This window comes from Mesorhizobium sp. M0815 (genome assembly GCF_040319995.1).
GTDB lineage: Bacteria > Pseudomonadota > Alphaproteobacteria > Rhizobiales > Rhizobiaceae > Mesorhizobium.
In genome coordinates, this window is record NZ_JAMYOU010000001.1 from 57,672 (window position 1) to 281,830 (window position 224,159).

The 224,159-nt window shown below is 62.4% G+C and carries 215 protein-coding genes, 2 tRNA genes, 1 pseudogene and 1 riboswitch (2 of these 219 cut by a window edge); of the genes and pseudogenes, 82 read left to right on the forward strand and 136 right to left on the reverse strand.

Annotation, left to right across the window (positions count from 1 at the left end; translation table 11 throughout):
* From fabZ to NKI01_RS00295, 11 genes are all read right to left on the reverse strand, one after another.
* Positions 1 to 121: the 5' end (the start) of a 3-hydroxyacyl-ACP dehydratase FabZ gene (fabZ, locus tag NKI01_RS00245; RefSeq protein ID WP_023717722.1), read on the reverse strand. Its footprint begins 344 nt before the window's first position; 121 of the gene's 465 nt are visible here — the first part of the coding sequence; it begins with the start codon at positions 119 to 121; its stop codon lies beyond the left edge, outside the window.
* Positions 114 to 1,172 (reverse strand): UDP-3-O-(3-hydroxymyristoyl)glucosamine N-acyltransferase, encoded by a 1,059-nt coding sequence (gene lpxD / locus NKI01_RS00250; RefSeq protein ID WP_023717723.1) that lies wholly within the window; start codon positions 1,170 to 1,172, stop codon positions 114 to 116. The genes fabZ and lpxD overlap by 8 nt, the downstream gene beginning before the upstream one ends.
* A 182-nt stretch (positions 1,173 to 1,354) precedes the next feature.
* Positions 1,355 to 3,709 carry an outer membrane protein assembly factor BamA gene (gene bamA / locus NKI01_RS00255; RefSeq protein ID WP_352482671.1) on the reverse strand — a complete coding sequence of 785 codons (2,355 nt, stop codon included), beginning with the start codon at positions 3,707 to 3,709 and terminating at the stop codon, positions 1,355 to 1,357.
* A gap of 217 nt (positions 3,710 to 3,926) precedes the next feature.
* Positions 3,927 to 5,069 (reverse strand): RIP metalloprotease RseP, encoded by a 1,143-nt coding sequence (gene rseP, locus NKI01_RS00260; protein ID WP_352961490.1) that lies wholly within the window; start codon positions 5,067 to 5,069, stop codon positions 3,927 to 3,929.
* Between the two features lie 104 nt (positions 5,070 to 5,173).
* Positions 5,174 to 6,007 carry a phosphatidate cytidylyltransferase gene (locus NKI01_RS00265; protein ID WP_023717726.1) on the reverse strand — a complete coding sequence of 278 codons (834 nt, stop codon included), beginning with the start codon at positions 6,005 to 6,007 and terminating at the stop codon, positions 5,174 to 5,176.
* A 3-nt stretch (positions 6,008 to 6,010) separates the two neighbouring features.
* Positions 6,011 to 6,733 carry an isoprenyl transferase gene (locus NKI01_RS00270; protein ID WP_023717727.1) on the reverse strand — a complete coding sequence of 241 codons (723 nt, stop codon included), beginning with the start codon at positions 6,731 to 6,733 and terminating at the stop codon, positions 6,011 to 6,013.
* A 32-nt stretch (positions 6,734 to 6,765) separates the two neighbouring features.
* Positions 6,766 to 7,320 (reverse strand): ribosome recycling factor, encoded by a 555-nt coding sequence (gene frr / locus NKI01_RS00275; protein WP_352961493.1) that lies wholly within the window; start codon positions 7,318 to 7,320, stop codon positions 6,766 to 6,768.
* A 105-nt stretch (positions 7,321 to 7,425) separates the two neighbouring features.
* Positions 7,426 to 8,148, reverse strand: coding sequence for a UMP kinase (gene pyrH / locus NKI01_RS00280; RefSeq protein WP_023717729.1), 723 nt, complete (start codon positions 8,146 to 8,148; stop codon positions 7,426 to 7,428).
* A 133-nt stretch (positions 8,149 to 8,281) separates the two neighbouring features.
* Positions 8,282 to 8,674, reverse strand: a complete 393-nt coding sequence (locus NKI01_RS00285) for an aldo/keto reductase (RefSeq protein WP_352961496.1) — start codon at positions 8,672 to 8,674, stop codon at positions 8,282 to 8,284.
* Positions 8,557 to 9,387 carry an aldo/keto reductase gene (locus NKI01_RS00290; RefSeq protein ID WP_352961499.1) on the reverse strand — a complete coding sequence of 277 codons (831 nt, stop codon included), beginning with the start codon at positions 9,385 to 9,387 and terminating at the stop codon, positions 8,557 to 8,559. The genes NKI01_RS00285 and NKI01_RS00290 overlap by 118 nt, the downstream gene beginning before the upstream one ends.
* Positions 9,388 to 9,560: 173 nt before the next feature.
* Positions 9,561 to 9,872 carry a nuclear transport factor 2 family protein gene (locus NKI01_RS00295; RefSeq protein WP_352961502.1) on the reverse strand — a complete coding sequence of 104 codons (312 nt, stop codon included), beginning with the start codon at positions 9,870 to 9,872 and terminating at the stop codon, positions 9,561 to 9,563.
* Between the two features lie 114 nt (positions 9,873 to 9,986).
* Here NKI01_RS00295 and NKI01_RS00300 point away from each other — a divergent pair, with 114 nt between their 5' ends.
* Entirely contained in the window at positions 9,987 to 10,925 is a 939-nt protein-coding gene (locus tag NKI01_RS00300; RefSeq protein WP_023717732.1) for a LysR family transcriptional regulator, read from the forward strand.
* A gap of 1 nt (position 10,926) precedes the next feature.
* Here the strand turns inward: NKI01_RS00300 and tsf are convergent, their stop codons facing one another.
* The 6 genes from tsf to NKI01_RS00330 form a co-directional block, all read right to left on the reverse strand.
* A complete protein-coding gene (gene tsf, locus NKI01_RS00305; protein WP_023717733.1) occupies positions 10,927 to 11,850 on the reverse strand; it encodes a translation elongation factor Ts in 924 nt (307 codons plus the stop codon).
* Positions 11,851 to 11,969: 119 nt separating this feature from the next.
* The gene (gene rpsB / locus NKI01_RS00310; RefSeq protein ID WP_023717734.1) at positions 11,970 to 12,767 is read right to left on the reverse strand and encodes a 30S ribosomal protein S2; all 798 of its coding nucleotides are present in this window, start codon (positions 12,765 to 12,767) and stop codon (positions 11,970 to 11,972) included.
* 177 nt (positions 12,768 to 12,944) lie between these two features.
* On the reverse strand, positions 12,945 to 13,556 hold the full coding sequence (locus NKI01_RS00315; protein ID WP_352961505.1) for a LysE family translocator: 612 nt from the start codon (positions 13,554 to 13,556) through the stop codon (positions 12,945 to 12,947).
* On the reverse strand, positions 13,553 to 13,831 hold the full coding sequence (locus NKI01_RS00320) for a DUF4031 domain-containing protein (RefSeq protein WP_023717736.1): 279 nt from the start codon (positions 13,829 to 13,831) through the stop codon (positions 13,553 to 13,555). The genes NKI01_RS00315 and NKI01_RS00320 overlap by 4 nt, the downstream gene beginning before the upstream one ends.
* Before the next feature lie 43 nt (positions 13,832 to 13,874).
* Positions 13,875 to 15,173, reverse strand: coding sequence for a lysophospholipid acyltransferase family protein (locus NKI01_RS00325; RefSeq protein ID WP_352482291.1), 1,299 nt, complete (start codon positions 15,171 to 15,173; stop codon positions 13,875 to 13,877).
* 138 nt (positions 15,174 to 15,311) lie between these two features.
* Positions 15,312 to 16,139, reverse strand: coding sequence for a cell envelope integrity EipB family protein (locus NKI01_RS00330; RefSeq protein ID WP_023717738.1), 828 nt, complete (start codon positions 16,137 to 16,139; stop codon positions 15,312 to 15,314).
* Between the two features lie 138 nt (positions 16,140 to 16,277).
* Here NKI01_RS00330 and NKI01_RS00335 point away from each other — a divergent pair, with 138 nt between their 5' ends.
* From NKI01_RS00335 to NKI01_RS00350, 4 genes are all read left to right on the forward strand, one after another.
* Complete coding sequence (locus tag NKI01_RS00335) at positions 16,278 to 16,742, forward strand: RidA family protein (RefSeq protein ID WP_352908365.1); 465 nt, start codon at positions 16,278 to 16,280, stop codon at positions 16,740 to 16,742.
* A 14-nt stretch (positions 16,743 to 16,756) separates the two neighbouring features.
* Positions 16,757 to 17,485, forward strand: coding sequence for a glycerophosphodiester phosphodiesterase (locus NKI01_RS00340; RefSeq protein WP_023717740.1), 729 nt, complete (start codon positions 16,757 to 16,759; stop codon positions 17,483 to 17,485).
* Positions 17,486 to 17,525: 40 nt separating this feature from the next.
* Positions 17,526 to 18,740 (forward strand): GNAT family N-acetyltransferase, encoded by a 1,215-nt coding sequence (locus NKI01_RS00345; RefSeq protein ID WP_352908364.1) that lies wholly within the window; start codon positions 17,526 to 17,528, stop codon positions 18,738 to 18,740.
* A gap of 121 nt (positions 18,741 to 18,861) precedes the next feature.
* Entirely contained in the window at positions 18,862 to 19,293 is a 432-nt protein-coding gene (locus NKI01_RS00350; RefSeq protein ID WP_352482287.1) for an HIT family protein, read from the forward strand.
* An 86-nt stretch (positions 19,294 to 19,379) separates the two neighbouring features.
* Here the strand turns inward: NKI01_RS00350 and clpA are convergent, their stop codons facing one another.
* The 3 genes from clpA to NKI01_RS00365 all read right to left on the reverse strand — a co-directional run bounded on the left by clpA (position 19,380) and on the right by NKI01_RS00365 (position 22,786).
* Positions 19,380 to 21,848: an ATP-dependent Clp protease ATP-binding subunit ClpA gene (gene clpA, locus NKI01_RS00355; RefSeq protein ID WP_352494597.1), complete on the reverse strand. Its 2,469-nt coding sequence runs from the start codon at positions 21,846 to 21,848 to the stop codon at positions 19,380 to 19,382.
* Between the two features lie 6 nt (positions 21,849 to 21,854).
* Positions 21,855 to 22,181: an ATP-dependent Clp protease adapter ClpS gene (gene clpS / locus NKI01_RS00360; RefSeq protein WP_023717744.1), complete on the reverse strand. Its 327-nt coding sequence runs from the start codon at positions 22,179 to 22,181 to the stop codon at positions 21,855 to 21,857.
* A gap of 275 nt (positions 22,182 to 22,456) precedes the next feature.
* Positions 22,457 to 22,786 (reverse strand): phasin family protein, encoded by a 330-nt coding sequence (locus NKI01_RS00365; RefSeq protein ID WP_023717745.1) that lies wholly within the window; start codon positions 22,784 to 22,786, stop codon positions 22,457 to 22,459.
* 300 nt (positions 22,787 to 23,086) lie between these two features.
* Between NKI01_RS00365 and NKI01_RS00370 the strand changes: the two genes are divergently transcribed.
* Entirely contained in the window at positions 23,087 to 24,475 is a 1,389-nt protein-coding gene (locus NKI01_RS00370; protein ID WP_352494596.1) for an SPOR domain-containing protein, read from the forward strand.
* A gap of 45 nt (positions 24,476 to 24,520) precedes the next feature.
* Here NKI01_RS00370 and NKI01_RS00375 read toward each other — a convergent pair whose 3' ends face one another.
* From NKI01_RS00375 to NKI01_RS00390, 4 genes are all read right to left on the reverse strand, one after another.
* Complete coding sequence (locus NKI01_RS00375; RefSeq protein WP_023717747.1) at positions 24,521 to 25,219, reverse strand: DnaJ domain-containing protein; 699 nt, start codon at positions 25,217 to 25,219, stop codon at positions 24,521 to 24,523.
* The gene (locus tag NKI01_RS00380) at positions 25,219 to 25,950 is read right to left on the reverse strand and encodes a vWA domain-containing protein (RefSeq protein ID WP_352482282.1); all 732 of its coding nucleotides are present in this window, start codon (positions 25,948 to 25,950) and stop codon (positions 25,219 to 25,221) included. The genes NKI01_RS00375 and NKI01_RS00380 overlap by 1 nt, the downstream gene beginning before the upstream one ends.
* A gap of 124 nt (positions 25,951 to 26,074) precedes the next feature.
* Positions 26,075 to 26,512 (reverse strand): DUF1489 family protein, encoded by a 438-nt coding sequence (locus NKI01_RS00385; RefSeq protein ID WP_023717749.1) that lies wholly within the window; start codon positions 26,510 to 26,512, stop codon positions 26,075 to 26,077.
* Between the two features lie 85 nt (positions 26,513 to 26,597).
* Positions 26,598 to 28,001, reverse strand: a complete 1,404-nt coding sequence (locus tag NKI01_RS00390) for an L-serine ammonia-lyase (RefSeq protein WP_352855348.1) — start codon at positions 27,999 to 28,001, stop codon at positions 26,598 to 26,600.
* Between the two features lie 170 nt (positions 28,002 to 28,171).
* Between NKI01_RS00390 and NKI01_RS00395 the strand changes: the two genes are divergently transcribed.
* Entirely contained in the window at positions 28,172 to 28,891 is a 720-nt protein-coding gene (locus NKI01_RS00395) for a DUF599 domain-containing protein (RefSeq protein ID WP_352494594.1), read from the forward strand.
* Here the strand turns inward: NKI01_RS00395 and NKI01_RS00400 are convergent.
* From NKI01_RS00400 to NKI01_RS00425, 6 genes are all read right to left on the reverse strand, one after another.
* Positions 28,864 to 29,661: a YdcF family protein gene (locus tag NKI01_RS00400; RefSeq protein ID WP_352494593.1), complete on the reverse strand. Its 798-nt coding sequence runs from the start codon at positions 29,659 to 29,661 to the stop codon at positions 28,864 to 28,866. The two genes, NKI01_RS00395 and NKI01_RS00400, sit on opposite strands and share 28 nt — an antisense overlap.
* 28 nt (positions 29,662 to 29,689) lie before the next feature.
* A complete protein-coding gene (locus NKI01_RS00405) occupies positions 29,690 to 31,255 on the reverse strand; it encodes an amidase (RefSeq protein WP_352494592.1) in 1,566 nt (521 codons plus the stop codon).
* The gene (locus tag NKI01_RS00410; RefSeq protein WP_352855350.1) at positions 31,255 to 31,713 is read right to left on the reverse strand and encodes a GNAT family N-acetyltransferase; all 459 of its coding nucleotides are present in this window, start codon (positions 31,711 to 31,713) and stop codon (positions 31,255 to 31,257) included. The genes NKI01_RS00405 and NKI01_RS00410 overlap by 1 nt, the downstream gene beginning before the upstream one ends.
* A 7-nt stretch (positions 31,714 to 31,720) precedes the next feature.
* The gene (gatC, locus tag NKI01_RS00415; protein WP_352855352.1) at positions 31,721 to 32,008 is read right to left on the reverse strand and encodes an Asp-tRNA(Asn)/Glu-tRNA(Gln) amidotransferase subunit GatC; all 288 of its coding nucleotides are present in this window, start codon (positions 32,006 to 32,008) and stop codon (positions 31,721 to 31,723) included.
* A gap of 76 nt (positions 32,009 to 32,084) precedes the next feature.
* Positions 32,085 to 32,501 carry a hypothetical protein gene (locus NKI01_RS00420; RefSeq protein ID WP_352855354.1) on the reverse strand — a complete coding sequence of 139 codons (417 nt, stop codon included), beginning with the start codon at positions 32,499 to 32,501 and terminating at the stop codon, positions 32,085 to 32,087.
* A 23-nt stretch (positions 32,502 to 32,524) separates the two neighbouring features.
* Positions 32,525 to 33,232, reverse strand: a complete 708-nt coding sequence (locus NKI01_RS00425) for a metal-dependent hydrolase (RefSeq protein ID WP_023717758.1) — start codon at positions 33,230 to 33,232, stop codon at positions 32,525 to 32,527.
* Between the two features lie 117 nt (positions 33,233 to 33,349).
* Between NKI01_RS00425 and ruvX the strand changes: the two genes are divergently transcribed.
* Positions 33,350 to 33,835 carry a Holliday junction resolvase RuvX gene (gene ruvX / locus NKI01_RS00430; RefSeq protein ID WP_023717759.1) on the forward strand — a complete coding sequence of 162 codons (486 nt, stop codon included), beginning with the start codon at positions 33,350 to 33,352 and terminating at the stop codon, positions 33,833 to 33,835.
* On the opposite strand, the gene NKI01_RS00435 is transcribed toward ruvX, so the two are convergent.
* The 3 genes from NKI01_RS00435 to NKI01_RS00445 form a co-directional block, all read right to left on the reverse strand.
* On the reverse strand, positions 33,802 to 34,113 hold the full coding sequence (locus tag NKI01_RS00435; protein WP_023717760.1) for a DUF6105 family protein: 312 nt from the start codon (positions 34,111 to 34,113) through the stop codon (positions 33,802 to 33,804). The two genes, ruvX and NKI01_RS00435, sit on opposite strands and share 34 nt — an antisense overlap.
* Complete coding sequence (locus tag NKI01_RS00440) at positions 34,113 to 34,667, reverse strand: hypothetical protein (RefSeq protein WP_023717761.1); 555 nt, start codon at positions 34,665 to 34,667, stop codon at positions 34,113 to 34,115. Before NKI01_RS00440 ends, NKI01_RS00435 begins: the two co-directional genes overlap by 1 nt.
* Positions 34,668 to 34,830: 163 nt before the next feature.
* Positions 34,831 to 36,459, reverse strand: a complete 1,629-nt coding sequence (locus tag NKI01_RS00445) for a DNA alkylation response protein (protein WP_352961512.1) — start codon at positions 36,457 to 36,459, stop codon at positions 34,831 to 34,833.
* A gap of 155 nt (positions 36,460 to 36,614) precedes the next feature.
* Here NKI01_RS00445 and NKI01_RS00450 point away from each other — a divergent pair, with 155 nt between their 5' ends.
* Genes NKI01_RS00450 through dprA form a run of 4 tightly spaced genes read left to right on the forward strand, consistent with a single transcriptional unit; the run spans position 36,615 to position 40,629 of the window.
* A complete protein-coding gene (locus NKI01_RS00450) occupies positions 36,615 to 37,580 on the forward strand; it encodes an aspartate carbamoyltransferase catalytic subunit (protein WP_352482274.1) in 966 nt (321 codons plus the stop codon).
* Positions 37,577 to 38,863 (forward strand): dihydroorotase, encoded by a 1,287-nt coding sequence (locus NKI01_RS00455; protein WP_023717764.1) that lies wholly within the window; start codon positions 37,577 to 37,579, stop codon positions 38,861 to 38,863. The genes NKI01_RS00450 and NKI01_RS00455 overlap by 4 nt, the downstream gene beginning before the upstream one ends.
* A 57-nt stretch (positions 38,864 to 38,920) precedes the next feature.
* On the forward strand, positions 38,921 to 39,508 hold the full coding sequence (gene plsY / locus NKI01_RS00460) for a glycerol-3-phosphate 1-O-acyltransferase PlsY (protein ID WP_352482272.1): 588 nt from the start codon (positions 38,921 to 38,923) through the stop codon (positions 39,506 to 39,508).
* Positions 39,505 to 40,629: a DNA-processing protein DprA gene (gene dprA, locus NKI01_RS00465; RefSeq protein ID WP_023717766.1), complete on the forward strand. Its 1,125-nt coding sequence runs from the start codon at positions 39,505 to 39,507 to the stop codon at positions 40,627 to 40,629. The genes plsY and dprA overlap by 4 nt, the downstream gene beginning before the upstream one ends.
* Before the next feature lie 526 nt (positions 40,630 to 41,155).
* Here dprA and NKI01_RS00470 read toward each other — a convergent pair.
* Positions 41,156 to 41,231, reverse strand: a tRNA-Lys gene (locus tag NKI01_RS00470).
* A 308-nt stretch (positions 41,232 to 41,539) separates the two neighbouring features.
* On the opposite strand from NKI01_RS00470, the gene NKI01_RS00475 reads away from it, so the two are divergent.
* Positions 41,540 to 42,019 carry a BA14K family protein gene (locus NKI01_RS00475; RefSeq protein WP_023717768.1) on the forward strand — a complete coding sequence of 160 codons (480 nt, stop codon included), beginning with the start codon at positions 41,540 to 41,542 and terminating at the stop codon, positions 42,017 to 42,019.
* A gap of 148 nt (positions 42,020 to 42,167) precedes the next feature.
* On the opposite strand, the gene glpK is transcribed toward NKI01_RS00475, so the two are convergent.
* The 16 genes from glpK to NKI01_RS00555 form a co-directional block, all read right to left on the reverse strand.
* Positions 42,168 to 43,661 (reverse strand): glycerol kinase GlpK, encoded by a 1,494-nt coding sequence (gene glpK, locus NKI01_RS00480; RefSeq protein WP_352961515.1) that lies wholly within the window; start codon positions 43,659 to 43,661, stop codon positions 42,168 to 42,170.
* Between the two features lie 146 nt (positions 43,662 to 43,807).
* The gene (locus NKI01_RS00485) at positions 43,808 to 45,535 is read right to left on the reverse strand and encodes an ABC transporter substrate-binding protein (RefSeq protein ID WP_023717770.1); all 1,728 of its coding nucleotides are present in this window, start codon (positions 45,533 to 45,535) and stop codon (positions 43,808 to 43,810) included.
* Positions 45,536 to 45,612: 77 nt separating this feature from the next.
* Positions 45,613 to 45,879 carry a DUF2160 domain-containing protein gene (locus tag NKI01_RS00490; protein ID WP_031193610.1) on the reverse strand — a complete coding sequence of 89 codons (267 nt, stop codon included), beginning with the start codon at positions 45,877 to 45,879 and terminating at the stop codon, positions 45,613 to 45,615.
* A gap of 173 nt (positions 45,880 to 46,052) precedes the next feature.
* Positions 46,053 to 46,967, reverse strand: a complete 915-nt coding sequence (locus tag NKI01_RS00495) for a carbohydrate ABC transporter permease (RefSeq protein ID WP_352961518.1) — start codon at positions 46,965 to 46,967, stop codon at positions 46,053 to 46,055.
* A 1-nt stretch (position 46,968) separates the two neighbouring features.
* Positions 46,969 to 47,835: a carbohydrate ABC transporter permease gene (locus NKI01_RS00500; protein ID WP_352642119.1), complete on the reverse strand. Its 867-nt coding sequence runs from the start codon at positions 47,833 to 47,835 to the stop codon at positions 46,969 to 46,971.
* 1 nt (position 47,836) lies between these two features.
* On the reverse strand, positions 47,837 to 48,904 hold the full coding sequence (locus NKI01_RS00505; RefSeq protein WP_352961521.1) for an ABC transporter ATP-binding protein: 1,068 nt from the start codon (positions 48,902 to 48,904) through the stop codon (positions 47,837 to 47,839).
* A gap of 9 nt (positions 48,905 to 48,913) precedes the next feature.
* Positions 48,914 to 49,993 (reverse strand): ABC transporter ATP-binding protein, encoded by a 1,080-nt coding sequence (locus NKI01_RS00510; protein WP_352961524.1) that lies wholly within the window; start codon positions 49,991 to 49,993, stop codon positions 48,914 to 48,916.
* A 39-nt stretch (positions 49,994 to 50,032) separates the two neighbouring features.
* Complete coding sequence (gene glpD, locus NKI01_RS00515; protein ID WP_352961527.1) at positions 50,033 to 51,559, reverse strand: glycerol-3-phosphate dehydrogenase; 1,527 nt, start codon at positions 51,557 to 51,559, stop codon at positions 50,033 to 50,035.
* A 126-nt stretch (positions 51,560 to 51,685) separates the two neighbouring features.
* Positions 51,686 to 52,453: a DeoR/GlpR family DNA-binding transcription regulator gene (locus NKI01_RS00520; RefSeq protein ID WP_352961530.1), complete on the reverse strand. Its 768-nt coding sequence runs from the start codon at positions 52,451 to 52,453 to the stop codon at positions 51,686 to 51,688.
* A 128-nt stretch (positions 52,454 to 52,581) separates the two neighbouring features.
* Positions 52,582 to 53,994, reverse strand: coding sequence for a pyridoxal phosphate-dependent decarboxylase family protein (locus NKI01_RS00525; protein ID WP_352961533.1), 1,413 nt, complete (start codon positions 53,992 to 53,994; stop codon positions 52,582 to 52,584).
* Between the two features lie 58 nt (positions 53,995 to 54,052).
* Positions 54,053 to 54,784, reverse strand: coding sequence for a proteasome-type protease (locus NKI01_RS00530; protein ID WP_352482263.1), 732 nt, complete (start codon positions 54,782 to 54,784; stop codon positions 54,053 to 54,055).
* Positions 54,785 to 54,814: 30 nt separating this feature from the next.
* Positions 54,815 to 55,609: a transglutaminase family protein gene (locus NKI01_RS00535; protein WP_023717778.1), complete on the reverse strand. Its 795-nt coding sequence runs from the start codon at positions 55,607 to 55,609 to the stop codon at positions 54,815 to 54,817.
* 61 nt (positions 55,610 to 55,670) lie between these two features.
* Positions 55,671 to 56,612, reverse strand: a complete 942-nt coding sequence (locus NKI01_RS00540; protein ID WP_023717779.1) for an alpha-E domain-containing protein — start codon at positions 56,610 to 56,612, stop codon at positions 55,671 to 55,673.
* Positions 56,613 to 56,675: 63 nt separating this feature from the next.
* Complete coding sequence (locus tag NKI01_RS00545; RefSeq protein WP_352482308.1) at positions 56,676 to 57,035, reverse strand: four helix bundle protein; 360 nt, start codon at positions 57,033 to 57,035, stop codon at positions 56,676 to 56,678.
* A gap of 52 nt (positions 57,036 to 57,087) precedes the next feature.
* Positions 57,088 to 58,500, reverse strand: coding sequence for a circularly permuted type 2 ATP-grasp protein (locus NKI01_RS00550; protein WP_023717781.1), 1,413 nt, complete (start codon positions 58,498 to 58,500; stop codon positions 57,088 to 57,090).
* A 172-nt stretch (positions 58,501 to 58,672) separates the two neighbouring features.
* Positions 58,673 to 58,909 carry an Lrp/AsnC ligand binding domain-containing protein gene (locus NKI01_RS00555; RefSeq protein ID WP_023674883.1) on the reverse strand — a complete coding sequence of 79 codons (237 nt, stop codon included), beginning with the start codon at positions 58,907 to 58,909 and terminating at the stop codon, positions 58,673 to 58,675.
* Positions 58,910 to 59,151: 242 nt separating this feature from the next.
* On the opposite strand from NKI01_RS00555, the gene NKI01_RS00560 reads away from it, so the two are divergent.
* Positions 59,152 to 59,571, forward strand: coding sequence for a DUF4864 domain-containing protein (locus tag NKI01_RS00560; protein WP_023717782.1), 420 nt, complete (start codon positions 59,152 to 59,154; stop codon positions 59,569 to 59,571).
* A gap of 26 nt (positions 59,572 to 59,597) precedes the next feature.
* Here the strand turns inward: NKI01_RS00560 and NKI01_RS00565 are convergent, their stop codons facing one another.
* The 8 genes from NKI01_RS00565 to coaD form a co-directional block, all read right to left on the reverse strand.
* Positions 59,598 to 60,977 carry a glycosyltransferase family protein gene (locus NKI01_RS00565; protein WP_352494583.1) on the reverse strand — a complete coding sequence of 460 codons (1,380 nt, stop codon included), beginning with the start codon at positions 60,975 to 60,977 and terminating at the stop codon, positions 59,598 to 59,600.
* Between the two features lie 221 nt (positions 60,978 to 61,198).
* Positions 61,199 to 62,329: a tRNA guanosine(34) transglycosylase Tgt gene (gene tgt / locus NKI01_RS00570; protein ID WP_352482259.1), complete on the reverse strand. Its 1,131-nt coding sequence runs from the start codon at positions 62,327 to 62,329 to the stop codon at positions 61,199 to 61,201.
* Between the two features lie 8 nt (positions 62,330 to 62,337).
* Positions 62,338 to 62,607 carry a hypothetical protein gene (locus NKI01_RS00575; protein WP_023717785.1) on the reverse strand — a complete coding sequence of 90 codons (270 nt, stop codon included), beginning with the start codon at positions 62,605 to 62,607 and terminating at the stop codon, positions 62,338 to 62,340.
* Positions 62,597 to 63,682, reverse strand: coding sequence for a tRNA preQ1(34) S-adenosylmethionine ribosyltransferase-isomerase QueA (gene queA, locus NKI01_RS00580; RefSeq protein WP_023717786.1), 1,086 nt, complete (start codon positions 63,680 to 63,682; stop codon positions 62,597 to 62,599). The genes NKI01_RS00575 and queA overlap by 11 nt, the downstream gene beginning before the upstream one ends.
* 12 nt (positions 63,683 to 63,694) lie before the next feature.
* Positions 63,695 to 64,096, reverse strand: a complete 402-nt coding sequence (locus NKI01_RS00585; protein ID WP_352855364.1) for a hypothetical protein — start codon at positions 64,094 to 64,096, stop codon at positions 63,695 to 63,697.
* Positions 64,093 to 64,605: a peptidylprolyl isomerase gene (locus NKI01_RS00590; protein WP_023717788.1), complete on the reverse strand. Its 513-nt coding sequence runs from the start codon at positions 64,603 to 64,605 to the stop codon at positions 64,093 to 64,095. The genes NKI01_RS00585 and NKI01_RS00590 overlap by 4 nt, the downstream gene beginning before the upstream one ends.
* A 27-nt stretch (positions 64,606 to 64,632) precedes the next feature.
* Entirely contained in the window at positions 64,633 to 65,223 is a 591-nt protein-coding gene (locus NKI01_RS00595; RefSeq protein WP_502895845.1) for a peptidylprolyl isomerase, read from the reverse strand.
* A 75-nt stretch (positions 65,224 to 65,298) separates the two neighbouring features.
* Complete coding sequence (gene coaD / locus NKI01_RS00600) at positions 65,299 to 65,799, reverse strand: pantetheine-phosphate adenylyltransferase (protein ID WP_023717790.1); 501 nt, start codon at positions 65,797 to 65,799, stop codon at positions 65,299 to 65,301.
* A gap of 196 nt (positions 65,800 to 65,995) precedes the next feature.
* Between coaD and NKI01_RS00605 the strand changes: the two genes are divergently transcribed.
* On the forward strand, positions 65,996 to 66,148 hold the full coding sequence (locus NKI01_RS00605) for a hypothetical protein (RefSeq protein ID WP_023717791.1): 153 nt from the start codon (positions 65,996 to 65,998) through the stop codon (positions 66,146 to 66,148).
* A 56-nt stretch (positions 66,149 to 66,204) separates the two neighbouring features.
* Here NKI01_RS00605 and gyrA read toward each other — a convergent pair whose 3' ends face one another.
* Both gyrA and NKI01_RS00615 read right to left on the reverse strand, forming a co-directional pair.
* A complete protein-coding gene (gene gyrA, locus NKI01_RS00610) occupies positions 66,205 to 69,015 on the reverse strand; it encodes a DNA gyrase subunit A (RefSeq protein WP_023717792.1) in 2,811 nt (936 codons plus the stop codon).
* 148 nt (positions 69,016 to 69,163) lie between these two features.
* Positions 69,164 to 69,988 carry a helix-turn-helix transcriptional regulator gene (locus tag NKI01_RS00615; RefSeq protein ID WP_352587092.1) on the reverse strand — a complete coding sequence of 275 codons (825 nt, stop codon included), beginning with the start codon at positions 69,986 to 69,988 and terminating at the stop codon, positions 69,164 to 69,166.
* Positions 69,989 to 70,074: 86 nt separating this feature from the next.
* Between NKI01_RS00615 and NKI01_RS00620 the strand changes: the two genes are divergently transcribed.
* Both NKI01_RS00620 and NKI01_RS00625 read left to right on the forward strand, forming a co-directional pair.
* A complete protein-coding gene (locus NKI01_RS00620) occupies positions 70,075 to 70,605 on the forward strand; it encodes a hypothetical protein (protein WP_023717794.1) in 531 nt (176 codons plus the stop codon).
* Between the two features lie 74 nt (positions 70,606 to 70,679).
* A complete protein-coding gene (locus NKI01_RS00625) occupies positions 70,680 to 71,309 on the forward strand; it encodes a MarC family protein (protein ID WP_023717795.1) in 630 nt (209 codons plus the stop codon).
* An 8-nt stretch (positions 71,310 to 71,317) separates the two neighbouring features.
* Here NKI01_RS00625 and NKI01_RS00630 read toward each other — a convergent pair whose 3' ends face one another.
* Together NKI01_RS00630 and NKI01_RS00635 are read right to left on the reverse strand one after the other, a co-directional pair.
* Complete coding sequence (locus tag NKI01_RS00630) at positions 71,318 to 71,740, reverse strand: OsmC family protein (RefSeq protein ID WP_352482253.1); 423 nt, start codon at positions 71,738 to 71,740, stop codon at positions 71,318 to 71,320.
* Between the two features lie 122 nt (positions 71,741 to 71,862).
* Complete coding sequence (locus NKI01_RS00635; RefSeq protein WP_023717797.1) at positions 71,863 to 72,375, reverse strand: single-stranded DNA-binding protein; 513 nt, start codon at positions 72,373 to 72,375, stop codon at positions 71,863 to 71,865.
* A gap of 271 nt (positions 72,376 to 72,646) precedes the next feature.
* On the opposite strand from NKI01_RS00635, the gene NKI01_RS00640 reads away from it, so the two are divergent.
* The 9 genes from NKI01_RS00640 to NKI01_RS00680 all read left to right on the forward strand — a co-directional run bounded on the left by NKI01_RS00640 (position 72,647) and on the right by NKI01_RS00680 (position 80,232).
* The gene (locus tag NKI01_RS00640) at positions 72,647 to 72,973 is read left to right on the forward strand and encodes a cupin domain-containing protein (protein WP_352961746.1); all 327 of its coding nucleotides are present in this window, start codon (positions 72,647 to 72,649) and stop codon (positions 72,971 to 72,973) included.
* Between the two features lie 81 nt (positions 72,974 to 73,054).
* Positions 73,055 to 73,369, forward strand: coding sequence for an ArsR/SmtB family transcription factor (locus NKI01_RS00645; protein ID WP_023717799.1), 315 nt, complete (start codon positions 73,055 to 73,057; stop codon positions 73,367 to 73,369).
* Between the two features lie 26 nt (positions 73,370 to 73,395).
* Complete coding sequence (locus NKI01_RS00650; protein WP_036244297.1) at positions 73,396 to 73,890, forward strand: SRPBCC family protein; 495 nt, start codon at positions 73,396 to 73,398, stop codon at positions 73,888 to 73,890.
* 26 nt (positions 73,891 to 73,916) lie between these two features.
* The gene (locus NKI01_RS00655) at positions 73,917 to 74,522 is read left to right on the forward strand and encodes an ATP-dependent Clp protease proteolytic subunit (RefSeq protein ID WP_352961538.1); all 606 of its coding nucleotides are present in this window, start codon (positions 73,917 to 73,919) and stop codon (positions 74,520 to 74,522) included.
* Between the two features lie 84 nt (positions 74,523 to 74,606).
* The gene (locus NKI01_RS00660; protein WP_352789227.1) at positions 74,607 to 74,900 is read left to right on the forward strand and encodes a hypothetical protein; all 294 of its coding nucleotides are present in this window, start codon (positions 74,607 to 74,609) and stop codon (positions 74,898 to 74,900) included.
* A 697-nt stretch (positions 74,901 to 75,597) separates the two neighbouring features.
* Positions 75,598 to 78,519 (forward strand): excinuclease ABC subunit UvrA, encoded by a 2,922-nt coding sequence (gene uvrA, locus NKI01_RS00665; protein ID WP_352961541.1) that lies wholly within the window; start codon positions 75,598 to 75,600, stop codon positions 78,517 to 78,519.
* Positions 78,519 to 78,929: a DUF302 domain-containing protein gene (locus tag NKI01_RS00670; RefSeq protein ID WP_352961543.1), complete on the forward strand. Its 411-nt coding sequence runs from the start codon at positions 78,519 to 78,521 to the stop codon at positions 78,927 to 78,929. Before uvrA ends, NKI01_RS00670 begins: the two co-directional genes overlap by 1 nt.
* Positions 78,926 to 79,396, forward strand: coding sequence for a GNAT family N-acetyltransferase (locus tag NKI01_RS00675; RefSeq protein ID WP_352494576.1), 471 nt, complete (start codon positions 78,926 to 78,928; stop codon positions 79,394 to 79,396). Before NKI01_RS00670 ends, NKI01_RS00675 begins: the two co-directional genes overlap by 4 nt.
* 29 nt (positions 79,397 to 79,425) lie before the next feature.
* A complete protein-coding gene (locus NKI01_RS00680) occupies positions 79,426 to 80,232 on the forward strand; it encodes a DUF72 domain-containing protein (RefSeq protein WP_352494575.1) in 807 nt (268 codons plus the stop codon).
* A 45-nt stretch (positions 80,233 to 80,277) separates the two neighbouring features.
* Here NKI01_RS00680 and NKI01_RS00685 read toward each other — a convergent pair whose 3' ends face one another.
* From NKI01_RS00685 to urtA, 6 genes are all read right to left on the reverse strand, one after another.
* Positions 80,278 to 80,478, reverse strand: coding sequence for a hypothetical protein (locus NKI01_RS00685; protein ID WP_023717807.1), 201 nt, complete (start codon positions 80,476 to 80,478; stop codon positions 80,278 to 80,280).
* Positions 80,479 to 80,684: 206 nt separating this feature from the next.
* Positions 80,685 to 81,380, reverse strand: coding sequence for an urea ABC transporter ATP-binding subunit UrtE (gene urtE, locus NKI01_RS00690; RefSeq protein ID WP_126041867.1), 696 nt, complete (start codon positions 81,378 to 81,380; stop codon positions 80,685 to 80,687).
* Between the two features lie 70 nt (positions 81,381 to 81,450).
* Positions 81,451 to 82,197: an urea ABC transporter ATP-binding protein UrtD gene (gene urtD, locus NKI01_RS00695; RefSeq protein WP_352789221.1), complete on the reverse strand. Its 747-nt coding sequence runs from the start codon at positions 82,195 to 82,197 to the stop codon at positions 81,451 to 81,453.
* Between the two features lie 7 nt (positions 82,198 to 82,204).
* Positions 82,205 to 83,437: an urea ABC transporter permease subunit UrtC gene (gene urtC / locus NKI01_RS00700; protein WP_352855380.1), complete on the reverse strand. Its 1,233-nt coding sequence runs from the start codon at positions 83,435 to 83,437 to the stop codon at positions 82,205 to 82,207.
* Positions 83,434 to 85,050 (reverse strand): urea ABC transporter permease subunit UrtB, encoded by a 1,617-nt coding sequence (gene urtB, locus NKI01_RS00705; protein ID WP_352855381.1) that lies wholly within the window; start codon positions 85,048 to 85,050, stop codon positions 83,434 to 83,436. Before urtB ends, urtC begins: the two co-directional genes overlap by 4 nt.
* Before the next feature lie 100 nt (positions 85,051 to 85,150).
* Positions 85,151 to 86,461 carry an urea ABC transporter substrate-binding protein gene (gene urtA / locus NKI01_RS00710; protein ID WP_352961548.1) on the reverse strand — a complete coding sequence of 437 codons (1,311 nt, stop codon included), beginning with the start codon at positions 86,459 to 86,461 and terminating at the stop codon, positions 85,151 to 85,153.
* A 300-nt stretch (positions 86,462 to 86,761) separates the two neighbouring features.
* Between urtA and NKI01_RS00715 the strand changes: the two genes are divergently transcribed.
* A complete protein-coding gene (locus tag NKI01_RS00715; RefSeq protein WP_352482241.1) occupies positions 86,762 to 87,157 on the forward strand; it encodes a hypothetical protein in 396 nt (131 codons plus the stop codon).
* A 51-nt stretch (positions 87,158 to 87,208) separates the two neighbouring features.
* Here the strand turns inward: NKI01_RS00715 and NKI01_RS00720 are convergent, their stop codons facing one another.
* The gene (locus NKI01_RS00720) at positions 87,209 to 87,919 is read right to left on the reverse strand and encodes a purine-nucleoside phosphorylase (protein WP_023717814.1); all 711 of its coding nucleotides are present in this window, start codon (positions 87,917 to 87,919) and stop codon (positions 87,209 to 87,211) included.
* Positions 87,920 to 88,002: 83 nt separating this feature from the next.
* Positions 88,003 to 90,576 carry a cell cycle histidine kinase CckA gene (gene cckA, locus NKI01_RS00725; protein ID WP_352494572.1) on the reverse strand — a complete coding sequence of 858 codons (2,574 nt, stop codon included), beginning with the start codon at positions 90,574 to 90,576 and terminating at the stop codon, positions 88,003 to 88,005.
* Between the two features lie 202 nt (positions 90,577 to 90,778).
* Here cckA and NKI01_RS00730 point away from each other — a divergent pair, with 202 nt between their 5' ends.
* Entirely contained in the window at positions 90,779 to 91,531 is a 753-nt protein-coding gene (locus NKI01_RS00730) for a flagellar biosynthetic protein FliO (RefSeq protein WP_031193614.1), read from the forward strand.
* An 85-nt stretch (positions 91,532 to 91,616) separates the two neighbouring features.
* Here NKI01_RS00730 and dksA read toward each other — a convergent pair whose 3' ends face one another.
* A complete protein-coding gene (dksA, locus tag NKI01_RS00735) occupies positions 91,617 to 92,033 on the reverse strand; it encodes an RNA polymerase-binding protein DksA (protein ID WP_023717816.1) in 417 nt (138 codons plus the stop codon).
* Positions 92,034 to 92,292: 259 nt separating this feature from the next.
* Between dksA and NKI01_RS00740 the strand changes: the two genes are divergently transcribed.
* The 4 genes from NKI01_RS00740 (at position 92,293) to NKI01_RS00755 (ending at position 96,072) form a co-directional block, all read left to right on the forward strand.
* A complete protein-coding gene (locus NKI01_RS00740) occupies positions 92,293 to 92,796 on the forward strand; it encodes a SixA phosphatase family protein (RefSeq protein WP_023717817.1) in 504 nt (167 codons plus the stop codon).
* A gap of 64 nt (positions 92,797 to 92,860) precedes the next feature.
* Positions 92,861 to 94,339 (forward strand): YcjX family GTP-binding protein, encoded by a 1,479-nt coding sequence (locus NKI01_RS00745; RefSeq protein ID WP_023717818.1) that lies wholly within the window; start codon positions 92,861 to 92,863, stop codon positions 94,337 to 94,339.
* Positions 94,336 to 95,430, forward strand: coding sequence for a YcjF family protein (locus NKI01_RS00750; RefSeq protein WP_023717819.1), 1,095 nt, complete (start codon positions 94,336 to 94,338; stop codon positions 95,428 to 95,430). The genes NKI01_RS00745 and NKI01_RS00750 overlap by 4 nt, the downstream gene beginning before the upstream one ends.
* Positions 95,431 to 95,517: 87 nt before the next feature.
* Entirely contained in the window at positions 95,518 to 96,072 is a 555-nt protein-coding gene (locus tag NKI01_RS00755; RefSeq protein ID WP_352961552.1) for a hypothetical protein, read from the forward strand.
* Between the two features lie 62 nt (positions 96,073 to 96,134).
* Here NKI01_RS00755 and NKI01_RS00760 read toward each other — a convergent pair whose 3' ends face one another.
* Complete coding sequence (locus NKI01_RS00760; protein WP_352961555.1) at positions 96,135 to 96,401, reverse strand: hypothetical protein; 267 nt, start codon at positions 96,399 to 96,401, stop codon at positions 96,135 to 96,137.
* Between the two features lie 232 nt (positions 96,402 to 96,633).
* Between NKI01_RS00760 and NKI01_RS00765 the strand changes: the two genes are divergently transcribed.
* Together NKI01_RS00765 and NKI01_RS00770 are read left to right on the forward strand one after the other, a co-directional pair.
* The gene (locus tag NKI01_RS00765; RefSeq protein WP_023717822.1) at positions 96,634 to 98,469 is read left to right on the forward strand and encodes a monovalent cation:proton antiporter-2 (CPA2) family protein; all 1,836 of its coding nucleotides are present in this window, start codon (positions 96,634 to 96,636) and stop codon (positions 98,467 to 98,469) included.
* Between the two features lie 20 nt (positions 98,470 to 98,489).
* The gene (locus NKI01_RS00770; protein WP_031193615.1) at positions 98,490 to 99,038 is read left to right on the forward strand and encodes a DUF924 family protein; all 549 of its coding nucleotides are present in this window, start codon (positions 98,490 to 98,492) and stop codon (positions 99,036 to 99,038) included.
* A 25-nt stretch (positions 99,039 to 99,063) separates the two neighbouring features.
* Here the strand turns inward: NKI01_RS00770 and folK are convergent, their stop codons facing one another.
* The 3 genes from folK to folP are packed head-to-tail and all read right to left on the reverse strand — an operon-like array spanning position 99,064 to position 100,777.
* Positions 99,064 to 99,585 (reverse strand): 2-amino-4-hydroxy-6-hydroxymethyldihydropteridine diphosphokinase, encoded by a 522-nt coding sequence (gene folK, locus NKI01_RS00775; RefSeq protein ID WP_352961558.1) that lies wholly within the window; start codon positions 99,583 to 99,585, stop codon positions 99,064 to 99,066.
* Entirely contained in the window at positions 99,569 to 99,928 is a 360-nt protein-coding gene (gene folB, locus NKI01_RS00780) for a dihydroneopterin aldolase (protein WP_023717825.1), read from the reverse strand. Before folB ends, folK begins: the two co-directional genes overlap by 17 nt.
* A gap of 3 nt (positions 99,929 to 99,931) precedes the next feature.
* Positions 99,932 to 100,777, reverse strand: a complete 846-nt coding sequence (gene folP / locus NKI01_RS00785; RefSeq protein ID WP_023717826.1) for a dihydropteroate synthase — start codon at positions 100,775 to 100,777, stop codon at positions 99,932 to 99,934.
* A gap of 96 nt (positions 100,778 to 100,873) precedes the next feature.
* On the opposite strand from folP, the gene NKI01_RS00790 reads away from it, so the two are divergent.
* Positions 100,874 to 101,491, forward strand: coding sequence for a DUF922 domain-containing Zn-dependent protease (locus NKI01_RS00790; protein WP_023717827.1), 618 nt, complete (start codon positions 100,874 to 100,876; stop codon positions 101,489 to 101,491).
* A 209-nt stretch (positions 101,492 to 101,700) separates the two neighbouring features.
* Entirely contained in the window at positions 101,701 to 103,182 is a 1,482-nt protein-coding gene (locus NKI01_RS00795) for an MDR family MFS transporter (protein WP_023717828.1), read from the forward strand.
* 26 nt (positions 103,183 to 103,208) lie between these two features.
* Here the strand turns inward: NKI01_RS00795 and NKI01_RS00800 are convergent, their stop codons facing one another.
* The 3 genes from NKI01_RS00800 to NKI01_RS00810 form a co-directional block, all read right to left on the reverse strand.
* Complete coding sequence (locus NKI01_RS00800; protein ID WP_023717829.1) at positions 103,209 to 104,237, reverse strand: NAD(P)/FAD-dependent oxidoreductase; 1,029 nt, start codon at positions 104,235 to 104,237, stop codon at positions 103,209 to 103,211.
* Positions 104,238 to 104,319: 82 nt separating this feature from the next.
* The gene (locus NKI01_RS00805) at positions 104,320 to 104,640 is read right to left on the reverse strand and encodes a 2Fe-2S iron-sulfur cluster-binding protein (RefSeq protein WP_006334837.1); all 321 of its coding nucleotides are present in this window, start codon (positions 104,638 to 104,640) and stop codon (positions 104,320 to 104,322) included.
* 97 nt (positions 104,641 to 104,737) lie between these two features.
* The gene (locus tag NKI01_RS00810) at positions 104,738 to 105,106 is read right to left on the reverse strand and encodes an Hpt domain-containing protein (protein ID WP_023717831.1); all 369 of its coding nucleotides are present in this window, start codon (positions 105,104 to 105,106) and stop codon (positions 104,738 to 104,740) included.
* Positions 105,107 to 105,391: 285 nt separating this feature from the next.
* Here NKI01_RS00810 and NKI01_RS00815 point away from each other — a divergent pair, with 285 nt between their 5' ends.
* The gene (locus tag NKI01_RS00815) at positions 105,392 to 111,778 is read left to right on the forward strand and encodes an apolipoprotein A-IV repeat region-like domain-containing protein (RefSeq protein WP_352961561.1); all 6,387 of its coding nucleotides are present in this window, start codon (positions 105,392 to 105,394) and stop codon (positions 111,776 to 111,778) included.
* A gap of 319 nt (positions 111,779 to 112,097) precedes the next feature.
* On the opposite strand, the pseudogene NKI01_RS00820 reads toward NKI01_RS00815, so the two are convergent.
* From NKI01_RS00820 to NKI01_RS00840, 5 genes and pseudogenes are all read right to left on the reverse strand, one after another.
* A pseudogene (locus NKI01_RS00820) lies at positions 112,098 to 112,624 on the reverse strand (c-type cytochrome).
* A 334-nt stretch (positions 112,625 to 112,958) separates the two neighbouring features.
* Positions 112,959 to 113,525 (reverse strand): ABC-type transport auxiliary lipoprotein family protein, encoded by a 567-nt coding sequence (locus NKI01_RS00825; protein WP_502895843.1) that lies wholly within the window; start codon positions 113,523 to 113,525, stop codon positions 112,959 to 112,961.
* 127 nt (positions 113,526 to 113,652) lie between these two features.
* On the reverse strand, positions 113,653 to 115,026 hold the full coding sequence (locus NKI01_RS00830; RefSeq protein WP_023720067.1) for an MlaD family protein: 1,374 nt from the start codon (positions 115,024 to 115,026) through the stop codon (positions 113,653 to 113,655).
* A 13-nt stretch (positions 115,027 to 115,039) separates the two neighbouring features.
* Positions 115,040 to 115,858: an ABC transporter ATP-binding protein gene (locus tag NKI01_RS00835; RefSeq protein WP_023720068.1), complete on the reverse strand. Its 819-nt coding sequence runs from the start codon at positions 115,856 to 115,858 to the stop codon at positions 115,040 to 115,042.
* A 1-nt stretch (position 115,859) separates the two neighbouring features.
* Positions 115,860 to 117,044, reverse strand: coding sequence for an ABC transporter permease (locus tag NKI01_RS00840; protein ID WP_023720069.1), 1,185 nt, complete (start codon positions 117,042 to 117,044; stop codon positions 115,860 to 115,862).
* Between the two features lie 78 nt (positions 117,045 to 117,122).
* On the opposite strand from NKI01_RS00840, the gene dgcA reads away from it, so the two are divergent.
* Entirely contained in the window at positions 117,123 to 118,106 is a 984-nt protein-coding gene (gene dgcA / locus NKI01_RS00845) for an N-acetyl-D-Glu racemase DgcA (RefSeq protein ID WP_352494569.1), read from the forward strand.
* On the opposite strand, the gene NKI01_RS00850 is transcribed toward dgcA, so the two are convergent.
* Together NKI01_RS00850 and NKI01_RS00855 are read right to left on the reverse strand one after the other, a co-directional pair.
* Positions 118,077 to 119,294: an MFS transporter gene (locus NKI01_RS00850; protein WP_031194316.1), complete on the reverse strand. Its 1,218-nt coding sequence runs from the start codon at positions 119,292 to 119,294 to the stop codon at positions 118,077 to 118,079. The two genes, dgcA and NKI01_RS00850, sit on opposite strands and share 30 nt — an antisense overlap.
* 127 nt (positions 119,295 to 119,421) lie before the next feature.
* On the reverse strand, positions 119,422 to 120,210 hold the full coding sequence (locus NKI01_RS00855) for a UDP-2,3-diacylglucosamine diphosphatase (RefSeq protein ID WP_502896861.1): 789 nt from the start codon (positions 120,208 to 120,210) through the stop codon (positions 119,422 to 119,424).
* Between the two features lie 153 nt (positions 120,211 to 120,363).
* Between NKI01_RS00855 and NKI01_RS00860 the strand changes: the two genes are divergently transcribed.
* Positions 120,364 to 121,143 carry an SDR family oxidoreductase gene (locus NKI01_RS00860; RefSeq protein ID WP_352961564.1) on the forward strand — a complete coding sequence of 260 codons (780 nt, stop codon included), beginning with the start codon at positions 120,364 to 120,366 and terminating at the stop codon, positions 121,141 to 121,143.
* 74 nt (positions 121,144 to 121,217) lie between these two features.
* Here NKI01_RS00860 and NKI01_RS00865 read toward each other — a convergent pair whose 3' ends face one another.
* Positions 121,218 to 121,508: a hypothetical protein gene (locus NKI01_RS00865; protein WP_031194317.1), complete on the reverse strand. Its 291-nt coding sequence runs from the start codon at positions 121,506 to 121,508 to the stop codon at positions 121,218 to 121,220.
* 84 nt (positions 121,509 to 121,592) lie between these two features.
* Between NKI01_RS00865 and NKI01_RS00870 the strand changes: the two genes are divergently transcribed.
* Entirely contained in the window at positions 121,593 to 121,970 is a 378-nt protein-coding gene (locus NKI01_RS00870; RefSeq protein WP_023720075.1) for a hypothetical protein, read from the forward strand.
* A 1,114-nt stretch (positions 121,971 to 123,084) separates the two neighbouring features.
* On the forward strand, positions 123,085 to 125,409 hold the full coding sequence (locus NKI01_RS00875) for an NADP-dependent malic enzyme (RefSeq protein WP_352895317.1): 2,325 nt from the start codon (positions 123,085 to 123,087) through the stop codon (positions 125,407 to 125,409).
* Between the two features lie 12 nt (positions 125,410 to 125,421).
* Here the strand turns inward: NKI01_RS00875 and NKI01_RS00880 are convergent, their stop codons facing one another.
* Positions 125,422 to 126,042, reverse strand: a complete 621-nt coding sequence (locus NKI01_RS00880; RefSeq protein WP_051409694.1) for a DUF1287 domain-containing protein — start codon at positions 126,040 to 126,042, stop codon at positions 125,422 to 125,424.
* A gap of 240 nt (positions 126,043 to 126,282) precedes the next feature.
* On the opposite strand from NKI01_RS00880, the gene NKI01_RS00885 reads away from it, so the two are divergent.
* Complete coding sequence (locus NKI01_RS00885; RefSeq protein WP_023720080.1) at positions 126,283 to 127,485, forward strand: DUF2865 domain-containing protein; 1,203 nt, start codon at positions 126,283 to 126,285, stop codon at positions 127,483 to 127,485.
* On the opposite strand, the gene gltX is transcribed toward NKI01_RS00885, so the two are convergent.
* The 5 genes from gltX to NKI01_RS00910 all read right to left on the reverse strand — a co-directional run bounded on the left by gltX (position 127,403) and on the right by NKI01_RS00910 (position 134,004).
* Positions 127,403 to 128,776, reverse strand: coding sequence for a glutamate--tRNA ligase (gene gltX, locus NKI01_RS00890; RefSeq protein WP_352482218.1), 1,374 nt, complete (start codon positions 128,774 to 128,776; stop codon positions 127,403 to 127,405). The genes NKI01_RS00885 and gltX overlap by 83 nt on opposite strands.
* 133 nt (positions 128,777 to 128,909) lie before the next feature.
* A complete protein-coding gene (locus tag NKI01_RS00895; protein ID WP_023720082.1) occupies positions 128,910 to 130,715 on the reverse strand; it encodes an ABC transporter ATP-binding protein in 1,806 nt (601 codons plus the stop codon).
* A gap of 387 nt (positions 130,716 to 131,102) precedes the next feature.
* Positions 131,103 to 131,516: a GNAT family N-acetyltransferase gene (locus NKI01_RS00900; protein WP_023720083.1), complete on the reverse strand. Its 414-nt coding sequence runs from the start codon at positions 131,514 to 131,516 to the stop codon at positions 131,103 to 131,105.
* Between the two features lie 26 nt (positions 131,517 to 131,542).
* Positions 131,543 to 133,225, reverse strand: coding sequence for an NAD+ synthase (locus tag NKI01_RS00905; RefSeq protein ID WP_352494564.1), 1,683 nt, complete (start codon positions 133,223 to 133,225; stop codon positions 131,543 to 131,545).
* Positions 133,226 to 133,290: 65 nt separating this feature from the next.
* Positions 133,291 to 134,004, reverse strand: coding sequence for a DNA-3-methyladenine glycosylase I (locus tag NKI01_RS00910; protein WP_023720085.1), 714 nt, complete (start codon positions 134,002 to 134,004; stop codon positions 133,291 to 133,293).
* Between the two features lie 84 nt (positions 134,005 to 134,088).
* Here NKI01_RS00910 and NKI01_RS00915 point away from each other — a divergent pair, with 84 nt between their 5' ends.
* Together NKI01_RS00915 and NKI01_RS00920 are read left to right on the forward strand one after the other, a co-directional pair.
* Complete coding sequence (locus NKI01_RS00915; protein WP_023720086.1) at positions 134,089 to 134,652, forward strand: DUF1003 domain-containing protein; 564 nt, start codon at positions 134,089 to 134,091, stop codon at positions 134,650 to 134,652.
* Positions 134,649 to 135,236: a DedA family protein gene (locus tag NKI01_RS00920; RefSeq protein WP_023720087.1), complete on the forward strand. Its 588-nt coding sequence runs from the start codon at positions 134,649 to 134,651 to the stop codon at positions 135,234 to 135,236. The genes NKI01_RS00915 and NKI01_RS00920 overlap by 4 nt, the downstream gene beginning before the upstream one ends.
* 3 nt (positions 135,237 to 135,239) lie before the next feature.
* Here the strand turns inward: NKI01_RS00920 and NKI01_RS00925 are convergent, their stop codons facing one another.
* The 6 genes from NKI01_RS00925 to NKI01_RS00950 form a co-directional block, all read right to left on the reverse strand.
* Positions 135,240 to 135,827: a hemerythrin domain-containing protein gene (locus tag NKI01_RS00925; RefSeq protein ID WP_023720088.1), complete on the reverse strand. Its 588-nt coding sequence runs from the start codon at positions 135,825 to 135,827 to the stop codon at positions 135,240 to 135,242.
* A gap of 40 nt (positions 135,828 to 135,867) precedes the next feature.
* Positions 135,868 to 136,227, reverse strand: a complete 360-nt coding sequence (locus tag NKI01_RS00930; RefSeq protein WP_023720089.1) for a diacylglycerol kinase — start codon at positions 136,225 to 136,227, stop codon at positions 135,868 to 135,870.
* 76 nt (positions 136,228 to 136,303) lie between these two features.
* Positions 136,304 to 136,723: a GFA family protein gene (locus NKI01_RS00935; RefSeq protein WP_352482212.1), complete on the reverse strand. Its 420-nt coding sequence runs from the start codon at positions 136,721 to 136,723 to the stop codon at positions 136,304 to 136,306.
* 147 nt (positions 136,724 to 136,870) lie between these two features.
* On the reverse strand, positions 136,871 to 138,244 hold the full coding sequence (locus NKI01_RS00940) for a class II 3-deoxy-7-phosphoheptulonate synthase (protein WP_352482211.1): 1,374 nt from the start codon (positions 138,242 to 138,244) through the stop codon (positions 136,871 to 136,873).
* 179 nt (positions 138,245 to 138,423) lie between these two features.
* Positions 138,424 to 141,924, reverse strand: coding sequence for a transcription-repair coupling factor (gene mfd / locus NKI01_RS00945; protein WP_352495352.1), 3,501 nt, complete (start codon positions 141,922 to 141,924; stop codon positions 138,424 to 138,426).
* A gap of 13 nt (positions 141,925 to 141,937) precedes the next feature.
* Positions 141,938 to 142,225: a succinate dehydrogenase assembly factor 2 gene (locus NKI01_RS00950; RefSeq protein ID WP_023720093.1), complete on the reverse strand. Its 288-nt coding sequence runs from the start codon at positions 142,223 to 142,225 to the stop codon at positions 141,938 to 141,940.
* A gap of 91 nt (positions 142,226 to 142,316) precedes the next feature.
* Here NKI01_RS00950 and recG point away from each other — a divergent pair, with 91 nt between their 5' ends.
* Positions 142,317 to 144,425 carry an ATP-dependent DNA helicase RecG gene (gene recG / locus NKI01_RS00955; RefSeq protein WP_352642692.1) on the forward strand — a complete coding sequence of 703 codons (2,109 nt, stop codon included), beginning with the start codon at positions 142,317 to 142,319 and terminating at the stop codon, positions 144,423 to 144,425.
* Here the strand turns inward: recG and NKI01_RS00960 are convergent.
* A complete protein-coding gene (locus NKI01_RS00960; RefSeq protein WP_031194320.1) occupies positions 144,377 to 145,129 on the reverse strand; it encodes a DUF502 domain-containing protein in 753 nt (250 codons plus the stop codon). The two genes, recG and NKI01_RS00960, sit on opposite strands and share 49 nt — an antisense overlap.
* An 80-nt stretch (positions 145,130 to 145,209) precedes the next feature.
* The gene (glmS, locus tag NKI01_RS00965; RefSeq protein WP_023720095.1) at positions 145,210 to 147,033 is read right to left on the reverse strand and encodes a glutamine--fructose-6-phosphate transaminase (isomerizing); all 1,824 of its coding nucleotides are present in this window, start codon (positions 147,031 to 147,033) and stop codon (positions 145,210 to 145,212) included.
* A gap of 226 nt (positions 147,034 to 147,259) precedes the next feature.
* Here glmS and NKI01_RS00970 point away from each other — a divergent pair, with 226 nt between their 5' ends.
* Positions 147,260 to 147,613 carry a hypothetical protein gene (locus NKI01_RS00970; protein WP_031194321.1) on the forward strand — a complete coding sequence of 118 codons (354 nt, stop codon included), beginning with the start codon at positions 147,260 to 147,262 and terminating at the stop codon, positions 147,611 to 147,613.
* Between the two features lies 1 nt (position 147,614).
* On the opposite strand, the gene glmU is transcribed toward NKI01_RS00970, so the two are convergent.
* Positions 147,615 to 148,976: a bifunctional UDP-N-acetylglucosamine diphosphorylase/glucosamine-1-phosphate N-acetyltransferase GlmU gene (glmU, locus tag NKI01_RS00975; protein ID WP_352482206.1), complete on the reverse strand. Its 1,362-nt coding sequence runs from the start codon at positions 148,974 to 148,976 to the stop codon at positions 147,615 to 147,617.
* A gap of 130 nt (positions 148,977 to 149,106) precedes the next feature.
* Positions 149,107 to 150,054 (reverse strand): AraC family transcriptional regulator, encoded by a 948-nt coding sequence (locus tag NKI01_RS00980; RefSeq protein ID WP_352961568.1) that lies wholly within the window; start codon positions 150,052 to 150,054, stop codon positions 149,107 to 149,109.
* Positions 150,055 to 150,183: 129 nt separating this feature from the next.
* On the opposite strand from NKI01_RS00980, the gene NKI01_RS00985 reads away from it, so the two are divergent.
* Positions 150,184 to 151,077 (forward strand): SDR family oxidoreductase, encoded by an 894-nt coding sequence (locus NKI01_RS00985; RefSeq protein WP_023720099.1) that lies wholly within the window; start codon positions 150,184 to 150,186, stop codon positions 151,075 to 151,077.
* 66 nt (positions 151,078 to 151,143) lie between these two features.
* On the opposite strand, the gene NKI01_RS00990 is transcribed toward NKI01_RS00985, so the two are convergent.
* Entirely contained in the window at positions 151,144 to 151,890 is a 747-nt protein-coding gene (locus NKI01_RS00990) for a cytochrome c biogenesis CcdA family protein (protein WP_023720100.1), read from the reverse strand.
* A 197-nt stretch (positions 151,891 to 152,087) separates the two neighbouring features.
* On the opposite strand from NKI01_RS00990, the gene NKI01_RS00995 reads away from it, so the two are divergent.
* Positions 152,088 to 152,465: a COG4315 family predicted lipoprotein gene (locus tag NKI01_RS00995; RefSeq protein WP_352482202.1), complete on the forward strand. Its 378-nt coding sequence runs from the start codon at positions 152,088 to 152,090 to the stop codon at positions 152,463 to 152,465.
* 142 nt (positions 152,466 to 152,607) lie between these two features.
* Here the strand turns inward: NKI01_RS00995 and NKI01_RS01000 are convergent, their stop codons facing one another.
* A complete protein-coding gene (locus tag NKI01_RS01000) occupies positions 152,608 to 152,835 on the reverse strand; it encodes a hypothetical protein (RefSeq protein ID WP_023720101.1) in 228 nt (75 codons plus the stop codon).
* 76 nt (positions 152,836 to 152,911) lie between these two features.
* Between NKI01_RS01000 and topA the strand changes: the two genes are divergently transcribed.
* The 7 genes from topA to rpmG all read left to right on the forward strand — a co-directional run bounded on the left by topA (position 152,912) and on the right by rpmG (position 161,151).
* Positions 152,912 to 155,527, forward strand: coding sequence for a type I DNA topoisomerase (topA, locus tag NKI01_RS01005; protein ID WP_352642684.1), 2,616 nt, complete (start codon positions 152,912 to 152,914; stop codon positions 155,525 to 155,527).
* Between the two features lie 6 nt (positions 155,528 to 155,533).
* Positions 155,534 to 157,840, forward strand: coding sequence for a ribonuclease R (rnr, locus tag NKI01_RS01010; protein ID WP_502899416.1), 2,307 nt, complete (start codon positions 155,534 to 155,536; stop codon positions 157,838 to 157,840).
* Positions 157,840 to 158,292, forward strand: coding sequence for a DUF983 domain-containing protein (locus tag NKI01_RS01015; protein WP_352961570.1), 453 nt, complete (start codon positions 157,840 to 157,842; stop codon positions 158,290 to 158,292). The genes rnr and NKI01_RS01015 overlap by 1 nt, the downstream gene beginning before the upstream one ends.
* A gap of 73 nt (positions 158,293 to 158,365) precedes the next feature.
* Positions 158,366 to 159,106 (forward strand): NUDIX hydrolase, encoded by a 741-nt coding sequence (locus tag NKI01_RS01020; protein WP_023720105.1) that lies wholly within the window; start codon positions 158,366 to 158,368, stop codon positions 159,104 to 159,106.
* 16 nt (positions 159,107 to 159,122) lie between these two features.
* Positions 159,123 to 160,298 (forward strand): MFS transporter, encoded by a 1,176-nt coding sequence (locus tag NKI01_RS01025; protein WP_023720106.1) that lies wholly within the window; start codon positions 159,123 to 159,125, stop codon positions 160,296 to 160,298.
* Between the two features lie 109 nt (positions 160,299 to 160,407).
* Complete coding sequence (locus NKI01_RS01030; protein ID WP_023720107.1) at positions 160,408 to 160,863, forward strand: YqfO family protein; 456 nt, start codon at positions 160,408 to 160,410, stop codon at positions 160,861 to 160,863.
* Between the two features lie 120 nt (positions 160,864 to 160,983).
* A complete protein-coding gene (gene rpmG / locus NKI01_RS01035; protein ID WP_006201775.1) occupies positions 160,984 to 161,151 on the forward strand; it encodes a 50S ribosomal protein L33 in 168 nt (55 codons plus the stop codon).
* 68 nt (positions 161,152 to 161,219) lie between these two features.
* On the opposite strand, the gene NKI01_RS01040 is transcribed toward rpmG, so the two are convergent.
* The 8 genes from NKI01_RS01040 to NKI01_RS01075 all read right to left on the reverse strand — a co-directional run bounded on the left by NKI01_RS01040 (position 161,220) and on the right by NKI01_RS01075 (position 169,792).
* A complete protein-coding gene (locus NKI01_RS01040) occupies positions 161,220 to 162,287 on the reverse strand; it encodes an ABC transporter ATP-binding protein (protein ID WP_352587004.1) in 1,068 nt (355 codons plus the stop codon).
* 4 nt (positions 162,288 to 162,291) lie between these two features.
* Positions 162,292 to 163,140 (reverse strand): carbohydrate ABC transporter permease, encoded by an 849-nt coding sequence (locus tag NKI01_RS01045; RefSeq protein ID WP_352789182.1) that lies wholly within the window; start codon positions 163,138 to 163,140, stop codon positions 162,292 to 162,294.
* Positions 163,140 to 164,063, reverse strand: a complete 924-nt coding sequence (locus NKI01_RS01050; protein ID WP_352961573.1) for a carbohydrate ABC transporter permease — start codon at positions 164,061 to 164,063, stop codon at positions 163,140 to 163,142. The genes NKI01_RS01045 and NKI01_RS01050 overlap by 1 nt, the downstream gene beginning before the upstream one ends.
* Before the next feature lie 215 nt (positions 164,064 to 164,278).
* Positions 164,279 to 165,556: an ABC transporter substrate-binding protein gene (locus NKI01_RS01055; protein ID WP_352844182.1), complete on the reverse strand. Its 1,278-nt coding sequence runs from the start codon at positions 165,554 to 165,556 to the stop codon at positions 164,279 to 164,281.
* 30 nt (positions 165,557 to 165,586) lie between these two features.
* The gene (locus NKI01_RS01060) at positions 165,587 to 166,774 is read right to left on the reverse strand and encodes a PLP-dependent transferase (RefSeq protein WP_352844184.1); all 1,188 of its coding nucleotides are present in this window, start codon (positions 166,772 to 166,774) and stop codon (positions 165,587 to 165,589) included.
* On the reverse strand, positions 166,771 to 167,505 hold the full coding sequence (locus tag NKI01_RS01065; RefSeq protein ID WP_352908349.1) for a FadR/GntR family transcriptional regulator: 735 nt from the start codon (positions 167,503 to 167,505) through the stop codon (positions 166,771 to 166,773). The genes NKI01_RS01060 and NKI01_RS01065 overlap by 4 nt, the downstream gene beginning before the upstream one ends.
* Positions 167,506 to 167,968: 463 nt before the next feature.
* Positions 167,969 to 169,342 carry a PleD family two-component system response regulator gene (locus NKI01_RS01070; RefSeq protein ID WP_023720114.1) on the reverse strand — a complete coding sequence of 458 codons (1,374 nt, stop codon included), beginning with the start codon at positions 169,340 to 169,342 and terminating at the stop codon, positions 167,969 to 167,971.
* 33 nt (positions 169,343 to 169,375) lie between these two features.
* Positions 169,376 to 169,792, reverse strand: coding sequence for a response regulator (locus NKI01_RS01075; RefSeq protein WP_348625950.1), 417 nt, complete (start codon positions 169,790 to 169,792; stop codon positions 169,376 to 169,378).
* Positions 169,793 to 169,965: 173 nt separating this feature from the next.
* On the opposite strand from NKI01_RS01075, the gene NKI01_RS01080 reads away from it, so the two are divergent.
* On the forward strand, positions 169,966 to 170,265 hold the full coding sequence (locus NKI01_RS01080; RefSeq protein WP_023720115.1) for a DUF3572 domain-containing protein: 300 nt from the start codon (positions 169,966 to 169,968) through the stop codon (positions 170,263 to 170,265).
* 66 nt (positions 170,266 to 170,331) lie between these two features.
* On the opposite strand, the gene NKI01_RS01085 is transcribed toward NKI01_RS01080, so the two are convergent.
* Complete coding sequence (locus tag NKI01_RS01085; protein ID WP_352961576.1) at positions 170,332 to 171,561, reverse strand: hypothetical protein; 1,230 nt, start codon at positions 171,559 to 171,561, stop codon at positions 170,332 to 170,334.
* 363 nt (positions 171,562 to 171,924) lie between these two features.
* On the reverse strand, positions 171,925 to 172,500 hold the full coding sequence (locus tag NKI01_RS01090) for a GNAT family N-acetyltransferase (protein WP_023720117.1): 576 nt from the start codon (positions 172,498 to 172,500) through the stop codon (positions 171,925 to 171,927).
* A 65-nt stretch (positions 172,501 to 172,565) separates the two neighbouring features.
* Here NKI01_RS01090 and NKI01_RS01095 point away from each other — a divergent pair, with 65 nt between their 5' ends.
* Complete coding sequence (locus tag NKI01_RS01095) at positions 172,566 to 173,894, forward strand: DNA polymerase IV (RefSeq protein ID WP_023720118.1); 1,329 nt, start codon at positions 172,566 to 172,568, stop codon at positions 173,892 to 173,894.
* 5 nt (positions 173,895 to 173,899) lie between these two features.
* Here NKI01_RS01095 and NKI01_RS01100 read toward each other — a convergent pair whose 3' ends face one another.
* Positions 173,900 to 174,406: a hypothetical protein gene (locus NKI01_RS01100; protein WP_023720119.1), complete on the reverse strand. Its 507-nt coding sequence runs from the start codon at positions 174,404 to 174,406 to the stop codon at positions 173,900 to 173,902.
* 173 nt (positions 174,407 to 174,579) lie between these two features.
* Here NKI01_RS01100 and NKI01_RS01105 point away from each other — a divergent pair, with 173 nt between their 5' ends.
* On the forward strand, positions 174,580 to 175,461 hold the full coding sequence (locus NKI01_RS01105) for a DMT family transporter (protein WP_352547349.1): 882 nt from the start codon (positions 174,580 to 174,582) through the stop codon (positions 175,459 to 175,461).
* A 9-nt stretch (positions 175,462 to 175,470) separates the two neighbouring features.
* On the opposite strand, the gene NKI01_RS01110 is transcribed toward NKI01_RS01105, so the two are convergent.
* The 3 genes from NKI01_RS01110 to NKI01_RS01120 form a co-directional block, all read right to left on the reverse strand.
* A complete protein-coding gene (locus NKI01_RS01110) occupies positions 175,471 to 176,274 on the reverse strand; it encodes an ion channel (RefSeq protein ID WP_352482189.1) in 804 nt (267 codons plus the stop codon).
* Positions 176,275 to 176,332: 58 nt separating this feature from the next.
* Positions 176,333 to 179,860 carry a DNA polymerase III subunit alpha gene (dnaE, locus tag NKI01_RS01115; RefSeq protein WP_352961578.1) on the reverse strand — a complete coding sequence of 1,176 codons (3,528 nt, stop codon included), beginning with the start codon at positions 179,858 to 179,860 and terminating at the stop codon, positions 176,333 to 176,335.
* A gap of 477 nt (positions 179,861 to 180,337) precedes the next feature.
* Positions 180,338 to 182,350: an acetyl-CoA carboxylase biotin carboxylase subunit gene (locus NKI01_RS01120; RefSeq protein WP_352961581.1), complete on the reverse strand. Its 2,013-nt coding sequence runs from the start codon at positions 182,348 to 182,350 to the stop codon at positions 180,338 to 180,340.
* Between the two features lie 213 nt (positions 182,351 to 182,563).
* On the opposite strand from NKI01_RS01120, the gene NKI01_RS01125 reads away from it, so the two are divergent.
* The 7 genes from NKI01_RS01125 (at position 182,564) to NKI01_RS01155 (ending at position 187,553) form a co-directional block, all read left to right on the forward strand.
* Positions 182,564 to 183,691, forward strand: coding sequence for an S-(hydroxymethyl)glutathione dehydrogenase/class III alcohol dehydrogenase (locus tag NKI01_RS01125; protein ID WP_352961583.1), 1,128 nt, complete (start codon positions 182,564 to 182,566; stop codon positions 183,689 to 183,691).
* Positions 183,688 to 183,936, forward strand: a complete 249-nt coding sequence (locus NKI01_RS01130) for a hypothetical protein (protein ID WP_352961585.1) — start codon at positions 183,688 to 183,690, stop codon at positions 183,934 to 183,936. The genes NKI01_RS01125 and NKI01_RS01130 overlap by 4 nt, the downstream gene beginning before the upstream one ends.
* A 40-nt stretch (positions 183,937 to 183,976) precedes the next feature.
* Complete coding sequence (gene gfa, locus NKI01_RS01135; protein ID WP_352792021.1) at positions 183,977 to 184,546, forward strand: S-(hydroxymethyl)glutathione synthase; 570 nt, start codon at positions 183,977 to 183,979, stop codon at positions 184,544 to 184,546.
* Positions 184,547 to 184,612: 66 nt separating this feature from the next.
* A complete protein-coding gene (locus tag NKI01_RS01140; protein WP_352961588.1) occupies positions 184,613 to 185,080 on the forward strand; it encodes a YaiI/YqxD family protein in 468 nt (155 codons plus the stop codon).
* Positions 185,081 to 185,084: 4 nt separating this feature from the next.
* Positions 185,085 to 185,762, forward strand: coding sequence for a DUF1345 domain-containing protein (locus NKI01_RS01145; protein WP_352482182.1), 678 nt, complete (start codon positions 185,085 to 185,087; stop codon positions 185,760 to 185,762).
* A gap of 101 nt (positions 185,763 to 185,863) precedes the next feature.
* A complete protein-coding gene (locus tag NKI01_RS01150; protein ID WP_352961590.1) occupies positions 185,864 to 186,742 on the forward strand; it encodes a cytochrome b/b6 domain-containing protein in 879 nt (292 codons plus the stop codon).
* Position 186,743: 1 nt separating this feature from the next.
* On the forward strand, positions 186,744 to 187,553 hold the full coding sequence (locus tag NKI01_RS01155; RefSeq protein ID WP_352844199.1) for a molybdopterin-binding protein: 810 nt from the start codon (positions 186,744 to 186,746) through the stop codon (positions 187,551 to 187,553).
* A gap of 23 nt (positions 187,554 to 187,576) precedes the next feature.
* On the opposite strand, the gene NKI01_RS01160 is transcribed toward NKI01_RS01155, so the two are convergent.
* Positions 187,577 to 188,065: a DUF3011 domain-containing protein gene (locus tag NKI01_RS01160; RefSeq protein ID WP_352961592.1), complete on the reverse strand. Its 489-nt coding sequence runs from the start codon at positions 188,063 to 188,065 to the stop codon at positions 187,577 to 187,579.
* 211 nt (positions 188,066 to 188,276) lie between these two features.
* Here NKI01_RS01160 and NKI01_RS01165 point away from each other — a divergent pair, with 211 nt between their 5' ends.
* Positions 188,277 to 189,095 carry a transporter substrate-binding domain-containing protein gene (locus NKI01_RS01165; RefSeq protein ID WP_352961594.1) on the forward strand — a complete coding sequence of 273 codons (819 nt, stop codon included), beginning with the start codon at positions 188,277 to 188,279 and terminating at the stop codon, positions 189,093 to 189,095.
* Positions 189,096 to 189,107: 12 nt separating this feature from the next.
* On the opposite strand, the gene NKI01_RS01170 is transcribed toward NKI01_RS01165, so the two are convergent.
* A complete protein-coding gene (locus NKI01_RS01170; protein ID WP_352547341.1) occupies positions 189,108 to 190,106 on the reverse strand; it encodes a hypothetical protein in 999 nt (332 codons plus the stop codon).
* A 203-nt stretch (positions 190,107 to 190,309) separates the two neighbouring features.
* Positions 190,310 to 190,396: riboswitch (glycine riboswitch) on the forward strand.
* A gap of 148 nt (positions 190,397 to 190,544) precedes the next feature.
* Between NKI01_RS01170 and gcvT the strand changes: the two genes are divergently transcribed.
* Genes gcvT through gcvP form a run of 3 tightly spaced genes read left to right on the forward strand, consistent with a single transcriptional unit; the run spans position 190,545 to position 194,846 of the window.
* Positions 190,545 to 191,645 carry a glycine cleavage system aminomethyltransferase GcvT gene (gcvT, locus tag NKI01_RS01175; protein WP_352495367.1) on the forward strand — a complete coding sequence of 367 codons (1,101 nt, stop codon included), beginning with the start codon at positions 190,545 to 190,547 and terminating at the stop codon, positions 191,643 to 191,645.
* Between the two features lie 5 nt (positions 191,646 to 191,650).
* Positions 191,651 to 192,019, forward strand: coding sequence for a glycine cleavage system protein GcvH (gene gcvH, locus NKI01_RS01180; RefSeq protein WP_352482176.1), 369 nt, complete (start codon positions 191,651 to 191,653; stop codon positions 192,017 to 192,019).
* A gap of 16 nt (positions 192,020 to 192,035) precedes the next feature.
* Positions 192,036 to 194,846, forward strand: a complete 2,811-nt coding sequence (gcvP, locus tag NKI01_RS01185; protein ID WP_352482175.1) for an aminomethyl-transferring glycine dehydrogenase — start codon at positions 192,036 to 192,038, stop codon at positions 194,844 to 194,846.
* 71 nt (positions 194,847 to 194,917) lie between these two features.
* Here gcvP and NKI01_RS01190 read toward each other — a convergent pair whose 3' ends face one another.
* Positions 194,918 to 196,087 (reverse strand): GGDEF domain-containing protein, encoded by a 1,170-nt coding sequence (locus NKI01_RS01190; protein WP_352482174.1) that lies wholly within the window; start codon positions 196,085 to 196,087, stop codon positions 194,918 to 194,920.
* A gap of 274 nt (positions 196,088 to 196,361) precedes the next feature.
* Between NKI01_RS01190 and parE the strand changes: the two genes are divergently transcribed.
* Positions 196,362 to 198,407, forward strand: coding sequence for a DNA topoisomerase IV subunit B (gene parE, locus NKI01_RS01195; RefSeq protein WP_352855406.1), 2,046 nt, complete (start codon positions 196,362 to 196,364; stop codon positions 198,405 to 198,407).
* Between the two features lie 178 nt (positions 198,408 to 198,585).
* On the opposite strand, the gene NKI01_RS01200 is transcribed toward parE, so the two are convergent.
* Complete coding sequence (locus NKI01_RS01200; protein WP_352844210.1) at positions 198,586 to 199,707, reverse strand: DUF2336 domain-containing protein; 1,122 nt, start codon at positions 199,705 to 199,707, stop codon at positions 198,586 to 198,588.
* Between the two features lie 152 nt (positions 199,708 to 199,859).
* Between NKI01_RS01200 and NKI01_RS01205 the strand changes: the two genes are divergently transcribed.
* Positions 199,860 to 200,309 (forward strand): MaoC family dehydratase, encoded by a 450-nt coding sequence (locus NKI01_RS01205; RefSeq protein WP_352844212.1) that lies wholly within the window; start codon positions 199,860 to 199,862, stop codon positions 200,307 to 200,309.
* Positions 200,310 to 200,312: 3 nt separating this feature from the next.
* The gene (locus NKI01_RS01210; protein WP_352961597.1) at positions 200,313 to 201,194 is read left to right on the forward strand and encodes an HpcH/HpaI aldolase/citrate lyase family protein; all 882 of its coding nucleotides are present in this window, start codon (positions 200,313 to 200,315) and stop codon (positions 201,192 to 201,194) included.
* A 21-nt stretch (positions 201,195 to 201,215) separates the two neighbouring features.
* Here NKI01_RS01210 and NKI01_RS01215 read toward each other — a convergent pair whose 3' ends face one another.
* Positions 201,216 to 201,800: a nitroreductase family protein gene (locus tag NKI01_RS01215; protein WP_352495372.1), complete on the reverse strand. Its 585-nt coding sequence runs from the start codon at positions 201,798 to 201,800 to the stop codon at positions 201,216 to 201,218.
* A gap of 156 nt (positions 201,801 to 201,956) precedes the next feature.
* Here NKI01_RS01215 and NKI01_RS01220 point away from each other — a divergent pair, with 156 nt between their 5' ends.
* The gene (locus NKI01_RS01220; protein WP_352961599.1) at positions 201,957 to 202,922 is read left to right on the forward strand and encodes an RgsD C-terminal domain-containing protein; all 966 of its coding nucleotides are present in this window, start codon (positions 201,957 to 201,959) and stop codon (positions 202,920 to 202,922) included.
* 12 nt (positions 202,923 to 202,934) lie between these two features.
* Here NKI01_RS01220 and NKI01_RS01225 read toward each other — a convergent pair whose 3' ends face one another.
* The 5 genes from NKI01_RS01225 to NKI01_RS01245 form a co-directional block, all read right to left on the reverse strand.
* Positions 202,935 to 203,873, reverse strand: a complete 939-nt coding sequence (locus NKI01_RS01225; RefSeq protein WP_352640623.1) for a lysophospholipid acyltransferase family protein — start codon at positions 203,871 to 203,873, stop codon at positions 202,935 to 202,937.
* Between the two features lie 84 nt (positions 203,874 to 203,957).
* The gene (thrS, locus tag NKI01_RS01230; RefSeq protein WP_023720142.1) at positions 203,958 to 205,931 is read right to left on the reverse strand and encodes a threonine--tRNA ligase; all 1,974 of its coding nucleotides are present in this window, start codon (positions 205,929 to 205,931) and stop codon (positions 203,958 to 203,960) included.
* A gap of 168 nt (positions 205,932 to 206,099) precedes the next feature.
* The gene (gene blaOXA, locus NKI01_RS01235; protein WP_352961601.1) at positions 206,100 to 206,915 is read right to left on the reverse strand and encodes a class D beta-lactamase; all 816 of its coding nucleotides are present in this window, start codon (positions 206,913 to 206,915) and stop codon (positions 206,100 to 206,102) included.
* 146 nt (positions 206,916 to 207,061) lie between these two features.
* Positions 207,062 to 207,436, reverse strand: coding sequence for a membrane protein insertion efficiency factor YidD (gene yidD / locus NKI01_RS01240; RefSeq protein WP_031194332.1), 375 nt, complete (start codon positions 207,434 to 207,436; stop codon positions 207,062 to 207,064).
* A gap of 79 nt (positions 207,437 to 207,515) precedes the next feature.
* Positions 207,516 to 207,683: a hypothetical protein gene (locus NKI01_RS01245; protein ID WP_352961603.1), complete on the reverse strand. Its 168-nt coding sequence runs from the start codon at positions 207,681 to 207,683 to the stop codon at positions 207,516 to 207,518.
* Between the two features lie 92 nt (positions 207,684 to 207,775).
* Here NKI01_RS01245 and NKI01_RS01250 point away from each other — a divergent pair, with 92 nt between their 5' ends.
* Positions 207,776 to 208,690: a LysR substrate-binding domain-containing protein gene (locus NKI01_RS01250; protein ID WP_023720145.1), complete on the forward strand. Its 915-nt coding sequence runs from the start codon at positions 207,776 to 207,778 to the stop codon at positions 208,688 to 208,690.
* Here the strand turns inward: NKI01_RS01250 and NKI01_RS01255 are convergent.
* On the reverse strand, positions 208,687 to 209,133 hold the full coding sequence (locus NKI01_RS01255; protein ID WP_023720146.1) for an iron-sulfur cluster assembly scaffold protein: 447 nt from the start codon (positions 209,131 to 209,133) through the stop codon (positions 208,687 to 208,689). The genes NKI01_RS01250 and NKI01_RS01255 overlap by 4 nt on opposite strands.
* A 240-nt stretch (positions 209,134 to 209,373) precedes the next feature.
* Here NKI01_RS01255 and folE point away from each other — a divergent pair, with 240 nt between their 5' ends.
* The 3 genes from folE (at position 209,374) to NKI01_RS01270 (ending at position 211,573) form a co-directional block, all read left to right on the forward strand.
* Positions 209,374 to 210,036: a GTP cyclohydrolase I FolE gene (gene folE, locus NKI01_RS01260; protein ID WP_352482163.1), complete on the forward strand. Its 663-nt coding sequence runs from the start codon at positions 209,374 to 209,376 to the stop codon at positions 210,034 to 210,036.
* Positions 210,037 to 210,046: 10 nt separating this feature from the next.
* Positions 210,047 to 210,517, forward strand: a complete 471-nt coding sequence (hisI, locus tag NKI01_RS01265; RefSeq protein WP_352482161.1) for a phosphoribosyl-AMP cyclohydrolase — start codon at positions 210,047 to 210,049, stop codon at positions 210,515 to 210,517.
* Positions 210,518 to 210,601: 84 nt separating this feature from the next.
* Positions 210,602 to 211,573 carry a patatin family protein gene (locus tag NKI01_RS01270; protein ID WP_352482159.1) on the forward strand — a complete coding sequence of 324 codons (972 nt, stop codon included), beginning with the start codon at positions 210,602 to 210,604 and terminating at the stop codon, positions 211,571 to 211,573.
* A 20-nt stretch (positions 211,574 to 211,593) separates the two neighbouring features.
* On the opposite strand, the gene recJ is transcribed toward NKI01_RS01270, so the two are convergent.
* The 5 genes from recJ to NKI01_RS01295 all read right to left on the reverse strand — a co-directional run bounded on the left by recJ (position 211,594) and on the right by NKI01_RS01295 (position 217,567).
* Positions 211,594 to 213,378, reverse strand: a complete 1,785-nt coding sequence (recJ, locus tag NKI01_RS01275; protein ID WP_352482157.1) for a single-stranded-DNA-specific exonuclease RecJ — start codon at positions 213,376 to 213,378, stop codon at positions 211,594 to 211,596.
* A 60-nt stretch (positions 213,379 to 213,438) separates the two neighbouring features.
* Positions 213,439 to 214,422 carry a class II fructose-bisphosphatase gene (gene glpX, locus NKI01_RS01280; protein WP_023720150.1) on the reverse strand — a complete coding sequence of 328 codons (984 nt, stop codon included), beginning with the start codon at positions 214,420 to 214,422 and terminating at the stop codon, positions 213,439 to 213,441.
* A gap of 199 nt (positions 214,423 to 214,621) precedes the next feature.
* Positions 214,622 to 215,935, reverse strand: a complete 1,314-nt coding sequence (locus NKI01_RS01285) for a homoserine dehydrogenase (protein WP_352586954.1) — start codon at positions 215,933 to 215,935, stop codon at positions 214,622 to 214,624.
* A gap of 41 nt (positions 215,936 to 215,976) precedes the next feature.
* Entirely contained in the window at positions 215,977 to 217,194 is a 1,218-nt protein-coding gene (locus tag NKI01_RS01290) for an LL-diaminopimelate aminotransferase (RefSeq protein WP_352466981.1), read from the reverse strand.
* 40 nt (positions 217,195 to 217,234) lie between these two features.
* Complete coding sequence (locus NKI01_RS01295; protein ID WP_352482154.1) at positions 217,235 to 217,567, reverse strand: hypothetical protein; 333 nt, start codon at positions 217,565 to 217,567, stop codon at positions 217,235 to 217,237.
* Between the two features lie 151 nt (positions 217,568 to 217,718).
* Between NKI01_RS01295 and NKI01_RS01300 the strand changes: the two genes are divergently transcribed.
* From NKI01_RS01300 to NKI01_RS01310, 3 genes are all read left to right on the forward strand, one after another.
* On the forward strand, positions 217,719 to 219,554 hold the full coding sequence (locus tag NKI01_RS01300; RefSeq protein ID WP_352961606.1) for a PHA/PHB synthase family protein: 1,836 nt from the start codon (positions 217,719 to 217,721) through the stop codon (positions 219,552 to 219,554).
* Between the two features lie 270 nt (positions 219,555 to 219,824).
* A complete protein-coding gene (locus NKI01_RS01305; RefSeq protein WP_352961608.1) occupies positions 219,825 to 221,012 on the forward strand; it encodes a YcbK family protein in 1,188 nt (395 codons plus the stop codon).
* A gap of 173 nt (positions 221,013 to 221,185) precedes the next feature.
* Positions 221,186 to 221,260, forward strand: a tRNA-Glu gene (locus NKI01_RS01310).
* A gap of 121 nt (positions 221,261 to 221,381) precedes the next feature.
* Here the strand turns inward: NKI01_RS01310 and NKI01_RS01315 are convergent.
* On the reverse strand, positions 221,382 to 221,678 hold the full coding sequence (locus tag NKI01_RS01315) for a DUF982 domain-containing protein (RefSeq protein ID WP_023678889.1): 297 nt from the start codon (positions 221,676 to 221,678) through the stop codon (positions 221,382 to 221,384).
* A 299-nt stretch (positions 221,679 to 221,977) separates the two neighbouring features.
* Here NKI01_RS01315 and map point away from each other — a divergent pair, with 299 nt between their 5' ends.
* Together map and radC are read left to right on the forward strand one after the other, a co-directional pair.
* Positions 221,978 to 222,805: a type I methionyl aminopeptidase gene (map, locus tag NKI01_RS01320; protein WP_352495376.1), complete on the forward strand. Its 828-nt coding sequence runs from the start codon at positions 221,978 to 221,980 to the stop codon at positions 222,803 to 222,805.
* Between the two features lie 52 nt (positions 222,806 to 222,857).
* Entirely contained in the window at positions 222,858 to 223,604 is a 747-nt protein-coding gene (radC, locus tag NKI01_RS01325; protein ID WP_352961611.1) for a RadC family protein, read from the forward strand.
* Positions 223,605 to 223,690: 86 nt separating this feature from the next.
* Here the strand turns inward: radC and NKI01_RS01330 are convergent, their stop codons facing one another.
* On the reverse strand, positions 223,691 to 224,159 hold the final stretch of the coding sequence (locus NKI01_RS01330) for a bifunctional diguanylate cyclase/phosphodiesterase (protein WP_352482301.1). 2,111 nt of this gene lie beyond the right edge of the window; only the last 469 of its 2,580 coding nucleotides appear in the window; its start codon lies beyond the right edge, outside the window — the gene reads right to left on this strand; its stop codon occupies positions 223,691 to 223,693.

Consider the following 224,159-nt stretch of genomic DNA (forward strand, 5'->3'; position numbering starts at 1 on the left):
ATTCGTCGCCATCTATGTCGACAATGCGGTCGATCATCAAGAACGGATAGCGGTGCGGCAGGAGCTTCATCAGCCGCATTATGTCAACCGCTTCGAGCGTCGCCGCTGCGATCTCAGCCATTTCCCCCCTCACCCTGTTTGCGCGTCCGTGCAAGTCTGCGCAAGGCCGCTATCTCGCGCATGGCTTCCGCCATCGGCTGCGCCGGATATCCTCCCCAAATCTCACCTGCAGGCACATTGCTCATAAACCCGCTTCTTGCGGCAAGCTTGGCCCCGGACCCGATGGTCAAATGATCCGCAAGGCCGACGCCGCCACCCATGGTGACGTTGTCGCCTACCGTCACGGAACCGGAAATACCCGAAAGCCCGGCTATAATGCAATTGCGGCCGATGCGAACGTTGTGGGCGATCTGCACCAGATTGTCGATCTTGGTGCCCTGGCCGATGATCGTGTCGGACATGGCGCCGCGATCGACGGTCGTATTCGAGCCGATCTCGACGTCGTCCTGAATGATGACGCGGCCGATCTGCGGAACCCGCTCCGGACCCTTGGCGCCGGCAACGAAACCGAAGCCATCCTGGCCGATCCTGGCACCGCCATGGATGATGACGCGATTGCCGATCAACGCATATTGCACGCTTGCACCTGGACCGACATAGCCGTCGCGGCCGATCTGAGAGGAAGGACCGATAACCGCATGCGGGGCAATGACGGTTCCGCTGCCGATGGCAGCGCGCGGCCCGATGACCGCGCCTGCTTCGATGATCGCACCGGCCTCGACATGGGCGGTCGGATCGAGATGGGCGTGCGGCGAGATACCGGTTTCGCCGGTCATCGGTCCAGGCGTTGCAGCCGCCGGGAAAAGCAGGCGCCCGACCATTGCGAAAGCCTGCTGCGGGCGCGGATGCACCAGCACCGCAATGCCCGCCGGCGCCTTGCCGGCAAATTCGGCGGGGCAGAGAACCGCTGCCGCCCGCAGTGACTGCATCAGCGCGAAATTGCGCCTCCCATCGACGAAGACAAGCGCGTTCTCGCCGCCTTCGTTGGCGGGCGCCAGAGCCTCGATCGATACATCGGAGAGACCGGAATCGACAAGCGTCGAGCCGGTCAGATTCGCGACTTCGCCGGCCGTATACCGGCGTGAGGGCGCGAAGAACACCGGATCGGTCATTCCAGAAGCAATATCCAGCTAGCGCATGACCCCGGAAATCGGAAGTCGATCCTCGGAAAGGATCATGCGCAAAAACAAAGTGCTACAACATCCTTTGCGTGTCCAATAGGACGCGCTGCGCTGTAGTGTCGGGTCACCGCCCATCCGGATCCAAACGAGCCGGAAGCATCGTTACCCGCTCATCAGAAGCGGGTCGATATACCGAAGTTGAATTCCTGCACGTCGTCGGTCTTTTCCTTCTTGACCGGGATCGCATAGTCGATGCGGATCGGACCGAAGGGCGATGCCCACATCAGGCCGACACCGACAGAAGCGCGCCATTCCATTCCGGTTGTCGACTGATCGACGAGGCCACTTGCAATCTTGCTGCCGTAGAGCGTTGCCGCATCGGCAAACACTGCCCCGCGGAGGCCGAAGCTTTCCGGGATAACCGGCAGCGGGAACTGGGCTTCGGCCGAGGCGTTGAAATAAGTGGTTCCGCCGAGATGGTCGTTGCGGTTGTCCAAGGCAACCGGACCGATGCCACCATATTCGAAGCCGCGGATCATACGGTCGCTGCTCTGGAAATGGTCGAAGACACGTAGATCGCCGCCGCCATATCCCTGGACATGGCCGGCGCCGCCGGAAATGAGGCCTACCAGATCCAATTGTTCGGACAACGTCTGATAGATGCTGCCGCGCGCCGTGACCTTGATGAACTTGGCGTCGCCGCCGACGCCGGCCACTTCGGTGTTGACATTGGCATAAAGCCCGTCATGCGGGTTCTTCATGTCGTCGATGGTGTTGTAGATCAGGCCGAGGCTGACCGACGACTTGAGCCATGGGCTCTCGTTAACTCCGTTTTGGATCGCCTGGGAGACGTTGCAACCGGCCATTGGGTCGCAGTCTTCGTCGAACTCGTACTTCTCTTGCGCGATATTGTACGCGAGCTGCGTCGTGATGTTGTCGGTGATCGGCAGACCGAAACGCACTGTCGCGCCCGTCGTATCGCTGTCGTAATGGTCGTAGTTTCGGCTCTGCTTGTAGATGTCGAAGCCGGCCGCGATGCGCCGCCCAAGGAAATAAGGTTCGGTGAAAGAGAAGCTGTAGTCGCGCGAGTTCTTGCCGCCGCCCGCCGCCACCTTGATGAATTGGCCGCGACCGAGGAAATTGCGCTCACTGATAGAACCTTCGACGGACGGACCTGACGTTTCGCCACCAGTCGAATAGCCGGCACCGATCGAGAATTCACCGGTCGACTTCTCGACTACGTCGACCACCAACACGACCTGGTCCGGCTCAGAGCCCGGAACGGTGGAAATCTCGACTTTCTCAAAATAATCGAGCGCTTCCAGCCGCCTCTTCGCGCGCTGGATGAGAACCTGGTTGAACGCATCGCCTTCGCTGACATCGAATTCGCGGCGAATGACGTAGTCGCGCGTTCGATCGTTTCCGCGGATCTCGATGCGCTCGATATAGGCCTTGGTGCCCTGGTCGATTGTATACACAACCGAGATCGTGTGGTTTTCGAAGTTGCGATCGCCGCGCGGCGTCACCTGGGCGAAGGCATAGCCCGAACCGGCGACTTTCTCGGTCAGCGCGATGATCGTGTCCTCGACGTCCTTGGCGTTATAGACATCGCCCTTGTGGGTCTGGACTACCGATTCAAGCGACTTGCTGTCGACCTCGGGGATTGTGCTTTCGACACTGACATCGCCGAACGTATAACGCTCGCCCTCCTGCACCGTGATGGTGACGGTGTATTTGTTGGTGGTGTCGTCGAGTTCGCCGACAGCCGAGACGACCTGGAAGTCGGCATAGCCGTGATTGTAATAGAAGCGGCGCAACAGCTCTTGGTCGGCCCGCAGCTTGTCCTCGTCATAGACGTCGTCGCGCAGCACGAAGGAAAGGAAGGACGAGCGCTTGGTGGAGATGATGTCCGACAGACGGCGGCTCGAATAGGCGCTGTTGCCGACGAAATTGATCGCTGCGATCTGGGTGCGGCCGCCTTCGTTGATGTTGAAGACCACGTTCACGCGGTTATCGCCGAGATCCATGATCTGGGTGGTCACGGCGGCGTCGTCGCGGCCGATACGCCTGTAAGCGGCCTTGACCGCCTCAACGTCGGTGTCGAGTTGCTGTTGCGAGAAGGTGCTGCGCGGCTTCAATTGCACCGCAGCTTCAAGCGCGTTGTCCTTGAGCTTCTTGTTGCCCTGGAACAGCACCTGGTTGACGACCTGGTATTCGGAAACCTTGATGACCAGCGTCGATCCGACTTGGTTGATCTGCACGTCCGAAAACAGCCCGGTGCCGAACAGCGCCTTGACCGCATCGTCGATGTCGGAGCTGGAAAACGCCTTGCCCGGCTTGATCGTCACGTAATTGCGGATGGTGTCCGCGTCGACACGCTGATTGCCGGTGACTTCGACTCTGGAGACGACAGCCGCCTCGGCGGCCGATGTGGCAACGAACTGCACTGCGAGCGCGCCTGGTACAACCAGAGCGGCGGACATAGCCACCGCGGACGCGGCGCTCAGAAACTTGGATGCTGCCTTCATCGGGCTTTTGTACCTTTTCTCGAAGTCCCCACGGCGAGAAAACCGGACGTGCGGTAATTTCCCCTACCGTATTAACCGGATTTTCCCTACACGCAAGGCTTCTGGTTAATTTGTATTTACTTAACCCTGTGGCGTGGCTTTCGCGTCACGCATATCCCCACGCATGGTAAACGGCGTCTCAACATTGCTCGTGCCGAAGCCAAATTCCTTCATGATTTCAGCACCCAAACAGATCGTTCCAGAAAACAAAGCCCATGAAGCCGAGCACCAATATGAGGCCGCTTCGGTAAGCCATTTCCATCATCCGTTCGGACACCGGCCGCCGGATGACAGCCTCCACGCCGTAGAACAGAAGATGCCCTCCGTCGAGGGGGGGAATCGGCAAAAGGTTGAGAATCCCGATCCCGACTGACAGGAATGCAACAAGCTGTACGAGCCATTCAAAGCCGAGCTTTGCCGCCTGACCCGACATCTTGGCGATCTTGATAGGGCCGCCCAGCTGGCACTTGTCCTCGCGACCGACAACGAAACGTTGCAGGAACTGGCCGGTGCGCTGAATGACGTGTCCGGTTTCCTGGACCGCTGCCCCGACCGCCCCGGCCGGACTGTAGGTGATCAGCCGTGGCTGGCCGAGTTCCTTGTTGTTGACGACGCCGATCACGGCCACCTGGACCTTGTTGCCCAGTGCGTCCTGTTGTTCCATCAAGCGCGGCGTCGCCGTGACGGTGATTTCCTTGCCGCCGCGTAGCATGACGAAGGTGATGCTGTCGCCGGCACGGCCGGAGACCAGACGCTGGACGTCGGCAAAGGTCTCGACCTTGCTGCCGTCGACGCTGACGAATCGGTCGCCGGGCATGATGCCGGCCGCCGCCGCCGGACTGCCGACGGTAACCTCAGCCACCATCGGCTCCAGCACGGGACGGCCATGGACAGAAAAAAGCACGGAAAAGACAGCGATCGTCAGCAGGAAGTTGAACAGCGGCCCCGCCATCACTGTCGCCGCGCGCTTCCAGATCGGCTGCGTGTGGAAGGCGACCTTGCGTTCTTCGTCGCTCAGCGCCTCGATCTCCTCCGAGCTGGGCTGGCTCGACGTCGCGTTCATGTCGCCGACGAACTTGACGTAGCCGCCGAGCGGTATGGCGCAAAGCTTCCAGCGCGTGCCGCGGCTGTCGTTGAAGCCGATGATTTCAGGACCAAAACCGATCGAAAAGGCCTTTGCGCCGATACCGCACCAGCGGCCGACGAGGTAGTGGCCCATTTCGTGGACGAAAACGACCACGGTCAGCACGAACAGGAAAGGCACCAGCGTGCCGAGGACAAAGCCCTCTGTGCTGAAAACCGCGTGAAGAATCTCGTTCAATTCATGCCCTCAAATTCATCCACGGCGCAGGTCACGCCGCGACTGTGACATCAATCCAGGCGAATCCATGGCGCAACCCGCGCCAGCCCGCCGTCGGATGCCGCTCAAACCGGGAACAGTCCCTGTGCGGGATGGTCGGCGGTCGCGGAAATCCAGCCGATGACGTATAGGGCGAAAGCCGCCGCGACAAGCCCGTCGACCCGGTCCATGATGCCGCCATGGCCGGGTATTAGCGCGCCGGAGTCCTTACGGCCGTGGCGTCGCTTGACCCATGATTCGAACAGGTCGCCGGCTTGCGCGACGATCGAAAGCACCAGTGCGATCACGCCAAGCACGACAACGTTGCCCGTTCCGGCTATGGCGGCCAGAAGCAGCCCGGCCACCACGCCGCCGATCGCCCCGCCGAGCGCCCCGCTCCGCGTCTTGCCCGGCGAGATCGACGGCGCCAGCCTTGGACCACCGACGGAGCGGCCGACGAAATATGCAAAAATATCGGTCGCCCAAACCACGGCGAACAGAAAGAGGATGGCCAGCAGCCCGGAACGGTCGCCGTCGCGCAAGAAGGCCAGCGACAGGCCGGAAACCGCCGCATAGGCAAGGCCGGATGCTTCCCACGGTCCTGCCTTGCGCATCGACGCCGCGATGGCAGCGACAGCAACCAGAGCCGCGACGAGCGGCAGCAGCAAAGACGCAGGCAGGCCGGCGATGAGGGCACCGATAAAGACCACGATCAGCGCCTCGGGCAGAAAGCGGAAACCTGCCGTAGCATTAGCACCTGCAGGCGCAACGGGGCGGCTCATCCGCGTCCACTCGTAGAAGATCACCGCCGCCATGGCAGCGCAAAGCAACCGGAAGGGCAGTCCGCCAAGCCAGGTCAGGCCGAGCGTAACGATGGCAAGCACGACGGCCGAAATGACGCGGAGCTGAAGGTTGCTCATCCCTCAGCCCGAGGCGACGTCTTGGGCGGCAAGTCCGCCGAAGCGGCGCTCGCGGCCGGCGAAATCGCGCAGTGCATCGGACAGGTGCTCGCGACTGAAGTCGGGCCAGTAGCAAGGCAAAAAAACAAGTTCGCTGTAGGCGGCCTGCCATAACAGGAAATTCGACAGCCGAAGCTCGCCGCTGGTGCGGATAACCAGTTCCGGGTCCGGAATGCCCTCTGTATCGAGCGAGTTGGCGAAGGACTCTGCCGTGATCGCTTCGCTGTCGATCTCGCCACGCGCCACCGCCGCGGCGAGCTTGCGCGCTGTGCGGACGATCTCGTCGCGCCCGCCATAATTGAAGGCGATGACCAGCGTCAGCGCCTCGTTGCGGAGAGTGAGCGTTTCGGCTTCCTCGAGCAGGCCTCTTATGTCGGGCTGCAGCCCTGCCCTGTCACCGATGACCCTGATTCGGACGCCGCTCTGGTGCAACTCGGCGAGATCGCGTCGGATGAAAAGCTTCAGCAGGCCCATGAGGTCGCTGACTTCGGATTTCGGCCGTGACCAGTTTTCCGACGAGAAAGCGTAGACGGTCAGGAAGGAGATGCCCAGGTTAGGGGCGGCGCGCACCGTCTTGCGCAGCGCTTCGACGCCGGCGCGGTGACCGGCGAGCCGCGGCAAGCCGCGCGCCTTGGCCCAGCGTCCGTTTCCGTCCATGATGATCGCGACATGCGCGGGCGTTGCCATGTTCTCGCTTCCGGGCCAGCCGTGGCCAGACCCTAGACCTGCATGATTTCCGCTTCCTTGTCGGAAAGCAGGTGGTCGATGGTGCTGATTGTCTCGTCGGTTAGTTTCTGAACCTGGTCGGCCCGTTTGCGGTGGTCGTCCTCGCTGATGTCGCCGTCCTTTTCCGTCTTTTTCAGAAAGTCCATGCCGTCCCGGCGAACGTGACGCACAGCGACGCGGGCATTCTCGGCATAGCCGTGCGAGATCTTGACAAGCTCCTTGCGGCGCTGCTCGTTGAGTTCAGGCAACGGGATCCTGAGATTGGTGCCGTCTACGATTGGATTGAAGCCGAGATTGGATTCACGGATGGCGCGGTCGACGGCACTGACCATCGACTTGTCCCAGACCGAAACCGAGATCATGCGCGGCTCCGGCACCGACACGGTTGCCACCTGGTTGATCGGCATGGCGGTGCCGTAGGCCTGCACCTGGATGGCGTCGAGCAGGCTGCTCGACGCGCGGCCGGTGCGCAGCGAAGCCAGATCATGCTTGAACGCGGCGATCGCCCCGTCCATGCGCCGTTTGAGATCGTCGTATTCGCCACTCATCATCGTCTCCTCGACCCGTTTAGCCCGGGTTCACTGCCTTGAGGGTAAAACCCTGTTCGAGCCTCAATCCGCGAACTGGTCCCTCTTTCGGGTTCACGGTCCGGATTAATCGTCGGCGACAACCGTGCAACGGCCGCCGCCACGCAGGATATCACCGAAACCACCCTTCTCGTGGATCGAATAGACGATTATCGGAATGTTGTTTTCGCGCGCAAGTGCAATCGCCGCGGTATCCATGATCGAAAGCCCGCGTTTTATGACGTCGCTATGGCTGATGCGCTCGAAGCGTGTCGCGTTCGGGTCCTTCTTGGGATCAGCCGAATAGACGCCATCGACCTGAGTGCCCTTGAACAAAGCATCGGCGCCGATCTCGGCGGCGCGAAGGGCTGCAGCCGAATCGGTAGTGAAAAACGGATTGCCGGTGCCACCGGCGAAGATGACGACCTTGCCCTGGTTCATGTAGGCGGTTGCCTGACGCTGCGAAAAACTTTCGCACAGCTCGGGCATGGCGATCGCCGACAACACCACGGCGTCGACGCCGATCTTGTTGAGCGAGGTGCGTAGCGCCAGCGAATTGATGACCGTGGCAAGCATGCCCATATGGTCGCCGGTGACGCGGTCTCCGCCTTTTGATGCAACCGCGACGCCGCGAAAGATGTTGCCGCCGCCGATGACGACACCGACCTCGATGCCCAGTGCGCGGGCCTCGGCAATGTCGGCGGCGATGCGGTCGACCACCGATACGTCGATGCCGAAATGCTGTTCGCCCATCAACGCTTCGCCCGACGCTTTCAGCAAGACACGTCGGTAGAGGGGCTTCACCGTCATCTGGTCCTCGTCATCATGCGTGTGACGCGCTTCGGTGGCGCCCCGAAACACTGGGCGTTCCGATACACGAAGGGCGCCGCGATGTCACGCGGCGCCCGAGCCGGAAAGTTGAGATCGTGGACTGGGATAGCCGTCAGCTCACGCCGGCAAAAGTGCCTTGCATGAGCAGATCCGGCAGATAGCTTGCCGGCTTGTCGCCAACCGCCTGCCCACCGGTCAAGCCGCCTTGTATTTCAGGGCCGAAGAACGAATACGGAAAGGGCGTGACCGGCCGGCTCACCGCATCGAGCCGTGCCAGAAGGTCTTCGGGAATGTCGAAATCAAGCGCGCCGAGATTGTCCTTGAGCTGGTCAAGCCTGGTGGAGCCGACGATGACGGACGCAATGCCTGGCCTGTTTGCCGCCCAGTTCAGGGCGACCTGGGCCATGCTGCGGCCGAGCTGGCCGGCAACCCTCTCCAGTTCGGCGACGATTTGCCAGTTGCGGTCGGTGAATTTCTGGAAACCGGGATTGGTCGAACCACGCATTGTCTCCAGCCGGCCACCATCCTTGACGATTGTATCGAAACGGTATTTCCGCTGAGCAGGCCGCTGGCCAACGGACTCCAGACCATGATTCCAGCGCCATAGCGCGTGCCGAACGGCACGAACTCGTGCTCGATGTTGCGCTCGGCCAGCGAATATTCGAGCTGAAGCGCCGAAACCGGTTCATAGCCGCGATGCTCGGCGATCGCCTGCGCCCGGCTTGCGTACCAGGCCGGCACGTCGGACAGACCGACATGCCGGATCTTTCCGGCGCGCACCAGATCGTCCAGCATCCGCATCACCTCCTCCGGTGGCGTCAGCCTGTCCCAGGTATGGAGGATGTAGAGGTCGATGTAATCGGTGCCGAGCCGCTTCAGCGAACCGTCTACCGCCCGCAGGATGTTCTTACGGCCGTTGCCGCCGGCATTTGGATTACCCGGTTCGGCGTTGTAGGTGAATTTGGTACTGATCACCGCCTTGTCGCGCAGCCCACGCTCGGCGATGAATTCGCCGAGCCAGGTTTCGGCCGTGCCACCGGTATAGAGATCGGCGGTATCGAAGAAATTGCCACCGGCTTCGACATAGGCATCAACCAAGGCGCGCGCCGTTTCCTTCTCCGCGCCCCAGCCCCATTCCGTGCCGAACGTCATGGTGCCGAGCGCCAGACGAGTGACACGCAGCCCGCTGTTGCCGAGCGTGTAGTAGGACATGGTCATGGATTTTCTCCTGAAATTTGAAAACGGGATTGAGGTCCTTGCCTGGGATATGCAGTCAGGCCTTGGCCAGCGCATCGACCACCACCTGGAACCGACGCGGATCGAAATAGTCGTGGTAGGCGCTGATCAGACCGCTCTCGAAGCGGAAGATCGCGATATTGCTGTTGGTGTATTCAGAGCCGCCAAATCAGCATCGCGCGGTTCTTGTACTCAACGACGATCGCGTCCGAATCCGCTGCCGGATAGACGGCTGTCAGCTGGGAGTCGAAGGATTCGAAATTGCCGAAGAGGCCTCGGAAGGCCGCCAGGATCGCGGCCTTACCATCGATGCTGCTTCCAAATCCTGCCGGCGGGTAGAAGACAAGGATTCGGCCATCTTCAGCCCAAAGGTTGCCCCATGCCTCAATGTCCTTGCGGTGCATCAGGTCAAAGAATTTACGCACTGTCTCGAGATTACGGGTTCGTTCGGACTTGAGGTCGGTCATTGGACGTCTCCTTGGCTGCTCGGCGATTGCCGTGTGATGCAGCCAAAGATGCGTTCTTCTTCCCTATCCGATAAGATTGCATTATCCGAATGGACTATGCGATACCATGCATGAATGGATCGCGATCTGCTTAGCCACCTACCTATAATCGTTGCCGTCGCGCGGCGTGGCGGCTTCGCCTCGGCGGCCGCCGAGCTCGGCATGAGCCCGTCAGCGGTCAGCCATGCGGTGCGGCTGGTGGAGGAGCGAATCGGCCAGCCGTTGTTTGCCCGCACCACACGCAGCGTCTCGCTGACCGAGGCTGGCACCGCCCTCGTCGCTGCGGCGGAGCCGGCGCTGGAAGACATTGCCGACCGGATCGAACGCATCCGCTCTGTCAAAGGCCGGGCAAGCGGACTGCTCAGGATCAACGCGCCGCGTTTGGCGCTGCCTCTGGCGCTGATGCCCATCCTGACGGCGATGGCGGAACGTTACCCTGACGTGACGGTGGAGATCGTCACCGACGAACGTCTGAGCGATATCGTCGGCGAGGGTTTCGACGCCGGCATCCGGCTGGGCGAGATGATCGCCGAGGATATGGTGACGGTGCGGCTGACTCAGCCGTTCCGGACGACCATTGTCGCCTCTCCGGCCTATATCGGCCGCCACGGAAAGCCGCGAACAATTGCTGATCTCTCCACCCGCAACTGCATCGGCTATCGGCTGTTGCGATCACGTGCGCTCTACCGTTGGGATCTGTCAGACCAGGGCAAGGATATCGGCGTCGAGACGCGCGGCAGCGTCGTCGTCAGCGAACCGCTGTCGGCAAAAGACATGGCCCTTGCCGGCATCGGCCTCGCATATCTGTTCGAGCCGCTTGTCAAGCCCGACATCGAGGCAGGCCGGCTGGTCGAAGTCCTTGGCGAGGCATCGATCGAGGAACCGGGACTGTTCCTCTATTTCCCGCGCCGCGCCGCGATGGCCCCGAAGCTCCGCGCCTTTATCGACACCGCGCAAGAAATCGGCCGGGCATCCTCGCGGACACCCGGCCGAAAAAGCCTTTCAAACGAATAGTTTACTTCTTGACCGCTGCCGCGACTTCCGCCGCGAAATCGGTCTCTTCCTTCTCGATGCCCTCACCGAGCGCGAAGCGCAGATAGGCGGCGATTTTGGCCGGCGCGCCGATCTCGCTTTCGGCATCCTTCAGCGCCTTCTCGACGGTGATGTCGGGATTGAGCACGAAAGCCTGCTTGAGCAGCACGACCTCTTCGTAGAACTTGCGCAAACGGCCCTCGACCATCTTCTCGATGATCGCTTCCGGCTTGCCGGACTGGCGCGCCTGGTCGGCGAAGATCGCCTTCTCGCGCTCGACCGCGGCCGGATCGAGCTCTTCGGTGGTCAAGGCCATCGGGTTGGTGGCGGCGACATGCATGGCGACTTGGCGGGCAAAGGCGTTGGCGGCCTGCGCGTTGCCTGTCGTCTCGATGGCGACCAGCACGCCGAGCTTGCCAAGGCCGTCGGCAACCGCATTGTGGACGTAGGTTGCGACAGCGCCGTGCTCGACGGTGAGCTTGGCCGAGCGGCGGAAGCCCAGATTCTCGCCGATGGTGCCGACTGCGTCCTTGATGGTCTCGGTGACCGACTTGCCCGAGCCCGGATAGGGAGCAGCGGCAACGGCCTCGGTCTTGCCGCCATAGGCAAGCGCGACCTTCGCGACATTGGCGACGATCTCCTGGAACGCAGCATTGCGCGCAACGAAATCCGTCTCGGAATTGACCTCGACGATCGCTGCCTCGCGGACGCCGGAATCGACGCCGATCAGGCCTTCGGCAGCAGTACGGCCAGCCTTCTTGTCGGCCTTGGAAATGCCCTTCTTGCGCAGCCAGTCGATGGCTTCTTCCATGTTGCCGTTGGTCTCGTTCAACGCCGCCTTGCAGTCCATCATGCCCGCGCCGGTCAAGTCGCGGAGTTCTTTGACCTGTGCAGCCGAAATGCTCATTGTCGCCTCTTTGTCTAAATGCACCGACGCACCATCGAGTTTCGATGATGCGCCTGGTGCCGGTAGCGCTTACCGCGCCAACATATTGGAAAGATGAAGGCCGCAGCCGGCCTTCGCTATTATGCTTCCGGGGTCTGGGTTGCCGGGCTCTCGGCGGCCGGGGTCGGTTCGAGCGCCGGCTCGACCGGAGCCTCGACCGATGCGCCGATGTCGACGCCGAGTGCGCCCTGCTGGCGGGCGATGCCGTCGATCGCAGCCTTGGCAATCAGATCGCAATAGAGCTGGATGGCGCGGGCCGCATCGTCATTGCCGGGGATCGGGAAGTCGATCTTGTCCGGGTCGCAGTTGGAATCGATGATGGCAACGACCGGGATGCCGAGACGCTTGGCCTCGAGGATGGCGATCGCTTCCTTGTTGGTATCGATCACGAACATCAAATCGGGCGTCGAACCCATATCCTTGATGCCGCCCAGCGCCTTGTCGAGCTTCTCACGCTCGCGGTCGAGGTTGAGGCGCTCCTTCTTGGTCAGGCCCTGAGCCTCGCCGGCCAGCATCTCGTCGAGCTTGCGCAGGCGCTGGATGGAATTCGAGATCGTCTTCCAGTTGGTCAGCATGCCGCCGAGCCAGCGCGAGTTAACATAGTACTGAGCCGAGCGCTGCGCGGCATCGGCGACGATGTCGGAGGCCTGGCGCTTGGTGCCGACGAACAGCACGCGGCCGCCCTTGGCAACAGTGTCGGAAACCTGCTTCAGCGCCTGGTGCAGCAAAGGCACCGTCTGCGAGAGGTCGATGATGTGGATGTTGTTGCGGGCGCCGTAGATATAGGGCGCCATTTTCGGATTCCAGCGGTGGGTCTGGTGGCCGAAGTGAATGCCAGCTTCCAATAGCTGGCGCATGCTGAAATCAGGCAGAGCCATTCTTATTTCCTTTCCGGTTAGCCTCCACGGACACAGGCATTTTTTGGACTTGGTCCTCGAACGCCACCGGAGGTTTCCGCCGGATTTCTCCCGGGCAGACACCAAAGTCCGTGTGTGGAATGTGTGCGCATATAGAGGGGATGCGCGACAAACGCAAGCGCTGTGGCGTCTTGCGGCTCAGCGTGCGGCGATCAGCGCACCGGTGCCTATCATGGCGCCGCCGGCAAACCTGTTCATCAGCCGCATGCGCCTTGGCGTCTTGAACCAGCTCGAAGCCCGCCCGGAGAGCGCTGCGTAGAAGCCCATGGTGACGATGTTGACGCAGATCACGACCGCAACCACGAGCAGCCCATCGGCGAAGGTCATCGTATTGAGGTCAAGAATCAGCGGCATGATAGAGGCGTGGAACAGGATCGCCTTGGGATTGCCCAATGCGATGGAGATACCGAGGAAAAACGATCGAGACAGTCTTGCCTGGGTTGCCTGCTGTCCATGCGATCGCGCGGAGGCCGATCGCCACATCCGGATGCCGAGAAACACCAGATAGGCAGCACCCGCATACTTCAGGATTAAAAAAACCCATTCGAAGGCCTGTACCAGCGCCACGAGACCGAGCAGTGCCAAGGTGACCAGCACCGCGTCGCCTGCGGCGATGCCGAGTCCAGCCAGGAAAGCGCGAACGAAGCCAAGCGAGACGCCATTGGAGATAACCGTGAACATCGCCGGACCAGGCGTGGCGGCGGCAAATGTGATCGCGGCGCAGTAAGCCAAAAATGCCGTCAATGTCATCGTCGCATCTTCCCCCTCGGCACGCGCACACGCCGGAAAACAGCGACGATCTCCTCGCGGCTGCACTCGATGGCGCCGAGCCGCACCGCGCGGTCGCGCTCGAACCCGGTTATGTCATAATGCGGCGCCGATGTCTTCGGCGGCCCTTGGTAGGACGAGCGCTTGATGCCGAGCTGCGCGGCGAAGCGATGCAACTCGTCGGTGTCGTCTGCCAGCAGATGACACCAGCGGTGGCCGACCCATTTCCAGATCGCCGCATCGACATAGACCGCCATGAGGCTTGCCGCACTCCTTCATCTTGCGCCGACCAACACGCCGCTAACGATGATAGAAGGGATTAGCATAGAATATGAAGCCGCCGCCGGCCTGGAGTTGCGCTATGGTGCTGGTGATGGTCCCCTGCATGCGGTCGTGCAGTTCGACGAGTGCCGCCTCGACGGAGCCTTCATAGGCGTGCAAGCCTAACGGGTCCGGCACCCGAATATGGGCGCGGCGTGGGCCTGCCGGCTGCGGCACGAAACGATCGATCGTATCGCGCAGTGTACCCTTGCAATAATCGTTGCGGATCCGCTTCAAGTGTTCGGCGATCTCCTCCTGCGTGATGCGCGGATTGGCTGAAGCCCACGGCCCGACACGCCGCAAGCGCTGGATCGTATCCGCCAGCGTTCGGACCTGCTTCCGGCTTCCGGTATCATCCGTGTTTTCTCGCAGCCAGCGGCGCGACCGGCGCAAAAGCTCGGCACTGTCGAGCGTGCCGGCGCCGACCGAGACAAGTTCAGCAAGGCGACGGCCGAGTTCCGCGAGCAGGTCCTTCTGACGTGTGTCATACGAAACCCGCTCATCGGACCGCAGGCCATATGCAGCCTCATCGCGCGACAGCAACGTCGCATAGATATGATGGACACGCTCCGGCAGCGAATCGGCGGCATGGCGTTCGATCTTCAGGCTGCGCTCGACGTAGGCGCACTCCTTTGCCAGCGCTGCCTCGACATTCCCCGTGAAAGCGAGCTTCCAGATCACGGGCGCGATCCAAACTTTGAAATCCGGATCCGTCAGGCGGCCGCGCTTCAGCGCTTCGAGCCCCATCTCGACCGCGCCCGGCAGCAGCGGGGCAACGATGTTGGCATGCCAGCCGACGCCGCCTTCGGGATGCAGGAGAACGCCGTGCCCTTTCAGCGCCCAGGCCACCGAATGTTCCTTGGCGGCCCCGCTATTGCCCGGGATTTGGGCGATTAGATTGTTGGCCAGCCAGAATTTCTGCATCAGCCGGCCAAGCCCGTTGACGACGCCGTGCGTGGCCCAGGATGCCGCCAGCGGGCTTACCCGCGAGACGACCTCCTTGTCGATCATCCAGTCGGTAAAGAACTCCGGATGGTTGGGCGTGATGAACGTCGCCTTGCCCGCGCCGCAACAAGCCTTCAACCTTTGCCGGTCGTCCTCCGGAAAATCGATGTGGCGGACATTGGCGACGCCGCGCAGACCGGCCAGACGGTTGAACGGCAACAGGTCGCGAAGCCCCGGAATGCCGTGCAGCATGACAATGCGGTTGACGAATGTCATGGCCTTGATCAGCGTCGCATTGGGCCGCGGCGCCACAAAAACGTCGATCCTGCTCAACCTGCTCCCCCCGCGGCGCTTACCGTCGTAAGACGTTGATATGCAATTGCGGCATGCTCAAGTCGGTGCAACATGCTCGCAAGATCAAGCGCCACTATCGCGGAGAGCAGCCGGCAGCAGCTTGCCGTCGGTTCGAGCCTATTTCGACGGGCAGGTCTTTGGCTGATCGAACAGCGACAGATTGACCAGCTTGCCGGTCATCGAGAACTCGCCATAGTCCATTACGAGACCGCGCGTGATGCCGTTCTCGTGCAGCTTGAAGCTGATCCGGTATTCCGGCACTTCCTCGCCGCCTTTGTCGGTATCGTCGAAATAGGCGATGTCAACCGGCCAGTATTTGTCGCTGGCGAGCTTGGCCAGCGCCGGCACTTCCGGATCAGTCTTGTCGGCATTGGCTTGCTTGCCGACGACGACGGTGGTGGTCATCACCTTGTTGGCATCCTCCGAGCCGTCGAACAGGTTGGTTTCGTAAAAACGCTCGCCCTTTTCCGCCTTGCCGATCATTTCAACCATTTGCTGGGTCGGGAACTGGGTCGCGGCGAGTTCCAGGCTGTTCTTCTCGGGCTTGTCGATTTCGACCTTGAGACCATTGGCCTCCTTCGTTGCCGTCCCCTTGACCTCCTTGTCGAGGTTCTGGTCGACAAAGGACTTGTTGACGAAGGAGAAGGTCTTGCCTTCGGCATCCTCGAAGGTGGTCATCTGCTGGTCGGTCAGCCTAGTATTGTCGTTGGTGACGATCTGGGTGACCAGGCGGAACTTTACCGTGTAGCCCTCGCAAGGCGAGCCATTGAACTCGTAGACCATACGGCCCGATATGCCGGTGATCCCCGAGCGATCCGACGCCTTGTCCAGGGTGATATCATAGACGGCGCGGTGCGCCTGCAGCGCCGGCACCGCAAAAGCGGGAGCCGCCCAGGAAGCCGCTGTCAGAAGAACGGCGTTGAATGCGAGGCGCGTTGCGCGCATGGGGTGCTCCGATCATCGCGGCTAATGGCAGGCCGCATGGAAAGATGGTCCAGCTTAAAAAAAGTCGTGGCGGAAGCGAGGCAAAAATAGCAATTTCGGCCCGGCCTGCGCGGCACCTTCAAGCAATAGGGAAATAGCATGAGCGAAACAATCGAAAAGCGGCTAAGCGATCTCGGCGTGACGCTGCCGGCTGCCGCTGCGCCCGCCGCCAACTACGTTCCCTATTGCAGGACCGGCAATCTGCTGTTCACCGCCGGGCAGTTGCCGCTCAAGGAGGGCAAGCTCCAGGCGAGCGGGCTGCTTGGCCGCGATGTCGACACCGCGACCGGAAAGGAAGCCGCAAAATACTGTGCGATCAACATATTGGCGCAGGCCCAGGCGGCACTTGGCGATCTCGACAAGATCCGCCGCCTGGTGAAGATCACCGTCTTCGTCGCCTCGGCATCGGATTTTGTCGAACAGCATCTGGTCGCCAACGGCGCCTCGGATTTTCTCGTCGCCGTGCTCGGCGACCGCGGCAAGCACGCCCGCTCCGCCGTCGGCACCCCCTCCCTGCCGCTTAATGCCGCAGTGGAAATCGAAGCGATCTTCGAAGTCGAATGACCGGGACTGCGACCATGACCGACCTTTCCTGGCTGACTGCCCGGCCCGTCGCCCATCGCGGCCTCCACGACATGAACAAGGCGCGCTGGGAGAACACTCTTTCCGCCTTCGCCGCGGCAGCCGAGCGCGGCTATGCGATCGAGTGCGACGTGCACCTGTCATCCGACGGCGTCCCCGTCATCATCCACGATGGCGATCTGCGGCGGCTGACCGGCGAGGACGGCTTCGTCTGGCAGCGTACGGCTGCTGAGATCACGGCGCTGAAGGTCGGCGGCACCGCCGACCATTTGCCGACGCTGCAGCAGGCGCTTAATCTGGTCGACGGGCGTGTGCCGATGGTTGTCGAGCTGAAAGGCGCTGCCGGACACGACGAAGGCCTGGTCGAAGGCGTCGGCAAGATGCTCAAGCGCTATAAGGGCAAGACCGCGATCATGTCGTTCGACCATTGGCTGATCCGCGAGTTCCCGAAACATGCACCCGGCATACCCGGCGGGTTGACCGCCTACGGCAACGACAACCATCTGATCGAGGCGCATTTCGCCATGCTGGCGCATGACATCGCCTTTATCTCCTACGCCGCCGGCGACCTGCCGAACCGGTTCGTGTCGTTCGTACGTGAAAGGCTCGGCATGCCGGTGATCACCTGGACAGTGCATGACCAACCTGCCGTCGACCTGACCTTCAAATATGCCGACCAGATGACGTTCGAAGGATTCGAGCCCGATCTTGTGCGGCTTGCTTGAACGGGCTTGTATGGGTTCGCAGCGAGCTTAAGTAAGCCACATGGATCAAGGGGACGACTGCGACAGACAAACGGCGAATGCGGAGCTGTCGATCCGCATCGCCGCGGGCATCGGCGCCTTCACCAGCGCGGAATGGGACAGCCTTGGTGGCACTACGCGGGGCGAGGCAGAAAACGCCTACAACCCGCTTGTTTCATTCGCTTTTTTGAGCGCGCTAGAAGATTCCGGCTGCGCCGTTCGACGCACCGGCTGGCAGGGTCATCATCTCAGGCTGGAAACCGCGCAAGGCAAGCTGCTCGGTGCGGTCCCCTGCTATCTGAAGTCGCACAGCCAGGGCGAATATGTCTTCGACCATGGCTGGTCGGACGCATTCGAACGCGCCGGCGGGCGCTACTATCCGAAGCTGCAATGCGCGGTGCCGTTCACACCCGTCACCGGCCCTCGCCTGCTGGTCGGCAAGCGCGAGGACAGCCCCACCGTCAAGGCCGGCCTTGCGGCCGGCCTAAAGGCGGTGACGGATAAGCTCGGCGTGTCTTCCGCGCATGTCACCTTCGCGCCGGAGGATGATGTCCAGATCTTGGCGGCAGCCGGCTTCCTGCATCGCACCGACCAGCAGTTTCACTTCTTCAACGAAGGCTTTTCGAGCTACGACGATTTTCTCTCGACGTTGGCCTCGCGCAAGCGCAAGGCGATGAAAAAGGAGCGGCGTGAGGCGCTCGCCGACGGCATCTCGATCGACTGGCTGACCGGCAAGGATCTGACCGAAAAAGCCTGGGACGACTTTTACGCGTTCTACATGGATACCGGCAGCAGGAAATGGGGCCGGCCCTACCTCGACCGCGATTTCTTCTCCTTGATCGGCGAGCGCATGGCCGACGACATCCTGCTGGTGATGGCCAAACGCAACGGGCGCTACATAGCCGGCGCCATCAACTTCATCGGTTCAGACGCGCTCTACGGCCGCAATTGGGGCTGCATCGAGGACCACCCGTTCCTGCATTTCGAGGTCTGCTACCATCAGGCGATCGATTTCGTCATCTCGCGAAAGCTGAAGGTGGTTGAAGCCGGTGCGCAGGGCGAGCACAAGCTGGCGCGCGGCTACCGGCCGGTGACGATGCATTCGGCGCACTACATCGCCCATCCAGGTCTGCGCAATGCAGTGGCCGACTACCTCCAGCGCGAGCGGCGCGAAGTCGAGCGGATGAGCGAATATCTGGAAGAGCACACCCCGTTCCGCAAGGACATGGCGGAGTAGCAAAACCCGCCCGATCGCTCAACCACGTTCGAGCCTGCATGGCCGATGTCGACCGATCGTCTTGCCCGCCCGCAACAGCTTCGCTACACGAGACCGCGAGCCAAGAACCGGAGCGTGCGCCATGGCCGAAGCAACCTACGACAGCAGCAACATTTTCGCAAAAATCCTGCGCGGAGAAATCCCTTCGCACCGCGTCTACGAGGATGATGCGGTCATCGTCTTCATGGATGTGATGCCGCAAGGACCGGGTCACACGCTGGTCGTGCCGAAAGCGCCGTCGCGCAACCTGCTCGACGCGGATCCGGCGGTGCTTGGCCCCCTCTTCGCTCACGTGCAGAAAGTTGCGCGGGCAGTAAAGAAGGCCTTCGATGCCGATGGCGTCACGGTCATGCAGTTCAACGAACCAGCTTCGGGCCAGACCGTCTACCACCTCCATGTCCATGTCATTCCGCGCTTCGAAGGCATCCCCTTGAAGCCGCACAGCGGACAGATGGAACAGCCTGAAGTCCTGGCTGAGAACGCCGGCAAGATACGGACGGCGCTGGCAAACTGAATCGGGGCGAAGCCGCTCGGCCGACACTCGACCACAAGCTTCATGAAAAAAGCCCCGTTGCCGGGGCTTTTTTACTTGCAGGATTGTCAGTTCTTACGCGGCAGTTGCGGCACTAGGCTGCGCTTGCCGCCATCCTTGCCCTTCGGCTCCGACTTCTGCGCCACCGCCTTTTTCCCGGCGGGCTTTTTCGCCACCGCCTTCTTGGCTTTCGGCACGTCGTCCGGCTCTTCCTTCTTCGGCTTCACCGGCGCCTCGTCGGCGAGCGATTCGAGCTTCAGGCCGGTCTCGCCGGTTTCCTTCTTCTCGACGGTGACACGCACCGTGCCGCCCTTCTTGAGCTTGCCGAACAGCACCTCGTCGGCCAGCGGCTTCTTGATGTGCTCCTGAATGACACGGCCAAGCGGCCGCGCACCCATGCGCTCGTCATAGCCCTTGTCGGCCAGCCAGGCGATTGCATCCTGCGACAGGTCGAAGGTCACGCCGCGTTCGGAAAGCTGCGCTTCCAGCTGCATGACGAACTTCTGCACCACCTGATGGATGACCGGCACCGGCAGCGAGCCGAACGGAATGATCGCATCGAGACGGTTGCGGAACTCCGGCGTGAACAGCCGGTTGATCGCTTCGACATCGTCGCCTTCGCGTTTGGTCGAACCGAAACCGATCGCCGCGCGCTGCGCGTCGGATGCGCCCGCATTGGTGGTCATGATCAGGATGACATTGCGGAAGTCGATCTGCTTACCGTTATGGTCGGTCAGCTTGCCGTGATCCATGACCTGCAACAGGATGTTGAACAGGTCCGGATGCGCCTTTTCGACTTCGTCCAGCAACAGCACGCAATGCGGATGCTGGTCGACGCCGTCGGTCAGAAGGCCGCCCTGGTCGAAGCCGACATAGCCGGGAGGCGCGCCGATCAGCCGCGAAACGGTGTGGCGTTCCATATATTCCGACATGTCGAAGCGGATCAGCTCCACGCCGAGCGAGGCGGCGAGCTGCTTGGCCACTTCCGTCTTGCCGACACCGGTCGGACCGGAGAACAGGTACGAGCCGATCGGCTTTTCCGGTTCCCGCAGGCCGGCCCGCGCCAGCTTGATGGCCGAAGTCAGCGCGGTGATCGCGGTGTCCTGGCCATAGACGACGCGCTTCAACTCGATGTCGAGACCTTGCAGCACCTTCTCGTCGTCGGCGGAAACCGTCTTCGGCGGGATGCGCGCCATCGTGGCGATCGTCGCTTCGATCTCCTTGATGCCGATGGTCTTCTTGCGCTTGGCTTCGGGCACCAGCATCTGCGAGGCGCCGGTCTCGTCGATCACGTCGATCGCCTTGTCCGGCAGCTTGCGGTCGTTGATGTAACGCGCCGAGAGCTCGACCGAAGCCTTGATCGCTTCACTCGTGTAGCGAACCTTGTGGAACTCCTCGAAATAGGGCTTCAGTCCCTTCATGATCTCGATGGCGTCCTCGACGGTCGGCTCGTTGACGTCGATCTTCTGGAATCGCCGCACCAGCGCGCGGTCCTTCTCGAAGAACTGCCGGAACTCCTTGTAGGTGGTCGAGCCGATGCAGCGGATCGCGCCGGACGACAGCGCCGGCTTCAACAGGTTCGACGCATCCATGGCGCCACCAGAGGTGGCTCCTGCCCCGATCACGGTGTGGATCTCATCGATGAACAGCACGGCGCCGGGATAGTCCTCGAGCTCCTTGACGACCTGCTTCAGCCGCTCCTCGAAATCGCCGCGATAACGGGTGCCGGCCAGCAGCGTGCCCATGTCGAGCGCGAAGATGGTGGCATTGTGCAGCACTTCGGGAACTTCGCCCTCGACGATGCGCTTGGCGAGGCCTTCGGCGATCGCCGTCTTGCCGACGCCGGGATCGCCGACATAGAGCGGGTTGTTCTTGGACCGGCGGCACAGCACCTGGATAGTCCGGTTGATCTCGCTCTCGCGACCGATCAGCGGATCGATCTTGCCAGCCTTGGCCTTGTTGTTCAGGTTGACGCAATAGGCAGTCAGCGCGTCCTGCTGCTGCTTCTTCTTGCCGCCTTCTTCTTGCGGCTCAGCTCCGCCCTGGCTGCCTTGCTCGTCGTCGGCGCCGCGCGGCGTCCGCGTCTCGGAAGCGCCTGGGCGCTTGGCAATGCCATGCGAGATGTAGTTGACCGCGTCGTAGCGGGTCATCTGCTGTTCCTGCAGGAAATAAGCGGCGTGGCTCTCGCGCTCGGCGAAGATGGCGACGAGCACGTTGGCGCCGGACACCTCCTCGCGGCCTGACGACTGCACATGGATCACCGCGCGCTGGATGACGCGCTGAAAACCGGCCGTCGGCTTGGAATCTTCATCGTAGCCGGTGACGAGATTGTCGAGCTCGGTGTCGATATAGGTGAGAACCGTATGCTTCAACTCGTCGAGATCGACGTTGCAGGCACGCATGACTGCGGCCGCCTCGGTGTCGTCGATCAGGGCGAGCAGCAAATGTTCAAGGGTTGCATATTCATGGTGCCGCTCATTGGCGAGCGTCAGCGCTTGGTGAAGCGCCTTTTCCAGGCCTTGGGAGAAAGCCGGCATGTTACCTCACTTCTTCTCCATCACGCATTGCAGCGGATGCTGATTCTGTCGGGCGAAATCCATGACCTGAGACACTTTGGTCTCGGCCACCTCGAATGTATAGACCCCGCACTCGCCCACCCCATGATTGTGAACATGAAGCATTATGCGTGTGGCGGCTTCGCGATCCTTCTGGAAAAAACGCTCCAGCACGTGAACCACGAACTCCATGGGTGTGTAGTCGTCGTTAAGGATGAGGACCCGATACAGACTGGGCTTCTTGGTCTTGGTTTTTGTGCGCGTGATGACGGCCGTGCCGCGACCGGCCTCATTGCCGTTGCTGCCGTTCTGCATTCGCACCACGTAGCTCGTGGCAGTCAAACCTGTAGTCACGTAGTCCTGCCTCTTTCGAATCCTCATGCATGCTCGACATGTAGGTGCTCGATGGACGATTTTAAGCCCTTCTGTTTAGCTGACAATATGGCTAGGTGGCCAAACTTGACCGATTTTTCAAATCGTGAAGACCGCAAGGACCCCGATTTCGAGCTGGCATGAAAAAACCCGGCCGCGCGTTCGCGACCGGGTCTGTCTTTTGAGGCCCAAGGGCCGGCTTGGAACGTTCGTCGAATTTACTTCGCCTTGGCGACAATCGATTCGAACGGCTTGTAGGCTTCCTTGGCGAGTTCGGCATAGAGATCGCCAAGCTTGGTGGCCTCGGTGACGAAGCTCTCATAGGACTGCTTGGCGTAGTCGGACTGGATTTCGATCGCCTTATCCAGCGACTTGGCGGAGAAGAGCTTCTCGACAACGGCGCTGCCGGCCTCAAAACTTTTCTTGGTGTACTCGCCCGCCTCGGTGGCGATGGCCTGCGCACCCTTGGACAGCGATGCAAAGCTCTTCAATCCGGTGTCGGCAAATTCCTTGCCGTATTTGCTGAAATCTTCATAGGTCTGGGTCATTTCACGCATTCCCTTGAACGGTTGCCTTTGGACGATGGACGCGCCTTGTCCGGGCCGCGTTGTGCAATGCGTGTAAATATATTGTGCAGTGCACAAAAAGTCAAGATTTCCGCGGCAATGCGCATCGTGAGCCGCCGGCAATCGCTAAGATTCGAATAAAGAGAGGCTCAATCCCGCAGAAAAGGGTGAACGCGGCGGTTACCATAAACGGATTGGTAACGCTGCCCGCGTTAGCGTGGCCCGAGGTGAGGCAGGACCCTTTGCCGCCTCCAAGGCAACGGAAATTCAAAGGAACTATCAGTGCGTAAGGCGTTGTCGGGCTTCGTTTCCAAATCCGCGTCCCCCCTCAAAACGATCATGATTCTCGCTATGGCGATGAGCTTCGTCGTCGCGGACGCGGCTTCATCCATGGCGGCCAAGTCGGCGGCCATCGTCATCGATGCCAAGTCCGGCAAGGTGCTTTATTCGTCGGATGCCGATGGCCGGCGCTATCCGGCCTCGCTTACCAAGATGATGACGCTCTATCTGACGTTCGAGGCATTGGCGAAGGGCAGGATCAGCAGGAATTCTCCGGTCGTGTTCTCGGCCAATGCCGCTGCCGAACCGCCAACAAAGCTCGGCGTCAAGCGGGGCGGCTCGGTCACGGTCGAGACCGCCATCCTGTCGATGGTGACCAAATCGGCAAACGATTCCGCAACTGCGCTTGGCGAGATGCTCGGCGGCAATGAGGCCAATTTCGCCCGCATGATGACCGCCAAGGCGCGGGCGCTGGGCATGCGGGGAACCGTTTTCCGCAACGCCAACGGCTTGCCTGATCCCGGGCAGTTCACGACGGCGCGCGACATGGCGCTGCTCGGTATCGCCCTGAGAGAGCATTTTCCACAATATTACGGCTATTTCTCGCAGCGCTCCTTTCTTTACGGGCGACAGCGCATCAACGGCCATAACCGTCTGCTCGGACGCATCAAGGGCGTCGACGGCATCAAGACCGGTTATACCCGCGCCTCCGGCTATAACCTGGTCTCCTCGGTATCGGATGGCGACCGGCGCATCGTAGCGGTGGTCATGGGCGGCAGGTCCGGCGGCAGCCGCGACAGCCAGATGGCCGGGTTGATCAATGCCTACATGCCGAAGGCGTCGTCGCGCGGCGGCGGCATGCTGATTGCCAAAGCCGGTGGCGGCAATCCGATTTCAGCCCTGGCCAAGGTGCTTCTGCCGAAGCATGACGCGCCGACGCCGGATAGTAAGCCGGACGACGATGCCGTTGCCTCCCTCGTCGAGGAAAATGCTCCCGTCGTTGAAGAAACCACTCCGGTCGTTCAGACCAGAAAGGTCAAGACGGCGGCCGTGGCGACAGCGGACGATGTGGCGACGGCCCGGGTCGCCGCAGCCTATGCCGAACCGGCTGCAGAGGTCGATCCGGTCAGCACGGCGTCGGTGCCATCCGGCTGGGCAATACAGGTCGCCTCTTCGCCAAAGCAATCCGAAGCAAAGGCTTTCCTCGACAAGGCGACGAAGCAGGTGCCCTCCGTTCTGGCCGATGCCTCCGGTTTCACCGTCGCCTTCGACAAGGACGGCGTCACTTATTACCGCGCCCGGTTCGGTGGTTTTGGTTCGAAGACCGCCGCCTGGAAGGCTTGTAACGCTTTGAAAAAGAAGAAGATCGAGTGCTACGCCGTCCAGCAGTAAGGGCGCGAAACGATATCTTTCCCGAAAGTTCTGCGTCGAAGGAGACTAGTTGTGATTGGAGAGCAAGACGTCCTTGGCTTCGTTGATCCGCGCCGCCAGGAAAGACGTGCCACCGATATCGGGGTGCAGGCGCTGCATCAGGCGGCGGTGCGCCTTGCGGACATCCGCCGCGGCAGCCCCCGCTTCAAGACCAAGGATCTTGTAGGCCTCCTCCTTAGTCATGGCGCCCGAACCTGGCGCAACACCCAGCCCTTCGCCACCATTCGCATCAGCGTCTTTGCGCCAGATGGGAAATCTGCCGTCAAGATACGTCTCTAGCAGCTGGCGGCTCTCCGGATCGCCGGAGAGCTCGCGATAAAGTTGCTGCAATTCGGCAAGCCCCATCGAGCCAAGCATCTTGCCTTCATGGCGCCCAGCCAGCACGAGGCCTTCGAGGCCGCCGGTGTCGTGATCGAGTTCCATCTCAAGCGCCGCGGTACGCACCGTCGAACGCTTGCCCGGTGCCAGTTTTGCGGCCGGCTGATTCATGCGCATGGAGCCATACCAGGCGAGCGCGGCCGACAGGATCAAGCCGCCGAGGCCCTCGCGCCCGACCAGCAGCACGGCAACGCCGACCAGCCCGAGCAGCACGGGTCCAAGGGTCCTCATGCCGCCTGCAAGCTTCCCCGGATCGGCGCGCAGGAAGATGGTGAGCATGCCGAGAAGCACCAGAAGCAATGCTACAAAAGCGATAATCGCGCCCATCAGTTTCCGCCGCCCCGTAGATGCTCGATCATCAGCCGGTCCTCCGGCCTGCCCCGGTCCTCCAGTGCTTTCAGACCGCCGGTCGCAAACACGGCGACGGACGAAAGCAGGCCGGCCAAGGTCGCGGCAGCCCGCCGATCAAACCGGAACCAGGCCCCTTTGGACAGCCGTGCAATTTCCTTGAACGCCTTTTCTGCACCGGCATCATGGCCTTCCTGAAAAACGAAGACAGGAACGCCGTGCAGACCTAGGCTACCGGCCTTTTCGGCCAGATCATCTATGTTTTCTTCCATCGCATCGCCGATATAGACCAGCGCGTTGACCTTGGCCGCCGCCGTCTGTTTCAGCGCATGGGCGAGCACCTTGCCGATCTGGGTGTGGCCGCTACGGCAGTCGATGCGCGTCATCAGCTGCTTCAGAGCTTCGGTATCGGTGACGAATGCGGAGGAACGGCACTCGCCAAGCCCGCGGAAATAGACCAGTTGAACCTTGAGCACCCCAGCCTTGCCGACGGCGTCGAACATCTCGGCCTGCAGCGCACAGGCGAGATCCCAGGTCGGCTGGCGGCTCATCGTAGCGTCGAGGGACAGGATCAGCCTGCCTGAACCGGTGGCGGATGCAGCGAGCGTCCTTGCCTGACGGAGAAAGGCGTCGATCTCGCCGGTGCTCGATTGGGACTCGACCGGCGCAGGATTGGCCTTTGCAGGCACGGGCTGCTTCTTGTCGCTCATGACATTCAAGATGTGGCGTTGTTCCCCAGCTTGCAAGCCCAGATCAGGCGACCTGCAGGACCGGTGATGATGGCAACTGCGGACAAGCGTTCGGCCGGTGCCCTTGGCGTTACGGTTCTTGGCGTCAGAGTAGGCCGAGATCGGCAAGCTCACGCCTGAGCTTCGGCGGCATTTCGATCAGCCCGGCTTTGCCCTTGCCGAGATCGGCCGGCGCGTCCGCCGGCTTCAGGTAGCGCCACCCTTGGAATGCACGGCGCGGCTGCCAGTCGGTGCGCACGACCTCGGGATCGAGGATCAGATGGCAGCGGCCGATGCCATCGTCATCAGTGAAGGGCCGGATTTCGGTGATCAGCTGACGGCATTGGACATTGCCCTTGACCACCCAGTAGAGCGAGCCGCCGTCGGTGATCTCGGCGCCGCGCGTCGGCACCATGCGGGTGGTGTGGTAGTGTTCGGCCGGTTCGCCGGCGCGGCGCCGCTCGTCGAGGCGGAAGGCAATCCACTCTTCCAGATCCTCGACGCTGTCACAGCCGACGCAAAGCTTTATGAGATTGAGAGACATCGTTTAAGGTTTAGCCCAGCACGCGAACGCGTCAACGGCCTGATCGACTTCTCCACAGTGGTGGTCCAGGCCGCCAGACTGGCGCTCAGCACTCCACGACATTGACGGCCAATCCGCCAAGGCTGGTTTCCTTGTACTTTTCGTTCATGTCGAGGCCAGTCTGGCGCATCGTCTCGATCGCCGCATCGAGCGGCACGAAATGAACGCCATCGCCCTTGATGGCCAGCGAAGCGGCGGTCACCGCCTTGACAGCGCCAAGCGCGTTGCGCTCGATGCACGGCACCTGCACCAGGCCGCCGACCGGATCGCAGGTCATGCCGAGATGATGTTCCAGCGCGATTTCGGCAGCGTTCTCGACCTGCTCGGGCGTGCCGCCCATGACGGCGCACAATCCCGCCGCAGCCATCGCCGAAGCCGAACCGACCTCGCCCTGGCAGCCTACCTCGGCCCCCGAGATCGAAGCATTGGTCTTGATGATGCCGCCAACGGCCGCCGCCGTCAGCAGGAAATCGCGGATACTTGGCTGGTCGGCTTCGGGATGGAAATGCAGCCAATAGCGCAACACCGCGGGCAGAGTGCCGGCCGCCCCATTGGTTGGCGCGGTGACGACACGGCCGCCGGCGGCGTTCTCCTCGTTGACCGCCATTGCATAGATCGACAGCCAGTCATTGGCGAGCAGCGGGTTGGGCCGGTTCTGCTGCCATTGCTCCTGCAACTTGTCGTGCAGCATCCGGGCACGGCGGCGCACCTTCAGTCCGCCCGGCATGATGCCGTCTTGCGACAGGCCGCGCTCGATGCATCCCTTCATGGCGCTCCAAATGCCGTCGAGGCCGGCGTCGAGCTCCTCGCGCGACATCTGCGTCTCCTCGTTGACGCGCTTCATCTCGGCGATGGAAAGGCCACTTTTCGTTGCCATTGAGAGCATTTCGACGGCGTTCTTGAACGGATATGGAACCTTCTTGCCTTCGGTTGTCGCCGAGCCCCTCGCCTTCATCCGCTGCAATTCTTCCTCGGAAACGACAAAGCCGCCGCCGATCGAATAGTAGACGCGCCTCAGCAGCAACCGGTCTCCGGCATCATAGGCAGAAAACGCCATGCCATTGGCGTGACCCGGCAGCGGCGTCTTGCGATCCAGTACCAGATCCGTTGCCGGGTCGAAACGATAGGACGGATGGCCGGGCGGCGAAATCCGCTTCTCGGCGGCGATGCGAGCGGCGATGCCGTCGGCGTGGTCAGGATCCACCGTCTGCGGCGTCTGGCCGGCGAGGCCGAGCACCACGGCGCGATCGGAGCCATGGCCGATGCCGGTATAGGCGAGCGAGCCATGCAGGCTGGCCGCGATTCGGTCGACCCTGGCGCCGGCCGGACGCGGCCAGTCGTCTCCCGCAATCTCGTCGAGAAACCGCCGCGCAGCCGTCATCGGCCCCATCGTGTGCGAACTCGATGGGCCGATGCCGATCTTGAACAGGTCGAAAACCGAAAGGAACACGTGGGCGTTTTCTCCTGGGACCCTGTTGAGCTCTATATATAGGAATTCCCATGATGTTTTCCGCTGTTTTGAAGATTGCGGCGCTGCGCCTGCCGACCTTGTTTGCTCCGGCAGCGACATTCCGGCTTCGGCCATCGAAGCGTTGCCTCGGCTTGTGGTAAAAGCACCGCATGAGCGATTCCTTTCATCTATCGACGGCCGACCTTGCAGCGCTGGGGTTCTTCCTCGCCGCGTGGGTGCTGCATACGCTCGCCGCCGACGGAATGCTGGTCAGCCGCATGTCGCTGACGAGGGCGATGAACGCGCAGCGCGAGGCCTGGATGAGGACCATGGCCGAACGCGAGATCCGCATCGTCGACACCGCCATCATGAGCGGCCTGCAACAGGGGACCGCCTTCTTTGCCTCCAGTTCGCTGATTGCGATCGGCGGCTGTTTTGCCTTGCTCGGCGCTTCCGATCAGGTTCTCACTGTGCTGAGCGACCTGCCGTTTGGCGCCACATCCTCACGCGCCGCCTTCCAGACGAAGGTGTTCGGGCTGGTGCTGATCCTGGCCTTTTCCTTCTTCAAGTTCGGCTGGGCTTACCGGCTGTTCAACTATTGCTCGATCCTGATCGGCGCGGTGCCGATTCCGCATGGCGAGGCGTCGCGCAATCCGGTCACCGAAACGGCGGTGTGGCGCGCGGCCCGCATGAACATGCTGGCCGGGAAGCATTTCAATTCCGGGCTGCGCGGCGTGTTCTTCTCGATCGGTTATCTTGGCTGGTTCGTCGATCCCGCCGTTTTCGTGCTATCGACGCTGCTGCTTCTGGCGGTGCTGGTGCGCCGCCAATTTTTCTCGGCGGCGCGGCAGGCGGTGCTCGGTCAGCCGCCCGGCCCGGGAAAAGGCTGATCAATGCGGCCCGACAGCCAATAGGCGACGAGCCCGATCCATTCGCGAATCGCGATGGTCGTGGTCTGCAGCGCTTCGTTGGTAGATTTGCGGAACAGGCTGATACCTTCCTTACCGGAGGTGCGGTAGTCGACCGGCCATGGAACCGTCGGGAAGCCGGCTCTGTCGAACAGCGCCTTGGCGCGCGGCATGTGGAAGGCTGAGGTCACCAGCAGCCAGATCTCGCCGGGTTTCGGCGTAATCAGCCGCTTGGTGAAGACGGCATTCTCGTAGGTGTTGCGTGACTTGTCTTCCAGGATCAGACGATCGGCCGCCACGCCGAGCGCAGTGAGTACGCGTGGCGCCGTGGTTGAGTCGCCTTCGTCCTCACCGATTATTGCAACGGGGCCGCCTGAAATGACGACTCTCGCTGTCGGAAAACGCCGCGCCAGCACGGCTGCCTCGACAATTCGATCGCCACTGGCGTTGAGTTCATAACCGCCGCGAACGAAATTGATGGCGCCGTCCATACCGCCGCCGAGCACAACGATTCCGTCAACCCTTTCCGGCAGGGGTGGCTTAGGGAAACGCTCCTCGAGCGGATTGAGCATCACTGCGCCGAGCGAGGTCCATGCTGACACTGCCAGGACAAGGAAGGCCAGCACGCTGCCGGTGGCAAATAGCCTTTTGCGCCCGACCAATGCCGCAAGCAATCCAGCCAGCAGCAGGATGATCGCGAGATTAAGCGGCTGGACGAAGAGCCACAGGACCTTGGAGACATAGAAGAACATCCCTCACCCCCTCAGATGAGAAACGATCCTACCACCATTTTTCCGGCTGAAATGTGCCGGCCGCCTGTTCGATGACATGGGCGGTCTGGAACAGCGTTTCCTCGTCGAAAGGCCGGCCGATCAGCTGCAGGCCGAGTGGCAGCCCCTTGGCGTCGAGCCCGGCCGGAACCGCGATGCCGGGCAAGCCGGCCATGTTCACCGTCACCGTAAAGATGTCGTTGAGATACATCTTGACCGGGTCGGCGGCCATGTCTTCGTCTGCGATGCCGAAGGCGGCGGACGGCGTTGCCGGCGTCAGGATGACGTCGACACCTGCGACAAACACATTTTCGAAATCGCGCTTGATCAGGTTACGAACCTTCTGCGCCTGCAGATAGTAGGCATCGTAGTAGCCAGCGGAAAGCACATAGGTGCCGATCATGATGCGGCGCTTGACCTCACGCCCGAAGCCGGCGGCGCGGGTCTTTTCATACATGTCGACAATGTCCTTGCCGGGCACGCGCAATCCATAGCGGACGCCGTCGTAACGGGCGAGGTTGGACGAGGCTTCGGCGGGCGCAACAATGTAATAGGCCGGCAGCGCGTATTTCGTGTGCGGCAGCGAGATGTCGACAATCTCGGCGCCGGCATCCCTCAGCCAGGCAATGCCCTTCTGCCACAACGCCTCGATCTCCTCGGGCATGCCGTCGACACGGTATTCCTTGGGGATGCCGACCTTCATCCCCTTGATCGAGCGGCCGATCGCCGCCTCGTAATCCGGCACCGGCAGGTCGACGGAGGTCGTGTCCTTCGGGTCGACCGAAGCCATCGACTTCAACAGGATCGCGGCATCGCGCACGTCGCGCGCGATCGGCCCGGCCTGGTCGAGCGACGAGGCGAAGGCGACGACGCCCCAACGCGAGCAGCGGCCATAGGTCGGCTTAATGCCGACCGTGCCGGTGAAGGCGGCGGGCTGGCGGATCGAGCCGCCGGTGTCGGTGGCGGTAGCGCCGGCGCACAGGAAGGCCGAGACGGCTGATGCCGAGCCACCGGACGAACCGCCCGGCACCAGCTGGGCATTGTCCAACGTGCGCGCGGTCCTGGTGCCGCCCGCCGAAACGAAGCCGCCCTCGCCCTGATGTGTCGTCGGCATTACCACCGTGTCGAGCCGCGAACGCCGCCACGGGTTGATGACAGGCCCGTAATACGAGGTCTCGTTGGACGAGCCCATGGCGAACTCGTCCATGTTGAGCTTGCCGAGCATGACGGCGCCATCCGCCCACAGATTGGCGGTGATAGTCGATTCGTAGCGCGGCTTGAACCCGTCAAGCACGTGGCTGCAGGCCTGGGTGTGGACGCCTTCGGTGCCGAACAGATCCTTGATGCCGAGCGGGATACCCTCGAGGGACCCGCCCTCGCCCTTGGCCAGTTTCGCGTCGGAGGCCTTGGCCATGTCGCGCGCTTTGTCGCCGGTGACCACGATATAGGCATTGAGCGCAGGATTGGCTCGCTCGATCGCCGACAGATAAGCCTCGGTGACTTCGGTGGCGGTGATCTCCCTGGAGCGCAATTTGGCGCGGGCCTGCGAAATCGTCAGTTGGGTCAGGTCGCTCATCAGGCAAGGCTCTTTTCGTAAAACACCGACCACTCGGAATTGGGGTAATTCAGCACCGGCCCGCAGCGCGAAAAACCGGCGCGTTCGTAGACGGTCCAGGCGGCGGGATGACGGTCGCCCGTCTCCAGCACCAGACGCTTCAGCCCTTCTTGGCGCGCCAAGCCCTCGATCCGCTCGACGATCATCGCACCGATCTTGCGGCCGCGATGCGAAGGCCGCGTATACATACGCTTGACCTCGCCGACGACAGCGTCGTGGCGCTTCAGCGCGCCGCAACCGATGGCAAGGCCGTCGTCGCGGGCGATGAAAACGGTCGTCTCGCGGTCCGCCATCTGCTCGACCGTCAAATGGTAGCAATGCTCCGGCGGCGTCAACTCCAGCAATGTGGCGTTGAGCTCCTCGACCAGCCCACGCACATCGTCCTGCAGCGGCGTCTCCGCGGCGATCTCGATTCCCATCGGCCAGCTACTCCACGACCTTTGGCACGAGAAAGAAGTTCTCTTCGGTTGCCGGCGCGTTGGCGACGATGTCGGCTGTCTTGCTGCCGTCGGTGACGACGTCCTGGCGCTTCTTCATTGCCATCGGCGTGACCGAGGTCATCGGCTCGACGCCGGAAACATCGACCTCGTTCAACTGCTCGACAAAGCCCAAAATGGCGTTCAATTCGCCGGTCATGCGCTCTGCATCCTCCTCGCTCACCGCAATGCGGGCAAGGTGCGCGACGCGCTTCACGGTTTTAATATCAACGGACATGTTTGTGCCTCGGGGAAAACCAGCGCTATAGCGGCGCAGCGCGTGCCGCGCAACATGCATCGTGCCGACAACTGCCCTACGGCATTGCCACGCCGTCGCAGAGGAAATAGCTGCCGCCGTTGCCGCTCTGCTCGCTTTCGTCCGCGGCAGGCCGAACCGAAACCAGGTCGATCTGCTTCGCGTTCATCTGAGTCAGTGAGAGAACATCCGGAAAGACGTAGCCCGGCTCCTGGCAGATGGCGGTCACCGCCCAGCTTGGCGACCGTGTCGCCTTGGTGATCTGCAGGAACTCGCAGTTATATTCGATGCTTTCCAATCCGTTTGCCGACAGTACGATATTGCCGCCCTCGATCACCGTCTGCAGCGTATCCTTTTTGGCCTGCGCGCAGAGATCCTCCGATTGCAGATAGATGCCCTCGATGAAATCCTCGGCGGCCAGCGCCGGCGATGCGGCAACCAGCATAGAAATGCAAAGAGAGTTTCTCAGACCCATGTCGTCATTCCGGTTCGCTATTCCTACAGCGTAATCGTCTCGCCGATCTTCGGCAACGCCACTTTCACACCCGATCCGTCCAGCCCGGCCACAAACTTGTCGGCGGTCTGATCTATCATCGGAAATGTGCCGAAGTGAGCGGGAACGACCGTCTCGAACTTGAAGAAACGCTGGCAGGCAAGAGCTGCCACCGCGCCACCCATGGTGAAGCGGTCGCCGATCGGCACGATGCCGATCTTCGGCTCATGCAACTCGTTGATCAGCGCCATATCGGAAAAGATGTCTGTGTCGCCCATATGGTAGAGCGTCTTATCCTCGGGGAAGTGCAGGACGAGCCCGCCCGGATTGCCGAGATAGGTGTTCTGGCCGCTCTCGCCTAGAAAGGACGATGAATGCAGAGCCTGAACGAAAGTGGTGGTGAAGCCGCCGCAATCGACGGTACCGCCGATATTGCCGGGATTGATTTGCTTGTCACTGACGCCTTTGCCGACCAGGTACATGCAAATCTCGAAATTGGCGACAAGCATCGCGCCGCTTTTCTTGAGCACTTCGACGGCGCCGCTGATGTGGTCGCTGTGGCCATGGGTAAGCAACACGTGCGTGACCCCTTCGGCCGGCTCTTCCCAGCCGCCTGTCCATGACGGATTGCCGACCAGATACGGGTCGATGAGGATTTTCGCGCCTTCGATTTCGACGCGGAATGCCGAGTGTCCGTACCAGGTAAGTTTCATCAATGCCTTCCTCGATTTTTGCTTCGGTAGAGGCTAGAACGCCGACGGCGAAATTAAAGTGCCGCGGCATATGTTGCGCGTATAGGAAGTGCGGCGTCGCGGTCAAAGGAAAAGCCGTTGGGCATCATCACGATCGAGGAGTTGCCGGGCCGGCTCGGCGGCGGCAAGACCCTGGCTGGGCTTGACCTCGGCGACAAGACGATCGGCGTGGCGGTTTCGGACCGCGGCTTGTCCTTCGCGCACCCGCGCCCTGTCATCATGCGCAAGAAATTCTCGCTCGATGCCGCGGTGCTGCTCGCTCTGCTGCAGAAGGAAAATGCCGGCGCAGTGGTGATCGGCCTCCCCATCAACATGGACGGCTCGGAAGGCCCACGCGCCCAAAAATCCCGCGCTTTCGTCCGCAACATGGCTGGATTGACCGATCTGCCGTTCGTCTTTTGGGACGAAAGGCTGTCGACGGTGGCGGCCGAGCGGACACTGATCGAGATGGATTTTTCCCGCAAGAAACGCGCCGGCAAGATCGATTCAGCGGCGGCGGCCTTCATCCTGCAGGGTGTTCTCGACCGGCTTCAGGCGCTCGGAGTCGATGCCTGGTCGAAATAGCGATTGCGCGTTGCCTTGATCCAGCTGCCGATCGCCTTGCGGCGGCGAAATGCCCAGAACGCCATCAGCAGTAGGCCGTCGAAGACGCAAGCCTTCGCCACCATGCCCGGGATGAGCGCCGGATCGACGCCGAGCATCTGCCCATAAAGCTGGAAAACGAGATCGTGCAATTGGCGGCTCAGCATGACATAGCCGAAATTGATGTCGTTGAGCGACAGAAAGAACCAGCCCCAGAACAGGAGGAGCGGAGCCGCCCACAGCGCGAACAAGGTGCGCATCAGCGATCGTCCCTCGAATCCGGCCGGCCCGAAATGCGCGCAAGCGAGGAATTGTACGCCGCTGCCTTGGCCATGATATGCGCGGCCGCGCGGATTTCGCCGGTCACTGGAACTGCCGCGGCAGCGGCTGAGCGCCGCTCGGCGAGCATCGCGACATATGACGCCAGAAGTGCCGCCAATTGCACGGCGACAACCATGAACAGCCCATTGATACCTTGCGCAGCGCCGCCGATGACGATCAACGACAGCACGCCCGAGGCCGAGATGAAGGCGATCCGCACAACACTGTCGGCTGGGTCCGGGTTGGTGGCGTCGCTGGTCAATGCTTCAACAAAGGCCCAGCAGAACAGCACCGCGACGACAAGCAATGCCACGGCGAGCGGCGCCACGACGACGGCGTTTTCAAGATCGGCAAAGCGAGTGTTCTGGACGGGAACGCCGAGCACGCCAAGGGCCGCCGCGACGCCACGATTCCCATCGATGCAGATGAACGCCAGCAGGGCGAAAACGGCCGCCCAATGCAATGCCAGAAAAGAGCTCAAAATATGCCGCATGACGCTCCTGCTTCGCAGGACAAAGACCGCTCAGCCGAACAGTCCTTGCCTTAACCATAACACTGGGCTTTGCCACCGGCCGCCGCAATGGAAACCATTTGTTAAGGTTAACGATCATCCACAGGGCGCGCGAAAAAAAGCGGCTACGACCCGGGCGACGGCACTAGTTGATCGGCGGGTAGAGCGTGTCGATGATCATCCGCGCATCGTGGCGCGAATCGAGCATTCCATAGGTGTTGCGCCACTGGCCGGCGAGGCGCGTCTCGACGAAGGCGTCGGCGATCCGCCCTGCCCCCAGCCTGCGAAGCTCTGCCGCCGCCGCCGACAATGCCAATTGCTCGGTCAACAGCCGCGCTGAGCCCTCGTCGGTTGCAGCGACCTGCATTGCTGCCTTGAGCACGCCGACGGTGCCGCGTCCGCCAGCGCCGAGATCGCGGTCGATGCCGGCCAGCACGTCATCGAACAGGCCTGGCGCGCGGCCGAGCACTCGCAACACGTCGAGCGCCATGACGTTGCCTGAACCCTCCCAGATCGCGTTGACCGGAGCTTCGCGATAGTAGCGGGCGAGCGGCCCCTCCTCGACATAGCCATTGCCGCCGAGGCATTCCATCGCCTCATAGAGCAGCGGCGGCGCAATCTTGCAGACCCAGTATTTGACGACCGGCGTCATGGCGCGGGCGAAGGCCGCCTCGCCGCGGTCGCCGGCCGCCTCGTCGAAGGAGCGCGCCAGCCGGAACGACAGCGCGGTAGCGGCGGCAACGTCGAGCGCCATGTCGGCCAACACACGCTGCATCAGCGGCTGCTCGATCAGATTGGTTCCGAACACCTGGCGGTGGCGCGTGTGGTGGACGGCCTCGGCCAGTCCGGCCCGCATGATCGCCGAGGAGGCGACGGCACAGTCGAGCCGCGTCAGGGTCACCATGTCCATGATCGTCTTCACGCCGGCGCCGGGCTCGCCAACCATCTCGCCGATGGCATTGACGAATTCCACCTCGGAGGACGCATTGGAGCGGTTGCCGAGCTTGTCCTTCAGCCGCTGAAAGCGGAAGCCGTTGCTGGATCCGTCGCCAAGCAAGCGGGGAACGAGAAAGCACGACAGTCCCTCCGGCGCCTGTCCGAGCACCAGGAAGGCATCCGACATCGGCGCCGACATGAACCATTTGTGGCCGGTCAGGCGATAAAAACCGCTGCCGGCGCGCTCGGCCTTGGTGACGTTGGCACGAACATCGGTACCGCCTTGCTTCTCGGTCATGCCCATGCCGAGCGTCAGCCCGGCTTTTTCGACCGGCGGCTTTTGGCCCTGATCGTATTTGCGCGTCGTCACCCGAGGCGCCCATTCGCGAAACAGTTTCGGGCTGGCCATCAGCGCTGCCAGCGAAGCGCTGGTCATGGTGATCGGGCAAAGATGCCCGGTTTCGAGCTCAGCCGTGAGGTAAAAGCGCGCGGCGCGCACCTGGTGGCGGCGGCCGATCTCGGCGTCGCCATTCTCCCAGACCGACGAATGCAGCCCGTTGGCGACCGAGCGGCGCATCAGCGCGTGATAGGCGGGGTGGAACTCGACCTGGTCGATGCGCCGGCCCTGGCGATCATGGGTCCTGAGCTTCGGCGTCTCGACATTGGCAAGACGGGCCAGCTCCTGCGCCTCATGCGTCAAAACGAAACGGCCAAGCCCGTCGAGGTCCTTGCGCACCGGATCGGAAAAGCGCTCGGCAAGCTGGATCAGCAACGGATCGCCCCGCCAGGCGTTGCCGCCGGCCAGCGGCGGCGGCTGGTTGGTCACGTCGTCGGTCACGCTTCGTCCTTATCACCTGAAGTCTGCGAATCCAAAGTCATCGCGGTTTATAGCCTATGGCCGGCGGCGCGCGACGAAAATACCGGGGAGAACCGATCCAATCCCAAGCCGGTGCTTGCAGCCGCGGAGCCTCCCCCCTATAGCAGCGACTTGAGATGACTGACGCATCGTCCCTTCCACTTTATCCCCACCGCCATCTTCTAGGCATCCGCGATCTTTCCCCCGCCGACATCGAGCTTCTGCTCGACCGGGCGGACCGGGCCGTTGCCATCTCGCGGCAATCGGACAAGAAGACATCGACGCTGCGCGGCCGCACCCAGATCAATCTCTTCTACGAAGCCTCGACCCGTACGCAATCGTCGTTCGAGCTGGCCGGCAAACGGCTCGGCGCCGACGTCATGAACATGTCGGTGGCAAGCTCGTCGGTGAAGAAGGGCGAGACGCTGATCGATACCGCGATGACGCTGAACGCCATGCGCCCCGACATATTGATCATCCGCCACCAATCGGCGGGCGCGGCGGCACTTCTTGCTCAAAAGGTCGGCTGCTCGGTGGTCAATGCCGGCGACGGCGCTCATGAACATCCAACGCAGGCGCTGCTCGACGCGCTGACCATCCGCCGCGCCAAGGGTCCGTTGTCGAAGCTGATCGTGGCGATCTGCGGTGACATCCTGCATTCGCGCGTGGCCCGCTCCAATATCATTCTGCTCAACGCACTCGGTGCCCAAGTACGGGTCGTCGCCCCTTCGACGCTTTTGCCCGCCGGCATCGAGAAGATGGGCGTCATCGTCACCCGCTCGATGGGCGAGGGTCTGAAGGACGCCGACGTGGTGATGATGTTGCGCCTGCAGCGCGAACGCATGGAAGGCGCTTTCGTACCCTCGGTGCGCGAATATTTCCGCTATTTCGGGCTCGACGCCGAGAAGCTGAAAGCGGCCAAGGACGGTGCGCTGGTCATGCATCCCGGCCCGATGAACCGCGGAGTCGAGATCGCCTCCGAGATCGCCGACGGCCCGCAAAGCGTTATCCAGGAACAGGTTGAGATGGGCGTCGCCGTGCGCATGGCGGTGATGGAAGCGCTGCTCGACCCCCGTCGAAACCACGAGGGCCGCGGCGCATGAGCATAACGGTCTTCAGCCGCGCCCGCATCGTCGACCCATCGCGCGGCATCGACGAGATAGGCACCGTCATCGTCGAAGGGCGCAAAATCGTTGCCGCCGGCAAGGCGGCCTTGAACCAGGGCGCGCCCGAAGACGCCACGATCATCGAGTGCGCTGGTAAGGCGATCATCCCCGGCCTGATCGATGCACGTGTCTTCATCGGCGAACCGGGCGGCGAACACCGCGAAACCATCGCATCGGCGAGCATTGCTGCGGCGGCGGGCGGCGTCACCTCAATCGTCATGATGCCCGATACCGACCCGGTGATCGACAATGTCGCACTGGTCGAGTTTGTGCTGCGCACCGCCAAGGACACGGCAATCGTCAACATCTTTCCGGCGGCAGCGATCACCAAGGGGCTGGAAGGCCGCGAGATGACCGAATTCGGCCTATTGCGCGAGGCTGGAGCGGTCGCCTTCACCGACGGCCGGCATTCTATTGCCAGCGCGCTGGTGATGCGTCGCGCGCTGACCTACGCGCGCGATTTCGACGGCGTCATCGCGCATGAAACCCAGGACGCCGATCTCGCCTCGGCCGGCGTGATGAACGAAGGCCTTTACGCAAGCTGGCTTGGCCTTGCCGGCATTCCTCGCGAGGCCGAATCAATCCCCCTGGAGCGCGATCTCGCGCTGGCTCGCCTGACCGGCGGCTCCTATCACGCTGCCAAGATCTCGACGGCTATGGCGGCAGACGCGGTAGCGCGCGCAAAAGCCGACGGCGCCAACGTCACAGCAGGCGTGTCGATCCACAATCTGTCGCTCAACGAGAATGATGTCGGCGAGTACCGCACCTTCTTCCGGCTGACGCCGCCGCTGCGCGCCGAGGAAGACCGGCTGGCGATGATCGAGGCGGTCAAGGACGGCACCATCGACCTCATCGTCTCCTCGCACGACCCGCAGGACGTCGACACCAAGCGCCTGCCCTTCGCCGATGCTGCGGCCGGCGCCATCGGGCTGGAAACGCTGCTGGGCGCGGCGCTGCGGCTCTATCACAATGGCGACGTGACGCTGCTCCGGCTGGTCGAGACCTTATCCACCGCGCCGGCTAGATTGTTCAGCCTGCCCGGCGGCACGCTGAAACCGGGGGCTTTGGCCGACCTTGCACTCGTCGATCTGGACGAGCCATGGATCGTCAGCGAGAGCGGCATCCGCTCGCGCTCGAAAAACACCTGTTTCGAAGGCGCGCGGCTGCAAGGCAAAGTCTTGCAAACGATGGTGGCGGGCCGCACAGTGTTTTCGGCCTAGGACGGAACAGGCGTCACGCCTTCAAATCCGTTCAGCCAAGGAAACTTCGGGGGAACAATGGCTTACAGTCCCGTCTTGGCATTGGTGTTCGGCTATCTTCTCGGCTCGATCCCCTTCGGGCTGCTGATCACCCGTGCCGCCGGCCTCGGCGACGTGCGCAACATCGGCTCCGGCAACATCGGCGCCACCAATGTGCTGCGCACCGGCAACAAGGGTCTGGCGGCGGCCACCCTGCTGCTCGACGCCCTTAAAGGCACCGCGGCTGTGCTGATCGCCGGCCGCTTTGCACCTGAGCTCGGACTCTGGGCCGGTTTCGGTGCGTTTCTAGGCCACCTCTTTCCGGTCTGGCTCGGCTTCAAGGGCGGCAAGGGTGTCGCCACCTACCTCGGCGTGCTGATCGGCCTTGCCTGGCAGGTGGCGGTGATCTTCGCCGTTGTCTGGCTCGCGGTGGCTTTCCTGTTCCGCTACTCCTCGCTGGCGGCATTGACGGCAGCGGTCGTCGTGCCAGTGGCCTTGTACTTCCTGAGCACGCCGCAGATTGCCGGGCTTTTCGCGGCGATGAGCCTGATCGTCATCATAAAGCACCGCGCCAACATTGCGCGGCTGCTTGCCGGCACCGAGGGTAAGATCGGGGCAAAGGAGTGAGCGAGCCCGCCGCCGGGCCGCGCCTCAGCGACCGGCAGCGGCTGAGCTGGCTTCGCCTGATCCGCACGCCGAATGTCGGCCCGGCTTCCTTTCGCGACCTGATCAACCGGTTCGGTTCGGCCGAAGCAGCGCTTGCGATGCTGCCGGAGCTGATGATTTCGGGTGGCGCCAAAAAAATCGTCCGCATTCCGTCCATTGCCGAGGCCGAGGCCGAGCTGGAGGCAGCCAGGCGGGCGGGCGCCCGCTTCGTCGGCATCGGCGAGGCGGATTATCCGCCGCTGATGAAGAGCATGGACCATCCGCCGCCGTTGCTCGCGGTCAGGGGCAGTAGTGCGGTTTTCCGCTTGCCCGCGGTCGCCATCGTCGGCGCTCGCAACGCCTCGCTGGCCGGCATCAAGATGGCGCGGATGCTGGCGGCGGATCTCGGCCGCGACGGCTATGGCATCGTCTCCGGCTTGGCGCGCGGCATCGATACGGCCGCGCACCAGGGCAGCCTTTCGACCGGCACGATCGGTGTGCTCGCCGGCGGCATCGATTTGCCCTACCCGCCCGAAAATGCCGGGCTGTGCGACGAGATTGCCGAGCGCGGTGGCGCCATCGTCTCGGAAATGCCGTTTGGCTGGCAGCCGCGCGCGCAGGATTTTCCGCGCCGCAACCGGCTTGTTGCTGGCGCCGCATTGGGATTGGTGGTGGTCGAGGCCGCACAGCGCTCCGGCTCGCTGATCAGCGCCCGGCTTGCCGGTGAGATGGGCCGACTGGTCTTCGCCGTTCCCGGTTCGCCGCTCGATCCGCGCGCCGCCGGCACCAATGGCCTGCTCAAGGACGGCGCCACCCTTGTCACCGAGGCCGCCGATGTCACCAGTGCGATCGCGCCGCTGGTCGGCGCCTGGGCGCCAAGGACATCGCCGCTTGAAGAGCCGCCCGACTTTCCGGCAACGCCGCCGCCGCGCGAGGATGACCGCGACCGCGTCGTCGAGGCACTCGGCCCGACGCCGGTAGCAGTCGACGAGATCATCCGCCACACCGGCCTGCATCCCGCCCAAGTGTTCATGGTGCTGCTGGAGCTCGACCTCGCCGGCCGGCTCGAACGCCATGCCGGCGGTAGTGTCTCGCTGATTTGACCGGGAGCTTGCGCATGTCCCGGCGCGCATTCAGACGTGATTTCATGACCGATCTAAGCAACAAACCAAAGCGGACGCTGTTCACTCGTAAGACGGCCTTCGTTTGGGCGGCATTGAGCGTCGTGCTGGCGCTGCAATGGTCGATGGATCTCGGCACGCTGGGTTTTCCCGACAGCTATACAACGCCCTTCGCAAGAGGGACGAGCACGCTTCTGGGCATTCTGACGGCAGCCTGCATGGCCCAGGGTCTCTACTTTTTCCTGGCCGGCGTGTTCGGCAGAAAGGTAAGCGCCGTCGGTCTTTGCCCGCAAATCCTTGCCGCAGCGGTTCTCACGGTGGTGCCGGCGCTTATCGTGAAGGATTGTCCGCATTCGCAGCTGTGCAGCAGAGCCTATGAGGCGCTCACCGGCACGATGATGGACGATGGGGCGGTGGTTAAGGCCACCGCATGCGTTCGGCACGAGGTTGTCACCCATTTCTTAGGTACAAACTGTTACCCATGTCTCCGGGCCGTACATCTGGATTTTGGTGAGCGCGATGGGATTCGAACCCATGACCTACTGATTAAAAGTCAGTTGCTCTACCGGCTGAGCTACGCGCTCCCGCGGGCTCAGAAAGGCCGCCCTCGAAATTGCGCGGAACATAGGGAGAGTGCCTCTGCCGGTCAACCGGAAAAAGACGGCTCGCACACCGGGCTTTCCAGCAGTGTCATCATGCCTTGCGGAGCGCTTCGGCGTTGACGGAACTGCCTCCCTCTCGCACAAGGCCGAAGCTCGCCCTCTATGGCGACAAAGGCAAGCAGCAAATCGGGAGAACCTTTGCGGATCAGCAACTTGGGATTTTTGGCGGAACAATTTGCGCAGCCTGCCCGTTTCCCGCGATAAGGGACATGCGTTTCAAGGAGAAGATCATGAATAGGATCATGTCGGGCCTGCTGGCGACCACTCTTTCGATCTCATTCGCTGCCGCGGAGATCGTGCCAGTCAACGCTCAGCCCAGCTATGCGCCCCCGGCCCAGGGGATCACCTCGAATGTCCAGACCGTCCAGTACGAGCCGTGGCGGAGGCACCGGAGTTTCAACCGCGATTTCTCGCGTCGCGATTTCTCCCGGCGCAGTTTTGCGCGTGACGATGGCATGTATTGGCGTGGCCATCGCGGCTATCGCGAATATCGTCGCGGCTATCGCCGTCACGGTGACTACTGGTTCCCGCTGGCCGCCTTCGCCACCGGAGCGCTGATTACGGGCGCTATCGTCAACAGCCAGAATCGTGTCTATCGTGGCGATGCCCACGTGCAGTGGTGCTACGACCGTTATCGGAGCTATCGCGCTTCTGACAACACTTACCAGCCCAACTACGGTCCGCGCCGGCAGTGCCGGTCGCCTTACTGAGTCCTAAAGCGCGTCGCGTTCGATCGGCCTCATGCGACGCGCTATCGCAAAACCGCTGTTTGCGCGACATGCATTAGATTAGAGGCTGCAGGCCCGCGCCCGAAACGGCGCGGGTGTTTCATTAGTGCGTATCCGGTGGCATCCCTGCCTATTGAGTACTGAGCGTCCTGCGTACAGCGTGGCGCCAACCTGCCAGCTTGGCGGCACGTGTCGAAGCATCCATGTCCGGCTTGAACCGGCGCTCGAGCGCCCAACTCCTGGCGAATTCCGCGGCCTTCGGCCAGACACCCGCCTTCGAGCCGGCCAGCCAAGCCGCACCAAGCGCCGTCGTCTCGAGAATTGTCGGCCGGTCGACCGGCGCATCGAGAATGTCGGCCAGCCGCTGCATGGTCCAGTCCGACGCCACCATGCCGCCATCGACCCTGAGCACGGTCTTGGCCGAGGCGCCCTTCCAGTCCTTTCGCATGGCGTCAAGCAGGTCGCGGGTCTGGAAGGCAACGGATTCCAGTGCCGCGCGGGCAAATTCCGCCGGCCCCGAATTGCGGGTCAGCCCGAAGATGGCGCCGCGCGCCTCGGCATCCCAGTGCGGTGCGCCGAGCCCGACGAAAGCCGGCACCAGATAGACGTTCTGCGTTGGATCGGCTTCCGCCGCCAATTTGCCGCTCTGCTCGGCCTTGCCGATCACCTTGATGCCGTCGCGCAGCCATTGCACGGCGGCGCCGGCGATAAAGATCGAGCCTTCCAGCGCGTAGGTGGTCTTGCCGTTCAGCCTGTAGGCGATGGTGGTCAAAAGCCGGTTCTTCGAACGCACCAGATCGCTGCCGGTGTTGAGCAGCGCAAAGCAACCGGTGCCGTAGGTCGACTTCATCATGCCTGGCTCGAAACAGGCCTGGCCGATGGCCGCCGCATGCTGGTCGCCGGCCACACCGAGGATTCTGATCTCCGCGCCAAACAGGCTTTTGTCCGTGATTCCAAAATCATCGGCACAATCTTTCACCTGTGGCAGCATTCTTGCCGGTATGCCGAGAATGGCCAGCAGCTCGTCATCCCAGGCGTTTTGTTCGATGTTGTAGACCAGCGTGCGCGAGGCATTGGTGGCGTCAGTGGCGTGGATCTTGCCGCCGGTCAGCCGCCAGATCAAGAAACTGTCGATGGTGCCGGCCAGCAGTTCGCCCTTCTCGGCGCGCTTTCTGGCACCCTTCACCTTGTCCAGCATCCAGGCGATCTTGGTGCCGGAGAAATAGGGATCGAGTAGCAGGCCGGTCTTTTTTGTGAATTTCTTCTCCAGCCCCAGCTTCTTCAGTTTCTGGCATAGCGGCGCGGTGCGGCGGTCCTGCCAGACAATCGCGTTGTGGATCGGCTTGCCGGTCTCTTTGTCCCAGATGACGACGGTTTCGCGCTGGTTGGTAATGCCGATCGCGGCGACTTCGGCTGCGTTGCGGCCAGCTGTCTTCAGCGCGGCCTTCACCGTTTCCACGACGCTTGCCCATATCTCCTCGGGATCGTGCTCGACCCAGCCGGAGGCCGGATAATATTGAGTGAATTCCTTTTGCCCGCTGCCGACGACCTTCATCTTGTCGGCGAACAGGATCGCCCGGCTCGATGTCGTCCCCTGGTCGATTGCAAGGATGTATCCGGTCATTCTCTCTCCCGTCGAAGCGAATTCAAAGGTGCTACGGTGTCTCGACGCCAGACGGCGCGGAGCCGTTCACGCAAACAGGGGAGACGGCAACATGCCGCCTCCCCTGAGCATGGCGATGCGGGCGCGGACGCCCGCATCAAACGGTCCTATTGCTGCCAGCTCTTCACCAGCTCGTCGTAGTTGATGGTGACCGGCTTTTCCTTCTCGTTCTCGATCTTGAGCTGAGGAGCGAGATTGCCCTTCTTGACCGCGTCGGCGTTCCAGTAGGCGAGGTCATGCTCTTCGGCCATCTTCGGGCCAATATCGCCCTGGACGCCCGACTTCTCGATGCGGCTCATCACCTTTTCCTGCTCGGCGCAGAGCGAGTCCATCGCTTCCTGCGGGCTCTTGGCGCCCGACGAAGCATCGCCGATCGCCTGCCACCAGAGCTGTGCCAGCTTCGGATAGTCCGGCACGTTGGTGCCGGTCGGCGACCACTGGACGCGCGCCGGCGAGCGGTAGAACTCGATCAAGCCGCCGAGCTTTGGCGCACGTTCGGTGAAGCTCTTGTCGTGGATCGTGCTCTCGCGGATGAAGGTCAGGCCGACATGGCTCTTCTTCACGTCGACCGTCTTCGAGGTGACGAACTGCGCGTAGAGCCAGGCGGCCTTGGCGCGGTCGGTCGGCGTCGACTTCATCAGCGTCCAGGAACCGACGTCCTGATAGCCGAGCTTCATGCCGTCCTTCCAGTAGACGCCATGCGGCGACGGCGCCATGCGCCACTTCGGCGTGCCGTCGTCGTTCAGCACGGCCTTGGCGCTGGCGTCGACCATGCTGGCGGTGAAGGCGGTGTACCAGAAGATCTGCTGGGCAACCGCGCCCTGCGCCGGAACTGGCCCCGATTCGGAGAAGGTCATGCCTTGGGCTTCCGCCGGTGCATAGGCCTTCAGCCAATCGAGATACTTCTGGATGGAGTAGACGGAAGCCGGACCATTAGTGTCGCCGCCGCGCGCCGTGCAGGAACCGACCGGACGCGAATTCTCGTCGACCTTGATGCCCCATTCGTCGACGGGCAGACCGTTCGGAATGCCCTTGTCGCCATTGCCGGCCATCGACAGCCAGGCGTCGGTGAACCGCCAGCCGAGCGACGGGTCCTTCTTGCCATAGTCCATATGGCCGTAGACCTTCTTGCCGTCGATCTCACGCCCGGTGAAGAACGCTGCAATGTCCTCATAGGCCGACCAATTCACCGGCACGCCGAGGTCGTAGCCGTATTTGGCCTTGAAGTCCGCCTTGTTCTTCTCGTCGTTGAACCAGTCGTAACGGAACCAGTAGAGGTTCGCGAACTGCTGGTCAGGAAGCTGGTAGAGTTTCTTGTCGGGCGCGGTGGTGAACGAGGTGCCGATGAAATCCTTCAGGTCGAGATTCGGATTGGTGACATCCTTGCCGTCGCCTGCCATCCAGTCGGTCAGGTTGCGCACCTGCTGGTAGCGCCAGTGCGTGCCGATCAGATCGGAATCGTTGACCCAGCCGTCATAGAGGTTCTGGCCGGTCTGCATCTGGGTCTGGATCTTCTCGACAACGTCGCCTTCCTGGGTGACGTCGTGCGTAACCTTGATGCCGGTGATGGCTGTAAAGGCCGGCGCCAGCACCTGCGATTCATACTGATGCGTGGCGATGGTTTCGGAAACCACCTTGATATCCATGCCGGCGAAAGGTTTCGCGGCATCGATGAACCATTGCATTTCGGCTTCCTGGCCGGCGCGGTCGAGCGTCGACAGGTCGCCGATTTCCTTGTCCAGGAAGGCCTTGGCCTCGTCCATTCCGGCATAGGCGTTGCTTGCCCCGAGCAACAGGACAAGCGCAGTTGTTGATGTCAAGAATTGCCGTCGCATGTATTTCCTCCACTGTTAAGTTCAAAGTGCGATCTGGATCGGCGGCCGGCACGCCGCCGTTCCAACAGTTTCCCCCTCTATACGTAGCGGAACACGCCGACGGCGTAGACCACGGAGAGAGCGAGAGCCCACCACAGATTGGGTCCGACTAGACCCAGCCAAGCGAGATGGATAAAGGCACTGCCAAGCAGCGACAGGAACAAGCGGTCGCCGCGCGTCGTTTCGAAGCGCAGCACGCCGACGCGCGGATTGCCGCCCGGCGAGACGTATTCCCACACCGCCATGCCGCAAAGCAGCAGAAAGATGGTTCCAAAGAAGGCCGCGGTCGGCCACGTCCAGGCCATCCACGAAAAATCGAGGTTGGACGAGAGGTTAAATCCCCACAGGCGGATATTGGCCGGATCGCTGAAGCCTACCGTTATTGCCACGAAATCGATTTGAAGGGCCACCCAGGCCACGACGACCAGGGCGAGAAACAGCACGGCCCACCACCATGGGCTTCTGTCGACCTGCTCCATCATACCCTCCCCAGGGCAAAGCCCTTGGCGATGTAGTTGCGCACAAACCAGATGACGAGCGCGCCGGGAATCAGCGTCAGCACGCCGGCTGCGGCGAGCAGCCCCCAATCCATGCCGGCGGCCGAAACGGTGCGGGTCATGGTCGCGGCGATCGGCTTGGCGTCCGTGGTCGTCAGCGTGCGGGCGATCAGCAGCTCGACCCACGAGAACATGAAGCAGAAGAAGCACGCCACGCCGATGCCGCTCGCAATCAGCGGCATGAAGATCTTGATGAAGAAGCGCGGGAACGAATAGCCGTCGATATAGGCGGTCTCATCGATCTCCTTCGGCACCCCCGACATGAAGCCTTCGAGGATCCACACCGCCAGCGGCACGTTGAACAGGCAATGCGCCAGAGCCACGGCGATATGGGTGTCGATAAGGCCGAAGGCCGAATAAAGCTGGAAGAATGGCAGCGCGAACACCGCCGGCGGCGCCATGCGGTTGGTCAGCAGCCAGAAGAACAGATGCTTGTCGCCGAGGAAGCGATAGCGCGAAAAAGCATAGGCAGCAGGCAGTGCTGCGGCCACCGAAATCACCATGTTCATAACCACATAGGTGATCGAGTTGATGTAGCCCGAATACCAGGACGCGTCGGTGAAGATGGTGCGGTAATTCGCCAATGTCGGTGCGTGCGGGTAGAGCGTCAGCGACGAGACGATCTCGCCATTGGTCTTGAAGCTCATATTGATGAGCCAGTAGATCGGCAAAAGCAGAACGATGATGTAGAGCGTCGGCACGATCCACCACCAACGCGACTCCTCGCCGCGACGGCGCATCAGCCGTGCGATCTCGTCCTGCCGCAGCGTGCTGGCTAATCCTTGCGAAGCTGTCGTCTCGCTCACTCTGTCGGCTCTTTCGTTAGCGCGGCTCATCTCAGCGCTCCGCGTCGTAATTGGTCATCACGGTGTAGAACACCCATGACAACAACAGGACGATAAGGAAGTAGACCAGCGACATCGCCGCCGCCGGGCCGAGGTCGAACTGGCCGAGCGCCGTCTTGACGAGATCGATCGAAAGAAAGGTCGTCGAGTTGCCGGGTCCGCCGCCGGTCACCACGAACGGTTCGGTATAGATCATGAAGCTGTCCATGAAGCGCAACAGCACTGCAATCAGCAGCACCCGGTTCATCTTCGGCAACTGGATATAGCGGAACACCGCCCAGCGCGAGGCACCGTCGATCTTGGCAGCCTGGTAGAAGGCATCCGGGATCGAGACCAGGCCGGCATAGCAGAGCAGCACCACAAGGCTGGTCCAATGCCAGACGTCCATAATGATGACGGTGACCCAGGCGTCGTAGGGATCTTGCACATAGTTGTAGTCGATGCCGAGCGCATTGACGTAGTAGCCGAACAGGCCGATGTCGTTGCGCCCGAACACCTGCCAGATGGTGCCGACGACGTTCCACGGGATCAGCAGCGGCAACGCCATCAAAACAAGGCAAACAGGCACGCCCCAACCCTTCTTCGGCATATTGAGTGCAATGAAGATGCCGAGCGGCACTTCGATCGCCAGGATGATGAAGGAGAAGACAAGGTTGCGGATCATCGCTTGCCAGAAGCGGCTGGAGGAAAGCAGTTCCTCGAACCACTCGGTGCCGGCCCAGAAGAAGACGTTGTTGCCGAAAGTGTCCTGCACCGAATAATTGACAACCGTCATCAGCGGTATGACCGCCGAGAACGCCACCAGCAGCAGCACCGGCAGCACCAGGAACCAGGCTCTGTTGTTCCAGGTCTTTTCCACTTCAGGCTCCCATCTCGACGCGCCAGGAATCGGCATAGATGTTGATGCCGGCCGGGTCGAACCGCACCTTCGGATCGGCCGGAACTATCTCGTCCTCGCCGATGATGGCGGCGATCTCGCGCCCTTCGAGATTGGCACGGACCACCTTATGGCGGCCGACGTCCTCGATCTTGCTGATCCGGACGGCAATGCCCTGGCTGCCCAGGCGCACATATTCGGGACGGATGCCGAGCTCGATGGCGCCGCTGCCTGCCTTGGGCACGCCCGGCAGTTCGATCTGCTGCGCGCCCAGCTTCGCGGTCTTGCCGTCGATCGCCACCGGCATGACATTCATGCCCGGCGAGCCGATGAAATAGCCGACAAAGGTGTGGCGCGGGCGCTCGAACAGCTCCGCCGGCGTGCCGATCTGCACGATTTCGCCGTCATACATGACAACCACCCTGTCGGCGAAGGTGAGAGCCTCGGTCTGGTCGTGCGTCACATAGACCATGGTGTAGCCGAAGCGGCGATGAAGCTGCTTCAACTGCGAGCGCAGCACCCATTTCATATGCGGGTCGATGACGGTCAAAGGCTCGTCGAACAGGATGGCGTTGACGTCGGAGCGCACCAAACCGCGGCCGAGCGAGATCTTCTGCTTCTGGTCGGCGGTCAGTCCGCGCGCCTTCTTCTTCGCCCATGACGCGAGATTGATCATCTCGAGCGTCTCGCGCACCTTGCGGTCGACGTCGGCCTCCGGCACGCCGCGATTGCGCAGCGGGAATGCCAGATTATCGTAGACGGTCATCGTGTCGTAGATCACCGGGAACTGGAACACCTGGGCAATGTTGCGCTCCTGGGTCGACAGATTGGTCACGTCCCTGCCGTTGAACAGCAGCTGGCCGTGCGAGGGGCGCAGCAATCCCGAAATGATGTTGAGCAGCGTGGTCTTACCGCAGCCAGATGGGCCGAGCAGCGCATAGGCGCCGCCATCCTCAAACGTGTGGTGCACTTCCTTCAGCGCGAAATCGGCATCCGTGCGCGGGTTCTGCAGATAGGAGTGGCGGATATGATTGACGTCGATGCGCGCCATCGCTTCCTCCTAAGCCGCCAGCTTCGGCGCGGCCACCGCACGGCCGTGCTCGTCGAAGACCATGATATGGCGCGGATCGATGAACACTTCGACCTCCTCGTCCGGCTCGAAGTCGCGAATGCCATGGGTCAGCATGACCCAGCGCGCATCGGCGAAATCGAGATGGATGAAGCTTTCCGATCCCGTGATCTCGGTGATTGTCACCTTTGCGCGCACCGGCACCGCGGCGGCATTGGGCCGATCGAGGGAAAGATGATGAGGCTGGAAACCGATCGTATAGATCGCGTCGGCAATGCCGAAGAGCTCGGCCGGCACCGGCAGTTTCACGCCGCCCTCGAGCAGGAAATCCAGGCCCTTCTTGGCAAGCACGATGGTGTTGAGCGGCGGATCGGCGAAGGTTCTCGCCGTCACCAGATCGACCGGCTTGCGGAACACTTCGATGGTCGGCCCAAACTGGGTGATGCTGCCTTCGGAAAGCGTCGCCGTGTTGCCGCCGAGCAGCAAGGCCTCGTGCGGCTCGGTCGTGGCATAAACGAAGATTGTGCCGGCGGCCGCGAATATCTTCGGCAGTTCGGCGCGCAATTCCTCGCGCAGCTTGTAGTCGAGATTGGCGAGCGGCTCGTCGAGCAGTACGAGGCTGGCATTCTTGACGATGGCGCGCGCCAGTGCGGTGCGCTGCTGCTGGCCGCCCGATAGACTGAGCGGCGTGCGGTCGAGATAGGGTGTGAGCTTGAGAAGGGCGGCGGCATTGCGCACCTCCCTGTCGATCGTTGCCTGATCCGTGCCAGCCACCCGCAGCGGCGAGGCGATGTTCTCGTACACCGTCATCGCCGGATAGTTGATGAATTGCTGGTAGACCATGGCGACGTTGCGCTTTTGCACCGGCATGCCGGTGACATCCTTGCCATCGAACCAGACCGAGCCGGAGGTCGGCACGTCGAGGCCCGCCATCAGCCGCATCAGGCTGGTCTTGCCGGAGAGCGTCGGCCCGAGCAGGACGTTGAGCGAGCCGTGCTGAAGGGTCAGCGAGACGTCGCGGATATGTTCCGCCGCACCCACCGTCTTCGTCACGTTTCTCAGTTCAAGCATGATGCCTCCTCCCAGGCTTTCTGCATCAGTCGGCCGTCCCTATTCGGCAGCCGCTACGTGCTGCCGGCTTATTCCGCGCATGAACTCGTCGAGCACTGCCGCCTGCTCACGGCTGAGACGCAGGCCGCGCTTGGTCCGGCGCCACAATACATCCTCGGCGGTCATCGCCCATTCGTTTTCGACGAGGTAGCGCACCTCGGCTTCGTAGAGATCGGCGCCGAAGTTGCGGCCAAGATCGACGTTCGACTTGGCGAGGCCCAGCAGCTTCCTTGCGCGGGTGCCGTAGAGCCGGGTCAACCGGCGGGCCAGCCGCGCGTCGAGGAACGGGTACGCCGTTTTCAGTTTCGCCACCTCGGCATCGAAGCCGGTGACGGGAAAGTCACCGCCGGGCAGCGGCGCGTTTGCCGTCCATGGTTTGCCGCGCTTGCCGAGAAAACCCTCGATCTTCTCGAGCATCGATTCCGACAATCGGCGGTAGGTCGTGATCTTGCCGCCAAAGGCGTTGACGATCGGGGCGGCACCCTCGCCTCCATCGGCCTTCAGCACATAGTCGCGGGTGGCTTCCTGCGCCTTTGAGGCACCATCGTCATAGAGCGGGCGCACCGCGGAATAGGTCCAGACGATATCCGACGGATTGACCGGCTGCGCGAAATATTCGCTTGCCGCAGCGCAGAGATAGTCGATCTCGGCATCACTGATCCTGACGTCGTGCGGATCGCCGGGATAGTCCCGGTCGGTGGTGCCGATGAGCGTGAACTCGTCTTCGTAGGGGATGGCGAAAATGATGCGCCCGTCCTTGTTCTGAAAGAAATAGGCGCGTGGGTCGTCGAATTTCTTGCCAACGACGATGTGGCTGCCTTGCACGAGGCGGACATTGTGCACGTCGTTCAAGCCGACGGTGGCTGAAAGCACCTGATCGACCCACGGGCCGGCGGCATTGACCAGCAGCCGCGCCTTGACCTCCTCGGTATCGCCGGTCCGCACGTTTTCAAGCCTGACCGTCCAGAGATTGCCTTCGCGGCGTGCGCTGACGACCCTTGTTCGGGTTCGAACGGTTGCACCGCGCTCGGCAGCGTCACGGGCGTTCAACACAACCAGCCGGGCATCGTTGACCCAGCCGTCCGAATATTCGAACGCCTTTCGAAAAAGCGGCTTCAGCGGCTTGCCGGCCGGATCCTTGGCCATGTCCAGCGTTTTCGTCGGCGGCAGCAATTTGCGCCCGCCAATATGGTCGTAGAGAAAAAGCCCGAGCCGGATCAGCCAGGCCGGACGCAGCCCCTTGGCGTATGGCAGCACGAAGCGCATCGGCCAGATGATATGCGGCGCGTTCCTCCACAGGATCTCGCGTTCCATCAGCGCTTCGCGCACCAGGCGGAATTCGTAGAATTCGAGATAGCGCAAGCCGCCATGGATCAGTTTGGTCGAGCCGGAAGAGGTTCCGCTGGCCAGATCGTTCATCTCGGCAAGAAAGACCGAAAAGCCACGCCCAACGGCATCGCGGGCGATGCCGCAGCCATTGATGCCGCCACCGATGACGAAAACGTCATGAATCGGTGATGCGCCCAAAGAGTCCTCCCTCGATTTCGCATTGCAGCATTTTTGGGTTCTTGCGAAACCGTAGGGGAATTATTTCGAAATGATAACGAATGTCAAACGAAATATGGTTGGGTGGCAGATGCCGCAACGGCATCTCTAGGAGAGCGACGTTTCGATCAGCTGAACCTCTGCCTCCTGGCAGATCTTGCGCACCGACGGGATGTCGCAACGATCGGTGATGAAGGTGTCGACCTGCGACAGATGACCGATGCGGACGGGTGCGGTGCGCTCGAATTTGGTCTGGTCCGACACCAGGATCACATGCCGGGCGTTGGCGATGATCGCCTGAGCCACCTTCACCTCGCGAAAATCGAAGTCGAGCAGTGCGCCGTCATGGTCGATGGCCGAGGCGCCGATCACCGCAAAATCGACCTTGAACTGCCTGATGAAATCGACCGCTGCCTCGCCGACCACGCCGCCGTCGGAACCGCGCACGACACCGCCGGCGATCACCACCTCGATCGAAGGATATATGCGCATTCTGTTGGCAACATTGATGTTATTGGTGATGACCATCAGGCCAATATGATCGAGCAGCGACTTGCTGACCGCTTCCGTCGTGGTCCCGATATTGATGAACAGAGAGGCGTTGTCAGGGATCAGCCGGGCTGCCGCGCGGCCGATCGCCTCCTTCTCCTCCGCGGCGATCTTACGCCGGGCCTCATATTCCATGTTCTCGATGCCGGACGGGAACAATGCCCCGCCATGAATGCGGGACAAAAGCCGCTGGTCGCAGAGATCGTTGAGATCCTTGCGGATCGTCTGCGGCGTCACGTTGAAATGCGTCGCCAACTCCTCGACCAGTACGCGGCCATGATCTTTGGCCATCTGGATGATTTCGGAATGACGCGGCGACAGATACATCTAGCAACCTCTCATTTTCGTTTTTCTCGTCTATAGCTGAAAACGAAAGCCATGAACAGGTATGAGCCGGCTAATGAAAATCGGGCGACTGCAGAGAGAAAAGCTCCGGCGCAATCTCGACGAGGCTATCAACTCAGGCCCCGGGCGATCTCAGTGATGACCTCGAAAGCAGTATCGACGTCCGCCGCAGTCGTTTCGAACTGCCCGACCTGAAAGCGGATCGCCACCTGCCCGTCCACCCGAGTCTGCGTCAGGTAGATGCGGCCGTCATCGTTGATCGCGCTGACCAACCGCAAATTGTGCTCGTCAGAGTCGATGCCCGCAGCCGTAAGATGCCGGAACGAGAGCAGCGACAGCATCGGCTCCGTTACGATCTCGAAATCCGGTTCCCGAGCCAGCCGCGCGGCAAGGCTCTCGCTCCAGGCGACATGATTGCGGATCATGGTTCGCAGATTTTCCAAGCCATGTGCACGCAGCAGGAACCAAAGTTTCAGCGCGCGGAACCTCCGTCCGAGCGGCACCGACCATTCGGAATAGTTGATGACCCCGTCGCGGCCATGTGTTCTCAGGAATTCGGGCTTGATCGCCAGCGTACGCACGAGGTCTTCCGGCTGGCGAACGAACTGCATCGAGCAATCGAACTGTGCGCCCAGCCATTTGTGCGGATTGAAGACGATCGAATCCGCATGTTCGGCGCCGGCCCAGAAATGCCGGAACTCGGGGCAGATCATGGCGGAGCCGGCCCACGCGGCATCGACATGCAGGTAGAGCCCGTGCTGCTTCGCCACCGCGCCAACAGCCGCGACATCGTCGGTGCCGCCGGTACTGGTGCCGCCGACGCTGGCGATGATGCCGGCCGGCAGCATGCCGTTTTCGCGGTCGGTGACGATCGCCGCTTCCAGAGCCGCCGTCTGCATGGCGCGAAAGCGTCCGGCGACCGGAATGCGCACGAGGTTCGCCTCGCCGATGCCCGACACCCAGATCGCCCGGTCTATGGAAGTATGGACTTGGTCGGAAGAATAGACCCGCACGATCGGCTGGCCTTGCAGGCCGCTCTTGTTGCCTTGCCAGTCGAGCGCGCGCTCGCGCATGGTCAGCACGGCGGCAAGCGTCGCCGATGAAGCCGAATCCTGCATGACGCCGGAAAATCCCTCCGGCAGACCAAGCGCCTGCCGCATCCAGTCGACGACCCGCATCTCGAGCTCGGTTGCTGCCGGCGAGGTCTGCCAGAGCATGCATTGCGCAGCCATCGCGGAAACCAGATACTCGGCCACGACGGAGGCCGGTGCCGCATTGGCCGGAAAATAGGCGAAGAAACGCGGATGCTGCCAGTGCGTCATGCCCGGCAGGATCTTTTGCTCGAAATCGGCGAAGATTGCCTGCATCGTTTCGCCGTCTTCCGGCGGCGCGACATCGATGCTTTTGAAGATTTCGCCCGGCTCGACAAGCGGCCGCACCGGTCTTTCGCGAAGGCTGTTTCTGTAGTCGGCGCCCCATTCAGCCGCTCGCAGCGACCATTCGCGGAATTCGTTGCTATTCATCTTCGCCTCCGTAGCGCCTCATCGAGCCGCGATCAAAGAGCACGAAAAACGAAGGTTTTCATTCGGGAAAATCAGGCAAGCTCGCAAAGGCGGTCTTCAGCGCGTTCGACCAGCTATCCGAGATCGTGCGATAATATTGATCGTCATGGTTTATTCGCTTTTTGAGGCCGACCTTGAAAGTGTCCTTTTCATAGAACAGCAGGTCGAGCGGCAGGCCGACCGACAGGTTCGACTTCAGCGTCGAGTCGAACGACACCAGCAGCAGCTTTACCGTCTCGGCGAAACTCATCGTCTTTTCGTAGGCCCGGATGATGATCGGCTTGCCGTATTTGGTCTCACCGATCTGGAAGAACGGCGTATCGTCGGTCGATTCGATGAAATTGCCTTCCGGATAGATCATGAACAGGCGCGGCGCGCTGCCCTTGATCTGACCGCCGAGGATAAAGGAGGCGTTGAAATAGGAATCCGCCTTTTCGCCGGCCGGCGACGAACTGGCGATGACTTCCTTGACGGTGTCTCCGACCAACCGGACTGTCTGGTACATGGAGGGCGTTTCGAGCAGCGTGGCATGGCGCTCCGCCACTGCCTTGGTGCGTTCGTCGAGCAGGCTGACTACGGCCTGGGTCGTCGCCAGATTGCCGGCCGACATCAAAACGATGACGCGCTCGCCCGGCTCCTCCCAGACATGCATCTTCCTGAAGGTCGAGATCGAATCCATGCCGGCATTGGTGCGCGTGTCCGACATGAACACGAGCCCGCGATCGATCTTCAGGCCGACGCAATAGGTCATCGAATCTCTTTGGCAACAATCTTGCCGGGATTACTGCTCCACGGTGACGGTGACCGCAAGCTGTTCTTCCGCCTGTCCCAGCCGAATTCCCGATACCGGCGTGGCGTCGCGATAATCGCGGCCGATCGCCACCTTTACATAGCGCTCGTCGGGAGAAATGCCGTTGGCGACATCGAAGGAGACCCAGCCCAGGCCCGAGACATGCGCCTCGGCCCAAGCGTGGCTTGCCGCCTGCTCGATCGCTGCATCCATCATCAGATAGCCGCTGACGTAGCGCGCCGGGAAATCCATGGCGCGAGCCGCGGCAACGAAGATATGGCTGTGGTCCTGGCAAACGCCGGTCTTGAGCGCAAGGGCCTCTTCGGCCGGCGTCGTCGCGTTGGTGGTGCCGGGTGTATAAGCGACACGCTCGCCGATCACGGCCATTAGCCGGTGCAGCCTTTCGATGTCGGTGCCCTTGCCCACCGAGGCAGCAAGCTCACGAATGCCGCTGCCGATCGTCGTCAGCGGCGTTTCATGGCCGAACAGCCAGAGCGGCGCGAAACCCTGATGCGGTCCGCAGACACCGGCGGTATCGCGCGTCACCACTTCGCCAGCTGCTTCGACTGTGATGAAGTCGCGCTCGCCCTCGACGCTCAACAGCCGGGTATCATTGCCGAAATGGTCGGTGAAGCGCACTTCCTCGCGCGCGCCTTCGATCTTCAGCGCCCAGGATAGCACCGTCTGGGTGCGCCCGTTCACCGGGAGCAGCCGCAAACGCTGCAACAGATAATGCACCGGCGCATCGTAGCGGTATTCGGTCCGGTGGGTGATCTTCAGCCGCATTGCTGTCGTCCCTGGAGCATGAGCTTTACCGAAAACCGGTCTTCGTTTTTTGGGATCATGCTCAATAGAACCTGTAATCCTGCGCGATCTCATCGCCGAGCCTGGTGTTGTCGCGGATGAAATTGGCCAGGAATTCGTGCAGGCCGGCGTCGAAAATATCCTTGATCGAGCCGGCCGTCAGCATGGAATGGGTCTTGGCGGCCGTCGCATGACAGGCGTGGCGCTCACCATAGTCGTCACCCAGGAATTTGAGATGCTCCGTCAGGAAGCGGTAGCAAAAGGTCAGCGAGCGCGGCATGCGGACATTGAGGATCAGATAGTCGGCGATGTTGCTCGGCTTGTAGTCGGCGTCATAGACCCAGCGGTAGGAGCGGTGCGCCGACACCGAGCGCAGGATCGATTCCCACTGGTAGTTGTCGAGCGTCGAGCCGACCCAGGAGATCGACGGCAACAGAACATAGTACTTCACGTCCAGGATGCGCGCGGTGTTGTCGGCGCGTTCGACATAGGTGCCGAGCTGCGAGAAATCGAAGATCTCGTTGCGCAGCATGGTGCCGTAGAACGAGCCGCGGATCAGCGCCGTCTCGCGCTTGATTGCGTCGAGCGCGCTGGGCAGGTCGCGCTCGTCGATCGGCTTGGCCAACATCCGTTTCAGCGACATCCAGGCTTCGTTGATGCTTTCCCAGGTTTCACGCGTCAATGCTGTGCGCACCATGCGGGCATTGTTACGGGCCGTTTCGATAGACGACATCGTGCTCGACGGGTTCGACGTATCGCGCAGCAGGTAGTCGGCGACATTGGCGGCGGTGTAGTCCGAATATTTCTGCGTGAAGCTGGCGTCCGAGCCGGCGCTGAGCAGCACCGAATTCCACTCCTCCGAAGCATTCTGCGTGCGAGTGAGCGCCATGCGCAGGCCGGCATCCACCAACCGCGCCATGTTCTCCGCCCGCTCGATATAGCGGTTCATCCAATAGAGCCCGTTGGCGGTGCGGCCGAGAAGCATGTCAACGTGCCTCGATGCTGAGTGAGTAGCGAATAGCGAATAGCGAATAGGGGAAAATCGGCTTCATGATTTCTGTTGCAGACTCCTGATCATCGAACGCAGCATTCTCCCGATCTCATCGGCCTGGCCAAGCAAACGCAATACGTCCTGCTCAACCATCAGCGCTACCCTTCCAGACAAGATTAGGTGCGTTTCCAACTCTTTGAGAGAACCTTGCGCTATGCGAAGATATTGAACGAACGATCCCGTGTTTTCTCGCCCGTGCCCTTCGGCGACATTTGCCGCAATCGATACAGATGATCGCCGTATCTGAGACGTCATCCCGTAAACTTCGCTGCTCGGAAAGGCTTTCGTTGCCGAATAGCAATCTACAGCCAATTCAACGGCCGCCTTCCAAACAATCAAGTCCCTGTAAGAGTTAATAGTCGTGTTGGTGCCCTCTTCCCTATTCGCTACTCACTATTCGCTATTCGCTCTAATCATCCAACACCCAAGTATCCTTCGTGCCGCCGCCTTGCGAGGAATTGACGACCAGCGAGCCTTCCTTGAGCGCTACTCGCGTCAGTCCACCGGGCACGATCTGGATACGGTCGGACACCAGCACATAGGGGCGCAGATCGACATGGCGCGGCGCCAGCCCCTTGTCCGTCAGGATCGGACAGGTCGACAGCGCCAGCGTCGGCTGGGCAATGTAGTTCGACGGTTTTGCCGCGAGCTTTTTGGAAAAATCCTCGCATTCCTTCTTGGTCGCCGCAGGTCCTACCAGCATGCCGTAACCGCCGGACCCGTGGACCTCCTTGATCACCAGTTCGTCGATGTGCTCCAGCACATATTTCAGGCTGTCCGGTTCCGAGCAGCGCCAAGTCGGGATGTTGCCGAGCATCGCCTTGCGGCCGGTGTAGAATTCGACGATTTCGGGCATGTAGGAATAGATCGCCTTGTCGTCGGCAATGCCGGTTCCGGGCGCATTGGCGATCGTGATATTGCCGGCGCGGTAGACGTCCATAATGCCCGGCACGCCAAGGGCTGAGTCCGGGCGGAAGGTCAGCGGATCGAGGAACGAGTCGTCGACGCGCCGGTAGAGCACGTCGATCTGCTTGTAGCCCTCGGTCGTGCGCATCGCGACATGGCCATCGACGACGCGCAGATCCTGCCCTTCGACGAGTTGCACCCCCATCTGGTCGGCAAGGAAAGCATGTTCGAAATAGGCCGAGTTGAAGCTGCCCGGCGTCAGCACGGCAATGGTCGGCGCGCCCTTGGTGCTTTGCGGCCGCACTGCGGCCAGCGACTGGCGCAAGAGCTGCGGATAATTCTCCACCGGCCGCACCTTGATCTGCTGGAACAACTCGGGAAAGAGCTGCATCATCGTCTCGCGGTTCTCCAGCATGTAGGAGACGCCGGACGGCGTGCGCGCATTGTCCTCCAGCACGTAGAACTCGTTCTCGCTGATGCGTACGATGTCGACGCCGATGATATGGGTATAGACGCCGGCCGGCGGCCGCACCCCGATCATTTCGGGCAGGAACGCCTCGTTCTTGGCGATCAACTCCTTCGGCACGCGGCCGGCACGCAAGATTTCCTGACGATGGTAGATGTCGTCGAGAAAGGCGTTCAGCGCCTGGACGCGCTGCTCGATGCCTTGCGTCAGCCGTCGCCATTCGTTGCCGGAAATGATGCGCGGAACGATGTCGAAGGGTATCAGCCGCTCCGATGCTTCCTGCTCGCCGTAAACGGCGAATGTGATGCCGGTCTTGCGAAAGACGCGTTCGGCGTCCTGCATCTTCTCGTTAAGCCTGGCCGGGTCCTGTTCCTTCAGCCAGCGATCGTAAGCCGAATACGGTTTTCTCAGCCCGGAAACTTCCGGAAGCATTTCATCGAACGCTGCCAATCGCATACTCCCCTGTGGCGCCATTTCACTGGCCTCGCTGGAGAAAATCAAGCGCAATCGGTGATTTGGTGGGCGCCGGCGATCAGTATATCGCTCTTGCCTAAAATTAAGGCAGTGCCGATAGGGCCGTAGTCAGGCTTTGCTTCGTGTCCGGGCAGATGCCGGATGCGGATCAAAACGCGCGAAAGGTGACGACCGTGAACGTGTCTTTGATGCCGGGAAGAATCTGCACTTTCTCGTTGACGAAGTGGCCGATGTCTTCCTCGTCGTCGACATAGAATTTGGCGAGCAGGTCGTAGTTTCCGGCTGTCGAGTAGATTTCGGAAGCGATCTCGGCATCGGCCAGGGCGCTGGCAACGTCATAGGCCTTGCCCAGATCGCACTTTATCTGCACGAAAAATGCTTTCATTGCCTGGTCCTGCCCAACATCGCACGCTCTAGGTAAAATCGAGCGGCCCTTGTGGCAGACTGCCGCCCGGCTTTCAAGCATCGGCCATCGCTCAGGCTGTTCTAGCCTCGACAATGCTTTCTCGGTCTGGACACAGCTCGCGGCGCCGAATGTTTGCGCTCGGCTGAAACCCTCGAGCACTGCAAAGCGTATAGTATCATGTACCTCGGACAGCGATTTCTCAGGGACAACGGAGACAGGCCATGCGCCGCGCGTTTTTCGCATTCGCAGTCGTTCCATTCATTTTCGCATCCCAGGCCTTTGCTGGCGACGCCGAAGTCAAGGCGGCGCAAACGGTCATCGATGGTCAATTGAAGGCCTTCATCGCCAACGACGGAGCGACGGCCTACAGCTTTGCCGCACCAAATGTGAAACGCATCTTTCCAACTGTCGATACCTTCATGAACATGGTGACCAACGGCTACCCGCCGGTGCGCCAACCGCAGACCTACTCCTTCGGCAAGGTTCGCGAGACGAGCCCGACCTCGATCATCCAGCAGGTGCTGATCGTCGGCCCGGATGGCAAGGACTATGAGGCGGTCTACACGCTCGAACTACAGCCTGACGGCAGCTTTCGGATCACCGGCTGCAGCCTGCGCGCGTCCACGTCGCTCAGCACCTGAGGGTGCTTGAGGAGGGCAAAGTTGTCTCAATCCTGTCGCCGGTAGAGCGTCCAGCTCAGGCCTGAAAACCCCCAGTGTCTCGACGCGTCGGCCCGTTCATACGCCAAAGCGCATGCGGCCGTCGGTTCAACATGTTCGGCTTGCTTGTCCACATCCCCCTCGAGGATCAGCCAAGCCGGCCGGTCGGCGCACATCCTGTTTTCCGGAACCAGCCAAGCCCGACGATCCGTCCGCGCCGCAAAATAATCGACGACCATGGCGGTGCGGAAATCACTGTTGCTCGCATAGGCGGCAGCGCCGTTCCTGGTCATTTCATCGACCATAGCAGCGTACGAGCCGCGTCCGTACTGATAGAATTGGAGCAGCGACGAAATGCTTCCACTCACCACGATCGCCAGTGCTCCCACCGCAAATAGCCTGGCAGTCCCGCGAGCAGCCAAGCCGCGACCGATCATCTCGCCGGCCCAGAGCAGCAGCAATGTTCCGCTGATGATGAAATAGCGCGGAAACTCGAGATTGGGCAGATGTGTCGCCGCCATGAGCAAAGGCAGTCCGATAATCCCGATGACATAGAGGCTGGCCCGGCGATCGCACCAGACACCAGCGGAGAGGCCAACAAGACCGCAGGCGGCAACGATATACGGCCAGTCGCCGAACCAGGGGGGCAGCCCGAACAGAGAGCGGATCATTCCGCCATAGCCCTGCGCGAAGGCGGCAATCGAGAACGGCGAAACACCACCGACACTGAAGCCGAACAGCCTGCCGCCGATAAACACGCAGGCAGCCAGCGGCAGCACGGCAAGCAAGGCCGGCAGGAAGATCGACGCCAGATCCGCAACGACACGGCTGACCCTCGCCGTACGCTGCCAGGCGAGCCACGCGGTCCAGATTGCGAGGACTGCCACCATTCCGATCATGGTGAGATGGCATAGGAACCCGAAAAGGATCGCCGCTGCCAAGGCCGTGCCAGACAACCGTTTGTTGTCGAGCCGGCGCTCCAGAAAAACCACCGAAAGCAGCGTGAAGAGCACAAGGCCGGCATAGCCACGCGCCTCCGAGCCGTAGTGCACCATCGGATAGCTCACGGCAAACAACAGGCTTGTGGCAATCATCGCCCGTCGTCCGTGCGGTGCGGCGGTCGCTGCCGCCGCAACTGTCGTGGCAACACCTAGTGCTATCGACAGGCCTCGCTGGATCAAAGGCGAAGCGTCGGGGCCGATGAGATAGAGATAGACCGAGTTGAGGAAATGATTGTTGTCGTGATTGACGCGCCAGAATATCTGGTCGATCGAGGTCAGCGGCTCAATCAGCGCAAAGCTCCAGATCTCGTCCAGCCAAAGGTCGCCGCGCGCGCCAAGCAAGCGCAAAACCAAGCCGGTCACGGCGATGACCAGAACGGCAAGCAACGACCCCGCCGTCCATTGCTGGACCGCCACGGAGGGCGAAGGCGAAGGCTCGGCGCTGCCATTCGTCCGCACCGTCGTGCCAGGAACTGAAACTTGCCCCGAAACGAACAGGTTCTTGATCCTCGCCCGATGTCGTCCGGCAATGCTTATTAGGCAGACGTTTCAAAACAGTTCATGGCAGGTGCGACTCCTCCCTGGAGCCGGATTCCTGGCGAGCACGCCTACCGGACGGGGAGGTCACCGTTTGCCCATTGCTGCGTGATGATCTCAGCTTGTCCGGCGAACCTGCCAGCCCCGATCGCTTCGCGAACGTCGCGCATCAGCTGCTGGTAGTAGGACAGATTGTTCCAGGTCAGGAGCATCGCCCCGAGCGCCTCTTGCGAGCGCACCAGGTGGTGCAGATAGGCGCGCGAATAGTCGCGTGCGGCCGGGCAGTCGCTTTCCTCATCGAGCGGGCGCGGATCGTCGGCATGGCGGGCGTTGCGCAGATTGACCTTGCCGCGCCGTGTATAGGCAAGGCCATGCCGCCCTGCCCGCGTCGGCATCACGCAGTCGAACATGTCGATGCCGCGCGCCACCGACTTCAAGATGTCGTCCGGCGTACCGACACCCATCAGGTACCGCGGCCGGTCAGCCGGCAACTCCGGGCAAGTGATGTCGAGCATCTCCAGCATCACCGCTTGCGGCTCGCCGACGGCCAACCCGCCGACCGCGTAGCCCTTCAGCTCCATCGCCTTCAGCGCCTGCGCCGAGCGCAGCCGCAGGTCCGGTATATCGCCGCCTTGCACAATGCCGAACATCGCCTTGCCGGGCTGCTCGCCGAACGCCGTCTTGCAGCGCTCGGCCCAGCGCAACGACAACTCCATGGCACGCTCGATCTCTTTTTCCTTGGCCGGCAGCGCCGTGCACTCGTCGAGTTGCATCTGGATGTCTGAATCGAGCAGCCCCTGGATCTCGATGGAACGCTCCGGCGACATCTCGTAGGCGCCGCCGTCGATATGCGAACGAAAGGTCACGCCGTTCTCGGTCAGTTTCCTCAGCTTCGACAGCGACATCACCTGGAAGCCGCCGCTGTCGGTGAGGATCGGATAGGGCCAGCGGGCGAATTCATGCAGGCCGCCGAGCCGAGCCACGCGCTCGGCGCCGGGTCTCAGCATCAGGTGGTAGGTATTGCCAAGGATGATGTCCGAGCCGACACCGCGCACCTGATCCATATACATGGCTTTCACCGTGCCGCCGGTGCCGACCGGCATGAAAGCGGGCGTGCGGATTTCCCCGCGCGGCATGGTGATTGAGCCGCGCCGGGCTCTGCCTTCGGTCGCCAGCACCTTGAAGGCGAATGCGTTAGTCATTGAATTCCCTAGCCATCGAACTCCTTGTCGAACACCGGCGCGTCCGGAGCCTGTCGGTCGAGCGACTGCCGGTAGCGGATGCAGCCGCGCATGAATTTCGGCCAGGGCGGCACGGCAATCGCCGGCTCGGTCTTTTCGGGTAAAAGCGACCAGAGGTCGGGGTGATGCCAGCACAGATCATGGCCGGTGGCGTCGCGGTGTTGGCGGATGCCGGCGCGCAGTTTCCTGACCTCGGCGAGCAAGGCTTCGCGGCCGAAAGTTTCCAGGTCATCGTCCATCGTTATCCTCCCTGAACAGAAGACTTGCGTCTCCATAGGAATAGAACCTGTAGCGGTTCTCAATGGCATGCGCATAGGCCGCGTGCATCGTCTGCAAACCGCAGAAGGCCGAAACCAGCATGAACAGCGTCGAACGCGGCAGATGGAAATTGGTCATCAGCATGTCGGCGGTCTTGAAGCGATAGCCGGGCGTGATGAAGATGTCGGTCGGGCCTGACCATGCGGCCAGCCTGCCGTCCTTGCCAGCCGCGCTCTCCAACAAACGCAGCGATGTCGTGCCGACAGCGATAATGCGCCCTCCTTTTGCTCTCGCCGCATTCAGCGCCTCGGCGGTTTCCGGGCTGACCGAACCGGTTTCGGCGTGCATCTTGTGGTCGGCGGTGTCGTCCGCCTTCACCGGCAAAAACGTGCCGGCGCCGACATGCAGCGTGACGAAACGGCGCTCGATGCCATTGGCGTCGAGCGCGGCAAACAGCTCCGGCGTGAAATGCAGCCCCGCCGTCGGCGCGGCCACGGCGCCCTCCTCCCTGGCATAGATGGTCTGGTAATCGCTGCGGTCGCGCTCGTCGTCGTCACGCTTGGAGGCGATGTAGGGCGGCAGCGGGATGTGGCCGACGGCGTGCAGAGCCTCATCGAGGAACGGACCCGACAGGTCGAAGCCGAGCAGCACCTCGCCACCTTCACCCTTCTCGATCACGGTCGCGTCGAGCTGGCCGAGAAAGCAGGAATTGGCATCATGACCGAAATGGATGCGATCGCCGGCGGCGACGCGCTTGCCCGGCCGCATGAAGGCGAGCCACCGGTCGGGCGCCGTCCGCATGTGCAGCGTGGCTTCGACCTGCGCCGCTGCCTCGCCGCGCCGCCTGATGCCTTTCAGCTGCGCAGGAATGACCTTGGTGTCGTTGAAAACCAGCACATCACCAGCCTTGAGCAGGGACGGCAGGTCGCGCACGGTCATGTCCTCGAGCCCCGCGCCCGGCCTGACCACCAGCATTCTGGCACTGTCGCGCGGCTCGGCTGGGCGAAGCGCGATGCGCTCCTCCGGCAGATCGAAGTCAAAAAGGTCGACGCGCAAGAAATCCCCGCCTCAAGGTTCCGGGCAGGTCACCGCCCAGGCGCCGACACCGTCTATGCTCAATGTGCCGCCCATCGCGAAACTGGACTGCTCGCTGGCCTTGACCAGCCGCAATCTGGCGACGATCGAGCTGAGGCCCTCATCAGTGAGATCGATCAGCATACGCTCGTCGTCCTCGAATGCCTGTCCGACGATGACTTTCGTTGAACCCGGCTGGCCGTCCGTGGTCCATGTCTTGCCGCCGGCATCCACCAGCCACACGCGCGCCACTGCAATGACGGCTGTGTGTCCCATCAACACGTCGATCGATGCCGCGCCGCCGTCGGCGCTGCAAACGATCGATTCCGTCGCCACCGCCGGAGTGGCCGCCGCGACGAGCACAAATGCGATGGCCGCGACAGCCCGGCTGGTCATTTCACGTCGGCCGCGACCTTGAGCGACACGATCTTGTCGGGATCCTGCACCGGTTCGCCGCGCTTGATCTTGTCGACATTGTCCATGCCTTCGATGACCTGGCCCCACACCGTGTACTGGCGGTTGAGGAAGGCGGCATCGTCGAAGCAGATGAAGAACTGCGAATTGGCCGAGTTCGGGTTCTGCGAGCGCGCCATCGAGCAGGTGCCGCGGCCGTGGTTGGCGTTGGAGAACTCGGCCTTCAAGTCGGGCTTGTCGGAACCGCCCGTACCGGCGCGGGTCGGCGCGAAAGACGGCTTATTGGAATTGCCGAATTTCACGTCACCGGTCTGCGCCATGAAGCCGTCGATGACGCGGTGGAAGACTACGCCGTCATAGGCGCCTTCGCGCGCCAGCTCCTTGATGCGGCCGACATGGCCGGGCGCCAGGTCTGGGAACAATTCAATGACGACCTTGCCCTTGGTCGTGTCCATGATAAGCGCGTTCTCGCGGTCCTTGATCTCGGCCATGTCAGAATATCCTTTTGAAACTTGGGTTTACTTGCCGTCAGCGGCGATACGCACCTTGATCATGCGATCGGGGTCGGTCACCGTCCCGTTCTGCGCCGCTTCGCCTTTCTTGATGTGGTCCACCAGCTCCATGCCGCTGACGACATTGCCGACGATGGTGTACTGGCCGTCGAGCGGCGGTGCCGGCGCGAACATGATGAAGAATTGCGAATTGGCGGAATTCGGATCGTCGGAGCGGGCCATGCCGACCACGCCGCGCTGGTAGTGCTCGGTGCTGGAGAATTCGGCCGGCAGGTCGGGAAGATCGGAACCGCCGGTGCCGACGGCGTCGGCATTGAAGCCGCTCTTCATATTGCCGAACTTGACGTCGCCGGTCTGCGCCATGAAGCCGTCGATGACGCGGTGGAAGGCGACGTTGTCGTAGGCGCCCTGGCGCACCAGCTTTTTGATCTGCGCGACGTGCTTCGGCGCAAGGTCGGGCCTCAGCGCGATGGTCACGTCGCCGTCCTTCAGCGTTACGATCATGGTGTTTTCGGGATCGGCGGCAAACGCCGACACCGATGCGGTCACAAGACCGGCAAGCATGACAAGCAAGAAGGCAAGCTTTTTCAGCTGCATGGGATCTTTCTCCGAATATCTTCGTTCATGCATGTCGTTACCCAAAACCGGGCTCCACTTTTGGGCGACATGCATTTATTTCGCGAATTTGGCGGTGAGCGCGCCGGCCACGGCCGCCGGCACGAAGTGGCGGATGTCGCCTCCCATCGAAGCTATCTGGCGCACAAGTGTGGCGGTAATGGTGCGCACCGAGGGGCTGGCGGGCAGGAAGACCGTCTGCAGCTCCGGCGCCATTGTTTCGTTCATGCCGGCCATCTGCATCTCGTAGTCGAGATCGGTGCCGTCGCGCAGGCCGCGGATCATGATCGAGGCGCCATGCTTCCTGGCCGCGTCGATGACCAGACCGTCGAAGGCGACCACTTTGATGCGCGCACCGTCGCTGCCGAATTCCGCCTTCGTTGCCGTTTCGATCAGATCGACCCGTTCCTCGAAGGAAAACAATGGCTTCTTGCCGGGATGGATGCCGATCGCCGCATAGATGGTGTCCGCCACGGCCAGCGACGCCTTCAGCACGTCGAGATGGCCGTTGGTCAGCGGGTCGAAAGAGCCGGCATAAAGGGCGATGCGTTCGGTCATGGCAGGTGCTTCTAGCGAGCCTCTCCCCTAAAGGCAAATCCGATCGGCAGGCCCGCCCCATGAACCTTTTGGCCGACGTGAACGACAGATGAATGTGCCGCTCACAACGGCTTCACGCAGTGTTCACTAAGTTGCAGCTTCGAAAGATGAAACCAAACACCCATCTAACCGTTGTTAGGCGCAGGAGAACACGCACATGCTGATCTACATGCTCGCCACCGCAATGACCGTCGCCATGCTGATCGCTACCGTATTCGGGTTGCATCAGGAAGCACAGCGAGTCCGCGCCAAGGCCAATACCAAACGGTTCGAAGGCTTCGGCATCCGCAAGCCTTATCGCCACTTCTAGATTGCTGGGGTTTCTTGAGAACGCCGGCCCATAGGGCTGGCGCCGTCGCGGCAAACTCACTCGACGGTAGTGTCAGGCTCCCCACCTTCGGCATCGGTAGCAGCGCCACCTTCAGCATCGACACTCTCTTCGATCTCTTCGTCGGCTTGCGGCTCTGAAATCCGCTCCACCGAAACGACCTTCTCGCCCTCTGCGGTATTAAAGATCGTAACGCCCTTGGTGGCGCGGCTGGCAAAACGAATGCCGTTGACCGGGACGCGGATGACGGTGCCGCCATCCGAAACCAGCATGATCTGATCGTCATTGCCGACCGGGAAAGTCGCCACCAGGCGGCCGATTTCGGCCGTTTTCGACACGTCGGTGGCGCGGATACCCTTGCCGCCACGGCCGGTCAGACGGAAATCGTAGGACGACGAACGCTTGCCGTAGCCATATTCCGTAACCGTCAGCACGAACTGCTCATGTGCCTTGAGGAATTCGTAGCGCTCGTCGGAAAGCTCCGCCTCTTCGCCGACCTCCTCATTGGTAAGCTGGATTTCTTCCTCCTCACCGGCGGCAATGTCGACGACAAGCCGGCGTTCAGCCACCACCCGCTTGAGGTAGGCGGCCCGCTCGGCCGGCGGCGCATCGACATGCTCGATCACCGCCATCGAGATCACCCGGTCGCCATCGGCCATGGCTATGCCGCGTACACCGACCGAATTGCGGCTCTGGAAGACGCGTACGTCGCTGACCGAAAAGCGAATGCACTGGCCGGAACTTGCCGTCAAAAGCACGTCGTCATTGTCGGTGCAGGTTTCGACGCCGAGGATCTCGTCGCCTTCCTCGTCCAGCTTCATGGCGATCTTGCCGTTGCGGTTGACCTGGACGAAGTCCGAAAGCTTGTTGCGACGCACCGTGCCGCGCGTGGTGGCGAACATCACGTCGAGCTCGCCCCAGCTCGTCTCATCCTCCGGCAGCGGCATGATGGTGGTGATGCGCTCGCCCTGTTCGAGCGGCAGCATGTTGATCAGCGCCTTACCGCGCGATTGCGGGTTGCCGATCGGGAGGCGCCAGACCTTTTCCTTGTAGACGATACCGCGTGAGGAGAAGAACAGCACCGGCGTGTGCGTGTTGGCGACGAACAGCCGGGTGACGAAATCCTCGTCCTTGGTCGACATGCCGGAGCGGCCCTTGCCGCCGCGGCGCTGCGCCCGGTAGAGCGACAGCGGCACGCGCTTGATGTAGCCGGAATGGCTGACGGTGACGACCATGTCCTCGCGCTGGATGAGGTCCTCGTCTTCCATGTCGGCCCCGCCCTCGGCGAGCTCGGTGCGGCGCGGTGTGCCGAACTCGTCGCGCACGGCGATGAGTTCGTCCTTGACGATCTGCTGGATGCGGGCGCGGGACGACAGGATGTCCAGGTAATCCTTGATCTCGTCGCCGATCGTATTCAGCTCGTCCGCGATCTCGTCGCGGCCGAGCGCGGTCAGGCGCTGCAGGCGCAGTTCGAGGATGGCGCGGGCCTGCTCCTCGGAGAGATTGTAGGTTCCGTCCTCGTTGATGCGATGGCGCGGATCGTCGATCAACAGAATCAGCGATTCCACGTCGCCCGAAGGCCAGCGCCGCTCCATCAACTGCTCGCGCGCCGTCTGCGGGTCCGGCGCCGTGCGGATCAGCTTGATGACTTCATCGATGTTGGCAACAGCAATGGCAAGGCCGACCAGCACATGGGCGCGGTCGCGCGCCTTGCGCAGCAGGAATTTCGTGCGCCGGCTGATCACCTCCTCACGGAAGGCGACGAACGCCTTCAGCATGTCGGTCAGCGTCAGCAATTCCGGCTTGCCGCCGTTCAGCGCCACCATATTGGCGCCGAAGGACGTCTGCAGCGGGGTGAAGCGGTAAAGCTGGTTGAGGATGACATCGGCGACGGCGTCGCGCTTCAGTTCGATAACGACGCGGTAACCCTGGCGGTCGCTCTCGTCGCGAATGTCGGAAATGCCCTCGATGCGCTTATCGCGCACCAGCTCGGCCATCTTCTCGATCATCGACGCCTTGTTCACCTGGTAGGGAACCTCGGTGATGACAATCGATTCACGGTCGTTGCCGCGTGGCTCGACGTTGACGCGGCCGCGCATGACGATGGAACCGCGGCCTGTCGAATAGGCGCTGTAGATGCCGGAGCGGCCAAGCACGATGCCGCCGGTCGGGAAATCCGGTCCAGGAATGATCTCCATCAGCGCCGGCAGGTCGATCGCCGGATTGTCGATGAGGGCAATGGCGCCGTTGCAGACCTCGCCCAGATTGTGCGGCGGGATGTTGGTGGCCATGCCGACGGCGATACCGCCGGAGCCGTTGACCAACAGGTTCGGGAAGCGCGCCGGCAGGACTTTCGGTTCGCTGCCCGACGCATCGTAAGTGTCCTGGAAATCGACGGTGTCCTTGTCGATGTCTTCCAGCAACTCATGCGCGACCTTGGTCAGCCGCGATTCCGTGTAGCGCATCGCCGCCGGCGGATCGCCGTCGATCGAGCCGAAATTGCCCTGCCCGTCGATCAGCGGAACGCGCAGCGACCAATCCTGCGCCATGCGCACCAAAGCGTCATAGATCGAGGCGTCGCCATGCGGATGGTATTTACCCATCACGTCGGCGACCGGGCGTGCCGATTTCACATATTTGCGGTTCCAGTGATAGCCGCTCTCATAGGCGGCGTAGAGGATGCGGCGATGCACCGGCTTGAGGCCGTCGCGCACGTCCGGCAGCGCACGGCTGACGATTACGCTCATGGCGTAATCGAGATAGGAGCGCTGCATCTCCTCGATGATGGATATCGGCTCGATGCCGGTGGGGCCGCCGTCGGCGCCGCGCGGTGTCTTTTGGTCGGTCAAATCGGATCACAATCTAATCAGGAATCACTTGGTGCTTATATAGGAAGCCGGCCCGAAACTCCAATAATCGCGGCAGTTTTCCAGTGTCGTTTTTAGCGGCAAATTCAAAAGGATACACCAATTGCGACGATATGGCCGTGGCACCCTTTCACGAGCGTCGCCGGCGGGCGCGATAAGTTCCCGGCGTCTCGCCCATCAGCCGCCGGAAACGGCGGTTGAAGGTTGATAGATCGTTGAATCCCGCCGCAAAGGCGATCGCCGAGATCGCCTGATCTGACGTCCGCAGCCGCACGGCTGCCCTGTGCAGCCGCGCTCTCAGCAGGAACTGATAGGGCGTCATGCCGGCAACGTGCCGGAAGGTGCGCAGGAAATGGTAAGGGCTGGTGGCGGTCTCGTCGGCGAGTTCGGCAAGCGAGATCGGCCGGTCGGCATCGATTTCGATGCGGCGCACCGCTTCGGCGACACGCTTCTGGTCACGGCGACTTGGCGCCCGTCCCCGATCCGTATCGCCGCAAGCCGCTGTCACGGCTGCGCCGGCAATGCGCAGGGCGAGTTCCTCGAACGCGCCGGTGTCGGCCATCTCGCGCGCCGCCTCCGCTTCGGCGAGCAGCGGCACCAGCGCCGACAAAGGCGGCAGGCGCGGCATGCTGAAATCAAGCTGCTTTGCGCCCGCGTCGGCGACGATCCGCTCCATATAGGCCAGTCCGAAATGGAAGGAGAGGCAGCGGTCGCCGGTGCCATGCTCATGCCCGCATTCGTAGCAGGTGCCGGGATTGCCGAGCAGGAGCGCGCCCGGCGCCAGCATCGCCGTGCCCTGGCGCGCACGATAGCGGAACGTGCCGCTGGTCACGGCGGCGACGCAGAAATCCCGATGCTCCTCCTCGAATGGCCTGTCGGCGGCACTAGCGATGCAGACGACATCCAACACCTGCCAGCCTCGGCCCGACGCCAGCCTATGCGCGCTCGTCGTCATCGCCGAAACATAGCAATTTTTCCCAAGCGCAGAACCCCGGTCGGCCTCTATGCTTACCGGTCTCCTGACAAGATGAGAGCGAAGCCATGTCCAATTCCTTTGCCAAGGCCCTGCACAGCGATAGGCCCGTACCGGCCCTTGCCGAGAAACTGAACCTTTATGGCCGCTTCGTCGGCGCCTGGACGTTCGACGCCACGCGCCATCTCGAGGACGGCCAGGTGCTGACCGGGCGCGGCGAAGTGCATTTCGGCTGGGTGCTCGAGGGCCGCGCGATCCAGGACGTATGGATCCTGCCCGCTCGCGACGCCGGCCCCTCGCCGTCGCTCGGCAAATGGACCTTCTATGGCACGACGTTGCGCGTCTATGACTCAGGCGTCGACGCCTGGCACATCTTCTGGAGCGACCCGCGCAACCAGTATTACAGCCGCCAGCTGGGCCGCGTCGAAGGCGACACGATCGTCCAATTGGGCGCAGACGGCACCGGCGCTTCGGTACGCTGGAGCTTTTCCCGGATCACCGGAGATTCCTTCCGCTGGCTGGGCGAGCGCTCGTATGACGACGGCGCCACCTGGCGTGTCGAAGTCGAGTTTCTGGCGCGGCGCGCCGCCAGCCCCTGATCCGCACGGTTTCCACTGGCACCGCTTTGCTCTACCAATCCCGTTATCCGGCATTGCCGGCGGGGAGGGTCAGCATGCCGAGCTTCGACAGCCTGTTCAACGCCTTCGTCACCATACTGGTGACGATCGATCCGCCCGGCCTGGCGCCGCTCTTCCTCGCCGTGACCCGCGGCATGAACCGCGAGGAGCGCAACCAGGTCTCCGTGCGCGCCTCGGTCATCGCCTTCCTGGTGATGGCGTTGTTCGCAGTCGCCGGCGCGTCGATCCTGTCAGTCTTCGGCATCACCCTGCCGGCCTTCCGCGTCGCCGGCGGCTTTCTGCTGTTCTTCATCGCCTTCGAAATGGTGTTCGAGCGCCGGCAGGACCGCAAGGAGAAGATCGGCGATGTCGCCATCACCAGGGACATGATCCACAACATCGCCGCCTTTCCGCTGGCGATCCCGCTTATTGCGGGTCCCGGCGCGATTTCGGCGACCGTCCTGCTCTCAAGCTCGTTTCAGGGTTTTAGCGCGCAGACAGCACTTGTCGGCATCATCGCGATCTGCCTTGTCATCACCTACCTGGTGTTCGTGCTGTCAGAGCGCATCGACCGTATCCTCGGCCAGACCGGCCGTTCGATCCTCACGCGGCTGCTTGGCGTCATACTGGCGGCGCTCGCCGTGCAGTTCGTCGCCGACGGCATCAAGGCACTGATGGCGACGTAGGAACCGCCCTACTTCGCCGTCTCGATCACTTCGAAGTCATGGGTGATCACGGCGGTCTTGGCCATCATTGCCGAGGCCGAGCAGTATTTCTCGATCGAAAGCTCGATCGCGCGCTTTACCTTGTCGTGCGACAGCGCCCGGCCCTTGACGACGAAATGCATGTGGATGCGGGTGAACACCTTGGGATCGGCTTCTGCACGGTCGGCATCGAGTTCGACGACGCAATCTTCGACCGCCTCGCGCCCCTTTTCCAGGATATGGACCACGTCATAAGCCGAACAGCCGCCGGTGCCGATCAGCACCAGCTCCATTGGGCTCGGCCCCGGCGTCTTGCCCTCCGGCCCGAACGCAGTGCCTAGCACCAGCTTGTGCCCACTGGCGGACTCGCCGACGAAAGTGCGCTCCTCGACCCATTTGACCCTTGCTTTCACTGATCCGTCCTTTCACCGCTCAAACGCACAACGTCCCGAAAATCCAAGACAGATTTTCGGGACGCCATTTCGTGGCCAAGGTGCTGGCGCTTTTCGCCGCAAGGGCAGTCCGCCCCGAGAAATCAGAACGGGATTTCGTCGTCCAGTTCGCGCGACGAACCACCGCCGGTGCCCTTGTTGGCGCCACCGCGATTGAAACTTTCGCCCGGGCCGGACTGGCCGAAATCGGACCCGCGGCTGGCACCACCACCGGCATAGTTGCCGACCTGGCCGCCGCCCTCGCCCCGTGCATCGAGCATCTGCAGCTCGCCGCGGAATTTCTGCAGCACGATTTCGGTCGTATAGCGGTCATTGCCGGTCTGGTCCTGCCACTTGCGCGTCTGCAACTGGCCCTCGACGTAGACTTTCATGCCCTTCTTCAGATACTGCTCGGCCACCTTGGCGATCTGATCGTTGAAGATCACGACATTGTGCCACTCGGTCTTTTCCTTGCGCTCTCCGGACGTCTTGTCGCGCCAGCTTTCCGACGTCGCGATGCGGATGTTGACAACCGGGTCACCCGAATTCAGGCGGCGGATTTCAGGGTCCGCCCCGAGGTTGCCCACCAGAATGACCTTGTTGACGCTACCCGCCATGATACTTCTCCGCGCTCATCCGAAACCAGATTTCTGTCGCTGCACCTTACAGGCTATGGATAAGCCATGCCTGCCGTCGCTGCCTTTTCCCACAACGTTTTTGTTCTCTTTTCGTTCTATAGTACAGGCCCTGCACTGTCAATAGTTGTCAGTAAGAAGTAGTGTCTTGGCGTCGAATTTCCACAGACCATGGGATCGAGGCGAACGCATGAAGACGGTTGCGCATGACGATCAGCCGCAAGAAGAATGGCGGGCGGGGGTAAAGACCCGAATGCATGTCTCGGCCCGCAACGGCGCAACTCAACTTTGCATATTCGAACAATGGGTCGAACCAGCGGTTGGCGCCCCGACACATTGGCACCCGGTCGAGGAAGTGCTTACCGTCATCGCTGGCAAGGCCGAGATGTGGATCGACGAAGAGCATGTCCTCTTGACTGCCGGACAGTCGCTTGTTGTTGCCGCGCGCAGGCGACATGGCTTCCGAAACGTCGGCTCCGAAATGCTTCATATCCATGCCGTGCTCGCGTCACCAGTTTTCGAGGCGACGTTCAACGGATCCCCTGACATGGTGAGACGCTGGCTTCCAGCGAGTTTGTAAAACCTCGCCCGTCTTAAAAAACACCGCCTGTCTTAAAAACACGGCTTGCCAAACCGATAAGTATCGACTTATGCTTTTGACATGATCGAAGCAGAGATTTTTCGGGCACTGGCCGATCCGACGCGTCGCGCCGTCTATGAGCGGCTCGCCGGCGGCGAGATGACGGTGTCGGAACTGCGCACTGGCATGCCGGTATCGCAGCCGGCGGTATCGCAACACCTCGCCGTGCTGCGCGGCGCCGGCCTCGTGGTCGAGCGCCGGGCCGGTCGCAACGCCTATTACCGCGCCGATCCGAAGGGGCTTGCGCCACTGCTCGGCTGGATCGAACGCTACCGCGCGTTCTGGCCAGAGCGCATCGAAAGGCTCAAGACGGTTTTGAAGGACATGGACCAATGACCAGCCGAGGCAAAGAACGCGCGGAAATGGCGGCAGACAAGATCGAGTTCGAGTGCGAGCTGCCGGAGCCGCCGGAAAAGGTGTGGCGGGCGCTGACGGTGCCGGACCTGCTCGCGGCCTGGATGATGCCGAACGACATTGAACCAAAGATCGGTAGCCGCTTTGCCTTTAAAGCGCCGGAGGCGCCGATCGAATGCGAAATCCTCGACGCCGATCCCGGACGGCTGCTGCGCTATTCCTGGCGAGAACGGCCGGCGCCCGGCGATACACAGGCGCCGCCCGGCAGCCCGGTGGACAGCCCAATGGACGACAGCCCGGTGGACAGCATCGTCACCTTTACGCTCGATCGCACCGTTTCCGGCGGCACGCATCTGCGCATCGTCCATGATGGTTTTGCTCGGGCAGCGATGCCGGAGATCGCGATGGCAGGCGCCGGCTGTCGCCTTTCGTTTGAAGCGCGCAATCCCAGGCACAAGCAGATCGCCGCCAACATCCCGCGCCTCTTCCTGCGCGCGGCCTGAACGACAATAGTCAACGGAGAGAAACGATGAGCGGCCTTGCCGATCTGGTGCCGATGGTGATCGAGCAGTCGAGCCGCGGCGAACGCGCCTTCGACATATTTTCGCGGCTGCTGCGCGAGCGCATCGTCTTCATCAACGGCCCGATCGACGACGGCACCTCGGCGCTGGTCTGCGCCCAGCTTCTGTCGCTGGAATCCGACAATTCCGACAAGGAGGTCTCGCTCTACATCAACTCGCCGGGCGGCGTGGTGACCAGCGGTTTCGCCATCTACGACACGATGCAGTACATCAGCTGCCCGGTCTCCACCGTTTGTATGGGCTTCGCCGCCTCGATGGCCTCGTTCCTCTTGATGGCGGGCACGCCGGGGCGGCGCATCGCATTGCCCAACGCCAGCATCGTGCTGCATCAGCCTCTCGGGGGTTTCCAGGGCCAGGCCTCCGACATCCAGCGCCATGCCGAGGGCATCCTTCGCACCAAGCGGCGCATGACCGATCTTTACGCCCAGCATTGCGGCCGCACCTACGAAGAAGTGGAACGCACGCTCGACCGCGACTTTTTCATGACCGCGCAGGAGGCGAAGGATTGGGGCCTCGTCGACCATGTTTTCGACACTCGCAAACAGGCCGCGTGAAGCACCTTCGAAGCGATATAAGGGCCGGCAACTTTCAGCGCCGCCGGTCTGGCTTCGGCGCTATCGCCGCACTATAGTCAGGTGATGACCGCCAGCCGTTCACCCAGCCTATACCTTGCCATTGCCGCCATTGTGGGCACGAACATGCTGGTGGGCACGGCATTTGCCCAAGATAATTCGACGTCGGCGCAAAGGGGCGCCCTGCCCGGTGTGACCAGCGACTATCGCATCGCCGAGCCAGCGCTGCAGCCCGAGCCCGACGGGGCGGTTCCCAGCAGCGGCTACGGCACATTCAAGATCGGCGATACCGAAGTTCGGATTTCCGGTAGCATCACCATCGATGTCGCCACCGGCGGGATCAGGCCTCCCAGCCGCTAAGTTCGCCTGGTATGCACCGCAAATGTGCGCTTCAAACGAACAGCCCCGCCATTGCTTGTGCAACTGACGGGGCCTCTTGGATCTGAAATCCAAATTGCCGGGAGTGTACTGCCGGCTTTTTATTTCGGATGCTTCGCGGCATTCAGCCGACGATCCGACTAGCAGTCTCTGATTGTTGTGGGGATCGGCAGGTCAACGTTGGCAGGTAGCGCTAAACGCCTGACCTGGCTACTTATACCTGCCGCGGCTCCAGCGACACGTGGAGCCTCAAGGAACTATCCGGTGGAGTCATGCCTCTGCTCTCCTTCTGTTCGTTGCGACTGTCGTCGTCGAAGCGCTCATCGCATAACCCGCGGCGTCTCGCAGGCTAGCCCCAGGCCGCGAGGCCATCAAAAGACGGCCGGCTTCGTTGACGTTTGGAGTCTGCCCCCGTGACGCATGGACGTCAACCTTGAATAGCCGATTACCGAAAAATGTGATCGCGAGACGCATTGTGAAGCCGGCTGTACGGGCAGCTTTTGTCAGGAGCGTGTTCGGCCTTTGTTCTTTCCGCTTGCCCGTTCGCGCGAAAGGCGGTTAAACGCATTGGTCGAGAGTTGTGGCGTCTCTCGAAAAGGCGGCGAAATTACCTACATAGGGGGTGGTCGGGAAAACCCGCCCATCCCACGAATTCCAGATTCTGAGGCGGCGACCGGCGATGGCCGACCATAAATATCTCTCCGTTCGCGGGGCACGCGAACACAATCTGAAGAATGTCGATCTCGACCTGCCGCGTGACAGCCTGATTGTCATGACCGGCCTGTCGGGGTCCGGCAAGTCGTCGCTTGCCTTCGACACCATCTATGCCGAAGGCCAGCGCCGCTATGTCGAGAGCCTTTCGGCCTACGCACGGCAATTCCTCGAGATGATGCAGAAGCCGGACGTCGACCAGATCGACGGCCTGTCGCCGGCCATCTCCATCGAGCAGAAGACCACCTCGAAGAACCCGCGCTCGACGGTCGGCACCGTCACCGAGATCTACGATTATATGCGGCTTTTGTTCGCCCGCGTCGGCATCCCCTATTCGCCGGCCACCGGCCTGCCGATCGAGAGCCAGACGGTTTCGCAGATGGTCGACCGGGTGCTTGCGGTCGAAGAGGGCACCCGGCTGTTCATCCTGGCACCGATGGTGCGCGGCCGCAAAGGCGAGTACCGCAAGGAACTGCTCGAGCTGCAGAAAAAGGGTTTTCAGCGCGTCAAGGTCGACGGCGTCTTCTACGAGATCGCCGACGTGCCGGCGCTGGACAAGAAGTACAAGCACGACATCGACGTCGTCGTCGACCGCATCGTCGTGCGCGGCGATCTGGCGACGCGGCTCGCCGATTCCATCGAGACTGCGCTGAAGCTGGCCGACGGGCTGGCGGTGGCGGAATTTGCCGACAAGCCGCTCGACGCCAGCCAGACCGGCGAGGATTCGGTCAACAAGTCGAAGAACGAGACGCATGAGCGCATGCTGTTCTCGGAAAAATTCGCCTGCCCGGTGTCCGGCTTCACCATTCCCGAGATCGAGCCCAGGCTGTTCTCGTTCAACAATCCGTTCGGCGCCTGCCCGACCTGTGACGGGCTCGGCAGCCAGCGCGCCATTGACGCCAGCCTGGTCGTGCCCGACGAGAATGTCTCGCTGCGTGCCGGCGCCGTCAGCCCGTGGGCGAAGTCGACCTCACCCTATTATGCGCAGACGCTGGAAGCGCTGGGCGTTGCCTATGGCTTCAAGCTCGGCGACAAGTTCAAGGATTTGAGCGAAGAGGCAAAGCAAGCCATCCTGCACGGCACTGGCGAGCGCGAAATCGCCTTCCAGTATGATGACGGGCTGCGCTCCTACAAGACGACCAAGACCTTCGAGGGCGTCATCCCCAATCTCGAGCGCCGCTGGAAGGAAACCGAATCCGCCTGGATGCGCGAGGAGATCGAGCGCTTCATGTCGGCCACGCCCTGCCCGGCCTGCCGCGGCTACCGGCTGAAGCCCGAGGCGCTCGCAGTCAAGATCGCCGGCAAGCACATTGGCGAGGTCACCGAGCTGTCGATCCGCAAGGCTGACCAGTGGTTCACCGATTTGCCTGCTTCGCTTAACGACAAGCAGAACGAGATCGCAGTGCGCGTGCTCAAGGAAATCCGCGAGCGGCTGCGCTTCCTCAACGATGTCGGTCTCGACTATCTGACGCTGTCGCGCAACTCCGGCACGCTGTCGGGCGGCGAGAGCCAGCGCATCCGCCTCGCTTCGCAGATCGGCTCCGGCCTGACCGGCGTGCTCTACGTGCTCGACGAGCCGTCGATCGGCCTGCATCAGCGCGACAATGCCCGCCTGCTCGACACGCTGAAGCATCTGCGCGACATCGGCAACACGGTCATCGTCGTCGAGCACGACGAGGATGCCATCCTGCATGCCGACTACGTCGTCGATATCGGCCCGGCCGCCGGCATCCATGGCGGTCACATCATCGCCCAGGGCACACCGCAGCAGATCATGGCGACTCCCGCCTCGATCACCGGCAAATATCTGTCGGGCGAGCTCGAAGTGGCGACGCCTGCGGTTCGGCGCGAGGCGAAAAAGAACCGCCGGCTGAAGGTCGTCGGCGCGCGCGGCAACAATCTGAAGAACGTCACCGCTGAAATCCCGCTCGGCACGTTTACCGCCGTCACCGGCGTGTCCGGCGGCGGCAAGTCGACCTTCCTGATCGAGACCTTGTTCAAGGCGGCGTCACGCCGCATCATGGGCTCGCGTGAGCATCCTGCCGATCACGACCGCATCGAAGGGCTGGAATTCCTCGACAAGGTCATCGATATCGACCAGTCGCCGATCGGGCGCACCCCGCGCTCCAACCCTGCAACCTATACCGGCGCCTTCACGCCGATCCGCGACTGGTTCGCCGGCCTGCCGGAGGCCAAGGCGCGCGGCTACCAGCCGGGCCGTTTCTCGTTCAACGTCAAGGGCGGCCGCTGCGAGGCCTGCCAGGGCGACGGCGTCATCAAGATCGAGATGCATTTTCTGCCCGACGTCTATGTCACCTGTGATGTCTGCCACGGCAAGCGCTACAACCGCGAGACGCTCGACGTGCTGTTCAAGGGCAAGTCCATCGCCGACGTGCTCGACATGACGGTCGAGGAAGGCGTCGATTTCTTCGCCGCCGTGCCCGGCGTGCGCGACAAGCTGGAGACGCTGAAACGGGTCGGCCTCGGCTACATCCATGTTGGCCAGCAGGCGACGACTTTATCGGGCGGCGAAGCGCAGCGCATCAAGCTCGCCAAGGAACTGTCGCGCAAGGCAACCGGCAAAACGCTCTACATCCTCGACGAACCGACCACCGGCCTGCATTTCCACGATGTCGCCAAGCTGCTTGAAGTGCTGCACGAGCTGGTCGACCAGGGCAACACGGTCGTCGTCATCGAGCACAATCTAGAGGTGATCAAGACCGCTGACTGGGTTCTCGATCTTGGCCCCGAAGGTGGTGACGGCGGCGGCGAGCTGGTGGCGTCCGGCACGCCTGAGGACATCGTTCGCGAAAAGCGCAGCTATACCGGGCAGTTCCTGAGGGAATTGCTGGAACGGCGCCCCGGAGGCAAGCGCGAAGCGGCGGAGTGATGGCAAAGAACGGTCTCATCACGGTCCAAAGCCGCTTCGGCGTGGCCGAAACCATAGATCGCCTGGTCGAGACTGTGGAACGTGCAGGATTGCTGGTCTTCGCCCGCATTGACCACGCCGCCGGTGCGCGCAATGTCGAAACATCACTGCGTCCAACCCAACTCCTGATTTTCGGCAATCCCAAAGGCGGTACGCCACTGATGCAGGACCGGCAGCTTGCCGGCATCGATCTGCCGGTCAAGGCGTTGGCCTGGGAGGACGAGCAAGGCAAGGTCTGGCTCTCCTACAATGACGCACACTGGCTGGCGGAACGCCACGGCTTGGGCGACGCTAGTCGCAATGCCGTCGCTGCGATCGCCGCCGGCATGGACAAGGTGATTGCGGCCGCTGCCGGCGCGGGCCAGTTTTGATCATGAGAGCCGCTCGGGCCGATGATCTCCCTACGGTGATCTCGCTCACCACCGACGCCTACGCGCCCTACACTGCCCTGTTCGGAGCGCCGCCGATCCCCGTCACCGAGGACTATGCGCCGCGCATAGAACGCGGCGAGGTCTGGCTTTCGGAGCAGTACGGACAGCCGGCCGGCCTGATCGTTCTCGAACGGCACGATGACCACACAGTGATCTTCAGCGTCGCCGTTGCGCCCGCCTTTCAAGGCAAGGGTTTCGGCATAGCGCTGCTCGACTGGGCCGAGCAACAGACGCGCCTGTGGAGCTTGCCTGAAATCCGACTCTACACCAATTCCAGAATGGAACGGAACGTTTCGTTGTATAAGGCCTACGGCTTTCGCGAAACGGGTCGCCGGCCCAATCCATATCGGCCAGGATGGACGGTCGTCGACATGGCGAAAGCCGTCGAGACGACCGCCATCGCGTGATCCTTTTTCTGCAAACCGGGAGGACTACCATGACTCAATCAGGAACAATCCGCGCTGGCATGGGCGGCTGGACCTTCGAGCCCTGGGACACGTCCTTCTACCCGGACAAATTGTCGAAGGCCAAGCAGCTGAATTACGCCAGCCGGCAGGTGCCGACCATCGAGGTCAACGGCACCTATTATTCGAGCTTCAAGGAGCCGACCTTCGTCAAATGGGCCAACGAGGCGCCGGATGGTTTCGTCTATTCGCTGAAGGGCAACCGCTTCGTCACCAACCGCCGCGTGCTCGGCGAGGCCGGCGAATCGGTGATGCGCTTCCTCGGGTCGGGCGTCGCGGCACTTGGCGACAAGCTTGGGCCGATCCTGTGGCAGTTCGCGCCGACCAAGCGGTTCGACCCGGACGACTTCGAGGCGTTCCTCAAGCTATTGCCGGAGAAGCAGGACGGCGTTGCGCTGCGCCACGCGGTCGAGGTGCGCAATGACAGCTTCGTCGTGCCCGAGTTCGCCGCCTTGGCACGCAAGCACAAGGTCGCGATCGTTTTTGCTGATCATGCTAAATATCCAGCGATTGCCGACGTCACCGGCGATTTCATCTATGCGCGGCTGCAGACCGGCAGCGACGACAATCCCGATTGCTATACGCCCAAGGCGCTCGACGAATGGGCGGCCCGCGCCAAGACTTGGGCGCAGGGCAAGGTACCGGCCGAGCTGCCGCGCGCCGATCCTTCGACCGACGCGCCGGTCAAGCCACGCGACGTGTTCGTCTACTTCATCACCGAGGGCAAGGTCCGCGCTCCATTCGGCGCCATCGCGCTGATGAAGCGGGTCGCAGGCTGACGCCCCGCTGTCGGCGGTCCGGCTGGCCGGCTCCTAGACTACCGCCTATGCGGCGCGCTCGTCCGGACGCCGATCAACCCTGACGATCTCGTTGAAAGCATCGAGATCGACATAGAAGACCTTGGTGATCTCCGCGATAAGTTCGTCGTGTTCATATCCCTGCGATTTCAGAATATTGATGGCGGTTATGATGTCGACACGCTCCGTGAGCCGTCGTTTCTGGTAGTCCTCGACATAGCGCTCCATCGTCTGGCCCTGGCTCCCAAGCACCCGAAATGTTGGACGACAACAGATCGCTGGAGGGAGCGGCTTGCGCGCAAGCGGCCCGCGCCTTCCCCTGATCTGCCAATTTGGAACTGGTACGGAAAGCGGCCGACTCACCAAGGCCAAGCAAAATCTAGCACGCAATCTTCGGCGCGCCAGAGTTGCAAAGTAATAGAATCAATAAGAATTCAGACGGTCAGGAATTTCCGCACGTCCGCCCGGTCGAGATCCTCGGCGGGGCCGGTATGGACGATCTGGCCGCGGTCCATGATATTGACCTCGTCGGCCAATTCCCGGCAGAAATCGAGATATTGTTCGACCAAAAGCACGGCAATGCCGGCTTGGTCGCGCAGATAGCGGATGGCGCGGCCGATATCCTTGATGATCGACGGCTGGATGCCTTCGGTCGGCTCGTCGAGCACCAGCAGTTTCGGCCGCATCACCAGTGCCCTGCCGATGGCAAGCTGCTGCTGCTGGCCGCCGGACAGATCGCCGCCGCGGCGCGCGAGCATCTGCTTCAGCACCGGAAACAGCTCGAAGACGTGACCGGGAATGTTGCGGTCGGCGCGCTTCAGCGGCGCGAATCCCGATTCGAGGTTTTCCCGCACCGTAAGCAGTGGAAAGATCTCCCTGCCCTGCGGCACGAATGCGATGCCCGACCGGGCGCGATCATACGCCGCGCTCCGGTCGAGCGCCTTCCCCTCGAAGGCAACACTTCCGCTCGTCAGCCGGTGATGGCCGACGATCGATCTCATCAAACTGGTTTTGCCGACGCCGTTGCGGCCGAGCACACAGGTGATCTTGCCGGCGCCGGCCTTTAGCGAGACGCCGCGCAGCGCCTGGGCGGCGCCGTAATGCAGCGTGGCATTGGAGACTTCGAGCATGGTCAGCGCTTTCTCCAACGCCTGAAAAACGAAAGGTCGAAATGATGGAACGGAACGCGCCAGACCATGCTCATCTCCCCAGGTAGACTTCGACGACGCGCTCGTCGGCCGAAACGAAGTCGAGCGAGCCCTCGGAAAGTACCGAGCCTTCGTGCAGGCAGGTAACCTTGACGCCGAGCTCGCGCACGAAATGCATGTCGTGCTCGACGACGATGATCGAATGGTCGCGCGCGATGTCTCTAAGCAGCCGCGCGGTTTCCTCAGTCTCGGCGTCTGTCATGCCGGCAACCGGTTCGTCGACCAGCAGCAGCTTCGGATCCTGCGCCAAAAGCATGCCGATCTCGAGCCATTGTTTTTGGCCATGGCTCAAATTGGCGGCGAGTTCGTCGCGCTTGTCGCCAAGCCGGATGATGCCGAGAATGTCGTCGATCTGCCGCGCTTCCGCGGCCGAGCGACGATGGAACAGTGCCGGGAAGATCGAGCGCGGGCCTTTCAGCGCCAGCATCAGATTGTCCTCGATCGTGTGGCTTTCGAAGACGGTCGGCTTCTGGAATTTACGGCCGATGCCCATCATGGCGATTTCGGCCTCGTCGTGTTTAGTCAGGTCGACCTCGCCGTCGAAGAAGACCTCGCCCGCGTCGGGCCGCGTCTTGCCGGTGACGATGTCCATCATCGTCGTCTTGCCGGCGCCGTTGGGGCCGATGATCGCCCGCATCTCGCCCTTGTCGAGCACCAGCGACAGGTTGTTGATGGCGCGAAAACCATCGAAGGAAACCGACACGCCGTCGAGATAGAGGATGGTGTTGCTCTTCGACATCAGGCCATCACTCCGCCGGCTGCGGTTCGGCACCGGAGGCCGACCAGTCGCCCGGCCTTCTCGCCGCCGAGCGATCGGTTTTCGGCGGCACCGGCGTGTCAGGATCGGTGCCGGCTTCCTCGGCAATCGAGGCTGCCCGCAGCGCCTTGGCATTGCCGCGCCAGGAATCCCACATGCCGATGATGCCCTTGGGCAGGAACAGCGTGACGGCGACAAACAGGCCGCCCAGCGCAAACAGCCAGAACTCCGGCAGCACGCCGGTGAACCAGGATTTACCGGCATTGACCAGAAGCGCGCCAATGATCGGTCCGACGATGGTGCCGCGCCCGCCGACGGCCGCCCACACCACCACCTCGATCGAATTGGACGGCTCGAACTCGCCAGGGTTGATGATGCCGACCTGCGGCACGTAAAGCGCACCGGCGATGCCGGCCATCACCGCCGACACGGTGAAGGCGAACAGTTTGACGTTCTCTGCCCGCCAGCCGAGAAAGCGCGTGCGGCTTTCGGCGTCGCGCACCGCCATCAAAAGCTTGCCGTATTTGGAACCGACGATTGCCCAGGTGACGAAGACGGCAAACGCGAGCATGACGGCGCTGGCCGCGAAAAGCGCCGAGCGTGTCATGTCGGCCTGCACGTTGAAGCCTAGAATGTCCTTGAAATCGGTCAGGCCGTTATTGCCGCCGAAACCCATGTCGTTGCGGAAAAAGGCAAGCAGCAGCGCATAGGTCATCGCCTGGGTGATGATCGACAGATAGACGCCGGTGACGCGGCTGCGGAACGCAAACCAGCCGAAGACGAAGGCGAGCAGGCCGGGCACCGCAAGCACCATGACCGCCGCGAACCAGAAATGGTCGAAGCCATACCAGAACCACGGCAATTCCTTGTAGTTCAGGAACACCATGAAGTCGGGCAGCAGCAGATTGCCGTAGACGCCTCGCGAGCCGATCTGGCGCATCAGGTACATGCCCATCGCATAGCCGCCGAGCGCGAAGAAGGCGCCGTGGCCGAGCGAGAGGATGCCGCAATAGCCCCAGACGAGATCGAGCGCCAAGGCGAGCAGTGCGTAGCAGAGATATTTGCCGGTGAGCGCCACGATATAAGACGGCACGTAGAAGGAACTTGTCGGCGAGACCGCAAGGTTGAGCAGCGGCACGACGATGGCGGCCGCCAGCAGGACGAAGATGGTGATGGCGACGCGACGATCGGCGCCGGCGGCAAAGAAACGTCCCGTGATCATGCTTCCACCGACCTGCCCTTGAGCGCAAACAAGCCGCGCGGGCGTTTCTGGATGAACAGGATGATCAGCACCAGGACGACGATCTTGCCGAGCACCGCTCCGGCATAAGGTTCGAGGAACTTGTTGACGATGCCGAGCGAGAAGGCGCCGACCAGCGTGCCCCAGAGATTGCCGACACCGCCGAAGACGACGACCATGAAGCTATCGATGATGTAGCCACGACCGAGATTGGGCGAGACGTTGTCGATCTGGCTGAGCGCGACACCGGCTATGCCGGCAATGCCGGAGCCGAGTGCAAACGTCAGGGCGTCGACCCACGGCGTCCTGATGCCCATCGAGGCGGCCATGCGGCGGTTGGCGGTGACGGCACGCATCTGCAGCCCCCAAGGCGTGCGCTTCATCACGTAGAGCAGCACCGCGAACACGCCAAGCGCGAATACCAGGATCCAGAGCCGGTTCCATGTCACGGCAAGCTGGCCGATATTGAACGAGCCGGACATCCATGACGGGTTGCCTACCTCCTGGTTGGTCGGCCCGAAGATGGTGCGTACGGCCTGCTGCAGGATCAGCGACACACCCCATGTCGCCAGCAGCGTCTCCAGCGGCCGGCCGTAGAGGAAGCGGATCAGCCCGCGCTCAATGACAAGGCCGACGAGCGCCGCCACTAGGAAGGCCAGCGGCAAGGCGATGACCAGCGACCAGTCGAACAGACCGGGAAAGGAATTCCGGATCACCTCCTGCACGACGAAGGTCGTGTAGGCACCGAGCATGACCATCTCGCCATGCGCCATGTTGATGACGCCCATGACGCCGAAGGTGATGGCCAGGCCAATCGCCGCCAGCAGCAGCACCGATCCGAGCGATATGCCGTACCAGATATTCTGGCCGGCATCCCACAGCGCCAGCGTCGAATTGATATTGGCGATCGCAGCCGTCGCCGCGTCCTTCACCGCACCTTCGGAATTGGCCTCTACAGACGTGAGCAGCGACACCGCATCGCGGTCGCCGCGCGCGCCGATGAGAGCGATAGCCGCCAGTTTGTCGGCCTCCAGCCTGTCGGAAACGAGAACCGACGCGGCGCGGGCATGTTCGAGCAGCGCCTTGACGCTTGCCACGCTCTCATTGGCGATGGCGGTGTCGAGCGGCTCGATGTTTGCCGCGTCCGGCGTCTTGAACATGGTGTCGGCGGCGGCAATGCGCACGGCCGGGTCCTTGGAGCCAAGCGTCAGTGTGCCCAGCGCGTCGCGGATGACGCGGCGCAGCGTGTTGTTGACTTTGATCTTGGTGATGTCGGCCTTGGCAGCTTCGCCCGATTTTTCGCCGGTGAGCGCATCGAGCAGCTCAATACCGTCGCCGCTCTCCTTGCCGACAAAGACCAGTGAATCGGCCTTGCGGACGTAAAGGCTGCCCTCCGCAAGCGCGGCAAGCGGCCGTTCGACGGCCGGATCGCCGGAAGCCGCAAGCTCGCGCACGACGGCTTCGATCGCCGGAAAATTGGCGGCAGTGGCGAATTTGGCGATGACGGCGCGCAGATCTGCTTCGCTGGCGTTCGACGGCAGCAGCGCCCCCAGGAGGAGCAGCAGCATCAGGCCAATCGCGCGGATCAGGATCATCGGTTTCTGGTGGCTCTTGGAGGTTGAATGTCGCCTCCGGGCAGGCTGGAGAAGGAGCCCGCCCGGAGGCTTTGCGGTCTGGGAGGACAGACCGGGAGGATTAGTTGGTTCCCTTGCCGCCGCATTTGCCGGTGGCAACGTTGAAGTTGCCGCAGGATAGAGGCGCGCGCCAATCGGAGATCAGGTCCTTGGAATCAGGCAGGTAGTCGGACCACTCGTCGCCCATCACCAGGCCCGGCGTCTGCGAGACGGTTTCGAACTGGCCGTCGGCCTGGATTTCGCCGATCAGCACCGGCTTGGTGATATGATGGTTCGGCATCATGGTCGAATAACCGCCGGTCAGGTTCGGCACCGAGACACCGACCATGGCGTCGATGACCTTGTCCGGATCGGTGGTACCGGCCTTCTCTACCGCCTTCACCCACATGTTGAAGCCGATATAGTGGGCTTCCATTGGGTCGTTGGTGGTGCGCTTGTCGTTCTTGATGAATTTGTGCCAATCGGCGATGAACTTCGCGTTCTCGGGCGTGTCGACGCTCTCGAAATAATTCCAGGCGGCGAGATGGCCGACGAGCGGCGCGGTGTCGAGACCGGCAAGCTCTTCCTCACCAACCGAGAAGGCCATGACCGGAATATCCTCGGCCTTGATGCCCTGATTGCCGAGTTCCTTGTAGAACGGCACGTTGGCGTCGCCGTTGACGGTCGAGACGACAGCGGTCTTCTTGCCAGCCGAGCCGAACTTCTTGATTGCCGAGACTTCGGTCTGCCAGTCGGAGAAGCCGAACGGCGTATAGTTGACCATGATGTCTTCGGCAGCAACGCCCTTCGCCTTCAGATAGGCTTCAAGAATTTTGTTGGTGGTGCGCGGATAGACATAGTCGGTGCCTTCGAGCACCCAGCGCTTCACCGAACCGCCATCCTCGCTCATCAGATAGTCGACCGCGGGAATGGCTTGCTGGTTCGGCGCCGCACCGGTGTAGAACACGTTGCGCTCGCTCTCCTCGCCCTCATATTGAACCGGGTAGAACAGGATGTTGTCGAGTTCGCTGAACACCGGCAGCACCGATTTGCGCGACACCGAGGTCCAGCAGCCGAACACCGCCGCGACCTTGTCCTTCGAGATCAGCTCGCGCGCTTTTTCTGCGAACAGCGGCCAGTTGGAAGCCGGATCGACGACCACCGCCTCGAGCTTCTTGCCGAGCAGGCCACCCTTGGCATTCTGCTCTTCGATGAGCATCAGCATGGCGTCCTTTAGCGTCGTCTCCGAGATCGCCATGGTTCCCGACAGCGAATGGAGGATGCCGACCTTGATGGTGTCGTCGGCCGCCTTGGCGGGAATGCTCATCAGCAGGCCGGCGGTGACCACGCCGGCCGAAAACATTTCTGTTATTGTCGAGAAACTGCCCCTCATGCTTTTAAACTCCCAAGCTGGTTACTGCATCGGAACAGACCATGCAACGGCTGTGCCAATTGCCGGAGCAAGATCGGAAGATCTGAGATTTCCCAGCTCTGTCAGTCGGTTAATGTATTAGGCGCAGGAGATGAACCTCGCCTGCCAGGTTCGAACTGAGAAAAGATCACCCGTATCAGCCTAAGTTTTACTCATGTACGGGCCAATGCCCGAATTTTGAGCAGCATCACAAGAGCACTGGCGAGGATTGCAGCGCCGCAGCGAAATGGGGCAAGTTCGAACCCTTAAACGAGCGACGCCATGGCCTTCCGAACGTCTTGCATTTTCATCACCATGCTTCTGCTGGCGACGACGACTGTAGCGCGCGCCGGCTTCAGCGACGGCAAGCTGCCGGACGGCCCCTATCATTGCGAAGTCTATCTGCTTGGCATGTTCCTCAGCCTCGGCGACATCACCATCAAGGGAAACGTCTATAGCGGTCCGGTGAGCTTCGGCACCGCGCGGCAGAGTTATAACTACCAGATGGATGCAGACGGGGTGATCACTTGGCTGGGTCCGCTGGGCGGCTACACCAGCGGCGGCAACTCGATCTCGCTTACGCAAGCGACGCTGGAAAGCGGAACCACCCCCTCCTTCGACATCATCATGAAGCAGCCGGACGGTGCCTTTACCGCCTCGACCTGCACCAAACGTTGAAAAAAATATGCGCAACCTCGTGAGAATTAGCACCGGAAGGCAGAGAGCCGCCTAGCTCTCCGCCGCCACGTCGAGCGCCAGCCGGGTCATATTGGTGAAAAGCCCCTGGCGTTCTGCATAGTCGGTCTGCTCGCCGGTTGCCACATTGTCGACGACGGTCAGGATCGACAGTGCCCGGGCACCAAAATCGGCCGCGATGCGGTAGAGCGCGCTGGTTTCCATGTCCACGGCGAGCGCGCCCTGTGCCTGCGCTTCGGCAAAGCGCTCACGCCCCTGCGGATGATAAAAAATATCGCTGCAGATGGTCAGGCCGGCCCGCTGGTCGATGCCGAGTTCGGCGGCCCGGGTCAACGCCTGGGCCAACAATGCCGGATCGGGGCTGGCGTTGGCACGATAGAGCCCGAAACTCTGAACGCTTTCTGAGCTTTCACCGCGCACCGATTGCGCGATCACCAGACTGCGCAGCGCCAGCTCGGCGGTCAGCCCGCCGCAGGTGCCGGTGCGGATCAGTGTTTTCGCACCATAGAAATCCAGCAGCTCGTGCACGTAGACCAGGAATGACGGGACGCCGATGCCGGTGGACTGGATGCTGATAGGCTTGCCGCGAAACAGGCCGGTAAAACCAAGCGCGCCGCGGCGGCGGTTGACGCAGCGCGGCGCCTCCAGAAAAGTCTGCGCCATCCATTCTGCGCGCTGCGGATCGCCCGGCAGCAGCACCGTGCTTGCGTAGTCGCCCTTGCTGGCCTCGTTGTGTGGCGTCACGGCATGCTTTCCAAAACCCGTCGCCCGTTTCGCCTGCAATCATGGCAGTCTCACGGCATTGCGCAAGCGGAGCATTGGAAGGGTCAGGATTCCAGCATGTCCTTGACGATCGTGGCCAATTGCTTGAGCGAAAACGGCTTGGGCAAAAAGCCGAAATGTGCGTCGGCCGGCAAGTTCTTGGCGAATGCGTCTTCCGCATATCCGGACACGAAGATGAACTTGATGTCGGGCTGCCGCTTGCGCAATTCGCCAAGCAGCGTCGGGCCGTCCATTTCCGGCATCACCACGTCTGAGACCACGATGTCGACCTTGCCGCCGAGCGCTTCGTAGACTTCAAGCGCCTCGACGCCCGACGACGCCTCGTGGACGGTGTAGCCGCGCGACTTTAGTGCACGCATGCCGCCCATGCGTACGGCGTCCTCGTCCTCGACCAGCAGCACCGTGGCCGAGCCCGACAGATCCTTGGCTGAGTCGGCGATCTTGGCAGGTGCGGCCGGCACTTCTCCAGCCTCGCCCGCCTTCCTTGCCTCCGCAATGTGCCGCGGCAGGAAGATGCGGAACAGGGATCCCTTGCCGACTTCGGAATCGCAGAAGATGAAGCCGCCTGTCTGCTTGATGATGCCATAGACCATGGACAGGCCGAGGCCCGTTCCCTTGCCAACCTCCTTTGTCGTGAAGAAGGGCTCAAAGATCTTTTTCAGCACATCAGGCGCGATACCGCTGCCGCTGTCCTCGACCTCGACCAGCACATAGTCGGCCGGAGTAAGTTCGCGATAGGAAAAGGTCTTGCATTCCCCGGCGCTGACGTTGCGGGTGCGAACGGTGAGGTCGCCGCCGGCCGGCATCGCATCGCGCGCATTGACCGCCAGATTGACCACCACTTGCTCGAACTGCCCGATATCGACCCTGACCGGCCACAGGTCGCGGCCATGGTCGATCTTGAGCTTGATATCGTTGCCGACCAGACGGGCAAGCAGCATCCTTAGGTCGGCGAGCACGTCGGTCAGGTTGAGCACCTCCGGTCGCAGCGTCTGCTTGCGCGAGAAGGCCAGCAACTGCCGCACCAGCGAGGCCGCCCGGTTGGCATTCTGCTTGATGTTCATGATGTCCGGGAACGACGGATCGGACGGCCGGTGGTTGGTCAAAAGCAGGTCTGAGGCCATGATGATGGCGGTCAGCACATTGTTGAAATCATGCGCGATGCCGCCGGCGAGCTGGCCGACCGCCTGCATCTTCTGGCTCTGCGCCATCTGGCCCTCGAGGGCCTTTTGCTCGGTGGTCTCGACGGCATAGACGATGGCCGATTCCTCGGCGCCCTCGCCGCCGGTGCCGTCTGCGACCGCATTGACGTAGAAGCGTATGTGTCGTTCCTCATTGCCGGGCAGCACCGTATCGATCGGCTCGATATCAGCCTGTTGCTGGCGTGCCTTTTCGAACGCCGCGGCGAAGGCCGGCCGGTCGCGCTCGTGGATCACCGTATCCAGCCGCACACGCCGATCGACCGCGTCGCGGTCGACGACCGAGGAAAATAGCGACAGGAACGGCGCATTGGTGCGCAGGATGCGACCGGCATGGTCGACGCCGGCAATCGCCATCGGCGTCGAGTTGAAGAATCGCGTGAAGCGTATTTCCGAGGCGCGAAGGTCGGCCGAAGCGTCCTCGCCTTGCGTCCGGTTGAGCACGATGGTGCGAGTCGGGCCGTTGAGCCCCTCTCGGCTGGCCGAAACACGATGCATGAAGCGCACCGGCAACGCCTCCCCGGTCATCGTCGTCAGATCGAGATCGATAACGGCATTGCGCGTGGTACCCGCGTCGGCCTTGACCGAACGGACCAGCGCCATGCCGTCGCCGGCGACGATCTCCGGCAGCGTGATGGCGCCGGGGGTGAAGCTGGCCAGGTCGATGCCCAGCCACTCCGCAAGGGTCGCGTTGATATAGGTGACGCGGCCTTCCTGGTCGGCCGAAAAGAAACCGGCCGGCGCGTGGTCGAGGTGATCGATGGCCTTTTGCAGGTCGAGAAAGAACCGCTCCTGCTCGGCCCGTTCCCGCGAGATATCAGCAAGCTGCCAAGCAAGCATGGGCAGCCGCTGGCCTGGAACGCTGAACGCGCGGGCCCGGACGCGGTACCAGCGCGCGCCCGATTCGGCGCCTGGCCGAATGGACTGCGCGAGCCGAAACTCGCCGTCGCCCGCCTGGCCGTCGCGCAGGCCTGACGCCAGCCGGTATATGGTCACTGAGGCCTCGGGAACGTCTGAAAGCAAACCTTCGACCGTCTTGAGGTCGGCGGCCGACTCGGCGCCAGTCATGTCGGCATAGGTCCGGTTGGCGTAGATGATCCGGCCTTTGGTATCGGTGACCAGGAGGCCTTGCGACATCGAATCGACGAAAGCTTTCGACAGTTCGTCGCTTGTCGAGCGCGGCGTGACGTGCACGAAGCCGATCGCAGTGGCGAACAGAAAGCCGACGCCGATCATCGCCAACACGCCAAGCATGCCGAGCAGGAATGGGTCGCCAAGTCGCTCGCGGAAAAGGCCGAAGACGATCGCTGCCCCCGTCAGGACGACGATGAAGACGATGAGCCGGGTGACCGCGCCCGGTCGCGTGTTCTGGTCGACGATAGGTACCGGATAGAAATCGCCGCGCGCTTCCTTGGCCATGTTCCCCCTGCTCGTGAATTCCGGTGTCGGTTGAATCATATTCTCAGGGTCGGGAAAAGGCCCGGCGGCAAATGTCCGCTAAAAAGACGCCGTTCCGCTCCCGGTGTTTCAAGCTGTTCACGAAGCGTGAAAGGCAACTTGCGGTGGCCTGCCGCAACAGTCTAGTGTCGCGTCTCTTCGAAAGCTGATTTTGGGGGAACCAATGCTGCAATGGCTGGATGGCGTGGCGGGTCCTGGTTATGCCGCGGCAATCCTGTGGACGTTTGCAGTACTTGTCCTTCTGCTCATCATTCTTCTTATCATCAGGCTGGTCCGCAGCCTGACCTTCGGAACATTCGTCGCCGGCGGCAGGAACCGCAAGACGCGGCTGGCGGTCATGGATGCCACAGCGGTCGACAGTCACCGGCGGCTGGTGCTGGTGCGCCGCGACGATATCGAGCACCTGCTCTTGATCGGTGGTCCGACCGACGTCGTCGTCGAGCGCGACATCAGGCTCTCGGCGCTGCGCCGCCCGGCATTGACCGGAGATAACAGCCACCAGCCGGCAGCAAGATCGGCTCAGACCACAGCCGCGCCGGTGAGGCAAGCGCCGCCGCAGGCGGCAAGCGTAGCCGCAACCCCTGTCCGAGCCCGCCAGACGGCGACAATGCCGGCAACAATGCCGGCACCGGCGCCGAAACCGCCATCGAACGTCACACCGTTGCCAAATTATGGATCCGTCAACGCCAATGCTTCACGGCATGCGCCGCCGCCGACAAGACAGGACTCCCCGGCAAGATACGAGCCGCCGGCACAGCACGAGTCGATCGACGATGCGCTGATGAAGGAGCTGGAGGTTTCCCTCGACGAGCCACGCTTCAGCCAAACGCCGAGCAAGCCGGTGGCGAAGGCATCGCCCTCTCTCGACGACGAGATGACGAAGCTCCTCGGCGAGTTGTCCAATCAGAAAAGATAGGCTGATAGCGAACGGCCAATGAAAATGGCCGGAAAACCGGCCATTTTGAACGCTTTACCGATGCCGCTCTGTTTTTCCCGCCGACTCAGTCGTCGCGGTACACCTTCTCGCGCCGCTCATGGCGCTCCTGTGCCTCGATCGACAAGGTCGCGATCGGGCGCGCGTCGAGCCGCTTCAGCGCGATCGGCTCGCCTGTTTCCTCGCAATAGCCGTAGGTGCCTTCGTCAAGGCGCTGGAGGGCGGAATCGATCTTCGAGATGAGTTTTCGCTGGCGATCGCGGGCGCGAAGTTCGATGGCGCGGTCGGTTTCTGAGGAAGCCCGATCGGCGAGATCGGGATGGTTGGCGTTTTCCTGCTGCAGGATTTCGAGAGTTTCGCGCGCTTCGCGCAAGATGTCGTTCTTCCAGGTGACGAGCTTCAGGCGAAAGTAGGATTTCTGCCGCTCGTTCATGAACGGCTCGTCTTCGGAGGGTACGTAATCGGCGGTAACGATGTCGTTCATTCGACTCACCCAACAAACCCCAAATTTGGCGCCTATATATTCGCGGACCGAAAACTGCACAAGGTCAATCGACGACTGTTTCACGCAATTGTTAGTCCCGGACAAACGGCATCCGCGATGCCCTTTTTGCGAAGAATACGACCGAATTCATACATGATTCGCTATGCTTGAAGGACGCTTGCCATTGCGCACGGAGCTCTTCTGATGGCAAATCCTGCGGCGTATTGACGGGTTCGGTGCCCGGCACAACGGGGATCCGGTGACCAGACTTTACCTGCTGAGGCATGCGAAGGCCGGCTGGGCGCTGCCCGGCGTCGCCGACTTCGACCGCCCGCTCTATACATCTGGCTTCGCCGATGCCGAAGCGATGGGCGTGCTGATGCGTTCTCGCAAATACGTACCGGGCCTCACCCTGTGCTCAAGCGCCAGGCGTGCCCGCCAGACGCTGGAAAGCTTAGCTGGCCATACGGACACGGGCCGGGTGCTGTTCTTTGACGCGCTCTACAACGACGATGCCGCCGCGTACCTCGCTGCCGTCCGGCAGAATGGCGGGCTGGACGCCCTGCTCGTCATTGGCCACAATCCGATGATTGAGGATCTCGCCATGGCGCTCTCAGGCGACGGCAACGAGACCGCGCGGGCCATGCTGAACCACGGCTTCCCGACCTCCGCACTTGCGGTGGTCCGGTTCAACGGCAGTCTTGCGGAGGCTGCGCCTGGCGCCGGCTATCTCGAAGCCTTCCTGACGCCTGCCGATATCTGAGGCCATTTCAAAGCCGCGCCTCAAAGCCTATATCGGTGGCTGACCGGCCCCGCGAGAACAGATTTTGGCATCATCGCTGACGACTTTCACCGACGAGGCGAAGATCGCCTTGGATACGTTGTCAGGCCGCGCTGCCGGGCTTTTCGCTCCGTCGCTGCGTCTTGGCGTGACCGGGCTGTCCCGCGCCGGCAAGACGGTGTTCATCTCGGCCCTTGTGCACAATCTGGTCCATGGCGGACGCTTGCCGCTGTTTGAGGCACAAAAATCGGGGCGCATCGCCAGGGCCTTTCTCGAAGAGCAGCCGGACGACGCCGTACCACGCTTCCAGTACGAGGATCACATCGCGGCTCTTGTCGACGACCGTGTCTGGCCGGACTCGACGCGTGCGATTTCCGAACTGAGGCTCACCATCGAATACGAATCGGCCTCCGGTTGGAGCCGCATGTTTTCCGCCGGCAAATTGTCCGTCGACGTCGTCGATTATCCCGGCGAATGGCTGCTCGACCTGCCGCTGCTCGGCAAGTCCTACGCCGATTTTTCGCGTGAGGCCTTCGAGATGGCCGTGTTGCCGGTGCGTGTCGATCTTTCGCGGGAATGGCAGGCGCTCTCTGCCTCCGTCGACCCCAACGACGACGCCGACGAGATGACGGCGCGCCGTCTCGCCGAGAGCTTCGCCGCCTACCTCAAGGCCTGCAAGCTTGACGAGCGGGCGCTTTCGACCCTACCGCCCGGCCGCTTCCTGATGCCCGGCGATCTTGAAGGATCGCCGGCGCTGACCTTTGCGCCGCTGCCGAAACTCGGCCTCGGGCGCGCCCGCTCCGGATCGCTGCAGGCGATGATGGAGCGGCGCTACGAGGCTTACAAGACGTATGTCGTCAAACCGTTCTTTCGCGAACACATCACGCGCCTCGACCGGCAGATAGTGCTCATCGACGCCTTACAGGCATTGAACGCCGGCCCCGGTGCTATGGCCGATCTGGAACGCGCGGTCACCGAAATCCTGTCCTGTTTCCGGCCCGGCCGGGGCAACTTCCTGACCGACCTGTTTTCAAGACGCATCGACCGCATATTGGTGGCCGCGACCAAGGCCGACCATCTGCACCACGAAAGCCACGACCGGCTGCAGGCGATCGTGCGGCGGCTTGCCGACCGCGCCGTGGCGCGGGCGAATTTCACTGGTGCCGACGTCGACGTCGTCGCCATGGCGGCCATGCGCGCGACTCGGGAAGGCACGGTCAAGCAGGGCCGTGAGACTTTGCCGGTCATTATCGGCACGCCATTGCGTGGCGAAAAAATCAATGGCGAAACCTTTGACGGAAAGACCGAAACAGCCATATTTCCCGGTGATTTGCCGGAGAAAGTTGATGCGGTGTTCGATGGTTTCGAATCGAAGCACCAGCAGAACGATGACGACCCGGCGATCCGCTTCGTGCGCTTTCGCCCGCCGAAACTCGAGCGCACGGCCGAGGGCGTGACGCTGTCGCTGCCGCATATCAGGCTCGACCGCGCGGTGCAGTTCCTGATCGGAGATCATCTCGCATGAGCGCGCCCCGCAGACCGGCGGCCTTTCGCATCGAGCCGGAGCCCCAGCCGAAGGTAGATCCGACGGCTCGCCATTCCGGGGCCGAGGCCGCGCCGGCGCGAAAGCCGCGTAACGTGAAGGCGGATCTTGCCGTGGTCACACCGGCGGAGATCGACGTCTTCGACGAGCCTGATGTCGTCGCTGCCGAACCGCCGCCGGCGATTGCGCCGCGAAAACGTTCGCTGCTTGGCTGCCTGTTCTTCGGCGCGCTGGGCGTTCTGGTTTCGCTCGCCCTTGGCCTCTGGACCGACCAGCTGATTCGCGACCTGTTCGAGCGCGCCGAGTGGCTGGGCTGGCTGGCGGCCGGAATGGCATTGATCGCCATCCTGGCGCTTGTAGTCATCCTTATCCGCGAATTCGTGGCGATTGCTCGCCTCGCCGAGGTCGAAAAGTTGCAGAAGCGGGCGCTCGATGCGATTGCCCGCGATGATCCGAAGGCCGCCCGCGCCGTGGTCGACGAGTTGTCGGCATTTGTCGCGGCCAAGCCCGAAACCGCGGCCGGCAGGCGCTCGCTGGCCGAATTGCGCGGCGAGATCATCGATGGCGGCAATCTGGTGCGGCTGGCCGAGACCGAGATCCTCGGCCCGCTCGATGCCCGCGCCAAGATGATGATCCTCGAAGCGGCGAAGCGCGTGTCCCTGGTGACCGCGGTCAGTCCGCGCGCGCTGGTCGACGTCGCTTATGTCGTGTTCGAAGCCGGCCGGCTGATTCGCCGTCTGTCGGAGCTCTATGGCGGCCGCCCCGGCACGCTAGGCTTTTTTCGCCTGGCGCGCAGCGTTCTCGCCCATCTCGCGGTCACTGGGTCGATCGCCGTCGGCGACAGTTTCGTCCAGCAGATCGTCGGCCATGGCCTTGCGGCTCGGCTCTCGGCCAAGCTCGGCGAAGGCGTCGTCAACGGCATGATGACGGCGCGCATCGGCATTGCAGCGATGGAAACGGCAAGGCCCCTGCCCTTTAACGCCGTCAGGCGTCCAGGATTGGGCGATTTCCTTTCCGCGCTGACCTCCTTTGCGGCAAAGAAAGAAAAAGAAACATCCGCTTCCGAGACGTGACTACCGCCTTGGGGTGACAAAGCATTAACCAATCTTGTTCATGGTCGGAAGCGTCCAAACCAGTCTCTTTGTTGCCGGGTGTCGTCGATGAAAAGCGTTATTTTGTCCAACGTGCTGCACGTGGCGCTCGCCCTTGTCGCAACCATCGGCATTGCCGGAAAGGCTTCGGCGGCGGAACCGGACAAGCAGTTCTTTCGATCGGTCGAGGGCAAATGGGTCGGCCCCGGAGAAATCGTTGCCGGCAAATACAAGGGCACGAAATTCACCTGCAGCTTCATTGGCTCGACGCCTGACGGCAAGGTCGGCATGTCGCTCGACGGCGGCTGCCGGGTCGGTATGTTCACCCAGCAGATGTCGGCAACGATCGAACACAAGGGCCGGCAGGGCTACAAGGGCAGCTTCATGGGCGGGGCCGCCGGCTCCGGCCTCGACATTATCGGCGGCAATGTCGTCGATGCGCACAAGGTGGTTTTCACCATTAATCGCAATCAGTTGCGCGGCGTGATGCAGGCGCTTGTCCCCGACGACAATTCGATGACGGTGACCGTTGCCGTGCGGGTCGACCAGCAGCTGGTCCCGGTCATCGGTATGAAGTTGAAGCGGATCGATGCAGTCGAGGTCGGCTCCATAACTCCGAACTGAGCTTTCGGCGTGAAAAGGCGGCAACCAAACGCCGCCGCCGTCCTTGACATGCAGATGGGTGCTCAGCCCTTGATCGCTGCAATCAACTCGTCATAGGCCTTGCAGGCCTCGGCTGCTGTCGTGCCGCCCTGATACATGGTTGTGACCGCCTGGACCTTGGCTGTGAGGTCGGCTGCCTTGGCCGGATCCTTGGTGATAGCAGCCTGAAGTGCCGCAGTCATGTCCTGAGCCTTCTTGGTCAGCATCTCGGTCGTGCACTCCGGCGCCTTCGAACAGGCAGAGCCGGCAAGTGCCGCGATGCCAACGGCAACCAGCAAAAACTTCTTCATGTCAGTCCTCTCCTCAAAAAGGGCCGTGACTTGATCGTCGCTCACCCTCCACTGGCCGAAGCCGGGCGTCCTTAGCGCCGGATAGCGAAAACAAGCAACGCCTGGAAGAGGCCATTATCCTGTGCAGTGCGCCTGCAATATCGCCTGCACAATGCGCCGGATTCACACTGTTCGATCCGCTCCGAAGCCCCTATCTTGGCCGCTTGACTCCCAGGAGAGCGGAAGGGCAGGCATGGCGGCAGAGGCATCGAACAGCGATCTGATCCAGGTGGTGGCGCTGCTTGCCGCCGGCGTCGTTGCGGTGCCGATCTTCAGGCGCATGGGACTTGGCTCCATCCTCGGCTATTTGGCGGCCGGCGTCGTGATCGGCCCATTCGGGCTGCGCGTCTTTTCCGAATCGGAAGCCATTCTTCATGTCGCCGAACTCGGCGTCGTCATGTTCCTGTTCATCATCGGGCTGGAGATGCAGCCGTCACGCCTATGGGGCCTGCGCCGCGAGATTTTCGGGCTTGGTGCGCTGCAGGTCGGCGTCTGCGCGGTTCTGCTGACCGGCGTCGGCCTGGCGGGAGGTTTCCCGATCGCGCAATCCTTCGTCGCTGGCGCCGGTTTCGTACTCACCTCGACGGCAATCGTCATGCAATTGCTGGAAGAACGCGGCGACCTGGCAACGCCCAAGGGCCAGCGCATCGTCTCGGTCCTGCTTTTGGAAGATCTGGCCATCGTGCCGCTGCTGGCGCTGATCGCCTTCCTCGCGCCGGGCGGCGCCGATATGAGCCTGTCGGATAGGTTGACGGAGGTCGGCATCGGCCTTGCCGCAATCGTCGGGCTGGTGGTTGCCGGGCGCTATCTGCTCAATCCGTTCTTCCGTATCCTGGCGGATGCGCGCGCCCGTGAGGTGATGACCGCAGCTGCCCTTCTGGTCGTTCTCGGGTCAGCGCTCGCCATGCAGCTTTCCGGCCTGTCGATGGCCATGGGCGCCTTCCTGGCCGGCGTGCTTTTGTCGGAATCGACCTTCCGCCACCAGCTGGAGGCCGACATCGAACCGTTCCGCGGCATTCTGCTCGGGCTGTTCTTCCTCGCCGTCGGCATGTCGCTCGACCTGCATGTCGTCGTCGTCAACTGGCAGCTCATTGCCATCTATGTCGTCGCCTACATGGTGATGAAGGCGATCGGCATCTATATCGTTGCCCGCGTCCTCAAAACCGACCATCGGGAAGCGCTCGAGCGCGCCGTCTTCATGGCGCAAGGCGGCGAATTCGCCTTCGTCCTCTATTCCGCGGCGGCTGCGGTGGGCATTATCGACGGCCAAGCCAATGCGATGCTGACCGCCATTGTCATCATTTCCATGGTGCTGACGCCGTTGGCGATCATTGCACTGCGGTATCTGACGCCGCGCGACGAGCAGTCGCTTGAAGGCGTCGATGTCGCCAACGGCCTGACCGGCAGCGTGCTGATCATAGGCTTTGGCCGGTTCGGCCAGATCGCCAGCCAGCCGCTTTTGTTGCGCGGCATCGACGTGTCGATCATCGACAACGAGGTCGAAATGATCCAAGCAGCGGCCGATTTCGGCTTCAAGGTCTATTACGGCGACGGCACGCGGCTGGACATCCTGCGAGCCGCGGGAGCCGGGCGGGCACGCGCCGTGCTGATCTGCGTTGACAAGCCCGATGCCGCCGTGCGCATCGCGGAACTGATCAAGGCGGAGTTTCCCTTGCTGACAGTGCTGGCACGGGCGTTCGACCGCGGCACCGCGTTGCAGCTCATTCGTGCCGGCGTTGACTATCAGCTCCGCGAGACGTTCGAATCGGCGCTTGTCTTCGGCGGCTCGACGCTGGAAGCCCTCGGCGTCGACCCGGAAGAGGTCGCCGAGGTAGTCGAGGACGTCCGCCGCCGCGACGCTGCCCGTTTCGAGCTTCAACAGGCCGAAGGCATCCGCGCCGGACGGCGCTTCCTCAAAGGCAATATTGGCACCCCCATCCCGACGCCGCTCAGCACACCACGCCGCGCGGGTCAGGCGCTCAATGAGGAAACCGCCGGCGTGCTGCAGAAATCCGAGCCGGCCGATTAATCCTTGGGAAGATGCGAATGATGGATGAACTGGACGAACGCGCGCTCTCCGTCACCAGATTCTGGCGCCACGCCGGGGAGGACGCATGGTTCGAGAAGAACGACGCTTTTGATGCCGACTTCCGCACCCGGTTTCTCGATCTGCACTTCGCCGCCGCCCGCCGCGAATGCGACGGCTGGTCCGAACACGCCGAAGGGTCGCTGGCACTGATGATCCTGCTCGACCAGTTTCCGCGAAACTGCTTTCGCGGCACTGGCCACATGTACGCCACGGACCCGCTGGCGCGGCATTTTGCCGGGAAGGCGATCGCTGCCGGCCATGACTTGGCGCTCGACGAAGAGCTCCGCGTCTTTCTTTATCTGCCCTATGAGCATTCGGAGGATCTCGCCGATCAGCTCAAATCGATGGAGCTTACCGCCGCCAAAGCCCCGTCCTATCTGAAATATGCCGTAGAACACCGCGACATCATCCAGCGCTTCGGCCGCTTTCCACACCGAAACAGGATGCTTGGCCGGGAGACGACACCGGACGAACAAATGTTCCTCGACGGTGGTGGGTTTTCCGGCTGATTTTCGGCCACCGATGGCGGCAGCGTCAGGTCTTCCACCATTTCCGGCCTGACGGCAGCCGTTCAATACCCGACGTGTCGACGGCGGCCAGTCGCTCCGACACGCTCTTGCCGTCGACCACAAGCTTCGGTGCAATTTCTGCCAGCGGTGCCAGCACGAAGGCGCGCTCCAGCATGCGCGGATGCGGCACCTCCAGTCCGGTCTCGTGGATGATGCGGTCACCGAACACCAGAATGTCGATGTCGATTAGGCGCGGACCCCAGCGCTCCTCCCGCACCCGCTTCAGTTTTCGCTCGGCGTCGAGGCAAAGGTCGAGCAAAGCCCGCGGCGCAAGCGCGGTCGAGATCTCGGCCGCCGCATTGAGGAAATCCGGCTGATCGAGCTTGCCCCAGGGCGGCGTTCGGTAGAGCGACGAAACGGCAACGACGCGCGTGCTCTCGTCGGCATCCAGAATGCCCAGTGCCACAGCCATCGACTTCGTCGGATCACCGAGATTGCCGCCAAGGCTGAGATAGACGGTGTTGTTGTTACTATTCTGGCCAGACAACGGTCACCTCGACATGATCGAGCACACCCGGCACCGGGGCGTTCGGCTTGCGCACGGTGATCTCGGCCTTTTTGATCTGCGGAAACCGCGCCGTCAGCGCCCTCGCCACTTCGAGCGCCAGCGCTTCGATCAGAAAGCGCCGCTCGCCGGTAATGATCTTTTCGATGACCGCAAAGGCGATGCCGTAATTGACGGTGTCCTCGATAGAATCGTCGACCAGCGCCCGCCCGGGGTCTACCGTGAGCGCCGCATCGACATAAAAGCGCTGGCCGAGCGTCTCCTCTTCGTCCAGCACACCGTGCCGGGCGAAGAAGGCGCAGTTCTTCATGCGGATGACATACATGGCTCAGCTTTCCCCGATCTCACGTGCCAGCATAGCATCGGCAATAGCCAACGCATCCACGTTGATTGCGACATCGTGGACGCGAAAAAGATGCGCGCCTTTGAGCCTCAGGATGACGCTTGTGGCGGCGGTTCCGGCGCCCCTTGCCGCTGCGTCGCGGCCGGTGACGGTGCCGATAAAGCGCTTTCGCGATGTGCCGGCCATCAGCGGAAAGCCCAGCGCACGAAGCTCGGAAAACCGTGCCATCAGGTCAAGGTTTTCCGCGGCTGTCTCCTTGGCGAAGCCGAAGCCCGGATCGAGCACGATGTGGTCGTCGGCAACACCGCTCCGTTGCGCGATTTCCAGCGACTTCCTGAGGAAGAAGAGCTGATCGGCAATCACGTCGGGCAGTTTCTGCCGGTCCCGTCCCGTGTGCATGATGACAAGGCCGGCGCCGGTTTCGGCAGCGACGCTGGCAATGCCCGGCTCGCGCTGCAGGCCCCAGACGTCGTTGACGATATGTGCACCGGCTTGGACGGCAAGCCGCGCCGTATCCTGGCGATAGGTATCGACCGAGATCAGCGTTCCGCCAGACGTCGCGAGCGCCTCGATGATGGGCACTATGCGGGCCTGCTCTTCCTTTGCAGACACCGGAGAGGCACCGGGACGCGTCGATTCTCCGCCGATGTCGATGACGGAGGCTCCCTCCTCCACCATACGGCGCGCCTGGTCCACCGCTTTTTCCGGGGCATCGAACAGCCCGCCGTCGGAAAAACTGTCCGGCGTGACGTTGAGGATGCCGACGACGATGGCCTTGCCGCCAAGGTCAAGATGGCGCCCATGCGCCAGCTGCCATCGCCCTGTCATCATTGCCCATCAACCATGTTCGATCCCACGTCATGACCGGGGATCAATTCCGTTGCGCCGGAGACGGCGGTAAAGCAAGGTGGGCAAAGAGGCAACACGATGAAACGATCCCTCCTCTGCGCCCTGATGCTCGCTCTGACCGCATTCCCGGCCGGCGCTACGACTCTCGTCAAGACATATAGTTATTTCCCGATCGGCGGCAGGACGCTCGACGACATCGGGACCCAGCTGTCGAAACTCGGGCCTCAGGTGAAAAGCACCGGGTCGCGGCATCCCGGCGCCACCCAGATGGCGTTCACCACCCGCGTCAGTTATGCGCAAAAGCCGGGCTCGTGCTGGATTGCCGACGCTGCCGTTACCGTCAAGGTCAAGGTTATCCTTCCCGAGTGGCGCCGCCCGCGCAAAGCCGATGCAGGCGTCAAGCTGTTCTGGGAGACTTTGTCCGCCGACATCAAGCGCCATGAGGAACGCCACGTCGAGATTGCCAAGAACCATGGCCGCGAACTAGAAGACGCCTTGAAGGCGAGCTACCCTGAAAAGACCTGCGAATTGGCCAAGGCCAAGGCCGCGAAAATTACAGCGGCCATGCTTGCCAAGCACGACCAGGACCAGATGCGCTTCGATCGTGTGGAAAGCGTCAATTTCCAAAGCCGCATCCTGCGGCTTTTGCACTATCGCATCGAGCGCATTGAGAATGGACGGCTCGCTCCCGGCTGAACTCCGCGTCGGACAAAGCCAAATTTGGAACAAAGCCAATTTGGCGAAGCATAGTGCCAGCTTCGAAAAACTTTCGAGCCGCTGTCGAAATCGGCCTATAGCGAACGACATATGCCAGGTTCGCAGGGATCAGCCTCCGGCAAACGCCAATCGGTAGATGCTTCCCAGCCCGTCGCGGAAGTGCACGCAGGCATAATGGATGAACGGATATGGACCAGGCTATCGACAAGCAAGCGATGGTGGAAACCAGCACGCCGCTGACCGAAACCGAGAAAAACGCCATCATCGGCGGCGTGCTTTTGTCAATGCTGCTGGCGGCGCTCGACCAAACCATCGTCGCGCCGGCGATGCCGACGATGGCACGTCTGCTCGGGCATGCCGAATATCTGCCGTGGATCGTAACCGGCTATCTTCTGACCGCGACCGCAGTGGCGCCGCTCTACGGCAAGATCTCCGATATCTATGGCCGCCGGCCGACCGTCTATGCGGCAATCCTGATCTTTCTCGCCGGGTCGCTGGTCAGCGCCACGGCCCCCAACATGCTGGTCCTGGTTGTCGGCCGGGCGATCCAGGGCGCCGGCGGCGGCGGGCTCTTCGCCCTGACGCAGACCGTGATCGGCGACCTCGTGCCGCCGCGCGAGCGGGCTCGCTACGCCGCCTGGATTTCGGGCACCTGGGCCGTCGCCAGCATCGCCGGGCCGCTGCTCGGCGGCACCTTCGCCGAACATCTGCATTGGTCGCTGATCTTCTGGATCAACATTCCGCTCGGCCTGCTGGCGATGGCGATCATTAACAATCCGCTCAAGAAGCTGCCGATCGCCGCAAAACATCACCGCATCGACGGCCTCGGCGCGCTGCTTCTGGTCGCGGCCACCTCGCTGCTGCTGCTTGCCTTGAACTGGGGCGGCAGCGAGTATCCGTGGCTGTCGCGTGAAATCCTTGGACTGCTCGCCTGCTCAGCGGTGTTCTGGAGCGCGTTCGCGCTGCGGCTGATGCGCGCGGCCGAACCGCTGATCTCGCTGGAAGTGCTCGGCAATCCGATCGTTCTCGCCGGCACGTTGTCGATGTTCCTGCTGCAGGCCGCCAATGTCGGCTTGTCGGTCTATCTGCCGGTCTACCTGCAATCGGTCGTCGGCCTGTCAGTCAGCGAATCTGGCACCGCGTTGCTTGGGCTGATGCTCGGCACGGTGGCCGGTGCGACATTCAGCGCGCGAATGATCCCACGCTTTTTCCACTACAAGCGCATTGCCATGGTCGGAACTGTTTTCTCGATCCTGTGCCTCGGCGTGCTCAGCCTGGTCGCCGGGCATGCCTCGCTATTGCTTGTCGAGGTGTTGACGACCTGCATAGGCCTGGGCACAGGCACGACCTTTCCGGTTGCCACTGTCTCGGTCCAGAACGCCGTCGATCGCATGCACCTTGGCGTGGCGACCGGCGTTCTCACCTTCCTCCGCTCGCTGGGTAGTGCGCTTGGCGTCGCCATGCTTGGTGCCGTCGCCCTTGGTTACGGGCTGCCGCTGGCCAGCGAAGGCACGCAGACGGCCGGCCATATCGCCTCAGCCACGCCGTTCGTGATGATCTTTCTTGCCGCCGCCGCGACCTTGCTGCTGTCGTTCATCACGCTCTGGCTGATGCCGGAGAAAACGCTTCGCGGCCATGCCGAGGCTTCGGCCCCAGCCCTGGCGGAGTAGACCGGCCTGGTGAAATCCGGCGAGCTTCAGTCGACCACGCCGAGCTTCTTCTGCAGGCTGGTCGACGAAGTCGTATACTGGAACACGATGCGCTCGCCGGGGCTGATGATGCGCTTGGCTGCCTGTGCCATTAGAGCGACCTCATGGAAGCCCGACAGGATCAGCTTCAGCTTGCCGGGGTACCAGTTGATGTCGCCGACGGCGAAGATGCCGGGCACCGACGTCTGGAATTTTTCGGTGTCGACCGGGATCAGGTTTTCGTGGAGATTGAGGCCCCATTCGGCGATTGGGCCGAGCTTCATCGTCAGGCCGAAAAATGGCAGCATCCGCGTGCACGGCACTTCGACATCGCCCTCCGGCCCCTTGATCGTGGCGGAGGCTAGCTGGCCGTCGCTGCCGGTCAGGCCCGTCACCTGTCCGACTTGGAATTCCAGCTGCTTCATCTCTTGCATGGCATACATCTTGTTGACGCTGTCGGGCGCTGCCCGGAATTCGGGCCGCCGATGCACCAGCGTCACGCTCTTGGCCACCGGCTGCAGGTTTAGCGTCCAGTCGAGCGCCGAATCGCCGCCGCCGACGATGACGAGGTCATGGCCGCGAAAGTCCTCCATCCGGCGCACCGAGTAGAACACGCTCTTGCCTTCATAGGGTTCGATGCCTGGAATCGGCGGCCGCTTCGGCTGGAAAGAGCCGCCGCCGGCGGCAATCACCACAATTTTGGCTTCGAACACCTCGTTTTCGTCGGTAGTGACGCGGAAGCTGCCGTCCTCCAGCCTTTCCAGGCTCGAAACCATGCGGTTATAGGTGAATTCGGGCTTGAACGGCGCGATCTGCTCAAGCAGCTTGTCCACCAGACCTTGCGCCGAGATCGAGGGCCAACCCGGAATGTCGTAGATCGGCTTTTCCGGGTAGAGTTCGGCGCACTGCCCGCCGGGCCGGTCGAGTATGTCGATCAGATGGCACTTCATGTCGAAGAGGCCGAGCTCGAATACGGCAAACAGGCCGACAGGCCCTGCCCCGACAATGAGTACGTCCGTCTTGGTGATAGCGGTCATGAAGCATGCGCCTTTATGGGAAAACGGCGCGACACTGCATGACCATTGGTCCGCTGCCAAGCGGCAGCCGCAAAAATCGGCTTCAGCCTTGGCGGGCCGGCACGCGCACGACCAGCCCATCGAGGGCGTCGCGCACCTTGATCTGGCATGACAGCCGCGAATTCGGCTGGACGTCGTAGGCGAAGTCCAGCATGTCTTCTTCCATGGCTTCCGGCTCGCCGACCTCCGCCGTCCAGGCTTCGTCGACATAGACATGGCAGGTCGCGCAGGCGCAGGCGCCGCCGCATTCCGCTTCTATTCCCGGCACCGCATTGCGGATCGCATTTTCCATGACGGTCGAGCCGTTTTCGGCATCCACGTCAAAATGCGTGCCGTCATGGGCGATGAAGGTCAGCTTGGTCATTTGTCACCTGAAGGGAGTCTGAGCCGACATAATCACTCTGCCAGACAAGTCAACTGCGGCGCGAAAGCGCCGCTGCGTGGCGTTTTGGGAATAAGTTCTATCGGCTGATGGCGGCGACGAAGTCGCGCACTTCTTCGATCAGTGAGCCAAGGCGCTTCAGCGTGCTGGCGTCGTCGGGCCGGCATTCGATCGCACTGGCGCAATCGGCAATGGCGAAGGCGCCGACCCCGCGCGCCGAGCCTTTGAGCCCGTGCGCCAGTAGCAGCCGCTGCCTGACATCCGCATCGACGATCTTGTCGCGCACCGATAGCGCCTGCTGCACGAACAGTGCCAGCACCTCTTGCTCGAGGCTCCGATCGCCCATCGTCTGGCGCGCAAGATGCGCCAGATCGATCGGCCGCGCCCCAGCTGTCCCTGACACGTCACCGCCGGGCATCGAGAAGGCAATGCCGTTTTCGCCACGTATCACTTTGAGACTCCGTTCTTCGACCGCCGCAAAAAATAGGCGTATCCGGTGGACAACGGGTTAATGATTGACCCGGAAAAATGTCGCGATAACGGCGCCGGAATCACGGCTGTGTTAACCTTATATTTAAAGTTTTACGTATGGGACGGAATGCATGTTTTCTTTACCCCGCTGTGTCATTACGATACGACAGGTCCATTTTCAGCCTCCTGCGCGGGACACGCTAGGCAGAATCAATAAGCACAACCATAAGTCCCGCGGCAGCTTGTACAGGGTAGCGAAGGCATGGCGAAGAAACCAACGACGACAAAAACGCTCGACAGCGACGTAGCCAGGGAACTCGAAAAGGCACTTGATATCGATCTGAGCGGCGATGCCGGCGGCGACTTCGACATCGCGGCATCCATGGAAGATCTGGAAGCGCAGATATCGCAAGCCGCCGACGAACTGGCGCGCGAAGGCCGCAGCCAGAACGAGGCGCCTGCCCCCGACCAGGCCCAGAATGCAGCACCCGCCGCCAATCAAAGCCAGAACCTAAATCCCGCGCCAAAAGCCAAGCCGGCTGAGTTGCGTCCTGTCGCAACGCGCAATGGCTCGCAGCCGCCAGCTTTCTCGCCGGCCAACGACGATCGTCAAAAAGACTATAAGACGCTCCTGCACACCCTCAACCGGCGCGCCTCGAACACGATCTATTGGGTCGTGGCTTTTGTTTCGCTGGCCTGGATCGCCGGCGCCGGTGGCCTCGCGAACCTGTTGTTCGGACCTGGCATCTGGAACATCCGCACCTTCGATCAGTTTTTCGCCCGTCCCGAGCTGATCGGCCTGGCGGTCGCGGCAATCGTGCCCGTCATCCTGTTCTGGGCATTCGCAGTGATGATTCGCCGCGCTCAGGAGATGCGCCTTGCCGCGCAGTCGATGACCGAGGTGGCCTTCCGTCTGGCCGAGCCGGAAAATCTTGCCCAGGATCGCGTCATGATGATCGGCCAAGCGGTTCGCCGCGAGGTGGCGGCCATGGGCGAAGGCATCGAACGCACGCTTGCGCGCGCCGTCGAGCTCGAAACGCTGGTTCACAGCGAGGTGAACCAGATCGAGCGCTCCTATTCGGAGAACGAGTCCCGCATCCGCTCGCTGGTCGACGGGCTGGGCAGCGAGCGCGAAGCGGTCGTCACCCATGCCGAGCGTGTGCGCGCCTCGATCACCGGTGCCCACGAGACGCTGAAGGACGAGATCAACGCCGCCAGCGATATCATTCGCGACAGCATTCTCAACGCCTCGACCAAGCTGTCGATGACGATCAACGAATCCGGCGACACGCTGATCGACAGGATCAACGGGAGCTCGATGTCGATCTTCGATTCGGTGGAAGGCCGGCTCGAATCGATCACCGACCGGCTGTCGACGTCGGGCGAGGCCTTCGCCAGCCTGCTCGACACCCGCATCGCCAAGCTGACGGACACCACCGATGGCCTGACGCGGTCGCTGACCGACCTGCTCGACGACCGCACGACCGGCATGGTGTCGCTGCTCGGCGGTGCCGCGCGCACACTCAATTCCGAATTCGAAGCCAGCCTCAACGGCATCGAGCGGACGCTTGCCGAACGTGGCCAGGCGTTGATCAGCGAGTTCCAGACCCGCGCCGAGGCGCTCGACACCGGTACGCAGAAGCTCAACGCCGCGCTGGAGGCTCGCGCACGCCAGATCAACGAGACGCTGGTCGAGCGTGCGCGCGAAATCGCCCACACCTTCCAGGATAGCAAGGAGACGCTGTCGGCGATGATCGATCAGGGCAAGACCCAGATCGGCGCCGACATGGCCGACATCATCTCATCGACCTCGACCATGCTCGAAGCCCGCGCCGGCGATTTCGCCGGGCGCATGGAAGCGGCGCGCCATGTCGTATCGCGATCGTTCGATACGGACATCCAGCGGCTTGCGGATGCTCGCGCCGGCATCGAGGAAGCCGTCGAAAACCACAGCCGCAAACTTTCCGAAAGCCGCGACCGGATGGCGGCGGCAATGCAGGCCGATCTGGCGAAGTTCGCCGAGGGCCGCGCCGAAATCGATGCGGCGGTGACCAACCAGGTGCAAAAGCTTGCCGAAGGCCGCGGCCTGATCTCGCGCGCCCTTGAAGAGGATCTGCGCAAGGTCAACGAATCGCGTGCAGCGATCGACGCTTCGCTGGGCAGCCATCTAGAAAGCCTTGAAGAGGGCCGCAACCGGCTCGCCCAGGCCTTGAACGAAGACTCTGGAAAACTCGTACAAGCCCGCACGATCATTGATGAAATGGTTGCCGGGCACGTCGGAAAGCTCGCCGAAGGCCGCAGCATTCTTTCGCGCGCGCTCGAGGCCGACCTCGGCAAGCTGGCAGACAGTCGCGCCAGCATCGACGGCCTTGTCGCCGGTCAAGTCGAAAAGATCGCCGAGGGTCGCGCCATACTCGCCAGTGCGCTGGAATCCGACATCGCCGGCATCAATGGCCTCATCGAGGCCCATTCGGCGAAATTGGCGCAAGACCGCAGCGGTCTTTCCCAGTCGCTCGAGAACGACCTGTCCGACATCAGAGGTCTGATCGCCGATCATTCGGGCAGGCTCGCCGATGATCGCAGCCTGCTTTCGAAGACGCTTGAAGACGATCTTGCCAAGCTGGCCGAAAGCCGGTCGAGCATCGACGGGCTGGTTGCCGGCCAGGTCGAGAAGCTTGCCGAAGGCCGCGATATCCTCAAGCGCGCGCTGGAATCGGACCTGAACGCGATCAAGGGCGTCATCGCTGGCCAGTCCGAAAAGCTGGCGGAAGACCGTGGCCAGCTGTCACGGGCACTGGAGAGCGACTTGGAGGCTGTGCGCGGCGTTGTCTCCGATCACATGAACAAGCTCGCGGAAGACCGTTCGACGCTGTCGAAGGCGCTCGAAGACGATCTCGCCAAGTTGGCCGAAAGCCGCTCGAGCATCGATGTGATGGTTGCCGGCCAGGTCGAAAAACTGGCAGAGGGCCGCGACATCCTCAAACGCGCTCTGGAAGCCGATCTGAGCACCGTCAAGGGCGTCATTGCCAGTCAATCCGAGAAGCTGGCGGAGGATCGCGGTCAGCTGTCGCGCGCACTGGAGACCGATCTCGAGACCGTGCGGGGCGTCGTCTCCGAACATATGAACAAGCTCGCCGAGGACCGTTCGGCCCTGTCGAAGGCGCTCGAGGACGATCTCGCCAGGCTGGCAGAAAGCCGGTCGAGCATCGACGGGCTGGTTTCCGGTCAGGTCGAGAAGCTGGCCGAGGGCCGCGACATCCTCAAGCGCGCGCTGGAAGACGATCTCGCCAAGCTGGCCGAAAGCCGCTCGAGCATCGACGGGCTGGTTTCCGGCCAGGTCGAGAAACTGGCCGAAGGCCGCGACATCCTCAAACGCGCTTTGGAGGCCGATCTCAACACGATCAGGGGCGCCATCGCCGACCAGTCGCAGCTATTAACCGACAATCGCGCACAGTTTTCGCGCGCCCTAGAGGCCGATCTCGGCAACGTCAACAGCCTTGTCGCTACCCACGCGGAGAAGCTCGTCCAGGACCGCTCGACCCTGTCGAAGGCGCTCGAGGACGATCTCGCCAAGCTGGCCGAAAGCCGCTCGAGCATCGATGGGCTGGTTGCCGGCCAGGTCGAGAAGCTTGCCGAAGGCCGCGACATCCTCAGGCGCGCTCTGGAAGCCGATCTGGAGAGGCTTGCATTGAGCCGCAGCGAGGTCGACGAGATTGTCGCCGGTCATGTCGGCAAGCTGACCGAGGGCCGCGACATGCTGACCCGCGCATTGCAGGACGATCTCTCCAGGCTCGCCGACACGCGCAAGGATGTCGACCGTTCGCTGTCCGGCCATATCGACCAGATCGCCGCCAGGAGCACCGACATCTCCGATGCCATCGCTGCCGACGTGGAAAAGATCGAGCAGGCGTTCAGCCGGCAGACAGGCATCATCGAGGAGCGCGCCAGCACCATGGAGCGGGCGCTGTCGACGGGTGTCGACAACGTTCGCAGTGTGCTCGAAAGAAGCGCGGTCTTCGTCGCCGGGGCGCTGCGCGAGAAGGTCATGGAAGTCACCAGCGCTCTGCATGAGCAGGCGGGCGCTGCATTCAGCGATGCCGACCGCAAGATCGCCGAGCGCGCCGAGCAGACCTCGGCCGCTCTGCTCGCCAGGGCGGAGGACATCGCCCGCACCTTCGAGGAGGCGGATCGTCGCCTCGCCGCCCGCGCCGAGGATACGTCGAGCGCACTGATTGCCCGCGCCGACGACACGTCGAACACCTTGCTCGCGCGCGCCCAGGAGACGGCCGATCAGCTGGCAACCCGAGCAAGTGAGATTGCCGGTACCTTCGACGCGGCGGACCACAGGCTGGTCTCTCGCGCCATCGAAACGGCCCAGTCGCTGGCTGCACGTGCCGGCGACATCTTGCGCAATTTCGAAACAGCTGACGAGCGGCTGGGCGTGCGCATCGGCGAATCCGCCGAAGCTCTCGCGGCACGTGCGTCGGATCTCGGCCGCATTTTCGATGCCGCCGACCAGCAACTTATTTCGCGCATTGCCGAAGGCTCCGAAGCACTTTCGGCACGTGCGTCCGAGATCGGCCGCATCTTCGAGGAGGCCGATCATCGCCTGGTGTCCCGTATCGCCGACAGCAGCACCGCAATCGGCGAACATGCCGACAACATTGTCGGTGCCTTCACCAGCACCGAGCAGCGGGTTGCCGAACGCGCCAGGCAGACTGGCCAGGAACTCGCCGTCCATGCCCGTGAAATCGAGCAGCTGCTTGCCGGTGCCGACGAACGCCTGGCCTCGAGTGCTGCCGCCACAGCGGCCCGCGTCGAGGAGCAGGTCGCCAGCGTCGAGAACCGCCTCGCCTACACTGCCGAGACAATGGGCCAAAAGCTCAACGAACAGGTCTCGAACGCCGAGGCGCAGTTAGTCTCGCGTGCCAACACGATCGCCGAAACCTTCACCGCGGTCGGCCAGCATATCGGCCAGAGCACCAACGACGCTGCAAAGACCATCGGTGCCAATACTCGCGAGCTCAGTACGATGCTTGCGGCACGTTCGGCCGAAATATCGAAAATCCTGGACGAGACGGCACGGCCTCTGGTCGAGCGCTTCGCCCAGGGCGGCTCCGAGCTGCAAAAGAGCATGGAAGAGGTCACCGAACGTGCGACAGAGAAGCTGCGCACTCAAAACGCCGCCCTCGTCGACGCCCTCGCCAGCCGCACGGCCGAAACTCTGTCGGCCGTCGAAGGCGCGCGCTCGACGCTTGCCGACAGCGTTGCCGACCTCATCGGCCGCATGACCGCCTCCAGCTCGCAGCTCGGTCAATTGATCGAGCAGGCGGCGACCAATCTCGGCCAGGTCGACGAACGCCTGACTGGGAGCACGCAAAGCTTCGCGGCGACCACGGAAAAGACCGCCCAGACTTTCGCCAGCTCGGCGCGCCTTGTCGATTCGAACACGACGCGGCTCACCGAGCTGTCGTCCTCGACCTTGCGCGAGGTTGCCTCTATCGCCACCAAGTTCGACGAGCACAGCCGGTTGCTGTCCAGCGCCTCGGATCTGCTGAGCTCGGCCCAGAGCAACCTCGAGCACACGCTCGAAAGGCAATCGTCGCTGGAGGACCTCGCCGTCGGCCTTGTTAAGAAGTCGGAAGATCTCGAACGGGTCATGCGCTCGTTCGAGAATCTGGTCGGCCAGACGCTGCAGAACGCCGAAGGCAAGACGCTGGAATCCGCCGACAAGATCCGTGCCGCGATTTCCGAAGTGGTCGATTCGGCTACCAAGCGCTTTGCCGATGCGACCGAGGAAATGCGGCGCACCGCCGGCTCGATCAAGAGCGAGCTCGACCTCACCCGAGCCGAGCTCAAGAAAGGCGTCATCGAGATGCCGGAAGAGGCAAAGGAATCAACCACGGCTATCCGCCGTGCCGTTTCCGAGCAGATCAACGCGCTGAAGGAACTTTCTGAAATCGTTGCCAAATCTGGCCGCAGCGCCGACAGTTCGGAACAGCGCAACCTGCGTCCGGCGCCGCAAGCGCCTGCCGCACGCGCCGCCGAGCCGCCACGCCGCCCGGCTCCGGCTCCGGAACAGCGCCATGCACCGCAGGCGCCTTCGGGCGAGACGGCGCTGCGCGGCACGCTCGACCTCGAACGTCCCGCAGACACAGCGCTGCGCCAGCGCGACCCCAACGGCCGCACGCCGCAAGGCGGCTGGGTGCGCGACCTCCTGACCGGTGCATCGCGCGAAGACGACGCCACGCCGGCGGCGCCTGCCGAAGCGCCGCGCCCGGCTCCCGCTCCGCGTTCGCCGCTTCATGTCGTGGAATCGCTGAACTCGCTCTCCGTCGATATCGCCCGAGCCATCGATCACGATGCCTCGATCGAGCTGTGGAACCGATACCGGCGCGGCGAGCGCGACGTCTTCACGCGCCGTCTTTACACGCTGAAGGGCCAGCAGACGTTCGACGAGATCCGCCGCAAATATCAGTCGGAGGCGGAGTTCCGCGCTGCTGTCGATCGTTACTGCGACGATTTCGAAAAGCTGCTCAAAGACGTGTCGCGCAACGACCGCGACAACATCATGGCGCAGACCTACCTGACGTCGGATACCGGCAAGGTCTACACCATGCTGGCCCACGCCAGCGGCCGCTTGCATTGATCAGACGACAATGGAACATGAAAAAGGCGGGAAATTCCCGCCTTTTTCGCGCCGTGCTGATCTTGATCCTATCAACGCATGAAGCGACACCCCAGGATGCGTTCAAATGACGAGGCATCCTGCTCTATCTGTTGTTTAGCCGCATTTCTGCGGTGCCAACTAACACCATTGGGCAGAATGCTCTAGGGTCAAAAACCAAACACTCTGAACGACCGAATTCGACCCATTTTTGCCGTTCCGATATCGGGCCTCACCATCTCCAAGGCGGTACATTCACCCACTATTCGGCGAGAAAAATCTCGTTCCGATCAAAGCCGCCCTACTTCGTTGCAGCGGCTGCGGCTTCCCCCGGCGGCATAATCCGCATCATGAAAGCCGACACCGTTTCCCCGGGTTTGAACGGGCCGGGAACCTGATGGCTGACCGGCTTCACACTTTGGAGGAATGCCGCGATAGCCATGGCGTCATCCGCGGTGAGATGCGCAAAATCGCGCCAAGGCATGATCGGCGCCAGCATACGGCCGTCCGGCCGTTCGCCGGTCTGGATCGCGGTGACGATCTGCTCCGGGGTCCAGCTTCCGATACCGGTCTCCTTGTCAGACGTGATATTGCGGGCGACAAAGACACCAAGACCAGGAATCTCGAAGCCCACATCTGAACCGCCAAGAAAGCGCGACATGTCGGGCTTCCCGAAGAAGTAACCGGGTGTGTGGCAGTCGCTGCAGCCGGCAATCGAGCCAGATATTCGCCGCGCGCAATCTGTGTGTCGTCGGCCATGGCCGCGTAAGATGGCAGGGCAACAATTGACGCTGTCAAGAATGCAAGATGAATTAGTGTCCGAAACATTGCTTCCTCCCTGTGGTCTGTTCGTGGTTTGTCCGTCGACCTCCCGCGTCGTCAACTGGTCGCAATTCCCCGATTTGGCGACGTCGGGGACGTTAAATTTTAGCATGGCCAGGACGGATTACTATCAGCGATCAATTGGACCGTCGGCACTTGTCGTGTCCGGTTGAGCAACTGTTACGAAGCTCGCTAGCCGACGCACAACGCCTTCGCCTTCTTTGGCGCAACGTGCTCGTCCTGGCAGATGAGCCGAACGGCAACCTACCACCCATCTCGGCCATTGGGGCAGTCAGATGATTGAGTTTGATCCTAGCTGCGCCCGGCAGTTCCGGCCGCGTCAGATCACAGTGTCCGTCCAGCGGACGATTTGCCCGGCCGCATCACCGAACGCCGCGTCGAGCGCGCCGACATAGGCCTGGTTGCCGCTGCCCGAAACGGGCGCGATGGCGCTAAACGTCTTCGAAGCGCGCACTTCGCCGTTGCGGTCGTTCAACAGGCGCACGAACAGCTCGACCTCGGCATGTTGGCCGCCATCGACACGCACCTCGAACGAGCGGATCTCGACGATCACCTGATAGTCGATTGCCAGCCCCTCGCCCGGCTTACCGACGCCGGTGAAGCTGCCCGAGCGCTGGAACGTCTCTGCCAGCCGCGCTTGTACGATCATCGGCAGCCGGTCGGCCCATTGCGCGCCCTTGAGATACTGGATCGATCGCGGCGATGGCTTGATGACGATGTTCTGGCTGTCCAGCGCCTTGAGCGCCGACGGCTGGGCGATGAGGATCTGGCGACGGCTGTGGGCACGCGCTTCCAGCGACGGCGCCGAAAGCTCGAACGTGTCCAGCGGTGCCGGTCCGCCGCCAGGCAAGGCCGCGCAGCTTGCAAGCGCAAGCGCCAGCAACACCGCCCCGCTCTTCAACCCACTCGATCTGATGCTGCCTGAACTGATCGACTTCAAACGCGATCCCCCCCGGATCGTGGAAACAACGCGTATCTGCAAGCTATGTTCTTGCTGTGGGCGGAGGCCGAAGTCAACGGCGCACCCTGCCGTCGAACTGCCGGACCTCGCCCTCGCCGCCGGACAGGATCCGCTGCGGGTTGCGGCTCAGATCGGTTACCGCCTCCTCGATGCGGGTGATCGAACGACGGCTGTCCTGGACCAGCGCTTCGACGTTTTGCAGCCCCTGTCCCGAGAATCGCGCCAGATTGTCGGTGATGGTACCGAGACGGGCGTTCAGCGTGTCGGCGACCTGCTTGAACGATTTCAGCGTCGCTCTCGCGTCGGCCATGACGCCGTCGGCCTGGCCGGAGCCGAGCAGTTTGTCGACCTTGGCAAGAATACCGTCGACTCGCACCGAGGCATCGTTGAGGCGTCCTGCGAGCTGGTGCGCGTCTTTGATGGTTTCATCGATGTCGTCGGCTCGGTTGGCGAACTTGTTGGTCACCTTGGCGATGTCGGCGGCAGCCTCGTTGGCGTTTTCGCTGGCCTTCTGGATGTTGGCCAGCGCGGTGCGAACCTCAGCCGGATCGATGCCGTCGAGAACGCCGTCGACCTTGGCCAGCGTGCCTTGCGTCTTCTGGGCGAAGTCGTTGATCGAGCCGACCGCAGTGTCGACGTTCTTGATGACCGTGTCGAACTGCTTGCTGGTTTCCTTGAGGTTGGAAGTGACCGTGTCGACATTGGCGACGATGCTCTTGATCTGGTCCTTGTCGACGGCGTTGAGTAGCCCTTCCGCCGCCTTCAGAGTGCCGTCGAGCTTGCCCGAAACACCCTTCAATTCGTCCGCCAGCGAGCTGACGCTGGCCAGGAACTTGTCGACCCCGTCCGAATTCCTGGCCAGTGCATCGGAGAAGGTCTGGACATTGTTGACCGTCTGCGTCAGCGGCCCGCGAACGTCCTTGGTGAAGCCTTCGAGCTCCGAAAGGACCTTGTCGGCGCGGGTGAAGATGTTCTGCGCCGTCTGCAGCAGATTGGTGACCGCCGACGGGTTGGCAACGATCTCAGCGACACGGCCTTCCTTTTCCGCCTCGTCGAGGAGTTTTGGCTCCTTGGGGTCGGCGCCCTTGAGCTCGATATTGGCCTGCCCGGTGAGGCCGGCAAGCCCGATATCGGCCTGCGTCGACTTGGTGATCGGCGTATTGCGGTCTATTTCGGTGTCGGCGATGGCAGCGGTCGGATTGTCGACGTCGATATAGACACGGCGCACGTCGCCGACCTTGACGCCGTTGAACAGTACGAAGCTGCCACGGCCGAGTCCCGAAGCCGACCCTGGAATGCGCACGCGCAATATGGTCGTCTCACCCTTGTCGCCGATCGCCGCCGTCCAATAGACGAAAGCGAAAGCCGCGAGGATGGCGGCCAGCGTGAAAATGCCGACAATGACGTAGTTGGCCCTGGTTTCCATTGCTCACTTATGGCTATGCGCGCGCCGCAAGATCAAGTTGCCGGGCGCGTTTTCCGCGGAAATAGGATTTTACCCAGGGTTCCTCGCTCCTGAGCATGTCGTCGATCGTGCCCTCGACCAGCACTTTCTTTTTGCCAAGCACCGCCACGCGGTCGCACGCGGTAAACAGCGTGTCGAGATCGTGCGTGACCATATACACGGTCAAATCCATCGTATCGCGCAGCTTGACGACCAATTCGTCGAACTCAGCCGCGCTGATCGGGTCAAGGCCGGAAGTCGGTTCGTCGAGGAAGACGATATCCGGGTCGAGCGCCAGAGCGCGCGCCAGCGCAGCACGCTTGATCATGCCGCCGGAAAGCTCGGAAGGGAATTTCTGCGCCGCGTCCGGCGGCAGTCCGACCAGCTCGACCTTGAGCATGGCCAGTTCGTCCATCAGCTTCTTCGGCAAATCGAGATATTCGCGCATCGGCACCTGGACGTTTTCGAGGACGGTCAGCGCCGAAAAAAGCGCGCCGTGCTGGAACAGCACGCCAAGCCGCATGTCGATGCGAAGGCGCTCCCTTTCGCTTGCCTTCTCGACGTCGACGCCGAACAGTTTGATTGTTCCCGATTGCTTGCGCGTCAGGCCAAGGATGGTGCGCAAGAGAACAGATTTGCCGGCACCGGAGGCACCGACGAAGCCGAGAATCTCCCCGCGCCAGATGTCGAGCGACAATTTGTCGAGAACGACTTGGTCGGCGAACGACACCGTGACGTCGTGCGCCGACAGCACGATCTCGTCCTCTTTGGCTTTCTCCGCCACCTTGGTCGTGTTTGTGCCCGGCAGCGCCATGTCAGAACTCGATCGCTGCATAGAACATGGCGAAAAGCCCATCGAGGATAATGACCACGAAGATCGACTTCACCACTGAGGCGGTCACATGCTGGCCAAGCGATTCGGCGCTGCCGCCAACCTTCATGCCCTCGACCGAGGCAATTATGCCGATGATCATGGCCATGAAAGGCGCCTTGATCAGGCCGGCAAAGATGGTGCTGAGGTCGATTGCGACACGCAGCCGGTCAATGAACGCTGCCGGTGCAATATCGGAGTAGAGCCATGCAGCCAAAATGCCGCCGCCCAGCGCGGCAAAGTTGGCGATGATCGTCAGGCAAGGTAGCGCGACGACCAGCGCGACCAGCCGCGGAAACACCAGCACGCCGATTGGATTGAGGCCGATCACTTTCAGCGCATCGACCTCCTCGCGCATCTTCATCGAGCCGATCTCGGCGGTGATCGCGCTACCGGAGCGGCCGGCGATCATGATCGCCGTCATCAGCACGCCGAGCTCGCGCAGGATCAGCACGCCGACCAGGTCGACGACGAAGATATCGGCGCCGAAATAGCTGAGCTGATAGGCGCCTTGCTGGGCGACGATCGCACCGACAATGGCCGACATCAGCACAACCACCGGTATGGCGCCAACGCCCATGCGATCGATCTGGTTGAAGATCGCCGCCATGTTGACGGCATGGCCGCGGCCAAGCTTCATCTGCGAGCCGCGTATCGTGGCGCCGAGGATGTTCATTGCGGCCAGGAAATCGTCGCGCATCTCATAAACGCGCCGGCCAACCGCCTCGAGCCCGCGAATGATGAAGTTGGGCGGCTTTGCCGGACCTGATTCGGGCTCGCGTCGAACGGCGTCCCCGACGGCGCCAAGCAGGATCGAGGCGATCTCGCTCTGCCCCTGCATCGTGATCTCGACGCCCTTCTTTTCGAAGCTGCTGACCAGGCGGTCGATCAGCCATGCTCCGGCAGTGTCCATCTTCTCGATTTGTGAGAGGTCGAGCGCCAGCGTCTTGAAGCCGCTGCGCTGCTCGATCTTGCGCATCTCGGCATCGACCAGCGCCACGGTGCGTGTCGTCCAGCTTCCCGAGAAAGCGCAGCCGAGAACGCCGCCCTCCTCGCCGATCGCGATGCGCGGCTGGTGGTCGGGCTCCTTGGCAGGGCCGCTTGCGTCGCGTTTGCGGATGGTCAACATGGCGTCCTGTTTAGCCTGACGGGGCCGACCTGTCGATTTGCCGATATCCTCCTTGTTGCACAGCCGGAGCAGAAAAATATGGCGCGTGTCATTTCGGTCGAGGCCGAGCGCTTTCCTATTGCCGGGACCTTCACCATTTCGCGCGGCTCGAAGACCGAGGCTGAGGTGATTTCCTGCGCCATCAGCGAAGACGGCCATACCGGGCGCGGCGAATGTGTCCCTTACAAGCGCTATGGCGAGACCGTGGAGGGTGTGCGCGACGCGATCGAGGCGATGCGCGGTGAGATCGCGGGCGGCATCAGCCGCACCGCCCTGCTCGGTGCCATGCCTGCGGGTGCGGCACGCAATGCCATCGATTGCGCGCTCTGGGACCTGGAATCGAAGATCAGCGGAACACCGGTGGCGCATATGATACGAACCGTTCCGTTACGGGCGCTTGAGACGGCGTACACACTGTCGCTCGCCGAGCCCGAGGCGATGGCGGCGCAAGCCCGCGCCAACGCCCAGCGCCCGCTGCTCAAGGTCAAGATCGGCGGCGACAACGACATCGCCCGCATCCGTGCAGTGACGGCGGCGGCACCCGACAGCCGAATCATTCTCGACGCCAATGAGGGCTGGAATGACGACAATATCGTCGCAAACCTCGCCTTTGCCGCCGAGCACGGTATCGCCTTGATCGAACAGCCGCTGCGGGCGGGACATGACGGTATTCTTCGCCACATCGCGCATCCGGTGCCGATCTGCGCCGACGAAAGCGTGCACGAGGCGAAGGACCTCGACGCGCTTGTCGGCCTCTACGACGCCATCAACATCAAGCTCGACAAATCGGGTGGCCTGACCGCAGCACTCGTGCTTCGCGACCGCGCCCGCGAACTGGGTCTTGGCGTCATGGTCGGCTGCATGGTCGGCACATCGCTTGCGATGGCGCCGGCCGTGCTGTTGGCGCAGGATGCCGATTTCGTCGATCTCGACGGTCCGTTGCTGCTAGCCTGCGACCGCGTTCCAGGTCTCGTCTACCAAGGTTCGCTGGTGTCACCGCCCGAGCCAGCGCTGTGGGGCTGAACGCGCGGCAAGCCCGATCAGCGCCAGGCCCGTCAGGGCGATGGGGATCATCGCAAAGAAGCCATTCGCGCCGAAGCGATCGTAAAGAGGACCTGAAATCAGCGTTGCCACCGCCATGAAGAAGCCGTTGGAGAAATAGGCGATGCCTTGCGCCGCCCCGGTGCGTTCTTCCGCGATTGTCTCACCGATCATCTTTTGCAGGCCGATCAGCACCAGCGCCACCGAGACGGCGTGCAGTGTCTGGATCGCGAAGAACCCGCCAACGCCAAGCCCGAGCGGCCAGATCAGGGGGAAGGCAATCCAGCGCACGATCGCGCCTATCCCGGCAATCAGCATGATCGAGACGACCGAGAAGGAGGCGAAAGCCCGGGTGAAGACGACGAACATGCATATCTCGGCGACGACGCCCCACCCCCACAGCAGCCCGACAACCGAATCGCTGATGCCGATCGACTTCCAGTATATCGACACGAAGCCGTAGAGAAACGCGTGGCTGGCGGTGATGACGCCGACGCCGGTCGAAAAGTAGAGGAAGTACCGGTTGAGGAGTTTCGGTGCCGATTGCTGGATATCGGCGGCCGAAAGCGGCGAGGCGCGGCGCGGACGGCCGAGGCGCGGCGCAATCAGTCCGGCGGCTAGCGCGGCACACAGTGCCGCGAAGATGATCACCGGAACAGCCTGCGCACCGCTTGCCGACAGGATGAAACCGCCGGCGAGATTGGCACAGAGATAGGAGATCGAGCCCCATTTGCGCATGCCGGCGTAGTTCGAGCCGAAGCGGCGAACACCTGAAAGGGCAAGCGAATCGGCAATCGGCGAATGCGGCGTCCAGACGACCGTCAGCGCCAGGGACACGGCAAGTACCGTGGCGTAGGTCGGCGGCAGGAGGTAGCCGGCGGACAGGATCAGCGATGCGGCGACCAGCGCGACATAGACATTGGCGCGGTCGCTCGCTTTGTCTGCCAGAGCGGTAAGAAAAGGCGTCGTCGCCACGCGCAGGAACATCGGCGCAGCGAGGATCACGGCTATCTGCTCGGCATGGAACCCCTTCGCCTGCAGCCACAGCGGGAAATAGGGCACATGCGTTCCGAGCGGAACGAAGAGCGTGAAGAAGATCAAGCTCATGCGCAGTTCGAAATGGCGTGGCTTGACGAGCTGTTCGGGCGAAAGCGGCGGCAGCGAGGACATTAACAGGCGATCCGTCGGCACGGCATTCAGCCGGGTCGGCCCACCACACCAGCCGCTGCATAACACGGCGAAAAAGTGGATGAAACCGCTGGACTAACCGATTAAAGCGAGGTGAGGCCGGGTTTGGTCAAGCCGCCTGGACTGCCCTGCCCTTGATGTCGATCGGCACGAGCACCTCGCTGCCGACCGGAGTCTCCGGCAGGACATGCGCCCAATGCAGTATCTCCATCCGGCCGTCAAAATGCTCGACCACCGCCGTGCAGCTCTCCACCCAGTCGCCGGTGTTGATGTACTGCACGTCCTCGTAGCTTTCGATCGCGGCATGGTGGATGTGCCCGCAGATCACGCCGTCGACATGCGAGCGGCGCGCCTCCTCGCTCAGCACGGTCTGGAACGAGCCGATGAAATTCACCGCCTTCTTGACCTTGACCTTGGCCCAGGACGAGAACGACCAGTAAGGCAGGCCGAGCACTTGGCGCAGGCGCGTGATGACGCGATTGACCAGCATCGCCGCGTCATAGGCATAGTCGCCTAGATAGGCCAGCCAGCGCGCATTGTGGACGACGGTGTCGAACTGGTCGCCATGGATGACAAGAAGGCGTTTGCCATCGGCGGTCTCGTGGACGGCGCGATCGGCGACGACAATGCCGCCGAAATGCACACCTTGAAACTGCCGCGCGAACTCGTCATGGTTGCCGGCGATGTAGGTGATGCTGGCGCCCTTGCGCGCCTTGCGCAGCAATTTCTGGACCACGTCATTGTGGCTCTGCGGCCAGTGCCAGCTCCGTCTCAAGCGCCAGCCGTCGACGATATCGCCGACGAGATAGATGATATCGGCATCGTGATGGCGCAGGAAATCGATCAGGAACTCGGCCTTCGCCGCCTTCGATCCGAGATGGACGTCGGAGATGAACATGCTGCGGAAAGTGCGGGGCTCTGCGCCGGACATCATTTGTCACCGTTGCTTTCGCGTGAGGCTATGCCCCGATTCATGCAACAACCGTATGACGGTTGCGATTGGTCCAGCCATACGGGTAGGTTGCCGCGGCAATCAGAGGAGAAAATCACCATGGACCTCCGTATTCGCGGCAAGAAGGCCATAGTCTGCGCCTCGAGCAAGGGGCTGGGACGCGGTTGCGCCATGGCGCTGGCCGAGGCAGGCTGCGATCTGGTCGTCAACGGCCGCAACGCCGACGTGCTGGCCAAAACCGCCGCTGAACTGCGCGAGAAATTCGGCGTCAGCGTGACCGAGATCGTCGGCGACGTATCCAAGCCCGACGTCCAGAAGGCGCTGCTTGCCGCCTGCCCCGATCCCGACATCCTCGTCAACAACAATGGCGGTCCGCCGCTTCGCGATTTCCGTGCGCTCGATCGCGAAAACATCCTCGAAGGCGTCACCCAGAACATGGTGACGCCGGTCGAGCTGGTTCAGGCCGTGATCGACGGCATGGCGGCGCGCGGCTTCGGCCGCATCGTCAACATCACCTCGCTGTCGGTCTATGTTCCTATCCCCGGCCTCGACCTGTCGTCCGGCGCGCGCGCCGGCCTCACTTCGTTCCTGGCCGGCGTCGCGCGGACGGTGATCGACCGCAATGTGACGATCAACAACATGCTGCCGGGCAAGCTCGACACCGACCGGCTGCGCGGCCCGCACGAGGCCGGCACGCCCGAAGATCCGGCCGCCGCCGCCGCGCGCAAGGCGCGCATCAGCGCCGACGTTCCGGCCAAACGGCTCGGCACGCCGGAGGAATTCGGCCAGATCTGCGCCTTCCTGTGCTCGGTTCATGCCGGCTACCTGACCGGGCAGAACATACCGGTGGACGGAGGTCTCTACGTCAGCGCGTTCTAATGGCGGAATCCAAGGCTTGGCACCCGCTGGTAACGGCGGGAAGCGACCCATTGGGTAGTGGGTCGGTTTGAAATCTAAGCTTTGAATATCTCAGCTAGGAGTTCGATAACCCGCTCCGGAGGCAACTCCGGAGCCCAAGGATCAGATTCAGAGATTGCCTCATACTGGCGTCCGTCAATCTTGGATCCCAAAACCTGATAATATGCATCATGAACAATTGGGAAGAATTTGGCCCGGAATTGATCGAGTTCGGCCTTGCTCCGCTCTTGATGGAGAAAACTAACGGCGTGAGCCAATAGGAACTCTAATTTGGCGAACTCGATAGGATCAAAATCATAGGTCTTCATACCGGAGACATAGCACATGGCAATTCAGGCTGTCCCTTTTGACTTCAAACTGACCCACTACCACCCATTGCGGACGTTGGAGCCGTAAGCATAAGGTCCGCAATGCAACACTCGTCCCTCATATCCTTCCTCAACGGCGAGAAACCACCCGACGAGCTTTGGCGGGAGATTGAAGCCGAAGTGAACGAATGCGTAGCCGCCGCATCCAAGCCCGGCTGCGTGGGGCATGTCATCATCACTGACGGGCCAAATACGATCATTAATCGTCGACATGTAGACGTGCTGGTTGGTCAGCTGGCAGACGGCATCCTACCGATCCAAGCAGCCGCCTACATTGCCGATGCGCTGATCATGAGCGACGACTTCAACTTTGCGGACGATGGCATCTCGGAGGTTCTGTTCTTCCTGTCAGACGAGAGCGCGCCCCTTTCGCGGGAAGAGGTGCAGTCGCTGCGGAGCCGTCTTTGGACGGGAGCGTAGCGTCGGTCTTACACCCTTTGCGTAACCCTATGCGACTATTCTAAAGCTGTGAGATTGGCGACGCGGCAAGTACGGGCATCGCATCCTGTCGGAAGAGCATGGATCATAGCTGTGGACACGGAATACGCCTCTGAAGAGATTTGGCGCACATCGCTTGCGGCAGCGCGTAGCTACTTTCGCCACCTGCAAACTCCTGAAAACCTGCCATATGCGGCCAAATCAATTAGTCATGCCATCCGCCGTATCGAGCGGATAAGAGCGGCCGGACTTCCTGAATGGCAGGAGCGAGACAGAAATACGGGTTTCCCCTGACCGCTTTCGACCCGTTACGGGCGCCCTCAGGCCAGCCCGAGACACGGCGACACTATGCTCAAAACGGCACTCAGTTCACAAGGACTAGGGTTAGTCCGCATGCTATGTCCTGCCTCGCAATCGAAAATGAGACCGGCGGATGGCGTCTTCTATCTATCGCTTTGTTAAGCAAAAACTGCTGTCACACGGGGTTCGAACCACGGCCGACGGCAGCCTTGCAATTGCCGACAGGAGATTGTTCCTTGACTTCGTTCGTCTAGAACGAGCGGTTAGGCTAGAGGATTTCGCGACAGTCCAGTCTGCCGTGGTGGCGATTGAAAATCGTTGCTTGTCAATGGGAAAACGTCACATCGCCGTGTTTGCATATATGTATCTCAGGTTTTCGGATGCGACCCCAAAGCTTACCCACCTGGACATTGATCTTGAGGAAGGAGGTGTCCGCCGAACAGTCGACTACCGGCGTAGGGTGTCGTCGACAGAGCGACTTGTCGGTGAGTGGGCTGCCGCGTGGTACGACCGCTATTCTAAGAGTTTCTTTCGTGTACTTTATGAGAGCAACAGCGCCACAGCGGACTAGCGAAAGAATACCTAATCATCCGCAAACCACCCGAGCAGACATTCGGCGGCGCAGCTCGCCGCAGCACCCGCCTGTCGTCCCGACATCTCAATGGCAGACCAGACGGCCCGACGGCGGCGTGAAGCCATAAGCGTCGCACTTGCGACATATCACCTCTCGAAAAGCCGCGGCTGCATGCTAAGAGACTCGAAACACCAAACGGACTGAACCGAGGAGGCGGCCGTCATGACAGGCGAAAGCAAGAAGGCGGCGCGATCCGACCTCGACGAAGCAGCGCTCTACTTCCACAAGCACCCCCGGCCCGGAAAGCTTGAAATCCAGGCGACGAAGCCGCTCGGCAACCAGCGCGACCTGGCGCTTGCCTATTCGCCGGGCGTCGCGGCGCCCTGTCTTGAAATCCGCGACGATCCGGCAACCGCCGCCGACTATACCGCCCGCGCTAATCTTGTTGGCGTCGTCACCAACGGTTCGGCGGTGCTGGGCCTCGGCAATATCGGACCGCTCGCCTCCAAGCCCGTGATGGAAGGCAAGGCCGTACTGTTCAAGAAGTTCGCCGGCATCGATGTCTTCGACATCGAGATCGACGCACCGGGCATCGAGCGCATGGTCGAGACGATCTCCGCGCTGGAACCAACCTTCGGCGGCATCAACCTTGAGGACATCAAGGCGCCGGAATGCTTCGAAGTCGAGGAGCAGTTGAAAGCCCGCATGGGCATACCGGTCTTCCACGACGACCAGCACGGCACCGCCATCATCGTCGCCGCCGCTGTGCTCAATGGGCTGGAATTCGCCGGCAAGTCCATTTCCGACATCAAGATCGTCACGTCGGGCGCCGGCGCTGCCGCTCTTGCCTGCCTCAACCTTCTGGTCTCGCTCGGCGCGCGGGTCGAAAACATCTGGGTCACCGACCGGTTCGGGGTCGCCCATAAGGGCCGCGTCGAGGAGATGGACCGCTGGAAAGACCCCTATGTGAAGGATACCGAGGCGCGTACGCTGGCCGACGTTCTGCCCGGCGCCGACGTGTTTCTCGGCCTGTCAGCCGCCGGCGTACTGAAACCGGAACTGCTCCATCACATGGCGCCCAAGCCGCTGATCCTGGCGCTGGCCAACCCCAATCCCGAGATCATGCCGGAAGCGGCACGGGCAGCACGGCCCGACGCGATGATCTGCACGGGCCGCTCCGATTTCCCCAATCAAGTCAATAACGTACTCTGTTTTCCTTACATCTTCCGTGGCGCGCTGGATTGCGGCGCAAGCGCCATCAACGAAGAGATGAAGATGGCCGCCGTGCGAGCGATTGCAGCGCTCGCCCGCGAAGAGCCATCCGACGTTGCCGCGCGTGCCTATTCCGGCGAGACGCCGATCTTCGGTCCGGAGTTCCTGATCCCCTCGCCTTTCGACCCGCGACTGATCCTGCGCATCGCCCCTGCCGTCGCCAAGGCAGCCTGCGAGAGCGGCGTCGCGACCCGTCCGATCACCGATTTCGCCGCCTATATCGACAAGCTGAACCGCTTCGTCTTCCGCTCCGGCCTGGTCATGAAGCCGGTATTCTCGATGGCCAAGACGTCGAGCGCCAAGCGCGTCATTTATGCCGACGGCGAGGACGAGCGCGTGCTTCGCGCCGCGCAGGTCGTGCTCGAGGAAGGCATTGCCGAACCGATCCTGATCGGCCGCCCGCACGTCATCGAGGTGCGGTTGAAACGCTATGGGCTGCGCATCAAGCCCGGCGTCGATTTCGGCTTGATCAACCCGGAAGACGATCCGCGTTACCGCCATTATGTCGATCTCTTGATCGAGCTTGCCGGCCGCCGTGGCGTGACGACGGAAGCGGCGCGCACCATGGTGCGCACCGACAATACGGTGATCGCCGCCCTTGCCCTGAAGCGCGGCGACGCCGACGCCATGGTCTGCGGCCTCGAAGGCCGTTTCGAGCGCCATTTGCGCAACGTGACGCTGATCATCGGGCCGCGCGCCGGCATCAAGGATCGCGACCTGTCGACGCTTTCCATGCTGATTTCGCAGCGCGGCATCATTTTCCTCACCGACACCCATGTCTCCGTCGATCCGACCGCCGAGGAGATTGCTGAGATGACCGTTTTGGCGGCCGAGGAGATTCAGCGTTTCGGCATCGAGCCCAAGGCAGCGCTGCTGTCGCATTCGGATTTTGGCTCCCGCGATTCGCCAAGCGCCATGAAGATGCGGCAGGCGGCGGCGATCTTGGCGCGCATCGCGCCCGACCTGCAATGCGACGGCGAGATGCATGCCGACTCGGCGCTATCGGAGCAGCTGCGCCAGCGCGTCTATCCGCATTCGCGGCTGAAGGGCGAAGCCAATCTGCTGGTGTTCCCCAATCTCGATTCGGCGAACATCACGCTGACCGCGCTGCGCACGATGATGGACGCGCTGCATGTCGGCCCGATCCTGCTCGGCACCGACAGCCCGGCGCACATATTGACGCCGTCGGTCACCTCGCGCGGCGTCGTCAATATGACGGCACTGGCCGTGGTCGAAGCCGCGCATAAGGCGCAAGCCATCGTCGATCTGGGCTAGCCGTGGGCTTTCTCAGATTGGCCCGAACCGGAAATGCCCTGTCTGCCTGAAGGCAAACAAAGTGTCCTCTTCCCTGGCGCCGCCACCGATATTGTGAATGACCAGCCCTCTTGTCGGCACCACAGTGGAGCGATTGGACGACACGATGGCAATATGCGACAGATTGCCGGGCAGCATCTGGGCGACGAGATCCCCAGGCCGATAGTCGGCGGGGTCTTGGCTGACGGGCAAGGCAGCACCGCGCCGCTCAAAATAGACCGCAAGATTGGGCACACGGCGGTGGTCGATGTTGCGGTCGGGCGCTTTCAGGCCCCAAGCCTTCGGATAGGCGGCAAAATTGGCCCGCATATCCTCATGCACCAATTCTTGCAGATCGAGATCGAAGGCGCGGCGATAGGCACGGATCACGACATCCGTGCACACACCCCGCTCGGGCTCAACGTCCCCGCCCGGATAGGCCAGGCGTGTATAGGTCGGATCGTAGAGCGTGGTGACGCCGATCTGCTCACGGGCGGCTTCGACCAATTTGGTGCCCCAATCCGGCGTGATGGGCTTTTCCTGCGCCATGGCAACCGGCATCGCCAGGCACAAAAGACCAAATTGCACTGCGGCTCGACGGGTAATCGCGGTCATGCCAAGCCTCCGGGCATTGCTGGATCCAGGCATTCTTCTGCCAGGGTGTCGCGGTCCTGACAATGTCCGAGTATGCCGTGCGGCGTGGTCGATATGACGCGCTGGTTGTGGTCGAAGCCGCGCACAAGGCGCAAGCCATCGCCGATTTGGGCTGAAGCCGGAATCAGCGATATGCTAAACAAACGCTTAACCGCAAGCGCGGTAGCTTTCAGAACGGCAGACAGGCGGAGTTCCGGAGCGATGACGGGCGCACGTTGGAAGCTGACGCGGGCCGCCGCGCTGCTCGGTGCCCTGCTACTGTGCGACATCGCCGTCACTCAGGCGCAGGCCGCCTCCCGCCTCTGCCGCCAGCTTGAAGCCGATCTTGCTGCCGCTTCTCGTGGTGGCGGCGGCAAACCGGCCTTGCTCAGGAAATATGACGACGCGATCGCCCGGCAGCGCCAGCAGATTTCAAAGGCCGTCAGCCAATCCAGCAGCGCCGGCTGCGGCTTTTCGCTGTCTCGCCGCAACGCCAACGTATGCGCGGCACTCGACGCCACCATCGATCGCATGGCTGCCAATCTCGACGACTTGCAGGCCAAGCGCGCTGAGCTTGACAGCGGTGGTTCGCGACGCGATCGCGCGCGCATATTGACCTCGCTTGACGCCAATGGCTGCCGCGACGAAGCGGCGCCATCAAAGCCCGCACCGGTTCGCGAAGCCAGCGATGAAAACGGCAACGGAAACCTGCTCGAGCAGCTTTTGGGCAGTGAATCCGATGCGCCCGACCAGCGTGAAGAGCCCAGCCAGGCTGAAGAGCTAAGTCAGCCGGGCAACATCCGCACCCTGCTCAACAACGCCGACATGGGCCAGCCGCGAGGAGAATTCCGCACCATGTGTGTGCGGACCTGCGACGGTTATTTCTTCCCGATGTCGAATGCTGCCTCGCTCGGCGATTTCGAGCGCGACCAGAAGAATTGCGAATCGAGCTGCCCCGGCACCGAGATGCAGGTTTTCTACACGCGCGGCATGAACAGCGATTCGGCGTCCATGACGTCTTCGGTGACCGGCAGGCCTTATATCGAACTGCCGACGGCCTACCTCTACAAGCAGTCCGACATGCCACGGCCGCCGGCATGCGGCTGCAATGCCGCGCAGAATTTCGAAATCATCGCCGGCAACCCGCCCAGCCCGGAACGATCCGAAGCGAACGTGGAGACCACTCCGTTCATTCCGGTGCCGGTTGCCAGGCCTGATCCGGGCGCCGACCCGGAGACCTTGGCCAACGCGGAAGGCGGCCTCGACCGTGAGGCGATCAGACGCCTTGCCGTCAAACCCGTGCCTTCGCTGACGTCCCTGCCGCCGCCCGAACAGCGCAAGGTCAGGGTCGTCGGGCCAACGTTCCTTCCCGACCCAGCAGCGGCAACAGATCTGCAAGCTCCGGACCCGAAGGCTGTCCCGTAAGCGCCAGCCTCAGCGGCATGAACAGCGCCTTGCCCTTACGGCCGCTCGCCGCTCGGATTTTGCCGGTCCAGTCTTTCCAGACGGTGCCGTTCCAAGGCTCCTCCGGCAGCAGTTCGAACGCCTGGCGAAGAAAGTCGCGGTCATCGTCGGAAAACTCCGCCGGCTCCTCTGGACCGTCGCGAAGTGTGCGCCACCAGATCGCCGCATCGGCCAGCCTGTCGAGATTGCCGCGCACCGCCAGCCAGAAAGGCTCGGCCTGTTCGCCAGAGATGCCGAGCACGATCAGCCGGTCGCGCGCCTCGGAAAAGGGCATGTGGTGCAGCAGCGTGCGGTTGAGCACGAAGAGCTCGTCCGGATCGAATTTGGCGGCGGATTTCGATGTTGCCGCCGGATCGAAGCGCTCGGCAAGTTCAGCCATCGTCGGCACCGCCACGACGTTTTCCGAGGTACCGACGAGTACCGCTAGCGAAGCGACCGCCATTGGCTCTATGCCGCTCTCACGCAGGCTCTGTATGGACAGCGCGCCGGTGCGCTTGGAAAGCCCCTCGCCTGATGCTGTTGTCAGAAGATTGTGGTGGCCGAACACCGGCGGCTCGGCGCTGAGCGCCCGGAACAGGGCTATCTGGACGCCGGTATTGGTGACGTGGTCGTCGCCACGAATGACATGGCTGACGCCCATGTCGATGTCGTCGATCACCGAAGGCAGTGTGTAGAGATAGGTGCCGTCCTCGCGCCGCAGAACGGGATCTGAAAGCGAGGCGAGGTCGACGGTCTCCTCGCCGCGCACCAGGTCGTTCCAGTGGATTTCGGTGCGCTCCGGCTGCAGCGGATCGCTGCTGAAGTTGGGCAGCAGAAAGCGCCAGTGCGGCCGCCGGCCATCGGCCTCATATTCCGCGACCTGCTCGGGTGCGAGCGTCAGCGCCTCGCGGCCATAGACTGGCGGCAGGCCACGCGTGCGGCGCACCTTGCGCCTCAGGTCGAGCTCTTCAGGCGTCTCATAGCAGGCATAGACGAGGCGGGCCTCCTTCAGCCTTTCCAGTGCGGCATCATAGATTTCGACCCGCCGCGACTGATACTCCGTGGCATCGGGGAAGATGCCCAACCAATGCAGATCATAAAGGATGGCGTCGGAAAATTCCTGCGTCGAACGGGCAACGTCGGTATCGTCGAAGCGCTGGATGAAGCGGCCCTTGTTCTTGATGGCGAACAGCCAGTTGAACAAAGCGGTGCGCGCATTGCCGATATGGATGCGGCCGGTCGGTGACGGGGCGAAACGGACGGTAACTGTCATGAGCGGGGCGTACCGGATGGTTTTGCTGTTGACAAGACGCGCCCCCGCGCTCTGCGGCAGACATAGAACATGACGAAGACGAAGAAAAGACGGCAGCGCCGCGCGTCCATTAAGACGCGCCGCGCCGTAACCGTCAGATCACCAGGCCTTTGGTCAGCTCAAGCGCCTGACGTTCGAACAGCCGGCGGTAGATGCCGCCTTGCAGCCGGATCAGTTGGTCATGCGATCCCTCCTCGACAATGCGGCCGCGATCGAACACCAGAAGCCTGTCCAGCGCGCGCACGGTCGACAGCCGGTGGGCGATGACCAGCGTCGTGCGGCCGACCATCAAGCGCTCCATCGCCTGCTGGATCAGCACCTCCGATTCCGAATCGAGGCTCGACGTTGCCTCGTCCAGGATGAGGATGCGCGCATCGGCGAGGAAGGCGCGTGCGATTGCAACACGCTGACGCTCGCCGCCCGACAGCTTTACGCCACGCTCGCCGACCAACGTGCCATAGCCTTTCGGCAAATCGGCGATGAAGTCATGCGCGCTGGCCAAGCGCGCCGCGTGCTCGATCTCGGCCTGCGTGGCGCTCGGCCGGGCATAGGCGATGTTTTCAGCCAGCGACCGGTGGAACAGGATCGGCTCCTGCTGGACAATCGCGATCTGTGCGCGCAGCGACGCCTGCGCGACATTGGCAATATCCTGGCCGTCGATCAGGATATTGCCCGCAGTCACGTCATAGAGGCGCTGGATCAGCTTGACGAACGTGGTCTTGCCGGAGCCCGAATGGCCAACCAGCCCGACCCGCCCGCCCGGAGCGATATCCACCGAAAAGTCCCGATAAAGCGGCAAGCGGTGGCTACCGTAGTGGAACGTGACATTGTCGAAGGTGATACGGCCATCGGTGATCCGGATCGGCTTGGCTCCGGGCCGATCCTCGATGCCGAGTGGTTCGGACTGGAAGTCGACCAGTTCCTCCATGTCATTGATCGAGCGCTGCAGATTGCGGATATGCGTGCCGATGTCACGCAGATAGCCTTGCAGCACGAAGAATGAGGTCAGCACGAAGGCGACGTCGCCGGCGCTCGCCTGCCCCCACGACCACAAAAGCAGGGAAAAGCCGATGACCGCTGCCCTCAAAAGCAGCAGCATCGTGCCTTGCGTGGTGCCGTTGACGGTGCCGCGCACCCAGGTGCGCCGCGTGCGTGCGCGCCATTTGGCGACGACGTCGGCAAGCCGTGTCTCCTCGCGCTCCTCGGCGCCAAAACCCTTGACCACGGCGTTGCAGCTCACCGCATCGGCCAGCGAGCCGCCAAGCCGCGTATCCCACGCATTGGCAAGCCTTGCCGCGGGGGCGACATAGCCGAGCGACAGCATCGTCGTTACGCCGATGAACAGCACCGAGCCCGTCGCGACGACCGCGCCCATCAGCGGCCAGAACCAGCCGAGCAACAGCGTCGAGCCGACAAGCATGACGACCGACGGCAGCAGCGCGATCAGGATCGTGTCGTTGAGCAGGTCGAGCGCCCACATGCCGCGCGTTATCTTGCGCACCGTCGATCCGGCGAAGCTGTTTGCGTGCCAGTCGGTGGAGAAGCGCTGGACGCGGTGGAAGGCATCGGCGGCGATGTCGGCCATCATCTTCAGGGTCAGTTCGACGATGGCCATGAAGGCGAGATTGCGCAGCACGACACCGGTGAGCGCCAGGGCCACCAGCATCGAAAAGGCAGCCGTCGCGGCATTCCATGCGACATCGTCGGCAGTGGCACTGCTGGCAACGGCGTCGACCAGCCGGCCGGAATAGAGCGGCGTCAGCACGTCGGCCAGGGTCGACAGCAGGAATGTGGCCATGATCAGCGAAAGCCGCCACGGCTGGCGCCGCCAATGACTGAGCGTAAAACCAAGAACGCTGCGAAAGGCGCCCGCGCGCAAATCTATTCGAAAACGAGCCATGATGTCATTCGGGCGCAACGAGCCCGATCCCGGAAAGGTCGAAATTGAAAAAACCGCGTCGGGCGAATTAGCACCCAGGGAATGCGGAGGTTCGGCACATTGGCGGCTCGCCCGAATACGGGCGGCGACCGGCATCGACGAACGCCTGTTCTCAGCTCGACTTCGCCGCAAAGGTAAGAACCTTCTGGCTCGCCGATTGAGACCTAGGCTTCGCGGCCTCGCATAACGATGTCAAATCCTGGCATTTCGGTCCTCCCCTAGGGGATCGCGGAAAGGCGTTTATAGAGACGCCTCAACGCCGCGCCAAGTCAGTAGATGGTCGAAAGCGCATCTGGTCCAACCAGTGAGACGATTTTGCAACAATCGCGGGTTGTGCGCTGCCTCTGTTCAGGTTGCCGGGATACGGTCGAAGCGCATATAGCGGCCGTCGGTGGAAGGCCTGAAGCCGAGCTTCTCGTAGACCGCGTGGGCATCGTTGGTAGACAGGCTCCAGTGGGTGACAGTCTTGCAATCCGGGTGGTCGATAAGCGCCTGGACAAGCCGGGTCCCGATGCCTTGCCCGCGATACCCGGGCCAGACAATGATGTCGGCGAGATAGGCAAATACCGTACGGTCGGTGATCGCCCGGCCAAAGCCGACCTGATTGCCGCCGACATAGGCGCCGACGCACAGTGAGTTGGCAAAGGCGCGGCGGTGCAGTTCATCGCTGCGGCCGCTGCCCCAATAGCTCTCCTTCAAAATGTCGGACGTCGCCCGGAAGTCGATCTGCGACAGGTCGAAGCTGATTTCAAAGTTGGCCATGGCTAAACCGTTATGCAGCCAATCGCCTACCCGCCATCCCTGAACCGGTTGGTAATAGGATAGCGGCGGTCGCGGCCAAAATTCTTCCTGGTGATCTTCACGCCGGGCGCTGCCTGCCGGCGCTTGTATTCGGCGACGTAAAGCAGGTGCTCGACGCGCGTCACCGTCGCCCGGTCATGGCCGCGCGCAACGATCTCGTCGACACCCATCTCGTTCTCGACCAGACACTCCAATATGTCGTCGAGCACTGGATAGGGCGGCAGCGAATCCTGGTCGGTCTGGTTCTCGCGCAGTTCCGCCGAGGGCGCCTTGTCGATGATATTGTTCGGGATCACCTCGCCGGACGGGCCTAGCGCGCCCGGCGGCACATGCGCGTTGCGCCAGCGCGACAACGCATAGACCTGCATCTTGTAGAGGTCCTTTATCGGGTTGAAGCCGCCATTCATGTCGCCATAGAGCGTGGCGTAGCCTACCGACATCTCGCTCTTGTTGCCGGTAGTGACCACCATCGAGCCGAACTTGTTGGAAATCGCCATCAGGATGGTGCCACGGGCCCGGCTCTGCAGGTTTTCCTCGGTGATGCCTTCCTTGGTGCCCTCGAAAAGCTGCGTCAGTGTGTGCAGGAAGCCCTCGACCGGCTCGAAGATCGGCACGATATCGTAGCGGCAGCCGAGCGCGCGGGCGCAGTCCTCGGCGTCCTTGAGCGAGTCCGTCGAAGTGTAGCGGTAAGGCATCATCACGGCGCGCAGCCGTTCCTCGCCGAGCGCATCGACGGCAAGTGCCGCGCAGATCGCCGAATCGATGCCGCCGGAAAGGCCGAGCACGACATTCTTGAAGCCGTTCTTGTTGACGTAGTCGCGCAGGCCCAACATGCAGGCGCGATAGTCGGCCTCCTCCTTCTCCGGGATTTTCGACATCGGTCCGTCAGAGCAGACCCAGACGTCATTCTTTCGCTTCCAGGTGGTGACGTTGACCGTCTCCTCGAACTGGCTCATCTGGAAGGCCAGCGTCTTGTCAGAGCCTATGGCAAACGACGCGCCGTCGAAGATCAGCTCGTCCTGGCCGCCAAGCTGGTTGGCATAGATAATCGGCAGTCCGCATTCGATGACCTGGCGGATGACGATCTGGTGGCGGACGTCGACCTTGCCGCGGTAATAGGGCGAGCCGTTCGGGACCAGCAGGATTTCCGCGCCGCTTTCGGCCAGCGTCTCGCAGACGGCAATCTCGCCCCAGATATCTTCACAGATCGGCACTCCCACCCGCACGCCGCGGAAATTGACCGGCCCTTGGATCTCGGGTCCGGCCTGGAAGACGCGCTTCTCGTCGAACTCACCGTAATTCGGCAGATCGAGCTTGTAGCGTTCGGCAAGGATCTTGCCGCCATCGGCAAAGATGATCGAATTGTGCGTGCCGGTCTTGCGCTTCAGCGGCGTGCCGATGATGACGCCCGGGCCGCCATCGGCGGTATCGCCGGCGAAGTCCTCGGCAGCCCGCTCGCAGGCCTTCAGGAAGGCGGGCTTCAGCACCAGATCCTCAGGCGGATAGCCGGCCAGGAAAAGCTCGGTGAACAGCACGAGATCGGCGCCCTGGCGGGCGGCATCCGCCCTCGCCTCGCGCGCCTTGGCAAGATTGCCGGCGACGTCGCCGACCGTCGGATTGAGCTGGGCGACGGCGATGCGCAATATGTCTGGAGCGGTCTTGTCGATCATGCCTGCGGGTTTAGCGCGGCAAAATTCGTCGGGCAATGGCGTTCGTTTGGACCAAACAATCGGTCCTATTCGCCCATATATTCGCGTAGCGCCTCCGGCGGATGGTTCTCGCCGATCGACATTGCCAGAATGCGCGAAATGTGTCGGCGCGGCAGCTCGGTCTCCGCCGCCCAGGCGTTGATCTGCACCTGGATCTTGTCTAGGTCCTTCTTCGATGTCGGGCTCTGCGCGATGTCGAGCCCGGCGTCGCGCAGCGCTGCCGCCATGTCGGCCGAGACGATGAAGGCGTCCCACTCCAGCCAGCGCAGAAAATACTGGCCGGTATTGCCGCCGAGCCGGCTCCCGTGCTTGCCGAGATAAGCCATCAGCCCGACCTGATCGCCGGCCGGCCAGTCGGCGAGGAACTTGCCGAAGCTGCCATGCTCCTTCGACACGCGCTCGACGAAGGCTGCGTTGTCGCGTACCGACTTGATCTTCTGCGGATTGCGCACGATGCGCTTGTCGGCGGTGAGATCGTGCCAGAAATCGTCAGGCTGGAACAGCAGCCGCTTCGGCTCGAAGCCAAGAAATGCTTCCTCGAAACCTGGCCATTTCTGCTCGATGACGCGCCAGACGAAGCCGGCGGCAAAGACCCGTTCGGCCATGGTCGACAGGATCCGGTCATCCGCAATCTTTGCCAGCGCGGCATTGTCGGGCGTAGGGCCCAGCAGCGACGTCAGCGCTGCCTCACCGCCTTTGCGTTTCGCCGCACGGGCGCGAATCTTCTGAAAATCCACCATTGTTTCCTGACCCCATCGCGTCAATCTACCACTTCCCGTATGAACCGGCAGCTTCTACCTCTATCGCTGACGACGGAGGCGACGATGAACAAAACGATCGAGGACCTGGCAAACCGCTGGCTGAAGCGAAAGCCGGACGGCCTCAGCGCGCTCGAAAGCCGGGTGCTGCAATCAACGCTCGAGCGCACCACGATCTCCAAGGACACCAACAAGGCCGTCGCCTTTCACCAGACGTTTGGCGACCGCCTGGCTGACACCATCGCCCGGATCGGCGGTTCGTGGTCCTTCATCCTGACATTCATTGGCTTCCTGATCCTGTGGACGGCAGGCAATGTCTGGCTCTTGTCGCGCGCCGCCTTCGATCCCTATCCTTTCATCTTCCTCAATCTCGTGCTTTCCATGGTTGCTGCCCTGCAGGCGCCAGTGATCATGATGGCGCAGAACCGCCAGACCGAGCGCGATCGTATCGACGCCGCCCACGACTATGAGGTTAATCTCAAGGCCGAGATCGAGATCATGGCGTTGCATGAAAAGCTCGACGAACTGCGCCACAGCCAGATCATCGGCATGCGAGACGAGATCGCCCGGCTGGCCGAGCAGGTGAAGCGCATCGACGAGATTCTGTCGAAGCAGCGGACGTCTTCATGACGGAAGCCATTCATCGTCTCATTGAGCAATATGGGCTGGTCGCGGTTTTTCTGGGCTGCGTCGCCGAGGGCGAAAGCGCCGCCATCCTTGGCGGTTTCTTTGCGCATCAGCATGTCTTCGTCCCGTGGCAGGCCTTCCTCGCGGCGGCGCTCGGCGCCTTCGGTGGCGACACGTTCTTTTTCATCCTGGGACGGAGCTTCGCCGACCATAAATTCGTGATCGGACTCCGAGCCCGGCCAGGGTTCAGCCACGCCTACCGCCTTGTCACCTCTCATCCCAACATTTTCGTGCTGTCGAACCGCTACATCTATGGCCTGCGCCTGGTCGGTGGTATCGCAGCCGGGCTGTCGGGCATCGCCGCAGCGCGCTTCGTCATCCTCAACGCCATCTCGTCGGTAGTCTGGGCGGCACTGTTCTGCACTGTCGGTTATGTCTTCGGGCTGGGCGCGGAGCGCATCGTCGGCCAGGCGCTGGCCCGCCACGAGCGGTTGCTGATCGCCCTGGTCATCGGTCTCGTTGTGGCCATCCTCGGCTGGCTGGCGTCGCACGTCCTCGCCAAGAAGGAGCTTCGCAAGGGAAGCTGATCGTCAATCAATGCCGAGCGCGCGGTCGCCCTTCTCGAGGATCAGCGGAATGATCAGGTCTTCCTCGTCGGCAAGATGTCGGGTCAACATGGCGATCAGCCGGCTGTTCTCGTCGGCATAGGCATCGGCGGCGAAGCGCTGTTTGTCCTCGCTCTCCTGAAGCGTGCCGATGAAGGCATTTGCCGCCTCGGCATTGCGCTCCAGTCCCTCATGGATTGTGTGGTGATCGGCATCCAGGATTTCGAAGCCGCGCTTCAGACGAGTCTCGGCCCTGGCGAAGACCGGGAAATAGTGATGGTCCTCGACATTGTGGTGGCCATCGAGATTGCCGAGGAAATGATTGAGGCGCGGCGCGAACCAGCGTGCGAATTCCGGCGCGTTCAGCCTGCCCTCACGATAATCGCCAATGCCGTTGGTGAGCATGCCGCCAAGGTCGCGGAACATGTCGTGCCGCTGCAGCCACATATTGGCCATGCCGTGGATGTTGGCATGCGCCTGCCAGTCCTCGCGCGGATATTTTTCCACCAGCCAGCGCAGATCGTCCGGCAGGCCCTCACGTTCAAGCAGCAGAAATCCGGCGGTATCGGCCATATCGGTCTCCTCGATTAACCGGCATGTGGTGCCTGAAACCTCAGATCGGTACCCCAACGATGCGCTCGATGACTGCGACGCCCCAGACGCCGGCGACGATCACCACCGAAATCAGCACCGCCAGCGAACCGCAATCCTTGGCTAGCTGGATGTCGATGTTGAATTCGCGGCTGAACGCGTCGCATGCCGCCTCAATGCCGGTGTTCAGCACTTCGATCATGATCATGAGCAGCACCGCACCGATCAGCAGGGCATAGCCGCGCCACGATTCTGAAAGGAACCAGCCGAGCGGCAGCGCAAGCACAAGCAGGACCAGTTCCAGCTGGAAGGCCTCCTCGCCGGCGGCCAGTTTGCGAAACGCCCGCACCGAATTGTAAAAAGCGTCGATCAGCCGCTGCATGCCAAAACCCTTCGGAATCACCGGCAGGGGATAGCGCAATGGCTGGATCAAGGGAATAAGGCGGCCTCTTCAAAAATCAGCCGTCTGCTACCTTGATCGACGGCGTCGACTTCTCGAACTGCGGCAGCCCATCGTCGATCGCGTAGTAATCGCCCTTGTCGCCGACGAAGATATGACATTCCCCTTGAAGTCCGGTTGGCGCGTCGAACAGGCCGGCCATGACCGAAACGTAGCCACCCTCCATCGGTTTCCAGAACAGCAGCGATCCGCATGTCTTGCAAAAACCGCGCCTGGCAAACGAAGATGCCTCGTACCAGGTGACGTTCTCTGCGCCGGCGATTGTGATGTCGCGATCGGCGACATTGGTCGCGGCATAAAAATGCCCGCTCTGCTTTCGGCACTGCGAGCAATGGCAGTAGATAACGCCGCGTAGCGGTCCTCGCGTCTGCAACCGCACTGCCCCGCACAAGCATGATCCGCTGTGACTGTCAGCCATCTCGGCCTCCCAATGCAATTGCCATCGCTTGGCAGGATTCCAGTTTTGCGCGCGTTACGCACGAGCAAATGCGACACCCGCCGGATTGAATACAAAAAGCGCCGGATTTCTCCGGCGCTTTTTCAATATATCAAAGTTCAGATCGCATCAGCCGTTGACGGCCTGCTTGTGCTGGACCGGATGGCTCTTCTTGAGCAGATCGGACACCAGGAAGGCCAGCTCGATCGCCTGGTCGGCATTGAGGCGCGGGTCGCAATGGGTGTGGTAGCGATCCTGCAGCTCTTCGGCGGTGATGGCGCGGGCACCACCGGTGCACTCGGTGACGTTCTTGCCGGTCATCTCGATGTGGATGCCGCCGGGATGCGTGCCTTCGACGCGATGCACCTCGAAGAAGGTCTGCACCTCCTTCAGGATGCGGTCGAACGGCCGTGTCTTGTAGCCGGCGGCCTCGATGGTATTGCCATGCATCGGATCCGACGACCACACCACGCTGCGGCCTTCCTTCTGCACCGCGCGCACCAGTTTGGGCAGATGTTCGGCGACCTTATCGGAACCGAAGCGGGCAATCAGCGTCAGCCGGCCAGGCTCGTTCTCCGGATTGAGCAGGTCGATGAGCTGCAACAGGCCGTCCGGCGTCAGCGACGGGCCACATTTCAGGCCGAGCGGGTTCTTGATGCCACGGCAGTATTCGACATGCGCGTGGTCGGGTTGGCGCGTGCGATCGCCGATCCAGATCATGTGGCCGGAGGTGGCGTACCAGTCGCCCGAAGTCGAATCGACGCGGGTCAGCGCCTCTTCATAACCGAGCAGCAGCGCTTCGTGGCTGGTGTAGAAATCGGTCTCGCGTAGCGCGTAATTGGTCTCCGAGGTGATGCCGACGGCCTTCATGAAGTCCATCGTCTCGGTGATGCGGTTGGCGAGCGACTCGTATTTCTCGCCCTGCGGGCTGTCGGACACGAAGCCGAGCATCCATTGATGCACGTTCTCCAGGCTGGCGTAGCCGCCCTGGGCGAAGGCGCGCAACAGGTTGAGCGTCGCCGCCGACTGGCGGTACGCCATCTCCTGCCGCGCAGGATCGGGAATGCGCGACTTGGCATCGAACTCGATGCCATTGATGATGTCGCCGCGATAGCTGGGCAGCGTCACACCGCCCTTGGTCTCATTGTCGGACGAGCGCGGCTTGGCGAACTGGCCGGCGACACGGCCGACCTTCACCACCGGCTGCGCGCCGGCGAAGGTCAGTACCACCGACATCTGCAAAAAGACGCGGAAGAAGTCGCGGATATTGTCGGCGCCATGCTCGGCGAAGCTCTCGGCGCAATCGCCACCCTGCAGAAGGAATGCGTCCCCGGCAGCGACGGCTGCAAGCTGCTTCTTCAGCTTGCGCGCCTCACCTGCAAAAACCAACGGCGGAAAGGTGGCGAGCTGGGCTTCCGTGTTCCTCAGCGCGACAAGGTCCGGATAGGCAGGAACCTGCTGGATCGGCTTAGCTCTCCACGAATTCGGCGACCATTTCGTCATCGAAGCACCCAACGCTCTTTCGCACGGACGCCATCGCCCGCCAATCCGCCCAATATGGGGTCGCGGCTCCATACACGAAGCCGATTTCCTATTCTAGACCGGAATTGGCCGCGTGGCGAATGGGCACGGCACGGTGAAAGTGCCGGTGCGGCTGTGCCCAGAGCACCAGCGACACCCTGCTACGCCGCCGCCTTCTCCACCAGCCGTGCCAACTGCGTCATGACAACCGCCGAGCCTGCCAGCCGCTTTTCGGGGGTCGGCCAGTCGCGGCTGAAGACGACGCTCTGGTCGGGCCGGATCTTGGCCAGCGAGCCCTGTTCGCCGATGAGCTTGACCAGCCCGACCGGATTGGGGAATTCCCGCTTGCGGAAATGGATGACGACGCCTTTCGGCCCGGCGTCGAGCTTCTCGACGTTGGCCTTGCGGCAAAGCGCCTTGATGAAGACGATCTTCAACAGATGTTTTACCTCTTCCGGCAGCGTCCCGAACCGGTCGATCAGCTCGGCGCCGAAAGCATCGATCTCTTCCGTATTTTCGAGATCGCCAAGACGGCGATAGAGCGCCAGCCTGAGCTGCAGGTCCGGGACATAGCTTTCCGGGATCATCACCGCTGTGCCGACGGCGATCTGCGGCGACCAGCCGCCGTCCTGCACCTCGCCGGAATCCTTCACTTCGGCCACCGCCTCCTCCAGCATCTGTTGGTAGAGCTCGAAACCAACCTCCTTGATGTGGCCCGACTGCTCTTCGCCGAGCAGATTGCCGGCGCCGCGGATATCGAGGTCGTGGCTAGCCAGTTGGAAACCGGCGCCGAGCGTATCGAGCGACTGCAGCACTTTCAGCCGACGCTCGGCTGTATCGGTGAGCTTGCGGTTGGCGGGCAGTGTGAACAGCGCGTAGGCGCGCACCTTCGAACGGCCGACACGGCCGCGCAGCTGATAGAGCTGCGACAGTCCGAACATATCGGCGCGGTGCACTATCAGCGTGTTGGCGGTCGGGATATCGAGGCCGGATTCGACGATGGTGGTCGACAAAAGCACATCGTACTGGCCGTCATAGAAGGCGTTCATGATGTCGTCGAGTTCGCCCGGCGGCATCTGGCCATGCGCCACCGCCACTTTCAGCTCAGGCACGGATTCGCGCAGAAAATCATGGATTTCCGCGAGATCGCTGATGCGCGGCACGACATAGAAGGAATGGCCGCCACGGTAGCGCTCGCGCAGCAACGTTTCGCGGATGACCAGCGGATCGAAGGGCGAGATGAAGGTGCGCACTGCCATGCGGTCGACCGGCGGCGTAGCGATCAGCGACAGCTCGCGCACGCCGGTCAAGGCAAGCTGCAACGTTCGCGGGATCGGCGTCGCCGACAAAGTCAGGACGTGGACGTCGGTCTTCAGGTCTTTCAGCCGTTCCTTGTGCTTGACGCCGAAATGCTGCTCCTCGTCGATGATCAGCAGGCCGAGATTCTTGAACGAGATCGAGGAGCCGAGCAGCGCGTGCGTGCCGACGACAATGTCAACCTGACCTTCGGCGATGCCCTTCTTGGCCTCGGCCAGTTCCTTGGCGCCGACCAGCCGCGAGGCCTGGGCGACACGGATCGGCAGGCCCGAGAAGCGCTGCGAGAAGGTCTTGAAATGCTGGCGCGACAACAATGTCGTCGGCACCACCACCGCCACCTGAACGCCTTCCATCGCCGCGATGAAGGCGGCGCGAAGTGCAACTTCGGTCTTGCCGAAGCCGACATCGCCGCAGATCAGCCGGTCCATCGGCTTTCCGGCGCCTAGATCATCCATGACCGAATCGATCGCCGTCTGCTGGTCATCGGTCTCCTCATAGGGAAAACGCGCTGCAAACTCGCCATAGAGGCCTTCCGCCGGCACCAGCGCCGGTGCGGCCCGCATCTGCCGCTCGGCGGCGATGCGGATCAGCTGCCCGGCCATGTCGAGCAGGCGCTTCTTCAGCCGCGCCTTGCGCGATTGCCAGGCGCCGCCGCCAAGCTTGTCGAGCGTCGCCTCGGCCGAATCCGAGCCATAGCGCGACAGCAGCTCGATGTTTTCCACAGGCAGGAACAGCCGATCATCGCCGGCATAGTGGATTTCGAGGCAATCGTGAGGCGCACCAACCGCCTCGATGGTACGCAACCCGATGAAACGGCCAATGCCATGATCGGAATGGACGACAATATCGCCCGAGGACAACGCCGAAGCCTCGGCGATGAAGTCGGACGCGCGCTTCTTGCGCTTCGAGCGTCGGATCAGCCGGTCGCCGAGAATGTCCTGCTCGGCGACAACGACCAGTTTCTCCGTCTCGAAGCCGGATTCGAGCGGCAGCACGGCCAGTCCCGCCTGCCCCGGCTCAAGCCTTTCGGCTTCGGCAAGCGTCGCCACCGGCTTCAGATTGCCAAGATGATGCTCGGCCAGGATCTGACCAAGCCGGTCGAGCGAACCCTCGGTCCAGCCGGCGACGATGACGCGGCGGCGTGCAGCGCGCTCGTCGGAAATGTGTTTTACGACGACGTCGAAAACGTTGGCGCTAGGGTCGGCGCGTTCCTCGACGAAGCTGCGGCCGTGGCGCGAGCCGGCATGGAACACCTTTTTCGCACCGGCATCGGGCGCATCGAACGACGTGAAGTCTATTGCTTCGCGCGGGCCAAGCGAGGCAATCAGGTTCTCTGGCGACAGATAGAGCAGATCCGGCGGCACCGGCTTGTAGGGCACCGCGTCCTTCAAGGCGCCGTCGGCCTGCTTCTTGCGCGCTTCGTAGTGGTCGAGGATCAGAGTGTGGCGCTCGGCCAGTGCCTCATGCGCCAGATGGTCGAAAACCACAGGCGCGTCGGGTAGATAGTCGAAGACGGTTTCCAGCCGCTCATAGAAGAACGGCAGCCAGTGCTCCATGCCGGCAAACCGCCTGCCCTCGCTGACCGCCGCATAGAGCCCATCGTCGCGCGAGGGTGCGCCAAAGGCTTCGATATAGGCACGGCGGAAGCGGCTGATGGTTTCCGGCGTCAGCGCCACCTCGCTCATCGCCTGCAACGCCATCGACTTGCGCTGGCCGGTGGTTCTCTGTGTTGCGGTGTCGAAGACGCGGATCGATTCCAGCGTATCGCCGAAGAAATCGAGGCGCAGCGCCTCCGCCCATCCGGGCGCGAAGAGATCGAGGATGCCGCCCCGCACTGCAAATTCGCCGATGCCGCGCACCGTCGGTACCCGCTCGAAGCCGGAAGTCTCCAGCCGCGACACCAGTACGTTCATGTCGATCTGGTTACCGGGCTTGGCGTGAAAGGTCTGCGCCTCGACGAGTTCCGCCGGCGGAATGCGCTGAAGCAACGCATTCGCGGTGGTGAGAATGACGGCGCGGTGCGGCCTCTTCGCCAGCGCAATCATTGCTGCCAGCGCATCGAGCCGCCTTGCGGCGGCATCGGCGCCGGGCGAGACGCGGTCGTAAGGCAGGCAATCCCAGGCCGGCAGTTCCAGCACCGGCAGGCCCGGCGCGGCAAAGGCAAGCGCCTCGACGATCGCCGGCAGACGCTGGCCGTCGCGTGCCACGAAAAGCACCGGCTTGTCAGGGGCGATCTCGTGCGCAGCCTGCACCAGCGCAAAGGCTTCGTAGCCGTCGGCGACGCCATCGACAATGAACTGGCCGGCGCGGCCTTTCGGCAGACCGATCGTAGGGATAAGGCTCATGGCTACACGTTGTTCAGAAGGTCATGTCCCGGCGCGAAGCCAGGATTTTTTGCAGGACGGCACAATCTATATCCGTCGGAACCGGGCGCTCGCCGGTGACGATAGGCAGGAATTCGGTGTCGGGAATGTCGAGAAGCCTCTCATATTGGTCGATTTCGTCGCCGGTCAAGGCGCCGATCTCGGCATCGGCGAAGCTGCCGAGTATCAGGTCCATCTCGCGCATGCCGCGGTGCCACGAACGAAACAGAAGCTTGCGGCGGCGGGTATCGAGCCCCTCGCTTGATCGAGTCGTTCCGGTCATCGTGCAACATCCTTGCCCAGGCGGCGCATATAGCGTGGATAGAAGGCGGTGTCAGCCTTGCGCTACGGCCGGCGCAACATAAGCTGACATCATGCGTCCCTCCCTCCTCGATCCGCTGTTTGTCCCGATCACCTCGCTTGCCGGCGTCGGGTCGAAGGTTGGCGCATTGATCGAGAAAGTCGTGGCGGCGGATCTCGGCGACCGGGCAGCGCGCGCCGGCGACCTCTTGTTCGTGCTGCCGCATACTGTCATCGATCGCCGCAACCGGCCGGGCATCGCCGGTTCGGCCGAGGGCGCAATCGTCACGCTCGATGTGCGCATCGACCGCCACCAGCCGCCGCCGCGCGGCAACAGATCGGTACCCTACCGGGTCTACGCCCATGACGAGACTGGCGAGATCGCGCTGACCTTCTTCCATGCCCATGCCGCCTATCTCGAAAAAGCGATGCCCGTAGGCGAGCATGTCGTCGTCTCGGGCCGCATGGAATGGTTCAACGGCCGCCCGACCATGGTTCATCCCGACCATATCGCACTTGCCGGCGACGCAGAAAACCTCCCATTGGTCGAGCCGGTCTATCCGCTGACCGCCGGGCTCTCGGGCAAGGTGCTGCGCCGGGCGATTGGCCAAGCGCTGGCCCGCCTGCCGGTGCTGCCCGAATGGCAGGACGGCGAGTTCCGCCGCCGCCACGCCTTTCCTGCTTTCGGCGATGCGCTCACCCGCGTCCACAATCCTGCCGACCCGATCGACGTCTCAGTCGACGGCGCAGCGTGGCAGCGCCTTGCCTATGATGAGTTCTTGGCCGGCCAGGTATCGCTGGCGCTGGTCCGGGCCAAGGTCCGCCGATTATCGGGCCGGCCACTCGTCGGCGACGGCCGCATAGTCGAACAACTGCGCGCGGCACTCCCCTATTCGCTGACCATGTCGCAGGAAATGGCGCTTGCCGAAATCAACGCCGATCTTGGCGACCCCGAACGCATGCTGCGCCTTTTGCAGGGCGACGTCGGCTCCGGCAAGACGGTGGTCGCGCTGCTTGCCATGGCGCGTGCCGTCGAGGCCGGCGGCCAGGCGGCATTGATGGCGCCGACCGAAATCCTGGCGCGCCAGCATCTGGCAACGATTGCGCCGTTGGCGGAACGGTCCGGCTTGCGCGTCGCCATCCTCACCGGCCGCGAAAACGGCCGCGAGCGCGCCGACACGCTGACCGGGCTGGCCAATGGCGACATCGACATGGTCGTCGGCACCCATGCGCTGTTCCAGCAAACGGTGACGTTCCATGACCTCGTGTTCGCCGTCGTCGACGAGCAGCACCGTTTCGGCGTCCACCAGCGCCTTGCCATCACCGCCAAGGGCGATGCGCCCGACATGCTGGTGATGACGGCAACGCCGATACCGCGGACGCTGGTGCTGACTGCCTTCGGCGACATGGACGTGTCCAAGCTGACGGAAAAGCCGGCCGGCCGCCAGCCGATCCGCACCGTCACCTTGCCGCTTGAACGGCTCGACGAGCTGATCGGCCGCATGCTCGACGCTGTCGCCGATGGCCAGAAAATCTACTGGATCTGTCCGCTGGTTGAGGAATCCGAGGAGATCAAGCTGATGTCGGCCGAGGACCGTTTTGCCTCGCTGAAGCCGCTGTTCGGTGATCGGATTGGCCTGGTGCATGGCCGCATGAAGGGCGCCGACAAGGACGAGGCGATGCGCGCCTTCAAGCAGGGTGAAACGCGCATCCTGATCGCCACCACGGTGATCGAGGTCGGCGTCGATGTGCCTGACGCAACAATCATGGTCATCGAGCATGCCGAGCGTTTTGGCCTTGCCCAGTTGCACCAATTGCGCGGCCGGGTCGGGCGCGGCGACAAGCCGTCGTCCTGCGTGCTGCTCTACAAGGACCCGATTGGCGAGACGGCCAAACGCCGGCTGTCGGTGATGCGCGAGACCGAGGACGGCTTCCGCATCGCCGAAGAGGATCTGAAGCTGCGCGGCGAAGGCGAGTTGCTCGGCACCCGCCAATCCGGCACGCCGGGCTTCCAGGTGGCGCGCATCGAGGCGCATGCCGACCTGCTCGAGGCCGCCCGCGACGATGCGCGGCTGATCCTGTCGCGTGATCCGGAACTGCAGTCCGAACGCGGCACGGCGCTGCGCCTGCTGCTCTATCTATTCGGCCGCGACGAGGCCGTGCGGCTCCTGCGCGCCGGCTGAGGCATCGCGTCGAGCGGCGGATTGGCGAGCGCGCCGTGGATCTGCTCGCCGTTCACCGTCACCATTTTGACCGCCGGCGCCACCAGGCCGGCCGAAACGATCAGCTTGGCTCCGTCCTCGATCGTCATGTCGAGCAGCACGATGTCGGATTTCGGTACATACATCAGAAAGCCCGTAGTCGGGTTAGGCGTACACGGCATGAACACCGCAATCAGCGGATCGCCTTGCTGGTCGAGCTTCTGGTTGATCTCGGTTTCCTTCTCGCTGGCGACGAAGACCAGCGACCAGACCCCCTTGCGCGGATATTCGACCAACCCGACCTGGCGGAACATGTCGCCCTTGTTCGACAGCACGGTCTCGAAAATCTGCTTCAGCGAGCCGTAGATGCCGCGCACCAGCGGCATGCGGCCAAGCAGGCGCTCGCCGAAGTTGACGATGGCGCGACCGACGATATTGGCTGTCAGGAAACCGATAAAGGTGATGAGGATCAGGGCAACGATCAGCCCAAAACCCGGCACTGGAAACGGCAGGTAGGTGTCCGGATTGTAGCGTACCGGGATGTAGGGTTTCACCCAGGAATCGACCCAGCCGATAAGCGACCAGGCAATGTAGGCGGTGATCGCCAATGGCGCGCAAACGACGAAGCCGGTCAGGAAATAGTTTCTCAGCCGGGTCATGCCTGAGGTCTTGAGAGCATCCGACATGGTTCACCGCAGCGTGTGTTTGCAACGCGACACTACTGAACCCGAAGGCGCTTTGGAATTGCGAAGTTTTTAAACGAGACCTATTCCACCGTTACCGATTTCGCCAGGTTGCGAGGCTGGTCGACGTCCGTGCCCATGAACACGGCGGTGAAATAGGCGAGCATCTGGATCGGCAGCGCGTAGATGATCGGCGAGATGATTTCCGGCACGTCCGGCAAAACGATCGTCTCCATCGTCTTCACCGTAGCGTGTGCAGCGCCCTTGCTGTCGGTGATCAGGATGATCTTGCCGCCGCGCGCCGCCACCTCTTGCATGTTCGACACCGTCTTTTCGAAGATGCGGTCGTGCGGGGCGATGACGATGACAGGCATGTTCTCATCGATCAGTGCGATCGGCCCGTGCTTCAGCTCGCCGGCGGCATAGCCTTCGGCGTGGATATAGGAAATTTCCTTGAGCTTCAGCGCGCCTTCCATGGCCAGCGGAAAATTGGTGTCGCGGCCGAGGTAAAGTACATTCTTGTAGTGCGAGAGGTCGCGAGCGATCTTTTCGATCTGCCCATCGAGCTTCAGCACCTGGTTGGCGTAACGCGGCGCTTCGGATAGCGCGCGCACCAGTGTCTTCTCCTGCTCGGGCGAAATGGTCCCACGCGCCATACCAGCTCGCACCGCCAGCGAAGCCAGCACGGAGAGCTGGCAGGTGAACGCCTTGGTCGAGGCGACGCCGATCTCCGGGCCGGCCAGTGTCGGCAGGATGACGTCGGATTCGCGCGCCATGGTCGATTCGCGCACATTGACCACAACACCGATCTTCATGCCGGCCTTGCGGCAGTAGCGCAGCGACGCCAGTGTGTCCGCCGTCTCGCCCGATTGCGAGATAAAGAAGGCGGCATCGGTCTTCGACAGCGGCATCTCGCGGTAGCGAAACTCCGAGGCGACATCGATGTCGACCGGCAGCCGCGCATAGCGCTCGAACCAGTATTTGCTGATCAACCCGGCGAGATAAGCGGTGCCACAGGCCGAAATCGCCAGCCGGTCGATCTTGGCGAAATCGAATGGCAGGTCGAGCGGCTTCGAGACGCCACCGACGAAATCCACATAATGTGCCAGCGTGTGCGAGATCACTTCTGGCTGTTCGTGGATTTCCTTTTCCATGAAATGGCGCCGGTTGCCCTTGTCGACCATGAAGCTCGTGCTGAGCGACTGCTGGCGTTTGCGGTCGACCTTGTTGCCGTCCATGTCGAAGATGGCAACGTCGTTGCGGCGCACTACCGCCCAGTCGCCGTCTTCCAGATAGGTGATCGAGTTGGTGAACGGGGCAAGCGCGATGGCGTCGGAGCCCAGGAACATCTCGCCATCGCCATGTCCGACGGCCAGCGGCGGGCCATTGCGGGCGCCGACGATCAGATCCTCGTCGCCCTTAAACATGATGGCCAGCGCAAAGGCGCCTTCCAGCCGCTTCAGCGCCTGATGCGCGGCCTCGACCGGCTTCAGGCCCCTGGCCAGTTCGCGCGCCACCAGATGGGCGACGACCTCGGTGTCGGTCTGCGAGGAAAACGTATAGCCGTCGCGGATCAACTCATCGCGCAATTCGGCGAAATTCTCGATAATGCCGTTATGGACGATGGCGAGCCCGTCGGAAAAATGCGGATGCGCATTGGTCTCGTTCGGCACGCCATGCGTTGCCCAGCGCGTGTGGCCGATGCCGATCGTGCCACCGAGCGGTTCGTCCTTCAGCCGGCGCTCGAGATTGATCAGCTTGCCTTCGGCACGGCGACGGGCGAGATGGCCATGATCGATGGTCGCGACGCCGGCCGAATCATAGCCGCGATATTCGAGCCTTTTCAGCGCATCGACGATAAGCGGCGCGACCGGCGAGTTACCGACTATTCCAACGATACCGCACATGGCGCTTCCCCCGACTCTGACTTCAAACCCGGCACTATTTAGAGACTGCCTGGCGACCGCGAAAAATCACATTCCATTTCGTCCGGTATCAGCCGGACTATCCTGCACAGATGCACCATCACAGAGCGCTCTTGCAATCCGGTTACTGCAATTGCTCAGTTTCTCCGCTCATATATCCTATCTCGCCTCAAAGGCTCCTGAAATCAGTCAAAGACATGATGCGGCCATGAACGAACGAATTGACACGGTGACACTTTGGCGTCCGGTTGGGCCACGCGAACTGGAGTTGATCCAGAGTTCAGGGATGCGCGCCTTTCCTCCTCGACTTGCCGATCAGCCGATCTTCTATCCGGTAACGAGCGAGGCCTATGCCACCCAGATCGCCCGAGACTGGAATGTGCCCGCGAGCGGATCAGGTTTCGTGACCCGTTTCGAGGTGCGCCGCAGCTTTCTGGACCGTTACAGCGTCCAGCATGCCGGCAGCCGGGCGCATCTGGAATACTGGATCCCGGCCGAAGACCTGTCCGCCTTCAACGATGCAATCGTTGGGGAAATCCAGCTTGTCGCTGAGTTCCGTTAGGCTATCCTTTTTTGTGGGCAGCCGCGGCCGAAGCGAACCGTTCGCGCAACTCCTTGCCCTTGCCGGGCAGAGTCCGCTGGCGGGCACGGCCGAAGGCCAGTGCATCGTCGGGCACGCTTTCGGTGATGACGCTGCCCGAGGCGATGTAGCCGCCCTTGCCGATCGACACCGGCGCCACCAGCGAGGAATTCGAGCCGATGAAGGCGCCCTCGCCGATATCGGTGAAGAATTTCGAATAACCGTCATAATTGCAGGTGATGGTGCCGGCGCCGATATTGGCGCCTGCGCCGATGCGGGCATCGCCGATATAGGTCAGGTGGTTGACCTTGGCGCCCTCCTCGACGATCGCTTGCTTTACCTCGCAGAAATTGCCGACCTTGGCTTTGTTTCTCAGATCGGCCCCGGGCCGCAGCCGCGCGAACGGCCCGACATCGCAATTCGACGCGATGGTTGCGCCTTCGATATGGCTGAAGGCATGGATCTTGGCGCCCGTGGCGATTTTCACGCCCGGCCCGAACCAGACATTGGGCTCGATGATCGTATCGGCGCCGATATCGGTGTCGTGCGAGAAGAACACGGTTTCTGGCGCAATCAGCGTCACGCCGGAAAGCATCGCTTCATGCCGCCGGCGCGCCTGCCAGATGCCTTCCGCCTGGGCAAGCTCGGCGCGGTTGTTGATGCCGAGGGCATTTTCGAAACTGGCTTCGATGGCGACGACATCAAGTCCTTGCGCAGCGGCGATCTCGACGATGTCGGTGAGATAATACTCGCCCTTGGCGTTCTTGCTGCCGACTTGATCGAGCAGCTTCAGCGCATGCCTGCCGGCGACCGCCATCAGCCCGCCATTGCAGAAGGTGATTTTCTTCTCCTCGTCCGAACAGTCCTTCTCCTCGCGGATGGCGACGAGCTTGCCGGCCTTTTCGATAAGCCGGCCGTAGCCCGAAGGATTTTCCGTACGGAAGCCGACCACGACGACAGCCGCACCTTCGGCCAGCTTCAGCCGCGCCGCCGCCAGTGCTTCCGGATCGATTAACGGCGTGTCGCCAAACATCACCAGGATGTCATCATAACCCCTTGATATCGCTGCCCGCGCGGCAAGCACGGCGTGCGCGGTGCCGAGGCGCTTTTCCTGAACAAAAGTCTCGACCTTCGGCGCGAACTTGAGTGCCGCCTTGCGCATCTCGTCGGCGCCATGGCCGATCACCAGCGCCAGATCACCGCTGCCGGCGGCTTCAGCCGCCTTGACGACGTGGGCAACCATCGGCAGGCCGGCGATTGTGTGCAGCACTTTCGGCACCGCACTCTTCATGCGCGTGCCTTCACCGGCAGCGAGGATGATGGACAGGCAGGATCTCTGGCTCATGGGGACAGCAACCGTTGAAAGGAGTCTGGAATCGAAGCGTTGGTAGCACCGGCGCCATGCTGCACCAATGCGGTTAAATTCCGGTGAGACGGTGGAACCTCCAACCCGCGAGACGCTCAAGCCGATCGGCTCAGGCGGCTTCCGCCTCGTTGCGTGATGCGAAGCCGGGGGCTCGGCCACGACCGTATTGCCGTGGCGAACAGTTCATGACCCGCTTGAAGGCTGTGCTGAAGGCGCTTTCGGATTCGTAACCGAGCGACAGCGCGATGAGGGCGACGGGATCGCTGGAATTCGTCAGCCGGTCGCCGGCCAGCAGCATTCGCCAGCGCGTCAAATAGTCCATGGGCGATGCGCCGACCGTCTCCTTGAATCTAAGCGCAAAGGTCGATCGCGACATGCCGGCCCGTTCCGCCAGCTCCTGTAACGTCCAGCCATGCGCCGGATCGTCGTGCATGGCGCTGATCGCCGCGCCCATCTGTTTGTCCGCCAGGGCAAAGAGCCAGCCGATGCCACCTTTCAATCCTTCCGAAAGATGCAGCCGCAGCGCCTGAACCAGCATCATGTGGGCGAGGTGCCGGATCACCAGAAAGCCGCCCGGTTGTGGCTCGCGCAGCTCCTGCATCATCCGCTCCACCGACCAGCGCAGCGCAGACTGGTCCGACTCTTTGCGGATATGCACAATGGCTGGCAGCATCCGCAACAGGATGCCGGCATGATTGCCGCCAAGCGCGAAGCGGCTGCTGACCAGAAAGAAATCACCGCCGCCATTGTGGGTCACGACACCGCCGGCTCGCGCTGGCGGAAAAATCTTGACGGCTTCAACAGGCGCCAGGCCCATGTCGCTTGCAAGGCGGAAAGGCCGTCCGCTCGGCAGCAGGAAACAGTCCCCCGTCTCAAGGTGCACTGCGTCGGCAACGCCCTCCACCGAAAGCCAGCACCGGCCCGAGACCACCGCTCCCGTCTTGATGCTTTGCTGCTGGTCGGGGAACTGGATCGACCATTCACCACCTGCATCGAAGCCGGCCGACATATAGTTTCGCGGCTTCAGCAGCGAGAGCACATCTGAAAGGGGATCCATGGGTCATTCCGGACGATTGCGAAGATAATACGGACTTTACCGCATAGATCGTATTTTCTCAAGCGCCTATCACGACGCCACCGGGCCGCGAACATGGTCGTGGTCAGAAATGAACAAGGAGAAGTCGTGATGCGTGTTTTCCTTACCGGAGCGACCGGATTCGTCGGTTCTGCCGTCGTTCAAGAACTCATCGGTGCCGGCCATCAGGTGCTCGGCCTCGCCCGCTCGGAGGCGTCGGCCAAGTCGCTTGCCGCGACTGGAGCCGAGGTGCATCGAGGCGACCTCGAAGACCTGGAGAACCTGCGCAGGGGTGCGGCAGCCGCCGATGCGGTGATCCACACCGGGTTCAACCATGACTTTTCGAAGTTCGCGCAAAACTGCGAAATGGACCGGCGCGCCATCGAGGCGATGGGCGGTGCACTCGAAGGCTCCGAGCGCCCCCTGCTCGTCACCTCCGGAACCGCGCTCCAGGCGCGGGGCCGTATCGCGACGGAGGAAGATGCGCCTGTCCCCGCTTCCGCTTCGTATCCCCGCGCCTCCGAAGCGACAGCCGCCGCGCTGGCGGCACGCGGGGTGTGCGCGTCGGTTGTCCGCCTTCCGCCGTCGGTCCATGGCCAGGGCGACCACGCCTTTGTTCCGATCCTCATCGACCTTGCTCGCAAGAAGGGCGTGTCGGCCTATGTCGGCGAAGGGCTCAATCGCTGGCCCGCCGTGCATCGGTTCGATGCCGCCCGCATCTACCGGCTTGCGCTCGAGCATGGCGCCGGTGGCGGGCGCTATCACGCGATCGCCGAAGAAGGCGTGCCGTTCAAGGACATCGCTGGCGTGATCGGCCGGCGCCTGAACGTGCCGGTCGTCGCCAAGTCCGCCGAAGAGGCCGGCGATCATTTTGGCTGGTTCACGATGTTCGCGGCGATGGATGTCCCGACTTCAAGCGAGCGAACCCGCGCGCTGCTGGGCTGGGCGCCGAGCGGACCCGGGCTCATCGTCGATATCGACCAGCCAAGCTATTTCGGAGGCTGAACGGACCACGTAGCTGTGGTACCTTGTGCCGCAGTTACGGCCTCGCGCCTCGGCCGGGCGGCAAACCTATCCCAATTGCCCCAGCACCGGAAAATTCTCGAGCAACCAATAGGACGCCGCCTGCACGCCGCCGGTCAGGAAAAACACGCCGGCCACGACCAGCAGCGCGCCAATGGCTTTTTCGACGCGGCCGAGATGGACGCGGAATTTCCCGAGAAAGCGCATGAAGGCGCCGGAAAACAGCGCCGCGACCAGGAACGGTATGCCGAGGCCGAGCGAGTAGGCGGCAAGCAGCAGCGCGCCCTCGCCCACCGTCTCGCGGCCGCCGGCAAGCGTCAGGATCGGCCCCAGCACCGGGCCGATGCAGGGCGTCCAGCCAAAGGCAAAGGCCAAGCCCATGACGTAAGCGGCGATCAGGCTGGCCGGCTTGCCTTGTGACTGGAAGCGCGCCTCGCGTGAAAGCAAAGGGATGCGCAATACGCCGAGGAAATTCAGCCCCATCAGGATGATCAGCACTCCGGCCGCCATTGCCAGCGGCTCCTGCCAGACCCGTAGCAGATGGCCGATAGTGGAGGCGCCGGCGCCCAGCGCGACGAAGACGGTCGAGAAGCCGAGCACGAAGGCGATGGAGGAATTAACCAGCGCGCCTCGCGCGCCAGCCTTTGCCGCAATGCCGGCTTCGCCGCGGAAATCGTCGACCGACACGCCGGCCATGTAGCACAGATAGGGCGGTACCAACGGCAGCACGCAAGGTGACAGGAACGAAATCGCTCCCGCCCCGATCGCGCTGACATAGCCGACGTCCAATGCCATTTCCGTCTCCCGATGACTGCGCAGCCATATAGCCGCGACAACGGCCATCCGCCAATCACCATCGCGTGGCCCCAGCAAGTCGTCGCCCTCGCCTGGATCTATGGAAAACAGCCCGGGAAGAAAGGGCCGCCAGGCAGCGTTGATCAAACGAAGCGCGTTGTTCCGCGCGCTTTTTCGAATCATCCAAGGAGAAGTCCATGAAAACGATCGCAATCGGCATGGCCGCGCTTTTGCTCGGCACCGTCGTGTCCTACGCCGCCGAGGCGTGGAAGGAAGCAGAAGTCGGCGGCACCAAGATCTACACCGACGCCGGCGGCATGACGCTCTACACCTATGACAAGGACGAGGCCGGCAAGTCGAATTGCTACGACAAATGCGCCGCCAATTGGCCGCCACTGAAAGCTGACGCCAACGCCAAGGCCGAGGGCGAATGGACGATCGTCGACCGCACCGACGGCACCAGGATGTGGGCCTATGAAGGCAAGCCGCTCTACACGTTCATCAAGGACAAGAAGGCCGGCGATGTCACCGGCGAGGGCGTCGGCGGCGTCTGGCATATCGCCAAAGCCGACTGAGCCTTGAGCCTCTGACCCGCTGTAACAGGCGGTAATACGGCTGGTCGCCGGGACGTTGACCCAACCACCCCGGCGGCCAGCTTTTCAGCACAGCAATTCCGTGCGACTGTCTGAGCAAATGCCGGGCTGCATATTGCGCAGTTCACAGCGTCTGTTCAAGCAGGGCTGGCGCGTGCTCGATGTTTCTCTTATATCCGCGGGAGAGTTTGTCCCGTTCTCCAGGATCAATTGCCGGGTTTGTCCAGCGATAGGCTGCCCATTTCCCTTGTCCAGGATTGCGGAAATCGCAAGGCGCGCCGTTGGGTTGCGCATTCGGTGCAGGGCCGCATTTTGACTGCTTGGCCTTGACCGGATGCAAAAGCGCGGCCATGTGAGCGACACATTGAATGAGATTTCGTCGCGCGCAGCGGAATTCTTCTGCCGCATCACAACTGATATGAGACCGTATGGACGTCGTCGTCGTCGAATCGCCGGCCAAGGCGAAGACAATTAACAAGTACCTGGGCAAGAACTACAAGGTTCTGGCCTCGTTCGGCCATGTCCGCGATCTACCGGCCAAGGATGGCTCGGTGCGCCCGGATGAGGACTTTGCCATGTCCTGGGCCGTCGACACCGCGTCTGGAAAGCGTCTCGCCGATATCGCCAAGGCAGTCAAGGACGCCGACGGGCTGATCCTCGCCACCGATCCGGACCGTGAGGGCGAAGCGATCTCCTGGCATGTCCTGGAAGTGCTGAAACAGAAGCGCGCGTTGAAGGACAAGCCGGTCAGCCGCGTCGTCTTCAATGCCATCACCAAGGCGTCGGTGCTGGAGGCGATGGCCAATCCGCGCCAGATCGATGCGCCGCTGGTCGATGCCTATCTCGCCCGCCGCGCGCTCGACTATCTGGTCGGCTTCACGCTGTCGCCGGTGCTGTGGCGCAAGCTGCCCGGCGCCCGCTCGGCCGGCCGCGTCCAGTCGGTGGCACTGCGTCTGGTCTGCGACCGCGAATCCGAGATCGAGCGCTTCATTCGCGAGGAATACTGGCAGGTCGCCGCCATCCTCGGCACGCCGCGCAAGGAAAATTTCGAGGCGCGGCTGACCGCCTTCGAGCGCAAGAAGCTGCAAAAGCTCGACATTTCCAACAAGGCGCAGGCCGACGACATCAAAGCGATGCTCGAAGGCGCCAGCTTCAAGGCAGTGTCGGTCGAAGCCAAGCCGACCAGGCGCAATCCCGGCCCGCCCTTCACCACCTCGACGCTGCAGCAGGCAGCCTCATCGGGTCTCGGCTTTTCGGCCAACCGCACCATGCAGGTGGCGCAGCGGCTTTATGAGGGCATGGAGATCGGCGGCGAGACCACCGGCCTGATCACCTATATGCGAACCGACGGCGTGCAGATGGCGCCGGAGGCGATCTCTGCCGCACGCGATGCGATTGCCAAGGAATTCGGCCCTAAATACCTGCCTGAAAAGCCGCGCGTCTATTCCGCCAAGGCCAAGAATGCCCAGGAGGCGCACGAAGCGATCCGTCCGACCGATTTCATGCGCACGCCGGCTTCCGTCAGGCAGTATCTCGACGCCGACCAGGCGCGGCTTTACGAGATGATCTGGAAACGCGCCATCGCCAGCCAGATGCAGCCGGCCGAGATCGAGCGCACCACGGTCGAGATTGAGGCGATCAACGGTTCGCGTACCGCCGAGCTTCGTGCTGTCGGCTCGGTCATTCGCTTCGACGGCTTCCTAGCCGCTTACATCGAGCAGAAGGAAGAAGATTCGGAAGACGAGGAAAGCCGCCGCCTGCCCGAGATCCGTGCCGGCGAGCAGCTCACCCGCGAGGCGATCAACGCCACCCAGCACACCACTGAGCCTCCGCCGCGCTATTCCGAGGCGTCGCTGATCAAGAAGCTGGAAGAACTGGGCATTGGCCGGCCGTCGACCTATACGGCGATCCTGAAGACGCTCGAGGATCGCGATTACGTCACCATCGACAAGCGCAAGCTGGTGCCGCAGGCCAAGGGCCGGCTATTGTCGGCTTTCCTCGAAAGCTTCTTCGAGCGTTATGTCGAGTACGACTTCACCGCTTCGCTCGAGGAGAAACTCGACGAAATCTCCGACGGCAAGCTAGCCTGGAAGGATGTGCTGCGCGATTTCTGGAAGGATTTTTCCGGCGCCGTCGCCGACATCAAGGAGTTGCGCGTCACCGACGTCCTCGATGCGTTGAACGAGGAACTGGCGCCGCTGGTGTTTCCCACGCGCGAGGATGGCTCCAACCCCCGCATATGTCCGAAATGCGGCACCGGCAACCTGTCGCTCAAGCTCGGCAAATTCGGCGCCTTCGTCGGCTGCTCGAACTATCCCGAATGCTCCTTCACCCGCCAGCTCGGCGACGCAGCCAATCCCAATGGCGAGAACGGCAGCGGCGAAGACGGCACCAAGGTGCTCGGCAAGGATCCCTATACCGCCGAGGAGATCACGCTGCGCAATGGCCGGTTCGGCCCCTATATCCAGCGCGGCGACGGCAAGGATGCCAAGCGCTCCAGCCTGCCCAAGGGCTGGACTGTCGATTCGATCGATCACGAAAAGGCGCTCGCCCTGCTGTCGCTGCCGCGCGACGTCGGCAAGCATCCGGAATCCGGCAAGATGATTTCGGCCGGGCTGGGGCGCTACGGGCCGTTCGTGCTGCATGACGGCACCTACGCCAATCTCGACAGCATCGAGGACGTGTTCTCGATCGGCCTCAATCGCGCCGTCTCGGTGATCGCCGAGAAGCAATTGAAAGGCAAGGGCGGCCGCAATGGGGGCACGCCCGCTGCTCTGAAGGAGCTTGGCGAGCATCCTGCCGGCGGCGGCAAGATCGTCGTGCGTGACGGCAAATACGGGCCTTATGTGAATTTCGGCAAGGTCAACGCGACGCTGCCGAAGGGCAAGGATCCGCAATCGGTGACGGTCGAGGATGCGGTGGCGCTGATTGCGGAAAAGGAAGCCAAGGGCGGCAATGGCGGCAGAAAGCCGTTCCGCAAAGCGGCCGCGCCTGTGAAGAAAGCGGCAGCGGCCAAAAAACCGGCGGCCAGGAAAAAGGGATAGGACGGGTTGGCGCGCAAAGTCTCCGGAAGAAGCCACGGCGATCTGCGCACCGCCGATACCCGTGCCAAGGTCAGGGACAATTACCGGCCTTCGCGTGACGAGATACTGCGTTACATCGCAGAAAATCCGGACCGCGCCGGAAAACGCGACATCGCCAAGGCGTTCGCGCTGCGCGGCGAAGACCGTATCTGGCTGAAGGACATGTTGCGCGATTTGCAGGACGAAGGCCTGCTGACCAAGGAGCGCAAGCGGCTTGCCCGCGTCGGGGCCCTGCCCCACGTCGCGGTGCTCGACATCTTTAGCCGCGACGCCGACGGCGTGCTGCTGGCGCACCCGACCGAAGCGATCGGCAATGGCGAACCTCCGGTCATAGCGATCCGCGTGTCGCGCGGCGGCAATGGCCCGACGCCTGGCATCGGCGACCGGGTTTTGGCCAAGACCTTTCCAACCGACGATCCGGCAGGCCCGGCCTATACGGGCCGGGTGATGAAGATCTTCGAGAAGCGCACCGATGCGGTTCTCGGCGTTTTCCGTGTGCTGAAGGACGGCACGTTCCGCATCGAGCCGGTGGAAAGGCGCCAGCCGGAGCTGGTCGTCGACAAGGAATTCCAGAACGGCGCCAAGAATGGCGACCTGGTCGAGGTCGAGCCGGCGCGGGCCTCCCGTTACGGGCTGCCGAGAGCCAAGGTGCTGGCGGTATTGGGCTCCTTGACCAGCGAAAAGGCGGTCTCGATGATCGCCATCCACGCGCACGACATTCCGCATATTTTGCCCGCCGACGTCATCGCCGAGGCAGAGGCGGTCAAGCCGGCGACGCTTGCCGGCCGCGAGGATTGGCGCGAGCTGCCGCTGCTCACCATCGATCCGGCCGACGCCAAGGATCATGACGACGCGGTGTTCGCCATGCCCGACACCGACGAGACGAACGCCGGCGGCGTGATCGTCACCGTCGCCATTGCCGATGTCGCCGCCTATGTGCGCTATGGCACGGCGCTCGACCGCGAAGCGCTGAAGCGCGGCAATTCGGTCTATTTCCCCGATCGTGTCGTGCCGATGCTGCCGGAGCGCATCTCGAACGACCTCTGTTCGCTGCGCGAGGCCCAGGATCGTCCGGCGATAGCGGTGCGCATGACTTTCTCGGCTGATGGCCACAAACTCAGGCACTCCTTCCATCGCATCATGATGAAGTCGGCGGCGAAACTCGCGTATCAGCAGGCGCAAGCGGCGATCGACGGCGCACCGGACGACACGACTGGCCCGATCCTCGATGCGGTGCTGAGGCCGCTATGGGACGCTTACGCGATCCTGAAGCGCGGCCGCGACACGCGCCAGCCGCTCGAGCTCGATCTGCCGGAGCGCAAGATCCTGCTCAAGCAGGACGGCACCGTCGACAAGGTCGTCGTGCCGGAGCGGCTCGACGCGCACAAGCTGATCGAAGAGTTCATGATCCAGGCCAATGTCGCCGCCGCCGAGACGCTGGAGGCGAAGCGGCAGGCGCTGGTCTACCGCATCCACGATGCGCCCTCGCTCGCCAAGCAGGAATCGCTGCGCGAATTCCTGCAGACGCTCGGCCTGTCGCTGGCGCGCGGTGCGCAGATGCGGCCGAACCAGTTCAACGGCATCCTCGCTCGCGTGCGCGGCGCCGACAATGAGGGACTGGTCAACGAAGTGGTGCTGCGCTCGCAGAGCCAGGCCGAATATTCGCCTGCCAATATCGGCCATTTCGGCCTCAACCTGAAGCGCTACGCGCATTTCACCTCGCCGATCCGCCGGTATGCCGACCTGATCGTGCATCGTGGGCTGATTGCCGCACTCGGCCTTGGTCCGGGCGGCCTGACGCAGGACGAGGCGGAACGGCTGGAAGAGGTCTCAGCACTGATCTCGGCGACCGAGCGCCGCGCGATGGCCGCCGAGAGAGACACGGTCGACCGGCTGATCGCCGCCTATCTCGCCGAGCGCATCGACGACCGTTTCGACGCCCGCATCTCGGGCGTCACCAAATCGGGACTGTTTGTCCAATTGCCGCAGTACGGCGCGGATGGCTTCATTCCGGTTTCAACGCTGGGCGGCGACTACTATATATACGACGAAACTGCCCGATCGCTTTTCGGAGAACGCACCGGCAAGGGCTATCAGCTTGCCGACCGCGTCGAGGTTCGCCTGATCGAGGTGGCGCCGATGGCCGGCGCGATGCGTTTCGAGATGCTGACCGAACCAAAGCCGCTGCCCGGCTCCAAACGGTCGTTCCACAAGGCCAAAGGCCGCGCCCGGGCGTCGCAATCGCGCCCAGGCACGCGCGGCAGGAGACGGTAATGCCAACAGAACTGCAGGTGGAAGAACGGGCCTTCGGCGGCGAACATCACTCGGGCCGGACCGCCCGGCCACTATTGACGGCAATGAAGCGCGGCATGCTCGGCCGCTGCCCGCATTGCGGCGAGGGAAAGCTGTTTCGCGCCTTCGTCAAGACCGTCGACAAATGCGATCACTGCGGCGAGGAACTTCACCACCATCGCGCCGACGACCTGCCGGCCTATCTTGTGGTGGTCATTGTCGGCCATATCGTGCTCGGCGCCTTCATGGGTGTCGAGGCGACCTCGACGCTGTCGACCTGGCAGCACATTGCCATTTGGGTGCCATTGACCATGATTCTCGCCGTCGTCCTGCTGCAACCGGTCAAGGGCGCTGTCATCGGACTGCAATGGGCGTTTTATATGCACGGCTTTGGCGGTGAAAAAGATCTGATCGAGTCGCATCCCGAGGCTTGAAACCGAGGCTGGCGCAAATCCGCATGGCTGGACGCCACTTTCGCATGAGAGAAGATTCCGCTAGGTCGAGCGCATGGACGGCATGACCAAGGCGGAAGTCGACAAGGTTGAGCGAAGCGCAATCGCGCTCGACAGCCAGCCAATACGCCCCCGTGACGCCGCGACGCTGATCCTGCTCGACCGCAAGGACGGTGAGTTGCTGGTGCTGATGGGCCGTCGCCATGCCCGCCACGCCTTCATGCCTGGAAAATTCGTGTTTCCCGGTGGCCGCACCGATCCGGCCGACAGCCGTATCCCCGTAGCCACTGCATTGCACCCTGACGAAGAAGCGAGATTGACCGCGGGCATCGGCCGCACCAGCGCTGCCCGCGCCCGTGCCATTGCTTTGTCGGCGATCCGCGAAACCTATGAGGAGGCCGGGCTGCTGATTGGCCAAAAAGGCGCCTTCGCGACCGCCAAGCGCGACTGGCAGGGCTTTGTCGAACACAGTGTTATTCCATCACTGCAAGCGCTGCGCTTCGTCGCACGCGCCATCACGCCGCCCAACCGGGTGCGCCGCTTCGATACGCGCTTTCTCGCCGCATGGCGCGACGACGTCGCCGTGGAACTGCCGGGTGGCGGTCCGACCAACGAGTTGGAAGACGTCGTTTGGCTGCCGCTGGCCAAGGCCAGTCAAGCCGACGTTCCAGACATCACGCGCACGGTCCTGGAGGAGCTGGAAACGCGGCTCGCCCAGGATCCGCTGCTGAGGCCCGGCGGTCCCGTGCCGTTCTATCGGCTTGTCCGCAATCGCTTCGTCCGCGAAATTCTCTAGAGCAGCCAGGCATTCCATGACAGTCGATACCCAGCCGCAGAGCGAGGAACGCGTACACTGGCTGCCGATGGTCGCGGCGATCTCTTCGATCAGCGTCGTCGGCATCGCCATCGGCCTCGGCATGCCGCTGCTCAGCGTCATCCTGGAAACGCGTGGTCATTCGGCGTCGATGATCGGTCTCAATACCGCGGTCGCCGGCCTCGCCTCGATCGCCGGCGCGCCGCTCGCCACCCCGCTTGCCATGCGGTTCGGGGTCGCCTGGACGATGCTTGCCATGATCGTCGCCGGGGCGCTGGCCTTTGTCGGTTTCCATTTCGCGCCAGCTTTCTGGATGTGGTTTCCGCTGCGCGTCCTGCTGCACGTCGCGCTGACGGTGCTGTTCATCCTCTCAGAATTCTGGATCAGCACCTCGGCGCCGCCACACCGGCGCGGACTGGTCCTCGGCATCTATGCCACCGTGCTGTCTCTCGGCTTTGCCGCCGGGCCATGGCTGTTCGCTCATCTCGGCAGCAGCGGCTTCCTGCCCTTCGGCGTCACCATCGCTTTGGTGACGCTCGCTGCCATACCGGTTCTGGCAGCACGCAACGAGAGCCCGACGATCGTCGCCGACGGCGAAACCAGCAATTTCCTGCGTTATATCTGGCTGGTGCCGACGGCGACCGCGGCCGTGCTGGTGTTCGGTGCGGTCGAGACCGGCGGCTTTGCGCTGTTCCCGGTCTACGGCAACCGCATCGGCTACTCCGAGGCCGACGCAGCTCTTTTGCTCACTATGATCGGGCTCGGCAACGTGCTGTTGCAGATCCCGATCGGCATGATCAGCGACCGCGTCAGCGACCGCCGCTATCTGCTGATGGCCTGTGCCACGGTCGGGCTTGTCGGCACCGTCTTTATGCCGTTCTTCGCGCAGAATTGGCACTTGATGGCAGCGCTTCTGTTCGTCTGGGGCGGCGTGGTCGCCGCCATGTACACGATCGGTCTGGCGCATCTCGGTTCCCAGCTTTCCGGCCACGAACTGGCCTCCGCCAACGCCGCCTTCGTGCTTTGCTACGGTGTCGGCATGGTGCTTGGCCCGCAGGCAATCGGCATCGGCATGGATGCTTTCGGGCCGTCGGGCTTCGGTTGGGCGCTCGGCCTGTTCTTCGCCTGCTATATCGTGCTGGTTGGCACCAGGCTGCTCCGCAAAATCCTCTGAGTGGGCCCGCTGCCGACATTGCTCCCACTGCTGACTAACTACTGACACCACCATGTCAGGAGCGCTCGCGTATATGCTCCCTCAAAGTGCATAAGCAGGGAGACCTCGGATGATCGACAGTGGCTTTGAGACGAAATCGCTGCGGATGGAATTGCTGCTGCTGGTGACCTTTCAGGCACCGGCCGCCGATGTCGACCGCATCATGGAGGCGGTGGTCGCGATCGCGCCGCTCAGAATGGGCAAATATGACAGCAATGCCTTTCAGTCAGCGGACGGCATCGAACGCTACCGGCCGCTTGAAGGTGCCGCCGCCGGCGCCGAGACGGAATTGCGCAGGCGGCCGGGCACTGTCGAGGTGTCGTTCGAACTGCCCGACGACCAGAAGCTCGCCGCTCGCGTCGTCGAAGCGATTTACCAGGTTCACAGTTATCAGGAGCCGGTGATCCGCATTCAGCCGCTGCTTGCCAGCCGCTCCAAGGGTCTCGACGACCGCGCCAACCCGAACCGCTGGTGGAACACGACTGGAGACTGGAAGAAGGCGCTGCCAGTCACGGAAGACGCTTGAACCTGGACAAGGGTTGACTTTCCGGGCGCGTTCTTTATGTGTCGCGGCAAGTTTCCCGCGTCCGGGTGTTTCCCCGTGCTCCAGCGGCCAAAACTCCACGAACATTAACGGACGAACATCATGGCCAAAGCCGCAAACATCAAGATCAAGCTTCTGTCGACCGCCGACACCGGTTTCTTCTACGTGACCAGCAAGAACAGCCGCACCAAGACGGACAAGCTGTCGTTCCGCAAATACGACCCGGTCGCCAAGAAGCACGTCGAGTTCAAGGAAACCAAGATCAAGTAATCCGGTTTTCTCTCGCAGTACCGAAACGCCGCCTTCCGGGCGGCGTTTTTCGTTTCGGGGATGCAGGACTAGCCGATGCGATCACCGCTTGCCGGATCGAACAGATGCAGCGACGCCGGGTCGGCCGACAGGCGCACGGCCTCACCCGGTTTCACACTGGCCCGACCCATGGCGAAGACGCACACCTGCTGGCCGGCAAGCTTGGTGTAGAATTGAGTCGACAGGCCGAGCGGCTCCACTACGCCCACCTCGCCTTTCAGCGCGCCATTGTCGGCAAGCCGGATATGCTCCGGCCGTAAGCCGACGGTGATCGCATCGCCATCCCTGAGCGGCAACCCGTCCGGCAGCCGCAGCTTCTGGCCGTCGGCCAGTACGGCATCCGACTTGGCGGTCTTTTCAACCACGGCAGGCAGGAAATTCATGCCGGGCGAGCCGATGAACCCGGCGACGAACATGTTGACCGGCCGGTCATACAGATCGAGCGGCGCACCGACTTGCTGGACGAGGCCGTCATGCATGACGACGATACGGTCGGCCATTGTCATTGCTTCGATCTGGTCATGGGTGACATAGACCGAAGTGGTCTTCAATTGCTGGTGCAGCGCCTTGATCTCGGCACGCATATGGACGCGCAGCTTGGCATCGAGGTTCGAAAGCGGCTCGTCGAAGAGAAAGACTTTCGGGTCGCGGACGATGGCCCGGCCCATGGCGACGCGCTGACGCTGGCCGCCGGACAATTGCCGCGGCAAGCGTTGCAGAAGCGCATCGAGCCCGAGCCGCTTGGCGGCACCGTCCACCCTTGCATCGATCGCCGGCTTGCCGGCCTTCCTCAGCATCAGGCTGAAACCCATGTTCTTCGACACGTCCATATGCGGATAGAGCGCGTAGGACTGGAATACCATGGCAATGTCGCGGTCCTTTGGCGCGATGTCGTTGACCAGGCGCTCGCCAATATGGATTTCGCCGTCGGAGACCTCCTCCAGCCCGGCGATCATGCGCAGCAGGGTCGATTTCCCGCAGCCGGATGGCCCAACCAGGACGACGAACTCGCCGTCGGCGATTTCGAGATCGACCGCGTGCAGGACGCGCACGGCTCCATAGTCTTTGCGGACTTTGTCGAGAGTGACGGAGGCCATCGATCTATCCCTTGACGGCACCAGCGGTAAGGCCGGTGACGAGGTAGCGTTGCAGGAAGGCAAAGAACATGCAGACCGGGATCAGCGCCAGGATGGAAGCGGCCATCATCTGCCCCCAGTCGACCGCGAATTTGCCGATATAGGTGAGCAGGCCGACCGCGAAGGTCTTCTGGTCGTCGCTGGAAATCAGCATCAGCGCAAACAGCAACTCACTCCAGGCGGCGGTAAAGACGAAGCCGAGCGTCGCGCCCATGCCGGGCAGCGTCAGCGGCACGATCACCTTGCGCATCGCCTGCAGACGCGTGCAGCCGTCGATCATCGCCGCCTCTTCCAGGTCCCGCGGGATGCCGTCGAAGAAGGATTGCATCAGGAAGGTCGCAAAGGCCGTATTGAAGGCGGTGTAGATGATGACGAGCCCGGTCAGGCTGTTGATGAGACCGATCTGCCCCATGATGCGGTAGATCGGCGGAATGACCATCACCAGAGGGAAGGTCTGGGTGAGCAGAAGCAGGATGGCCAGGGTCGCCTTGCCACGGAAGGAAAATCGCGACATGGCGTAGCCGGCCAGCGTGGCAATGACCGTTACGAAGGCTGCCGTCGACACCGAAACGATAACGCTGTTCAGGAAATAGCGCGGGAAATCGGTTGCTTCCAGCACGGTGACGAAGTTCTGCAGCGTCGTTTGCGACGGCCAGAAAGTGATGCCTTCGGAATAGAGCAGCCGCTCCGGCGTGACCGAGATCTTCAACGTCCAGAAGATCGGGAACAGCGCAAAGGCCATATAGGTGGCGATGGCGCCGTAAAGGCCGATGCCGCCGAGAACGCGCGAGGAGACGGAGCGTCCGGCAATCATCAGACGTGCCTCACCAGCGAGCGGCGGATGCCGATCAGTGCAATCGCATAGACGATGAGCAGCGCAAGCAGCAGCACCGCCACCGCGGAGGCATAGCCCTTGTCCAGCGACTTGAACGCGCTGACATAGATATAGACCGGCACTGTGGCGGTCGAACCGGCAGGCCCGCCTTCGGTCATGACGAAGATCAGGTCGGCGAAGGTGGCGATCCATATCGTGCGCAGCATGACGGTGATGACGATGGTCAGCGCCAGGAACGGCAGCGTCACCTTGGTGAAGCGCTGCCACGGCGAGGCGCCGTCGATCGCCGCCGCCTCATGCAATTCCGAGGGTATCGACTTCAACGCCGCCAAAAGCGTGATGGCAAAAAAGGGAATGCCGAACCAGACATTGGCGACGATCGGCCCCCACATGGCTGTCGAGGGATCGGAGAGCACGTTGGTCGGCTCGGCTTTCAGCCCCAATGCATAGAGCCAGTGGGGCAGCGGCCCGATGATCGGATTGAACAGCCAGGCCCAGGTCAGGCCTGACAGGAAGGACGGCACCGCCCAGGGCAGGAACACCACCGCCTGCACGATCTTTCTGCCCCGGAACGGCGTGTCGAGCAGCAGCGCCAGGCCAAGGCCGAGGAAGAACTGGAAGAACAGGCTGGCTGCCGTCCACCACAGCGTGTTGACGAGCGCCTGCGCGAGCACGGGATCCGACAGCATCGCCTGATACTGCCCAAGCCCGACATATTCGGATTTGAATGCCGAGAACTTGCGGAACGAGTAGCCGATACCGATGACCAGCGGCACCAGGAGCACGACGACCAGCAGCACGATAGCCGGGCTGAGATAGAGCCAGGGCTCGATCGCGGCATGGGATAGCCGCTTCTTTCGCGGTCTGCCGGCGGAGCGTATTTCGGACACGGCATAGGTCATTGGTGCTGGATTGTCTCCTGAAGCAGCGTCGAGGACAGCGCCCTTCTCCCAGTTTACGGGAAAAGATGCCGGTCCACCCTCCGCAGCTGCAGCGCAGCTGCTGCGGAGGACGGGCAGGCAGATGAGAGCCAGCACGAGCCACGACGGGTTGGCGCCGCCCCTCATCCGTCACTTTGTGACACCTTCTCCCCGTGAACGGGGAGAAGGAAGAAAAGCTATTTCTTGTTCTTGGCCAGCCAGTCCTGCTGTTCCTTGGTCAGGAACTTGGCCCATTCGTCGGCCACGTCCTTGGCCGCCTTCTGGCCAAGCAGCACTTCCTGAAAATTCTTGATCGCCACCTGGTCGACGAAATTGCCGAGGTTTTCCAGATGCGTCGGCGGCGTCACCATCTCGTATTTGTCGCCGTTGTTCAGTTCTTCGAACCAGCCCTTGAACTGCTCGGTCCTGAAGTGAGCGTCCTGGTCGGCGCCGTTGTGGATCGGAATGACGCCGACTTCCTTTGCCCATTCCAGATTGTCCTTGGGCGACAACAGCGTCGCCATCAGCTTCCAGGCATCGTCCTTGTGCTGGGAATTGGCGAACATCGCCCAGCCGGCATAACCGAGCGTCGGATAGGATTTGCCGCTCGGCCCGACCGGCATCGGCGCCACGGCGAAGTCGTCGGCGCTCATCTTGTCGGCGATGCCGAGCAGCGCGTCGGGATCCTGGTTCAGCATGGCGCAGGTGCCACTATAGAAGCCGGTGACGGTCTCGTTAAAACCCCAGCTCACCGCATCTTTCGGCGCCAGGCCATTCTTGTACATGTCGGCGAGCATCTGCAGGCCCTTGACCGAGCCTTCCTCGTTGATGGTCGAGGTGCCGTCCTCGTTGAAATAGCCGCCCTTACCAGCGGCAATGTTCATGAACATGTGCATGCCGTTGAAGGCGCCCGGGCCACCGCGCAGGCAGTAGCCGTATTTGCCCGGTATCGCCGAGATCTTCTTGGAGTCCTCGACGAATTCGTCGAGCGTCGACGGCGGACCGTCCAGGCCGGCCTCCTTGAACAGCTTCTTGTTCCAGAACAGCGCGTTCAGGTAATAGCCGTAAGGGATCATGTACTGCTTGTTGTCGACCGTCGAGCCGAACTGCTTGGCGCGCTCGCCCAGCGTTTTGGCATCGTCCCATTTGGCCATGTATGGCCCGAGGTCCTCGAGCTGGCCGTTGGTCGCGTAGAGGCCCATCCAGCGTTCCGGCATCTCGACGATGTCGGGCGTGTCGCCGGCCTGCACCATGGTGAGGAACTTCTCGAACGCCTGGCCCCAAGGCAGCGATACGAGCTCGACCTTGACGCCCGGATTGGCCGTCTCGAACTCGGCGATCTGCTTCTTGAGGAATTCGGTACGCGGCGGGCTGGTAATGACCTCGACCATCTTGACGGTGGAATCGGCCAGCACGCTGCCGGCGGAAATCGCCAGACCCGCGACGGCACCAAGAAGGATGCTCAGTTTTTTCATGTTCAGCACTCCCATTTTGAACGGCTCCTTTTATCTTTTTGCTCGGTCGAAGGCCTGGGCAACGTCGGCCCACAGGTCTTCGACACTTTCCAATCCGACACTGAAGCGGATGGTTCGCGGGCTGACGCCGAAGCGCGCCATCGAATTCAGGCCCGGCGTCTGCTCGAGCGAGGCCTTTGCCGGAACGACCAGGCTCTCATGGCCGCCCCAGCTGACGCCGATGCGAAAGAGTTTCAGCGCATCGACGAAAGCCGGGATGTCGACGTCTTCCGTCACTTCGAATGAGAACAGCCCGGCATAGCCGGCAAGCGTCGCCTTGCCTGGATGGTTGGAATAGGCCGGGTGGTTGACCCGCTCGACATGGCCATGCGCCTTCAGTCGCTCGGCGATGGTCAGCCCGCTCTTCATGTGATGCGGCAACCGCAACGGTAATGTGCGCAGCCCGCGCAGCAACAGCCACGCCTCGAAAGGCGAAAGCTTGCCGCCGAGATAGGAATAGGTCTGCTCGTTGATGTGTCGGATATGGGCAGCCGAACCGGCCACCACGCCGGCGACTGTGTCGCTGTGGCCGCCAAGATATTTCGAGGCGGAATGCAGCACCAGGTCGACGCCATGTGAAATCGGCTTCTGGAACACTGGCGTCGCCCAGGAATTGTCGATCGAGGTGACGATGCCCTGCTCTTTGGCCAGCCGTGCCAGCTGCGTTATGTCCTGGAGCTCGAACATCATCGACGTCGGGCTTTCCAGGTAGAGCAGCTTGGCGCCGGGAAGTGCTGCGGCGACCGCGTCCGGATCGGAACCGTCGACATAGTCGACCTTGATGTTGAGCCGAGGCAACAGCCGTTCGAACAGCCGGTAGGCATCGCCGTAGCAGTTGCGCACGACGACCATTCGCTCGCCGGCACTGACGAAAGCAAGCACCGTGGCGCTGATCGCTGCCATGCCGCTGGAAAAGCCGCGCGCGGCTTGCGCGCCTTCGAGGGCGGCGACACGCGCCTCGAACTCCATCACCGTCGGGTTGTCACCGCGCGAATAGATCGGCTGGCGTCGCCTGCCGGCGAATGTGTCGGCCATCTCGGCATAATTGGCGAAGGTGAAGAGCGAAGTCTGGTAGATCGGCGGGACCACCGCACCGCCGGGAAAAGGCTCATCATGGGCGAGAAGCGTCGCAGCCTCGGCGAGATAGTCGTTTTCGAAACCGGCGGGATGGTCGTTCATTTCTGGCCTGAGAGTTTGAGTTTGGCCGCACCGCGTTTCAGATCGTCCTCGACGGTGGCGATCAGCTTCAGCGCCTCGGCCCGGGCTCCCTCCGGATCGTGCGCGGCGATGCGTTCGAAGATGGTGCGGTGATAAGGGAAGCTGGCGTGGCCGAAGTCGCGCACGCCGAGCGGATGTTCCCAGAAACGGTGGAACAGCTCGTGCATGGCGGCGATGATCTGCTCGAACAGCGGATTGCCGGAAGCGCGGTAGATCGACTGGTGGAATTCCCAGTCCTCCTCCGCCGACATGCCGGCGCGCGTGTGGAAGGCCTGCTCCATAATGTCGAGCTTGCGCCCGATCTCGACGAGATTTGCCTGGCCGGCGCGAACGGCGCAAAGGGCGGCTGCTTCCGCCTCCAGCGCGCGGCGGATTTCCAGCGTCTGCATCAGGCTGGTGAAATCATTGCCGCCGGCCAGCGTCAGCGGCATGTGCAGCATGTCCAGCGACACCACTCCCTTGAGATAAGTGCCGCTGCCTTGCCGCCGCTCGACCAGGCCGAGCCCTTCCCAGCGCGTCAGCGCCTCGCGCACGGTGTTGCGGCTCACCTTGAGGCGCTCGGCAAGGATGCGTTCGGTCGGCAGTCTCTGGCCGGGCCCGAGGGCTTCCCGCATCACAAAGCCGGCCAGGGCCTTGAGCACCGCGTCGTCGCGAGCAGTTGCCTGTATGGGCGAAAGGCCGAATTCGGTCATGCCAACGGGTCACCAAAAATGGCTCAATGGTCCAACCAATTTCTGCATAGAAGACAGGCTCTGTCAATCGGCTGCAGGCACATGCGTACCGCCCCCAGCGTGCTGATCAAAAGGCGGCCTACCTGTCACGGCAAAAAGCCAGCATTTTCTGGATGCTGACACAGAGTCCTGATGTGTTTTGAAATTGGGGGCCGGCCGGCGTTTGGCAGCGGTACGAGGAGGCCACTATGTGCCAGCGCCGGCCGGCCGACCCCACGGACCCAGGAGATGCGGCGGACCTGAGCATCATGGGGTATTCTTCGGGTCGAACCGGCGATCTAGCCTCGTGCCGGTTACGTCTAAGGGCTGCACATTTGCGCACCAACTTATGAAAATCAACAGTTTCTTAACCAAGCCTCGCAAATCGCTTGGATTAAGGTAAATTCGTAACCTTGTCGCGTTGACTGGCTAATTGGTGTCCGGGCTATGCCGCCTTGGCGACGACGCGATTGCGGCCGCCGCTCTTGGCCTCGTAGAGCGCGAGGTCGGCGCGTTTCATCAGCGCAGCGACCGTATCCACCCCTTTCAGCACCGACGACACGCCGACGCTGACGGTGACTTCGATCGCTTTGCCCTCGCTGCCAACGGCAAACGGCAGTTGGGCGATTTCGGCGCGAATGCGCTCGGCTACCTTTTCGGCTACCGCGCCGTCCGTGTCCGGCATCACCACCACGAACTCCTCGCCACCGAAGCGGCAGGCCAGGTCGATGCCGCGCACATTCTTGCGCAGCCGCCGCGCGAATTCGCGCAGCACGTCGTCGCCGCCGTCATGGCCATGCGTATCGTTGATGGTCTTGAAGCGGTCCAGATCGGTGATCATCACCGACAGCGGCCGGCGCCGTGCCACGGCGCGGTCGAACAGCGTCTGCAGATGGCTGTCGAGATAGCGGCGGTTGTGCAGGCCGGTCAGGGCATCGGTCACCGCCATCTCGATGGTCTGGGTGACGCTGGCGCGAAGCTGGTCGTTGTAGCGCTTGCGGCGCACCTGCGTGCGCAGCCGCGCGGTCAGCTCCTGCTGGTCGATCGGCCGCATCAGATAGTCGTTGATGCCGAGTTCGAGGCCGCGGATGATGCGCCCCTCCTCGCCCTCGTCCGCCAGAAGGATGATTGGCAGGAAACGGGTGCGATCGAGCGAGCGCAATTGCGAGCAGAGCCTCAGCGGGTCGAAATCGGCGAAGGCCGTCGAAATCATCACGCATTCGTAGGGCAACTCGGCAGCCTGAAAGAAACCGGCATGCGGATCGGTGGCGACGTCGAGATCGGCACTGCCGCGCAGCATCTTCTGGATGCGCTCGAAGGAGGATTTGCGCTCGTCGACCAGCAGCACCTTTGGCACCGCATCGTCGGCCGCGAAGTTGCGGCTCAAAAGCTCCTCGATGCCGATATTGCGCGTCGTCGAGGCACGCAGCCGCAGCTCGTCGGTCAGCGACTTCAGCCTGACCAGGCTCTTGACGCGCGTCATCAGCTGCAGATCGTTGACCGGCTTGGTCAAAAAATCGTCGGCGCCGGCCTCGAGGCCTCGCACCCGGTCCGAAACCTGATCGAGCGCGGTGATCATCACGACCGGGATGTGCGATGTCGCCGGGTCACCCTTCAGCCGCCGGCAAACCTCGAACCCGTCCATATCGGGCATCATCACGTCGAGCAGCACGACGTCGACCTTGCCGTTCTCGCAGATCTCGATCGCATCCGGCCCGTTGGTGGCGGTCAGAACCTCGAAATATTCGGCGAGCAGCCGAACCTCCAGCAGCCTGACATTTGCTGGGATGTCGTCGACGACGAGGATCCGCGCGGTCATTTCACAAAGCTCCGGCTCGGCTGGAAAGATACATCAGGCATCGCCCAGGTAGGATTTGATGGTTTCGATGAAACGCGGCACCGAGATCGGCTTGGAAATATATGCCTCGCAGCCGCCCTGGCGAATGCGCTCCTCGTCGCCCTTCATCGCGAAGGCGGTGACGGCGATGACCGGGATGACGTGGAGATCATCGTCCTCCTTCAACCATTTGGTCACCTCGAGGCCGGACACTTCGGGCAGCTGGATGTCCATCAGGATGAGGTCCGGCCTGTGCTGCCGCGCCAGATCCAGCGCTTCCAGGCCGTTGCGTGTACGCACCGTCTCGTAGCCGCTCGCTTCGATCAGGTCGCGAAAGAGCTTCATGTTGAGCTCGTTGTCCTCGACGATCATAACCTTTTTAGGCATCGATTTCCCGTCCCGGCTGGCCTTCCACTCGAAGGGTGCCGTCATGCGCCCCTTGTCGGCACGCACCAAACCTGTTCCCACTATACGGCAATATGATTGACGAAACGGAAACCGGCCGCCGGAAAAGCGGTCGGATTCCAGGTCGGCGAGCTTGCTGCCGGAAACACTTGCCACTACTGCGAAAACAGAACGATTCCGCCCACGAAGGAAAAGTAGCGATGGCAAACGCAGCGTCAATGCGCGAGGAAGCCGAAACCATTGCCGTAAAGGCGTTGGGCTTCGTCGCCGCCGATCCGGAACTTCTGCCCCGCTTCCTGGCGATCACCGGCATCGAGGCCCATTCCATCCGCCGGGCGGCCGGCGAGCCGGGTTTCCTGGCCGGCGTGCTGCAGTTCATCCTCGCCCACGAGCCGACGCTGATGCGTTTTTCGGAGGAAACCGGCACGCCGCCGGCCGCAGTGGGCAAGGCGTTGCGGGCACTGCCGCTCGGCGACGACAATCATGAGCATTCGACATAAGCCACGATGCCGAGACTGCGGGCAGATCGAAGAGCCTTCCGCAGACGATGGGCCACTGCTGGTGCTTTATGGCGTTGCCTCTTCCCCACTGTTGTCCGTCCCAACGGGGTCGGCCGGCTTCAGCATGGCGCCGTTGACCGTCACCGAACCGTCGGCTTTGGTGTTGATCACCCATTCAAGCCGGCCGTCCGGCAGCGTCTTGCCAAACCCTTTGATCGCCAGCGCGCCGGTAAAATACTGCGCGGCCTGCGGGTCCGTCTTCGCCGCCGTCTGCAAGGTCTCCACGATCTTGTCGTAGCCGGTGATGTCGATTGTCACGTCCGCACGCGGCTTCTTGCCGGGGAAGGTCATCTCGCCTTCCATCGCAATCTCGATGTTGCCGTTCTTGATCGTGCTGTGTCCGAGAATGGCCTTTGGCGTCTTGGCCAGGAAATCGGCGGAGATCTGGTTGCCGAAATCTGCCGGCAGCGGTGGATCCTTGCTGAAATCAAGGGTTTCGATGGTTTTCTTCGCCATGCTGTCCAGATCGATGTTGGCGCCGCCGAAGTTGAGGTCGATATCCGTCGGCAGCAACGCAACGCTCCAGCTGGGCAGCACCTGCTGCGGTATTGTCAGGCCGGAAACCTTGAACGCGTAGTTGATCTTGCCTTCCTTGGCGATGCCGTCCATGCCGACAGCGGTATTCAGTTGCGTCGCACCGAACTTGCCGACCGGACTCTCCACCACAAGGTCCTTGAAGCCGTAGGTGCCGTCGATCCGCTCCCACAACGGCAGTGCTGCCGTCAGAAGCGATTTGAACTCCGCCCCATCCGCCTTGAATTTGGCTGCATCATCAGTCGCCACGATGAAAGCAAGCAGGTCGAGCAGCGGCTTTGTCCGCAAACCCTTGCCGGCCGCATCCACAGAAAGTTCAGGCGCTTTTACAGCAGCCGGAAAACTCAACCCACTTTTGGGATCGTTGACTTTGATCGTTTCGGCGAAGTTCGTTATTTTTTCCGTCACCGTGAAATCGACGCCGCCGTTTGCGGATTTGGTCGAAACTATTACGGCAGTGCCAGGACCGACCGTGACATCCGCCTGCTGCTTGGGCTCTCGGGTGGTCATCGTCATGCCAGCCATCGAACCGGTTGCGCTCGCGAAAGCGGCCAGGTCGGGGTCATAAACTCCGGTGAACTTGTTGTCCGACACGGAGAGGTCGATGTGCTGCGCCCCCTCAGGGCCAACGAAATCGATAGACCCCTTCGGGGACACGTCCGCCGAAACGTCCCAGTGTCCATCTTTGCGCGGCTTGACCAAGATGAAGTAAGGCGTGATGTCGAACTTGAAGGCTTGCGGCTTTGCCATCAAATCCGTGACTGGCTTGAAGTCGAATGCGAGCTTGTAGGCATCGCCGTCGACTGAAATTTTCACGAACCCGATATCGAACAGCTTCTTTCCGATATAGCGCGCCAGATCGTCGGAAAGCTGCTTCGCCCCTTGCCTGTCGACCGCTTGGCCGAAGGCCGGTCCGCTGCAGGCAAGCAGTAAAACAAGTGGCAAAACGCGCTTCATGTCGATCCTCACTTATTCGCGGCCGTCAAACCGTTTCTATCACTGGTAGGGAATTACCATCACAACCGCAAGGCGAGCCGGACGGATCGATGTCGCCCGCGGCATTGCCTAAAGCACCAGCCGTACCAGCGGCCGGCCCGGCTTGCGCTCGACCAATCGCTGGAACCCGGCCTTTTCGAAGACCCGCGACGAGCCGACGAACAGCCCGATCGAGCGCGAATCCTTCGATAGATCGATCGGGCAGGCCTCGATCAGCCGGGCACCATTTTCCCGTGCGAAGTCGATGCCGCCTGTGACCAGGCGGTGCGACAGGCCCCTGCCGCGTGCCCTGGCGCGGATGAAAAAGCAGGAGATCGCCCAGACGCCGGGATCGGTGGCATCGGCGGGGTCGAGCGGCGCCGACCCCCTGCCCTGGTTGTTCCATTCGGGCACGTCGGCGCGCGGGCCGATCTGCATCCAGCCGACCGCCTGACCACCCTCGAAGGCCAGCAGGCCGGGCGGCGGCCCGGCCTCGATCCGGGCCTTGATATGATCCTTGTTGCGCTCCCGGTCGCTCGCGCGGCGCGCTGCCGGCGACAGCCGGAAATGTGTGCACCAGCAGCCGTAGCAGGCGCCTTGCTTACCGAAAAGATCTTCGAAATCCGCCCAAAGCTCGGGCACTAGCGGCGCTATGGTCGTATTCATGAGTTCTCTCCCGGCCCACCTTGTCGTGGCGTCCGTCCTGACGTACCATTGCATTTGTTCTCTTTATGTTCGCAGCGATGGCGGCCCCTGTCAACAATCCCGAACACGGTTTTTGCCGCGACTGCCTGAATTTTCAGCGCAGCGAGGCACGCCGTTGCGAGCGCTGCGGCAGTCCGCGGCTTGCGCGCCATCCCGAGCTTTACCGGCTGCGCCTTGCCCATATCGATTGCGACGCGTTCTACGCGGCGGTCGAAAAGCGCGACAACCCGGCATTGAAGGACCGGCCGTTGATCATCGGCGGCGGCAAGCGCGGCGTCGTCTCCACCGCCTGCTATATCGCCCGCATCCATGGCGTGCGCTCGGCAATGCCGATGTTCAAGGCGCTCGAAGCCTGCCCGGACGCGGTGGTCCTCCCGCCGGACATGGAAAAATACGTCCGCGTCGGCCGCGAGGTGCGCGCCATGATGCAGGCGCTGACGCCGCTGGTCGAGCCGCTCTCGATCGATGAGGCCTTCCTCGACCTCGCCGGCACCGAGCGCCTGCATGGCCTGCCGCCTGCGGTGGTGCTGGCGCGCTTCGCTCTCAGCGTCGAAAAGGAGATCGGCATCACCGTTTCGGCAGGCCTGTCCTATTGCAAGTTCCTGGCCAAGGTGGCCTCGGACTTCCGCAAGCCGCGCGGCTTTTCGGTGATCGGCGAGGCCGAGGCTATCGGCTTCCTGGCCGAGCAGCCGGTGACGCTGATCTGGGGCGTCGGCAAGGCCTTTGCCGCCACGCTCGAGCGCGACGGCATCCGCACCATCGGCCAGCTGCAGCGCATGGAACGCGGCGACCTGATGCGCCGCTATGGCGTCATGGGCGACCGGCTCTACCGGCTTTCGCGCGGCGAGGACGACCGCCGCGTCGTTCCCGACCAGGACGCGAAAAGCGTCTCGGCGGAAACCACTTTCGACACCGACATCGCCTCCGTCGAGGAACTGGTTTCGGTGCTGAGGGCGCTGGCGGAGAAAGTCTCGGCCCGGCTGAAAAAATCCGGCATTGCCGGACGCACCGTCGTCCTCAAGCTGAAGACCCAGGATTTCAAGATCCGCACGCGCAATCGCCAGCTCGGCGATCCGACCCGGCTGGCCGACCGCATCTTTCAGACCGGGCTCGAGCTGCTACGCAAGGAAGCGGATGGCACGAAATACCGGCTGCTCGGCATTGGCGTCAGCGATCTCTCCGACGATGACCGGGCGGACCCGCCCGACCTGGTCGACGTCAAGTCACGCAAGCGCGCCATGGCCGAAGGCGCCATCGACACGCTGCGCGGCAAGTTCGGCCGCAGGGCGGTGGAAACCGGCTATACCTTCGGCAAGGGCCGTGATGCGCACCCGCCCGAACCGATCGAGGAGTGATAGTGCTAAGTGCGCCGCAGATCGATCCGGCTGGTAATCACGCGCTCGCCGGTTTTCGGGTCGACGTCGATAACGGTCAGCCGCATGCCGTCCTCGCCATTCTTCTCGACCGTCATTTGCGCCTTGCGATCGCCATTGACCTCCTTGGCCCAGCGGATGCCGAGATTGATTGCGTTGCCTTTTCGGCTGCCGCTCAATTGCGCCGGCCCGGTGCGCGATCCGACATAGGTGCCGCTGTATTTCGTCCCGCTGGACCTGAGGTCCGCGCTGATGTCGCGCGTCACCAAGATAAGACCGCGGCAGCTGCCGTCGAGCGACAATGAGTTCGACGTCGCGTCGGAATTGAAGTGACAGGAGACATTCACCGTCGGCGCATCGGTGGTGACCTTGACGATGCCCTTGCCGGCGAAATTCCCCTGGAATGAGCGAAGAAAATCCGGATCGTCGGCATGCGCTGCGCCGGCCCCGGCCGCCAGGCAGCCGGCAAGTACAAATCGTGCGAGTGATTTCATCGGACCGCTCCTCGTTGGTATCCAAACACAGCACGCAAACACTGAGGGACCAACGCTTCCCTCAGCGGCGGGTTCCGGCTTCAACATCACTGTTTGCAACGCTTCACGGCTGGCCCAGTCAAATGCGTCGGCTAGCGGTTGCGATGAAAGCGCCGGCTTGCGACATAGCGCGCATGGTACCCGCACCCTCGATCCCCAAGGCCGCGTTCTGGATGGCGCTGTCGATCGCCTCGTTCCTGGCGATGTCGGTCGCCGGCCGGGCCACGACGGCAGAGCTCAACGTCTTCCAGGTGCTCGAGCTGCGCTCGGTGATCGGCTTTTTCATCCTGCTGCCGCTGGTCATGATGTCAGGCGGTTTTGCGGCGATGCGCACCGGGCGTCCGCTGGCCCATATCGCCCGCAACGTCGTCCACTATACCGGCCAGGCTGCCTGGCTTTACGCCCTGACGCTGATCCCGCTTGCGGTGCTGATCTCGATCGAATTCACCACGCCGATCTGGACCGCCCTGCTGGCGGTCGTTTTCCTCGGCGAAAGGCTCTCCCGGCCACGGCTTGCGGCAATCGTGCTGGGGCTGATCGGCGTGGTGATCATCGTGCGTCCGGGCGTCGGCGCGGTCAATCCGGGGCAGGTTATCGTGCTGGGAGCCGCGGTCTGCTTCGGCGTCTCGGTGGTCCTCGTCAAGTCGCTGACTCGGACGGACAGCGTCGTGCGCATCATCTTCTGGATGCTGATCATCCAGTCGGTGCTTGGCCTCGTCCCGGCGCTGTACGAATGGCGCAACCCGCCGCTCGAGCTCTGGCCGTGGATCCTGCTGATCGCGTTTACCGGCATGTCGTCGCATTTCTGCATGGCCCGCGCACTTGTCTATGCCGATGCGACGGTCATCTCGCCAATGGACTTTTTGCGCGTACCGCTGTCGGCGGTGATCGGATGGCTGCTTTATCACGAGCAGATCGACGCCTTCACCGCCGGCGGCGCCCTGCTGATCCTGCTCGGCAATCTGCTCAATCTGCAGAAAAAAGCCGCCAAACCGGCTGAGGTGGCAGCATCGTAGCCCTGCAATTCAATCGCCATCGTCGGGTATGTTCAGAACGTGCCCACAGGCCTTGCAATGGACGGCGTCAGGCTCGTGCCGCTGCAGCCCGCATTGCGGGCAAGGAAAGAACACCTTGGTGGGACGGAAGAGCGCCTGCGCAAGCCTGACGAACAGCGATATGCCGATGATCATGGTGGCGATCGCGGTGAGCTTGCCGGCCACGCCGGGCAGGACGATGTCACCGAAACCGGTCGTGGTAACTGTGGCGACGGTGAAATACAGCGCATCGACATAGCCTTCGAGACCGCCCACGGTGCGGAAGAAGAAGGTGTAGACGAAGCCGGTGATGACAAAGAGGAACGTCAGGAAATTGATGACCGCGCGGCTCGCCTCGCGCCATCGCCTGAAGCCGCGCATCTCGAGAAATCGCCACAGCGCGCCGCTACGCGACAGCGACCACAGCCGCAGGATGCGCAAAAAACCGAGATTGGCCAGCGCCGTAGGCATCAGCAGAGTCAGCAGGATGAAGGCATCGATCCACGACGCCGGCTGTCTCATCAGGCGCAGCATGTCGTTGGAGGCAAGCAGCCGGGCAATCATGTCGGCGGCGACGAGTGCTGCCACGGAGTAGTCCAGCCAGAGGAACGAGGACGACTTCTGGATCACCGGCGTGGCAATAAAAAAGGCAATGATGGCGAGGTCGATGACAACAGCCGCAAGCTGAAACCGGAACGCCGCCGCTGTGCGCCCGTGATATAGCTTGCGCAGCATGTCGCGGAGCCGCGCCAAGGCTGAAGAATCCTGCGCTCCACTCTTGTCTATTGCATTCATGGCGACTGCGATAACGTTTGGGCCACCAGCCGTCCAGTGTTGCCAGCCGGGCAGCCGGCTACACCAGCTCCACTTCCACCACGCCTGGCACAGCGCGCATCGCCGACGCGATCTGCGGCGAGACGCGGTAGCGGTTGGGCAACTCAATCTCGACCTCGCCCTCGCCGCCTTCCTTGATGACGATGATGCTCACCTGACTGTCGCCACGCTGCCCAAGTTGCGATTGGATTGTCGATGCCGGTGCGTCATTTCTGACGAAGATGCGCAGCGCTTTCTGGATGCGGCTTGCCTCGTCCTCCAGCGACTGCACGGTCTGGATGCGCAGATTGACGCCTTCCGGCCTGTCCTCGGCCGAAACGGTGATCACCACCGAGCGGCCGGGTTCGAGCAGGTCGCGGTATTGTGCCAGCCCCTCCGAAAACAGCACCGCTTCATACTGGCCCGACGTGTCGGAAAACTGCACGACGCCCATCTTGTTGCCGGTGCGCGTCTTGCGTTCCTGCTTGGTGGTGACGGTACCGGCGAGCCGGCCGGCGGCAGCACCGCGTTTGACGGCGGCCGAAAACTCGCCCCAGGTCTGCACCCGTATTTTCTGCAGCGCCGCCTTGTATTCGTCGAGCGGATGCGCCGAGAGATAGAATCCAACCACCTGGAATTCGCGGTGCAGGCGGTCGGCGGCGAGCCAGGGGTCGGTCGCCGGCAGGTTGAGTGCCTGCGACTGTGCGCCAAGCGAGGCGCCAAAAATGTCATGCTGGCCGGTGACGGCATTCTGCTGCGCCAGCGATGCCAGCCCCATCATCCGCTCGACGCCGGCCATCATCGCCGCGCGGTCGAGGCCGAAGCAGTCGAGCGCGCCGGCCATAATCAGGCTTTCGAAGACGCGCTTGCCGACGATCTTCGGATCGACCCTTTCGCAGAAATCGGCGAGGCTCTTGAACGGTTTTTCGCCGCGCGTGGCGACGATGTGCTCGACCGCCGCGTCGCCGACGCCCTTGAGCGCGGCCAGCGAATAGAAGATGCGGTTCTCGCCGACCTCGAAATCCCGGAACGACGTCATCACCGATGGCGCCACCACTTCGATGCCGAGACGCAGCGCATCCTGGCGGAAATCGGCGAGCTTGTCCGTATTGCCCATGTCGAGCGTCATCGATGCGGCCAGGAATTCGACCGGGTCATGCGCCTTCAGATAAGCGGTCTGGTAGGAGACGACGGCATAAGCGGCCGCATGCGATTTGTTGAAACCGTAGTCGGCAAACTTTGCCAGCAGGTCGAAGATGAAGTCGGCTTGCGGCTTGCCGACGCCGCGCTCGACCGCACCGGAAACAAAGCGCTCGCGCTGCTTGTCCATCTCGGCGCGGATTTTCTTGCCCATGGCGCGGCGCAGCAGATCGGCTTCGCCTAGCGAATAGCCGGAAAGCTCCTGCGCGATCTGCATCACCTGTTCCTGGTAGACGATGACGCCTTGCGTCTCCTTGACGAGATGGTCGATCTTCGGGTGGATCGACGCCATCTCCTCCTCGCCGTGCTTTCTGGCGTTGTAGGTCGGGATGTTCTCCATCGGCCCCGGCCGGTAGAGCGCGACCAGCGCGATGATGTCCTCGATACAGTCGGGCCGCATGCCGATCAGCGCCTTGCGCATGCCGGCACTTTCCACTTGGAACACGCCGACCACCTCGCCGCGCGACAGCATGGCGTAGGTTTCCGGGTCGTCGAGCGGAATGTGGGCGAGATCGATCTCGATGCCGCGGCGGCGGATCAGCTTGACCGCCCTGTCCAGCACGGTCAGCGTCTTCAGCCCAAGGAAGTCGAATTTCACCAGCCCGGCCTGCTCGACATACTTCATGTTGAACTGTGTGACCGGCATGTCCGAGCGCGGATCGCGGTACATCGGCACCAGTTCCCACAGCGGCCGGTCGCCGATGACGATACCGGCGGCGTGCGTCGAGGCGTGGCGGTAGAGACCTTCCAGTTTCTGCGCCGTGTCGAGCAGCGTTTGCACGATCGGCTCCCGCTCGGCCTCTTCGGCAAAGCGCGGCTCGTTGGCGATGGCGTCGGCGAGCTTGACTGGATTGGCCGGGTTCGACGGCACCATCTTGCTCAGTTTATCGACCTGACCATAAGGCATCTGCAGCACACGGCCTACGTCGCGCAGCACCGCGCGCGCCTGCAGCGTGCCGAAGGTGATGATCTGGCCGACCTGGTCGCGGCCGTATTTCTGCTGGACGTAGCGGATGACCTCCTCGCGCCTGTCCTGGCAGAAGTCGATGTCGAAGTCGGGCATCGACACGCGGTCGGGATTGAGAAAGCGCTCGAACAGCAGCGAAAAGCGCAGCGGATCGATGTCGGTGATAGTCGTCGAATACGCAACCAGCGAGCCGGCGCCCGAACCGCGGCCCGGCCCGACCGGAATGCCTTGCGCCTTGGCCCATTTGATGAAGTCGGCAACGATCAGGAAATAGCCGGGATATTTCATCTTCTCGATGACCCCGAGCTCGAAATCCAGCCTCTCGCGATACTGGTCGGCCGTGTAGCCGGGTGTGAGCCCATGCGCCGCCAGCCGCGCGTCCAGCCCTTCATGCGCCTGCCGGGCAAGCTCCTGCGCCTCCGCTTTAACCGCTGCGTCGGCGTCGGCGACATCGCGGCCGGCAAAGCGCGGCAGGATCGGGTTGCGGGTCTTCGGATAGTAGGAGCAGCGCAGCGCGATCTCGACGGTGTTGTCGATTGCTTCCGGCAGGTCGGCGAACAGCCTCGCCATATCGGCCTGGCTTCGCAGGAAGTGGTCGGGTGAAAGGCGGCGGCGATTGTCGGCCGCAACCACGGAGCCTTCGGCGATGGCGATCAGCGCGTCATGCGCCTCATAGTCTTCACGAGAAAAGAAAAACGCCTCGTTGGTGGCAACCAGCGGCAGATCGTGGCGGTAGGCGAGGTCGACCGACGACTGCTCGATCGTGCGGTCGTAGCCGGACACGCGCTCCAGCTCGACATAGAGCCGGTCGCCGAACAGGCCCTTGAGCGCCAGGAGCCGGGTCTCGGCGAGTTCGCGGCGGTCCTCTTTCAAGGCATTGCCGATCGGGCCTCGCGGCCCGCCCGTAAGGCAGATCAGACCGTCGGAGTGGCCCTGCAGCATCTCGGTCGTCAGATGCACCGCTTCCCCGGGCGGTGTCTCGAGGTAGACGCGGCTGACCAGCCTGACCAGATTGCTGTAACCGGCCTCGGTTGCGGCGATCAGGACGACGGGCCGCATCTCCGGTCCTTGCCGCCTGCGGTCGCGCTGGCTGTCGCTCGCCTCGCCGGAAAAGGCGAGGTCGATCTGGCAGCCGATGATCGGCTGGATGCCGTCCTTCCCGGCTTTCTGGGCGAATTCCAGCGCGCCGAACAGATTGTTGGTATCGGTGACGGCTATTGCCGGGCACTCGTCCTGCACCGCATGGCCGACGATCTTGCCGAGCTGCAAGGCGCCTTCGAGCAGAGAATAGGCCGAATGCACGCGCAGATGAATGAACCGACGCGCCGCCTGCTCCGCCCGCGACGCCTTCGCATAGGCCTCGCGCAGCAAGGGATCGCGTGGAAGTCTCTCATCCGCCATGGTTTTTTCGCGCCGCCTCACAAGGACTCAGTCGATGAAGATGTATTGTCCGGCACCGGGTAACACGAGTCCAGCGGAAGCGATTGGAGCTTTGTGAGTTTAGAGCAACCGCCGAACCTGCCAATCTCCCCCCTCGTGGGGGAGATGTCCGGCAGGACAGAGAGGGGCGCTGTCCCGCCGACGTCAGGCCTGAAAACAAAAAACCCGCCACAGCGGGCGGGTCGTTGGAGCCATTTAGCACGATACCCAAATTAATAGCATAGCTGCCGGCACAAAGCAAGAACAAAATACGTTGCGGCGGCAAAAAAGCGAATTCCGCACGCCCGAGCCTCGTTGCCCAACGAATTGTCAGGTCGCGTTTCTTCGCGCCACTCTCTGTCCTGCCGGACATCTCCCCCACGAGGGGGGAGATTGGCCGTCACCTCGGCTTTCGCTAATCTCCAACGTCCCAGGCCGGCGCCGAGGCGGATTTCAGCCTCACGCGAATTGCATGATCACCGCATCGACCGCAAGGCTGTCGCCGGGCTTGGCGTTGAGCTTCGATACGATGAGATCGCGCTCGGCGCGCAGCACGTTTTCCATCTTCATCGCCTCGACCACCGCCAGCGTCTCGCCGGCCTTGACCTCCTGCCCCTCGGCAACCGCAATCGACACGACGAGGCCAGGCATCGGGCAGAGCAGCATCTTCGACGTGTCCGGCGCCACTTTTTCCGGCATCAGCCTTTCGAGTTCGGCGGTGCGCGGCAGCATGGCGCGGGCTGTCACAGACATGCCTTTCCAGGCAAGGCGGAACCCGTTCAGCACCGGCCTGACCTGCGCCGCGACTTTGCGGCCGCCGACCGTGCCGCGCCAGATGAGATCGCCCGGCCGCCAGTCGGAGGTCACCCTCAGTGCCTTGTCGCCGTCGATTGTGAGGTCGAGCTCCATCGGAATGGAAATCATGCCTTCGACGATGGCGACCGAAAGATAATCCCGGCCGATCTTCACCGCCCAATCGCGTTTCAAGGCGCCGGAATGCGGCGCCAGCCGCCCGCCCAGCCGGTCGAGCCGGTCGCGGCGCAGCAGTTCGACCGCGGTGGCGATCGCGGCCAGCACCGCTTTCTCCTCGGCGTCTGGCACGATGGGCGCGAAGCCGTCTGGGTATTCCTCGGCGATGAAAGCGGTCGATATCAGCCCTTCCCGCCAGCGCGGATGCTGCATCAGCGCCGCCAGGAACGGTATGTTGTGCTCGATGCCGTCGACGACGAAACTGTCCAGCGCTTCCGACATCGCATCTATTGCCGCAAGCCGTGTCGGCGCCCAGGTGCACAGCTTGGCGACCATCGGATCATAGAACATCGAGATTTCCGAGCCTTCGGTGACGCCAGTATCGTTGCGGATGACTATTTCGCCAAATTGCCCCTCGTCCGGCGGCCGGTATCTCGTCAACCGGCCAATCGACGGCAGAAAGTTGCGATATGGGTCTTCGGCATAGAGGCGGCTTTCCACCGCCCAGCCGTTCAGCTTGACGTCGCCCTGCTTGATGGCGAGCTTTTCGCCGGCTGCCACGCGGATCATCTGCTCGACCAGGTCGATCCCGGTGACCAGTTCCGTCACCGGATGCTCGACCTGCAAGCGCGTGTTCATTTCCAGGAAATAGAAGTTCTTGTCGCTATCGACGATGAATTCGACCGTGCCGGCGCTCTGGTAGTCGACCGCCTTGGCCAGCGCCACCGACTGCTCGCCCATGGCTTTGCGGGTCTTGGCATCGAGGAACGGCGACGGCGCCTCTTCTACGACCTTCTGGTTGCGGCGCTGGATCGAGCATTCGCGCTCGCCGAGATAGAGCGTGTTGCCATGGGCGTCGGCGAGCACCTGGATTTCGATATGGCGCGGATCGACAATGAACTTCTCGATGAAGACGCGGTCATCACCGAACGAGCTTTTGGCCTCCGACCGCGCCCGGTCGAAGCCGTCGCGCACCTCTGCCTTGCTCCAAGCGATGCGCATGCCCTTGCCGCCGCCGCCGGCCGAGGCCTTGATCATCACGGGATAGCCAATTTCGCCGGCGATCTTTTCGGCATGGGCGGCGTTGTCGATGACGCCGAGCCAGCCGGGCACCGTCGAAACCTTGGCGGCGTTGGCGAACTTCTTCGATTCGATCTTGTCGCCCATTGCCTTGATGGCCTTGGGCTTCGGGCCGATGAAGACGATGCCTTCCTGCTCCAGCGCCTCGCAGAAGGATGCCCGCTCGGACAGGAAACCGTAGCCGGGATGCACGGCCTCGGCCCCTGTCGCCTTGCAGGCTGCGATGATCTTTTCCGGGGCCAGATAGCTTTGCGCGGCGGGAGAAGGGCCGATATGCACCGCCTCGTCAGCCATTTCGACATGCACCGCGTCGCGGTCGGCGTCGGAATAGACCGCGACGGTGGCGATGCCCATCTTGCGCGCAGTCTTGATCACGCGGCAGGCGATCTCGCCACGGTTGGCGATCAGGATCTTTGTGAACATGCAGGCCTCGTCCCTCGGCTGCCCTTCTTTTCTGGGCTTCCCGTTTTATGGGCTTCAGGGGGCCGGTCAAGGCAAAGTCGGAGCCTATCCCGGATGCAAATCGGCGAGCTCTGACGAAAATCCGGGATCAGAACGTCGCTTCGTGCATAGCGCAGAGCTGAGTGGTAAGTTAAATCTAACCTGGATTGCAGACTGCCATGGGAGGATTGCCTGATGAAAACGCGCGCCGCTGTCGCCGTCGCCGCCGGAAAACCGCTGGAGATCATGGAGGTCGACCTCGACGGTCCCAGTGATGGCGAGGTGCTGGTCGAGATCAAGGCAACCGGCATCTGCCACACCGACGAGTTCACGCTGTCGGGCGCCGACCCGGAAGGCCTGTTTCCGGCGATCCTCGGCCATGAGGGCGCCGGCATCGTCGTCGACGTCGGCAAGGGCGTCACCTCGGTCAAGAAGGGCGACCATGTCATCCCGCTCTATACGCCGGAATGTCGGCAGTGCCCCTCCTGCCTGTCGCGCAAAACCAATCTGTGCACCGCGATCCGCGCCACGCAGGGACAGGGCTTGATGCCTGATGGCACCTCGCGCTTCTCGATCGGCAAGGACAAGCTGTTCCACTATATGGGCTGCTCGACTTTCTCCAATTTCACCGTGCTGCCGGAGATCGCGGTGGCCAAGGTCAATGCCGACGCCCCCTTCGACAAGATCTGCTACATCGGCTGCGGCGTCACCACCGGCATCGGCGCTGTCATCAACACGGCCAAGGTCGAGCAAGGCGCGACCGCTGTCGTCTTCGGCCTCGGCGGCATTGGCCTCAACGTCATCCAGGGCCTGCGCCTTGCCGGCGCCGACATGATCATCGGCGTCGACCTGAACAACGACAAGAAGGCCTGGGGCGAGAAATTCGGCATGACGCATTTCGTCAATCCGAAGGAGGTCGACGGCGATATCGCGGCTCATCTCGTTAACATGACCAAGCGCGGCGCCGACCAGATCGGCGGCGCCGACTACACGTTCGACTGCACCGGCAATACGAAAGTCATGCGGCAGGCGCTTGAATCGTCCCACCGTGGCTGGGGCAAGTCGGTCATCATCGGCGTTGCCGGCGCCGGCCAGGAGATCTCGACGCGGCCGTTCCAACTGGTTACCGGCCGCACCTGGATGGGCACCGCCTTCGGCGGCGCGCGCGGCCGCACCGACGTGCCGAAGATCGTCGACTGGTACATGGACGGCAAGATCGAGATCGATCCTATGATCACCCACACGCTGAAGCTCGAGGACATCAACAGGGGCTTTGACCTTATGCATGAAGGCAAGTCGATCAGGAGCGTGGTAGTCTATTGAAGGAGGTACTGATCCGGGTTCGGATCCGATATCCGAATTTCAGTGAGTCGCTCAGTATGCAGAGCTGGCAATTCGGCGAACATCTTTGGGTAGCGCTTAGGAATAGCAACCGCATTCGCATCGACCTCGATGATATCGACCGTGGCAGAGAAGAAATATCGTTTCTGGTGCGTGATACATATCTGAGCAAGGCGCTCAAGGTGGTTGAGCGCGTCAAGCACACCGTATGGAGAATGAAGCGGTAATCGAAACGGAACCAGCATAGAACCAAGGGAGGAAACAAAAATGCCGGAAAAACTGCATCCTAAGATCGACAATGGACTGCCCCGGGAAAAGGCCGACTTTGCCGGCGGCACGCTGGTCTGCGCCTGCACCAGCAACCCGGTCAAGGTGAAGGTCAAAGGCCAGATCGCCCATAACCATGCCTGCGGCTGCACCAAATGCTGGAAGCCGGAAGGCGCATTGTTCTCGGTCGTGGCGGTTGCCGGTACGGGCGACGTGACGGTGACCGAAAACGGCGACAAGCTGAAGGTGGTCGATCCGGGCGCGCTGATCCTGCGCCATGCCTGCACGGGTTGCGGCGTCCACATGCATGGCCCGGTCGAGCGCGATCACGCGTTCAAGGGGCTCTCCTTCATCCATCCGGAGCGCTTCCAGGAGGATGGCTGGTCGCCTCCAGGCTTCACCGCCTTTGTCTCGTCGATCATCGAATCCGGTGTCGATCCGAGCCGCATGGAGGGTATAAGGTCACAGCTGAAGTCGATCGGGCTCGAGCCTTATGACTGCCTCAATCCTGGCTTGATGGACTATATCGCCACCTGGACGGCAAAGAGATCCGGCGCGTTGCCGGCCTAGTAGCCGCTCGACTATCATCGATCGAGCCGGGCGACGTCGCCCGGCTCTTTCACATTTGGAACAACGATGCCCGCACCCGCTATTCTCGTCGATGCCGATGCCTGCCCAGTGAAGGCCGAGGTCGAAAAGGTCGCCGAGCGGCACGGCATCGTCGTCACCTTCGTCTCCAATGGCGGCTTGCGTCCATCGCGCGATCCGATGATCCGCAATGTCGTCGTCTCCAAGGGTGCGGACGCCGCCGACGACTGGATTGTCGAAAGTGCCCGGCCCAACGACATCGTGGTGACCGCCGACATCCCGCTTGCTGCCCGCGCGGTGGCGCTTGGCGCCCATGTACTCGGCCCGACGGGACGCCCGTTTACGCCTGAGACGATCGGCATGGCGGTGGCGATGCGCGACCTCAAGCAGCACCTGCGGGAGACCGGCGAAAGCAAGGGCTACAATTCGAGCTTCGCGCCGCAGGATCGCTCGCGGTTTCTCGGCGAGCTTGACCGCATCTTGCGGCGGGCGCTGAAATCCGCCTCAGCGGACTGAAACCATGACGACCGGTACCCCCACCAGGATGCCCATGCAACGCCACACGCCGTTCGCGCTGTCGGCCTGCATCGGCGTGGCAGCCTTCGCCGCAGCGCTGATCTGGCGTGCGCCGCTTGCCTATTCGATCGGCGCCAATGTGTTCTTTGCCGCCTATCTCTGTCTTGTCGTCGCTCACATGCCGCGGCTTACTGGCAGCTATCTGCGCAAGAATGCAGGCGACACGGACCTGCCGGTGCTGGCCATCTTCGCGGTCACGCTGGTTGTGGTCGCAATTGCCATCATCTCGTTGTTTCAATTGATCAACAGGGAGAAGAGCGCGGATCCCGTCGAGCTTACGGTGGCGTTGTTGTCTATCCCGCTTGGCTGGTTGACCATCCATGCGATGGCGGCACTTCACTACGCACATCTCTATTGGTTGGACGGCGACGCGATGGATGGCGACACCAAAAAGAAAATTCCGGTCGGCGGCCTCGACTTCCCGGGCGGCAAACGGCCGGAAGGCTCGGATTTCCTCTATTTTGCGACAGTGATCGGCATGACGGCGCAAACCGCCGACACCAACATCACGACCTCGCAAATGCGGCGTGTCGTGCTTGTGCATTCGATCCTGTCGTTCTTCTTCAACACGGTCATCGTGGCAGCCGCGGTCAACCTCGCAGTCAGCCTCGGCAGTCCGTAATAAATCCGTGATCGGGTGAAACATCGCTTAAGCTGGCGACGTATTGGGAGGAGAAGAGATCTGACAGGCCGCGGCGAACACGCGGCCGGAGGGAACAACAGATGGAATCGCTTGCCAGAAACCAAGCCGCCGGAGCAGATACCGCCGCGCCGAGCGATGCGACGCTGATCTATCGGCAGTCGCGCTGGACGCGGCTGACGCATTGGCTATGGGCGATCGCGCTGTTCTTCATGCTGCTTTCCGGTCTGCAAATATTTAACGCCCGCCCACAGCTCTACATCGGCAAGGAGTCGGGCTTTGGCTACAACAACACCATCTTCGCCATCGGCGCCGAGAACACGGTGACTGGCCCGCGCGGCTATACCGAGATCTTCGGCAAGCGCTTCGATACCACCGGCGTGCTCGGCTGGTCGGGTCCGGCCGGCCAGGAGACCTCCCGCGCCTTCCCGTCCTGGGCGACGATCCCTTCCTACTACGATCTCGGCACCGCGCGCGTCGTTCATTTCTTCTTCGCCTGGGTGCTGACCACCACGCTGCTGGTCTGGCTGGTCGCCAGTCTGATCAACGGCCATTTGCGGCGCGATCTTGCCCCGCGCCTCGATGATATCAGGCGGCTGCCGCGAGACATTGTCGACCACGCAAGGTTCAGGTTCCACCACAGGCGCGAATACAACACGCTGCAGAAGATGGCTTATGGCGGCGTGCTGTTCGTGCTGCTGCCGCTGATGATCGTCACCGGCCTGGCCATGTCGCCGAGCATGAACTCGGTACTGCCATTCCTGAACGACCTGCTCGGCGGCCGGCAGACGGCGCGCACCATTCATTTCACGGTGATGCTGCTGCTCGTCGCCTTCTTCATCATCCACATCCTGATGATCCTCGCCGCCGGCCCGATCAACGAGCTGCGTTCGATCATCACCGGCTGGTACCGAACCGACCCGCCGGCGCATGGCGACAAAGCACCCGAGAGGAGCGCCTGACATGGCGAAATTCGAGATCAGCCCCAAGCTACAGACAAGCCGAAGAAAATTCCTGACCTCGGCCAGCCTCGGCCTTTCCGGCATCATGCTTTCGGGCTGCGACGCCTTCGACAGCCAGCTTGGCGTCGGCGACGGCCTGCGCAGCTTCCTCGAAAGCGCCAATGGCCTGACCTGGCGGGCGCAGCGGCTGCTTGCCGGCCGTGACGCGCTGGCGCCGGAGTTCACCGAGGCCGACATTCGCCAGCCGCAGCGGCCGAACGGCGTCACCGCGCCCGACGACGATTTCTACAAGGGCCTGCTCGCCAACGATTTCGCCGACTGGCGGCTGGAGGTTTCCGGCCTCGTCGAAAAACCGCTGTCGCTGAGCCGCGAGCAGCTGATGAACATGCCGAGCCGCACCCAGATCACCCGCCACGACTGCGTCGAAGGCTGGAGCTGCATTGCCAAATGGACCGGCACGCCGCTGTCGCTGGTGCTCGACCAGGCGGTGGTCAAGCCGCAGGCGCGCTACGTCATGTTCCACTGCCTCGATACGATCGACCGCAGCCTTGCCGGCGATATCAAATATTACGGCTCGATCGACCTGATCGATGCCCGTCATCCGCAAACGATCCTTGCCTATGGCCTCAACGGCAAGCCGTTGCCGGTCGAGAACGGCGCGCCGCTGCGCGTCCGCGTCGAGCGCCAGCTCGGCTACAAAATGCCGAAATACCTCACCAAGATCGAGCTGGTCGACGGCTTCGCCAATGTCGGCGGCGGCAGAGGCGGCTATTGGGAGGACAATGGCTACGACTGGTACGGCGGCATCTGACCGAAACCTGACTTAAGCCTCATTTAACTGTCGTCGTCGCTGTCGTCGCCGTCGCTGCGCAGGGCCGGATTCAGATCAGGATTGTCGTCAGGGGTAACAAGCTTCCCCAGCCCGTGCGGTCCTTGGTAGTTGCCGTGGGTATCGAAGTTGGGATTGCCCTGATTGTCGAATTGCGGCGTCGGATCGATCGATTGGTCGTAACGGCGCGGGCGCGGCTTCGGATAGTAATTGTCGGAATGATGGCGGTGCGAATTGCCGTCGTCGAGAATGGCGCCTACCACGCCGCCGACGATAATGGCTGCAGCGACGTCGCCAGCAGAGGGATTGCGGTTGGGGCCGGCGACTGCGAATTCGGCCGAGCAACCATTGTCGACCCAGATGCCGCCGCCGTCATAGCCCCAGCTTCTACCATATACGCAACGCGCCTTCGAAAGCCTGGAGGTCAACTGCACGCCACGTCGCGTATCGATCCCGCAATAGGAATAGCGGTAATCGGCGCTGGAGCAGACCATGCGTTTGCCCCCGCAGCCTGCGCTGCCGCCGGCAGCAACGAAAGCTTCGCCGGGTTGCCCAGGATGCAAACCAGGAACATCATCGAACTGCTAACCGCCATCCGTGCCGACATCGCAACTCTCCATCAGGGTCCGCTATCGACAGAATGGCACCTCTGTGTAAATCTGACAACCGGACGGGCTCAGCGAGGTTATATTAATGCGCGCTAAGATGATCGCCACAACTATACTTGCCCTTTCTGCCTGGTTGGCTTTGTCGCTGCTGCCAGCCCGGGCGGATGACAGCCTCAAGCGCATCATCGACCAGAAGACACTGACGGTCGGCGTGGCGCTCAACCCGCCATGGATCCTCAAGAAGGCCGACGGGAAGTTCGCCGGCTATGATGTCGACCTGACCAATGCGCTGGCGTCTGATCTCGGCGTCGACCTGAAGCTGGTCGAGGTGCATTGGAACGACCTCAAGACACGACTGCTCAAGGGTGATTTCGACATGATCGCGGCGGGCTACGCCAGCACGCCGGAACGCGCACGCGAGGTGGTGTTCTCCAACCAGACCGGTACCGCCGATATCCGCATGGTTGCGACGATCGCCAGCCTTGGGAAAAGGCCGGGAAAGGCAGTAGCGGCGCCGGCATACAAGATCGCCGTGTTGTCCAATTCCACCGATGAAGCCGCCGCGAAGGAAGCTTTTCCTAAGGCGACCATCCTTTCTTTCGACAATACCTCAGATGTTTTCGCCGCGATCATCGGCGGCGACGCACAGGCGATGGTCGCCACATCGCCAACGCCGCAAATGGCCGCCAGGCTCTATGACGCGAAATTGAAAATGGTGGGCGGTCCGCTGTTGCGGACGCCGGAGGCGTTTGCCATGCGGCCGGACGATGTCCGCCTCATCCAATACGTCAACAACTGGATCGGCGCGCGTACCGCTGACGGCACCATAGGCGGCGTGCGCCGCTACTGGTTCGGCAGCTTCAAATGGATGTCGCGGTTCGACACCGGCGCCAAGCCGGAACCTGCCAAGCAATAGGTTGGCGACCTGTTATGCGACCTTGTCGATCAGCGGCTTGAGCGCCGGGTGGATTTCCGGCGAGGCGTGCTTGATCAGCGTCAGCAACGCACGCTCGTTCTCCTGCAGCGGCCGGTCGCCGATGTGTTCAGCCAGCCATTTCGCCTCGCCGGCATCGACCGTCTCGGCGCGGCGGGCCAGAGCCTCGGCTGCGTTGTTCCTCGATTCCCATTCGGCCTCGACGTCGCCCGGTGAACGATAGGCCTCCATAATGCCGGACAGGCCACCCGACACCATGCGGCTGAAGAAACCGCCGATCTCCGGATCGGCCTGCTCGAAAAAAGCATCCCGGCGCAGCGCCACATCGCGCACCGGCGCTTCGTAGCCGGCCGAACACATGACGAAATTGGCGATCGCCTTGACGAACAGATCGTTCCACGACGGATCATTGTCGCCCGCCACTGTCCGCTCGTTGATCTTGAACAGCACCTCGGCCTCGGCGCGGCTGATGGCGATGTTGCCATCGCCGCCATAGGCGTAAAGGATGCGGCGCAACAGCTCGACCTCAGCCTTGGCTATCGACCCAGGGATAAGCCTGCCGCCGGTCGTCAGCGGCCCCTTGCCATCCACGACCGCATGAGCGACCTGCTCCAGCGCATAGCCGGAAAGCGTGCTCGGCGATGATTTGGCAACTTCCAGCACGTGCACTAGCAACTCGAGTTCGGTTCGGCTGTCAACCATGCCGTCGCGCGAAATCGCCCGGATCAGCCAGTCGGCATTGTCCTGGGAAACATAGCCGGCCGGCTGTTCCTGGTGGACGATGAAGTCGGTGACGGCCTCGACGAAAAACTCGAGCCATTCCGCGCATTTGTCCCTCGCCGTCGCGTCGAGCGCAAACAGCGCCTCGGCCTCGCCGCGCGTTACCACGCCGTCGCCGAACACTTCGCCGCGCAGCATGACCACGTCTTCCGCCGTGATCCGATTTTTCGAGGTCAGCCCGGCCACTGGCGCGCTCATGATCAATTCGCCCATTTTGTTCCCCGCCCGCCGCCGGCAATTGCCGGCCCTTATCCGGCATATCAGCAAGGTCTTGAGAAACCGGCAAGCGGCGTGGTTAGCGAAGGCTTGCCTGTAAAGAAGGCCCGCAGAAGACTGCCAGTAAAAATGTCGCTGGCAGGTGACAAGGTGTCGTCCACGGGCTATGGATGACGAGTCGAGGGCTCTTAACCGAGTCCTACCTGTTTGCGGGAGAGAGCAGCGAGAGCTGCCGCCGAAGGGGAAATCGCCCGAAATCTCTCAGGCAAAAGAACCGTAGACGGGAAAGACACTCTGGAAAGTCGGGGCTTGCCCCCGCGCCGAAGGTGTAAGCGCTGCCGACAGAGTTACGGGGCGCGAGTCTCTCAGGCTTCAGACAGAGGGGCACGGACTGGTCGCCATTCGCGACCGCTTGCGTGCGACTCTGGAGATGACATGACGGGCGACGACACCAAACACCTTCCCCTCGAAGATCTGCACATGGCAGCCGGTGCGCGCTTCGGCGCCTTCGCCGGCTGGTCGATGCCGCTGACCTATCCGGCCGGCGTGATGAAGGAGCATCTTCACAGCCGCGAGCATGCCGGCCTGTTCGACATCTCGCACATGAAGCTGTTCGAAATCAGCGGCCCGGGCGCAGCAGCGCTTCTGAACCGCGCCTGCCCGTTCGATGCCGGCGCGCTTCAGGTTTCCCAGTCCAAATACACGTTCTTCCTCAATGAGGCCGCCGGAATACTCGACGATCTGATCGTCACCAGGCTCGGCGTCGAGCGCTTCATGATGGTCGCCAATGCCGGCAACGCCGCCGCCGACGAAAAGCATCTGCGTGAACTTGCCGAGGATTTCGACGTGAAGGTGGACGCGCTCGACCGCGTCTTCCTGGCCATCCAGGGCCCCGAGGCATGGGCTGCCCTTTCCCGCGCCGGCATCGAGACCGGTTCGCTGGTGTTCATGCACGGCATCGAGCCGCGCGAAAACTGGTTCATGAGCCGGTCGGGCTATACCGGCGAAGACGGTTTCGAGATCGGCCTGCCGGAAGCGGACGCGCGAACCCTCGTCACCAGGTTGCTCGAGGACGAGCGAGTGATGTGGATCGGCCTTGCCGCCCGCGACAGCCTGCGGCTCGAAGCAGGACTGTGCCTGCACGGGCTGGACATCACGCCGGAGATCGATCCGGCCAGCGCCGGGCTGATGTGGGCCATCCCCAAGGAGGTTCGCGCCTCTGGCGCGTTCATCGGCGCCGATGCATTGCGCGCCATCCTGGAGCGCGGCCCGGCGCAAAAACGCGTCGGCCTGAAGCCGGACGGCCGCCAGCCGGTGCGCGCCGGTGCTGCCCTTTTCGACGCCGACGGCAACCCTGCCGGCCATGTCACCTCAGGCGGCTTCGGCCCCTCGGCCGGTCATCCGGTGGCAATGGGCTACGTCCGGACGCCGCTTGCCAAGCCCGGCACAAGACTGTTCGCCGATGTCCGCGGGACGAAAATCCCGGTCGACATCCACCCCTTGCCCTTCACGCCCCATCGCTACCGCAAAGGATGATTTCAATGGCAAAGACCTATTTCACCGAAGATCACGAATGGCTTCGCGTCGAGGGCGGCATCGCCACCGTCGGCATCACCGATTACGCGCAGCAGCAGCTCGGTGACCTCGTCTTCGTCGAACTGCCTGAGCCAGGGAAAAAGCTGGCCAAGGGCGATACGGCCGTGGTGGTCGAATCGGTCAAGGCGGCATCGGACGTCTACGCACCGGTCGACGGCGAGATCACCGAAGCCAACACCGCGCTGTCGGCCGATCCTTCGCTCGTCAATTCGGCGGCAACCGGCGACGGCTGGCTGTGGAAGATGAAGCTGGCCAATGAGAGCCAGCTCGACGGCCTCCTCGATGAAGCCGCTTACAAAGCCCATATTGGTTGATAGCAGGACCAGCAAGATGACCGCAGCACCCTACCCCTTCTCAGCTCGCCATATCGGCCCGGGCCTCCAAGACGTCAGAGCCATGCTGGCGACGATCGGCGTTCCTTCGGTCGAGACGCTGATCAGCCAGGCAGTGCCGAAGTCGATCCGGCTCGACCGGCCGCTGGCCCTGCCTGCCGCCGCAAGCGAAGCGGAAGCGCTGACCGAACTCGCGGCGACGATGGCAAAGAACACGGTGCTGAAGAGCTTCATCGGTAGCGGCTATCATGGCGTCCATGTGCCGCCGGTGATCCAGCGCAACCTGTTCGAGAACCCGGCCTGGTATACCGCTTACACGCCTTACCAAGCCGAGATCAGTCAGGGCCGGCTGGAAATGCTGTTCAACTTCCAGACGCTAGTGACAGAACTGACCGGCTTGCCGGTGGCGTCGGCCTCGCTGCTCGACGAGGCGACGGCGGTGGCCGAAGCTGTCGGCATCGCGCTGCGCCATCATCGCGACAAGCGCACCAAGGTGGCACTGGCCGGCACGCCGCACCCGCAGACGCTGGACGTCGTTCGCACCCGTGCCGAACCGCTCGGCATCGAAGTCGACGGCGAGGTGATCGACAACAACACCGCCGCCCTGCTGGTCTCCTGGCCGGACACGTTCGGCGTCTATGGCGACCACAAGGCAGCGATCGACAAGGCCCGCGCTGCCGGCGCGCTGGTCGTCTTCATTGCCGATCCGTTGGGCCTGACGCTGACCGATGCACCGGCCAGGCTTGGCGCCGACATCGCCGTCGGCCCGATGCAGCGTTTTGGCGTGCCGATGGGCTTTGGCGGGCCGCATGCCGCCTATTGCGCCGTCTCCGACAGGCTGACGCGGCTGATGCCGGGCCGGCTCGTTGGCCAGTCGACGGACAGCAAGGGCCGTCCCGGATATCGCCTCGCCTTGCAGACACGCGAACAGCATATCCGCCGCGACAAGGCGACCTCCAACATCTGCACCGCACAGGCGCTGCTCGCCAACATGGCGACGGCCTATGCGGTCTGGCATGGCCCTGCCGGGCTGCAGGCGATTGCCGGCCGCGTCCACACGCTGGCCAACCGCCTGGCTGCCGGCCTCAAGGCAGCGGGCGTTTCGGTGCTCGGCGAAAGCCGCTTCGACACGGTGACCGTGGAAGTGAAGGGCAGAGCCGCCGCAGTTGCCGCCGCCGCCGAGAAGACCGGCCGGCTGCTGCGCGTCATCGACGCCGACCATGTCGGCATCAGCTTTGACGAGACCTCCACCGAGGCCGATCTGGAGGCGATCGCAGCACTTTTCGGCGCCAAGGCCGGTGTTGCCGCCGGCAGTTCCATGCCAGGAAAAGCGCGCGGCAAGGAGTTCCTCACCCAACCCGTCTTCCGCGAAAACCACTCGGAAACCGACATGATGCGCTTCTTGCGCCGGCTGTCCGACAAGGACCTGGCGCTCGACCGCGCCATGATCCCGCTCGGCTCCTGCACCATGAAGCTCAACGCCGCCGCCGAAATGATGCCGGTAAGCTGGCCTGATGTCGCCAACCTGCATCCCTTCGCCCCGGCGAGCCATTCGGTAGGCTATCGCGCCATGATCGACGAGCTGGAAGGCTGGCTGGCGGAGATCACCGGCTTCGACGCGGTGACCCTGCAGCCCAATGCCGGCAGCCAGGGCGAATATGCCGGGCTGCTCGCCATTCGCGGCTATCATTTGTCGCGTGGCGAAGGCCATCGCACCGTCTGCCTGATCCCGTCCTCGGCGCATGGCACCAATCCGGCAAGTGCGGCCATGGCCGGCATGAGTGTCGTCGTCGTGCGCTGCACCGAGGACGGCAATATCGACATGGAAGACTTGCAGGCCAAGGCGGCCGAGCATGCAAAAGACCTCGCGGCGCTGATGTTCACCTATCCTTCGACGCATGGTGTTTTCGAGGAAGGCGCACGCGACCTCTGTGCGCTCGTCCACAGCCATGGCGGCCAGGTCTATTTCGACGGCGCCAATCTCAACGCTCTGGTCGGCCTCGCCCGTCCCGGCGATATCGGTGCCGATGTGTGCCACATGAACCTGCACAAGACCTTCTGCATTCCACATGGCGGCGGCGGCCCCGGCGTCGGCCCGATCGGCGTCAAGGCGCATCTGAAGCCATATCTGCCCGGCCACGTCACCGAAGGCTCGGCCCATGCCGTGGCGGCGGCACCGTTCGGCAGCGCCTCGATCCTGCCGATCACCTGGATGTATATCCGCATGATGGGCGCTTCCGGCCTGAAGCAGGCGACCGAGACGGCGATCATCTCCGCCAACTACGTGGCGACGCGGCTTGGCGAGCATTTCCCCCTGCTTTACAAGGGGCGCAACGGACGCGTTGCGCATGAATGCATCCTCGACACCCGCGTGCTCAAGGACAGCGCCGGCATCAGCGTCGACGATATCGCCAAGCGGCTGATCGACTATGGCTTCCACGCGCCGACCATGTCGTTCCCGGTGGCCGGCACGCTGATGGTCGAGCCGACCGAATCCGAGCCCAAGCGCGAGCTGGATCGTTTCTGCGAAGCCATGATCGCCATAGCCGGCGAGGCAGCCAAGGTGGCGAAGGGCGAATGGCCCTTGGCCGACAATCCTCTGGTCAATGCGCCACATACCGCCGCCGAGGCGTTGGCCGGCCAGTGGACCCATCCCTATTCGCGCCTGGAAGCGGCCTACCCCGCCGGCGATGCCGATACGGCGGCAAAATACTGGCCACCGGTGTCACGCATCGACAACGTCGCTGGCGACCGCAACCTGGTCTGCTCCTGCCCGCCGCTGTCGGAATATCTGGGTGCGGCGGAGTAGACCATGATCCCGAAGAGTGGAATCCGGTTTTCGGACAAGATCATGGTCTAACAAGAAGATAGAAGCCTCAATCAGGCAGAACGCAAGGCCGGCCCGTCGGCCTTGCTCGCCCTGTCCCGGGCGATGACGCGATTTCGCCCGGCGCGCTTTGCCGCATAGAGCGCGGCGTCGGCTTCGGCCAGCACATCATCGAGACCGGTGCCGCTCGTCCCACCAAAGCCGATGCCGCCGCTGACTGTGCTTCGCAACGGACCAAGCTGGGTGGCCACGACTTCCGTACCGAAGGCGACGCTGATCTTGCTCGCAATGTCATAGGCTTTTTCTTCCGTCATCCGCGACATGACGAGCACGAATTCCTCGCCGCCCAGCCGGAAGGCGTCGACGCCGGTTCTGGCGTATTTCCTGATGACGGCGGCAAAGCGGCGCAGGACCTGGTCGCCGACCGGATGACCGAATACGTCGTTCGTCCTTTTGAAATGGTCGAGGTCGAACATGGTGACGGACATGAACGGACCGAAGACCCGCTCGCCGTAGAGTGCCGTTAACGCCCGCCGGTTCATCAGCCCGGTCAATGGATCGGTCATCGTCTCGGCCTTCAATTCGATCTGCGCCTGCAAATGGTGCAGGGAGAGCGTTAATGCGCCAAGCCCGGTCATGCAGGCGACGGCTACGACGGAATTCACCCGCTCGGCCCAATTGTCCGGTGCTACGCCGAGCACCCACTGGCCCTTGACCAGCAGGACCGCGCCGCAAAGTCCGAACGACAGCGCACAGACGCCGCTCAGGAACGATACGACCAGCAATATCCGGCGATCATGACCACCCTCAATCCAGAACATCGCCCCGATAAGCGAGAGTAGCGCCGTTACCGTCGCATAGGTGACAATGAAGCCGACACCATCAAACCCGAGATACGTCGCGCCCGCGCAAACAGCCATCGCAGCCAAGGTTGGCAAGATGGCGCGCCTATAGTCGCGCATGCTGAGATATTGCATGGCCGACAGGCAGATAATCAGGAAGCCGAGGCTGAGAAGAGCAAGCACGATCTGGCAAAGCCAGGGGCTTGGATCTCTTGTGTAATGCCAAAACAAGACCACATGTGCGACGAGCACGAGAATGCCGCACGCCACCGTCAGCACAAAGCGTGCCTGTGGCGCGGTGAACCAGATCGCAAACATGGTGATGCTGAGGCACGTGCCCGACAGCGCCGCTGCGAGCAGGAGCGAACTGTAATCCAACATGCTTAAGCGACAGCCTCTTGAGGGTTTCGCTGCATTCTAGGTCAGCGACAGTCCGCGGATATCGTTTTTCAGCCAACCTTGCGGCGTAACCTTCGGACAAGGTTTACAAAGCGTCGATGCTCCAAGCTTCGACCCCATTTCCGCCGCTTGGTTGTCGAATGGTTTTTGCAGTAAGAGGCTCTATCCTCGAACGTAACAGGAACCTCCGTCGCCTGCCCGCAAAAAGCGTGGCAGTATCGGGTGGTGATTCGCAGCATCGGAATCCAGGACCGGCATGGACGACAACGATCTTTTCGGCAATTTGGGCAAGCAGCCGCAACCGGCTCGCGCCGCGCGCCCGGCCGACCCGCTGGTGCAGGCGGCGAAGCGGGCGGCGCCCCGCGATGCCAGCGAGAGCTATAGTGCCGCCGATATCGAGGTGCTGGAGGGGCTGGAGCCGGTGCGCCGCCGCCCGGGCATGTACATTGGCGGCACCGACGACAAGGCGATGCACCATCTGTTCGCCGAGGTCATCGACAATTCGATGGACGAGGCGGTCGCCGGCCATGCTACCTTCATCGATGTCGAGCTTTCCGCCGACGGATACCTGTCTGTAACCGACAACGGCCGCGGCATTCCGGTCGATCCGCACCCGAAATTCAAGAAGCCGGCGCTCGAACTCATCATGACCACGCTGCATTCAGGCGGCAAGTTCGACAGCAAGGTCTACGAGACCTCGGGAGGCCTGCACGGTGTCGGCGTTTCCGTGGTCAACGCGCTGTCCGACCATCTCGAGGTCGAGGTTGCGATTGGGCGCAAGCTCTATCGCCAGCGCTTCTCGCGAGGCGTTCCGGTGACCGGCCTGGAGCAGCTCGGCGAGGTGCACAACCGGCGCGGCACGAAGATCCGCTTCCATCCAGACGAGCAGATTTTCGGCAAGGGTGCTGCGTTCGAGCCGGCGCGGCTCTACCGCATGGCGCGGTCAAAAGCCTATCTGTTCGGCGGTGTCGAAATCCGCTGGACCTGCGATCCCTCGCTGATCAAGGAAAAGGACACGACGCCGGCCAAGGCAGAATTCCATTTTCCGGGCGGCCTCAAGGACTATCTGAAAGCCTCGCTCGGCGACGAATTCCAGGTGACCCGTGAAATGTTCGCCGGCAAGAGCGAGAAGCAGGGCGGTCACGGCTCGCTCGAATGGGCGGTGACCTGGTTCGGCGGCGACGGTTTTATAAATTCCTATTGCAACACCATTCCGACAGCCGAAGGCGGCACGCACGAGGCCGGCTTCCGCAACGTTCTGACGCGCGGCTTGCGCGCCTATGCCGACCTGGTCGGCAACAAGCGCGCTTCGATAGTCACATCCGAAGATGTGATGATCTCGGCGGCGGGCATGCTGTCGGTGTTCATCCGCGAGCCGGAATTCGTCGGCCAGACCAAGGACAGGCTGGCGACGATCGAGGCGATCCGCATCGTCGAAAGCGCCATCCGCGACCCGTTCGACCATTGGCTGGCCGACAATCCGCAGGAAGCTTCGAAACTGCTCGAATGGGTGATCGCGCGTGCCGACGAGCGGGTGCGCCGCCGCCAGGAAAAGGAAGTGTCGCGCAAGAGCGCGGTGCGCAAGCTGCGCCTGCCCGGCAAGCTCGCCGACTGCACGCAGAATGCCGCCGCCGGTGCCGAACTTTTCATCGTCGAGGGCGATTCGGCCGGTGGCTCGGCGAAGCAGGCGCGCGACCGCGCCAGCCAGGCGGTGCTGCCCCTGCGCGGCAAGATCCTCAACGTCGCCAGCGCCGGTAACGACAAGCTGGCCGGCAACCAGCAGATATCCGACCTGATCCAGGCCTTGGGCTGCGGTACGCGCTCGAGATACCGCGACGAGGACCTGCGTTACGACCGGGTCATCATCATGACCGACGCCGACGTCGATGGCGCCCATATCGCTTCGCTGCTGATCACCTTCTTCTACCAGGAGATGCCGAGCCTGGTCCGCGGCGGCCATCTCTATCTGGCGGTGCCGCCGCTCTACTCGATCCGGCAAGGCGGCAAGGTCGCCTATGCCCGCGACGATGCGCACAAAGACGAACTTCTGCGCACCGAATTCACCGGGCGCGGCAAAGTCGAAATCGGCCGCTTCAAGGGGCTGGGCGAAATGATGGCTGCCCAGCTCAAAGAAACCACCATGGACCCGAGAAAGCGCACGCTGCTCAGGGTGGACGTCATCGACGCCGAGGCGGCGACCAAGGATGCGGTCGACGCGTTGATGGGCACCAAGCCCGAGGCCCGCTTCCGCTTCATCCAGGAACGCGCGGAATTCGCCGCGACGGAAGTGCTGGATATCTGAGCGTCTTCTGCTAGGCGAGCCGCGGACGGCGGCTGTCACTGTGCGCAAGACTTTTCCGGATTTTTCGCGAAGGATGAGGCCTGGAACGGTTCAGCGTTTCACGGAAACGCCGAACCGCTCAGTTTTTTATTTTTTGACGCAAGTCGGAAAACCGTTTCACGCTTTTCCTGGAATTGCTTTAAGCAGCCGCGATCGCCAGCGCGTGCCCGCGTGCGTTCTCGCGCAGCGCATCGAGATGGATCGATTTGACCAGCCTGGCGAGATCGCCTTCGGCGGACTGTCCGCCCAATTCCTTCAGCATCAGCCAGCTGACTTCCTGGACGCCGGCGAGGCGTTTGCCATTGGCGACCTCACGCCAGACCTTCAGCGCGCGCAGGATGATGGCGTGGGTGGCGGCGGCAAGCCCGGCGCTGCGGAACAGTGCCTGCAACGCTATGTCATGCCCGCTGGCCAGCAGCGCCCTCACCCGTTGCTCGGGCTGCTGGCTGAGCGCGACCAGCGCCGAACCAAAGAAGTCGACCTTGCCGTGCGCGATGGTGCGGATGACGAAGCTTGCGGTCAGGTCGCCGCGCAGGCGCAGATGTTCGACAAGTGCGGTATGTTCCTCCGCCCGCGTGCCTTCGATCAGTGTCACCGAAGCCTTGACGCAAGCATCGCGCGTGATGCGCTCGGCCCTGGCGGCGCCCATCAGCGCCAGCACCAATGGCGACCCCTTGAGCATCTCCCCTAGCTTGACCAGCAGCATATGCCGGCAGTCGGCGGGCAGCCGGATGTCGGCGATCAGCGCCTCGCGCACCAGAGGCAGATGGCCGTGACGCTCGGCCATGCGGCGAAAGCTGACGGATGCGATGTCGGCGCCGCTATTGGCGAGCAGCGTGGTGCAGGCTTCCGGCTCACCGACCTCGGCGATCGCCGCCGCAACCGACATCGAGACGCGCGGCCGGTCGGCGATCACCTTCTGCGTCGCTTTCTGGCCGCCGGCAACCCGATCAATCAGGTCGGAATCGGTAAGCAGCGGCGAGCGCGCCAGTACCAAAGCGGCCACCTCGGGCTGGTCCGAAGCCAGCGCGCTGACGATCTGCGGCGGCGCATGATGGCTCATGGAAAGCGCGTCGGCGATCGCCAGCCGCACCTTCGACGATGCGTCATCGAGCAGCAACGTCAGCGCCGCCTCGGCAGCGCAGCGGTCCTCGAAAGGCAGGTCCGAGTCGACATAGGCGCGAGCCAGCGCGCTTGCCGCCGCAGCACGCTCCGACACCTTTGCCGTGTGGATCCATTTCAGGAAATGCGAAACGACCATGTCGCCTGCTTACGCCCTTTGCCAGAACGCTTCTGGCGCCTGTCGAGACCGTAGGCACAAATGGTTTACGAACGGTTCACCATGTTCGTTAACTGGCTTGCGAGCCCGGTATGCAACGCCTATCAACCCTTAAGCAGTGGAGGAGACAGACCATGGCCGGCCTTTACCTTGAGGAGTTCGTTGTCGGCCATGTGTTCAAGCACACGCTGCGCAAGACCGTGACCGAAAGCGACAACATGCTGTTTTCGGTGATGACGCTGAACCCGCAACCGCTGCACATCGATTTCGACTTCGCCGCCAAGAGCGAATGGGGCAAGCCTCTGGTCAATTCGCTGTTCACGCTTGGCCTGATGATCGGCATCTCGGTCAACGACATCACCGTCGGCACCACCATCGCCAATCTCGGCATGAAGGAGACCGTGTTTCCGCACCCCGTCTTCCATGGCGACACGATTCGCGTCGAGACCACGGTGGTTTCGGTGCGCGATTCCAGGTCGAAACCGGACCGCGGTATCGTCGAGTTCGAGCACCGCGCCTATAACCAGAACGACGTGCTGGTTGCAAGATGCACGAGGCAAGCGATGATGATGAAGAAGGCATAGCCGATGCGTTCACTGCTCTTCGTTCCCGGCGATTCGGAAAAGAAGCTGGAGAAGGGCTTTGGCGTGGGCGCCGACGTGGTCATCGTCGATCTCGAGGACTCGATCGCCTCGCAGAACAAGGGGCTGGCGCGCGACACAGCGGCGCGTTTCATCGCCGGGCACAGGCACCGAACCAGCTCCGCGATCTATGTGCGCGTCAACGATCTTTCGACCGGACTGACCGACGACGATCTGGCGGCGCTCGTGCCAGTGAAGCCCGACGGCATCATGCTGCCTAAGTCGAACAGCGGACTGGATGTCCAGCAGCTGTCGGCCAAGCTCAGGGTGCACGAAGCCGAAACCGGGTTGCCGGACGGCGCGATAAGGATCCTGCCGATCATCACCGAAACGGCAGCTGGCGTTTTGGCCGCTGCAACCTACACCGAGGCAAGCGCGCGGCTTGTCGGCGTCACCTGGGGCGCGGAAGATCTGTCGGCAGCAATCGGCGCACGCGCGACGCGCGACGCGAATGGCCGCTACACGGATGTGTTTCGCTTCGCCCGCACCATGACCATTCTCGCCGCAGGGGCCGCGGAAGTCGCGGCGATCGACACGGTGTTTCCGGATTTTCGCGACATGGCTGCCTTTGAGGCTGAATGCGCCGAGGCCGAGCGCGACGGGTTCACCGGCAAGATGGCGATCCATCCGGCGCAGGTGCCGGTCATCAACGCCGCCTTCACGCCTTCGGTGCAAGCGGTGAAAAATTCGCTGGCGATCGTCGAAGCGTTCAAGACAGCGGGAAATCCCGGCGTCGTCGGCATTGATGGCAAAATGTACGACCGGCCGCATCTAAAACTGGCCGAGCGGCTCCTGGCGCGAGCCAGGGCAGCGGGGCTTGACGCTTAGGGTCTGGTTCCGGGTCGAAAATTATCCCACCCACGGCCCCGAATAGTCGGCGTAGAGCTTTGCCGGATCGGGCCGTGGCCGCTCCGGCGCTGGCCCCTGATAGGAGCCGATATGGACAAAACCGACGACCCGCTCATGCGGCGCCAGACCGAGGATCGCCCTGCCCTCTGGCACGTCGGAATACCAGTTGCTGATCATGTTGGTACCGTAGCCCAGCGCATTGGCGGCAAGCAGCAGGTTCATCGCAGCCATGCCGCCGGACAAGAACATCTCCCATTGCGGGATCTTTGGATTTTCCCTGGGGATCGAGATCACGCCGATGACCAGCGGCGCCCGCGAAAAGCGTGCCAATTCCTGGTTGCGGCGGCCTTCCGGCAACGGCCCTTCGCGCTGTTCGGCAAGTGCTGCCAACTCCTTGCCGATCTCGACGCGAGCCTCGCCGCGATAGAGGATGAAACGCCAGGGCTCCAGCCGGCCATGATCCGGCACCCGCGAGGCGGCGGCGATCATGGTCGCGATCTCCGCATCGCCCGGTGCCGGCTCTTTCAAATCCGGGATCGGCGCGGAATTTCGGGTCAGCAGAAAATCGATGATCGGCGACGCCATGGGCGCAAGTCTCCTGGAATTTGAGCTGAAGCGCGCCATCGGGATATCGGGCGGCTCGGGCATTGGCGCGACGCGCCGGACAAAGAGCCCTCTAGCAGAAGCCGACCGGACTCTTAAGCCTTGAAATTGCCACCGCATTGGGCTTCAACGCAAGGCATGTTTGAGCGGACATTGCGTCTTTTCCTGATATGGCTCGCTGCCGCACTGTTGATGGTGCCGGTTTCGCTTGCCGCCGCCCAGAATGTAGACGGCCTCAGTGATCTGAAACTTCCCGGAATTTCGGGCTATGCGCCTCCGAAAAGCGAGACATCGCTGGCATTGGGCAGCAGCGGGGCGATCACGCTGTCGGCGCAATTGACCGACAAGGGTGCCGACATCACGCGCGGCATCGTCTGGCGCGTCTTCAAGCCCGAATCGGCCAGCGACGGCAAGCTGCCGATGGTCGCCTCCGCTCATGGCGGCACCGCCGTATTCCAGCTCGAGCCGGGTTCCTATCTGGTCCATGCCTCCTACGGGCGGGCCGGCGCCACCAAGCGCATCACCGTCGGCAAGGAAGCCAAGCGTGAGAGCCTCGTGCTCGATGCCGGCGGCCTCAAGCTTGATGCCGTGCTGTCGGGAGGGGTGCGCATACCGCCGAAGAAGCTGCGCTTCTCGATTTATGAGAGCCACGCCGCGGCCGATGGCGATCGCGCGCTGATCATACCCGATGTCGAGCCGAACAGCGTCGTGCGGCTCAATGCCGGCACCTACCACGTTGTTTCGACCTATGGCGCTGTGAACGCGGTCATCCGCTCCGACATCCGCGTCGAGGCCGGCAAGCTGACCGAAGCGACGGTCGAGCATCGTGCCGCCGAGATGACCATGAAGCTGGTGCGCGAGCCGGGCGGCGAGGCGATCGCCGACACCTCCTGGTCGCTGCTGAACGAGTCCGGCGACCCGATCAAGGAGACCGTCGGCGCCTTTGCCTCGATGGTGCTGGCCGAGGGCGACTACACCATCATCGCCAAAAACCGCGACCGCATCTACCAGAAGGATTTTACGGTGGTGGCCGGACACAATCAGGACATCGAAGTCCTGGCAACCGAAGCTTCGGCCATCGATTCCGAGGAAGGCGCCGACTAAGCCGCGCCCCCTCTAGGCTGCTTTGCGCATGCGTCGCGCCAGCAACGGCACGCGGCCAGTCGTCTCGGCCGGCGCCAGATCGAAGACGCCGCGCTGAAGGCGGTCGAGCAAGGCCTTGCGGTCTCGCAGCGGCTCCAGTTCGTCCCACCCCAGCACGTCGCCGACGCGCACGTCGATCGATTTGCCGGAGAGCCGCGCAAATTCACGGATGAGCAGCGATGTGCGCAGTGTCAGCGAGGCCTTGCCGACGAATTTCGCCACACGCCCGTCGCGTTCGGCCATGTTCATCGGTCCGCTGACCAGATGGAACAGCCGGCCGTTCTGGCCCGAAAAATGCAATGGGATGACCGACGCCTTTGCGTCCTGAACGAGACGGGCCGGAAACACCTTCCACGGCAGATCGCGTGCCCGGCCAAACCCCTTCGGCGCGGTGGCGACACCTCCCGCCGGAAAGACGACGATGGTGACGCCCTCCTTGAGCAGCCGCACCGCTTCATGGCGGACCGCCATGTTGTTCTTCAGCGCGTCCTTGGTCTCGGAAAAGTCGATCGGCAGCGAATAGGGCTCCATCTCGCGGATCTTGAGCAGATCCTTGTGGATCATGACGCGGAACGGTCGGCCGAGCTGCTCCGCCAGCGACAACACGGCAATACCGTCGCCGATGCCGAACGGATGGTTGGCAACAATCACCAGCGGCGTGTCGGGCAGGTTTGCCGGCGGCCATTGACCGGCGGTCCGCACCCGGACGTCGATCAGCTCCAGCATGCGGCCGAACACGCGCTCGCCGTTCGGCACCACTTGCCGGCGCCAGAAATCATAGAGTGCGGCGAAGCGATCACGTCCCGACAGGCCTTCGACCGAGTGGATGAACCAGCGCGTCAGCGCCGGCTGATGCGGACCGGCATAGGAGAGCTCGGGAAACGGTCTTTCGCGCATCTTCAGCTTGAGCATGGGGCTCGCTACACAATTGGCGTGACAAGCATATGAAAATGGCGGTGGAGCGATCCACCGCCATTTCGTTGCTGATTGGCCGGCTCAGGCCGCGCGGCGCTTGCGGTCGGGTGTCACCGCCTCGTCGGAAAGCAGTTTCACGGCGGCCGCGAGGCCAAGCGATTCCTGGTCGCGCGACCCGAGACGGCGGACATTGACCGTTTCTTCCTCAGCCTCGCGCTTGCCGCAAACGACGATGACCGGCACCTTGGCAAGGCTGTGCTCGCGGACCTTGTAGTTGATCTTCTCGTTGCGCAGGTCGGTTTCGGCGATCAGCCCGGCCGCCTTCAGCTGCGCAACGACTTTTCGCGCGTAATCGTCGGCATCGGAAGTGATCGTCGCCACCACCACCTGCAGCGGCGCGAACCAGAGCGGGAAATGGCCGGAATAATTCTCGATCAGGATGCCGAGAAAACGCTCCATCGAACCGCAGATGGCGCGATGCACCATCACCGGCTGCTTCTTTTCCGAATCGGAGCCGATGTAGAAGGCGCCGAACCGTTCCGGCAGGTTGAAGTCGACCTGCGTGGTGCCGCATTGCCAGTCGCGGCCGATGGCGTCCTTCAGCACATATTCGAACTTCGGCCCGTAGAACGTGCCCTCGCCCGGATTTACGCCCGTCTTGATCCGGTTGCCCGACCGCGCCGCGATCTTGTCGAGCACGTCCTGCAGCACGCCCTCGGCGTGATCCCACATCGCGTCGGTGCCGACCCGTTTTTCGGGGCGGGTCGCCAGCTTGACCGTGATTTCGTCGAAGCCGAAATCGGCATAGGTCGACAGGATCAGGTCGTTGATCTTGATGCACTCGTCGGCGAGCTGTTCCTCGGTGCAGAAGATGTGGGCATCGTCCTGGGTAAAGCCGCGCACCCGCATCAGCCCGTGCAGTGCGCCGGACGGCTCATAGCGATGCACATTGCCGAATTCCGCAAGTTTTACCGGCAGATCGCGGTATGACTTCAGCCCGTGTTTGAAGATTTGGACGTGGCCGGGGCAGTTCATCGGCTTCAGCGCAAACACCCGGTCGTCGTCGGTGTCGTCGCCGGCGACCGTCACCTTGAACATGTTGTCCCGGTACCAGCCCCAGTGGCCTGAGGTCTCCCACAGGCTCTTGTCGAGCACCTGCGGCGCGTTGACCTCCTGGTAGCCCTGCTCGTCCAGGCGGCGGCGCATGTAATTGACCAGGTTCTGGAACATCCTCCAGCCCTTGGCGTGCCAGAACACGACCCCGGGGCCCTCCTCCTGGAAATGGAACAGGTCCATCTCACGGCCGAGCTTCCTGTGGTCGCGCTTCTCCGCTTCCTCCAGCATCGTCTGATAGGCTTCGAGCTGCGCCTGGTCGGCCCAGGCCGTGCCGTAGATGCGCGTCAGCATCGGGTTGTTGCTATCGCCGCGCCAATAGGCGCCGGCGACCTTCATCAGCTTGAAGGCGTTGCCGATCTGGCCGGTCGAGGCCATGTGCGGACCGCGGCAAAGGTCGAACCAGTCGCCCTGCGCATAGATCTTGAGATCCTGATCCTCGGCGATGGCGTCGATCAGCTCGAGCTTGTAGCGCTCGCCCTTGTCGGCAAAGATCCTTTTCGCCTTTTCACGCGACCACACCTCTTTGGTGAACGGCTTGTTGCGCGCAATGATCTCGCGCATCTTCTTCTCGATCACCGGGAAATCGTCGGGCGTGAACGGCTCGTTGCGGGCGAAGTCGTAGTAGAATCCGTTCTCGATCACCGGCCCGATGGTCACCTGCGTTCCCGGCCAAAGTTCCTGCACGGCTTCGGCCAGAACGTGCGCGGCATCATGGCGGATGAGCTCCAGCGCACGCGGATCCTCGCGGGTGATGATTTCGAGCTTGCCTGATTTGCCGATCGGGTCGGAAAGGTCGCGCAACGTGCCGTCGATGCTGTAGGCAACGGCCTTCTTGGCCAGCGACTTCGAGATCGATTCCGCCAGGCCGGCGCCGGTCATCGCCGCGTCGTAGTCGCGGACGGAGCCATCGGGAAATGTCAGGGAAACGGAATTCAGCATTAAATTCTCCTATCCAGTCCCGCAAACGAGCGCGGGTGGTAAAATGCACGTCGCCCAAAACTGCGTAGCGATTTTGGGGTTGCGACTTACATCAAGTAAGAGCCGGATGCGTCCGGCGGCGAGCGGTCTTTTATGGGCAGTTTTCGGCGCCGTAAAGCCGGATTTAGGTCACCCGAGGAGATTCGGCAGCTCTTTCAGGAACATCGCCCGCGTCTTGAGCCCCTTCGGCGTGTCGGAACGTTTCGTATCGACTACGAGGCGGGCAAAGACGATCTTGCGAGCATCCTTCTGCGCCCAGCCAACAAACCAGCCAAGCGAGCGCTTGTCGGCATCGTCGCCAAGCCTGGTCGTCCCGGTCTTGCCCTGCACCGTCCAGCCGCCCGCCCGGAAGGTCGGGACAATCGCATTGGTCATCGCATGGGCCTTGTCCGAGACCGGCAGATTCCGCGCCAGCAGCTTGCGCAGGAAATCGACCTGCTCGACCGGCGATATCTCGAGCGAAGAATTCACCCAGGAATGGGTGAGGCCGTTATTCTTGCCGGAATTGCCGGAGACGTCGGTGTTGCCATAGTCCAATCTGGACAGATAGCCGGCAAACTGTTTGCTGCCGAGCCGGCGCGTGATCTCGCGTGAGAACCACAGGACCGAATCCCTTTCCCAGATCGTCGGGTCGACGGTCTTGCGGTCCCGTTTCGGCGCGTTGAACTCCGCTTTGTACTCCCAATTCGGTGTATGCTCGTCGCTCAGGATTCCGGCGTCATAGCCGATCAGCGCCAGCGGAACCTTGAATGTCGAGGCGGGACTGACGCGCTGGTCGCAAACCCCTTGCCGGTACAGCGTCTCGCCGCTCGCGGCGTCGACGATCAGCGTGCATTCGACGTCCCCGAGCGGGGCCGATTGCGCACGGATCGGAAAACCCAACAGCCACGCCAGGACATAGAGAATCACGGCGAAAACGAAGGGAAGACGATCTATCCGGCGCATTTGGTAATCTCTCCTGAAGGGTGTCAGGAGCGGCTTAGCGAGGCGTCTTGTCTCGATTTTGTCTTAAATGCGCTATGTCCGCGCAAGCTGCGGTTAACCCTACCAGATCGTAAACAGCGGTGCGGTTGTGTAACGAACAGTTGCGGTCAACTGTCTAGGTCGCCACGTTTTTTCCCGATCCGCCAGTACCGCCACGGCGCAAACCAGACATAGCGCTCAGCCAGGGTTTCGGGCACGCGGTCGATGCCATGCGTCCCTAACGGCCCGCAGCGCAGCACGCGAAAGAACCCCATCCAGCCGCCGGCCCAAAGTCCATGCCGGGCGATCGCTTCGTGCGCGTATTCGGAACAGGTCGGCAGATGCCGGCAGGAATTGCCCACAAAGCCGGACAGCGTCAGCTGGTAGAGCCGGACGAGCGACGTGCCGAAGACGCGGCCCGGCGTCTTGCGCCACGGGCCGGGCCAGTTGCGTCCTTGTCGAATCGGCCTGGCGCCGTGCGCATGCCGATGTTGGCCGACCACCACAGTCTCCGCGTCGCGTTTCCCTTCAGGATAGATGTGCGCATCGGGCCGGGAACGCAATGCCGTTCCGGCAATCCCGTCACTGCCTCGAACGGCGAACCGGGTACCGGTCGGGCGTCGGCTTCCGACATGCGGCGACGCTGGTCGGCGGCCTCCCCTCGCACCAGTCGCCATGCGGTTTCTCGTCATGTCTTTGAAATGTCGCGATCCGCACGACATCGCCCAGGATGTTGAGAAACTGGATCATGGCAGCACTCCTTTGAGCACCGATTAGAGCGCCGCTGGCCTTGCTCTTCAAACGAGTATAACGTCGACGTCAGATAACTCTGAGTTATGCGAATGAAGCGCGGACGCCTCCCCCTGACGGCTCTTAGAAGCTTCGAAGCAGCCGGTCGTCACCTGAGCTTCAGCCGTGCGGCCGAGGAGCTTTATGTTTCGCAGGCGGCGATCAGCCGCCAGATCCGCGAGCTCGAAACATTCCTGCGCCAACCTTTGTTCTTCCGCCATCATCGCCGCGTCGAATTGACCGACACCGGCCGGCGGCTGCTCGACCAGTTGGTCAGAAGTTTCGGGGGCATCGACAGGCTGCTTTCGGAATTGACGGCGGCCCCGACGCAGTCCGTGGTCCGTGTCAGCGTCGAGCCGTCGCTTGCATCCGTATGGCTGGTGCCGCGGCTCAACCGATTTCGCCAGTTGCGACCCGATATCGACGTTTCCCTTGAGGTCGACCCGAGGTTGATAGAGTTCCGCAGCGATCAGCCTGAACTTGCTCTACGCTTCAGTGCGCACGCCACTTCATGGCCACGCAGCGAAGCCGAACAGCTTGCCTCGGTCGTCGATTCACCGGTTCTGTCGCCGGCGCTTCTTGCGTCCGGGCCAGCTCTGGAAAAACCGATCGACCTTGGTCGCTATACATTGCTGCACGAAGAAAACCGTCAGGCTTGGACGCGCTGGTTCGAAGCGGCCGGCGTGACCCCTGAAGCCGTGCCTGCCCGTGGACCGATGCTGGCGGATGCCTCGCTCTCGAAGCAGGCAGCCTTGCTTGGACATGGTGTCGCACTGGGCGATCTTTTGCAGATCGGCGAAGAACTTGCGTCCGGCGCGCTGGTCAAGCCTTTCGACATCGACGTTGCGTCCGGCGCCTATTGGCTGGTGGCCAGAAGACTAAACGACCTTTCCGAGCCGGCCAGGGCTTTTGCCGACTGGGTCCGGGCGGAATTCGCCGAAAGCCGGCGTTTTCTTGCCGAGGTTTAGGCCGCCTGTTCCGCCCGCTTCTTCTCGATTTGGCCGATCGCGTCGACCACTGCGTCGAAGGTCAGCATGGTCGAGGCGTGGCGCGCCTTGTAATCGCGCACCGGTTCCAGGTATTTCAGGTCGGCGAAGCGGCCTTCGGGCGGCGGGCCATTTTCCTTCAGCATTTTTAGCATCGTCTCGCGCACGCTGCGCAGTTCTTCCGCGCTGGCGCCGACGACATGCTGCGCCATGATCGAAGACGACGCCTGGCCAAGCGCACAGGCCTTCACGTCATGCGCGAAATCGCTGACGACGCCGTCATCCATCTTCAGATCGACGGTCACTGTCGAGCCGCACAGCTTGGAATGTGCTCGTGCGGTTGCGTCGGGCCGGTCGAGCCGACCGATCCGTGCGATATTTCCGGCAAAACCCAGAATTTTCGCATTGTAGACATCGTCGATCATATTTTTCCAATCCGTCGCCGCCCAGCGAACAGCGATTGCCGCTCTGGCGTCTTCCTTTCGCTCGGCACGAACATATATAATGGTCGTAGTCGGGTATCGACAAGGCGACCGCAAGTCTCGTCCTGCCCAAATCTGTTCACGCCACTTACGGGCTGGAAACCGGGCGAGTTTCTAACACCCGAAAGGTCGTGGTCCGTTCAACTCGTTCCTCCTGAGAGAGGAACTACGGGAGACGCCTTTATGGACGCCGTTATCAAGAAACTCATGCCGCAGTCGGCCTATATGGAAAAGCCGGTCACCGACCGGCCGAGTGAGGCCGAAGTCGAAGCCGCGGTGCGCACCTTGTTGCGCTGGACCGGCGACAATCCTGAGCGCGAGGGCCTGATCGACACGCCGAAGCGCGTCACCAAGGCGTTCCGCGAAATGTTCAACGGCTACGATATGTGCCCGGCCGAGGAGCTTGGCCGCACGTTCGAGGAAGTCGCCGGCTATGACGACCTCGTCATAGTCAAGGACATCACGTTCCACTCGCATTGCGAGCATCACATGGTGCCGATCATCGGCAAGGCGCATGTCGGCTATCTGCCTGACGGCAAGGTTGTCGGCCTGTCCAAGATCGCCCGCGTCGTCGACATCTTTGCCCACCGCCTGCAGACCCAGGAAGCGATGACCGCGCAGATTGCCGGCGTCATCCAGGACGTGCTCAATCCGCGCGGCGTCGCCGTCATGCTCGAGGCCGAGCATATGTGCATGGCCATGCGCGGCATCCGCAAACAGGGCTCCACCACGCTGACCTCGACCTTCACCGGCGTCTTCAAGGATACACCTGAAGAGCAGGTCCGCTTCGTCACCATGGTGCGCGGCGGCGGAACTGATCAGACCCGCGCCGCCCTCGCTAAATAGGGACCGGCGAATGTCGGCATTGGAATTCCCGAAAGCTCCATCTGACAAGAAGGCACTCGAGGAAGGCACCGTCCTTTCACCGCGGTTCGATGCCGGCGGCCTCGTCACTGTCGTCGTCACCGATGCCGAAAACGGCATGCTGCTGATGGTCGCGCATATGAATGCCGAGGCGCTGGCGCTGACACTCGAGACCGGCATCGCGCACTACTGGTCGCGTTCGCGCAACGCGCTGTGGAAGAAGGGCGAAACCTCGGGCAATGTCCAGCAGGTCGTCGAGATGCTCACAGATTGTGACCAGGACGCGATATGGTTGCGCGTCAAAGTGCTGGGTCACGAAGCAACTTGTCACACCGGCCGACGTTCATGCTTTTATCGGACGGTGGGGCTGAGCGATGGCAAAGGGACGCTTGCCAACGACGGCAGCAAGCCGCTGTTCGATGCGGAAAAAACGTATCGAAAGCCCAAAACACCATCAGTATGAACCATTCGCAGCACTTCAGCCACGTATATTCATGATTTCGATACGGCCCGCCTGTAGGATGACCGTGGGACAAGGGAGATTGTGATGCTCGACTGGGCGTCATTGCGCAACAGACCTGACGTTCGGGAGGCCAATGGCCTCTCCTCGGCCGCAGGCGCATCCGAAACCAAATCTCCAGGTAAAACAGGGATCTCGCTGGCATTGGGCGGCGGCTGTGCGCGCGGCTGGGCGCATATCGGCGTGCTGCGCGCGCTTGACGAAGCCGGCATCGAAGTGTCGATGATCGCCGGCACCTCGATCGGCGCGCTGGTCGGCGGCTGCTATGTTGCCGGCAAACTTGACGAGCTGGAAGAATTCGCGCGCAGCCTGACCAGGCGGCGCATTTTTGGCCTTCTCGACCTCAATCTACGCGGCAGCGGCCTGTTCGGTGGCATGAAGCTCGATGCACGGCTGCGCGAGCACATAGCCGGCATCCGCTTCGAGGACCTGCCAAAACCGTTCGTCTGCGTCGCTGCCGAAATCCGCACCGGCCATGAAATCTGGCTGTCGAGCGGCTCGTTGAGTACCGCCATGCGCGCCTCCTACGCGCTGCCCGGCGTGTTCGAGCCGGTCGCCTGCAACGGGCGCGTGCTGGTCGACGGCGCACTGGTCAATCCGGTGCCGGTCTCGGTCTGCCGTGCCTACGAGCAGCCGCTCGTGGTTGCAGTGAACCTTCACTACGATCTGTTCGGCCGCGCCGCAGTGATCAAGCACAGCGCAGGCGAGCTGATCGTCGAGAGAGACGCGCCAAGGGGTGGCCACGCCGATCCCGAACGTCAGTCGCGCGAGACGCGGCTCGGCATCACCGGCGTCATGGTCGAAGCCTTCAACATCATCCAGGACCGCATTTCGCGCGCCAGGCTGGCCGGCGACCCGCCGGACATGTCGCTGCAGCCGAAGCTCAGCCATATCGGCCTGACCGAATTCCACCGCGCCGACGAAGCGATCCGTATCGGCTACCAGGCAACGATGGCGCAAATCGGCGAACTGACCCGGCTGCAGACCGTCCTCGCTTAGGCCGAGCGGTCAGCGAACTCTCAGGCAAGCGCCGCGTCGACGATACGAAACTGCACCGTGCGGTTGCCGTTCCAGTGATTGCCCGACAATGAGCCGGCGACGTGCACCGGTTTGCCCCTGTTCTTGAACAGGAATTCGCCAAGCGCAGTATCGACGGCGCGAAAGGCGATCGCCTGGATGCGGCCGCCGCTTTCCGACTGCAGGTCGGCGCGGATATGGTTGGTGCCGACCGCCCGCGCATCAACCAGCCGGTGACGCGGCAGCGCGAACACCGGCGCGACATGCCCGGCGCCGAACGGCCCTGCCCGCTCAAGCGCATCGAGCAGCGCAAGCGTCGCGCCCTCGGCGGCAAGCGCGCCGTCGATCGCCAGGCTCTCCTCGCCTTGCAGCCGGAACACATCCACCGCAGCGCGCTCTTCGAAAAAAGCCCGGAGCGCGCCGAGCTTCGCCCGCTCGACGGTGATGCCCGCCGCCATTCCGTGGCCGCCGCCCTTGACGATCAGCCCGGCATCGGCAGCCTCGCGCACCAGCCGGCCGAGGTCGAAGCCCGACACCGAACGGCCTGACCCCGTACCGACGCCATTGGCGTTGAAGGCGATGGCAAAAGCCGGCCGTCTTGCATGGTCCTTGAGCCGCGAGGCAAGCAGGCCGACAATGCCCGGATGCCAGTTGCTGCTGGCTGTGACCACGATGGCCGGACCATTGCCGCCGGCAAGCTCGGCGTCGGCCTCTGAGCGCGCCGCGGCCAGCATCTCCTGCTCCATCGACTGCCGCTCCTGGTTGAGCCGGTCGAGCGTCTCGGCGATGGTGCGGGCCTCGACCGGGTCGTCGGTTGCAAGCAGGCGGCTGCCAAGTGCTGCGTCGCCGATGCGCCCGCCGGCGTTGATGCGCGGACCGATCAGAAAGGCCAGATGGAAAGTGCTGATCGGCTCGCCGATACGCGAGACCCGCGCCAGTGCCGCCAGCCCTTCGTTCCTCTGCTGCCGCGCCACCTGTAGCCCCTTGACCACGAAGGCCCGGTTGATGCCGGTGAGCGGCACCACGTCGCAGACGGTGCCCAGCGCCACCAGATCGAGCAGGCCAAGCAGATCCGGCGCTGCGGCGTCCGGCAGCCGGCTGCGCAGGATCTTCGCCGTCTGTACCAGGCACAGGAAGACGACGCCGGCGGCGCAAAGATGGCCTTGCCCGGAAAGATCGTCCTCGCGATTAGGATTGACGACCGCAGCCGCCGCCGGCAACGGCCCGCCGACCTGATGGTGATCGAGCACCACGACGTCGGCGCCGGCGGCCTTCGCCGCGTCGATGGAAGCAGCACTGTTGGTGCCGCAATCGACGGTGACGATCAGCGTCGCGCCGCGCGAGACGAGTTCGCGCATCGCTTCCGGATTGGGGCCGTAACCCTCGAAGATGCGGTCCGGTATGTAGATCTCCGACGGCACCGAGAAATGTGCGAAAAAGCGCTTGAGCAGCGCCGATGAGGCGGCGCCGTCGACATCGTAGTCGCCAAAGATCGCCACCTTTTCCCTTGCCGTCACCGCCTGGGCGATGCGAGAGGCCGCCTTGTCCATGTCGGTCAGCGATGCCGGGTCGGGCAGCAGGTTGCGGATGGTCGGATCCAGGAACCGCTCGGTCTGCTCGGCAGTGACGCCGCGCCCGGCCAGCACGCGTGCCACGATGTCGGGCACGCCATAACCTTGCGCGATGGCGAGCGCAGCCATGTCCTGACGCTCGGTCAGTCGGTGTTCCCAGGAAACGCCGGTGGCCGACTGCCTGACATCTAGGAAAAAGCGTCTTTCCCCCGTCACGTGACGCGCCGTCTGCAATTTGTCATTGCGCACAATATGCAACGGCTAACTGAGTCGAAATCAAAACTTTTCCAGATCCTGGTGCCTGGCCTTGATTTCGCGCACGGTTCGCGACGACGAGCGCAGCACGATCGTGTGCGTGGTGATGAAATTGCGGCCGAACTTGACGCCGGCCAGCATATTGCCGTCGGTGACGCCGGTCGCGGCAAACAGCACGTCGCCGCGTGCCATGTCTTGCGTGTGGTAGATCCGTTTCGGGTTGGAGATCCCCATCTTCGCCGCGCGCGCCAGCTTTTCCGGCGTGTCAAGGATCAGCCTGCCCTGCATCTGGCCGCCGGTGCAGCGCAAGGCCGCCGCCGCCAGCACGCCCTCCGGCGCACCGCCGGTGCCGAGATAGATGTCGATGCCGGTTTCGTCCGGGTCGGTGGTGTGGATGACGCCGGCGACATCACCGTCGCCGATCAGCCGGATCGCGGCGCCTGTCGCCCGCACGGCTTCGATCAAGGCGCCATGGCGCGGCCGGTCGAGGATACAGGCGGTGATCTCTGCCACCGGAACGCCCTTGGCCCTGGCCAGGCTGGCAATATTTTCGGCCGGCGAGGCATCGATGTCGATGATGCCATCGGCATAGCCCGGGCCGATGGCGATCTTGTCCATATAGACGTCCGGCGCGAACAGAAGGCTGCCTTTTTCGGCAATGGCGATGACGGCCAACGCATTGGGCAGGTTCTTGGCGCAGATCGTCGTGCCTTCGAGCGGATCGAGCGCGATGTCGACAGCCGGGCCTTTGCCTGTACCGACCTCCTCGCCGATATAGAGCATCGGCGCCTCGTCGCGCTCGCCCTCGCCGATCACCACCGTGCCGTTGATGGCGAGACGATTAAGCTCCTGGCGCATGGCGTCGACCGCGACCTGATCGGCGGCTTTCTCGTCGCCGCGTCCGCGCAATCTGGCGGCCGCGACCGCGGCGCGTTCGGTGACGCGCACCAATTCCATGGTCAGTATCCGGTCGAGGCCGGCGACAATGTTCTGGGCCACATTCATCGATGGATAATCCTCGTTGGCACTTTGTTTCTATGCATGTCGTTGTCCCAAAACCGCCGCACACTTTTGGGCGACATGCATTAGCCTCCCGCCAGAGACGCGCTTCTTGTGTCAAAGCCTCGTGACAACAGCAAGACCTGCGCTGGACCTTTTTGAAAGCGCAGCAATATCAATCGATTAAAGGCAAAACTTGAGACTGCTATCCGGCCCGCTCGATGCGGATGACTTGCGGCTTGTCGGTCAGAAGGCTGTCCCTGGTGATGCCGTCGACGGCCTTGCGCACCGCCGCCTCGGTCGTCTCGTGGGTGACCAGGATGACTGTCTTCTGTGCCTCGGTTTCCGGCCCTGCGGCATGTTGCACGATCGATTCCAGCGAAATGTCGTTGTCGGCCATGCGTTTGGCGATCGCGGCGAAAACGCCGAGGCGGTCGTGCACGGTCAGCCGGATGAAATAACCGCCGGCATGGCTGCGCATCTGCGCCTTTTTGTAGGGCTTCAATTCCTTCGCCGGCCGGCCGAAGACCGGGCCATGCTGGAAGCCAGGCCGGCTCTTGGCAATGTCGGCAATGTCGCCGATCACCGCCGAAGCGGTGGCGTTGCCGCCGGCACCGGGGCCGGAAAGCAGCAATTCGCCGAGGATGTCGGTTTCGATCGCGACCGCATTGGTGACACCGTGCACCTGCGCGATGACCGAGGCCGTCGGCACCATGGTCGGGTGAACGCGCTGCTCGATACCGCTTTCGGTGCGTTGGGCGACGCCAAGCAGCTTGATCCGGTAGCCGAGATCGCCGGCCGCGCGGATATCGGCCTGGCTGATGTTGGAGATGCCCTCCATGTAGATGTCATTGGCCGCAATCCTCGTGCCGAAGGCAAGGCTGGTCAGGATCGACAGCTTGTGCGCGGTGTCGTGGCCCTCGATGTCGAAGGTCGGGTCGGCTTCGGCATAGCCCAGCCGCTGGGCGTCCTTCAGGCAGGCATCAAAGGACAGGCCCTCGGCTTCCATGCGCGTCAAAATATAATTGCAGGTGCCGTTGAGGATGCCGAAGACGCGGGTCACCGAATTGCCGGCCATCGCCTCGCGCATCGTCTTGATGACCGGAATGCCGCCGGCCACCGCCGCTTCGTAGTTGAGCAGCACGCCCCTCTTTTCCGCGATCTCGGCCAGTGACACGCCGTGCTTGGCAAGCAGTGCCTTGTTGGCGGTGACGACATGGCGGCCGGCCTCGAGCGCCGCCTTCACCGAGGATCGTGCCGCGCCCTCGTCGCCGCCGATCAGTTCGACGAATACATCGATCTCGGCGGTCTGGGCCATCTTGACGGCGTCGTCGAACCACTGTGCTGTGCCAAGATCAACGCCGCGGTCGCGTTTGGGATCGCGGGCCGAGACGGCTGACACGACGATGTCGCGGCCGCACTGCCGCGTCAGTTCCGCCGCCTTGTCGCGCAGCACGCGAGCCACCGACGCACCGACGGTGCCGAGGCCGGCAATTCCAACACGCAACGCTTCAGCCATGTCCGGCGACGCCCCATTCGGTCGATTGATGTGTAGAAAACTCAGCGATGCGCGGCGAGCGGTACGACGTTATTCGGCTGCTTGGCGCTGGATGCGAGGAAGCGCTTGATGTTGCGCGCTGCCTGACGGATCCGGTGCTCGTTTTCGACCAGCGCGATGCGCACGTGATCGTCGCCATGCTCGCCGAAGCCGACGCCCGGCGCCACCGCGACGTCGGCGTGCTCGATCAGGAGCTTGGAGAATTCAAGCGAGCCGAGGTGCTTGAACGGCTCGGGGATCGGCGCCCAGGCGAACATCGATGCCGCCGGTGCGGGAATGGTCCAGCCGGCACGGCTGAAGGCGTCGACCATGACGTCGCGGCGTTTGCGGTAGACGTCGCGCACTTCGGCGATATCGGCTCCGTCGCCGTTGAGTGCATGCGCGGCCGCCACCTGGATCGGCGTGAAGGCGCCGTAGTCGAGATAGGATTTCACCCGCGTCAGCGCCGAGATCAGCCTTTCATTGCCGACGGCAAAACCCATGCGCCAGCCCGGCATCGAAAAGGTCTTCGACATCGAGGTGAACTCGACTGCGACGTCGATGGCGCCCGGCACCTGCAGCACCGAAGGCGGCGGATTGCCGTCGAAATAGATCTCGGAATAGGCAAGGTCCGACAGGATGATGATGTCGTTCTTCCGGGCGAAAGCCACCACCTCCTTGTAGAAATCGAGCGAGGCGACCAGTGCCGTCGGGTTGGACGGATAATTGAGAATCAGCGCCAGCGGCTTCGGGATCGAATGGCGGATGCCGCGCTCCAGTGCCGGGATGAAACCGTCGTCCGGTTCGGCCTGCAGCGAGCGGATGACGCCGCCCGACATGATGAAGCCGAAGGCGTGGATCGGATAGGTCGGATTGGGGCACAGGATCACATCGCCGGGGGCGGTGATCGCCTGCGCCATATTGGCAAAACCCTCCTTCGAGCCGAGCGTCGCCACCACCTGGCTGTCCGGGTCGAGCTTCACGCCGAAACGGCGGGCATAATAATTGGCCTGGGCACGGCGCAGGCCCGGAATGCCGCGCGACGACGAATAGCGGTGCGTGCGCGGATCACGCACTACCTCGCAGAGTTTGTCGACGATGGCCTTGGGCGTCGGCAGGTCCGGATTGCCCATGCCAAGGTCGATGATGTCGGCGCCACGCGAGCGGGCACTGGCCTTCAGCCGGTTGACCTGTTCGAAGACATAGGGCGGAAGCCGGCGGACCTTGTGAAATTCTTCCATGGCAGTTCCAGACAGTGAGGTTGCGGTCGCGCGTATAAGCTTATTTGCAATTAGGGTCGAGAGCGGGGTCGCATTTGCCTTCGATCTGCTTCAGCGCCTCGGCGCCGTGTTTTTTTGCCAGCTGGTCCAGCGCAGCCTGGTCCGCGACCTTGACGCCGCCGCCCTTCGCGGCCTGGCCCTGCTCCTCGGCCTTCAGCTGGGCGAGCTTGGCGTTCTTTTCCTCGTCGGTGAATTGCTCGGCCGCCACCTGCGGCGGGATGTTCAGGTTCGGGTAGGAACCGGTGTCCTTCGCCCCGACAAGGCCGGTGGCGGGCGCTGCACCTTCTATGTTGCTGCTCGTGCAACCGGCCATCGCCAGCAGGACGAGCGCCATGCGGCAAAAACGACCAGTGCCGGAAAAAACGTTCTTGCCAATATTAATCGTCATATTGTTTTCCTGGCGGCCGGGTTAGAGCACGTTGGACCCTGTCAGATATCCCATGGTAATATGTCAACAAAACGCTTCGGGAGGAACCCCGCGAACCATGTCCAAAACACCCGATTCGGGCAAAGCGGAAGATGACCAACCTTCGACCGTCGAGCAATATCTGGTTAAGGACCCGGAACGCTTTGCTCTGAACATGGCCCGCATGATTGAGCAGGCCGGCAAGGCCGCCTCGGCATGGGCCGAGCCGCGGGAAAAGGGCGAGGTGCGCGATCATGTCGCCGAGCCGGTCGTCGACATGGTGAAGACGTTCTCCAAACTCACCGAATACTGGCTCTCCGACCCGCAGCGCGCGCTGGAGGCGCAGACACGATTGTTTTCCGGCTATATGACCGTCTGGGCCAATGCCGTTCAGCGCATCGGCGCCGGTGCCGAGGAGACCGAGGATGCGGTCAAGCCCGAGCGCGGCGACAAGCGTTTCCAGGACCCGGAATGGGGCCGCAACGCCTTTTTCGATTTCCTCAAACAGGCGTATCTCGTCACCTCGCGCTGGGCGGCCGAACTGGTCGAGCACGCCGAGGGTCTGGACGAGCACACCCGCCACAAGGCCAGCTTTTATGTCAGGCAGGTGTCCAACGCCATCTCGCCGTCGAATTTCATCCTGACCAATCCGGAATTGTTTCGCGAGACCGTCGCCTCGAACGGCGAAAACCTGGTGCGCGGCATGAAAATGCTGGCCGAGGACATTGCCGCAGGCAAGGGTGACCTGAAGCTGCGGCAGGCGGATTATTCACCCTTCGAGATCGGCAAGAATCTCGCCACCACGCCCGGCAAGGTGGTCGGCCGCAGCGACGTCGCCGAAATCCTGCAATACGAGCCGGCGACCGAGACCGTGCTCAAGCGGCCGCTGCTGATCTGCCCGCCATGGATCAATAAATACTACATCCTCGACCTCAACCCGCAAAAATCCTTCATCCGCTGGGCGGTCGAGCAAGGCCACACGGTCTTCGTCATCTCCTGGATCAATCCGGACGAGCGGCACGGCGCCAAGAGCTGGGAGGCCTATATCAGGGAGGGCCTGCAATACGGCCTCGACACGATTGAAAAGGCCACCGGCGAAAGGCAAGTCAACGCCATCGGATATTGCGTCGGCGGCACGCTGTTGGCGGCAGCGCTGGCCTTGATGGCGCAGGAAGGCGACCACCGCATCAAATCGGCGACCTTCTTCACCACGCAGGTCGATTTCACCTATGCCGGCGACTTGAAAGTGTTCGTCGACGAGGAGCAAGTCGCGGCCGTTGAAAAGGCAATGAGCGAAAAAGGCTATCTCGACGGCACCAAGATGGCGACTGCTTTCAACATGCTGCGCTCGGGCGACCTGATCTGGCCCTATGTCGTCAACAATTACATGCGCGGCAAGGATCCCCTGCCCTTCGACCTGCTCTACTGGAACGCCGATTCGACCCGCATGGGCGCTGCCAACCATTCCTTCTACCTGCGCAATTGCTATCTCGAGAACAGGCTTTCGCAAGGCATGATGGAGTTGGCGGGCCGCACGGTTTCGCTGAAGGATGTCACCATCCCTGTCTACAACCTCGCCTCGAAGGAGGATCACATCGCGCCGGCGCTGTCGGTGTTCCTCGGCTCGAAATATTTCGGCGGCGAGGTCGACTACGTCGTGGCCGGCTCCGGCCACATCGCCGGCGTCGTCAATCCGCCGGCGGCGCAGAAATACCACTACTGGACCGGCGGCAAGCCGGCTGGGGACTTCGACCAGTGGTTCGCCGGGGCCACTGACCATCCCGGCTCCTGGTGGCCGCACTGGCAGCGCTGGATCGAAGCCAGGGACAATACCCGCGTACCGGCCCGCAAACCGGGCGAGCATATGCAAGTTCTAGGCGAAGCCCCCGGCACCTATGTCAAGGTGCGTGTGTAACCATCTGTAATGTGTGGTGAGTTGACGCGCCGCCAAAAGCGGGCGAAATGGTGTCGTCAACCCTGAGCAGCCTTGATTCATCCTCTAGCCGCCAAATTACTTTGAGGCTTGCAGATTTGACACAGGTCTCGTTTCCGGTTCGGGGAACAAGGGTCATTTCGACGAGACGTTTCGACGCCGCGCCAATGACGAACCGGTCGGATATCGAGGGGGAATTTTGTTTTGAGATCAGCAGGATCGCGCCTCGCGAAGGGAGAAAGCCGCGCCATTGTGGCGGCGCTTTTCTCGGTGCTTCTGGCGTCCTGCACCTCTGCCGGCGACCCGACCATGTCGGTCGGCATGCCAGGCTATAATGCCTCGGCCACCGAAATCAGCACGGCCGCCGGTGCGCCCCAGGCCAGCACGGCCGCCTCATCGTCGCAGATGACAACCGCACAAATGACGATGAATGCAGAGGGCGACGCCAACCTTCCCGAGCAGGTCGCCTATGTGCCAATGGCCAAGCCAGGGGCCAAGTCCGATGCCGGCTTCCCGATCGCCGTTCCCACGGCGGCCGAGACGATCGCGGGACATTCGCCGCAACCGCTGCAACCAAACGCCGAGGCGGCTGAACAGGCCAGCGCTGTTGCGCAGAACAGTGCCGCCGCCGATGCCGGCGCATCGAAGCCCGATGCCAAGGCCGCCGCGCCGGCGATGAACAACCCGGTCTATGTGACCGCCGGCGAGATGCCGCAGCCACAGGCCTATGCACCGAAGAAAAACTTCCTGGCCTCGCTGTTCAGCGCTACGCCTGCTTCGGCGGCATCGCCGGCCAACAGCAGATCGGGCGGGCAGCCAGCGGTCTTGCAGGCCAAGGCGACGCCCGCCGCAAAGCCCACCGTCACCCTGGCCTCGGCCAACCCGGCTGAAAAGCCGGTGCAGTTGGCATCGGCCGGCGATACTAGCCACTTCACGGCCGATGCGCTGCCCGGCGTGCGCCAGACGGCACTGTTCGAGATCAAGCGCAAATCCGGCCTCGACGATGAGAGCGACGTCGACCTCAACGAGGACGAAGGTTCGGGTGGCGCCTACCAGGTCGCCTCCGCCGCCGGCCTCGCCCGGCTGGCACCCAACGGTCTCCTGAAACAGAACGAAAGCGTCGATGTCGCCTGCTTGAAGCCGTCGCTGGTTCGCGTGCTGAAGACGATCGAAGGCCACTACGGCCGCAAGATGACGGTTACCTCCGGCTATCGCGATCCGGCCCGCAACCGTCGCGCCAACGGTGCCAAGAACTCGCTGCACATGTACTGCGCCGCCGCCGACATCCAGGTTCCCGGCGTCTCAAAATGGGAACTGGCGAGCTATATCCGCACCATGCCGGGCCGCGGCGGCGTCGGCACCTACTGCCACACCGAATCCGTCCACGTCGATGTCGGCCCCGAGCGCGACTGGAACTGGCGTTGCCGCAGGCGCGGCTAGGGCGAGGTTCTTCGGGCACTGCGAAGTCCCCTCGGCGACGTTGCATCATGCCGCAAAACCAGCTTGGCTGTCGGAAAGACGCGGTTTGGAGCCAAAGGAAAAAAGTTGTCGCAGCCGGCGGCAGACGGGTTGCCGGTTTGTCGCGACGCAACTATAAGCGCTCACATCTGAGCGCGCCCATCGTCTAGCGGTCAGGACACCGCCCTTTCACGGCGGTAACAGGGGTTCGATTCCCCTTGGGCGTACCAGAGACCTCAAGCACTTAGCACATGCCATCGCTAACGCGCTGCGTAACCTTGCCGGACGACTACTCTGATGAGGATGTCGGCAAAAGCTGCCAGACAAATTGAAGATTATGTCGACGGCTCCCTAAGCCCGCAGTCCCCTCGCCTCGCCGCCGCGCTTGCGCGGAACCATCATGTCCCTGGCCAGCAGGCCGCTCACCCGGCAAAAGGCCATGAAGGCCCGCCATGCGTCTTCGGTCTCGACGATGTCCACCGTGGCGCCGAAACAGGCGTTGAACGCGGCCTGGTAGGTTGGCCCCTTCCGGCGGACCGGCCACGTTTGCAGGAAATCGAGCGCCTGCTCGACACTGTAGATTTCCTCGACCGGCTGGCCGGGCACAGGCGCGATCCGCACCGGCACCTCGAATTGCAGTCTGTCCATTCGATCTCTCCCGAACCGACGCCCCCGCCGCAACGCCGTTCGTCGCAAAAAGTTGCCGTGACGGCTAATGCTTGGGCCGACTTCTCGCCTGGAAATGTGTCGTCACTGCGGTAGCCAAATGAACCCGGCGGAAGCACGGGCCGCTGCAGGCAAGGAGAATGCCCCTGGGCGTGAATATCGCCGGTCTTCGGCCTCCGTAGGCAGTTCGTCCTTGAACCTTGCGCTTTCCAGTGCCAAATCTGGGGGAATTTCTCTCGCGGGGCTCAGCCAGGCCTCGCATCCCTGCAAGACGGATAAAAATGGTCACCTATCTCGACGCCGCCACGGCACCGCTCAGAAACACCGGCCAGATCCGTCTTTACGACGAGGAAGGCTTTATCGGCATGCGCAAGGCTTGCGATCTCACCGCGCGTTGCCTCGACGAACTGGTGCCGATGGTGGCGCCCGGCGTCACCACTGAGGCGATCGATCGTTTCGTTTTCGAATTTGGCATGGACCATGGCGCGCTTCCGGCGACGCTCAACTACCGCGGCTACACGAAATCATCCTGCACCTCGATCAACCACGTCGTCTGTCACGGCATACCCGATAACAAGCCGTTGAAGGACGGCGACATCGTCAACATCGACGTCACCTATATCCTCGACGGCTGGCATGGCGACTCCTCGCGCATGTATCCAGTGGGCACGATCAAGCGTGCCGCGGAGCGGCTGCTCGAAGTCACGTATGAGTGCCTGATGCGCGGCATCGCGGCAATCAAGCCGGGCGCCCGCACCGGCGCCATCGGCGCCGCCATCCAGACCTACGCCGAAGCCGAGCGTTGCTCGGTGGTGCGCGATTTCTGCGGCCATGGGGTCGGCCGGCTGTTTCACGACGCGCCGAATATCCTGCATTACGGCAGCGCCAGCGAAGGCGTCGAGATGCGGCCGGGCATGATCTTCACCGTCGAGCCGATGATCAATCTCGGCCGGCCGCATGTGAAAGTGCTGTCGGACGGCTGGACCGCGGTGACGCGCGATCGTTCGCTGTCGGCGCAGTACGAGCACACGATCGGCGTCACCGAAACCGGCTGCGAGATCTTCACGCTATCGCCAAAAAACCTCGACCGCCCCGGCCTGCGGGCCTAGTGTCTGGCAGATCGGGCGTTACCTTGCCCGGCAAATGCTGGGTGGGGCAGCCATGAACGGTGACGACGACGAGCGGGCCTTCTTTCCCGAAAGGCCGGTGCGATCGCCCGCGAAGGCGGTGGCCGCCGACAAGCCGCATTATCTCGGCCATCGCGACCGCCTGCGCGAACGCTTTGCTGCCGGCCCCAACACCCTCCCCGACTACGAACTGCTCGAGCTTCTATTGTTTCGGCTGATCCCGCGCGCCGACACCAAGCCGGTCGCCAAGGCATTGCTGGCACGCTTCGGTACATTGGCCGAGGTCCTCGGCGCGCCCGTCGAGCGCCTGCAGGAGGTGAAGGGCATCGGCCCGGCGGTGGCGCTCGACCTGAAGGTGGTTGCTGCAACGGCGCAGCGCATGGCGCGCGGCAAGATCGCCGGCCGCGAGCTTTTGTCAACCTGGACGCAGGTTCTCGAATACTGCCGGTCGGTCATGGCCTTCGAGGAGCGGGAGCAGTTCCGCATCCTGTTCCTCGACAAGAAGAACGCACTGATAGCCGACGAGGTGCAGCAGGTCGGCACCGTTGACCACACGCCGGTCTATCCGCGCGAGGTGGTCAGGCGCGCCTTGGAGCTCTCGGCGACGGCGATTATTCTGGCTCACAATCATCCATCGGGCGATCCGACGCCGTCGCGCGCCGACATCGAGATGACCAAGCTGATCATCGAGACGGCCAAACCGCTTGGCATTGCCGTTCACGATCACATCATCATCGGCAGGAAAGGCCACTCCAGCATGAAGGGCCTGCTGCTTATTTGAGGCTTATTGTTACCGGCCTGGCCTGCCACGCGCATATTGATGCGACGCTCAACGCCGATCGCGCCGGTAAATGCGGGGACTGGCGCTCAGCTGGCTGTGCGCAGCCGCCGGGATCGAACAAAGGCCTTTAGTCCGTCGGAATCGAGCGCGTAGCCGAAGGCATAACCCTGCAACATGTCGCAGCCCAGGCCTTTGAGTATCCGTGCGTGCTGCATCGTCTCGACACCTTCCGCCACGACCTCGATACCCAAGGACTTGCCGATGTCAATGATTGACGAGACAACCTGCCTTCTTTGCGGCGATTTGACGATTGGGGTGACCAGCTGCCGATCTATCTTTAGCCGGCGAGGCTGCAACTTGAGCAAACTGACTATCGAAGCGTAACCAGTACCAAAATCGTCTATTTCGATGTCAATCCCGAGTTCTTTTATCTGCTCGATATTCCAGGTGACAAGGTCGTCGTTCTCGTCCAGGAAAATTGACTCAACAAGCTCGAATGAAACTGTCCCTTTTTCGATATTTTGTTCTCGCAAGCTCTTGATGAGCTCCTCATCT

What these genes read in the sequence shown, in the direction of transcription:
- lpxD (WP_023717723.1), bottom strand. Translation starts at nt 1,172, where the DNA reads ATGACCGATCCGGTGTTCTTCGCGCCCTCACGCCGGTATACGGCCGGC.
- bamA (WP_352482671.1), bottom strand. Translation starts at nt 3,709, where the DNA reads ATGAAGGCAGCATCCAAGTTTCTGAGCGCCGCGTCCGCGGTGGCTATG.
- NKI01_RS00265 (WP_023717726.1), bottom strand. Translation starts at nt 6,007, where the DNA reads ATGAGCAACCTTCAGCTCCGCGTCATTTCGGCCGTCGTGCTTGCCATC.
- NKI01_RS00270 (WP_023717727.1), bottom strand. Translation starts at nt 6,733, where the DNA reads ATGGCAACGCCCGCGCATGTCGCGATCATCATGGACGGAAACGGACGC.
- frr (WP_352961493.1), bottom strand. Translation starts at nt 7,320, where the DNA reads ATGAGTGGCGAATACGACGATCTCAAACGGCGCATGGACGGGGCGATC.
- pyrH (WP_023717729.1), bottom strand. Translation starts at nt 8,148, where the DNA reads ATGACGGTGAAGCCCCTCTACCGACGTGTCTTGCTGAAAGCGTCGGGC.
- NKI01_RS00285 (WP_352961496.1), bottom strand. Translation starts at nt 8,674, where the DNA reads ATGCGTGGTTCGACCAATCCCGGTTTCCAGAAATTCACCGACCGCAAC.
- NKI01_RS00290 (WP_352961499.1), bottom strand. Translation starts at nt 9,387, where the DNA reads ATGACCATGTCCTACTACACGCTCGGCAACAGCGGGCTGCGTGTCACT.
- NKI01_RS00295 (WP_352961502.1), bottom strand. Translation starts at nt 9,872, where the DNA reads ATGACCGACCTCAAGTCCGAACGAACCCGTAATCTCGAGACAGTGCGT.
- NKI01_RS00300 (WP_023717732.1), top strand. Translation starts at nt 9,987, where the DNA reads ATGGATCGCGATCTGCTTAGCCACCTACCTATAATCGTTGCCGTCGCG.
- tsf (WP_023717733.1), bottom strand. Translation starts at nt 11,850, where the DNA reads ATGAGCATTTCGGCTGCACAGGTCAAAGAACTCCGCGACTTGACCGGC.
- rpsB (WP_023717734.1), bottom strand. Translation starts at nt 12,767, where the DNA reads ATGGCTCTGCCTGATTTCAGCATGCGCCAGCTATTGGAAGCTGGCATT.
- NKI01_RS00315 (WP_352961505.1), bottom strand. Translation starts at nt 13,556, where the DNA reads ATGACATTGACGGCATTTTTGGCTTACTGCGCCGCGATCACATTTGCC.
- NKI01_RS00320 (WP_023717736.1), bottom strand. Translation starts at nt 13,831, where the DNA reads ATGGCGGTCTATGTCGATGCGGCGATCTGGAAATGGGTCGGCCACCGC.
- NKI01_RS00330 (WP_023717738.1), bottom strand. Translation starts at nt 16,139, where the DNA reads ATGCGCGCAACGCGCCTCGCATTCAACGCCGTTCTTCTGACAGCGGCT.
- NKI01_RS00335 (WP_352908365.1), top strand. Translation starts at nt 16,278, where the DNA reads ATGAGCGAAACAATCGAAAAGCGGCTAAGCGATCTCGGCGTGACGCTG.
- NKI01_RS00340 (WP_023717740.1), top strand. Translation starts at nt 16,757, where the DNA reads ATGACCGACCTTTCCTGGCTGACTGCCCGGCCCGTCGCCCATCGCGGC.
- NKI01_RS00345 (WP_352908364.1), top strand. Translation starts at nt 17,526, where the DNA reads ATGGATCAAGGGGACGACTGCGACAGACAAACGGCGAATGCGGAGCTG.
- NKI01_RS00350 (WP_352482287.1), top strand. Translation starts at nt 18,862, where the DNA reads ATGGCCGAAGCAACCTACGACAGCAGCAACATTTTCGCAAAAATCCTG.
- clpA (WP_352494597.1), bottom strand. Translation starts at nt 21,848, where the DNA reads ATGCCGGCTTTCTCCCAAGGCCTGGAAAAGGCGCTTCACCAAGCGCTG.
- clpS (WP_023717744.1), bottom strand. Translation starts at nt 22,181, where the DNA reads ATGCAGAACGGCAGCAACGGCAATGAGGCCGGTCGCGGCACGGCCGTC.
- NKI01_RS00365 (WP_023717745.1), bottom strand. Translation starts at nt 22,786, where the DNA reads ATGACCCAGACCTATGAAGATTTCAGCAAATACGGCAAGGAATTTGCC.
- NKI01_RS00375 (WP_023717747.1), bottom strand. Translation starts at nt 25,219, where the DNA reads ATGGGCGCGATTATCGCTTTTGTAGCATTGCTTCTGGTGCTTCTCGGC.
- NKI01_RS00380 (WP_352482282.1), bottom strand. Translation starts at nt 25,950, where the DNA reads ATGAGCGACAAGAAGCAGCCCGTGCCTGCAAAGGCCAATCCTGCGCCG.
- NKI01_RS00385 (WP_023717749.1), bottom strand. Translation starts at nt 26,512, where the DNA reads ATGTCTCTCAATCTCATAAAGCTTTGCGTCGGCTGTGACAGCGTCGAG.
- NKI01_RS00395 (WP_352494594.1), top strand. Translation starts at nt 28,172, where the DNA reads ATGAGCGATTCCTTTCATCTATCGACGGCCGACCTTGCAGCGCTGGGG.
- NKI01_RS00400 (WP_352494593.1), bottom strand. Translation starts at nt 29,661, where the DNA reads ATGTTCTTCTATGTCTCCAAGGTCCTGTGGCTCTTCGTCCAGCCGCTT.
- NKI01_RS00405 (WP_352494592.1), bottom strand. Translation starts at nt 31,255, where the DNA reads ATGAGCGACCTGACCCAACTGACGATTTCGCAGGCCCGCGCCAAATTG.
- NKI01_RS00410 (WP_352855350.1), bottom strand. Translation starts at nt 31,713, where the DNA reads ATGGGAATCGAGATCGCCGCGGAGACGCCGCTGCAGGACGATGTGCGT.
- gatC (WP_352855352.1), bottom strand. Translation starts at nt 32,008, where the DNA reads ATGTCCGTTGATATTAAAACCGTGAAGCGCGTCGCGCACCTTGCCCGC.
- NKI01_RS00420 (WP_352855354.1), bottom strand. Translation starts at nt 32,501, where the DNA reads ATGGGTCTGAGAAACTCTCTTTGCATTTCTATGCTGGTTGCCGCATCG.
- NKI01_RS00425 (WP_023717758.1), bottom strand. Translation starts at nt 33,232, where the DNA reads ATGAAACTTACCTGGTACGGACACTCGGCATTCCGCGTCGAAATCGAA.
- NKI01_RS00435 (WP_023717760.1), bottom strand. Translation starts at nt 34,113, where the DNA reads ATGCGCACCTTGTTCGCGCTGTGGGCGGCTCCGCTCCTCCTGTTCTGG.
- NKI01_RS00440 (WP_023717761.1), bottom strand. Translation starts at nt 34,667, where the DNA reads ATGCGGCATATTTTGAGCTCTTTTCTGGCATTGCATTGGGCGGCCGTT.
- NKI01_RS00450 (WP_352482274.1), top strand. Translation starts at nt 36,615, where the DNA reads ATGACTGACGCATCGTCCCTTCCACTTTATCCCCACCGCCATCTTCTA.
- NKI01_RS00455 (WP_023717764.1), top strand. Translation starts at nt 37,577, where the DNA reads ATGAGCATAACGGTCTTCAGCCGCGCCCGCATCGTCGACCCATCGCGC.
- plsY (WP_352482272.1), top strand. Translation starts at nt 38,921, where the DNA reads ATGGCTTACAGTCCCGTCTTGGCATTGGTGTTCGGCTATCTTCTCGGC.
- NKI01_RS00475 (WP_023717768.1), top strand. Translation starts at nt 41,540, where the DNA reads ATGAATAGGATCATGTCGGGCCTGCTGGCGACCACTCTTTCGATCTCA.
- glpK (WP_352961515.1), bottom strand. Translation starts at nt 43,661, where the DNA reads ATGACCGGATACATCCTTGCAATCGACCAGGGGACGACATCGAGCCGG.
- NKI01_RS00485 (WP_023717770.1), bottom strand. Translation starts at nt 45,535, where the DNA reads ATGCGACGGCAATTCTTGACATCAACAACTGCGCTTGTCCTGTTGCTC.
- NKI01_RS00490 (WP_031193610.1), bottom strand. Translation starts at nt 45,879, where the DNA reads ATGGCCTGGACGTGGCCGACCGCGGCCTTCTTTGGAACCATCTTTCTG.
- NKI01_RS00495 (WP_352961518.1), bottom strand. Translation starts at nt 46,967, where the DNA reads ATGAGCCGCGCTAACGAAAGAGCCGACAGAGTGAGCGAGACGACAGCT.
- NKI01_RS00505 (WP_352961521.1), bottom strand. Translation starts at nt 48,904, where the DNA reads ATGGCGCGCATCGACGTCAATCATATCCGCCACTCCTATCTGCAGAAC.
- NKI01_RS00510 (WP_352961524.1), bottom strand. Translation starts at nt 49,993, where the DNA reads ATGCTTGAACTGAGAAACGTGACGAAGACGGTGGGTGCGGCGGAACAT.
- NKI01_RS00520 (WP_352961530.1), bottom strand. Translation starts at nt 52,453, where the DNA reads ATGTATCTGTCGCCGCGTCATTCCGAAATCATCCAGATGGCCAAAGAT.
- NKI01_RS00525 (WP_352961533.1), bottom strand. Translation starts at nt 53,994, where the DNA reads ATGAATAGCAACGAATTCCGCGAATGGTCGCTGCGAGCGGCTGAATGG.
- NKI01_RS00530 (WP_352482263.1), bottom strand. Translation starts at nt 54,784, where the DNA reads ATGACCTATTGCGTCGGCCTGAAGATCGATCGCGGGCTCGTGTTCATG.
- NKI01_RS00535 (WP_023717778.1), bottom strand. Translation starts at nt 55,609, where the DNA reads ATGCGGCTGAAGATCACCCACCGGACCGAATACCGCTACGATGCGCCG.
- NKI01_RS00540 (WP_023717779.1), bottom strand. Translation starts at nt 56,612, where the DNA reads ATGCTTCTCGGCCGCACCGCCAACGGGCTCTATTGGATGAACCGCTAT.
- NKI01_RS00555 (WP_023674883.1), bottom strand. Translation starts at nt 58,909, where the DNA reads ATGAAAGCATTTTTCGTGCAGATAAAGTGCGATCTGGGCAAGGCCTAT.
- NKI01_RS00560 (WP_023717782.1), top strand. Translation starts at nt 59,152, where the DNA reads ATGCGCCGCGCGTTTTTCGCATTCGCAGTCGTTCCATTCATTTTCGCA.
- tgt (WP_352482259.1), bottom strand. Translation starts at nt 62,329, where the DNA reads ATGACTAACGCATTCGCCTTCAAGGTGCTGGCGACCGAAGGCAGAGCC.
- NKI01_RS00575 (WP_023717785.1), bottom strand. Translation starts at nt 62,607, where the DNA reads ATGGACGATGACCTGGAAACTTTCGGCCGCGAAGCCTTGCTCGCCGAG.
- NKI01_RS00585 (WP_352855364.1), bottom strand. Translation starts at nt 64,096, where the DNA reads ATGACCAGCCGGGCTGTCGCGGCCATCGCATTTGTGCTCGTCGCGGCG.
- NKI01_RS00590 (WP_023717788.1), bottom strand. Translation starts at nt 64,605, where the DNA reads ATGGCCGAGATCAAGGACCGCGAGAACGCGCTTATCATGGACACGACC.
- NKI01_RS00595 (WP_502895845.1), bottom strand. Translation starts at nt 65,223, where the DNA reads ATGCAGCTGAAAAAGCTTGCCTTCTTGCTTGTCATGCTTGCCGGTCTT.
- coaD (WP_023717790.1), bottom strand. Translation starts at nt 65,799, where the DNA reads ATGACCGAACGCATCGCCCTTTATGCCGGCTCTTTCGACCCGCTGACC.
- NKI01_RS00605 (WP_023717791.1), top strand. Translation starts at nt 65,996, where the DNA reads ATGCTGATCTACATGCTCGCCACCGCAATGACCGTCGCCATGCTGATC.
- NKI01_RS00615 (WP_352587092.1), bottom strand. Translation starts at nt 69,988, where the DNA reads ATGACGACGAGCGCGCATAGGCTGGCGTCGGGCCGAGGCTGGCAGGTG.
- NKI01_RS00620 (WP_023717794.1), top strand. Translation starts at nt 70,075, where the DNA reads ATGTCCAATTCCTTTGCCAAGGCCCTGCACAGCGATAGGCCCGTACCG.
- NKI01_RS00625 (WP_023717795.1), top strand. Translation starts at nt 70,680, where the DNA reads ATGCCGAGCTTCGACAGCCTGTTCAACGCCTTCGTCACCATACTGGTG.
- NKI01_RS00635 (WP_023717797.1), bottom strand. Translation starts at nt 72,375, where the DNA reads ATGGCGGGTAGCGTCAACAAGGTCATTCTGGTGGGCAACCTCGGGGCG.
- NKI01_RS00640 (WP_352961746.1), top strand. Translation starts at nt 72,647, where the DNA reads ATGCATGTCTCGGCCCGCAACGGCGCAACTCAACTTTGCATATTCGAA.
- NKI01_RS00645 (WP_023717799.1), top strand. Translation starts at nt 73,055, where the DNA reads ATGATCGAAGCAGAGATTTTTCGGGCACTGGCCGATCCGACGCGTCGC.
- NKI01_RS00650 (WP_036244297.1), top strand. Translation starts at nt 73,396, where the DNA reads ATGGCGGCAGACAAGATCGAGTTCGAGTGCGAGCTGCCGGAGCCGCCG.
- NKI01_RS00655 (WP_352961538.1), top strand. Translation starts at nt 73,917, where the DNA reads ATGAGCGGCCTTGCCGATCTGGTGCCGATGGTGATCGAGCAGTCGAGC.
- NKI01_RS00660 (WP_352789227.1), top strand. Translation starts at nt 74,607, where the DNA reads ATGACCGCCAGCCGTTCACCCAGCCTATACCTTGCCATTGCCGCCATT.
- uvrA (WP_352961541.1), top strand. Translation starts at nt 75,598, where the DNA reads ATGGCCGACCATAAATATCTCTCCGTTCGCGGGGCACGCGAACACAAT.
- NKI01_RS00670 (WP_352961543.1), top strand. Translation starts at nt 78,519, where the DNA reads ATGGCAAAGAACGGTCTCATCACGGTCCAAAGCCGCTTCGGCGTGGCC.
- NKI01_RS00680 (WP_352494575.1), top strand. Translation starts at nt 79,426, where the DNA reads ATGACTCAATCAGGAACAATCCGCGCTGGCATGGGCGGCTGGACCTTC.
- NKI01_RS00685 (WP_023717807.1), bottom strand. Translation starts at nt 80,478, where the DNA reads ATGGAGCGCTATGTCGAGGACTACCAGAAACGACGGCTCACGGAGCGT.
- urtE (WP_126041867.1), bottom strand. Translation starts at nt 81,380, where the DNA reads ATGCTCGAAGTCTCCAATGCCACGCTGCATTACGGCGCCGCCCAGGCG.
- urtD (WP_352789221.1), bottom strand. Translation starts at nt 82,197, where the DNA reads ATGTCGAAGAGCAACACCATCCTCTATCTCGACGGCGTGTCGGTTTCC.
- urtC (WP_352855380.1), bottom strand. Translation starts at nt 83,437, where the DNA reads ATGATCACGGGACGTTTCTTTGCCGCCGGCGCCGATCGTCGCGTCGCC.
- urtB (WP_352855381.1), bottom strand. Translation starts at nt 85,050, where the DNA reads ATGATCCTGATCCGCGCGATTGGCCTGATGCTGCTGCTCCTCCTGGGG.
- urtA (WP_352961548.1), bottom strand. Translation starts at nt 86,461, where the DNA reads ATGAGGGGCAGTTTCTCGACAATAACAGAAATGTTTTCGGCCGGCGTG.
- NKI01_RS00715 (WP_352482241.1), top strand. Translation starts at nt 86,762, where the DNA reads ATGGCCTTCCGAACGTCTTGCATTTTCATCACCATGCTTCTGCTGGCG.
- cckA (WP_352494572.1), bottom strand. Translation starts at nt 90,576, where the DNA reads ATGGCCAAGGAAGCGCGCGGCGATTTCTATCCGGTACCTATCGTCGAC.
- NKI01_RS00730 (WP_031193614.1), top strand. Translation starts at nt 90,779, where the DNA reads ATGCTGCAATGGCTGGATGGCGTGGCGGGTCCTGGTTATGCCGCGGCA.
- dksA (WP_023717816.1), bottom strand. Translation starts at nt 92,033, where the DNA reads ATGAACGACATCGTTACCGCCGATTACGTACCCTCCGAAGACGAGCCG.
- NKI01_RS00750 (WP_023717819.1), top strand. Translation starts at nt 94,336, where the DNA reads ATGAGCGCGCCCCGCAGACCGGCGGCCTTTCGCATCGAGCCGGAGCCC.
- NKI01_RS00755 (WP_352961552.1), top strand. Translation starts at nt 95,518, where the DNA reads ATGAAAAGCGTTATTTTGTCCAACGTGCTGCACGTGGCGCTCGCCCTT.
- NKI01_RS00760 (WP_352961555.1), bottom strand. Translation starts at nt 96,401, where the DNA reads ATGAAGAAGTTTTTGCTGGTTGCCGTTGGCATCGCGGCACTTGCCGGC.
- NKI01_RS00765 (WP_023717822.1), top strand. Translation starts at nt 96,634, where the DNA reads ATGGCGGCAGAGGCATCGAACAGCGATCTGATCCAGGTGGTGGCGCTG.
- NKI01_RS00770 (WP_031193615.1), top strand. Translation starts at nt 98,490, where the DNA reads ATGGATGAACTGGACGAACGCGCGCTCTCCGTCACCAGATTCTGGCGC.
- folB (WP_023717825.1), bottom strand. Translation starts at nt 99,928, where the DNA reads ATGTATGTCATCCGCATGAAGAACTGCGCCTTCTTCGCCCGGCACGGT.
- folP (WP_023717826.1), bottom strand. Translation starts at nt 100,777, where the DNA reads ATGATGACAGGGCGATGGCAGCTGGCGCATGGGCGCCATCTTGACCTT.
- NKI01_RS00790 (WP_023717827.1), top strand. Translation starts at nt 100,874, where the DNA reads ATGAAACGATCCCTCCTCTGCGCCCTGATGCTCGCTCTGACCGCATTC.
- NKI01_RS00795 (WP_023717828.1), top strand. Translation starts at nt 101,701, where the DNA reads ATGGACCAGGCTATCGACAAGCAAGCGATGGTGGAAACCAGCACGCCG.
- NKI01_RS00800 (WP_023717829.1), bottom strand. Translation starts at nt 104,237, where the DNA reads ATGACCGCTATCACCAAGACGGACGTACTCATTGTCGGGGCAGGGCCT.
- NKI01_RS00805 (WP_006334837.1), bottom strand. Translation starts at nt 104,640, where the DNA reads ATGACCAAGCTGACCTTCATCGCCCATGACGGCACGCATTTTGACGTG.
- NKI01_RS00815 (WP_352961561.1), top strand. Translation starts at nt 105,392, where the DNA reads ATGGCGAAGAAACCAACGACGACAAAAACGCTCGACAGCGACGTAGCC.
- NKI01_RS00830 (WP_023720067.1), bottom strand. Translation starts at nt 115,026, where the DNA reads ATGGAAACCAGGGCCAACTACGTCATTGTCGGCATTTTCACGCTGGCC.
- NKI01_RS00835 (WP_023720068.1), bottom strand. Translation starts at nt 115,858, where the DNA reads ATGGCGCTGCCGGGCACAAACACGACCAAGGTGGCGGAGAAAGCCAAA.
- NKI01_RS00840 (WP_023720069.1), bottom strand. Translation starts at nt 117,044, where the DNA reads ATGTTGACCATCCGCAAACGCGACGCAAGCGGCCCTGCCAAGGAGCCC.
- dgcA (WP_352494569.1), top strand. Translation starts at nt 117,123, where the DNA reads ATGGCGCGTGTCATTTCGGTCGAGGCCGAGCGCTTTCCTATTGCCGGG.
- NKI01_RS00850 (WP_031194316.1), bottom strand. Translation starts at nt 119,294, where the DNA reads ATGTCCTCGCTGCCGCCGCTTTCGCCCGAACAGCTCGTCAAGCCACGC.
- NKI01_RS00855 (WP_502896861.1), bottom strand. Translation starts at nt 120,210, where the DNA reads ATGTTCATCTCCGACGTCCATCTCGGATCGAAGGCGGCGAAGGCCGAG.
- NKI01_RS00860 (WP_352961564.1), top strand. Translation starts at nt 120,364, where the DNA reads ATGGACCTCCGTATTCGCGGCAAGAAGGCCATAGTCTGCGCCTCGAGC.
- NKI01_RS00865 (WP_031194317.1), bottom strand. Translation starts at nt 121,508, where the DNA reads ATGTGCTATGTCTCCGGTATGAAGACCTATGATTTTGATCCTATCGAG.
- NKI01_RS00870 (WP_023720075.1), top strand. Translation starts at nt 121,593, where the DNA reads ATGCAACACTCGTCCCTCATATCCTTCCTCAACGGCGAGAAACCACCC.
- NKI01_RS00875 (WP_352895317.1), top strand. Translation starts at nt 123,085, where the DNA reads ATGACAGGCGAAAGCAAGAAGGCGGCGCGATCCGACCTCGACGAAGCA.
- NKI01_RS00880 (WP_051409694.1), bottom strand. Translation starts at nt 126,042, where the DNA reads ATGACCGCGATTACCCGTCGAGCCGCAGTGCAATTTGGTCTTTTGTGC.
- NKI01_RS00885 (WP_023720080.1), top strand. Translation starts at nt 126,283, where the DNA reads ATGACGGGCGCACGTTGGAAGCTGACGCGGGCCGCCGCGCTGCTCGGT.
- gltX (WP_352482218.1), bottom strand. Translation starts at nt 128,776, where the DNA reads ATGACAGTTACCGTCCGTTTCGCCCCGTCACCGACCGGCCGCATCCAT.
- NKI01_RS00895 (WP_023720082.1), bottom strand. Translation starts at nt 130,715, where the DNA reads ATGGCTCGTTTTCGAATAGATTTGCGCGCGGGCGCCTTTCGCAGCGTT.
- NKI01_RS00900 (WP_023720083.1), bottom strand. Translation starts at nt 131,516, where the DNA reads ATGGCCAACTTTGAAATCAGCTTCGACCTGTCGCAGATCGACTTCCGG.
- NKI01_RS00905 (WP_352494564.1), bottom strand. Translation starts at nt 133,225, where the DNA reads ATGATCGACAAGACCGCTCCAGACATATTGCGCATCGCCGTCGCCCAG.
- NKI01_RS00910 (WP_023720085.1), bottom strand. Translation starts at nt 134,004, where the DNA reads ATGGTGGATTTTCAGAAGATTCGCGCCCGTGCGGCGAAACGCAAAGGC.
- NKI01_RS00915 (WP_023720086.1), top strand. Translation starts at nt 134,089, where the DNA reads ATGAACAAAACGATCGAGGACCTGGCAAACCGCTGGCTGAAGCGAAAG.
- NKI01_RS00920 (WP_023720087.1), top strand. Translation starts at nt 134,649, where the DNA reads ATGACGGAAGCCATTCATCGTCTCATTGAGCAATATGGGCTGGTCGCG.
- NKI01_RS00925 (WP_023720088.1), bottom strand. Translation starts at nt 135,827, where the DNA reads ATGGCCGATACCGCCGGATTTCTGCTGCTTGAACGTGAGGGCCTGCCG.
- NKI01_RS00930 (WP_023720089.1), bottom strand. Translation starts at nt 136,227, where the DNA reads ATGCAGCGGCTGATCGACGCTTTTTACAATTCGGTGCGGGCGTTTCGC.
- NKI01_RS00935 (WP_352482212.1), bottom strand. Translation starts at nt 136,723, where the DNA reads ATGGCTGACAGTCACAGCGGATCATGCTTGTGCGGGGCAGTGCGGTTG.
- NKI01_RS00940 (WP_352482211.1), bottom strand. Translation starts at nt 138,244, where the DNA reads ATGACGAAATGGTCGCCGAATTCGTGGAGAGCTAAGCCGATCCAGCAG.
- mfd (WP_352495352.1), bottom strand. Translation starts at nt 141,924, where the DNA reads ATGAGCCTTATCCCTACGATCGGTCTGCCGAAAGGCCGCGCCGGCCAG.
- NKI01_RS00950 (WP_023720093.1), bottom strand. Translation starts at nt 142,225, where the DNA reads ATGACCGGAACGACTCGATCAAGCGAGGGGCTCGATACCCGCCGCCGC.
- recG (WP_352642692.1), top strand. Translation starts at nt 142,317, where the DNA reads ATGCGTCCCTCCCTCCTCGATCCGCTGTTTGTCCCGATCACCTCGCTT.
- NKI01_RS00960 (WP_031194320.1), bottom strand. Translation starts at nt 145,129, where the DNA reads ATGTCGGATGCTCTCAAGACCTCAGGCATGACCCGGCTGAGAAACTAT.
- glmS (WP_023720095.1), bottom strand. Translation starts at nt 147,033, where the DNA reads ATGTGCGGTATCGTTGGAATAGTCGGTAACTCGCCGGTCGCGCCGCTT.
- NKI01_RS00970 (WP_031194321.1), top strand. Translation starts at nt 147,260, where the DNA reads ATGAACGAACGAATTGACACGGTGACACTTTGGCGTCCGGTTGGGCCA.
- glmU (WP_352482206.1), bottom strand. Translation starts at nt 148,976, where the DNA reads ATGAGCCAGAGATCCTGCCTGTCCATCATCCTCGCTGCCGGTGAAGGC.
- NKI01_RS00980 (WP_352961568.1), bottom strand. Translation starts at nt 150,054, where the DNA reads ATGGATCCCCTTTCAGATGTGCTCTCGCTGCTGAAGCCGCGAAACTAT.
- NKI01_RS00985 (WP_023720099.1), top strand. Translation starts at nt 150,184, where the DNA reads ATGCGTGTTTTCCTTACCGGAGCGACCGGATTCGTCGGTTCTGCCGTC.
- NKI01_RS00990 (WP_023720100.1), bottom strand. Translation starts at nt 151,890, where the DNA reads ATGGCATTGGACGTCGGCTATGTCAGCGCGATCGGGGCGGGAGCGATT.
- NKI01_RS00995 (WP_352482202.1), top strand. Translation starts at nt 152,088, where the DNA reads ATGAAAACGATCGCAATCGGCATGGCCGCGCTTTTGCTCGGCACCGTC.
- NKI01_RS01000 (WP_023720101.1), bottom strand. Translation starts at nt 152,835, where the DNA reads ATGGCCGCGCTTTTGCATCCGGTCAAGGCCAAGCAGTCAAAATGCGGC.
- topA (WP_352642684.1), top strand. Translation starts at nt 152,912, where the DNA reads ATGGACGTCGTCGTCGTCGAATCGCCGGCCAAGGCGAAGACAATTAAC.
- NKI01_RS01015 (WP_352961570.1), top strand. Translation starts at nt 157,840, where the DNA reads ATGCCAACAGAACTGCAGGTGGAAGAACGGGCCTTCGGCGGCGAACAT.
- NKI01_RS01020 (WP_023720105.1), top strand. Translation starts at nt 158,366, where the DNA reads ATGGACGGCATGACCAAGGCGGAAGTCGACAAGGTTGAGCGAAGCGCA.
- NKI01_RS01025 (WP_023720106.1), top strand. Translation starts at nt 159,123, where the DNA reads ATGACAGTCGATACCCAGCCGCAGAGCGAGGAACGCGTACACTGGCTG.
- NKI01_RS01030 (WP_023720107.1), top strand. Translation starts at nt 160,408, where the DNA reads ATGATCGACAGTGGCTTTGAGACGAAATCGCTGCGGATGGAATTGCTG.
- rpmG (WP_006201775.1), top strand. Translation starts at nt 160,984, where the DNA reads ATGGCCAAAGCCGCAAACATCAAGATCAAGCTTCTGTCGACCGCCGAC.
- NKI01_RS01040 (WP_352587004.1), bottom strand. Translation starts at nt 162,287, where the DNA reads ATGGCCTCCGTCACTCTCGACAAAGTCCGCAAAGACTATGGAGCCGTG.
- NKI01_RS01045 (WP_352789182.1), bottom strand. Translation starts at nt 163,140, where the DNA reads ATGATTGCCGGACGCTCCGTCTCCTCGCGCGTTCTCGGCGGCATCGGC.
- NKI01_RS01050 (WP_352961573.1), bottom strand. Translation starts at nt 164,063, where the DNA reads ATGACCTATGCCGTGTCCGAAATACGCTCCGCCGGCAGACCGCGAAAG.
- NKI01_RS01055 (WP_352844182.1), bottom strand. Translation starts at nt 165,556, where the DNA reads ATGAAAAAACTGAGCATCCTTCTTGGTGCCGTCGCGGGTCTGGCGATT.
- NKI01_RS01060 (WP_352844184.1), bottom strand. Translation starts at nt 166,774, where the DNA reads ATGAACGACCATCCCGCCGGTTTCGAAAACGACTATCTCGCCGAGGCT.
- NKI01_RS01065 (WP_352908349.1), bottom strand. Translation starts at nt 167,505, where the DNA reads ATGACCGAATTCGGCCTTTCGCCCATACAGGCAACTGCTCGCGACGAC.
- NKI01_RS01070 (WP_023720114.1), bottom strand. Translation starts at nt 169,342, where the DNA reads ATGACCGCGCGGATCCTCGTCGTCGACGACATCCCAGCAAATGTCAGG.
- NKI01_RS01075 (WP_348625950.1), bottom strand. Translation starts at nt 169,792, where the DNA reads ATGACGGCACCCTTCGAGTGGAAGGCCAGCCGGGACGGGAAATCGATG.
- NKI01_RS01080 (WP_023720115.1), top strand. Translation starts at nt 169,966, where the DNA reads ATGGCAAACGCAGCGTCAATGCGCGAGGAAGCCGAAACCATTGCCGTA.
- NKI01_RS01090 (WP_023720117.1), bottom strand. Translation starts at nt 172,500, where the DNA reads ATGAATACGACCATAGCGCCGCTAGTGCCCGAGCTTTGGGCGGATTTC.
- NKI01_RS01095 (WP_023720118.1), top strand. Translation starts at nt 172,566, where the DNA reads ATGTTCGCAGCGATGGCGGCCCCTGTCAACAATCCCGAACACGGTTTT.
- NKI01_RS01100 (WP_023720119.1), bottom strand. Translation starts at nt 174,406, where the DNA reads ATGAAATCACTCGCACGATTTGTACTTGCCGGCTGCCTGGCGGCCGGG.
- NKI01_RS01105 (WP_352547349.1), top strand. Translation starts at nt 174,580, where the DNA reads ATGGTACCCGCACCCTCGATCCCCAAGGCCGCGTTCTGGATGGCGCTG.
- NKI01_RS01110 (WP_352482189.1), bottom strand. Translation starts at nt 176,274, where the DNA reads ATGAATGCAATAGACAAGAGTGGAGCGCAGGATTCTTCAGCCTTGGCG.
- dnaE (WP_352961578.1), bottom strand. Translation starts at nt 179,860, where the DNA reads ATGGCGGATGAGAGACTTCCACGCGATCCCTTGCTGCGCGAGGCCTAT.
- NKI01_RS01120 (WP_352961581.1), bottom strand. Translation starts at nt 182,350, where the DNA reads ATGTTCACAAAGATCCTGATCGCCAACCGTGGCGAGATCGCCTGCCGC.
- NKI01_RS01125 (WP_352961583.1), top strand. Translation starts at nt 182,564, where the DNA reads ATGAAAACGCGCGCCGCTGTCGCCGTCGCCGCCGGAAAACCGCTGGAG.
- gfa (WP_352792021.1), top strand. Translation starts at nt 183,977, where the DNA reads ATGCCGGAAAAACTGCATCCTAAGATCGACAATGGACTGCCCCGGGAA.
- NKI01_RS01140 (WP_352961588.1), top strand. Translation starts at nt 184,613, where the DNA reads ATGCCCGCACCCGCTATTCTCGTCGATGCCGATGCCTGCCCAGTGAAG.
- NKI01_RS01145 (WP_352482182.1), top strand. Translation starts at nt 185,085, where the DNA reads ATGACGACCGGTACCCCCACCAGGATGCCCATGCAACGCCACACGCCG.
- NKI01_RS01150 (WP_352961590.1), top strand. Translation starts at nt 185,864, where the DNA reads ATGGAATCGCTTGCCAGAAACCAAGCCGCCGGAGCAGATACCGCCGCG.
- NKI01_RS01155 (WP_352844199.1), top strand. Translation starts at nt 186,744, where the DNA reads ATGGCGAAATTCGAGATCAGCCCCAAGCTACAGACAAGCCGAAGAAAA.
- NKI01_RS01160 (WP_352961592.1), bottom strand. Translation starts at nt 188,065, where the DNA reads ATGGTCTGCTCCAGCGCCGATTACCGCTATTCCTATTGCGGGATCGAT.
- NKI01_RS01165 (WP_352961594.1), top strand. Translation starts at nt 188,277, where the DNA reads ATGATCGCCACAACTATACTTGCCCTTTCTGCCTGGTTGGCTTTGTCG.
- NKI01_RS01170 (WP_352547341.1), bottom strand. Translation starts at nt 190,106, where the DNA reads ATGGGCGAATTGATCATGAGCGCGCCAGTGGCCGGGCTGACCTCGAAA.
- gcvT (WP_352495367.1), top strand. Translation starts at nt 190,545, where the DNA reads ATGACGGGCGACGACACCAAACACCTTCCCCTCGAAGATCTGCACATG.
- gcvH (WP_352482176.1), top strand. Translation starts at nt 191,651, where the DNA reads ATGGCAAAGACCTATTTCACCGAAGATCACGAATGGCTTCGCGTCGAG.
- gcvP (WP_352482175.1), top strand. Translation starts at nt 192,036, where the DNA reads ATGACCGCAGCACCCTACCCCTTCTCAGCTCGCCATATCGGCCCGGGC.
- NKI01_RS01190 (WP_352482174.1), bottom strand. Translation starts at nt 196,087, where the DNA reads ATGTTGGATTACAGTTCGCTCCTGCTCGCAGCGGCGCTGTCGGGCACG.
- parE (WP_352855406.1), top strand. Translation starts at nt 196,362, where the DNA reads ATGGACGACAACGATCTTTTCGGCAATTTGGGCAAGCAGCCGCAACCG.
- NKI01_RS01200 (WP_352844210.1), bottom strand. Translation starts at nt 199,707, where the DNA reads ATGGTCGTTTCGCATTTCCTGAAATGGATCCACACGGCAAAGGTGTCG.
- NKI01_RS01205 (WP_352844212.1), top strand. Translation starts at nt 199,860, where the DNA reads ATGGCCGGCCTTTACCTTGAGGAGTTCGTTGTCGGCCATGTGTTCAAG.
- NKI01_RS01210 (WP_352961597.1), top strand. Translation starts at nt 200,313, where the DNA reads ATGCGTTCACTGCTCTTCGTTCCCGGCGATTCGGAAAAGAAGCTGGAG.
- NKI01_RS01215 (WP_352495372.1), bottom strand. Translation starts at nt 201,800, where the DNA reads ATGGCGTCGCCGATCATCGATTTTCTGCTGACCCGAAATTCCGCGCCG.
- NKI01_RS01220 (WP_352961599.1), top strand. Translation starts at nt 201,957, where the DNA reads ATGTTTGAGCGGACATTGCGTCTTTTCCTGATATGGCTCGCTGCCGCA.
- NKI01_RS01225 (WP_352640623.1), bottom strand. Translation starts at nt 203,873, where the DNA reads ATGCTCAAGCTGAAGATGCGCGAAAGACCGTTTCCCGAGCTCTCCTAT.
- thrS (WP_023720142.1), bottom strand. Translation starts at nt 205,931, where the DNA reads ATGCTGAATTCCGTTTCCCTGACATTTCCCGATGGCTCCGTCCGCGAC.
- blaOXA (WP_352961601.1), bottom strand. Translation starts at nt 206,915, where the DNA reads ATGCGCCGGATAGATCGTCTTCCCTTCGTTTTCGCCGTGATTCTCTAT.
- NKI01_RS01245 (WP_352961603.1), bottom strand. Translation starts at nt 207,683, where the DNA reads ATGATCCAGTTTCTCAACATCCTGGGCGATGTCGTGCGGATCGCGACA.
- NKI01_RS01250 (WP_023720145.1), top strand. Translation starts at nt 207,776, where the DNA reads ATGAAGCGCGGACGCCTCCCCCTGACGGCTCTTAGAAGCTTCGAAGCA.
- NKI01_RS01255 (WP_023720146.1), bottom strand. Translation starts at nt 209,133, where the DNA reads ATGATCGACGATGTCTACAATGCGAAAATTCTGGGTTTTGCCGGAAAT.
- folE (WP_352482163.1), top strand. Translation starts at nt 209,374, where the DNA reads ATGGACGCCGTTATCAAGAAACTCATGCCGCAGTCGGCCTATATGGAA.
- hisI (WP_352482161.1), top strand. Translation starts at nt 210,047, where the DNA reads ATGTCGGCATTGGAATTCCCGAAAGCTCCATCTGACAAGAAGGCACTC.
- NKI01_RS01270 (WP_352482159.1), top strand. Translation starts at nt 210,602, where the DNA reads ATGCTCGACTGGGCGTCATTGCGCAACAGACCTGACGTTCGGGAGGCC.
- glpX (WP_023720150.1), bottom strand. Translation starts at nt 214,422, where the DNA reads ATGAATGTGGCCCAGAACATTGTCGCCGGCCTCGACCGGATACTGACC.
- NKI01_RS01285 (WP_352586954.1), bottom strand. Translation starts at nt 215,935, where the DNA reads ATGGCTGAAGCGTTGCGTGTTGGAATTGCCGGCCTCGGCACCGTCGGT.
- NKI01_RS01290 (WP_352466981.1), bottom strand. Translation starts at nt 217,194, where the DNA reads ATGGAAGAATTTCACAAGGTCCGCCGGCTTCCGCCCTATGTCTTCGAA.
- NKI01_RS01295 (WP_352482154.1), bottom strand. Translation starts at nt 217,567, where the DNA reads ATGGCGCTCGTCCTGCTGGCGATGGCCGGTTGCACGAGCAGCAACATA.
- NKI01_RS01300 (WP_352961606.1), top strand. Translation starts at nt 217,719, where the DNA reads ATGTCCAAAACACCCGATTCGGGCAAAGCGGAAGATGACCAACCTTCG.
- NKI01_RS01315 (WP_023678889.1), bottom strand. Translation starts at nt 221,678, where the DNA reads ATGGACAGACTGCAATTCGAGGTGCCGGTGCGGATCGCGCCTGTGCCC.
- map (WP_352495376.1), top strand. Translation starts at nt 221,978, where the DNA reads ATGGTCACCTATCTCGACGCCGCCACGGCACCGCTCAGAAACACCGGC.
- radC (WP_352961611.1), top strand. Translation starts at nt 222,858, where the DNA reads ATGAACGGTGACGACGACGAGCGGGCCTTCTTTCCCGAAAGGCCGGTG.